This is a genomic window from Micromonospora inositola, assembly GCF_900090285.1.
GTDB classification, from domain to species: Bacteria; Actinomycetota; Actinomycetes; order Mycobacteriales; family Micromonosporaceae; genus Micromonospora; species Micromonospora inositola.
This window is the reverse complement of sequence record NZ_LT607754.1, coordinates 3,250,001-3,473,451: the sequence shown is the minus strand read 5'-3', so window position 1 is coordinate 3,473,451 and position 223,451 is coordinate 3,250,001. Positions and strand designations below refer to the sequence as shown.

Here is a 223,451-nt window from a genome sequence, read left to right as displayed (position 1 = left end):
CCGCCTGGTGGCCGCTGTTGCGGCGCAGCCGCAGCACCCGCAGCTCCGGCCAGCCCGCGCGCAGGGCGGTCAGCCCGGCGACGGTGCCGTCGGTGCTGCCGTCGTCGACCGCCACCACCTCGTACGCCTCGCCGAGGCCGTCGAGCACGCCGCGCAACCGCTCGGCCAGCAGCGGCAGGACGCTCTCCTCGTTGAACATCGGCACCACCACGGAGAGTGCCGGCTCCGGTCGCGTCACGGCGCTCGACCCCCCGTTTCCTGCGGCGGCGGACGGCCCGAACGCTACCAGTCGGGCGGGACCCGCTCGGCCCATCGCGGCCGAAGGCCGGCCCGGCGGGCGACAGCGGCGGGCCGCCGGTCAGGTGCCGCAGGTGGTGGCGGGCAGCCCGGTCACCGGGACCGGCGACCGGCCGCCCGGTCGGGCCTTGCCGGCGAGCACCCCGGCCAGCGCGGTCATCGACGCCCGGCTGGACGAGTACGTTGCCAGCAGCGTCGGCGACTTCGCGGCGGCCAGCACGTACGGGGTGTCCATGGCCACCGTCACCGCGGCGTCGGCGCGCAGGTCGTCGGCGCCGTCGCCGTACCCGACGAGGTGGACGACCGTGCCGCCGCTCGGCACCACCTTCACCCCGGCCGCGGTGAGCGCGTCGGTGAGCGTGGCACGGGTCCGGTCCCGCCCGCTGGAGGAGGTGACGGTGACCGGCCCGGCCACCGGGCCGCCGCACCGGCCGCGCAGCACGGTGACCGCCGCCGCGGCCAGGTCGGCCGCCGCCTTGCGGTGCTCCGGGCCGTTCAGCCCGGACAGCTCCGGGGTCGGCCGGTCGGCCAGCTTGAACTTCATGGTGAGCACCCGGGTGGCCGCCTCCACCAGCCGGTCCCGGGGCAGCGAGCCGTCGCGGAGCGCGGCGAGCAGCCCGTCGTACGCCTGGCTCACGTTCGGGGTCATCAGGATGAGGTCGTTGCCCGCGATGAGGGCGCGCACCGCCGCCTCGCCGGGCGACCAGCGCTTGGCCGGCGGCATGTTCATCCCGTCGGTGATCACCACGCCCTGGAAGCCGAGCTGGCCGCGCAGCACGTCGGTGAGGAGCTTGTGGGAGAAGGTGGCCGGGGTGCCCGGGTCGACCGCCTTGACGTCGAGGTGGGCCGACATGACCGCCATGGCGCCGGCGTCGATGCCGGCGCGGAACGGCGGGAACGCCGTCCGGTCCAGCACGGCGCGGGACTGGCCGATCACCGGCACGTCCTTGTGCGAGTCGGTGGCGGTCAGGCCGTGCCCGGGGAAGTGCTTGACGCTGGCCGCCACCCCCTCGGACTGCAGGCCCCGCACTGCGCCGCCCACCTGGCCGGAGGCGTTGGCCGGGTCGGCGCCGAAGGAGCGCGAGCCGATCACGGTGCTGCGGGTGACCAGCACGTCGGCGACCGGGGCGAAGTCGAGGTTGATCCCCATCGCGGCGAGTTCGGCGCCGGCGGCCCGCCAGGCCGCCTCGGTCAGCGCCGGCCTCCCGGCCGCCCCGGCGGCCATCGGGCTGGGCAGCAGGGTCACCCCGTCGGTGATCCGGGTGACCACGCCGTACTCCTGGTCGGTGCCGATCAGGAAGGGAGCCGGCCCGGCGGGGAGCTTCCCGGCGGCCTCCCGCAGCCCGCTGGTCAGCTCCCGGACCTGCTTGGGGTTGTCGACGTTGGTGGTGGCCTGGTTGCCGGAGGTGGGGTCGTCGGCGCTGAAGCCGACCAGGATCAGCCCGCCCAGCCGGTACTTCGCCACCATCTCCGCGGGGGTGTCGACCCCGGCGAGGGCCCGGTTGCCGGCGGCCGACCCGGGCGACACCTTGGTCGCTGAGCTGCCGTAGGCGTACGGCATCAGCACCTGGCCGACCAGGTCCTCGTCGGCGAGCGTGCGGACCAGGGCCGCCGCCCGGGTGGCCGGGTCAGCGGTGGGCGGGGTGGGGGCGGGGGCGGTCGAGGAGGGGCTCGGCGACGCGGCGAGACGCGGTCCGCCCGGCTCCTTCGCGCACCCGGAGACGAGCAGCGCGGTCAGTGCGGCGAGCGCGACGAAAGCACGTCGAGGGGTGGTCGACACGCGACCCATCCCACCAGTTCACCGCGTACCGGGCAACTTGACCTTCGGTCAGCCGACCCGGGTGAGCAGCGTCACCGGGGCGCCGTCGCCGGCGTACCGGTAGGGCTCCAGCTCGGCGTCCCAGGCGGTGCCGAGCGCCTTGTCCAGGGCGTGCGCGAGAGCCTCCGGGGCGCGGGCGGACGCCATGATGCTGCGCAGCCGGTCCTCGCCGAGCTGGATGTCGCCGGCCGCGCCGACGGTGGCCCGGAACAGGCCACGTCCCGGGACGTACATGAACCGCTCGCCGTCGGCGCCGGGGCTGGCTTCCTCGGTCACCTCGAAACGGATCATGGGCCACTGCCGGAGGGCAGCAGCCAGCTCGGCGCCCGTCCCCGGGCTACCGGTCCACCCGCACTCGGCCCGGCGGGCGCCGGGGTCGACGGGCTGAGCCGTCCACTGCAGGTCGACCGGCGCGGCGAGGACGCGCGCGATCGCCCACTCGACGTGTGAGCACACGGCGAGCGGGGTCGAGTGGACGTATACGACGCCACGCGTTGGCACGGTGACCTCCCGGAGAGCGAGGTGCGTCTTCCCCTACGACCTCGTCCACCCGAGTGGCCTCTGCAACACATGATGACCCTTGTGACGGATGGTGCGCCAGGGAATCGGAAAATTCGCCGGCGGGTCGGGCCGGAATAGCCGGCCGGGTGACCCCGTTGACCACCATGACGGCGCGACGACCAGCCAGGTGTCGCGGTCGTGTACAGTTTCATGGGCGGTTCTGTGCCGCCGTACATCTTCGCGGGCCGAGGCTCATCCGGGCGTCACCCGCAACAGCCCCCGGACGTTTAAGTCCTCCCGTACGTCTGCAAGGAGTACCTCCGTGGCGAGCAACACCTCTAAGACCGCGCGCGCGTCAGTCCGGGCCGGCCAGGCTGGCCAGGGTGGCGCACTCAGCGTGCTGGGCGAGTTCAAGTACCTCATCCCGCTGAACGGCGGCAAGCACGCCTACGTGCGGAACCTGACCAACGGCAAGACCGCGCACCTGCGCACCGACTCCGAGGCCTTCGTCGAGGAGATCCGGGTGCTGGCCGCCGCCGGCCACGCCGCCAAGATCCGGGCGGAGATCAACGGCCTCGCCGCCGCTCACCCGGAGCACGGCTGGGACACCACCGAGAAGCGTCTCGTCGAGGCCGGTGTCTTCGAGGGCTGAGTCCCTCACCCCGCGACACCATGAACCGCCCGTCGGGTGATCCCGGCGGGCGGTTCGTCGTTTCCGCGGCCGGTCACTCCTCCAGCAGGGCCACGGTGCCGGTGGCCAGGTCGTAGAGCGCGCCGACCACGGCGACCCGCCCGGCGGCGACCGGGCCGGCCAGCAGGTCGTCGGCGCGCAGCGTGGCCACCGTGCGCAGCACGTGCCGGCGGACGGCCATCGGGTGCGCCCGGGGGTCGTCCACGCCCGCCTCGACCACCGCCGGCGCGATCTGGTCCACCACGTACGCCAGCGAGCCGCCCGGCCGCTCCCCCGTGCGCAGCGTCTCCACCGCCGAGCCGACCGCGCCGCAGCGCTCGTGCCCGAGCACCATGACCAGCGGCACCCCGAGTTGCCCCACCACGTACTCGATCGAGCCGCAGACCGCCCGGTCGAGCACGTGCGCGCCGGTGCGGATCACGCAGATCGACCCGAACGTCTGGTCGAAGATCGCCTCCAGCGGCACCCGCGAGTCGATGCAGCCCAGCACCACGGCGTACGGCTGCTGGTCGCCCGAGGCGACCGCCGCCGCGGCGGTCACGTCGTGGCCGTGCACCGGCTGGCCGCTGACGAAGCGGCGGTTCCCGGCGAGCAGCTCGGCCAGGGCCGCACGCGGGCTCCGGCCCGCTCCGGCGGCCGGTGTCGGGCGCGGCGGCGGCATGCCCTCCAGCCTGGTCACCGATCCGACCGTACGGGGCCGGTTGCGAATCTTCTCACCACCACGGTTGGCGTGTTGTCATGACGGGTAGCCGGTGTTACCGCCGGGTCAACCGGTGCGAGGAACACCGGCCGGCCCGGGGGAGGTGGCGATGCCGGAGCACCTGGAGGTACGGCTTCCCGACGACGTACGCCTGCACGTGGCGGTGGCCGGGCCGGCCGACGCCGAGGTGACGGCGATCCTGCTGCACGGCTGGACGCTGGACGGCCGCAGCTGGCACCGCCAGCTCGCCGAGATCCGGGAGCGGTTCGGCGACCGGGTCCGGGTGGTCACCTACGACGCCCGGGGGCACGGCCGGTCCAGCTGCATGGCGCTGCGTACGGCCACCCTGGCCCAGCTCGGCGACGACCTGGCGGCGGTGGTGGACGAGGTCGCCCCGGCCGGGAAGGTGGTGCTGGTCGGGCACTCGATGGGCGGGATGAGCGTGATGGAGTACGCCCACCGCCACCCCGGCCAGTTCGCCGCCCGTACCGCCGGCCTGGTCTTCGTCTCGACCACCGCCGAGGGGCACACGCACACCGTCTACGGGCTGTCGCCCCGGATCGCCCGGTTGATCCGGCTCGCCGAGACCACCGGCGCCGGGGTGCTGGCCCGGTGCGGGTCCTGGCGGCCACCCCGGGCGCTGCTGCGCGCACTGCGCCCCAGCATTCGCTGGATGCTCTTCGGCGACCGCTGCGACCCGGCGGACATCCGGCTGGTCACCTCGGCGGTGGCACACGCCTCGTTGCGCTCGATCGGCGGGTTCCGCGCCTCGATCGGGGCCCAGCACCGGCTGGACACCCTGGCCGCGCTGGGCCACCTGCCGGCCGCCGCGCTGGTCGGCGACCGGGACCGGCTCACCCCGCCGCCCTGCGCGGAGTCGATCGCCGCCGCGCTGCCGACCACCGAGCTGACCGTCTGCCCGGGTGCCGGGCACATGCTGATGATGGAGCGGCCGGACGAGGTGAACGCGGCCCTCGCGGCGGTGCTCCGGCAGGTGCTGGAGCGGCCGGCGCCGAGCGCGAGCCGGGCCGGCGACGGCCCGGTGGCCGGGGTGGGAACGGTCGGATAACGGGCAACCCGGACGGGCGGGTCCCCGGACCGGCATGGCCCCGGCGCGGGCCGGAACGCCGGCCCGTACCCTCATTCAGCCACTGTGCCCGCCGCCCTGACCGCAGGAGTTGCCGCGTTGACCGACCAGACCACCCTGGAACAGGAGATGGCCGCCGAACAGCGGCATCTCGACCAGGTGTACGCCCGGCTGGCGGAGCTGCGCCGCTCGGCCGTCGACGCCGAGCGGGAGGGCTACCGGCTGGCCCGGGTGGGCAACTTCGGGGCGCTGGTCGAACGGGACGCGATGGTCTTCCACGCCGCGCAGCGCCGGCACGCGCTGGACGCCGAGCACGAGGGCCTGGTCTTCGGCCGGCTCGACCTGCGTACCCGGCAGGTGTTGCACGTCGGGCGGCTCGGCGTGCGCGGCGAGCACGCCGAGAGCCTGGTGGTCGACTGGCGGGCGCCGGCCGCCGCGGCCTTCTACCAGGCCACCCCGGCCGAGCCGATGGGCGTGGTGCGGCGGCGCACCATCCAGTCCTCCGCGGAGAAGGTGACCCGGATCGAGGACGACCTGCTCGACCCGGAGTCGGCGCCGCCGGACCTGGCGGTGGTCGGCGACGGCGCGCTGCTGGCCACCCTGTCCCGGGCCACCGGCCGGGGCATGCGGGACATCGTCGCCACCATCCAGCGGGAGCAGGACGAGGCGATCCGCTCCCCGGGCTCGGGCGTCACGGTCGTCTCCGGCGGCCCGGGCACCGGCAAGACGGCGGTGGCGCTGCACCGGGCGGCGTACCTGCTCTACTCCGACCGCAGCCGGTACGCCGGCGGCGGCATCCTGGTGGTCGGCCCGTCGAGCGTCTTCGTGGAGTACATCGCCTCGGTGCTGCCCTCGCTCGGCGAGGAGACGGCCACCCTGCACTCGCTCGGCTCGCTCTTCCCGGGCATGTCGGCGACCCGGACGGACCCGCCCGACGTGGCGGCGGTGAAGGGGTCGCTGCGGATGCGCCGGGTGCTGGAGCGCGCGGTCCGGGACACGGTGCCGGACTCGCCGGCCGAGCTGCGGCTGCTCTACCGGGGCGAGCTGCTCCGGCTGGAGCGCCGGGAGCTGGACGGCATCCGGGACCGGGCGCTGCCGCGGGGCGCGCGCCGCAACGAGGTGCGCCGGGCCGGTTTCGACGGGGTCCTCGCGGCGCTGTACGCCCAGGCCCGCCAGCTGCGGGTCGGCCGGCTGCCGGAGCAGCGCGCGTTCGAGGACGAGATCATCGACCGGCCGGAGTTCCGGGAGTTCCTGAAGGCCTGGTGGCCCCGGCTGCATCCCCGGCACGTGCTCGGCTGGCTGGCCCGTCCGGAGCGGCTGCGCCGGTACGCCGGCGGCATCCTCGCAGGCAGCGAGATCCGGCTGCTGACCCAGGCGTACCGGAGCCTGGACGGCGCGGGGCTGACCGTCGCGGACATCGCCCTGCTGGACGAGCTGGACGCGCTGCTCGGCAAGCCGGTGCGGCCGGCGAAGGCGAAGCGCGACCCGTTCCAGCTCGCCGGCGGGGTCCGCGAGCTGAGCACCTTCGCCGACCGGCAGCGGGCCGCCCGGGCCGCGGCCCGGGAGCGGCCGGAGGACTACCGGGAGTACGCGCACGTGGTGGTCGACGAGGCGCAGGACGTCTCGCCGATGCAGTGGCGCATGATCGGCCGGCGCGGCCGGCTGGCCTCCTGGACGGTGGTGGGCGACCCGGCGCAGACCGCGTGGACCGGCGACCCGGAGGAGCTGACCCGGGCCCGGGACCAGGCGTTGGGGCGACGCCGCCGGCACCAGTTCACGCTGACCACCAACTACCGCAACTCGGCGGAGATCTTCGCGGTGGCGGCGGCGGAGATCCGCCGGCTCTACCCGGACCTGCCGCTGCCCACCGCGGTGCGCTCCACCGGGGTCGACCCGGTGGAGCGGACCGTGCCGGCCGCCGAACTGGCGGCGGCCACCGTCGAGGCGGCCGGGGCCCTGCTGGCCGAGGTCGAGGGGACGGTCGGTGTGATCACCCCGGTGCCGCGCCGGGACGAGGTGGCCGGCTGGCTCGCCGACCTGGGCGGCTCCCGGCTCCAGGTGGTGACGAGCCTGCAGGCCAAGGGCATGGAGTACGACGGGGTCGTGCTGGTCGCGCCGAGCGAGATCCGGGCGGAGCCGGGCTCCGGCGTACGGACCCTCTACGTGGCGCTCTCCCGGGCCACGCAACGGCTCACCACCCTCGACCCGCTGGGCTGAGCAGGGCTTTGACCGCGAGCGGGCGGACGCCGGTCAGTCACTTGCATACATAGCGATGTGAGCATAGATTGGCCCCGCCGGGGCGAGGGGCGAAAGGGTGTGGGCGTGGGCGCAGGTCATGACCACAGCGGGGCGGTGACCAACGCCGCGTCCCGCCACCGGGGTCGACTCTGGGCCGCGTTCGGGCTGCTCAGCGCCCTGATGCTGGTCGAGGCGGTCGCCGCGTTCGCGACCGGCTCGCTCGCCCTGCTCTCGGACGCCGGGCACATGTTCACCGACGTGCTGGGCATCGGCATGGCCCTGGCCGCGATCACCGCCACCCGACACGCCGACACCGACCCGCAGCGCACCTTCGGGCTCTACCGGCTGGAGGTGCTGGCCGCCCTGGCCAACGCCGTGCTGCTCGGCGCGGTCGCGATCTACGTGCTGGTCGAGGCGGTACGCCGGTTCGGCGAGCCGCCGGAGGTGCTGGCCGGTCCCATGCTCGCGGTGGCGGTGCTCGGCCTGCTGGCCAACATCGCCGCCTTCGCCCTGCTGCGTGCCGGGGCGCAGGAGAGCATCAACCTGCGCGGGGCGTACCTGGAGGTGCTGGGCGACCTGCTCGGCTCGCTCGGGGTGATCGGCGCCGCGCTGGTCATCGCGCTCACCGACTGGTGGTGGGCGGACCCGCTGGTCGCCGTCGGGATCGGGCTGTTCATCCTGCCGCGCACCTGGCGGCTGGGGCGGGCCGCGGTGCGCATCCTGGTGCAGGCCGCCCCGGAGCACCTCCAGGTGACCGCGGTGCACGACCGGCTGGCCGCGGTGCCCGGCGTCGCCGAGGTGCACGACCTGCACGTCTGGACGTTGACCTCCGGCATGGAAGTGGCCTCGGCGCACCTGACCATGGCGCCCGGGGCCGACGTGGGCGAGGTGCTGGCCGCCGCCCGGGCCGCGCTGCACGAGGACTTCGGGATCGATCACGCCACGTTGCAGATCGAGCCCGGAGCGTCAGCCGGGGCCTGTGGTGCAGTCGAGTGGTAATTAGGGCAAACTTAAATCAGAGTGAGTATTGTGCACCTGTGCCGGTTTTGCTCCCGATCGCGCCCTTCGCTCACCGGGCCGGGACGGGGCACCACCGGTAGGCTCGGCCCCGGCCTCCGCCGGGCGGCGCCCTCCGGCGCCTGCGGTGGCCGCCGCCTAATCGCCGCCCGCGGCGAACCGGGGAACCATGTTCGTGGGGTGCATCCGCGCCAGCGGTAGGGATCTTCCGTCCCGAACCCGTCAGCTAACCCGGTCGGCGGCTGACGGAAGGAAACCTGAATGCCAGCAGTGGCACCAGTACGACGGACGGCCGCCCGGTTGGCGGCCCTGCTCGTGGCGACGCTCGCGCTCGGCGTCGCGACCGCCCCGGTCGGCCCCGCCGCGGCCGCGCCCCGGGCCGGCCTGCTCGCCGCCGCCCCCGGCGACGACGAGGGCGGCACCCCGGCGCTGCGCGCCCAGCTCGACGCGGCCAGCAAGGGCTGGCTGGAGGCGAAGGCGGCGCTGGCCCGCTCGGTCGGACGGCAGAAGCAGCTCACCGACCAGCTCACCACGACCAACGCCGAGCTGAGCGTCCGCGACACCAAGGTCGGCGAGATCGCCGGGGTCGCGTACCGGACCGGCCGGCTCGGCACCGCGGCGGCGCTGCTCAACAGCGACAGCCCGGAAGGCTTCATGGATCGCGCCGCCGCGCTGGGCCAGGTCGCCGCCCACGAGGACCGGGCGTTGCGCGACCTGATCGAGACCCGGGACCGGGCGACGACGACCCGGACGGCGCTGAACGCCGAGATCCAGGAACAGCGCAAGCAGGTCGCGGTGATGGCCAAGCGCAAGCAGCAGGCCGAACGCGCCCTGGAGGTGGCGAACGACCGCGCCCAGAGCAGCAGCGACAGCGGCGGCACGGTCCGGGGCACCTCCACCGCGAACGCCGACCCGGCGCCGCGCAACTCCGACGGCTCCTGGCCGCCCGAATCGTGCAGCGTCAACGACCCCACCCCGGCCGACGGCTGCATCACCCCGCGCACGCTGCACGCGCTCAACGAGGCCAAGTCGGCCGGCTTCACCCGGTACGTCTCCTGCTACCGGCCCAGCGGATCCGGTGAGCACCCGAAGGGCCGGGCATGCGACTTCGCCGCGCAGTCCGGCGGTTTCGGCGGGGTCGCCTCCGGCGGCGACCGGACGTACGGCAACAACCTGGCGGCCTACTTCGTCCGCAACTCCGACGCGCTGGCTGTGCTCTACGTGATCTGGTTCAAGCAGATCTGGCTGCCGAGCAGCGGCTGGAAGGCGTACAGCGGCGGCAACGGCGACCCGTCCAGCGATCACACCAACCACGTGCACCTGTCGGTCTACTGAGCCGAGGGGGTGACCCGTCGCCGGACGGGTCACCCCCGCTACGTCCGCCGACGTACGCCGGATGTCGCCGCCGGCCCCACGACGCGGCCGGGCCGCCGGACCAGCATCGTGGGCATGAGCCGACTCTCCCCCGCCGCCCGCAAGGCCCTGCTGACCCTGCACCTGGTCACCTCGCTGGGCTGGCTCGGCGCGGACCTGGTGCTGCTGATGCTGGGCGTCGCCGGGCTGCGCGGCGCCGACCCCGAGGTGGTCTACCCGGCCGCGGGGCTCGTCGTCACGTACCTCTTCGCGCCGCTGAGCGTCGTGGTCTGGCTGGTCGGGGTGGTCAGCGCGCTGCTCACCCCGTGGGGTCTGCTGCGCTGGCGCTGGGTGCTGGTCAAGTTCGCGCTCACCACGGTGATGCTCGGCCTGGTCCTGCTGCTGCTGACCCCGACCGTGCGCGGGCTCGGCGAGCTGGGCGCGGCGGTGACCATCCGGGACCGGCTGGACCTGGTGATCCCGCCGGCGGTCTCCAGCACGCTGCTGCTCGTCGCCACCGTGCTCTCCACCTACAAGCCGTGGGGCCGGCTGCGTGCCGCGGCCCCGGCCCGGCGCCACCCGGTGGCCGCGGCACGCCGGTCCTGACCGACGACGGTCGGCCCGGGTCGCGGGCGTCCGCGCGGAGCGACGACCGGTCAGCTCACGGCGGGCGCGTCCGGGCCGCGGTCCAGCGCCGCGCCGAGCCGGCTGGCCAGCCCGAGGTGGGCCGCCCGGGCCTGCCGGAAGGCGTACCCGAACAGGGGCGCCGGCGCGGAGAGGGTGATCTCCACGTCGATGCGCGTCACGCCGCCCGGCTCGTCCCGCAGCCGGGTGTGGTTGCGCACGGTGGTGGCCGGGCGCTGCCGGGCCACGGTCACCACCTCGTCCTCGGTGGCGATCAGCACGTCGGCCCGGTAGGTGACCGGGAAGCGCAGCGGCCCGACCGCCAGCCGGTCGGTGATCGCGTAGCTGGCCAGCGCGCCGGGGCGGGGCGTCAGCCGGCGCACGCCGGCGATCAGCGGGTGCAGCTCACCCTGGCGGGTCAGGTCGCCGAGGAGCGCGACCGCCTCGGCCCGCGTACAGCGCGCCTGCACGGTGTAGCTGAACGTCTCGCGGCTGAGCACACCGTCCCCCTCGCCGTCGGCGGTCCGCACGATCGTCCCGTACCGCGGGCGGGCTGGCAACGCCCCGGCATGACGCGGGACTGGCGGGGAATCCGGGCCCCCGGCGGGACGAGGAGGCGGCACGCATGGACGGGTACGGCGGATGAGCGGGCACGTGATGGTCTTCGCGCCGACGCCCCGGCTCACCGTGACCGTCGACCAGCCGGCCGACCACCCGGAACTGCACCTGCACCCCGGCGGGCAGGGGGTCTGGCAGGCCCGGATGATCATATCGCTCGGGGTGGAGGTGGTGCTCTGCGCCAGCCTCGGCGGCGAGATCGGTCAGGTCCTGGAGCCGCTGCTGGTCAGCGAGGGCGTCGACCTCAAGGTGGTGGTCCGCGACTCGGGTGGCAGCGGCGGGTACGTGCACGACCGGCGGGACGGCACCCGACACGAGATCGTCGACCTGCCGGGCCACCCGCTCAGCCGGCACGAGCTGGACGAGCTGTACAACCTGGCCCTCGGCGAAGGGCTGCGGGCCCCGGTCAGCGTGCTCAGCGGGCCGAACGACCCGGCCCTGGTCCCGGCCGACCTGTACCGGCGCTTCGCCGCCGACCTGGGCGCCAACGGCAGCCGGGTGGTGGTGGACCTGGCCGGCGAGCATCTCACCGCGGTGCTGGCGAGCGGCGTCTTCTTCCTCAAGGTCAGCCACGAGGAGCTGATCAACGACGGGCGGGCCGAGGGCGACGACGACGAGCAGCTCACCCGCGCGATGTACGACCTGCACGCGACCGGCGCCGAGAACGTCGTGGTGAGCCGCGCCGACCGGCCGGCGCTGGCTTTGGTGGACGGGGAGGTCTTCGAGGTGGAGATGCCCCGCCTGGAGGCGGCCGACCCGCGCGGCGCGGGCGACTCGATGACCGCCGGGGTGGCCGCCGTGACGGCCCGCGGCGGTGACGTGCGCACCGCCATCCGGACCGGGGCGGCGGCCGGCGCGCTGAACGTGACCCGGCACGGGCTCGGCACCGGGCGGCTGGACTCGATCACCGGACTGGTGGAGCGGGTCCGGCTGGTGCCGGCGGGCAGCCGGCCGCAGGAGCGGACCACCCCCGACGAGCTGGCCGAGCGGGCGGCCGAACGATGACGCTGCGGGTGCTGGTCACCAACGACGACGGCATCGCCGCGCCGGGCATCGGCTGGCTGGCCCGGGCGGCGGCGGACCGCGGACTGGACGTGGTGGTCGCCGCGCCGCTGGAGGAGGCGAGCGGCACCAGCGCCGCGATGACCGCGGTGGAGCGGGAGGGGCACGTGGTGGTCCGCGAGCACCCGCTGTCGGAGCTGCCCGACGTGCCGGCGTACGGGGTGGGCGGCTCGCCCGGTTTCATCGCGCTGATCGCGGTGCACGGAGCGTTCGGGCCACCGCCGACGGTGGTGCTCTCCGGGATCAACCGGGGCGCGAACGCCGGCCGCGCGGTGCTGCACTCGGGCACCGTCGGCGCCGCGTTCACCGCCGCCGCGAACGGCTGCCGCGCGATGGCGGTCTCCCTCGACGTGCTCTCGGCCGGGGAGGCCACCGCGGCCAGCGGCGGCGCCGCGGTGGCCGCCGCCCGGGCACGCGACGCGGAGCGGCACTGGTCCACGGCCGCCCGGGTCGCCCTCGACCTGCTGCCCCGGCTGCTGGCCGGGCCGGTGGAGAGCGTGCTCAACGTCAACGCGCCCGACCTGCCACACGGCCGGCTGCGCGGGGTGCGGAAGGGGAGCCTGGCCAGCTTCGGCCAGGTGCAGATGACGGTCGCCGAGTCGGGACACGGTTTCGTCCGCACCTCGCTCGAGGAGCCCGGGCAGGCCGTCCAGCCCGGCACCGACCTGGCCCTGCTCGCCGACGGGTACGCGTCGGTCACCGCCGTGCGGGCGGTGACCGAGGTCTCCGACGTCGACCTCTCCGGGCTTGGCGCGCCCGAGGGCTGACCCCAGCCGGCGCGGGTCGGGAGCCGTGACCGGTCGGCGCGCTCAGGCGCCGGGGAGCACCTCGGGGGTCGCGGTCCCGGCGAAGTAGGGCTCGGGGGCGCCGAAGAGACCGAGCAGGCCGGTGACCCAGAGCTGCCGGTGCACGAACCGGCTCGGCTCGGTCACGACCAGCTTCACCCCGCTGACCTCGCAGGTCTGGAAGCCGGCGACCATCGCGCTGATGCCCACGGAGTCGATGAAGGTGACCAACCGCATGTTCAGCTCGATCCGGGACGGACGGCCCTTCGCGAGCACCTCCGCGATCGCCTCGCGCACCTCGTACGCGGTGTCGACGTCGATTTCACCTCGCGGGGCGATCTGGATGACACCACCCGACAGCACCGACTTCACGATCGACAGGCTCACGCGAGCACCTCCACTCGCCCGGGACGGGCGCCTCATCAGTACGCGGGCCGCGACCGAGAGTATTCCTCCGACGGCCTCGGTCGCCACCCCTCGGGATGAGCAATTCGCGGATCGGGCACACCTGGGCAGCCCATTCCAGACCTTCTGGTTCCCATCTTCCCGACGTCCGGGTTTCTCGTTCTCCAACGATCGACCGGGGCCGGCCGATCCGCCGCACCAGGGTAGCGGTCCCGCACCCACGGGGCGCGCACCCGGACATCGGCGCGTTCCGTTGACCCCGGCGCCTAGCATCGGCCGGGAGTGCCCCGGACGGAGAGGATGATCGATGATCAGGAGACTGCTCGGGCTGGCCGGCGTCGGCGCCCTGCTCGCTCTCGTACTGGCCTGTGGCTTCGGTGGCGCGGGCGACGACGATGACGACGACGATGACGACTTCGCCCGTGGGGCCTCGACGGTCTCGGTCCGCTGAGCGGACCGGCGGATGGTTTGCGCCGGCGCCCGGACGGGCACTGGCGGGTAAGCGAACAGTCACGCGCCGGACAGCCGCCGGAGTCCGAAGTGGCCCCCGGGCTTCGGCACCCCGAGGAGGTAAGCACCATGTTCGGAACCACCCTGCTGGACCGCCGCAGCAAGCCCGAGCGGATCGCGGATCAGGCGTGGCAGCACCTGGCTTCCGCCGTCAGCTCCGCCGGTGACAGCGTCCGGGACACCGCCCGGTCCGCCCGTCGCGGCGGCTCTGGCCTGGCCGACGACGCCACTGACCTGGTCGGCGCCGCCGCCGATGAGGCCCGCCGCCGGGCCACCCTCGCCTTCGACGCGCTCGCCGGCCGCCGTCCGGCGCTGCCCTGGTCCCTGCTGATCAGCGCCGCGCTGCTCGGCGCGGCACTCGGCTGGGCCGCCGGCACCGCCGCCCGGGCCGCCGGCAGCCGCAACCGGGACGCCGACGAGATCGAGTTCGTCGACGTGGACCGGCCCAACTCCCCGGTCGGCCTGGACGGCTGACCCGACGCGCCGACGACGCGGCGGTGTCCCCAACCCCGGGGGCACCGCCGTTCGTCGTCCGGCCGGATGAGGGGCGGCCGGGCCGGGCGACGACAGCCGTCCCCACCCGGCGGGAGTGGGTCACCCGGGGTGGGTGAGGGCGGGTCACCCGGGGTGGGGACAGGATCGGTCGTGGCGGCGTCCATGCCAGTGGGTGGGCGAACCCTCCGCGAATGCCGATCCGTGAAGGAGTGACCGATGGCCACCGCAACCGTCACCCGGACCGACCAGGACATCCAGACCGACGTCCTCGACGAGCTGACCTGGGAGCCCCGGGTACGCCCCAACGAGATCGGGGTGACCGTCACCGACGGGGTGGTGACCCTGACCGGTTGGGTGGACAGCTACGCCAAGAAGTGGGCCGCCGAGCGGGCCGCGCACCGGGTGTCGCGGGTCCGGGCGGTCGCCAACGACCTGGCGGTCCGCATCGCCACCGCGGCCGAGAAGAGCGACCCGGAGATCGCCATGGCGGCCACCCGAGCCCTGGAGTGGGACGCATTCGTGCCGATCGAGGCCCTCGACGTGACCGTGGCGGACGGCTGGGTCACCCTGCACGGCGAGATCGAATGGGAGTACCAGCGCCGCGCCGCCGAGCGCGCGGTCGGCCGACTGACCGGCGTACGCGGGGTGAGCAACGGCATCACCGTCCGGCCGGCGGTCCGAGCCGACGGTCGCGACCTGGCCGAGCGGATCGTGGACGCGTTGGCCCGCAACGGCGCGACCGAGGCCGAGGGAATCAGCGTCCGGGTGCACGGCGACGCCGTCGTGCTGGAGGGCCTGGTGCACTCGGTGCCCGAGCGCGAGGAGATCGAACGGGTCGTCTGGTCGGCGCCCGGCATCCGCGAGGTGCACAACCACGTCGCGGTGGGCCGCTGACCGGGCCGGCCGGGTGGCCGGCGGAACCACCCGGCCGGGGTGATCCCGGCTCACCCCCTCCGGAGTGAGGGTGGAATGCATGACTGCGGCTGGAGACGGATCGGCGGGTGGTGGCCGGATGACCACGCCGCTCCAGGTCACCACCGCGAAGCTGCGGATCCCGGTGACCGAGGCCGACCACGCCCGCGGGCCGGTGGACGCGCCGGTCACCCTCGTCGAGTACGGCGACTTCCAGTGCCGGTTCTGCGGAGCCGCGTACGCGAACCTGACCGAGGTGCGGCGTCAGCGCGCGGACCAGGTCCGGCTGGTCTACCGGCACTTCCCGATCGCCAACGTGCACCCGTACGCGGAGAGCGCGGCGGAGGCGGCCGAGGCCGCCGGGCGGCGCGGCCGGTTCTGGGAGATGCACGACTGGCTCTACGAGCACCAGGACCAGCTCGACCCGGTGCACCTGTCGCTCGGCGTCGAACAGCTCGGGCTGCCGCCCGACGAGGTCGACGCGGAGGTGAAGGGGCACGCGGACGCGGATCGGGTCCGGCGGGACTTCGTCGGCGGCATCCGCAGCGGCGTCAACGGGACCCCGACCCTGTTCGTCAACGAGGTCCGCCACGACGGCGGCTACGACCTGGCGGACCTGCTGGCCGCGGTGGACGCCGCGGCGAACACCTGATCAGGTCCGGCCAGCGCCGACCCGCCGGCTGCGCCGTCAGATCAACCCTGGCGGACGGCTGCGCCGTCAGATCAACCCTGGCGGACGGCTCCGCCGTCAGATCAACCTCAGCTCACGGGCCCGCCGGACCGCCTCGCGCCGGCGGGTCGCGTCGAGCTTGCGGTAGATGTTGCGCACGTGCGTCTTCACCGTGTTGACCGAGAGAGACAGCTCGCTGGCGATCTCCACGTTGGACAGGATGCTCTGCAGGTACCGCAGGATGGTCAGCTCCCGCTCGGTGAGCGGCTCGTCCAACGCCCCCTCCGACCCACCCGGCCGGTCCACCGAATCGTCCGCGCGCCGCTCGTCCGCGCCGCGAACCAGGTCGCTCACCGTCGGCCAGTGCGCGGTGCCGGAGTCCAGGTGGACGGCGAGCAGGTCGCGCAACCCGGGCTCGGCCCGGGTGAAGACCCGGCGGTACCCCGCCGGCTCGGCCAGGTCGAGCACCCGCTCCACGAGCCGGCCGGCCCGCCGGTCGTCGCCACCCGCCCGGGCCAGGACCGCGTCGAGCACGCCGGCGGCGAGGCGCACCGGCAGCGGCCAGGACTCCGCCTCCGGGGCCGACCAGTCCGGCACCGCGTGCGCGGCGGCCCGCGGATCACCGGCCCGCAACTCCACCCGGGCCAGCGCCACCCCCAGCGCCGCCGCCTCCCCGCTCGACCGCCGGACGCCGTCCCCGCGGCCCGGCATCCGGTCGTCCCCCCACCGCCCTGCCCTGCCCCACCGGGAGCCATCCGGGCCCGCCGCCTCGCCGGGCCCGGATGGCGCAGGCGGCAGCCCGCCGTCGGCCAACTCCCGGGCGGCGTCGGCGTCCGCCCGGTGCAGCGCCTCGACCAGCAGGCCACGGGCGGTGTCGAGGTCGCCGACGGCGGCGCGCAGCTGGGCCTCGGTGGCGGTCAGCCAGGCGGTCAGCTCCGCGGCGGGCCGCACGGCCGAACCGTCCCGGCCGTCGACCAGCCCCGCCCGGGCCTCGACCAGCGTCCGGAGGGCGGCGGCCGGCTCGCCGCTGTCGGCGAGCAGTTCCGCCCGGCAGAGCGCGGCCAGCGCGGCGACCCCGGGCTCCCCGGCGGCCGGCCCGGCGAGGGCCAGGTTCGCCGCCGCCTCCGCCGGCTCGTCCCGGTGCAACGCCACGAGCGCCAGCGCCAGGTACGCGTGCCCGCAGTCCACCCGGCAGGACCACCCCTGGCAGGGCGGCAGGGCCAGCGCCTCCCGCGCGCACCGGTCGGCCGACGGCAGGTCGCCCCGGACCGCGTCGAGCAGGGCCGACCGGCTGAGGCAGACCAGCTCCGTCCGGGGCCGGCCGGCCTGCCGCGCCGCGGCCAGCGCCTCGGCGAACCGGTCCCCGGCCACGCGCGGCTCCCCCTCGGCCAGCTCGACCAGGCCGAGCGCCGTGCCGGCGACGGCCCGGGCGTCGGCGTCCTCGCCGGCCCCCGCCCGCGGGTCGTCGCCCGGACCGGGCGCGGTGCGGGTGGCGAGCAGCCGGGCGGCGGCCCGCCGTACCTCCTCATGGTCGTCGGCCAGGCGGGCCAGGGTGAGTTCCACCGCGGTGGCCAGCCGCCGGAACCGGTCGCGGCGCGGCGCGGGCAGCCCGCGGGCCTGCTCCACGGCCCGCCGCAGATGCCCGGCGGCGGCCGTTCCGTCCCCGGCGTACGCCCGTTCCGCCGCGCACGCCAGCGCGAGTTCCGGGTCCCGCCGGACCGCCTCGGCGGGCGGGTCGGCGGGCGGCGGAGCCGTGGGCAGGTCCCGGTCGTACGGCGCCAGCTCCGGCCAGTCCCCGATGAGCAGCTCGGTGGCCCGGTCCCAGGCGCCCCCGGCCAACGCATGCCGCAGCGCCTCCGCCGGCCGGCCGTTCCCCGCGTACCAGTCGGCCACCCGGGCGTGCAGGTCGCGCAGCTCGTCGGCGGGGAGCCGGCCCAGCTCGTCGCGGAGCAGGTCGGCCAGGAGGGGGTGACAGCGGTACCAGGGCGGGCTGCCCCCGTCCTGCCGCAGGAACCCGCCGTCCCGGGCCAGGGCGGCCAGCAGCTGCCCCGAGTCCGCCCGGCCGGTGACCGCGTCGGCCAGGTCGGCGCAGACGGCGGCGGCGACCGCGCCGCGCCGCAGCACGTCCCGGGCGTCCGGGGCGAGCGGGGCGAGCACCTCCTCGCGCAGGTACCCGGCGACGTCCGGCTGGTCGCCGCCGAACCGCTCCACCCAGCGGGCCGGGTCCGGCTGGGCGCGCAGCGCCAGCGCGGCGAAGCGCAGCCCGGCCGGCCAGCCCCCGGTGCGTTCGGCCAGCCGGGGCAGCGCGGCGGCCGGCAGCGGCACCCCGTGCGCGACCAGCAGGTCGGCCACCTCCTCGTCGGTGAAGGCCAGCTCGTCCGGGCCGACCTCGGTCAGCTCGCCGGCCAGCCGCCAGCGGTGCAGGGCCAGCGGCAGGTCGGTCCGGGCGCCGACCACCAGCCGCAGCCGCTGCTCGGCGTGGCGCAGCAGGAACTCCAGCCCGGTCAGCGCGGCCGGATCGGTGACCCGGTGCAGGTCGTCCAGGACCAGCAGCACCGGGCGCTCCCGGGCGGCGAGCGCCGCCGCGAGCAGTTCGAGCTGGTCCGGGCGGGGCGGGGCGTTCGGCACCGGGGGGCGCGGCCCGTCCTCCGGCGTGCCCTCGACGACCCCCCGCAGCGCCGCCGCCAGGTACGACCAGAGCCGCTCCCCGGTGTCGCCCGCCTCCACCGCGACCCAGGCGGGCGGCGGCTCGGCCCGGGACGCCCGCGCCCACGAGGCGAGCAGCGTCGTCTTGCCCCAGCCGGCGGGCGCGCGCACCAGAGTGACCGGCCCGGCGACCCCCTGGTCCAGCCGGTCCAGCAGCCGCGGCCGGACCACCACCGGCTCGGGCAGGACGGCGGGCGACAGCCGCGACGCCAGCAGCGGCGGAGCGTCGGCGGTCCCGACGCGGTCGCGCTCCTCCGGCATGCGGCCCCTCCCCGTCGCGTCCGCTCCCGGTCGTGCGGCGAGCGGTTACCCGGCCCGCGCCGGTTCACCCCTTCGGGGCGAGCCGGCTTCACCCGGACCGCCCCGATGCTGGACATTCGCGGGCGGTCGGCCGCGCGTGACCGGCCGCCCGCCGACCCGGGACGAGGCGAGGGGCAGGTGGTACGGATGGGACGGCTGACCCGGGGCACGATCGCCCTCGCGGTGGGCGGGGTGGGGGCGACGGCGGTCCGGGCGCTGGTCGTACCCCGGCACCGGAGCTGGCCGCGGGTGGCCGGCACCGACCCGCGACCCGCGCGGTGGCAGGTGGTGACCGTGGCCGGCCCGCCGGAGGCGGTGCTGCCCGAGGGACGGTGGCCGGAGCCGCTGCGCCGGCTCGACGGCGCAGTCGAACTGCACGCCCGCCCGGCGCCCGGGGGGCGCGGCACCGAGCTGGCCGCCCGGCCGCTCGGCGACTCGCCGCCGCTGCCCGGCCTGGCCGCCCACCTGGTCGGCGACGACCCTGGGCTGCTGATCCGGCAGGCGCTGCGGGAGGCCAAGCAGCTCGCCGAGACCGGCGAGGTGCTCCGCGCGGACCGGTCGCGGCTGGACCGCCCGGGGGCCGCCGGGTGAGGGCGCTGTGCTGGGAGGGCGTCGACGCGCTGGCGGTACGGCAGGTGCCCGACCCGGAGCTGCGCAACGCGCACGACATGATCGTCCGGGTCCGGCGCAGCGCCACCTGCGGTGCGGACCTGCCGCTGCTGGGCGGGCGGATCCCGTTCCTCGCGGCCGGGGACGTGCTCGGCCACGAGTTCCTCGGCGAGGTGGTCGAGGTCGGCCCGGAGGTACGGCGGCACCGGCTCGACGACCGGGTCGTGGTCTGCGCGGCGGTCGCCTGCGGCGCCTGCTGGTTCTGCCGGCAGGGCCTCTTCGCCTGCTGCGACAACGGCAGCACCGGCGCGGCCGCGACCGAGTCGGCCTGGGGCCAGCCCACCGGCGGCTGCTACGGCCACCCCGCCCCGCTGGGCGGCTTCGCCGGCAGCCACGCCGAGTACGTCCGGGTGCCGTACGCCGACGTGGGCGCGTTCACCGTGCCCGACCGGGTCAGCGACGACCGGGCGGTGTTCGCCTCGGACGCCGCGCCGACCGGCTGGATGGGCGCCGAGCTGGGCGAAATCGGGCCGGGTGACGTGGTCGCGGTCTGGGGTGCGGGGGCGGTCGGGCAGCTCACCGCCCGGGCCGCCCTGTTGCACGGCGCGGACCGGGTCATCGTCATCGACCGGTACGACGACCGGCTGCGCATGGTCGACCGGCACGTCGGCGCGGAGCCGCTCAACTACCGGTACGTCGACGTCCCGGCGGAGCTGCGGGAACGCAGCGGCGGTCGGGGCCCGGACGTGTGCGTGGAGGCGGTCGGCATGGAACCGGAGCCACCGGGGCTGCTCGGCGGCCGGCTCGGCGGCGGGGCGGACCGGCCGTTGGCGCTCCGCGAGGCGGTGCACGCCTGCCGCAAGAGCGGCACGGTGGTCGTCCTCGGCACCTGGACCGGGTTCGTCGACACGTTCCCGCTCGGCGCGGTGATGAACAAGGGGCTCACCGTCCGCAGCGCCCGGCAGCACGGGCAGCGCTGGATCCCGATGCTGCTGGACCGGATGGCCCGCGACGAGCTGCGCACCGAGCACCTGGCCACCCACCGTCTGCCGCTGGAGCGGGGCGCCCACGGTTACGCGCTGTTCCGCGAGCGGGCGGACGGTTGCGTCCGGGCGGTCTTCGCCCCGTGACCCGCGCGCCCTCGGGTGGCACACTCGGCGGATGCGCGACGACCGCCCGCACGACCTCGTCCTGTTCGGCGCGACCGGCTTCACCGGCGCGCTGACCGCCGAGTACCTGGCCCGGCACGCCCCCACCGGACTGCGCTGGGCCCTCGCCGGCCGCAACCCGGGCAAGCTGGCCGCGGTGCGGGACCGGCTCGCCGCGATCGACCCGGCGCTGTCCGGTCTGCCGCTGCTGACCGCCGACGTGACCGACCCGGAGTCGCTGCGCGCGGTCGCCGCGAGCGCCCGGGTGGTGGCCAGCACCGTCGGCCCGTACATCCACCACGGGGAGCCGCTGGTCGCGGCCTGCGCCGCCGCCGGCACCGACTACCTGGACATCACCGGCGAGCCGGAGTTCGTCGACCTGATGTACGTGCGGCACCACGCCGAGGCGGTCCGCACCGGCGCGCGGCTGGTGCACGCCTGCGGCTTCGACTCGATCCCGCACGACCTCGGCGCCTGGTACACCGTCAAGCAGCTCCCGTCGGACGGGCCGATCACCGTGGACGGCTTCGTCCGGGCCGGCGGCCGGTTCTCCGCCGGCACGTACCACTCGGCGCTGACCGCGTTCTCCCGGACCGGGGAGATGAGCCGGGCCGCGAAGGCGCGCAAGGCGGTCGAGCCGCGCCCGGAGGGCCGCCGGGTCCGCGCGGTGCCCGGGAAGGTGGGCCGGTCCAAGGAGCTGGGCAGGTGGGTGGTGCCGCTGCCGACCATCGACCCGCAGGTGGTCCGCCGGTCGGCGGCGGCCCGCCCGGAGTACGGCCCGGACTTCCGCTACCGGCACTTCGCCGCGGTGAAGCGGCTGCCGACGATCCTGGTCGCCGGCGTCGGGATGGCCGGCCTGGTCGGGCTGGTGAAGCTGCCGCCGACCCGGCGCTGGCTGCTCGGCCGGCTCGCCTCCGGCCAGGGGCCGACCGCCGAGCAGCGGGCGAAGTCCTGGTTCACGGTGCGCTTCCTCGGCTTCGGCGGCGGCCGGAAGGTGCTCACCGAGGTGGCCGGCGGCGACCCCGGGTACGACGAGACCGCGAAGATGCTCGCCGAGTCCGCGCTCTGCCTGGCGTGCGACGACCTGCCGCCGACCTCCGGGCAGGTGACCCCGGTCACCGCGATGGGCGACGCCCTGCTGGAGCGCCTGGTCAAGGCGGGGATGACGTTCCGCGTGGTCGACGCGGGCCCGACGGCTTGACCCTCGACCGGGTTGAGGGCCCAGGATCGGTCGTCGTGGAGAGCGAACTGCGCAGCATCGGCGAGCTGGCCCGGGCCAGCGGGCTGACCGTGAGCGCGCTGCGGTTCTACGACCGTTCCGGCGTGCTGGTGCCCGCGCAGGTCGACCCGGTGACCGGCTACCGCTGGTACACCGACGACCAGGTGGCGCCGGCTCGGCTGGTGGCCGGGCTGCGCCGGGTCGGCATGCCGCTGGCCGAGATCGGCGCCGCGCTGCGGCACCGGTCCGAGCCGGCGGTGGTCGGCCGGCTGCTGGACGCGCACCTGCGCCGGCTGGAGGACGGCCTCGCCGACGCCCGCCGTGAGCTCTCCCGGGTCCGTGCCCTGATCGACCCCGAGGAGACCCCGATGACCACCCGTCTCGTGCTGCACCGTGCCGACCTCGCCGCCGCCGTCGACGCGGTCCGCTTCGCCGTCGGCGCCGATCCGGAACTGCCGGCGCTGTCCGCGGTGCTGCTGGAGGTCGAGCCGGACGGCGTACGGCTGGTCGCCACCGACCGGCACCGGCTGGCGGTGGCCCGGACCGGGTGGAAGATGGACGGCCCGCCGGTGCGGGTGCTCGTCCCGGTCGGCTTCGTCGACGAGGCGCGCGCCCTGCTGGACACCGGCGCCGGGATCACCCCGGACGCGCACGTCACCGTCGACCGGGAGACCGTCGAGGTCTCCGTCGCCGGCCGCACGGTGCGCACCGCTCCCCTGCCGTACGACTTCCCGGACTACCGCCGGCTGCTGCACGGCCATGTCACCGGCGCGCCGGCGCACCGGGTGGTGGTGGACGTGGTGGCGTTGCGCGCCGCGATGACCGCCGAGGGCGCGCCGGTGCTGGTGAAGGAGCACGACGGGGTACGCGCCGAGGTGACCGTGCTGGGGTTGGACGAGCGGGGCGGGCTGCGGGTGGTCGGGCCGGACGAGGCGCCGGAGGCGGACGCCGTCCGGGTCGGGGTGAATCGGGAGTACCTGCTCGACGCCCTCGACGCCGGTGACCGGGGGCAGCTCCTGCTGGAGCTGGACGGGCCGATCGCCCCGCTGGCCGTGCGCCGCCCGGACGACGAGCACGCCTTCTCCGTCCTCATGCCCGTCCGGCTCTGACCGCCGGTCCCGGGTGCGGGACGGCCGGACGGGGCCGCGACGGTAGCATCTGGTGGTCCCACCTGACTGCCTGGACGGAGGCGTACGAGCAGCATGCTCGACATGGAGTTGATCCGGAAGGATCGCGAGGCGGTGGCGACCGCGCTGGCGAAGCGTCTGGATCCCGCCGAGGTCAACCGGGCGCTGGACGAGATCCAGCGGCTCGACCAGGAGCGCCGCGCCCTGATCAGCGAGATCGACGCCGAGCGGCAGCGCCGCAAGGCGGAGGCTCGGGCGTACGCGCAGGCGAAGCGGGCCGGCACCGCGCCGGAGTCCGTCGCGCCGGAGGCCGAGCGCAAGCAGCTCGCCGAGCTGGAGTCCCAGCTGGACGAGGTGCAGTCCCGGCTCCGCACCGCGATGAGCGAGCTGCCCAACCTGCCCGCCGACGACGTCGTGCCCGGCGGCAAGGAGGCCAACCGGGTGGTGAAGACCTTCGGCGAGCCGCCGGTCATCGAGAAGGTCCGCGACCACATCGAGCTGTCCCGCGCGCTCGGCCTGGTCGACCACGAGCGGGGCGTCAAGCTCGGCGGTTCGGGCTTCTGGATGTACACCGGCATGGGCGCCCGGCTGGAGTGGGCGCTGGTCAACTGGCTGATCGAGCAGAACATCCAGGCCGGGTACGAGTTCCTGCTCCCGCCGCACCTGCTGCTGGACAGCGCCGGCTTCGCCGCCGGCCAGTTCCCGAAGTTCTACGACGACGTCTACCACCTGGACCGGGAGTCCGCCCCGCGCGGGCAGTTCCTGCTGCCCACCGCGGAGACGGCGATCCTCGGGGCGTACCAGGACGAGATCCTGGAGACGGCGAAGCTGCCGCTGAAGGCGTTCGCCTATACCCCGTGCTACCGCCGCGAGGCCGCCGGCTCGCACTCCGACGAGCGGGGCACCGTACGCGGCCACCAGTTCAACAAGGTGGAGATCTTCCAGTTCACCCTGCCCGAGCAGGCGGACGCCGCCCTGGAGGCGATGGTCGCCCACGTGGAGGGCCTGGTCGAGCAGTTGGGGCTGCACTACCAGACCAGCCTGCTCGCGGCCGGCGACGCCAGCGCCGCGATGAAGAAGACCCTCGACGTCGAGGTCTGGATGCCGAGCACCGGCAAGTACAAGGAGGTGTCGTCGGTCTCCTGGGGCGGCGACTACCAGGCCCGCCGGGCGGCGATCCGCTACCGGGAGCCGGGCGGCAAGCAGACCCGGTTCGTGCACACGCTGAACGGCTCGGCGCTGGCCACCAGCCGGCTCTTCCCGGCCATCCTGGAGCACTTCCAGCAGCCCGACGGCTCGGTGCTGGTGCCGGAGGTGCTCCACGACAAGCTGGGCGCCGACCGGCTCACGCCGGTCCGCTGACCGCACCCGAACGGCGGGCGTCGGGTCCTCCCGACGCCCGCCGTTCGTCGTCCCGGCCCGGCTCGGCACCTCCCTGCGCGCGCCGCGGGACCCGATCCGGGTCCAGGCTGACGGCGGGCCCGCCGCGCCGGGCCGCGGCCGTCGCCCGCCGCGGCAGGGCCACCAGCAGCAGCGCGACCAGGGCCACCGCGAGGACCGCCGGGCCGGCCGCGTCCAGCCCGGCGGACAGGGCCTGCTGGACCCGGCCCGCGGCCACCACGACCGGGTCGCCGAAGGCGTCGTGCCGGCCCAGCGCGAGCCGGACCTCGTACCAGCCGTACCAGGCGACGTAGCCGCCGGCGACGAGCAGCACCAGGCCGCTCAGCCGGGGCACGAGCGCGCCGGCGCCGCGCAGCCGGGCCACCACCTGGCCGCGCAGCAGCGCCACGCCGAGCGCGGCCACCGCGACCACCAGCCCCATCCCGACCGCGTACGCCCCGAAGAGCGCCAGCCCGCGCAGCGTCGAGCCGGCCTGGAGGCTGGTCACCACAATGGCCAGGAACGGGGCGATCGTGCACGTCAACGAGGCCAGCGCGTACGCCATGCCGAAGAGCGCCATGGACGCCCAGGAACGGCTCAGCCGGGGCGCCCGGGCGAACGGGCGCGGGGTGGGCAGCCGCTGGCCGGCGAGCAGCCAGCAGCCGACGGCGGCCAGCAGCAGGCCGAGCGTCACGGTGGTCCAGGGCAGCCGGGGGCGCAGCCGGTCCGCCAGCGGCGCCAGGGCGAGGCCGAACGCGCCGAACACCACGACGTAGCCGAGGGTCAGCCCGGCGGTCGCGGTGAGCGCGCGGCCGACCGCGCCGCGCCTGTCCGGCGGGCCGGCGACCAGCAGCGACAGGTACGCGGGCAGCATCGCGAAGCCGCACGGGTTGACCGCGCCGAGCATGCCGGCGGTCAGCGCGAGCAGCAGCGGGGTGGTCATCATCCGGCCAGCGCGGCGACCCGCCGGCTGAGGGACTCGCCGTCGAGGAAGCCCTGGTGGACGACCCGGCCGTTCCGGTCGATGATCAGGAAGGTGCTCTGCTCGACCACCTCGAACCGGCGCCACAGCGTGCCGGCCCGATCGTCGAGCTGGGGGGTGCCGGCCAGGTCGAACTCGGTGACGAACTCGTTCATCGCCTGCTGCTCGCCCAGGCCGGCGACGCCGACGATCGGCACGGTGTCCCGGTACTTCGGCGCGATCTCGGCGACCGTCCACGCCTGACTGGCGCAGGTGGCGCACCAGGGCGCCCAGAACCAGAGCACCACCGGCTTGCCGGCCAGCTCGGCGGCGGAGAACCGCGTACCGTCGAGGGTCTTCGCGGTGAACTTCAGCGTTTCCGGCACCCGGGCCGGGACCACCGGCGCGGCGGCGGGCGAGGCGGCGGCGACCGCGCCCACCGGCGCCCCCGGCTCCGGGCCGACCGCGCAGGAGGCCGCGCCCAGCAGCGCGGCGACCAGCACGGCCGCGGTGACCAGGCGTCCGGACCGGACCGCCCGGGTCGGCGCTGACGTACGACGCGACATCCGCGTCTCCTCTCGGTCGGCTACTCGGCCCTGGCGAGCCTGAGCGCGAGTTCGGGACAGACCTTGACCGCCTTGAGCGCGCCCTCCCGCAGCCAGGTCGGCACCGGGGTGGGCGGGAAGGCCGGGTAACCGTTGGCGTCGAGCCGGATGAAGTCCGGCACCACGTGCGCGCAGAGCCCGTGCCCGTCGCACCGGGACCAGTCCAGGGTGAGCTTCTGCGGGTTCACGTCGGGCGCCCCGGGCAGTCCCATCACGCCCGTGACCCGCTTGCCGCAGCCCTCGCCGGTGGTGTGCAGCCGCAGGTCCTCGGCGAAGACCTCCAGCGCGGAGAGGGCGAACCGTGCGGTGCCGTCCGGGTGGCTGCACGCGCCGCGCCCCTTCACGTCGCCGGCCGCGGCCCGGACGATCTCGACCGGGGCGCTGCCGGAGACCGCGAGGTCGACGGCGCGGGCCAGGTCGGGCAGGCCCATCTTGCACGGCCCGCACTGCCCGGCGGACTCGCCGGCCAGGTAGCGGACCACCTGGGCGGCCTCGCCGAGCGGGCAGGTGTCCCGGCCGAGCGGGACGATGATGCCGGCGCCGAGGGTGCCGCCGACGGCGGTCAGCCCCTTGCGGGAGATTTCCGCGCGGTCCGCGGCCTCGGGAGTGATCCACTTGCCGTGGTAGCCGCCCATCAGGATCCCGGGCCCGTCGGGCACCTCGCAGAGCTCGAGGATCTCCCGCAGCGGGGTGCCCGCGGCGCACTCCACCACCGCCGGTCGGGCGGCCGCCCCGGTGACGGTGAGCAGCACGGTGCCCGGTTCGTCGTCGGTGCCGAGTGCGGCGTACTCGTACGGGCCGAGCCGGGCGGCGACCGCCAGCTGGGAGAAGGTCTCGGCGTTGGAGAGCAGGGTGGGCAGCCCGCCGACCCCGGAGTCGCTGGAGCGCTTCTTGGTCCCGGGCGGGATGTGCGGCAGGCCGTTGATGCCGTTGACCAGCGCGCCGCCCTCGCCGGAGATGAACCGGTGCGGCACGGTGACGATGCTGGTCGGCACCGGCATCCGGCGCTCCTGCAGCGCCTCGGTCAGCGACGGCCGGCCCACGTCGTCGTCGGCCACCCCGATCACGATCTCCTCGGCGTCCAGCGCGTACGCGGCCAGCGCCGCGCCGTCGAGGATCAGGTGCGGCGCCCGGGTGAGCAGCACCTTGTCCTTCCAGCTCGCCGGCTCCCCCTCGGTGGCGTTGACCACCACCACGGCGGAGAGGCTCTGCCGTTCGCAGGACCCCAGCACGGCACGCAGCTTGCGGGCGAAGGGGAAACCGGCGCCGCCCTTGCCCTTGAGGTCGATAGCCTCGGCCAGCCGGAGCAGGCTGGCCGGTTGCATCGGCCCGATCGGGCCGTGCACCTCCTCGTGGGCGAGCAGGTCGAGCCGGCCGAACTCGGCGAAGCCGGCGGTGAGCCGGGGTTCGCCGACGCACGCGACCGGTGGCACCGTCGTCCGCATCACCTGGCCTCACCCCGCAGCCCGGCCCAGTACGCCCCGTCGACCGCCTCCGCGCTGGCCCGGCGCCGCCGGGACGACCGGCTCTCGCCGGAGGCCCGCAGCGCCCGCCGGGAGGCGAGGTCGACCAGGGTGGGGGTGTCGTCGACCGGCAGGTCGTCCGGGACGTACCGGGCCGGCGGCCGCCAGTAGTCCGGCTCCTCCGGCACCTCGTCCTCGACGCTGTGCCGACCACCGCCGCTGCGCGGCGCCGCGGAGATCGGCCCGGCCGACACCGGGCCGGCCGAGATCGGCCCGGCGGAGCTGGGCTCCGCGGAGACCGGCCGTTCGCTGCTCTCCCACCGCCGCGGGCTGTCCCACGGCTCCTCCGGCGCGACCGCCCGCCGCGGCGGCGCCGAGTAGCGGGCGTCCACCTCGGCGCGGGACCGTCGGGAGGCAACCTCTTCCTCGTCCCGGTACCGGCGGTCGGACCGCTCGCCCGCCCGGCCCCGGCTGGCGGGCTCCGGCTCGGCGGCGCGTCGCCGGGCCGGCCGTTCGTCGTCCCGGCGGCGGGCCGCCGGGACCTCGCCCCGCCGTACCGCGGCCGGCGCCAGCTCCTCCTCGCGCCGGCGCCGGGTCGCCGCCCGGACGGGCTCCCGCAGCGAGCCGGGCTCGGGCACCACCGGCACGGCGAACCGGTCGGGGTCGCGGCGGCGGGCGGTGCCGGCCGGCGCGGTCCACGAGGTCGCGGTGGTCTCCGCCCAGCCGCCCTCCCGGCCCCGGCCGGCGCGGCTCTGCTCCTCCTCGGCGGAGCGCCGGCGGACCAGGCCGGCGAAGAGTCTCCGGCTCTCCTCGGCCGGCCTGCCGGCCATCGCCTGGTTCAGCGCGGCGGCCCGGTGCTGCTCCCGGCTGCGCCTGCCGAGGTGGACGGAGACGCGGACCAGCAGCGCCGCCACCACCAGCAGCACGCAGGCGAGGTAGCTCACCACCACCCAGGACTTCGCCGGTCGCCCGGCGTTGAGGCCGTGGATCAGGGCGAACGGCCAGGAGACGTACGCCATGGAGTGCAGCGCCCGCCAGAGCCACTTCGGACCGACGCCGGCGAAGCGGACCCGGATCAGGCCGGTCCAGAGCACGCTGACCATGAGGAAGGAGGCCACCGTGCCGAGTCCGACGTAGAGCCCCCGGCCGCCGATGAACGGCACCACGGCGTCGGTCGGCCCGGCCCGGCCGATCGAGATCTTGGTGATGACGTGGACGACCAGCCCGGCCACGCCGAGGATGCCGGTGGCCCGGTGCGCGGACTGGAGCAGCACCCGGTGCCGGATCAGCAGCACCAGCCGGTCGGTGGCGAGCAGCCCCATCATCACGGTGAGGCTGAGCGAGACCAGGGCGACCACCCCGGCGAAGAACTCGGTGAAGAAGAAGCCGTACGCGTACATCATGGTGCCCGCGCCGGCCAGCTCGACGCCGGCCCAGGCGAGGGCGAGCGCGGACAGGGTCAGCGCGACCATCGCGGACTTCGACCGGGTCCGGGCACCTCGACTGGTGCTGGTGGTCCGGACGGTCGCCGCCTTCTCGTTCTGCTCTGCCCGGGCCATCTGCTCCTCGATCGTGTCTCACGGCGGCGCCCCCACCGGCCGACCCTGCTCCCTCCTCAGGTACGGAGCGGCACGGCGAGCGGATCAGCCCGGTGGCGAATTTCTCGGCCGGCCGGTCGAACCGTCCCGGCCCGACGCGCGTGTAGCGCACTACGCAACGACGCATTTCCATCCGTTGACAGTTGTTGCAACACGCTTGTAACCTTGCCGAAAATTTCAGGCCGGATCTGCAAGAAGCCGGCACTGAGATCCCTCCCCCGCGCCGCGCCACCCCCGTCCCCGTACCCCCAGGAGTCCCGATGCATCGACGCCGATGCCGCTCGGCGGTCCTCGCCCTCGGCATGATCGCCAGCCTGCTCGTACCGACCGCAGTGGCGGCTCCCCCGGCTGCCGCGGCCCCGTCGGGCACCAGGAAGGTCATCGCCCAGCTCTTCGAGTGGAACTGCCCCTCGGTGGCCAGCGAGTGCACCACCGTGCTCGGCCCCCAGGGTTACGGCTACGTCCAGGTCTCGCCGCCGCAGGAGCACGTCAAGGGCAACCAGTGGTGGGTGGCCTACCAGCCGGTCAGCTACCGGATCGAGTCCCGCAAGGGCACCCGGGCGCAGTTCCAGTCCATGGTGAACACCTGCCACGCCGCCGGCGTGAAGGTGGTCGTCGACGCCGTCATCAACCACATGTCCGGCCAGGACAACGGCGGCACGGGCTGGGCCGGCTCGTCGTACGGGCACTATGACTACCCGGGCATCTACCAGACCCAGGACTTCCACCACTGCGGCCGCAACGGCGGCGACGACATCGTCAACTACAACGACCGGTACGAGGTGCAGAACTGCGAGCTGGTCAACCTGTCGGACCTCAGGACGGAGTCGGACTACGTCCGGTCAAAGATCGCGGGGTACCTCAACGACCTGCTCTCGCTCGGCGTGGACGGGTTCCGGCTGGACGCCAGCAAGCACATGCCGGCCGCCGACATCGCCGCCATCAAGGGCAAGCTCTCCCGCTCGGCGTACGTCGTGCAGGAGGTGATCTACGGCGCCGGGGAGCCGATCCAGCCGACCGAGTACACCGGCAACGGCGACGTGCACGAGTTCCGGTACGGCAAGGACCTCGCCCGGATGTTCAACAGCGAACGGCTGGCGTACCTGAAGAACTTCGGTGCGGCGTGGGGCTACCTGCCCACCGGCTCGGCCGCGGTCTTCGTGGACAACCACGACACCCAGCGCGACGGCGGGGTGCTGACCTACAAGAACGGCGGCAGCTACGCGCTCGCGAACGCGTTCATGCTGGCCTGGCCGTACGGGTCGCCGACGGTGATGTCGAGCTTCACCTTCAGCAACAAGGACCAGGGGCCGCCCTCGGACGCCAACAACAAGACGCTCAACACCACCTGCTACTCGGGCTGGCAGTGCGAGCACCGCTGGCGGGTCATCGCCAACATGGTGGCGTTCAACAACGCCACCCAGGGCGCCGCGGTGGCCAACTGGTACGACAACGGCTACCAGCACATCGCGTTCAGCCGGGCCGGCAAGGGCTACCTGACCATCAACGACGAGGACTTCGCCATCACCGGCCGCTCCTACTACACGGGGCTGCCCGCCGGCCGGTACTGCGACGTCATCCACGGCGACTTCAGCAACGGCTCGTGCAGCGGGCCGGTGATCACGGTGGACGGCAACGGCTGGTTCGCGGCGAACATCAACGCCCATGACGCGGTCGCCGTCCACATCGGCGCGAAGCTGCCCTGACCCGGCCCGCCCGGCCCGATCTGCCCGCCCCGACGGCCACCGCCTGAGGCTCACTCGCCGAGCAGCCAGCCGTTCTCCTCGGCGACGCGCACCGCGTCGGCCCGGTTCCGGGCGCCGGTCTTGCCGATCGCCGCGGAGAGGTGGTTGCGCACCGTCCCCTCGGACAGGTGCAGCACGGCGGCGAGCTGGGCCACCGTGCCGCCGCCGCGGGCCGTCCGCAGCACCTCGGTCTCTCGCTCGGTCAGCGGACTGGCCCCGGTGGCCAGGGTCTCCGCCGCCAGGGTGGGATCGACCACCCGCAGCCCGGCGTGCACCCGGCGGACCGCGTCGGCGAGCTGCCGGGCCGGGGTGTCCTTCACCACGAAGCCGTTCGCGCCGGCCTCCATCGCCCGCCGCAGGTAGCCGGGACGGTCGAAGGTGGTCACCACCAGCACCCGGCAGCCGGGCACGGCGGCGCGCAGCGCGGTGGTCGCGGCGATCCCGTCCAGGCCGGGCATCTCCACGTCGAGCAGGGCCACGTCGGGCGTGGTACGGCGGGCCTCGGGGACCACCTCGTCGCCCCGCCCCACCTCCGCGACCACAGTGAGGTCCGGCTCCAGCGAGAGCAACGCGGCCAGCGCGCCCCGGACCAGCGCCTGGTCGTCGGCGAGCAGCAGCCGGATCGGCTCGGTCACTGGTCGACCGGGAGGGTGACGCGGAGCAGAAAGCCCGGGCCGTCCGGGCGACGGCCGACGGTGACCGCGGCATCCAGCCGCCGGGCGCGCTCGCGCAGCCCGACCAGCCCGTGCCCGCCCGGCCCGGACGACGCCGCTTCGGGTCCCCGCCCGTCGTCACGGACCTCGACCAGGCCCGGTTCCACCCGGATCACGCAGCGCCGCGCCCCGCTGTGCCGGACCACGTTGGTCACCCCTTCCCGTACCGTCCAGCCGAAGAGTTCGTCCCGCTCCGCCGGCAGCTCCGGCGCCGTGTCCGGCAGCTCCGCGGCGATGCCCGCGGCGGCGAGCGCGGAGCGGGCGCCGGCCAGTTCCCCGGCCAGGCTGATCCCCCGGTACGCCCCGACGGTGCCCCGCACGTCGGCCAGCGCCTCCCGCGCCAGCCGCTCCACGTCGGCGATCTCGGTGGCCGCCCGGGCCGGGTCCAGTTCCAGCAGCCGGCCGGCCAGCTCGGCCTTCACCGCCACCACGGTCAGCGAGTGGCCGAGGATGTCGTGCAGGTCCCGGGCGGTACGCGCCCGCTCCTCGGCCACCGCCAGCCGGCGGATCTCCTGCTGGGCGGCCTGGAGCTCGCTGTTGCGCTGGGTCAGCCGGGTCACCCCGAACATGGCGAAGGAGGCGAGCAGCACCGCGAAGACCACGGTGCCCTCCGCCTCCCAGCCGGGCACCAGCGCGGCCGTCACCGGCGGGGTGAGCGCGGCGAGGGCGACCACCACCAGCGACTGCCGGCTCGGCAGCAGGAACACCGCCGCCGCGGCGACGAAGACCAGGGTGGTCAACCAGTCGCCGCCGGTCCCTGGGATGCCGGCCAGCCCGAGCCCGAGCAGCAAAGCCACGGCCGCCCACGCCCGGGCGACGGGGATCCCCCGGCGCTCCAGACGCCGGCCGCGCGCCCACTGAAAGACGAAGACGTACAAGACGCCGAAGGCGACCAGGGTCGCCGCGCCGACCACCCGTCGCCACGGCTCGGGCTGGTGCAGGGCGGCGAGCAGCGGGATATTGAGGAAGAAGAGCCAGACCGCGGCGAGCAACCAGCCGGTGACCCGCCAGTGACGGGTCTCCAGATAGTTCCGGTCCGGCGGAAGCTGCATCCTGAACACGCTAGCGTCCGCCGTCCCCGTCAGACCCGCGTGGTGTCGCGGCGGAACAGCCGGGCCGCGCCGAGGCCGAAGAGCACGGTCCAGCCGGCCAGGTTGGCCAGCGCCACCCAGTCCATCCCGGCCCCGGTCAGCGGGGCCCGGGCGAGCTGGCCGACCCCGTACACCGGGGTGAACTTGGCGATCTGCTGGAGCGCGTGCGGCAGCAGGTCGAGCGGGACGAAGAGACCGCCGAGCATGGCCAGGATCGCCAGGATCGGGCCCATGAACTGCATGACGTTCTCGGCCGGGGCGAGGTAGCCGATGAAGAGCCCGAAGGCGGCGAAGACCAGCGAGCCGAGCCAGGCGGTGAGGCCGGACAGCAGCCAGACCTGGACGGGCAGCCGGACCCCGGCGGCCGCGCCGACCGCGAACTCCACGAGCACCGCGATTAGCCCGAGCACCATGGCGGTGGCCACCTTCGTCGCCACGTACGCGGGCGGGCGCAGCGGGGTGAGCCGGAGCTGCCGGCTCCAGCCCAGCGCCCGTTCGGTGGCCACCGCGGCGCCGGCGCTGGTGGTGGCGACCATGGCGCCGTAGACGGCGAGGCTGATCATGATCCAGCCGGTGACCGGGCGGCCGTTGGGCAGCTCCTGTCCCCGCTGCGGGAGTCCGAAGAGGAGGAAGAAGACCGCCGGCATGACCAGGATGAAGATCAGCGTCCGGCGGTTGCGCAGCACCCGGCGGATCTCGATGGCCAGCACGGCGGTGGAGAACCCGCCGAGGGCGGGCGGCCGCCGGTCGGCGCGAGCGGTGGACGAGGCGGGCGGGGCGGCGACGGTCATCTCAGGCTCCGATGGTGTGGGCGGTCGGACGGGCGGCGGTCGGACGGGCGGCGATCGGGCTGTCGGCCGTCGGGCCGTCGGTGGTGAGGGCGAGGAAGGCGTCCTCGAGGTTGCGGGAGGTGATCTCGAGGTCCCGGGCGGCGGTGCGGGTGAGCAGGTGCCGGGCGACCTCGTCCGAGTCGTCGGTGCGGACCAGCACCGCGTCGCCGCGCACCTCGACCGCCCGGACGCCGGGCAGGGCGGCGAGCACGGCCTGGTCGGCGTCCGGCAGGGTGGCCCGGACGACCCGACCGGCGGCCAGGTTCTTGATCTCGGCGGTGGTGCCGTCGGCGACCACCCGGCCCTGCCGCACCAGCACGATCCGGTCCGCGTACGCGTCGGCCTCGTCCAGGTAGTGGGTGGCGAAGAGGATGGTCCGGCCGGCGCGGGCGTCGGCGCGGATGGCCTGCCAGAAGTCCCGGCGCCCCTCGACGTCCATGCCGGTGGTCGGCTCGTCGAGCACCATCAGGTCCGGGTCCGGGAGCAGCGCCAGGGCGAAGCGCAGCCGCTGCTGCTGGCCACCGGAGCACTTGCCGACCAGGCGGTCGGCGATCGGCGCGATGCCGGCCCGGTCCAGCACCTCGCCCACCGGACGGGTCCGGCCGTAGAAGCACGCGGTCATCCGTACCGTCTCGGCGACGGTGAGGTCCTTGAGCAGCCCGCCGGTCTGCATCACGGCGGCGACCCGGCCGTGCCGGACGGCGTCGGCGGGGGTGCCGCCGAGGACCCGGACGCTGCCGGCGTCCGGGCGGGCCAGCCCGAGCAGCATGTCCACGGTGGTGGTCTTGCCGGCCCCGTTGGGGCCGAGGAAGGCCACCACCTCACCGGGTTCGATCCGGAGGCTGAGCCCGTCGACGGCGGTCACCGGGCCGAAGGTCTTGGTGAGTCCGGCCAGTTCGACGGCCGGTGCGGTGTCGGTCATGACAAGAATGCTCCGGCGAGCGGCCGTCCCGTCCCCGGAGCGGGCGTCACCTTCCGACCATGACATTTGTCAGGTCCCGGCGGGTGCGCTCCGGCCCGCGCCGGGTAAGCGCCTCCGGTCCACGTCCGCGCCACCGGGGAGGGCACCATGGCCAGCGCGCCAACCGGACGGGTCGACACGATCGTGCTGATCCACGGCCTCTGGATGACTCCGCGCAGCTGGGAACACTGGGTGGACCGGTACGAGGCCCAGGGCTTCCGGGTGCTCGCGCCGGCCTGGCCGGGCATGGAGGGCGAGGTCGAGGCGCTGCGAGCGGACCCGACCCCGATCGCCCAGCAGCGGATCGCCGACATCGTCGACCACTACGAAGCGATCATCCGGGACCAGCCCCGGCCGCCCATCATCATGGGGCACTCGTTCGGCGGCCTGTTCGCCCAGCTGCTGATCTCCCGCGGCCTCGGCGCGGCGGGCGTCGGGGTGGACCCGGCACCGGTCAAGGGCGTGCTGAAGCTGCCGTTGAGCACCCTACGCTCCGGGTTCTCCATCCTGCGCAGCCCGGCCAACCGGCACCGCGCGGTGCCGTTCACCGCCGACGACTTCGCGTACGCCTTCGGCAACACGATGAGCCGGTCGGACTCCGACGCGGCCTGGAACCGGTATGCCGTCCCCGCTGCCGGACACGTCTTCTTCGAGGGCGCCTTCGCCAACCTGGACCCGAACTCCGCCGCCAAGGCGGACACCCACCGGGACGACCGGGCGCCGCTGCTGCTGACCACCGGGGGCGCCGACCATGTGGTGCCGCCGTCGCTGGCCGCCGCGAACGCCCAGCTCTACCGGAGCTCCCGGGCGGTGACCGCCTACCACGAGTTCCCGGGCCGGTCGCACTTCGTGGGCGGCGAGCCGGGCTGGGAGCAGGAGGCCGACTACGCGCTGGACTGGGCGGTGGAGGCGGCCAACACCGTGTCGCCGAACGTGGTCAGCGAGGCTCCCCGCCGGTGAGCGACGCGGGCGGTGGCATGTCGGGGCGACGCGGGGGTATGACGGACGTATGAGGGCGAGCTTCCGGCTTGGCCGGATCGCGGGCGTACCCGTCGGGGTCAACTGGAGCGTCCTGGTCATCTTCCTGCTGATCGCCTGGGCGTTGTCGGCCAGTCTGTTCCCACGCTCCTACCCCGGCCACTCGACCTGGGCGTACGTGCTGGCGGGGCTGAGCGCGGCGGTGGTCTTCTTCGTCGGCCTGCTCGCCCACGAGGTGGCCCACGCGGTGGTGGCCAAACGCAACGGGATCGGCGTCGGAGGGATCACGCTCTGGCTCTTCGGCGGCGTGTCCGAGCTGAAGGGTGAGGCGCGGGACCCCGGCGCCGAGTTGCGCATCGCCGGCGTCGGGCCGCTGGTCAGCCTGCTGATCGGGTTCTTCTTCGGCGGCATCGCGGTGGTGCTCGCCCTGGCCGGTGCGCACGGGCTGCTGCTCGGCGCACTGTCCTGGCTGGCCGGCATCAACATCCTGCTGGCGATCTTCAACGTGCTGCCGGCCGCGCCGCTGGACGGCGGCCGGCTGCTGCGGGCCGCGGTGTGGAAGGCGACCGGTGACCGGACGAAGGCGTCCGTGGTGGCGGCCCGCGCGGGCTGGGGCCTCGGTGCCCTGTTGATCGCCTTCGGGCTCTGGCGGTTCCTGACCGGCGCCGGGGTCGGCGGGCTCTGGCTGGCGCTGATCGGCTGGTTCCTGATCGGTGCGGCCGGCATGGAGGAACGGCAGGCCCGGATGGGCAGCGCGCTGCGCGGGGTGCGGGTCGGCGAGGTGATGACGCCGCAGCCGCAGACCGCTTCCGGCGACATGACCGTCGCCGACTTCGTGGACCACTACCTCTTCGCGTACCGGCACTCGGCGCTGCCGCTGACCGAGGACGGCCACCCGGTCGGGCTGGTCACCCTGGACCGGGTCCGCGGCATCCCCGCCGAGCGGCGGGCCACCACCACGCTGGGCGAGGTGTCCTGCCGAGCCGACGAGCTGGTGCTCGCCGCCCCGGACGAGGCGCTCAACGACCTGCTCCCCCGGCTCAGCGAGTGCGCCGATGGCCGGGCGCTGGTGGTGACCGACCAGCGGCTGGTCGGGATCGTCTCGCCGAGCGACATCAGCCGCGCGGTGCAGCGCGGCAGCATGCGCGAGCAGATGACGACGAGGGGCCGCTAGGCGTCCAGGCTCGCCGGGAGGGCGAAGGCAGCGAACAGGCCGGGTGCCTCGAACACCTCCATCGCGGCGAGGAGGCCCGCCTTCGGGCGCAACACGATCAGCGCGAAGGGACGGAGCACGGCCCGCTGGCGGGGCGGCAGCAGCTGGATGGCGGCGAGGAACGCCCCCGCAGGAACACCTCCTGCACGTGATCCTCGGGGATCCCCCTCCGGCCGCGACCGACGTTCGGCACCGTCGCCAACATCGTCGTGATGACCGGCGGCGTCCGCCGCCATCGGCCGTTCCATCCGGCTCGTCCGCACCCTGATCGAGATCACCGTGCTCGCCGTGGGCTGGCTGCTCGGCGGGAGCGTGGGCGTCGGCACCGTGCTGTACGCGCTGGCGGTGGGCCCGATCACCCAGTTCTTCCTGCCCTGGTTCGCCTACCAGGTCCAGCCCGGCCTTCAGCGCCGGGGAAGGTAGCGGTCCAGCAATTCGGTCCGGAACTTCCCGGCCGGGTCCAGCTCCGCCAGCAGGGCGAGGAAGTCGGCGTACCGGGGATACGCGGCGGCGACCGCCGCCGGGTCCAGGCCGAATACCTTGCCCCAGTGCGGGCGCGGCGCGAACGGCGCCAGCCGCTCCTCCACCGCGGCCACCACCGGCAGCACCGCCGCCTCGTCACCGATCCAGGTGAAGTGGATCGCCAGGCTGTCCCGCCCGTGGTTCGGGCTCAGCCAGAGCGGGTCGGCGGCGACCGTACGCAGCTCGCAGATCTGCAGCACGGCGGCGATCCGGTCGGCCACCGCGTCCAGGGCGGCCAGTGCGTCGGCGGCCACGTCGCGCGCCACGTGGTACTCCGACTGGAGCTCGTCGCCGCTGCTCGGGGTGAAGCCGAGCCGGAAGTGCGGCAGCCGTTCGTGCCACGGCCCGGCCACGCCGAGCTGCGGGGTGCAGTTCACCGCCGGCATGCCGGGCACCGGGTGACGCTGCGCCGGGGCCGCCGTCGTGCCGAGCCAGTCCGCCGCGGGCGGCAGCTGGTCGGCGCGCTGCTTGCGCCACACCTGATCGACCCGCGCCGAGCGCCAGTCGGTGAAAGCGCTGACGCTGTACGCGGAGGCGAAGGCGGCATCGAGGGCGTCGCGCGGCAGGCCGAGCCGGACGTACTGCCGGACGTCGAAGGTGGGCACCACGTCCAGGGTCACCCGGCTGACCACGCCGAGCGCGCCGAGGTTGACCACCATGCCGGCGAACCGGTCGTCGGCGCGGTCGACGGTCAGCAGGTCACCGTCGGCGGTGACCAGTTCGAGGGCGGCGACCGCGGTGGCCAGGTTGCCGTGGGCGTCGCCCGAGCCGTGGGTGCCGGTGGCCACCGCGCCGGACACCGAGATGTGGGGCAGGGAGGCCAGGTTGGCCAGGGCGTACCCCTGGGCGTGCAGCCGGGTGGCGACGTCGCCGTACCGGAGGCCGGCGGCGACGGTGACCGTGCCGCGCTCCGGGTCCAGCGCGATGGCGGGCGGCAGGCCGGACAGCGAGACCAGGTCGCCGGTGGTGTCGCCGAGCCGGTTGAAGGAGTGCCCGGTGCCGACGGCCCGGATCCGGGCGCTGCCGGCGACCAGTCGGCGCAGTTCATCCACGCTGGACGGTTCGTGTCGCCGTCGGGCGGCGTAGCGGACGTTTCCGGCCCAGTTCCTGCCGGCGTGGCGGTACGGGGTGACGGCGCTGGTCGTCCGGGCGGCGCCGGTGAGCGGGCCGTCGGTGGCGGTCGGGGCGTCGGTCACAGGGCGGTCTTCCGGTCGTTGGCGGCGGGGTCGGCCAGCGCGGCGCAGAGCGCGTCGAGCGCCACGTCGACCTGGAGGACGGAGTACCCGCGCAGCGCCACCGGCAGACCGGCCGCCCGAGCCTGCTCGATCTCGGAGCGGGCCGCCTGCCGCGCCACCGCGTCGCCGTGGGCCAGCGCCACCTGAGCACGCCGGACCAGCTCGTCGATCCGCTCGGTCCGGTAGCCCCGCAGGCTCTCGGTGAAGTCGAGGTCGGTGCCGACGAGCCGCGCGGCGACGCGGGTCCGGGTGTCGGTGAAGCGGTCGCCCGCGTGCCGGGCCAGGGCGGCCGCCACCTCGTCGGCGCTCTGGCGCACCTGGACCAGGTCGAGCAGCTCGACGGCGGCCCGCCCGTCGACGGGGTGGCGCGCGGTGGCCCGCACCTCGGGAGGCAACGCCGCGCCGGGCACGCCGAGCAACCGTGGCGTCCCGGGACGGCCCTGCACCGGCGGCCCGTCGGCGAGCGCCAGCGCGTCGAACTGCTCCCACCGGTACGTCCCGCGCAGGCCGGGCCGCCGGACGTCCAGACCGTCCGGGCCGATCGCGAAGCGGAACGGCCGCAGCGCGCCGAGCAGCACCACGCCGCCGAGCACGGCTGCGCCCACCGCGACCAGCGTCGACAGGAACCGGCTGGCGCCGCCGACGGCCAGCACGGTCACGCCGCCGACGACGCAGACGGCGGCCAGCACCAACGGCCCTCGGTTCCGGTGCAGCTCCATGTCGTACCCCCGTTCGCGGCGTCGTGGTCGGGTGCATCATCCGTCGGCTTGTCAAGGGGTGGACACCGGGCGATCGGGCACGGTTGCGGCGGCGTCGAGGGGGAAACATACGCGGATGAGCAGCTATCGCGATCCGACCCTGCGCGGCGACGTGCACCCCTCCGAGGAGGAGATCGACCCGACCGGGGTGGGCCCCGACCCGGCCGGCGCGCCGTCGGCCTACCCGACCGCTCCGGTGCCGGCGCCCACCCCGGAGCCCGAGCCCGGCCCCGCGCCCGGACCGGGACCGGCGCCCCGGACGGCCGCCGGCGGGTGACCCGGGCCGGTCCGGTCGGCGTGGGCGGCGTGGTCCCACGGAGCCGGGACCGTGCCATATTCCTTGACAGTCATATGCTTTAGGAGGCATATTGGGGTGGTGTCCGTCGACGCCTTCGCCGTGCTGGCCGAGCCGAGCCGGCGCCGCATCCTGGAACGGCTACGCCGCGCCGAGAGCAGCGTCGGCGACCTGGTGGAGGCGCTGGGGATGAGCCAACCGGCCGTCTCCAAGCACCTCAAGGTGCTCCGCGAGGCCGGCTTCGTGACCGTCCGCACGGCGGCCCAGCAGCGCATCTACCGGCTCGACGTACGCCCGCTGCGGGCCGTGGACGACTGGCTCGGGCCGTACCGCCGGCTGTGGGCGGACCACCTCGACGCCCTCGAACGCCATCTCGACAGTCAGGAGTGACCATGGACCGCGACAGCTTCCGACCCGGCCCGCTCGCCGAGGTCGCCCGGGTGCCCGCCGACGACGGCTGGGACCTGGTCTTCGTCCGGGACGTGCGGCACCCGCCGGAGAAGGTGTGGGCCGCGCTGACCGAACCGGACCGGCTCGCCCAGTGGGCGCCGTTCCTGGCCAGCCGGGACCTGGGCACCCCGGGCGAGGCCACGCTGACCACGGTCAACGGCGACGAGAGGTTCCCCGGGCCGGCGACCGTGCTCCGCGCCGAGCGGCCGGCCCTGCTGGAGTACACCTGGGGCGACGGCCTGCTGCGCTGGGAGCTCACCCCGTCGGCCACCGGCACCCGGCTGACCCTGCGGCACACCGTCGACAAGCCCGAGCTGGCACCGATCATGGCCGCCGGCTGGCACCTCTGCCTCGACGTCGCCGGCCACCTGCTCGACGGCGACCCGGTCGGCCCGATCCGCGGGGCCGAGGCGACGAACTTCGGCTGGGACGAGCTGCGGGCCGCGTACGCCGAGCACCTGCACACCGAACCGCCGGCGCACTGACCGGCGGACCTCACGCCCCGCGCGGCTCCGGGGTGTCCGGGAGGGTGATCGCGGTGGCCGCCCTGCGGATCGGCTCGGTCACCCGGCGGATCATCCGCTCCCGGCCCGGCAGGTGCGGCATCAGGCGCAGCATCAGCGTCTGGAACCGGATCTGCGCGGCCGAGCCGAGCACCATGCCCTTGAGGTTGCGCTCGGCGAGGGACTGGTTCGCCTCGACGAAGGAACGCATCCGCCGCTCGTAGTCGGCGAAGCCGGCGACCGGGTCGCCCGCCGCCGCGGCCAGGGAGGTGGCCAGCACGTACGCCCCGACCAGACTGAGGCTGGTGCCCTGCCCGGACGCCGGTGACGGCCCGTACGCCGCGTCCCCGACCAGGGCGACCCGCCCGGTCGACCAGCGGTCCATCCGGGCCTGACTCATCGAGTCGAAGTAGAAGTCGGAGGCCTTCCACATCGCGTCGAGCAGGCGCGGCACCTGCCACCCGACGCCGGCGAACGCCTCGGCCAGCAGCGCCTTGCGGCCGGCGACGTCCCGGTGCCCGGAGGCGCCCTCCGGCGACGGGAAGATGAACATCGCCCTGGCGTCCGGCGCGCCGGACGTGCGGTAGACGCCGACGGTCCGCCCCGGCGTCGGGTGCATCAGCTCGACGCGCTCCTCGCCGAACTCCGCCGGCACGGTGAAGATGGCGATGTGGTGCCCGAGCGGCCGCAGGTGGGCCGACTCAGGGCCGAAGGCCAGCCGCCGCACGTTCGAGTGCAGCCCGTCCGCGCCGATCACCAGGTCGAACGTCCGGCGCGGACCCCGCTCGAAGCTCACCTCGACCCGGTCGGCCGACGGAGTCAGCGTGGCGATCGAGTCGTCGAAGAGGTACTCCACCTCGCGGGTGACGTCGGCGAGGATGCGGGCGAGGTCGCCGCGCATGATCTCGGCGTCGTCGCCCTCCCGGCCGCCGAAGAGCGCGGCGTCCATGGTGGCGAGCTGCGCCCCGGCCGAGTCCACGAAGCGGGCCGACCGCATCCCGGTGTCGTGCCGCTCGACCTGCCCGCGCAGGCCCATCCGGTCGATCACGGCCAGGGCCGCGCCCCGGATGTCCACCTTGTAGCCGCCGTCGCGCAGCGCGGGGGCGCGCTCCACGACGGTCGGACGGAAGCCGTGGCGGCGCAGCCACCAGGCGAGCGCGGGGCCGGCGACGCTGGCGCCGGAGATCAGGACGGTCGTCATGCAGTTCACTGTACGATTGTCTAAGACGTTTGTGCAAGACGTTTGTTCCAGAATCGGCTAGGCTGTCGACCATGGGAAATCGGGAAGACCTGCTCGCCGGCGCCAGGCGCTGCCTGATGGAGAAGGGGTACGCGGGCACCACCGCCCGGGACATCACCGCCGCGTCCGGCACCAGCCTGGCCGCCATCGGCTACCACTTCCGCACCACGAAGGCGCTGCTCAACGAGGCCCTGATCGAGGCGATGGCGGAGTGGGGCGAGGAACTGCACCGGAGCCTCACGGCGGACGTCGGCCCGGACGCCACCCCGGAGCAGCGATTCGAGGCGGCCTGGACCCGGGTCATCGAGTCCTTCGCCCGGCTGCGACCGCTCTGGGCCATCCAGTTCGAGCTGATCGCGCAGATGGATCGGGCCCCGGAGCTGCGCGAGGCCTTCGCCACCGCCAACCGGCAGGCCCGGCTGGGGCTGGCCGAGATCTTCCACCACCTCGACCCGACCACGGACGAGGCGGAGGCCCTGACCCTCGGCGCCTTCCACCAGACGCTGCTCGGCGGGCTGGCGACCCAGTGGCTGGTCGACCCGGACAGCGTCCCCACCGCGCGGGACCTGATCCGGGCGATGCGCACGGTCACCGCCGAGTTCACCGGCTGACCGGGGCGGAGGGGGCAGCGCGGGACCGCACCGGTCGGCGGAGGGGGTCGGCCGGCAGAGGGGGTCGGCCGGCGCCCGGCGAGCGCCCACCTCGCATCCGCCCGTCCGCGGCGACCGCGGAAGTCAGGCAGATCGCGGCAGCCGCCACGAGCGTGGGACGGCCGCCGAGGTGGACGACGGCGGAGCCGAGTGGGATGGCCAGAGCGATGGGTCCGAACATCGCGGTGTTGGCAGTCGCGGCCACTCGACCGAGCAGCGCGGTCGGCGTGTGCGTCTGCACGGCGGTCACCGCTGCGACCAGGGTCCAGGGCAGGCCGATGCCGGCAACCACTGAGGCGGCAACCGTGCCGGGCCACCAGGGTAGGCAGCGCACCAGGCAGTTGACGGCGAACAGCGCGGTACCGGCGATGCCCACGGTGACCGGACTCCACCGGACGATGAGCCGACCCACGACGAGGCCGCCGAGGATGGACCCGGTGCCCTGCGCGCTGAGCAGTACGCCCAGAAACGTCGTCGGCAGGCCCAGCTCCGTGGTGACGATCGCGTAGTTGGCCGCGGTCGTGAAGCCGGACATCGCGATCGACACGGCCGCGAGCGCGACGGTGATCCGCATCGTCCGGTGTCCCGACAGGACGGCGAGCCCTGCGCGGAAACCGTGCTGCCGGGCTGTCGGCAGGTCGGGTGGCGGCCGCCTCAGTCGCACGGCCGCGTAGAGGACGGCGACCAGGACCGGCGTCGCCGCGCTGAGCACGACGACCGCGTGGCCGCCGTGCCAGGCGTAGAGACCTGCGCCGACCAGGGGCGCCACGAGCTTCATGCCCTCCTGAGCGCTGGACCGCCAGCCGTTGACGTCGCCGAGTTCCGTGGGCGACAGCGCGGATGGCAGCAACGCCGTCTCGCCCGCGTCGATCAACACGTAGCTGACGCCGTAGGCGCACGACACGGCGAAGATGAGCCACGTCTGGCTCGGTCCCCGCACGGTCAAGAGGCTCAGTAGGACGGTGGCCAACGTCAGGTTGACCGCCATCACCAGTGGTCGCCGCGGCGCCCGGTCGAGCAGACCTCCCAGCCACGGGCCGGCGAGTACGGGGGCGTACACGCAGAGCCCGGCGAGGGCCGCGAGGCTGGTGGAACCGGTGAGGTCGAGAATCCAGATTCCGGCCACCAGGGACATGGCGCTGCTACCGAAGCCCGACAGCAGCGAGATCGCCACGAACAGGGCAGCATTGCGGCGCATGAGTCCTCCAAAGCTTGAGCCGGGACGACTCACATCCTCGATCTTGAGTGGAAGGGCGGCAATGTTGACAGGCGCTGTCAATGTTCTGTTGACAGCAACGCGTCCATGCTCATCGCGACAGCTCGCACGGGCGCTGGCAACGGTTCCCGCCCCGCGTTCGTCAGGTCAGCCGAGATGTACGAGGCCAACGCGTACAGCGAGCCCGGGTCGGCATCAAGGGCGGCCGCTGCGGTGCTCCGCACCAGAGCCGCACGCCGGAACCGCGAATCCCAGCGCCGGTCCGCGTCGATCCACCGCTGAAGATCGGATACTGCGCCCCGTAAAGCCGCGATCCGCGAGGAGTACCTGAGATCGAGGATTCGCCGGCGCGACCATCGTGCGGCGGCCAGGCGTTGGCGGCGTTGCTCTGCGGCCTGCCGACTGCCGAGGCCCAGCGCGGCAGCCAGCTGCGCCCACGTCGCACCCCCGTGCCGTGCGCGGTCGATGAGCTCCAGCTCCTGCTCGTCCAGCCGGGCGCGGGTAGCTGCCACTTCCGCCAGCCGGGCCATCTCGGGCATCACGTGTCAACGCTACATTGACGAATTGACGACCCGCGTTGCCGCCTCGCGCGGGCGCCTGCCGAAGGCGTACGCCGTGCTGGCCCCCCACTCAGCCCGGGGGCCATCTTCGCCAGCAGCGCCGCGTTCCGGAAGCTGTTACTAGAGCCAGACGCGCGGGGATCCCGGCCACCAGGCAGATGCTCAGCGGCGGTCACGGCGCCGGGGCTTCCACCAGAGAATCTCCGTACAGCCGATTCACCTCGAACGACGACAAGCATTTCGCGGTGGAAAACCGGACATCGCGACGACCGTCGACATCCACGCCGAAAATTGTCGAGTATGACGGTTCTCGATCAGCCGGTCGGAACCTCCCCGAACGCTGCGTGGAATCGCCCACCAGCGGGGCCTGGACATCCCAGCGAAGGCCCCACCCGGGACGTCGTTTCGGCGAGCTGGCACGATCGCACACAAAACACCCCGGCCACCCCGGTCGGCCGCCCTTCGACCTGGCCCGCTCGGTCGCCCCACCTCGTACGGGATGACCGGATCCGGCGCCCCGCCACGCACACCCACGGCGTGAATTTCTGTGGGCAGATCCACAGTCCCCGCATTCCGGACTGGCTTTTCGTCAATTGCATCGGTAAGTTTCCGGGCCTGCCCCTGTGGCCGGCTCAATGTGACAGATGTTGATATCGACGGACGAGACGCGAAGATGACCACCGATGGCATGACCCGCCGGAGGTTTTCGTCGGAGAGGGGATCGTGTCCGCGCTCGCAGTTAAGTCACTCTATAAAATATTCGGCAGTAGAGGTGAAGAGGCGGTGAGGCGCCTCGCGAACGGCGCGCCACGCGCCGAGGCCCTGGTCGGTCTTCCGGCCACCGCCGCCGTGATCGACGCGGACTTCGAGGTCAAGCCCGGCGAGATCTTCGTCGTGATGGGCCTCTCCGGCTCGGGCAAGTCCACGCTCATCCGGATGCTCAACGGCCTGCTCCGCCCGACGAAGGGCAGCGTGCGGGTCGACGGGGTCGAACTGACCTCGCTCAAGCCCGCGGCGCTGCGCAAGCTGCGGCGCGAGAAAATCAGCATGGTCTTCCAGCATTTCGCGCTCATGCCTCATCGGACCGTGCTGGAGAACGCCGGCTACGCGCTGGAGGTCGCCCGTCTGCCCAAGGCGGAGCGCCGCGAGCGCGCCCTCGACGCCCTGCGAATGGTCGGCCTGGAGGACTGGGCGGACAAGCTGCCGCACGACCTCTCCGGGGGCATGCGGCAGCGGGTCGGGCTCGCCCGGGCCCTCGCGGCCGGCACCGACATCCTGCTGATGGACGAGGCGTTCTCGGCGCTGGACCCGCTGATCCGCCGCGAGATCCAGGACCAGCTCCTGGAGCTGCAGGCCGAACTGGGCAAGACGATCGTCTTCATCACCCACGACCTCAACGAGGCCATGCGGCTCGGCGACCGGATCGCCGTGATGCGGGACGGCCGGATCGTGCAGATCGGCACCGCGGAGGAGATCCTCACCGACCCGGCCAACGGCTACGTCGCGCAGTTCGTCGCCGACGTCGACCGGACCAGGATCCTGACCGCCTCGTCGGTGATGGAGAAGCCGCACCACGTCCTGGACGTCAACGCCGGCCCTCGGGTGGCCGCCCGCGCGCTGCGGGAGACCCAGACGTCCGTGGTCTACGTGACCGGCCCGGGGAAGCGGTTCCTGGGCACGGTCACCGAGGACGAGGTGCTGCGGGCGCTGCGGGAGGGCCGGCAGAGCCTCGACGGGTACGTCTCGACCGAGCGGGTCCGCACGGTGTCGGAGGACACCGCCGTGGCCGATCTCTTCGCCGACTGCGCGGAGAGCCAGCACCCGATGGCGGTGCTGGACGCGAAGGGCCGGCTGGCCGGCGTCATCCCGCGGATCACCCTGCTCAGCGCCCTGGCCAGCGCCACTCCGGACGACGTGTCCATGGTGGACGACACGGCGCCGATGGACGAGCCGACGCGGCCCGACACCGAACTGCTCGGCGCGAAGGGAGAGCCGGCATGAGCCTGACGCAGTCGCCGCTCGACGCCGGACTGCCCCGGGTGCCCCTGGGCGCCTGGACCGAGGCGGCCGTCGACTGGGCCACCCGCACGCTCGGCCCGTTCTTCGACGGGGTCGCGGCCGTGGTCGACGCCCTCGTCCGTCCGCTGGACGACCTGCTGACCGGCGTGCCCGCGGTGGCGGTCGTGCTGGTCCTCGCCGCGCTCGGCTGGTGGCTGCGCGGCTGGAAGTTCGGGCTCGGCACCGCGGTCGGCCTCGGTCTGGTGGCCGGGATGCCGTACTGGGAGGAGACGATGAGCACCCTGGCCCAGGTCCTGGTGGCCAGCGCGCTCTCCCTGATGCTGGCGATCCCGCTGGGCATCCTGGTCGCGGAGAACCGGCGCGCCTCCGCGGTGGCCCGGCCGGTGCTGGACCTGATGCAGACCATGCCGGCGTTCGTCTACCTGATCCCCGCGATCTTCTTCTTCGGCATCGGCACCGTGCCCGGTGTGCTGGCCACCCTGGTGTTCAGCATGCCGCCCGGCGTACGGCTGACCGAGCTGGGCCTGCGGCAGGTCGACAAGGAGATCGTCCAGGCCGCGGAGTCGTTCGGCGCGCCACCGTGGATGGTGCTGCTCCGGACGAAGGTGCCACTGGCCCTGCCCACGATCATGACCGGGGTCAACCAGGTCATCATGCTGGCCCTGTCGATGGTGGTCATCGCCGGGATGGTCGGCGCCGGCGGTCTGGGCGACGTGATCATGTTCGCGTTGTCCCAGGTCGAGGTCGGTAGCGGCTTCGAGGGCGGGATCGCCGTCGTGGTCCTGGCCGTGGTGCTCGACCGGATCACCGACTCGGTGGGCGACCGCTTCCCGTCCGCGCGGGCGCAGCGCCTCGCGCGGCAGGCCTGACCGCCGCCCCTCGGCCGGCACCCCTGTACCCGCGTACGCGGGTCCGCCGGCTGCTCAAAGACAGGCAAGGAAGGACATACTCGTGTTCACGACCCTGAAGCGCGTCGTCGCGCTGGCGGTGACCGCCGCCCTGGCCCTGGGTGGCGCCGCCGCCTGCGGTGAGAACTCCGGCGGCTCGTCCGGCAACGGCAAGAAGATCACCATCGGCTACATGGCCTGGGACGAGGCTATCGCCGCCTCCCACCTCTGGCAGCACATCCTGGAGGAGAAGGGCTACCGGGTCCAGCTCAAGAACCTGGAGGCCGGGCTCGTCTACGGCGGCCTCGCCAGCGGCGACATCGACCTCTTCCTGGACGGCTGGCTGCCCCAGACCCACGCCTCCTACCTCGAGAAGTACGGCGACAAGCTGGAGAAGATCGGCGTCTGGCACGACGACGCCAGCCTCAGCATCGCCGTGCCCAAGTACGTCGAGGGCGTCGACTCGCTGGAGGACCTGGCCGCCAGGGCCGGCACCTTCGGCGGCGAGATGATCGGCATCGAGCCCGGCGCCGGCCTGACCAAAGCCACCCAGGAGAAGTTGCTCCCCGGCTACGGCCTGGACGGCACGATGAAGCTCAAGACCTCGTCCACGCCGGCCATGCTCGCCGCCCTGGACGGCGCGATCGCCGACAAGAAGCCGATCGTGGTCACCCTGTGGCACCCGCACTGGGCCTACGCCAAGTACGAGCTGAAGGACCTGGCCGACCCGAAGGGCACGTTGGGTCAGGCCGAGCAGATCAACACCCTCGGCCGGAAGGGCTTCGGCAAGGACTTCCCCGAGGTCACCAAGATGCTGGAGAAGTTCAAGATGGACGGCCAGCAGCTCGGCTCGCTGGAGGATCTGATGTTCAACGCCCACAAGGGCGATGAGGCCAAGGCCGTCGACGAGTGGCTGAAGACCAACCCCGACTACCTGAAGACGCTCTCCTGAGCGTTCTTTAAGGCGGGTGGCCGACGCGGGCGGCGAGGCGACTGCCTCGCCGCCCGGCGTGTTCCTGCTCGACGTGGTCGGCCGGCGAGGTCTGCAGCCGCCAGGCCAACGGCATCCGTCAGCCGGGCGATCTGCGCGTACGGCGGCGGATCAGCCCGGCTCCGGCACTCACCATGGAGGTACCGGCGGCCGTCCCGACCAGGACCAGGACCGCTCCCACCGCCCAGAGGCCGGTGTCGTCGGTCGAGGCGGCGTGCGCCGCCCAGGCGACCGTGAACGCGACCGTCATCACCGGCACCACCACCCACGGGCTGAGCAGCCAGCCGCCGACGGCGGCGATCAGGGCCAGGGTGAGGACGCAGCCGACCACCTGCCACGGCGCGTACGGGCCGCTGGTCGCGCCGGTCTCCGGGTCCACCGTGTACCCGGTCTCCCAGCCCAGCCAGGCCCACCATGCCCCGACCGTCGCCGCCCCGATGATCAGGCCGCCGAGCAGGGTACGCGTCCACGTCGTCTGGTTCACAGCCTGATCCTTCCCGTCGGGGTCGGTATCCGGATGAGCACGCGTACCCAAGGTCGCCGTACGGTGGATCCTGCTGTGCGGCCGGCGCTCACGCCGGCGCCGTACCGCGAACCGCCCCGGCCCGGGCCGTCAGCCGAATCGACCCGTCCGGGTCGGCGGCGGCGGGCTCGGGTGGGCGAGTCTGCCCGCGAACGTTTTCGGGTGTTCGGCCGCCACGCGCAACCTCTCGATCGCCATCAAGATCGCCTGGCTCCTCAGCGCGACCGCTGCCGCTACCGGCGCCGGGTGCCCGCACGCATGGCGAGGGTGTCGAGGGCGGCAAGACCGATGTCGGCCAGGGCCGCCGCGCCGGTCGCGGCATGCTCACCGCTGGTGAGTACGAGCGTCCGCGCCCACTGGTAGCGGCAGCCGGCGGCGTCGAACGCCGCCGCGGCGGCGAGCATCCGGTCCTGGTCGCCGTCGAGTAGGGCCTCTGCCCGCTCCAGCTGGGCGCCGGCGATCGGATTGCCGGCCACGATCGTTCGTGCGGCGGTGATGCGGCGGCGTGCGTCGGGGTTCCCGGTGAGCGCGGCCGCCTCGGCACGCAGCGCGAGATACCAATGCTGCCACACCCAGATGACCCACTCGTCCATCTCGTCGGGCTCGGCCACTAGCCCCGCCATGGCCCGGTCGGCCCGACCGTGGTGGAGGAAGACGATCGCATCGAACACCGCGCTGTAGCCGGCCTTCTGCTCTGGTGCCATATCGAGCTTGTCGACGACGGCCAGCCACTCGGCTCTCGCCCCGTCGTCCTTGCGCAGGCCGTGGACCATCGCCACCGCGGCCGCCGCCATCGCGAGGTTGGGGGCATGCCGGCTTCCGGAGCGCTCCCACGCATCGAGGAACCGCCTGCTGCCGACGAGCACATCGTCGACGTTGCCCGCCAGCGCATCCGCCACCAGTAGCCGGGACGTGGCGAAGTCACCCCGTTCGGCCAGTAACGGCAGGTCGCGAAGCTGCTCGCCCCACCGGCGGGCCCCCTCCAGGTCACCCACTCCGATGCAGGTCTCGGCCGCCTCGGAGAGCGCGTTCGCCCGCTCATGCGCGCTGGCTGGCGTCACCGGCACCGAGGCGAGCAGCTCGACTCGTCGATGGGTCGTGTCCGCGGTGGCGAAGGTATCGCCTGCCCAGCACTGGGCAGCGGTGAGCGCGTCGAGGGCCGCGCTGTGGGCCAGCGGATCGCCGGTCCGGTGAGCCAGGTCGACTGCCCGCTCGGCGAGCGCGATTGCCTCCGGCACGGCCGTGTCTGGCTTCCCCCTGTCCGCATCGACGGCGTCCGTGAGAACCCCGCACTCGGCCAGGGCCACCGCGGCCTGGGCAGCGGGGTCGTCGCCGGCCAGCTCGCGTGCCGCGGAAAGCAGCACCGCAGCCTCACCCGGCGGTGGCGGCAGGGAGAACGTGCCGGAGAACCGATAGACGGTGGCCGCGGCCGTGGCCAGGTCGCGGGCGGCCCCGGCGGTGTCCCCGGCGCTACGTGCGGTGTCTGCGGCGGCGCGGTAGAGCCGGTACATGTCCTCGCCACGCATGCGACAACCAGCCACCGCCGCGGCGTACCGGAGCGCCGACCCCGCGGCGACCGGGTCACCGGTGAGCGATGCCGCCTGTTCGTACCGCTGCTGGGCCTCGCCGACCAGATTCCTGGTGAAGGTCAGCTGAGCTAGGGCCAGTGCCAGGCCGTACGCGTTGGCACGGTGATCGGGCTCGTCGGCCGCCCAACCGAGGGCGGCCCGGATGTCATCGGCCGCCGTGTCGAACCTGGCTCGCCACACCCCGGTGCCCGGCGGCGTATCCCGCGCCAGCTCGGTGGCAGTCGCCAAGCACCAGCGCAGGTGGCGAGATCGGACATCGTCGAGCTCGCCGGCACTAGACAGCTGCTCCACTCCGTACTGGCGGATGGTCTCCAGCGTGCGATAACGGGTGCCGCCAGGGGAAGGGGTCGCCGTCAGCAGGCTCTGCTCGGTGAGCCGGGCCAGCCCGTCCACCACCGCGGCCGTTTCGAGCGGCGCGAACCCGGCCACCTGCCGAGCGGCGTCCACCGTGAACGGAGCCACGAAGACCGCGATGCGGCGCAGCAGCGTACGATCGGCCAGCTCGAGGAGGGCGTGGCTCCAATCCAGCATGGCCCGTACCGACCGGTGCCGGTCGTCGGCCCGGGCGCCGCCGGTCAGCAGCCGCAGCTGGTCGGAGAGCACGTCGGCGAGGCCGTCCAGGCCGAGCGTGGGCAACCGGGCGGCCGCCAGCTCGATCGCCAGCGCCACGCCGTCCAGCCCGCGGCAGATCTCTGCGGCCTGGTCGCGCTGCTCCGGCGCCAGCGGCGAGCCCACCGCCGCGGCCCGGTCGAGGAACAGCGCGACCGCATCCGAGTCACCGTCGCCGGTCAGCGACAGCGGCGGGATGGGATAGACGCGTTCGAACGGCACCATCAACCGGGCCCGGCTGGTGGCCAGCACGGTCAGCCGCGGGCAGCCGGCGAGCAGCCGCTCCAGGAACGGTGCCACGCCGTCTCGCACGTGCTCACAGTTGTCCAGGACGAGCAGGGCGTGCCGGTCGGCCAGCGCGGCGATCACCGACTCGTCCATGCCACGGCTCTGCTGCTCGCCGATGCCGACCGCCGCGGCCACCGCCGCCCCGACCATGGCGGGGTCGGTGACCGGGACCAGGTCGACGAACCACACACCGTCGGCGAAGTCGCCGGCCGCCTGCGCCGCGATCGCCAGCGCCAGCCGGGTCTTCCCGACCCCGCCCGGGCCGACCGCGCTCACCTGCCGGTGCGCTTTGACCGCCTCGGCCAGCGCCGCCCGCTCCCGTACCCGGCCGACGAACGAGGTCACCGGCGCGGGCAGCCCGAGGGCCGCGTCACCCCCGCGCGCGGCCCGACTCCACTCGGTCGCGAGCTGCGCGAGCGCCCGCCGGTCCGGCGCACCGAGCTTGCGCAGCAGCGAGGACACGTGGGTCTCGACGGTGCGGACGGAGATGAACAGCCGCGCGCCGATCTCCGCGTTGCTGAGGTGCTCCCCGAGCAGGGACAGCACCTCGGCCTCCCGGCCTGAAATCCCTGCCTGAGCTACCACGGGTTCCATCCTGCCGTATACGTAGGCGCCACTCCGTGGTGGTTCCCGTGGTCGGCACGGATGTTGGCCTGCCGCAGCCGGGAGATGCTCTAGCCGTGGTCATGACCGACCACACCAACCAGGTCGATGTGACCCACGACTTCAGGAGCAATCATGATCAAGACCGTGCTGCATCCCGTTTCCGACCTCCCGAAGGCCAAGGAGGTGTATACCGCGCTGCTCGGCGTAGCGCCGCAGACCGACAGCTCCTACTACGTCGGCTACGAGGTCGACGGCCAGCAGATCGGGTTGGTGCCGGCCGGCGGACCGCAGGGCATGACCTCGCCGGTGGCCTATTGGCACGTGCCGGACATCGAGGCGAAACTGGCCGAGGTGACCGCGGCGGGTGCCACCGTGAAGGAGCCCGTGCGCGACGTCGGTGGCGGCCGCCTGGTGGCCACCATCACCGACCCCGACGGCAATGTCCTCGGACTGCTACAGGACCGCTGAGCGGGTCTGTATCTGTTCATGCTGCCGTATGCCGCCAAGTGGCGCAGCGTACGGCGCACCACTGACGAGATGTGAAGTACTGGCCATGGACCTGGGCGCTGGACTGCGTGCCGATCCAAACCGCGATGTCATAGCCAACTCGTAGGAGAGGAAGACCTGCAATGAGAGACAGGAAGAAGTCCGCCGAGAGCACCGCCGCGAACGACAAGACCTACGAGGGATTCACGGGCGAGGAACGAGCCGCGATGAAGGAACACGCCCAGGAACTGCGGACGGCCGCGCGCCGCGGGCCGCGTACGGCCAAGGCGGACGGTGAAGGTGACGTGCTGGCGAAGATCGCCGAGATGTCGGAACCGGATCGCGTCATGGCCGAGCGGCTGCATGCCGTCATCACAGCCAGCGCGCCAGCCCTCTCGCCGAGGCTCTGGTACGGGATGCCCGCGTATGCCAAGGACGGCAAGGTCGTCTGCTTCTTCCAGAGCGCACAGAAGTTCAAAACGAGGTACGCGACGCTCGGCTTCAGCGACGAGGCGAACCTCGACGACGGCGCCATGTGGCCAACCACCTTCGCTCTGCCGAAGTTGACCGCCGAAGACGAGGCAAGAATCGGCGCGCTCGTAAAGCAAGCGGTGAACTGAGGACTGCGAGCGCGACGATCAGACCGTCGCGCCGCAGCAGATCAATAATCATCGCTCGAATCGTGGACAGGAGGCTCGACGCCATGGCACCCCCACCCCGACCGCCCGAGCAGCGCAAAAAGGACACACTGCACCGGCTCGAACACGACGTCGACGCCTGGGTGGCCACCGCCGATCCCGTGGGCACGCCGTATCTGGTACCCCTGTCGTTCCTCTCGGACGGCGAGACGCTCTTGATCTCGACGGCGGCCACCAACCCCACGGCTCGGAACCTCCGCGCCAGCGGGCGGGTCCGCCTCACGATCGGGCCAACCCGCGACGTGGTGCTCATTGAGGGATCTGCGGTGGTCGTCGACGAGGTCACGGACGAGGTTGGCGACGCGTTTGCGGCAAAGACAGGGTTCGACCCACGGAAACAGCGGAACTACCCGTACTTCCGCATCCGACCGGAGCTGATCCAGGCCTGGCGCGAGGCCAACGAGATCGTGGGCCGGGATTTGATGGTCGCCGGTGAGTGGCAGGTGTAGTGCTCTTAGCTGGAACCGTTGCCGCCGAGGTACATGGGCCGTTCGAAGAAGGTCTCCAGTACGACGATGGTCTGGGTGCCGGTGACGCCGTCGACGGCGAAGACTCGTCGCAGCACGGCCTGCAGCTCCTCCGTGGTCGAGGTGCGGATCTTCACCAGCAACGACGCCGACCCGGCGATGACGTGCGCCTCCTGGATCTCGGGGATGTCCGCCAGCGCGTCGCGGGTCGGCGGGTCGCCCATCCAGGCGCTTCCCTGCAGCATGACGTAGGACAGCACGCCGCGGCTGGCCGCGGCTGGATCGACGTCGACGGTGGTACGCCGGATGACACCGCGCTCGCGCAGCTTGCGCACCCGCTCATGGGCCGACCCCGCCGACAGCCCGACCGCCTGACCCAGGGACACGTACGACTGCGTGGCGTCGACCTGCAGCTGCGCCAGCAAAGCTCGGTCGATGCTGTCCATATGCGCTCCAAGATGTGAATCGTATAACACTGCTGTTGACCATATCAGATTCGGCAGGACAGGCTTCTTATCGAACATCATCTCAAGCCGAGGAGGCTTCGGTGGCTGAGACCATCCCTGCTCAGTTCCAGGTGCTCGACGAGCGCTTCCGCTACTGCGACGGCGACTACGTCGTCGAACGCCTGCACACCGGTTCACGCAAATCGGAGGGCCCGGTGTACTTCCCAGCCGGGCGCTACCTCGTCTGGAGCGACATCCCCAACGACCGGCTCATGCGCTGGGACGAAACCACCGGCGCCGTCGGCGTCTTCCGGCACTGCTCCGGGTACGCCAACGGCAACACCATTGACCGCCAGGGCCGGCTCATCACCTGCGAACAGGGCAATCGGCGGGTGACCCGCACCGAACACGACGGCGCCATCACCGTGCTCGCCGACCGCTTCCACGGCAAGCGGCTCAACAGCCCCAACGACGTCGTCGTACGCGCCGACGGCACGATCTGGTTCACCGACCCGAGCTACGGCATCCACAGCGACTACGAGGGCAACAAGGGCGACAGCGAGTTCGGTGGTGCCTGCTACGTGTTCCGCCTCGACCCGGCCACCGGCGACCTGCGAGTCGTCGCCGACGACTTCTGCCGGCCAAACGGTCTTGCCTTTTCCGCCGACGAGCAGCGAATCTACATCGCCGACACACGCCAGGAACCCAGTCACATCCGCGTCTTCGACGTCACGGCCGAAGGTGCCCTGACCGGCGGGAAGATCTTCGCCGAATGCGACTTCGGACGCTTCGACGGCCTGCGCCTCGACGACGCCGGTCGGGTCTGGGCCGCAGCCTGGGACGGCGTGCACTGCTTCGACCCCGACGGCACCCTCATCGGCAAGCTGCTGCTGCCCGAGTCCGTCGCCAACCTCACCTTCGGCGGACCCAAACGCAACCACCTGTTCATCACCGCCGCCACGAGCCTGTACGCGCTGCGCGTCACCGTCAACGGCGCCCGTTATCCCGAGCCGATCCAGCAGGTGCAGCGGTGAGTCACGCACACCTCGCATCGGCCGGATGGCAGCGCCACATCGCCGAGGACCTGGCGGTGACAGCTGGCTTCGACCCTGCAGCCGAGGCCGACCGGCGAGCACAACTACTCGTCGACCAGTTGATCACGACCGGCCGCCGGACCCTGGTCCTCGGCATCAGCGGGGGCATCGATTCGGCTGTTGCCGGGCGGCTGTGCCAACTCGCCGCCGAAGAAGCCCGCCACGCCGGGCACCACGCCACATTTGTTGCGATGCGCCTGCCGTACGGCAGCCAGCGGGATGAGGACGACGCTCGCCTAGCGCTCACGTTCATCCAACCCGACACCGTGCTCACTGTCGACATCCGGCCAGCCAGCGACGCAGCCCTGTGTGCACTGGCAACCGCCGGGCTTACCTTCCGCGACGCGCACCACCAGGATTTCGTGCTCGGCAACATCAAGGCGCGGCAGCGAATGATCGTGCAATACGCCGGGGCAGGCGCACTCGACGGTCTTGTGGTCGGCACCGACCATGCTGCCGAGGCGGTCATGGGGTTCTTCACCAAACACGGCGACGGGGCCGCCGACATCGTGCCCCTGGCCGGGCTGACAAAGCGGCGAGTCCGAGCCGTGGCCCGAGCACTTGGCGCTCCTGAACGCCTGATTCACAAGACCCCAACCGCCGACCTGGAAGACCTCGCACCCAGCAAGCCAGATGAACACGCATTAGGGCTGACCTACGCTGACATCGACGACTTCCTGGAGGGACATCCCGTCGCACCGGACGTCGCCGACACAATCATTGCCCGCTATCGCCTCAGCGCCCACAAACGCAACCTGCCCATCACCCCCCGCACAACACTCCGCCCCGGCTCCCTGGAACACGACAACCAAACTGCAAGCCCACGAGCGGGGAAGGACTCGGTCGCCGCCGGCTCGGTCTCGTAGGGAGCGAATGTGGAGGCCGTTCAACGCGTGCTGGGGCATGCGTCGGCAGCGATGACGCTGGACGTCGTCTACGCGAACCTGTTCGAGGACGACCTGGACCAGGTCGCCGAGCGCCCCGACCGCGCTGCGGCTCGTGCTGCATCTGCGGGCTGGGCGAGCTGCCGTAACGGTGCGGCCGGCGGGACCGCCGTGTCGACGGCCCCACCGGCCGCTGCGGCGTCAGCCGCGGTACGACCTCTCGAAGTAGTCCAGCTCCATCCGGTACCTCTCCCGGTGGCGCTCGATCCCCTCGACGTCGATCAGCATCGGGTCCAGCTCGCCACGTCCGTCCCGCGCCGCCGCGAGGACCGCGTCGATGCCCTTGGAGGCCGCTTGCATACCGCTCAGCGCGTCGAGCAGATCCCGATCGGCCATTACCGCTCCCCCTCCAGACGCCGGGTCCGGAACTCGTTCCAAGCCAGGGTCTCCCGCTGCCGCAGCGCGGTCAACGCCGCTCGGTCCACACCGGCGTCCATCCGCCGCTCCAGCGGCTCGAAGGCGGCCTCCAGCTGGGCGCGGGCGGCCAACCAGGCCCGCAGCGCCTCCGCTGCCGGCGTGTCGCCCCGGACCGCGTACCGGTCCCCGCTGCGACCGGCCGGGACCGGCCCACCTGCGCCCAACTGCTTGCGCAGCCAGCGCCCGAGGCCTCCCGCCACTGGTTCTCCGTCCTAGCGCACGCTGTCGCCGTCCGCCTCACTTGAGCCCTCGCTTGATGATGCCGACGCCGGTCACCAGAGGATTGCTCTGCAGAGCCGGCAGTTCCGTCTTCCAGAACACCGCGTCGCGCCAGTATCCCCTCGTGAAGGCGGCAACCTGACCGGAGGCGTCCGACCATCTCGGCGTGACGTCAGCTCGGACTTCTGAAACGCGGCAATACAGGCCCTGGCGTATCACCATCGATGCCGGCAAGTAGCGTCACGCGCCCGATGCCGCCTCTTTGTGGCTCACATCCGCTCGCGGCCGGGCCGGCATCCGCGCAGCGGACTCGAACCCGCGACCGAGGGATTATGAGATCAAAACGGGCGACCAGGCAAGCAGCGAGGATGGGCTCCTAGCAGCGGAAACACCTTTCGGCATCTCTCACCACTCCCCTGCCGTCCGTGGACCTCTTGCGGATTGGATGCGGACCGCCTCCGCTAGGCGGACGGGGACGGGGCCTCCGGTGGGCGGCCGGCGGCGCGTCGAGCGTCCGCGACGGCGACCCCGAGCAGCACGACCGCAGCGACGATGGCGGCGAGCAGCGGCGGGCCGAAGAACAGCGGCGGCGCCAGCAGGACCAGAGCGGCGATGCCGACGAGCCGGCGCACGGCGAGCCGGTTGAAGACGACCCGTTCCAGCCGACTGCGGCCGAACAGGAAGACCGCCGGCCCGCCGAGGATGACCATGAGCCAGGCCGGCACGGAGGGCCCCTGGGGGTGCGCCAGCACGATTTCCGAGCCAGCCGCGGTGGCGGTGATGCCGAGCACCATGAGCACATGGGCCACGCCGACGATCCCGCCGGCAGCTGCCTTGTTCGACGACATCTCGACGGCCTCGGCCAGCACCTGGCCAGCGCGATAGAAGTAGATCCGCCACATCAGCACGGACGACAGGAATGTGATCACCAGGGCGGTCGTTGCGGCGAGCGTGGCGGGGTGGTTGGCGTACGTGAGGCCTATGGACAGCACCGTCTCGCCGAGCGCGATCAGCAACAGTTGCTGGTAGCGCTCGGGGAGGTGTCGGCTGCTGGCCATCGCCCACGCGCTGGTGGGCGCTCGGTGCATGCCGGGTACCGGCCATCCGAGCCGCGCCACGACCATGTCCACGGTGATGGCGATCAACCACAGGGCCAACCGGTAGTTTCCGCGCATCACCGCCCCGGCGAGCCAGATGACGCCGGAGACGCTGGCCCAGATGGCCAGGCGGGTGTAGAGCGCCCGTACCTCCTCGTGCTCCCGTAACAACGGCCGGAGCAGCAAGGGGCGTCCGATATGCAGCAACACGTACACAACGGCGAAGGAGGCGCCGCGTTGCTCGAACTCGTACAGGGACGTCGCCATGATCAGCAGGCCGAACGCGCTGACCAGGACCAGCAGCTGAATCCAGCCGTTGCGGTAGTCGAACCGGCTCGTGATGTACGCGGTGGTCGTCCACAGCCAGAGCAGCGGCAGGACCAGAACGACCGTGTACAGCAGCGCCAGCCAGCGCACGCCGACGTTGTCGGAGAGAAGGTCCGGCACCATCCGGCCTATGACCCCGATCAGGGCGAACACCAACACCAGGTCGAAGAACAGCTCCAGGAAGCTGGCCTGCTGGGCGTCCTCCTCGCCGCGCAGGATGCCCCCGGTCGGTGCCGGCTTCGATGGTCGCCCCATCCCACCATGATCGCCGGAGCATTGCCTGGCGCGTACCGATTTCACCCGTTTCATCGACCCAGGCGGTGACGGCGGTAAACGCTTGCGCGGGCCAGGCACGGATGACACCCGCGCCGATTCGTCCGCGTTTTTGGACGCCCAGCTGAGTAAAGAGCGGATCTCTGAGGAGGGCCGGGGCTCGGGGCGGAGCCCCGAGGTCTTCGTGATCCTGATCGCTCGTCAGCGTGGCCGGCCAGGCCCGGCCGATGCCGGCCGAAGGTAGCCAGCAGGCCGGAGCCGGGCCGGCGCGGCCCGCTTGCGGGCCGCCCTTGATCCATAAGAGAACAATTCGGCAGCATCAGCGCACTTGGGGAGTGCGTGGCCGCGCTACGGGTGCGGCGCTGGACCTGGTGAAGCGTCGGTTGCTCGTGGCGGAGTCGGTGACTGAGGTCAACGGACGGGCGGTGTTCGGCACGCCGAAGACGCACCAACGCCGGTCGGTGCCGCTCCCCCGGTTCCTGGTCGAGCCGATGGCCACGCAGCTCGCCGGCCGCGCCCGTGACGAGCTGGTGTTCACGTCCCCGGCTGGCGAGGTGCTGCGCAACAACAACTTCCGCCGCCGCGTCTCGACCGAGCTGCGGAGTCGATCGGCCTCGCCGGCCTGACACCGCACGAGCTCCGGCACACTGCGGCCAGTCTCGCGGCGGCCGAGGGCGCCAACGTGAAGGCGGTGCAGCGCATGCTCGGGCACGCCTCGGCGGCGATGACGCTGGACGTCTACGCGGACCTGTTCGAGGACGACCTGGACCAGGTGGCGGACCGCCTGGACCGGGCGGCGGGTCGTACCGCTGCGAACTCAGTGCGGACTGACGGCGTTGGTCCGGATCTTGACGCGGTTCGTTCAGGTCCTCGTCGGCATGCCTGACCAGGGGTTTCGCGTGGTGGGGCGGGCGGGACTCGAACCCGCGACCGAGGGATTATGAGTCCCCTGCTCTAACCCGCTGAGCTACCGCCCCGCTACCGCGCCGGATCGTAACCCGCCCGGTCGATCTCCGACCACCACCGAAACGGGCGGTCTCTCAGCGTCTCCGCCGCCGCAACAGCACGATGGGCAACGCGAGGATAACAGTGAGCAGACAGCCCACCCCGACCATGCCCCACAGCCAGCCGATGTCGCCGTCCGACTCGTCGGCGACGAAGAGGCCGAAGGTGAGCAGCAGGGTGATCCCGCCGACGCCGAGGGTGGCGAGGCCGCTGAGCACCATCAGCGGGACCTCCCACCAGGCGCGCTTGACCGGGGCCGGGCGCTGCTGCGGATGCGGCCGGTTGCCGCCCGCGTACGGCTGGGGGATCTTTTCCGGCGGACGGGCCGGCATGGGGACGCGCCGATCGGCGGGGACCTGCTGGTCGATGACCCCGACGGCGCCGGGGTGCAGGTCGAACAGGGTCGGCTCGATGTGCATCGAGATGGCGTCGTGGCCGATCAGCCGGCGGGCCCCGTCCGGCCAGGCGAGCAGGGCGGCGCACTCGGCGTAGCGGACGGTGAGCGGGCCGCCGGGGCCGACGTAGCTGACGCCGTCGATGCCGACCCGCAGCTCGCCGTCACCCTCCCGTTCCCGGTAGGCGGTGCCGGGCACGGTGTGGGTGGAGCGGGTGGGCGCCTCGGTGAAGCCGGCCCAGTCGGCGGTGGTGCCGTCGGGCACCATCAGCAGCGCGGTGGCGGTGACCTCCTGGGCCACCTGGTGCAGGTCGGCGAGGGTGACGGTCTTGAGTTCCGCGCGCAGCTCGTCGACGGTGCGGGTGGGTTGGCCGGTGAGCAGGTCCAGCGCCTGGCTGGGCAGCCGCGCGGCGTCCACCTCGGCGGCGCCGAGGGTGTCCTCCCGCTTGGCCACGGTGGCGTCCAGGTCGGCCTGTTCGATCCGACCGACCCGCAGCTTGGCCAGCACGTCGATGAAGCCGCCGAGCACCGCGTCCTGCTTCTCCGGCAGCGCGTCGGCGAGGGCCCGCAGCGTGGCGTGGCCGTCGCCGCGCGGCTCGTACCCGGTGTTGATGGTGTAGGAGAGCCCGTCCTCCTGGCGCAGCGAGCGGTACATCTCCCGCTCCAGCACCCCGGCGAAGACGCCCGCGGCGATCCGGCGCCGCACGACCGAGTCCAGCACCACGGCCCGCGAGCCGTTGACGAAGTACGCGGGGGTGTGCGGCAGCGCCGACGACACCGGCGGCACCGGCTGCCGTACGCCGGCGGGCAGCGCCAGCCGCAGCCCGGCCGGTACCCGGTCCCCGGCGATCCAGAGCACCGCGTTCTCCCGGGTGAACCAGCGGGCCGCCCAGGCCCGCAGGTCGTGCTCGGTGATCGCGTGCAGCCCGAACTCGGGGTAGCTGGTCAGGCCGTGGTCGCGGGCGCCGTGCCGCCACAGCGGCACCGAGTCGACGGCCGCGTTGCCGCGGCTGCTCCATTCGGTGCGCAGGATCTCCTTCTCCACCTCCAGCCGGGCCATGGGCAGCTCGTGGATGGTGCGGCAGACGGCGGTGAGGAAGCCGCCGATGTCTGCCTCGGAGCCCTGCATGTAGAAGGAGGTGAAGATCGGCGCGGTGGCGCCGTTGAAGTGGTAGTCGGTCAGCCCGAGCGGGGCGAGGGCCAGGTGCTCCAGCAGGTGGGTGATGCCGCTGCGGCCCAGCGTCTCGTCGGCGGTGCCGACCCGGAAGGTCAGCCCAGCCCGCATCGGTCCGGCGGTGGGGGCCAGCAGCGTGGGCACCCCGTCCACGTCCAACTGTCGGATCATCGGGGGCCACCCTTCGCGTACGCCTCGGTGCGGAACTTGTCGAGTGTGCTGGTCCCACCCAGGTACGACCAGGGGTACTCGCTGCCCAGGTGTCCCAGGGCGGCGAACTGGGCCGCCGCGGCGGCCCACTGGTCGAGCAGACCGAACCAGAGGGCGAAGACGGACCGGGTGGAGACCCAGCCGGGTTCGTGCCGGAAGTGCGGGTGCAGCACGGACCGCTGGGCGGCGGTCCAGATGTCCTGCACCACCTGCGGGTCGCGCACGTACGCGGCCCGCTCCCCGTCGGTGTCGAAGTCGAAGTACCGCTCGAAGTGCGCGTCGGCGAGCAGCACGCCGTTCTGGGCGCCCTCCGGCGCGGCCAGCATCCGCTCCCGGGCGAACGCGAAGACCTTGTCCCAGCTGCCGCCCCACTTCGGGCAGAGCTGCTGGAGCAGCGCGGACTGCGACCGTCTGTCGTGCGGCGCGTACCGGGCCAGTCGGTCGTAGCGGCGGCGGGCCTCGGCCTGGCCCAGTTGCAGCCCCATCGCGGTGGTCAGCCGCTCCTGCCAGGCGAGGACGTTGCCGGAGTCACGGGCGCAGACGTCGATGAGGATCTGCTCGGCCTGCCGCAGGTGGTCGTGGAGCTGGGCGAACTGCTCCCGGCTGACGTGCTCGGCACGCAGGCTGGTGCGGATCTTCCAGCCGGCGTCGACCAGGTGCGCGGCGAGCATCGTCGCGGCGACGGTGTCCCCGGGGTTCTGGGCCAGCACCGCACGGAGGAAGTCGCCGACCCCTTCGACGTCCTCGGCGGCGCTCACCAGCAACGACCGGCCCGCCCAGTCGCGGGGGTCGAGCAGCTGCCGTACCCGGGGCCAGTCCCGCGCGGCGAGCGCCGCGCGCATGTCGTTGACCTCGGGAAAGGCGGCGGCCGGGTCGAAGTCGATCGCCGGGAGGGGTGCGGGCATGGCGGCGATCATAGGTGATCACGAGATGGCTTCGGCTCCCCCGTCCGGCTCGGACGGACCGCCCTGGCTGGGGCGGAGCGCGGTGAGGACGGCTCCGGCGGTGCGCCACCCGCTGGTGAGCGCCCCCTGGATGGAGGGGCTGTCCCGGTGGTCGCCGGCGACGAACAGCCCGTCGCCGAGCGCGACGGGCTTGCGCAGCCGGCCCTGCGGTGGGGGCGCGGCCGGCAGCGCGGCCGGAATCGACACGGTGGTCAGGTGGGTCCAGTCGGCGGTGGACCGCCCGTAGAGCCGGTCCAGCTCCCGCCGGATCACCGGCTCGGGCGGGGCCTGCGGGCCGACCACCGAGGTGGCCACCAGGTGCCGCCCGGCTGGCGCGTACGTCGGCGCCGCGTTGCTGAGCACCACGGTGTTGGCGACCAGTTCCCGTCGGTCGCCGTCGACCAGCAGGATCGGCTCGTCCAGCGGCGCGGTGTCGGCGGCATGGTAGTAGGTGTGGTAACTGTGCATCCGTACCCGACCGAGGCGGGGCAGCAGGGTGGCCGCCGCCGGCGGGTCCACCGCGACCACGACGGCGCGGCAGCCGATGTCGCCGGCCTGGGTGCGGACCCGGCCGGGCGCGACCTCGGCGACCGGGGTGTCCAGCTCGATCAGGTCGGCGGGCAGCGGGTCGGCGATGGCTCGGGGCAGCGCGCCCATGCCGTGGGCGGGGAGCCCGAGCCGGCCGCGGGCGAAGGAGCGCAGCACCATGGCCAGCACGTGGCTGGAGGTCTCCAGCTCCCGGTCGATGAGGACGCCGGAGAGGAACGGTCGGAGCAGCTCCTCGATCATGGCGTCGGAGAGGCCGGCCCGGCGCAGCGCGGCCTCGCTGGTCGTCTCCGGCGCGGCGAGCAGCCTGCTCACGGGCAGGGTGGCGCAGCCGGTCGCGAGCGCGGCGAAGCGCAGCCGGTCCAGCAGGGATCCGACTGCGGCGGTGGCGGTGCGCGCCGCCGCGGTGGGCTCGCGCAGCGGGTTGACCAGCCGGTCGAGGCGGTCACCGCGGCGGACCAGCACGCCGGAGGTGAACCAGCCCAGGTCGAGGGTGTCCACGTCGAGCAGGGTGCCGAGCCGGGGGTAGGCGGTGTTGAGCACCTGGAAGCCGCGGTCGAGCAGGTAGCCGTCGACCTGGTCGGTGGCGACCCGGCCGCCGAGCCGGTCGCCGGCCTCGAGCAGCCGCCAGGGCACGCCGGCGCGGTGCAGCCGGCGGGCGGCGGCGAGGCCGGCCAGGCCGCCGCCGACCACGACCACGTCGGTCTCAGCGAGCATGCTCCACCTCCGCGCCGGCCCGGTCCCCCGCGCGGCTCGTCCGGGACAACCGGCTCGGCCACCAGATCTTCGGCCCGATGTCGTACGCCAGGGCGGGCACCAGCAGCGACCGTACGACGATGGTGTCGAGCAGCACCCCGATGGCGACCGCCACGCCCAGCTCGACCAGCACCACCAGCGGCAGCACGGCGAGCGCGGAGAAGGTCGCGGCGAGCACGATGCCGGCGGAGGTGATCACGCCACCGGTGACGGCGAGGCCGCGGAGCACTCCGGCGCGGGTGCCGCGCTTGACCGACTCCTCGCGGACCCGGCTCATCAGGAAGATGTTGTAGTCGATGCCGAGGGCGACCAGGAAGACGAACGCGAAGAGCGGGAAGGACTGGTCGACGCCGGGGAAGTCCAGGACGTACTTGAAGATCAGCGCGCAGAGTCCCAGCGTGGCCAGGAACGACAGCACCACGGTGGCGATGAGCAGCACCGGGGCGAGCAGGGCGCGCAGCAGCAGCGCCAGGACGACGGCGATGACCACGAGCACCACCGGGATGATGACGTTGCGGTCCCGGGTGGAGGCGGCGGCGGTGTCCACGTTGATGGCGGTGAAGCCGCCGACCACGGAGTCGGAGCCGGGCACCTTGTGCACCGCCGCGCGCAGGTCGCGGATGGTCCGTTCGGCGCCGTCGCTGTCCGGCGGGTCGGCCAGTGTCACCTGCAGCTCCACCCGGCCGTCGACCACCTTGGGCTGCGCGTTCTCCTCGGGCGGGCCGGCCTGGCCCTGCTGGGTGAGCGGGCGGACCGAGGCCACGCCGGGCACGCCCTGGGCCACCTGGGCCACCTGCTGCGCGGTCGCCTGGGTGGTGAAGACGGTGGCCGGGCTGCCGGTGCCCGCGGGGAAGTGCCGGGCGATCGCCTCCTGGCCGGCCACCGAGTCGGTGCGGCTGGTGAACAGGTCGGACTGGCCGAGGGTGGTGGCGCCGAGCTGGCTGAGGCCCAGGGTGAGCGCGGCCAGCGCGACGGCGGTGACCAGCCAGATGGCCCGGGACCGGCGGGCGACGAAGCCGACGATCCGGCTCCAGATGCCGTGCTCGGCCCGCGGGTCCGCCTGGTCCTCCCGGGGCGTTCGCGGCCAGAACGCCCAGCGTCCGCCGAGCACCAGCAGCGCGGGCAGGAAGGTGAGCATGACCAGCAGCGTGGCGGCGATGCCGAGGGCGGCGACCGGACCGAGCGCCCGGTTGGAGTTGAGGCTGGACAGCAGCAGGCAGAGCAGGCTGACGATGACGGTGATGCCGGAGGCGATGATCGCCGGGGCGGCGCCCCGCCAGGCGGTCTTCATCGCGTCCCACGGCCGGTGGTGGCGGTGCAGTTCCTCCCGGTAGCGGGCGATCAGCAGCAGGGCGTAGTCGGTGCCGGCGCCGAAGACCAGCACGGTGAGGATGCCCTGCGCCTGCCCGTTGAGCTTGATCACGTCGTGCTTGGCGAGGTAGTAGACGAAGACCGACGCCAGCGAGTACGACATGCCGGCGGCGAGCATCGGGAAGATCCAGAGCACCGGGCTGCGGTAGACGATCAGCAGGATGATCAGGACGACGACCAGGGTGACCAGCAGCAGCGGACCGTCGATGGCGGTGAAGACCTCGATCAGGTCGCCGAGCAGACCGGCCGGCCCGGCCACGTTGACGGTCAGCCCGTCCCGGTCCGGGCCGGCGATGTCGCGCAGTTCGTGGACGACCTGCCGGATCTGTTCGCCCTCGGCGGCGTCGATCGGGACGATCACCTGCACGGCCTGGCGGTCCTGGCTGACGATCGGCGGCGGCAGCGGGCTCACCACGCCGGGCAGCTGGGCGAACCGGGCGGCGTCGGCCCGCACCCGCTGCTCGTCGGCCGGGGTGACCCCGGAGGTGCGCTCGTAGACGACGAGCGCCGGGGTCGTCTCCTTCTCCAGGAAGCCGGCGGAGAGGTCCTGGGCCCGGGTGGCCTCAGCGTCGGTGGGCAGGAACGCGGCGTTGTCGTTGGTCGCGACCTCGCCGAGCTTCCCCGAGTACGGCCCGGCGATCCCGCCGACGACCAGCCAGCCGAGCACGACCGCCACCGCGATCAGGGTGGCCGTCCAACGACCCCGTCCTCCGGTCATCTCCACCCCTTGGAATCGACGCACCAATCGACGCAGCGGGAGCCTGGGTCGACATCGACCATCCTGCCGGTGAAGGGGTGACTCCGGGGCGTAAACGGCTCGTCGGGGACCGCCCGGTGCAGGGGCCGGTTTTGCCGCCACCGGCCCGGGTCGGCACAACGGAAAACGCCCGCCGGCGGGGCCGACGGGCGTGTCGCGAAGCTGAGCTCCCCCGTTTGGACTCGAACCAAAAACCTGCCGGTTAACAGCCGGCTGCTCTGCCAATTGAGCTACGGGGGACCGTAGATCGCCCGGTTCCGGATCTCCCCGGTGCCGTGCGACGGGACAAGAGTACAGGACATCCGGGGGTGTTGGTCCAGGGGGTTACCCCACGGGTCCGGAACCCGTGACGCCACTCAGAAAAGGACAAATCGTCATCTGGGCGCACGGAGGCATGAGCGCGGAGCAGGATGGGTAGTTAGCCGCCGACAGAGGACGTAGGCGCGAGTGGGTCGTTCCCGGTCGGGGACGACAGCGCGTCAGGTACGAGAGGAGCCGCCATGCGCGGAAAGATCATGTTTCTTGGCGGGCTGGCTGCGGGATTCGTCCTGGGCGCCCGTGCCGGTCGGGAGAAGTACGAGGAGCTGGTGGTCCGAGGCCGCAAGGTGCTCGACCATCCGACCGTCCAGGAGGCGGCGGGCGTCGCGCAGGCTCAGGCGACCCGGCTGTACAGCGAGGGCAAGGACAAGCTGGGGCAGACCAAGCTCGGCGAGAAGCTCAGCGGCAACGGCAGCACGCAGGAGCTGACCGCGGCCGACAAGCCGTTCGCCGGCACGCCGGCCACGGTGGGCGCCAAGGCCGGTTCGTCCAGCACGGGCGGGACGGGCTCGACCTCCGGGTCGTCGACCGCCACGACCCCGCGCACCAAGCCGTCCGGCACGGGCACCAACGCCAGCACCCTCTGACCCGCACCGACGACAGCGGGCCGGCCACCTTCGGGTGACCGGCCCGCTGTCGTATGTCCAGCCTCGACCCCGCGCGACTTTTGCCGATGGCGAACAAAAGTAGGAGCAGTTCCTCTGAAACTTTCGCCTCGAACCTCTTCTCTTTCTTCCCGTACGCAAATATCGTCCTGCGTAGAACCTGGCCAGGCTCTCGTCACCTCCCCAGCGAACCTCCTCAGCCTCGTCCCGGCTGAGGCGGACCCGCCTGACCAGAGCGAGGTTCGATGCGCAGACCATTCGGCCGCAGGGCCGCCATCCACTTGAGCCTGCTCGCCCTCGTCGGAGCGACCGTCGTCGCGACGGCGCAACAGCAGCCGACCCCGGCGCAGGCCGCGCCGGCACTCACGACACCCGCACCCGTCAGCAACGGCATCGAGTACAAGGTGCTCGTCTTCACCCGCTCGGCCAGCGGCAGCAACGCCGCCACCGCGGCCGGCGTGCAGGCCATCCAGCAGCTCGGGCGCGAGCGGCGCTTCACCGTCGAGGTCACCAACGACGCCCGCAAGTTCGACGAACCACACCTGAAGCAGTTCCGCGCGGTGGTGTTCCTGAACACCACCGGCGACGTGCTCAACGACGCCCAGCAGACCGCCTTCGAGCAGTACTACCGCGACGGCGGCGGCTTCGTCGGCGTCCACTCCGCGATCGAGGCGGAGCCGAGCTGGTCCTTCCTCACCAACCTGCTCGGCACCCGGGCCACCGGCGCCGCCTCCGCGGTCAGCAAGGCCACCGTCACCGTCGCCGACCGGGTCCACCCCGCCTCCGAGACGCTGCCGCAACGCTGGGCCACCACGGACCGGTGGTACAACTTCGCGGCCAACGTCCGGGGCGTCTCGCACGTGCTGGCCACCGTGGACGAGAAGACGTACCCCGGCGGCACCATGGGCTTCGACCACCCGGTGACCTGGTGCAAGGACTACCAGGGCGGCCGGTCGTTCTACACCGGACTCGGCGCCACCCCGGAGAGCTACAGCAGCACCGACCTGCGCGCCCACCTCGGCGGCGCGATCCAGTGGGCGTCCGGGGTGACCGACGGCGACTGCGGCGCGACGGTGCTGGCCAACTACCAGATGACGGTGATCGGGGCGCAGCCCAACGTCAACGAGCCGATCGGCTTCGACGTCCTCCCCGGCGGCCGGGTGATCCAGACCGACCGGCGCGGCGGCGTACGCCTGCACGACCCGGCGAGCAACCAGACCACCGTGCTGGCGCAGATCCCGGTCTACACCAACAGCGAGGACGGGATGTACGGCCCGGCGATCGACAACGACTTCGCCACCAACAAGTGGGTCTACCTCTACTACGCGCCGCCGCTGGACACCCCCACCGGCAGCGCGCCCACCACCAGCACCGACCCGACCGCCTGGGACCAGTGGAAGGGCTACTTCCAGCTCTCCCGGTTCAAGTTCGTCGACGGGGACACCCCGTCGCTGGACCTGAGCACCGAGCAGAAGATCCTCCAGGTGCCGGTGGACCGGGGGGCCTGCTGCCACGTGGCCGGCGACATCGCGTTCGACTCGAAGAACAACCTCTGGCTGGTCACCGGGGACGACACCCCGGCCGGCGGCGGCGGCTCCGGCGGCTTCTCGCCGCACAACGACTCGGTCAGCGCCACCGGGGTCTACCAGGCGCCCTTCGTGGACGCCCGGCGTAGCGCCGCCAACACCAACGACCTGCGCGGCAAGATCCTGCGAGTCACGGTCGGGGCGGACGGGTCGTACACCGTGCCGGCGGGCAACTTGTTCCCGGCGGGCACCGCGAAGACCCGGCCGGAGATCTACGCCATGGGCTTCCGGAACCCGTTCCGGATCACCCTCGACAAGAACGACGTCGCCTACATCACCGACTACTCCCCCGACTCCTCGACCCCTCAGGTGGGCCGCGGACCGGCGGGCACCGGGCGGATGATGGTGGTCGACAAGCCGGCGAACTACGGCTGGCCGATGTGCGTGCAGCCGAACCTGCCGTACATCGAGATGAACTGGACCACCAACCCCATCTCGCCGGTCGCGCCGTTCGACTGCGCGGCGCCGAAGAACACCTCCCGGCACAACACCGGTCTGACCGACCTGCCGGCGGTGGAGAAGTCCGAGCTGTGGTACTCGTTCCAGGCGCCCACCCCGTGCCCGGAGTCGTACCTGTCGACGCCCACGCAGACCTGTCCGGTGCTCTTCCCCGAGCTCGGCACGGGCGGCGTCGGCCCGCACGGTGCGGCGAAGTACGACTTCGACCCGGAGCTGAGGTCGGAGACGAAGTTCCCCGAGTACTACGACGGCGCGATCTTCTTCGGCGAGTTCACCCGGGACACCCTCAAGGAGGTCCGGCTGGACGACAAGGGTGACATCCTGAAGATCAACAATGTGCTGAACTGCGGACAGGCACCCACCACGCCGGCCAAGCCGTTCCTCTGCGACAACCCGATGGACATGCGCTGGGGCGCGGACGGCAACTTCTACCTGCTCACGTACGGGGACGGGTTCTTCAACGTCAACCCGGACGCGGCGATGCTGAAGTTCAGCTACGTCAAGGGCCTGCGGGCGCCCACCGCCGTGCTGAACGCGACCCCGACCAACGGCACCGCGCCGCTCACCGTCGCCTTCTCCAGCGAGGGCTCGAAGGACCCGGATCCGGCCGACTCCATCTCGTTCGCCTGGGACTTCGACGGCAACGGCACCACCGACTCCATCGACCCGAACCCGACGCACACCTACACCGCCAACGGCGTCTACACCGCCCGGCTGACGGTGACCGACTCCAGCGGCAAGACCGCGTCGGCGAACACCACCATCACCGTCGGCAACACCGCGCCGACCGTCACCGTCACCACCCCGCTCGAGGGCGGCTTCTTCAGCTGGGGCGACGACATCCCGTGGTCGGTGACCGTCACCGACCCCGAGGACGGGCCGGTCGACTGCGCCAAGGTCGAGGTGACCTTCGTCCTCGGCCACGACCAGCACGGTCACGGCGAGGCCAACCAGTTCGGCTGCTCCGGGGTGCTGCCCACCGACCCGGACGACGCCTCCCACGGCGGCTACATCTACGGCGTGGTCAGCGCGTCGTACACCGACGGCGGGGCGAACGGGCAGCCGGCGCTGACCACGGTGGACCAGCAGATCGTCCAGGCCAAGCGGCAGGAGGTCGAGTTCGCCACCGACGAGTCCGGCACCACGGTGGGCACCAGCGCCGACACCGGCGGCGGCCAGCAACGCGGCAGCCTCGACCCGGGCGACTGGATCGCGATCAACAACACCGTGAACCTCAAGAACATGCAGTCGGTGACGCTGCGTACCTCCGGTGGCAGCGCGGCCACCGCCGGACAGCCCCGGTTCGGCGTCGAGTTCCGGCTCGACTCCCCCACCGGCCCGCTGCTGACCACCGCGACGGTCAACGCGACCAGCGGCAACAACGCCTTCACCAGCACCACCGTGCCGCTCACCGACCCGGGCGGCACGCACCGGCTCTACCTGGTCCTCACCACCGTTCCCGGTGGCCCGGCCAGTGGTTTCGGCAACCTCAACTGGGTCGAGTTCACCGGGCAGGGCATCGGCGTCACCCCGTGACCACCGCACCGGGTGGGGTCGCCGCCGGCGGCCCCACCCGGACCACCGGAGCACCACTCCCCCATCACCAGTCAGCACGGAAAGGCAGCCAGGACATGAACGACACACAGCACGGAATGAGCCGTCGCCGGATGCTCGGCACCGTCGCCGGCGCCGCCGGCGCGGTCGCCGTCGGCGCCGCCGGCTGGGCCCCGTCGGCCGCCGCCGAGGGCAACGGCCTGCTCGTCCCCACCGGCAAGCGCGGCATCATCCTCTACAGCGTCCGCGACCGGATCGGCGCCGCACCGGACACCTCCGGCGTGCCGTACGGCTTCGAGCGGGTGCTCGGCCGAGTCGCCGAGATCGGCTACAAGGAGGTCGAGTTCGCCGGCTACACCCAGCACACCTCGATCCTCGGCCGGCAGATCACCCCGGCGGAGATCCGCAAGATCCTGGACGACAACGGCCTGCGGGCGAACGGCTCGCACGCCTCGGTCCCGAGCGCCGTCACCCCGGACACCATCGCCGCCTTCGAGCAGACGCTGGACACGGCCGAGATCCTCGGCATGACGCACATCGGCACCGGCAACGACCCGACCGGCAGCAACTACAAGGCCGACTGGGACGCCGCCGCCGACCGGTGGAACACCTTCGGTGAGATGGCCGCCGCCCGGGGGCTGAAGCTCTACACGCACAACCACGACGCGGCGTACAACTTCCTGCTGGACAGCGGCCCGCTGGACGGACTGGGCCGGCCGACCCGGTCCTCCGGGGTGCGGAAGCTGGAGTACTTCTTCGGGCTGACCAACCCGGAGTGGGTCTGGTTCGAGATGGACATCTACTGGGCGCACGTGGCGCAGTACCGGTACCGCAGCTACGTGGACCCGGACGGTGTGACGCAGACGAACGTCTTCGACCCGCTGGCCACGGTGGCGACCCGGACCACGCGCTTCCCGCTGTTCCACGCCAAGGACGGCGCGTTCAACCCGGCCAACTCTGCCGGCTACGACATGGTGCCGCTCGGCCAGGGCGACATCGACTACGGCACCTTCTTCGCCAACATGGGCGCGAAGGGCTACCACAACCCGATGTGGGAGCAGGACAACGCGCCGGGCGGCGCCGCCGACCCGGGCCGGTCGCTGCGCTACGCGGAGGTCAGCTACCAGCACATGTCGGGTCTGCGGGGCTGACCGACCCGACCGAAGCACCGCAGGGGCCGCGCCCGGGGAAACCGGGCGCGGCCCCCTCGCGTCACGTGCCCGTGACGGTGGTGTGGAAGATTCGCCGATGGAGGTGATCGCGATGACGTTGATCGGGCCGGAAAACCCGGACCAGGCGCGGCTGCTGCGCCGGCTGCGCGACGACGGCGCCCGCTCGCGGGTCGAGCTGGCCGACGCCCTGGGACTCAACCGGGCCCGGTTCATCGCGGAGGTGGACCGGCTGACCAGCCAGGGCCTGGTGGAGACGGCCGGGCCGGCCGCGTCCCGGGGCGGGCGCCGCTCATCCCTGCTCCGCGTCGCCGGGCAGGTCCGCTTCGGCGCGGTGGCCGTCAGCGCCGGGCGGCTCGACGTCGCGCTGACCGACGGCGAGCTGGCCGTGCTCGCCCGCCTCGGCGAGCCGGTCGACGTCCGGGGCGGGCCGGAGGCGCTCGTCGGCCGCGCCGTCGAACTGCTCGGCAAGCTCCGCGCCGAGGTGGGGCTGTCCCGGTTGACCGGGGTGGGCGTGGCCCTGCCCGCGCCGGTCGCGGTTCCGGAGGGAGCCGCGGTGTCCTCGCCCGCCCTGCCGGGCTGGCACCAGTTCCCGGTCCGCGACGCGATCGCCGCCGAGCTGGGCTGCCCGGTGCAGGTGGACAACGACGCCAACGTGATGGCGCTGGGTGAGCTGCACGCCGGCACCGGCCGGGCGTTCGACGACTTCCTCTACGTCAAGCTCGGCAGCGCCATCGGGTGCGGTCTGGTGCTGGGCGGCGCGCTCTATCGGGGCGCTACCAGCGGGGCCGGCGACATCGGGCACCTGCGGCTGACCGACGACGGCCCGCTCTGCGACTGCGGCAACACCGGCTGCCTGGAGGCGTACTGCGGGGACGGCGCCCTGGTCCGGGAGGCGCTCGCCGCCGCGCACGGCAGCCGGTCGGCGGCGCTCGCCGACCGGGTGGCGGAGGCCGGTACGCTCACCGCGGCCGACGTCGCGCGGGCGGCGACGGCCGGGGACCCGACCGCGCAGACCCTGGTCCGGGACGGCGCCCGCCGGCTGGGGCAGGTGCTGGTCGGCCTGGTCAGCTTCTTCAACCCGGCCATCGTGATCATCGGCGGGGCCGCCCCCGGCATCGGGCCCGTGCTGCTCGCCGAGATCCGCGGGGTGGTCTACCGGCGCTCGACGCCGCTCGCCACCGGCAGCATGCCGATCGTCCTGTCCGATCTGGACGAGCGGGCCGCCCTGGTCGGCGCGGCCCGCCTGATCAGCGACCACGTCTTCGCGGCCCGCTGACCCAGGCTGGGCGCGCGGCCCTCGGTCCGACGGCGTGAGCACGGCGCTCCGTCCGGCCACGTCGGACCCGCAGCCTCGGTCCTTGCCGCGCTCACATCGGGGCGGGCGGGCGCCGGCCGCCGCCGGGGATCAGCCACCAGCGCGGACGTTACCAACCTGATGACGTGGGTGAATCACCGCGCCGGGCAGGCCGCCGCCATCCCGCGGCCCGGGCGGCCGATGCGTCGTCGGCGGGGCCGACGGTGAATCATTCACGTCATCAGGTTCGTAGCCGCCGATCAGGCATCTGCCGGACAGCCGCGCCGGCCCCGGCCGGGACCCCACCCGTCACGACGCCCGCCCGGGGCCGGCGGCGCCGGCCCCGGCGGCGTGGGTCAGTCCCGGTTGCTGCTGAAGGCGGCGTCGAAGGCGGCCGCCGGGGCGTCGAAGGCGAGCCGGCGGACGAACTGGAGCGCCTCCGGCGCGCCGACCAGCCGGTCCATGCCGGCGTCCTCCCACTCGATCGAGATCGGGCCGGTGTACCCGATGGCGTTCAACGCCCGGAAGCAGTCCTCCCAGGGCACGTCCCCGTGGCCGGTGGAGACGAAGTCCCAGCCGCGGCGCAGGTCCGCCCAGGGCAGGTGGGAGGAGAGCCGGCCGCGCCGGCCGTCGCCGGTACGGACCTTCGCGTCCTTGCAGTCGACGTGGTAGATCCGGTCGGCGAAGTCGAAGATGAAGTTGACCGGGTCCAGCTCCTGCCAGACGAAGTGCGACGGATCCCAGTTCAACCCGAACGCCGGGCGGTGGCCGATCGCCTCCAGGGCCCGCTTGGTGGTCCAGTAGTCGTACGCGATCTCGCTGGGGTGCACCTCGTGGGCGAAGCGGACCCCCACCTCGTCGAAGACGTCGAGGATCGGGTTCCACCGGTCGGCGAAGTCCTGGTAGCCGCGTTCGATCATGGCCGGGGGCACCGGCGGGAACATCGCCAGGGTGTGCCAGATCGACGAGCCGGTGAAGCCGACCACCGTCTTGACGCCCAGCTTCGCCGCCGCGCGGGCGGTGTCCTTGATCTCCTCGGCGGCGCGCCGGCGTACCCCCTCGGGCTCGCCGTCGCCCCAGATCCGCGCCGGCAGGATGTCCTGGTGCCGCTCGTCGATCGGGTGGTCGCAGACCGCCTGCCCGACCAGATGGTTGGAGATGGCGAAGACCTGCAGGTTGTGCTTGGCGAGGGTGGTCAGCTTCCGGTCGACGTACGACTCGTCGGCGAGGGCCTTGTCGACCTCGAAGTGGTCGCCCCAGCAGGCGATCTCCAGGCCGTCGTAACCCCACTCGGCGGCGAGCCGGCAGACCTCGTCGAACGGAAGGTCGGCCCACTGGCCGGTGAAGAGCGTGATGGGTCGCGCCATTGTCCTTCTCCCCTGTCGTGGTGGGGGATTCCGTAGCGGACCGGGGCGAGGGCGACCGGGTGCGGGCGGCCTCGACGGAGGACCGGTGGGCGCGGGTCCGCGCCTGGGCCCGACGGGTTGCGCCTCCCGTCGGGTCACCGGCCACCTCGCGGTCGCCGCCCTCACTCTAGGTCGACGGAGACCGTCGGGGAAGGGCCCGGCACCAGCAGCAGCTGGACGGTCATTCGGCCTCCTCCTCGGGGGCGGGCAGTTCGGCCCGCACCAGCCAGCCGCCACCCGGACGCGGCCCGGCGGAGAAGGCGCCGCCGACGGTCTCGGCCCGCTCGCGCATGCCGACCGCCTCCGGGCGGGGCGGGCCGTCGTCGCGTACCTCGATGGTGACGCCCTCGGGGTCGTAGCGCAGGCGGACCGCGACGGCCGCGCCCGCGGCGTGCTTCTGCGCGTTGGTCAGGGACTCCTCGATGATCCGGTACGCCGCCACGTCGACGGCGCCGGGCAGCGGCCGGGGCTGCCCGGCGACGGTCCAGCGCACCGGCCGCCCGGTGCCGAGCCCCTCCACCAGGGCGTCGAGCCGGTTGAGGCTGGGCGCCGGCTCGGTGGGCGCGTCGGTCCTGCTCAGGGCGACCGCGGCGCCGAACCAGAGCAGCAGCACCACGACGGCCGCGTCCAGCCACGGCACGTCGAGGGTGAGCACCGCCGCCGCGCCGAGCAGGAACAGCACCGCGGCCAGCAGCGCGTCGGCGAGCGTCGGGTGCGCCCGGACGATCCGGCGCCACTGCGCGAGGCGTCCCATGCGGCCCAAGGTACGGCAGCCGGCCGGTCCCGGGACCGGCGCACCCGTGGATCGGGAACGGGCGGCGTGTCGGCCCTCGGAGGCACGGTCCGCACCGAGCGGTCAGTGCCGGCGGTACACCGCGCGGGCCGCCAGGTCCGCGAGCGCCGACCGCGCCGGCTCCGCCAGCGACTGCCGGTCCAGCGCGGCCCGCGCCTGCTTCGCGCGTACCCGGATCATCCGCTCCACCTGCTCCCGGGCCCCGGAGTCCTCGATGAGCTCGCGCAGCTCGGCCGCGCCCGCCGCGTCCAGCGCCGGATTACCGAAGAGGGCCCGCAGCCGTGCCGACCCGGCCCGGTCGGCGGCAACCCGCGCCAACGCCATCAGCACCGTGGGCTTGCCCTCACGCAGGTCGTCCACCGTGGACTTGCCGGTGACCGCCGGGTCGCCGAAGACCCCGAGCAGGTCGTCGCGGAGCTGGAAGGCGTCCCCCAGTGGGTCGCCGAACTCCGCGAGGGCGGCCACCGCGGCCGGATCCGCGCCGGCCAGAGCCGCGCCGATCTGCAGCGGCCGGGTCACCGTGTACCGGGCGGTCTTCATCCGGATCACGGTCAACGCGGTCGCCACCGAGCCGTCCCCGACGGCCGAGACCAGGTCCAGGTACTCCCCCGCGATCACCTCGGCGCGCATCAGCGCGAAGACCGCATACCCCCGGCGGAGCTGCTCGGCGCCCAGCCCGCAGCCGTGGAACATCTCCTGCGACCAGGCGACGCAGAGGTTCCCGCAGAGCAGGGCGGCGTGCCGCCCGTACGCCTCGGGGTCGCCCCGCCCGGACGACCGGGCGTGCAGGTCGGCGAAGTGCCGGTGCACCGTGGGCTGGCCGCGCCGGCGGTCGCTGCCGTCCAGAATGTCGTCGTGGATCAGCGCGAAGGCGTGGAACAGCTCCAGCGCCGCCGCCGCGCCCACGATGGGTGGCGCGTCCGGGCCGCCGAAGCCCCGCCAACCCCAGTAGCAGAACAGGGGCCGCAGCCGCTTGCCTCCGGCCAGGACGAACCGGTGCAGGACGGCGTGAACGGCCCCCGGAACGCCGTCCGACCGGCCCGGCCCCTGCTGGTGCAGGAACGCCGCGAGTTCCGCGTCGAAGCGCGCCCGCAGCAGGGTCGGGTCGGTCGGTACGACGGTCATGGTCATGGCGCCTCCCGGGCCAGTCCGGCGAGCTGGAGCAGCAGCGCCTTCACGTCGGTCGCGGCCAGCCGGTCCCGGGCGGAGGACGGGTCCGAGCAGAGCAGCACCGGCCCGTCCGCCGGGTCGGCGGACAGCCGGCCGTGCGAGCCGCGGACCGCCCGGGCGCCGGCGTCCAGCCCGACCACGCTCATCAGGTAGCGCATGCCGAGCTTCTTGCGGGCCAGCGCGACCCCGGCCCGGCGCTTCGCCGCGCCCGGGGCGGCCGGGTCGAAGAAGAGCTCGGCGGGGTCGTACCCGGGCTTGCGGTGGATCTCGACCAGCCGGGCGAAGTCGGGTGCGCGGGCGTCGTCGAGCCAGTAGTAGTAGGTGAACCAGGCGTCCGGCTCGGCCACCAGCACCAGCTCGCCGGAGCGGGCGTGGTCCAGCGCGTACCCGGCCTGGCCGTCGGCGTCGAGCACCTCGGCCACCCCGGGCAGCCCGGCGCAGAGCTTCGCCACCGCAGGCACGTCGGCCGGGTCCCGGACGTAGACGTGCGCCACCTGGTGGTCGGCGACCGCGAAGGCCCGGGACGTCCACGGGTCGAGGTACTCCATGCCGGCCTGGGTGTAGACCCGCAGCAGTCCCTCGGCGCGCAGCAGCCGGTTGACGTCCACCGGCCGGGAGACGTCGGTGATGCCGTACTCCGACAGCGCCACCACCGTGGCGTCCCTCGCCCGGGCGGCGTCCAGCAGCGGGGCGAGCACCGCGTCCAGCTCGGCCGCCGCCGCGGCGGCGCGCGGCGAGTTCGGGCCGAAGCGTTGCAGGTCGTAGTCCAGGTGCGGCACGTAGACCAGGGTCAGGTCGGGCGCCTGGTCGGCCAGGATCCGCTCGGCGGCCCGGCAGATCCACCGGGACGAGGGCAGCCCTGCCCCCGGCCCCCAGTAGGTGAAGAGCGGGAAGGTGCCGAGCGCGTCGGTGAGCACGTCGTGCAGCTCCGGCGGGTCGGTCCAGCAGTCCGGCTCCTTGCGGCCGTCGGCGTGGTAGACCGGGCGGGGGGTGACCGTCCAGTCCACGTCGGCGCCCATCGCATACCACCAGCAGACGTTCGCCACCGTGTACCCGGGCTCGACCCGGCGGGCCGCCTGCCAGAGCTTCTCCCCGCCGACCAGCGCGTGGTGCTGCCGCCATAGCAGCACCTCGCCGAGGTCCCGGAAGTACCAGCCGTTGCCGACGATCCCGTGCCCGGAGGGCGGCTCGCCGGTGAGGAAGGTGGACTGGACCGAGCAGGTGACGGCGGGCAGCACGGTGCCCAGCTCGGCGGCGAAGCCGGCCTCGGCCACCGCGCGCAGCCGGGGCATGTGCGCCAGCAGGCGCGGGGTCAGCCCGACCACGTCCAGCACCACCAGCCGCTTGCTCACCGCCCCACCCCCGTTCCGGCCGGGGCGGCGAGGCCGACGGCGACCAGCTCGTCGCGGGCGAAGGCCAACTCGGCAGCGATCCCGGCGGCCAGCTCCGCGTCGGTGCGCGGCCGCCGCGCCGCCGGCAGCACCCCCCAGGTGTACGTCTCGACGTCGAGGTGGTCGCAGCCGGCGGTCGGCCCGGCGAACAGCCCGGCGAGGGCGGCCCGCAGCACCGGCAGGGTGGAGGTCAGCGGCGGCTCGGGCGGCGCGTGCAGCGGCACGTGGTAGTGCACCCGCCACGGCCCGGGCAGCCGCGCGTCGAGGGCGGCGTCCAGGTCGTCGGCCGCGTACGCCGGGTCGGCCGGGTCGGCGGCGGAGGCGCAGCCGGCGGCCCGGGTCTGGTGCAGGAAGCGGGGCTCGACCCAGCGGCGCAGCGTCTCGGCCGAGTCGCCCGGGTCGGCGGCCTCGACGGCGGCGGAGACCTGCACCTTGACCACCGGCAGCCCGGCCGACTCCAGCCGGGCCAGCGCCTCGACCGGCTCCTCCCAGGCGCACGCCAGGTGCGCCAGGTCGAGGCAGACCCCGAGCCGGCCGGTATCCATGGCTGACAATACCGCGCCCGCCTGTCCCGTGGACTCCACAATGCACCCCGGTTCCGGTTCGAAGCCGACCCGGATCGGCCGGCCGGTCTCCCGCTCGACCGCGGAGAGCCCGGTGGCCAGTTCCCCGAGCCGCCGCCGGGCCGCCGCCGCGCGGTCGGCGTCCCACGGCTCCCGCCAGGCCAGCGGCAGGGTGGAGACCGAGCCCCGGGCCGCGTCGTCGGGGAGCAGGTCGGCCAGTACCCGGGCCAGGTGCAGGGTGTACGCCAGCCGGTCGCCGGTGGTCCAGTCCGGGTGGTAGACGGCGCCCTTGACCACGGGCGCCTGGAACGACGCGTACGGGAAGCCGTTGAGGGTGACCACCTCCAGCCCGCGTACGGTCAGCTCGGCCCGCAGCCGCCGGCGCAGCGCAGGGTCGGCGGCCAGCTCGGCGGCGACCGGGGCGGCCAGCCAGAGCCCGAGGCCGAGCAGGTCGGCGTCGAGGGCTCGGCGGACCGGCACGGCGTAGCGGTCGAGCTGGCCGAGGATGCCGGTCAGGTCCTCCGCCGGATGGACGTTCGTGCAGTAGCCGAGGTGGACGGTGCTGCCGTCGGCGTGCCGGAGCCGCATCACTCGCCCCCGCGCAGGATGGAGTTGCCGGCGAAGGTGGGGGCGGGCGCGTCCAGGTCACTGAGGTCGAGCCGGCCGGACTGCCCGTAGAACTCCACCGGGTTGCGCCACAGCACCCGGTCGACGTCGTCGTCGGTGAAGCCGGCGAGCAGCATCGCCTCGCCGGTGGCCCGGGTGAGCAGCGGGTCGGAGCGCCCCCAGTCGGCCGCCGAGTTGACCAGCATCCGCTCGGTCCCGTACGTCCGCAGCAGCTCGACCATCCGCGGCGGCGTCATCTTGGTGTCCGGGTAGATGGAGAAGCCCAGCCAGCAACCGGTGTCCCGGACCAGCTTCACGGTGACCTCGTTGAGGTGGTCGACCAGCACCCGCCCGGGCTCGATGCCCGACTCGGCGACCACCGCGAGGCTCCGCTCGACGCCCCGCGCCTTGTCCCGGTGCGGGGTGTGCACCAGGGCGGGCAGGTCGTGGGCGACGGCCAGGGCGAGCTGGCCGGCGAACGCGGCGTCCTCGGCCGGGGTCATCGAGTCGTAGCCGATCTCACCGACCGCCACCACGCCGTCCTTGTCCAGGTAGCGCGGGAGCAGGTCGAGCACCGCGTGACAGCGCGGGTCGTTGGCCTCCTTGGGGTTCAGCGCGACGGTGGCGTGGTGCCGGACGCCGAACTGCCCGGCCCGGAACGGCTCCCAGCCGATCAGCGAGTCGAAGTAGTCGACGAACGTGGCGGCGCTGGTGCGCGGCTGGCCCAGCCAGAACGCCGGCTCCACCACCGCGCGCACCCCGGCGGCGGCCATCCGCTCGTAGTCGTCGGTGGTCCGTGAGGTCATGTGGATGTGCGGGTCGAAGATGCGCATCACGCCTCCCTGGCGGTGGTCAGGTCCGAGCCGGCGCCGAGCCGGTCGAGCAGGTCGGTGGCGTCGGCGGGCATGGTGCGGCCGGCCGCGTGCCGCTCGGCGGCCAGCGCGGCCAGCATCGCCGCCAGCTCCCCGTCGGCCCGGCCGCCGAGGTCGTCCACGACCGCCAGCGGTACGCCGGTGAAGACGCACTTGAGCACCGCCTGCCGCCAGGCCGCCTGCTCCAGGTGCCGGGCGTACGGGCCGAGGGCGGCGGCGACCAGCCGGGTGTCGTTGGTGCGGATGGCGTCGTGCAGCAGCGGTACGCAGGCCGCGCCGATCGGCAGCAGCGGCAGCGCCCGCAGCACGGCCCGCTTCTCGGCCGCGTCGCCGTGCCGGTAGAGGGTCTCGGCCGTCGTCGCCGCGTGGTCGGCGGGGAGGGCGGTGAGCAGCAGCACCCGGGCGGCCTCGTCGACGGTCCAGCCGGGCGGGTCGGGCAGCGGCCCCCGCCCGCAGCGCCGCGCGGCGGCGGGGAAGAGCCGGGCGACCGCCGCGGGTTCGGTCGCGACGCGGCGCAGCGCCGCGTCCAGCCACCGTTGATCGGGTACGCCCCGCAGCGCGGCGCGCAGTCGGTCGGGTGTCATGCCGTCTCCCCTCTCAGGTACGTGGTGCGCCGCCGCCCTTCTCGGCCGTCCGGGCGACGGCGTGCAGGAACTCGATCGAGCCGGCGGCGACGGTCGGCGCGGCGTGCGAGTGCCGGGGCAGTTCCACCGCCACCAGGCCGCGGTAGCCGGCGTCGGCGAGGGCGCGTAGCACCGGCGGGAAGTCGATCTCGCCGGTGCCGAACTCCAGGTGCTCGTGCACGCCCCGGCGCATGTCGTCGATCTGCACGTTGACCAGGTGGTCGGCGACCGCCGCCACGCAGTCCGGCACCGGTGTCGGCTCCAGGCAGCGGCAGTGTCCGATGTCGAGGGTGATGCCGAAGCCGGGTGGCGCGCCGAGCGCGGCCCGCAGCCGCCGCCAGCCGGCGATGTCCTCGACCAGCATTCCCGGCTCGGGCTCGAAGCCGAGCGGCACACCCGCCGCCGCCGCCTCGGCGCAGACGGTGGCGCAGCCGGCCACCAGCCGGTCCCACGCGACGGCGGCCGGCACCGCCGGCGGGCGTACCCCGGCCCAGCAGGAGACCGCCTCGGCGCCCAGGTCAGCCCCGATCCGTACCGCCCGGCGCAGGAAGTCGACCCGCCGGGCCGGGTCGTCGTGCAGCAGCGTCGGCGCGTGCTTGTGCCACGGGTCGAGCAGGTAGCGGGCCCCGGTCTCGACCACCGTGGCCAGGCCGAGCGCGGCCAGCCGGCGGTGCACGGCGGCGACCCGGCGGGCCAGCCCGGGCGCGAACGGGTCCAGGTGGTCGTGGTCCAGGGTGAGCGCCACCCCCTGGTAGCCGAGGTCGGCGATGACCGCCAGCGCGTCGAGCAGCCGGTGGTTGGCGAACCCGTTGGTGCCGTAGCCGAACCGCAGCGCGGTCGGGCGAAGCGGAGCGTGGGCCGCCCCGGCCGCACCCGATGCCGCCCGCCCGGTCATGTCGGCGACACCAACCGGGCGAGGCGGCGGCCGAGCGGGGCGGCGGCCGCGACGGCCAGGCCGAGCAGTCGGGCGCCGGCCCGGGCGGTCAGCGCGCCCTGCAACGCGGGCAGGCCGGTGATGCCGGCGGTCACGGCGGTCCGGACCCGACCGGGCGACGGGTCGGCCAGCACCCGGGCCTGGGCGGCGCCGTACCGGGTGGCGTAGCCGGCGGCGAGCGCGACCGGGACCGGGTCGGCCCGGCCCAGGGCGGTGGCCGCCACCAGCGCCGTGCCGGCGAGGGTGGCCCGGGGCAGCCGCCGGTCGGCCCCGCCGACCTCGCGCCGGGAGAGCGCGGTGACCGTCCAGGTGTGCGCGGCCACGGTCAGCGCCGCCGGCAGCGCCCTGGCCAGGCGCCTACCCGCAGACGGTGACCCGCAACCACGCGACGCCGAGGCGCCGGCGCGGCCGGCGGCCGGAGCACGGCCCGGCCCGGCGGAGGCGGCGCCGAGGAGCACGTCCAGGCCGCGGCAGGCGGCCATCACGGCGGGGCCGGCCGCGGTGTTCTTGGCCAGCAGGTCGTACCCCCAGATGGTGGTGGCGAGCGGCACCGCGACGGCCGCCGCCCGCCGGCCCCCGGCGGCGGTGGCCAGGGCGAGCCCGGCGGCGGTGAGGCCGGCGGCGAGCCCGAGCGCGGCCGGCGGGCTCACTCGGCCGGAGGGAATCGGCCGCTCCGGCCGCTCCACCGCGTCCAGGCGGCGGTCGGCCCAGTCGTTGGCCGCCATGCCGGCCCAGTAGAGCAGCACCGACGCCCCGGCCAGCGCCGGCGTCCGGCGGTCCAGGACGCCGGCCGCCGCCGCGCCCGCCAGCACATCCCCGGGTACGGAGAGCGCGGCCGGTGCCCGGACCAGTTCGGCGAGGTCAGCGAGGCTGGCCATCGGCGCCTCCCCGGTGCAGGCCGGCGACGAGGTCGCGCAGCAGGGCCCACTGCTCGGCGAGCGAGTGGGTCGGGGCGTCGAGCGGGTCTTTGAAGAAGAAGGCCAGCTCGCGGAGGGGGCCACGCCGGCCGGCGGCGTGCGCGGCGGCGGTGAGCCGGGCCAGGTCGAGCACCAGCGGGGCGGCCAGCGCCGAGTCGCAGCCGTGCCAGGTGAACTCCATCCGCATCCCGGTGCCCAGGAAGCCGGCGAAGGTGACCAGGTCCCAGGCGGTCTTGAAGTCGCCCAGTTCCTCGACGTGGTCGATCCGGGTGTCGCCCTGCGGGACGTAGCCGAGCGTCTCGCCGAGCACCCGCTGCTTGCTGGCCACCTTGGCCGCGTTCGCCGCCGGGTCGGCCAGGTTCGCGCCGTCCCCGCCGCCCAGCAGGTTCACCCCCGACCAGGACCGGACGGCCAGGTGGCGCATCGCGAACATCGGCGCGAGCACCGACTTGACCAGCGTCTCCCCGGTCTTGCCGTCGTGCCCGGCGTACGGCAGGCCGCGCTCCGCGGCCAGCGCCGCCAGCGCCGGCAGCCGGGCCCCGGTGGACGGCGTGAAGTCGACGTACGGGCAGCCGGCGGTGAAGGCCGCGTACGCGTACAGCGAGCTGGGCGGCAGCACCTCGTCGGGGCCGGCCAGCGCGGCCCGCAGGGCGACGAGGTCGGCGTGCGCCGGGTGCGGGACGGCGGCCGGCTCGGTGGCGCAGACGTTGACCACCACCACCCGGTCCAGCCCGTGCCGGTCCCGGAAGTCGGTCAGGTCCCGCTCGACGGCGCCGGCCCGGTCGGCCTGGGTGCCCCCGGCCGGGGCGGGGCGCAGCGCCCGCTCGACCTCGGCCAGCTCCCCCGCGAGCGCGTCGACCAGCCGGCCGGGCAGCACGCCGGCGGTGGCCAGCGCCTCGGCCCGCTTGATCAGCGGGGTCGCTACCACGTCGTGGCCGCCGAGGACGAGATCGGCGAAGGCCGGCAGGGCCGGACCCCGCAGCTCGGGCAGCTCGGTGACGCAGCCGGTCGGGCCGGTGAGCCCGGCCCGGAGGGCGAGCGCCCCGACGATGCTGGTGGTCGCGACCGAGCCGCGCGCCCCCATCAGCCAGATACCCGTACGCATCGTGCTCCTTCCCGTGGAACCTCCGTGCCGAGATCTCGCTGGTCGTCGGTGTGCGGATGGGCCCCGTCCGCCGGTGCGGCCGGGGAATCCCGGTCCGGCCGCACCGGACGGCGGTGCTGCTCGTGCCGCACCGGAGAAGCTCCGGTGGCACGCCCTCCGGGGCCGGCCTCGTCCCCGCCGCGGGGCGCAACCGCGGCCGGTCCCTCGCCGGCCGGCTCCGGAAAGCCGTTCGGGCGGTGCCGGCGGGTCGGCCGGCGCCGCGACGGGTCAGGCGGCCAGTTCGGCCGCCACGGCCGGCTCCACCTCCGTCCAGGAGGAGCCCAGCTCCGCCGAGCGGGTCACCGCGTCCAGCACGAGCTGGACCTGCAACGCGTCGGCGAAGGAGGGGGTCGGGTCGACGCCGGTGGCGACCGCCTCGACGAAGTCCCGCATCTGGTGGGTGAAGGAGTGCTCGTAGCCGATGATGTGGCCGGGCGGCCACCAGGCCGACATGTACGGGTGCTCGCCCTCGGTCACCAGGATCCGGGTGAAGCCCTGCTCGGCGGCGGGCCGGGTGGCGTCGTAGAACTCCAGCTCGTTGAGGCGTTCCAGGTCGAACACCACGGTGCCGAGCGAGCCGTTGATCTCCACCCGGAGCGCGTTCTTGCGGCCGGTGGCGAACCGGCTCGCCTCGTACGTGGCCAGCGCGCCGCCGTCGAGCCGGGCGACGAAGACCGCCGCGTCGTCGACGGTGACCGTGCCGGTGGCCCGGCCGTTGCCGTCCGCGTGGGCGGCCAGGCCGCTCGACCCGGCCGGCAACGGCCGCTCCTTGACGAAGGTCTCGGTCAGCGCGCTGACTCCGCCGATCCGCTGCCCGGTCACGTACTGGGTGAGGTCGATGATGTGCGCGCCGATGTCGCCGAGCGCGCCGGAGCCCGCCCTGTCCCTCTGCAACCGCCAGACCAACGGGAACTGCGGGTCCACGATCCAGTCCTGCAGGTACGCCGCCCGGACGTGCCGGATCACGCCGAGCCGTCCGTCGGCGACCAGCTGCCGCATCATGGCGACCGCCGGCACCCGGCGGTAGTTGAACCCGCACATGGCGCGTACCCCGTCGGCCCGGGCCCGGGCGGCGGCGGCCGTCATCTGCCGGGCCTCCTCGACGGTGTTGGCCAGCGGCTTCTCGCAGAGCACGTGCTTGCCGGCGGCCAGCGCGGCGATCGCGATCTCGCAGTGGCTGTCACCCGGCGTGCAGATGTCGACCACGTCGATCTCGTCGGACTCGACCAGCCGCCGCCAGTCCGTGGTGTGCCCGTCCCAGCCGAGTCGGTCGGCGGCGTCGGCCACCTTCGACTCGTCGCGGCCGCAGATGAGCGACATCCGGACCCGCGCCGGCAGGTCGTACACCCGGTTCACGGTGCGCCACGCCTGGGAGTGCGCCGCGCCCATGAACGCGTAGCCGACCATGCCGACCCGCAGGTGTCTGTCGTGAGTGGACAAGGTGGGACTCCCCCCGTGTGTCAGAACCCGAGCTTCAGGTAGTTGCCCGCGTTCTCCTTGGTGATCGTCTCCGAGGCGAGCACGATCTCCTTCGGAACCTGGAGTTCCACCAGGTCGGACATCCCCTTCCCCTGCCCGATCAGGCGGGCCAGGGAGATGGCCGAGGAGGCCATCGAGGGGCTGTAGGTGACGGTGGCCTTGAGCACCGTGTTGTCGGCCTGGATGTCCTCCATCGCCTTCTTCGAGCCGGCGCCGCCAACCATGAAGAACTCCTTGCGGTTGGCCTGGTTGACCGCGGCGAGCACACCGATACCCTGGTCGTCGTCGTGGTTCCAGAGCGCGTCGATCTTCGGCAGCGCCTGGAAGAGCCCGGTGGCGGCCTGCTGCCCGGAGTCGGCGGTGAACTCGGCCGGGCGGCGGTTGGCCACCTTCAGACCGTTCGCGGCGAGGGTGTCGGCGAAGCCCTTGGAGCGTTCCTGGGTCAGCTCCAGCGAGTCGATGCCGGGGATCTCCCCGATCACCGGGTTGCTGACCCCCTTGGCCTTGAGCTGCGCGACGACGTAGGTGGCGGCGGCCACCCCCATGCCGTAGTTGTCGCCCTTGATCTGGAGCCGGTAGGCCCGCGCATCGGGGAAGGCCCGGTCCAGGTTGACCACCGGGATGCCGGCCTTCATCGCCTCCAGGCCGAACGCGTTGAGCTCCTTGCCGTCGTGCGGCAGCAGCACGATCACGTCCGGCTTCTGGGAGATCAGGGTGGAGAGCGCCGCGCGCTGGGCCGCCGCGTCGGCGCCGGCCTCCACGCTCTTGAACTCCACGTCGGAGTACGCCGCGGCCTGCGCCTTGGCGTTGTTGGTGATGGCGGCGATCCAGCCGTGGTCGGCGGCCGGGGCGGAGAAGCCGATGGTCACCTTCTTGCCCGGGTCGGCGTTCCCGCCGGCCGCGGCATCCTTCGTCTGGGCGGCGGTCGGCGCCGCCTCGTTGCTGGTGCAGCCGGCGAGCACGACGCCGGCGGAGAGCGCGGCCCCGCCGAACAGCAGCCGGCGGCGCGACAGGTCGCGACTGTGCTGGGTCATGACGACCTCCTGGATGAGGTGGTGGGGTGAAAATGGGTGTGCTGTGCCCGGCCACCGTCACTTGTCGAGGTGGCCGCCGGTGTCTCGTGGGTCAGGTGGTGGTGGCCCGGTTGCGGCCGAGGAACTGGGTGAGGCTGCGGAACTGCACCTGCTGGATCAGGACGGCGGCGACGATGATGCCGCCCTTGACCATGTTCTGGGCCTCGGTGGAGAGGCCGTTGATGGCGAAGAGGTTGGTGATGGTGGAGAAGATGACCACCCCGAGCAGGGAACCGATGATGGTGCCCCGCCCGCCGCTGAGCAGCGTCCCGCCGATGATGGCGGCGGCGATCGCGTCCAGCTCGTAGAGGTTCGCCATCGCCGCCTGCGCGGAGGTGGCCTGCGCGGTCAGCATGACCGCGGCGATGCCGCAGCAGAGGCCGGAGAGCGCGTAGAGGAGCACGGTGTGCCGCCGGACGTTGATGCCGGCCAGTCGGGCGGCCTCCGGGTTGCCGCCGACCGCCACGGTGCGGCGGCCGAAGGTGGTCCGGTTCAGCAGCACCCAGCCGGCGGCCACCACCGCGGCGAGAATGTAGACCAGCAGCGGGATGCCGAAGAGGTCGGTGCTGGCGATGCCGTTGATGAAGCTGTTGGTGGAGACCTGGGTCTGCTTGTCGGAGATCTCGGCGGCCAGCCCCCGGGCGGCGACCATCATGGCCAGCGTGGCGATGAACGGCACCAGCCGCCCGTACGAGACGAGCAGGCCGTTGACCACGCCGACGGCGAGCCCGACGGTGAGCGCGCTGAAGATCATGCCGCCGGCGCCGTAGCTCTGGGTGGCGAGCGTGGTGCACCAGACGCCGGCCAGGGCGACGATCGCGCCGACCGACAGGTCGATGCCCCCGCCGATGATCACGAAGGTCATCCCGACGGTGACCACGCCGACCACCGAGGCCAGCTTGAGGATGGTGAGGGTGTTGCCCCACACCCAGCTCGCGTTCCCGTACAGGTCGGGCCGGGTGAGGATGCCGATGACGACGAGCACCACCAGGGTCGCCAGCAGGCCCAGGTTTCGCTTGGCGCCGTCGCCGCCGTCGCCCCGCCACCAGGAGAGCCGGCCCGGCGCGTCGGACTTCGCGGTCGCCGCGGCGGTCTCGGCCGGGTCCACCGGCGGCGACTGCGCCGGCAGGTCCGCCGCCCGCGCCGGCGTCGCCGTGGGAGTCGTCTCACTCATGCCGCCGCCTCGCTTCGCTCGGCGCCGCCATGAGGCTTTCCGGCGCTGCGTTGATGATTCGCTCGCTCATGCTGGCGTACCTTCCATGAGGGACCCCGCCATGACGAGGTCGAGCACCGTGTTCTCGTCGAGTTCGCCGGCCGGGGCCTCGCGGACCATCCGGCCCTCGCGCATCACCAGGACCCGGTCGGCGAGCCCGAGCACCTCGGGCACCTCGCTGGAGACCAGCAGGACGCCGACGCCCCGGGCGGCCAACCGCCGGATGACCTGGTACAGCTCGGCTCGGGCCCCCACGTCCACGCCCCGGGTCGGCTCGTCGAGCAGCAGCAGCCGGGTGTCGCCGAGCAGCCAGCGCCCCACCACCACCTTCTGCTGGTTGCCCCCGGACAGGGTGCGCACCGGCCGCCGCACGTCGCGGGGACGCAGCTCCAGGGAGTCGGCGATGCGGTCCGCCTCGGCCCGCTCCCGCCCGGCGTCGGTGAAGCCGAGGCGGGCGTACCGGCCGAAGGTCGCCAGGGTGACGTTGCGGTAGATCGGCTCGCCGAGCAGCAGCGCCTGGCTCTTGCGCTCCTCGGGGGCCATCCCCATGCCGGCCCGCACCGCCGCGCCGACGCTGCCGGGCCGCAGGGTACGGCCGCCCATCCGGACGGTGCCGGCCTGCGCGCGGCGGGCGCCGTAGATGGTCTCCAGCAGCTCGGAGCGGCCCGAGCCGACCAGCCCGGCGACCCCGACGATCTCGCCGGCCCGCACGGTCAGCGAGACGTCGGCGAACTCGCCGGCCCGGGTCAGGCCGTCCACCCGCAGCAGCTCGGCGCCGTCGGGGTCGGCGGCCGGGCGGTCCGGGAAGACGTACTCGATGCTGCGGCCGGTCATCAGGGCGACCAGGTCGCGGGTCGGGGTGTCGCGCGCCGGCAGGTTCGCCGCGGTGGTCCGGCCGTCCTTGAGTACGGTCACCCGGTCGCCGATCTCGCGGATCTCCTCCAGCCGGTGCGAGATGTAGATGACCGCGATGCCCTGCGCGGTCAGCTCCCGGATGATGCGGAACAGGTTGTCCACCTCGTCGTGGGCCAGCACCGCGCTCGGCTCGTCCATGATGATCAGTCGGGCCTCGTGGGAGAGCGCCCGCGCCATGCTGACGATCTGCTTGCCGGCGGCGGGCAGCGCCCGGACCATCCGGCCCGGCGGGATCTCCGGGTGGCCGAGGCGGCCGAGGATCTCCCGGGTGCGGCGGGCCATCCGGCCGCGCCGGACGAACCCGAACCGGCGCGGCTCGTGGCCGAGGAAGGCGTTCTCCCCTACCGAGAGGTCCTCGACCAGGTCGAGTTCCTGGTAGATGGTGGCGATCCCGGCCCGCATCGCGGCCTGCGGGTTGGCAAAGGCCGCCGGCTCGCCGCGCCAGTGGACCTCGCCGGAGTCCGGCCGGTGCACCCCGGAGAGCACCTTGATCAGGGTGGACTTGCCGGCGCCGTTCTGCCCGAGCAGGCAGTGCACCTCGCCGGCGCGCACCTCCAGTTGCACCCCGTCCAGCGCGCGTACGCCGGGGAAGGTCTTGACCACGTCGGTGAGGCGCAGGACCACCTCGCCCGCGACGGTGTCGGCGGGGGCTTCGACCAGTGGCGCCTTCGTCACGGCGGCCTCCTCGCTCTCGCTCGCCGGTGGCCGGCCCCGGCCGGCCGACTCCCCCGTGTCGTCGGCGCCGGCCGGGCCAGCCCCCGCGACGGCCGGGTCGCTGTCGCGGGCACTCATGACGCCTCCCCGAAGGCCAGGTCGCTGGCGAGCACGGCCGCCCCCGCCACCCCGGCCCGCGGGCCGAGCTCGGAGAGGACGACCGGCAGGTTGCCGGTGGCGAGCGGCAGCGACCGGCGGTAGACCACGCTGCGGATCTCGGCGAGCAGGATGTGCCCGAGCTGGGCGAGCCCGCCGCCGATCACGATCATCGACGGGTTGGTGAAGCTAACCAGCCCGGCCAGTACGCCGCCGACCCGCCGGCCGCCGTCGCGGATGAGCTGGATGCAGGTGACGTCCCCCTCGGCCGCCCCCTGCGCGACGTCCAGCGCGGTCAACGCGCCCCGGGCGTCGAGCCGCTCGGCGAGCGCCGGGGAGATGTCGGCACGGGCCGCCGCGGTCGCCTCCTTGGCCAGCGCGGCGCCGCTGAACAGCGCCTCCAGGCAGCCGAGGTTGCCGCAGGAACACATCGGACCGTTCGCGTCGACCTGGATGTGGCCGATGTCCCCGGCGCAACCGTCGGTGCCGCGGTACACCTCGCCGCTGAGGTAGATGCCGCAGCCGATCCCGGTGCCGATCTTGATGAAGAGGAAGTCGTCCACCGAGTGGGCTACCCCGCCGTGCCGTTCGCCGATCGCCATGATGTTGACGTCGTTGTCGACCACCGCCGGGCAGCCGTGCTCCCGGGTGAGCAGCTCGCGGACCGGGAAGCGGTCCCAGCCCGGCATGATCGGCGGCGAGACCGGCACGCCGTCGCGGAAGCTCACCGGCCCGGGCACGCCGATGCCGACCGCGTCGAGCCGCTCGTACGCGCCGTCCACCTTTGCCTTGTGCAGCAGCTCGTTGACCCGCTGGAGGGTCACCTTCGGGCCGGAGCGGATGTCGGCCGGCTCGGTGTAGGCGACCACCGGTTCGAGGCGGCCGTTGACCACCTCGACGTCGATCGAGCTGGCGCCCAGGTCGACCGCGGCGAAGCGCAGGTGCGGGCTCAGCTCGACCAACGTCGAGCGCCGCCCGCCGCGGGACGCGGCCAGCCCCGCCTCGGCGACGTAGCCGAGGCCGACCAGCCGCTCCAGCTCGGTGAGGAGGCGGGGCCGCGGCATCTGCAACCGGTCGCCGAGCTCCGCCCGGGACACCGGCCCCTCGTCGCGGAGCAACCGGAGCAGCCGTACGTGCAGGGGGTCCACCGTTCGCACCGGGACTCACCTCCGCATCGGAGTCGTTCACATCGACGCAACTGCGATGTGTCGTGTCCGACACAGTAGGAGGCTTCCGGCCCGCGTGTCCATAGCTTCAGCGCGATCCGAGCCAAACTTTTGTCCATCTGAGCAAAAGCGCGTAGTGGATCACTAAAAGCCGCGCTGGTCACCGGGGTCGGACGGCGCCGACGCGACGGTCCGCGAGGGAGCCGACGCCTGGACCGGCTCCGGGAACGGAGAAGGGACCGCCCCGCCGCGCGGGGTGCGGCGGGGCGATCGGGTCGCGCGGGTCAGCGGCCGGAGGCGGAGTTGCGCTTCTTCTTGACCTTGCGGTCGTCGCGCAGTTCGACGTACGGCTCCTCCTCGGCCGGGTGCCCGGCCTCGATGGCGCGTCCGCGCTCCAGTTCGGCGTCGAACTCCGCGCCGAGCAGGATCGCGATGTTGCTCAGCCAGAGCCAGACCAGGAAGATGATCACGCCGGCCAGCGCCCCGTAGGTCTTGTTGTACGAGCCGAAGTTGCTGACGTAGAGGGCGAAGAGGCCGGAGATCACCAGCCAGATCACCACCGCCAGCACGCCGCCCGGGCTGACCCAGCGGAAACCGCCGTGCCGGGCGTTCGGCGAGGCCCAGTAGAGGATCGCGAACATCAGGCTGACCAGGATGAGCAGCACCGGCCATTTGACGATGTTCCACACCGTGACGGCCGTCGAGCCCAGCCCGATCGCGCTGCCGACCTGCTCGGCGAGGCCGCCGGTGAAGACCACGATCACCGCGGCGGCCAGCAGCAGGACGCCGACCAGGGCGGTCACCCCGAGCCGGATCGGCAGGGTCTTCCAGATCGGCCGCCCCTCCGGCACGTCGTAGATGGTGTTGGAGGCGCGCATGAAGGCAGCGATGTAGCCGGAGGCCGACCAGAAGGCGGCGAGCAGACCGATGATCGCGGCGATGCTGGCCAGGCCGCCGGAGGTGCCCGCCTGGGTGATAGCGGTCTCGATGATCCCGCGGATGTTCTTCTCGGGTACCGCCTGGTTGACGGTGTCCTTGACCCCCTCGGTGGCGCTGTTGCCGAGCAGCCCGAGCACCGAGATGAGCACCAGCATGCCCGGGAAGATCGAAAGCACTCCGTAGTAGGTGAGCGCGGCCGCCCAGTCGGTGAGGCTGTCGTCCTGGAACTCCTTGACCGTGCGCTTCAGCGCGGCCTTCCACCCGGCGCCCGGCAGTTGGGTCGGGCTGTCCGGCCCGTCGTCCGGGCCGACCGGCCCGCGGTTGCGCCCCCTGCGGGCGGAAGTCTCGTCGGAGGCCATCGCCACTCCCTCGTCGTCGGCGTCGCCCCTGGACATGCCCTGTGAGGGCCGGTGATTAACCAGCTACTTGTAGAGCAACCTCCCCATCCGTCGCGATGCCACCAACAGCCCGACCCCGGTCAGCACCAGCAGGTACGCCACGTCGAGCAGCCACGACCAGCCGGCCCCGCCGACGGAGATGCCCCGGATCAGGTGCACCGACCGGTAGAGCGGGGTCAGCTCGACCACCCAGCGCAGCACGGCAGGGTACGCCTCGGCCGGGACGAAGGTGCCGGAGAAGAGGAAGAGGGTGAACTGGGCGGAGCCCATCAGGTCGAAATCCTGCCAGCTGCGCATGAACGTGGCGACGGCCATGCCGAGCGCGCCGAACGCGAAGCCGACCAGCACCGCCGCCGGGAACGCGGTCACCGCCCGGCCCACGCTGGTCAGGTCCATCACCACCATGACGACGAGGAAGGCCGCCGAGTAGAGCGTGCCCCGGATCATCGCCCAGCCCAGCTCGCCGAGGGCGATCTCGAACGGCTGCACCGGGGTCGCGATGATCCCGTCGTACAGCTTCATGAACTTCATCTTCCCGAAGAAGTTGAAGGTGGTCTCCGCCAGCGCGCCGCTCATCGCCGACGAGGCCAGCATCGCCGGCGCGACGAACCCGGCGTACGAGACGACCCGGCCGCCGGGGAGGGTGAGGTCGCCGACCAGCGCCCCCACCCCGATGCCGATGGAGAAGAGGTAGAGCACCGGCTCCAGGAAGCCGGAGATGAGCACCAGCCAGTACGCGCTCTTCAGCGACGTGAAGTTGCGCTCGGCCACCGAGGCGGACCGGCGCGGCGCCCCCTCGAAGCTGACCAGCCGGGGCAGGACGAGACCGACCACGACACTCCTCCCCTAGACGACGAGATTGCGGCGGAACGCGCGCCGGGCCAGCAACCAGCCGGCGAGCGCCCAGGCGGCCAGGTAGAGCAGGTGACCGGGGATCGACCACTGCGGCGCCACCCCGAGCGTGGCGGCCCGGCAGAGGTCCACCCCGTGCCAGAGCGGCGTCGCGTACGCCAGCCAGCGCAGCCCCTGCGGCAGCGACTCGACCGGGAAGAACACCCCGGCGAAGAGCGTCATCGGGATCACCGCGAAGCGGAACAGCAGCGCCAGGTAGCTGTCGCTCGGCGCCCAGGCGCTGAACGCGAAGGTCGGCGCGGCGACCGCCAGGCTGAGCAGCAGCACCACCGGCAGCACGGCCACCGCCCACGGCGAGCGCAGCGCCCCGAACAGGGCGGTCACCAGCAGGAACGCGGCCGTGCTGGTGAACGCCCGGAACAGCACGAAGGCGAGGTGGCCGGCGAGGATGTCACCCACCCGCAGCGGCGCCGCGACCTGCGCGAAGTACGTCTTGATCCAGCGGAAGTTGCTCAGCACCGGCCAGGTCGACTCGCCGATCGCCACCTGCATCGCGGTGGAGGCGATCAGGCCCGGCACCAGCCAGTCGAGGTAGCGCACGCCGCCGACGCCCTGGTCGACGTAGGCGCCGACGCCGAACCCGAAGCCGACCACGGTGAGCACCGGCAGCAGGAAGGACGAGAAGACGCCCGCCCGCCAGGTGCGCCGGTAGCCCACCAGGTAGTGCGCGAGCACCGCCAGCGCCGGCACCCGCGGCAACGCCGGCCGGGCCCGCTCCGCCACGCTCACGTCGACCACCCCCGCTCTCCGCCCGTCACGGCCTTCCTACCTCCGGGGTACGACAGACCGCCGGCCACCCTACGGCCGCCGACCGGCGATGTCGCCTCTATTCCCCATCCGCCCCGCAACGGCGGCGTCGATCATGGGGTTGTTGCCGCGACACGCCGATGTGGACGGCAACAACTTCATGATCAACGAGGTGGGCGGGCGTCAGCGGGGGACGGCGTAGTGCAGGATCACCCCGCCGCGCGGGCTCCTCTGACCAGCGCCAGCAGCGCGTAGCCCCAGAGCAGCAGGCCGGCGCCGCAGCCGACGACCAGGCCCGCAGAGACGGAGGAGGCGAGCCCCACGACCAGCCCGGCCAGCGCGACCAGGGAGAGCGTCACCCCGAGCGGGACCAGCAACCGGTCGCGCAACACGGGGGCCAGGGGGAAGAAGTGCACGCCGACCACGGCGCAGACCAGCACCGGGATGAGCTCGGTCCGGCCGGCCGCAGCCAGCGCCAGCGCACCGAGCGCACCGACGGCGAGCTCGACCAGCACGATGATCCCGTACCGGCGGTCGGTGGCCGGGTTGCGGACCGCCGGCCGGCCGGCCCGGATCAGCATGGCCGCGCCGACCAGCGCGGTGAGCAGGGCCGCACCGCTGCCCGCCACGAGCAGGGTGCGTAGCGGCGGATCCGCCGCCGGCACGCTGAACCAGATCGTGGCAAAGACACCCAGGTAGAGTGCCGTCAACCCGGCCTGGCGACGCGCTTGACTTTCCATTGTGGACCTCCCCCGTCACCCGCCGATGCTACGTGGGGCCGCGGCAGGCCGGCCCGCAGGTCGTCAGTCCACCAGCGTCCGGCCGGTGAGATGCAGGAACACGTCCTCCAGGCTGCTGCGCCGGACCAGGACGCTGGCGGGGACGAGGCCGAGCGCGGTGACCTCGGCGACCGCCGCGTCGCCGTCGGCGACGTAGAGCAGGATCCGGTCGGGCAGCACCTCGACCCGCTCCCCCAGCCCGTCGAGCTTGCCGGCGAACGCCTCCTGCGAGTCGGCGGCGAAGCGCAGCTCCACCACCTCCCGGGTGGAGTGCTCCTCGATCAGGGCCCGGGGCGAGCCCTCCGCGACGATCCGACCGCCGTCCATCACCACGAGGCGGTCGCAGAGCTGCTCGGCCTCGTCCATGTAGTGGGTGGTGAGCACCAGGGTGACGCCCTGCTGCTTGAGCCGGAACAGCCGCTCCCAGACCAGGTGCCGGGCCTGCGGGTCGAGCCCGGTGGTGGGTTCGTCGAGCAGGACGATCTCCGGGTTGTTGACCAGCGCGCGGGCGATGGTCAGCCGGCGCTTCATGCCGCCGGAGAGCGGCTCGACCTTGCTGTCGGCGCGCTCGGCGAGCTGGACGAAGTCGAGCAGCTCGGCCGCGCGCCCGCGGGCCACCCGGCGGGGAATGCCGAAGTAGCGGGCGTAGGTGGTGAGGTTCTCCCGGACGGTCAGCTCCGGGTCGAGGTTGTCCAGCTGGGGGCAGACGCCCAGCCGGGCCCGGATCGCCGGGCCGTCGCGGACCGGGTCCATGCCGAGGATGCGCAGCTCGCCGCCGCTCGGCGGGGAGATGCAGCCGACCATGCGCATGGTGGAGGACTTGCCGGCGCCGTTCGGCCCGAGAAAGCCGAACGCCTCACCGGGTCGCACCTCGACGTCGATGCCGTCGACGGCGGTGAAGTCGCCGAACCGCTTCACCAGCCCCCGAGCCTGGATGAGTGGTTGAGCAGTGGTCACCGGCCGACCCTAGCGGCCGGGTCCGACATCATCGACCGGTTAATCCAATTGCTAGTGGACTACCGGAGCGGCTGGGCGTCAGACGTCGGCCGGGGCGGTCGCGGCGCGCGCGGCGGCGACCAGCCGGTCGGTCTCGGCGGCCACCTCGTCGTCCCCGGTCGGGGTGCCCGGGTCGTAGCGGACCGTCCAGGTCAGCCCGTCCACGCCGGCCACCCGGCGGGCGGCGACCCGCCCGGCGCCGCCGGGCACCTCGTGGTGCGCGGTGTACGCCACCGAGCGGGTGACCCGCGCCCGCACCTGGTGCGGCAGCTCCCCGGGGTCGAGCAGCAGGTACGTCTCGGCCGGGCAGTCGGCCACCACCAGGTAGCCGTCCCGTTCGGCGACCCGCTCCGCCGGCGTGACGGTCAGCTCCCGCCCCGACCAGATCGCCTTGAGGATGTCGTGCCAGCCCAGCCGGTGCCCCCGGCCGGGCAGCCAGAGGCCGAGGTTGCTGGCGACCAGCACGCCGTCGCCGTCGCCCTCGCCGTTGCCGGCCGCGGCCCAGGCGAGCACCCGTTCGTCGGGCGCCAGCGGCGGGCGGTCGGCGGGGGGCAGCTTCGGTTTCCGGTTGAACAGTCCCATCACAGTCCTCCGGCGGCCTGCTCGCGCAGCGCCCGCGCGTGCTGCTCCAGCGAGAGCAGTTCGCCGAAGAGCGCGAAGTACTCGTCCTTGTTGCTGACCGGGTTGATCCGTTGGACCTTGGACTTGAGGTCCTTGATCCGCGCGGTCACCGAACCCCACTGGAGGCGGGCCATGGTGATCGAGACGTAGCGCGGGTCGGGCTCGCCGTCGATGCGCAGCGGCTCGACGGCCAGCTCGCCGACGAGCGCGCTCGCGGCCAGGTCCTCGCAGGCGTCGCGGACCTGCTCGATCCAGACCGCGCCGCCCGTGGCCGCCGCCGCGCCGCCGGCCGAGGCGATGGCCGCCCGCACCGCCACGTGGACGGGGTGGCGGTATTCGGAGGCCTCGACCGCGTCGAACATCGGTCCGGCCAGCACCGGCTCCTGGACGGCGAGCTTGAGCGCCTCCCGCTCGACCATCGACTGCGGACTGTCCACGGCGGGGGCGGCCGGGGCGGGCCGGGCCGAGGCGGGCCGCTCGCCGGTCGGGTGGCCGTTGCCGGCGACCAGCACCGCCCGCTGCACCGGCTCGATCTCCATGCCGAGGTCACCGGCGAGCTTGCGGACGTACTCCGGGCGCTTCTCCCGGTCCTTGATCTTGGCGACCAGCGGGGCGGCCCGGCGCATCGCCTCCACCCGCCCGTCGACGGTGTCCAGGTCGTACCGGTTGATCATGTGGCGCAGCGCGAAGTCGACCAGCGGCTCGCGGCGGGCCACCAGGTCGCGGACCGCCAGGTCGCCCTTGGCCAGGCGCAGCTCGCACGGGTCCATGTTGTCCGGGCTGACCGCGATGAAGGTGCGCCCGACGAAGCGCTGGTCGTCCTCGAACGCGCGCAGCGCGGCCTTCTGGCCGGCGGCGTCCCCGTCGAAGGTGAAGATGATCTCGCCGGCCACCGCGTCGGTATCCAGCAGCAGGCGGCGCAGCACCCCGATGTGGTCCGAGCCGAACGCGGTGCCACAGGTCGCCACGGCGGTGGTCACCCCGGCCAGATGGCAGGCCATCACGTCGGTGTAGCCCTCGACGACGACCACCTTGCCCTGCTTGGCGATCTCCCGCTTGGCCTGGTCGATGCCGTAGAGCACGTGCGACTTCTTGTAGATCGGCGTCTCGGGGGTGTTCAGGTATTTCGGGCCGTCGTCGTCGTCGAAGAGCTTGCGGGCGCCGAACCCGATGACGTCGCCGGTGAGGTCGCGGATCGGCCAGAGCAGCCGGCGGCGGAACCGGTCGATCAGGGAGCCCGACCGGGCCGGTCGGGACAGCCCGGCGGTGACCAGCTCGTCGTGGGTGAAGCCCTGCTGGCGCAGGTGCCTGGTGAGCAGGTCCCAGCCCTCGGGGGCGAAGCCGCAGCCGTACCGGTCGGCGGCGGCCCGGTCGAAGCCCCGCTGGGCCAGGAACTCCCGGGCCGGGCGGGCGCCGGCCGTGGTGAGCTGGGCGCGGTAGAACTCCACCGCGGCCGCGTGCGCGCCGACCAGCCGCTGCCGCTGCCCCTGCTGGGGCCGGCTGCGCGGGGCGGACCGGTCCTCCTCCACGTACCGCAGTTGGATGCCGGCGCGGGCGGCGAGCCGCTCGACGGACTCGACGAAGCTGAGGTGCTCCGCGTCCATCAGGAACTTGATCGCGTCCCCGCCGGCCCCGCAGCCGAAGCAGTACCAGACGTTGCGGGCGGGCGAGACGTTGAACGACGGGCTCTTCTCGTCGTGGAACGGGCAGAGGCCCTTGAGGTTGCCGCCGCCGGCCGACTTCAGCGTGACCGTGTCGGAGATGACCTCGGCGATGGAGGTGCGCTCGCGGACCAGCGCGATGTCCTCGTCCCGGATCCGCCCCGCCATCTCCGCCACCTCCTCGGCGTACATCCTGCCCTGCCGGACCGACGATCCGGTGGTTGGGGGACGCCCCGTGTGGCGAAGGACGCCGCGGCCCGCCGGACCGGCGGGCCGCGCGGTCAGGCGGAGCGGCCCGCGCCGCTGGTCACGTCGCCGATCCGGGGGAACGGCTCGATGGAGAAGACCACCTCGACCGGCACCTCGAAGAACGCGGCGATCCGCAGCGCCAGGTGCAGGCTGGGCCGGAACTCACCCCGCTCCAGGTAGCCGACCGTCTGGTAGTGCACGCCCAGCGCGTCGGCGAGCTGCCGGCGGGAGATGCCCCGCTCGGCGCGCAGCACCGCGATCCGGTTGTGCACGGTCTCGCTCATTGACGCCCTCTCATCCGACCCGCTGCATGGCCCGCTCCCGGCGGGCGGCCACCCGCGAGCCGGATTCCCGGCGGGCCATCCGGCGCAGCACGACCGGCGCCAGCACGAGCCCGAGCACCGCCCACGCGCCGAGCACGCCGAGCGTCTCCAGGTGCCGCCAGGAGCCGTCGAGCTCGACCGCGGCCATGCCGTCGGGCAGCAGCGCCGAACGCATCCCCAACCCTAGCCAGTAGATCGGGAAGACCTGGGCGACGCCCTGCAGCCACCCCGGGTAGCCGTTGATCGGGTAGAAGATGCCGGAGAGGGCGATCAGCCCCATGTTCGGCAGCATGACCAGCCCGAGGTTGCGCGGGTTCTCGATCAGCGCGCCGAGGACCGCGCCCATCGGCAGGGTGGCGACCAGGCCGAGCACCGCCACCCAGAGCAGGGTGAACCAGGCGGACGCGCTGGTCACCCGGAGCCCGTCCAGGAAGAACAGCGCCGGGACGAGCTGGACGGACATGCTCACCAGCGCCACCGTCGACATCAGGATGATCTTGCCGACCAGGTAGCCGAGCATCCCGTTCGGGGTGGCCTTGGCGCGCAGCAGGGTGCCGTCCTCCCGCTCGATGACCAGCTGCGAGGCGAGGACCAGCATGCCGCCGAAGGCCAGCCCCATGCCGAGGGCGCTGGGCAGCGTTCGGGCCCCGAGGGAGAAGGAGGTGCCGGGCACCGTGGAACCGCGCATGAAGAACATGGCGGTCAGCAGGGCCGCGGTCGGGAAGAAGTAGTTCCACAGGTCCTGAGCGTTGGTGAAGGAGTTACGCAGCTCGATCACGCCGCGCTGGACGCCGGCCCGGACGGCCGCCACGGTCGGGTTCATCGGTCGCTGCTCCCCTGCCGCCACACCCGGGTCGCCGTGCCGGCCCGCACCCCGGATTCCTCTTCGTAGACCAGTGCCATGTACGCGTCCTCCAGGCTCGCCCGGCGGACCTCCAGCTCCTGCACGGCGTCGCCGTACTGGCGGAGCAGGTCGCGGACGAAGCCGGTGGCGTCGGCGGCGGAGTGCACGAAACGCTCCCCGTCCCGGGTCCAGCGGATCTCCGCGTCCCCCGCGACCCGACGGGACAGCTCGTCCGGCGAGCCGTCGGCGACGATCCGGCCGCCGGCCAGAATGAGGATCCGGTCGGCCAGCTTCTCCGCCTCGTCCAGGTCGTGCGTGGTGAGCAGGATGGTGGTCTCGTCCAGGTCGGCGAGACGGTGCACCAGCTCGTGGAACTCGCGCCGGGCGGCCGGGTCGAAGCCGACCGTCGGCTCGTCCAGGAAGAGCAGCTCCGGGCGGCCCACGATGCCGACCGCCACATCGAGCCGGCGGCGCTGGCCGCCGGAGAGCTGGTGCACCCGCTTGCCCGCCTGGGGGGCGAGGCCCACGGCGTCCAGCAGGTCGTCGACCGGCCAGGGCCGGCGTATCCGGTCGGTGTCGTACGGGGCGTAGAAGGCGCCCAGGTGGGTCAGCACGTCCCGGACCCGCCACTTGCCGTGATCCCGCCAGGACTGGAGCACCACGCCCATCCGGGCGCGCCAGCGCTCGTCGCCCCGGCCGGGGTCGACGCCGAGGACCCGGACCTCCCCGGCCGAGCGCATCCGGAAGCCCTCCAGGATCTCGATCGTGGTGGTCTTGCCGGCGCCGTTGGGCCCGAGCAGGGCGAGCACCTCGCCGCGCCGGGCGGTGAAGTCGACCCCGTGCAGCACGTCGACGGTGCCGTACCGCATGCGCAGGTCGCGGACGTCGAGGACCAGGCCCTCGTCAGGCGGGTGGGGAGTCGCGTCGACTCCCGGTAGTTGAACCGCGGTCATGACCGCTCCCCCGGGTGTGTCGGATCAGTACCGCGAAATGTAGCACTCCTACTACATTTCGAGGTAGACCGACTTCGTCGGGAATCGGGCTGCGGTTCAGCCCCGGGGACGATGGAACCAGCGGGTCACCGGCGGCGGTTCCTCCTCCTCGTATGACCGGGCGGCGCGCACCGCCGCGGCCAGTCCGGAGCGGCGCGGCCGGGCCCGCGGCTGCACCGCCGGGTCGGTGGCCATCTCCCGGACGAGGGCGACCGCCAGGGCGAGCATCACCACCACGAAGGGCAGCGCGACCAGGATGGTGGCCTGCTGCAGCGCGGCCAGGCCGCCGGCGAGCAGCAGCGCCGCCGCCACCGCGCCGATCAGTACGCCCCAGAGCACCACCACGCCCCGGTGCGGCCGCAGCGCGCCCCGGGAGCTCAGCGAGCCGAGCACCAGCGCGGCCGAGTCCGCGCCGGTGATGAAGAAGAGCGCCACCAGCACCGCCGCCAGCACCGTGGTGACCGTCGCCAGCGGCAGCGCGTGCAGGAGCCCGAACAGGGCGTTCTCGGCGCTCGCCCCGACGTCGGCGACCAGGTCCCGGGTGCCGGTCCGCTGCACCCGCAGGGCGGTGCCGCCCATGATCGCGAACCAGATGATGCTCGCCCCGCTCGGCACCAGCAGTACCCCGGTGACGAACTCCCGGACCGTACGCCCCCGCGAGATCCGGGCGATGAAGATGCCGACGAACGGCGCCCAGGAGATCCACCACGCCCAGTAGAAGATCGTCCACGAGCCCAGCCAGGCCGGATCGCTGAACGCGCCGGTCCGGGTCGACATGACCACCAGGTGACTGAGGTAGTCGCCGACCGAGGCCGGCAGCACCTCCAGCGTGTAGATCGTCGGGCCGGCCACGAAGACGAAGGCCATCAGCCCGGCGGCCAGCACCGCGTTGCTGGTCGACAGCCACTTGATCCCCTTGTGCAGCCCGGTGAACGCGGAGACCACGAAGGCGGCGGTGAGCGCCGCGATCACCACCAGTTCGACGGCGACGCTGTCCGGCACCCCGGTGGCGGAGTCGAGGCCGGCGGTCACCTGGAGCGCGCCGAGCCCCAGGCTGGTCGCCGAGCCGAACACGGTGGCGAAGACCGCGAGCAGGTCGATGGCCCGCCCGACCGGACCGTACGCCCGCGCGCCGAGCAGCGGCTCGAAGGCGGCCGAGATCCGGCTGCCGCGCCCCTTGCGGAACGTCGAGTACGCCAGCGCCAGCGCGGCGATCGCATAGATCCCCCAGGGGTGCAGCGTCCAGTGGAAGAGCGTGTACTGCATGGCCACCGAGGCGGCCTCGGCGCTCTGCGGCTGCACCCCGGCGGCCGGCGGCGGCGACGCGTAGTGCTGGATCGGTTCGGCGACCGCGTAGAAGACCAGGCCGATCCCCATGCCGGTGCTGAACATCATCGACACCCAGGCGAGCGTGCTGAACTCCGGCTCGTCGTCGTCCGCGCCGAGCCGGATCCGGCCGAACCGGGACGCCCCGAGCACCACGGAGAGGACCAGGAAGGCGTCCGCGGCCACCACGAAGAACCAGCCGAACGTGTTGATCACCCAGGCCAGCCCGGACTTGCCGAACCCGGCGAGGGACGTGCCGCCGAACAGGCCCCAGCCGACCACCGCCAGCACCCCGACGACGCCCAGCCACAGGACCACCTGGTCGGTACGCCCCGCACCGGCCGCACTCTCCCCCGCCTGCTCCGCCATGGCCCAATCCTGATCGGACGACGGTTCCCGCCGGGCCGATACCGTGCATCTCCACCCTTGCGGATCTTGGCTACGGTGGGGGCCGCGACCGCGAGGAGGAACGCCGGATGGCCCAGGACACGGACGTACCGCTGACCATCGCCCTCGCCGAGTACGAGCACCTGCGGGAGCTGAGCCGCGCGGTGCACGACCAGTCGGCGGCCCGGTTCACCTTCTTCCTCGCGGTGGCCTCCGCCGCCACCGCCGTCTCCGCGGGGCTGATCACCACCGGCAGCCCGGACGGCCGGGCGCGGCCCGCCGTCCTGGCCGGCGTCGGGGTGCTGGTCCTGCTCCTCGGGATCTCGGTCTTCGCCCGCCAGGTCGAGCTGAACGACCGGGGCCGCCGGTACGCCGTGGCGGCCACCGTGCTGCGCACCTACCTGGCCCGGCGGGCGCCCGACCTGACGGCGTACGTGATGATGCCGACGCTGGACGACCATGGCCCCTTCGCGCCGGAGCCGTTCCGGCGGCACTGGTTCCGCGACCTGGTCAGCCAGGCCGGCATGATCGCCCTGCTCAACAGCGTGCTGCTGGGCCTGGCCGCCGCCCTGGCGGTGCTGGCCGCCGGCCCGCCCTGGCTGGCGGTCACCGTGGCGGCCCTGGTGGTCCCCGGCGCGGTCGCGGCGCACCTGCGGGTCATCCGCCGCCGCATCGCCCGCTCCGCCGACCGGGTCGGCACCGTCCTGGCCGACCGCTGTCTCGCCTCCACCACCGGGTGACACCGGCGCGGCCGGGTGTAGACCCGGCGGCGACGGGGACAACCGGCGCATGTCGGGTGCAGGCGGACCCCGGATCGCGTACCAGCCGGCGCTGGACGGCGTCCGGGCGTTGGCGGTGGCCGCGGTGCTCGCCTTCCACGGCGGGGTGGCGGCGCTCCCCGGCGGATTCCTCGGCGTGGACGCGTTCTTCGTCCTCTCCGGGTTCCTGATCACCTCGCTGCTGCTCGCCGAGCACCGGGACACCGGGCGGATCGACCTGACGGCCTTCTGGGGCCGGCGCATCCGCCGGCTCCTCCCGGCGCTGCTCCTGGTGCTCCTCGTCGTCCTGCTGGTCTCCCGCCGGCTGCTGCCCGGCACCGAGCTGCCCGCGCTGCGCTGGGACGCGCTGGCCGCGCTCGGCTACCTGGCGAACTGGCGGATGGCGCACCGCTCCGGGGACTACTTCGCCGCCACCGGCAGCCCGTCGCCGTTGCAGCACACCTGGTCGCTCGGCATCGAGGAGCAGTTCTACCTGGTCTGGCCGCTGCTGCTGGTGACGCTGCTGGCGTGGACGGCGCCCCGCGCCCGACGACGTGGGGCAGGCGCGCCGCCGTCCCCGCCGGGACTCGGCGGGCTCCGCACGGTGACCCTGCTCGGCGCGGCCGGTTCGGCGCTCGCCGCGGCGGCACTCTTCGCGCCCGGCGCGGTGGACCGGGTCTACTACGGCACCGACACCCGGGCGGTGGCCCTGCTGGTCGGCGCCGGGCTGGCCGTGTCGCTGTCCAGGAGGACGACACCGGCCGGCACGCCGGCGCGGGTGCGGCACCCGGTGCTCGGCGGGCTCGCCCTGGCCGGGGCCGTGGGGACCGGCTGGCTCTGGGCCACCGCCGACGGCGGGGACGGCTGGGTCTACCGGGGCGGCCTCACCCTGGCGGCCCTGGCCGTGGCGGCCGTCATCGCGCACGCCACGGTGAGCCCGACCGCGCCGACCGCCCGGCTGCTCGCGCTGCCCCCGCTGGTCCGGCTCGGCCGGATCTCCTACGGCGTGTACCTCTGGCACTGGCCGCTGTTCCAGTGGCTCACCGGGGAGCGCACCGGGCTGACCGGGGTCGCGCTGCTGGCCGTCCGGTGCGCGGTCACGCTGGCCGCCGCGACCGGGTCGTACCTGCTGGTGGAGCGGCCGATCCGGCGGGCCCGACGGCTGCCCCGCCCGGCGCCGGCGGTGGCGGGCGCGGCGGTCGCCGGGGTGGCCGCGGTCGCCGTGTTCGGCACGGTGCCGCCGGCCCCGCGGTCCCGCCCACCGATCGCGCTGGACGCCCCGGCCGCGGCGGCCGGCGGCGCGCCGGAGTCCCCCGCCTCGGCCCCACCGGCCCGCCGGCCCGGCCGCAAGCCCGGGGCGCCGCGGATCGACTTCCTGGGCGACTCGGTCGCCTGGTCGCTCGGCACCTACCTGCCGCCGCAGGAGAAGCTGACCGTGAGCGTGCGCGCCGTGCAGGGCTGCGGCATCGCCCGCCTGCCGGAGCTGCGCTACCTCGGGGAACCGCATCCCAACTACCCGGGCTGCGAGCACTGGGACGAGCGCTGGCGGCGGGGCGTAGGCGCCGACGACCCGGACGTGGCGGTGATTCTGCTGGACCGCTGGGAGCTGATGGACCGCAGGCTGGACGGGCGCTGGCAGCACGTCGGCGACCCGGCGTTCGACCGGTACCTGACCGGGGAGCTGGACCGGGCCATCGGCATCGCGGCCGAACGGGGTGCCCACGTCACGCTGCTGACCGCGCCGTACACCCACCGGGCGGAGCGGCCGGACGGCGGGCTGTGGCCGGAGGACGGCGCCGACCGGCTGGACGCCTGGAACCGGCTGCTGCGGGCGGCCGCCGAGCGGCACGGCGCGACGGTGCTCGACCTGAACCGGCGGGTCTGCCCGGACGGGCGGTTCACCTGGGAGGCCGGCGGGGTGCGGGTCCGCAGCGACGGCCTGCACTTCACCCCGGAGGGGGTGCAGGAGTGGATCGCCCCGTGGCTGCTGCCCCAGCTCTACCGGATCGCCGTACGGGGCGGGTGACCGGGGCCGCCGCTCAGGCGACGGCCGCCACCTCTTCCGCCTCGACCTGGGCGTTCCAGCCGGCCTTCGTCGAGCGCCAGCCCTCGTCGTCCATGCCGAGCCGCCAGTAGCCGGAGATGGAGAGCGCCTCCCGGGGCACCCCGCGCTCGACCCGCAGCAGCCGGCGCAGCTCCTTGACGTATCCGGCCTCACCGTGGACGAAGGCGTGCACCGCGCCGGGCGGGAACTCCAGGGCGGTCACCGCCGCCACCAGCGCCGCGCCGACCGGGCGACCGGACCGGTGCAACCAGGTCAGCTCCACCGCGGCGGGGCTGGCCAGCGGCAGCTCGTCGGCCGGGCCGTCGACCTCGACGAAGACCTTGGCGGCGGCGCCGACGGGCAGCCGCTCCAGCGCGGCGGCGATCGCCGGCAGGGCGCTCTCGTCGCCGGCCAGCAGGTGCCAGTCGGCGGCCGGGCTGGGGGCGTACGCGCCGCCAGGGCCGGTGAACAGCACCTCGTCGCCGGGGCACAGGGCGGCGGCCCAAGGGCCGGCCAGCCCCTCGTCGCCGTGGTGCACCACGTCGACGGTCAGCTCGGCGGCGGCCGCGTCCCAGGCCCGGACCGTGTACGCCCGCAGCCGCGGCCACTGCTCGCGGGGCAGGTCCCGCTTGAGGGCGGCCAGGTCCACCGGGTGCGGGTAGCTCATCCCGGCCGGCGGGAAGACGAACTTGATGTAGTGGTCGGTGTACGCGCCCACCGGCAGGCCGGTCAGCTCCGCACCGCCCAGCACCAGCCGGATCAGGTGCGGGGTGGGCCGCTCGGTCCGCAGGACCTTCGCGGCGGTGACCTTCTTCGGGCGCTCGCTCATGCTGCTTAGGCTAGCCTAAGCTGTGCCGGCCACCCACTGCTGGTCGGAACCCGCTCAGCCGAGGCCGGGCCGCGCGCCCACCAGGCGGCCGTGCCAGGCCAGCGCCGCCGGGTCGGTGAGGGAGGCGACCTGGTCGATCACCACCCGCAGCCGGGCGGCGTCGTCCGGGGCGTCCCGCCACAGCAGGGCGAAGACCGGGTCCAACCCGTCCGGGGCGCGGTCGATCAGGGCGGCGACCAGCTCGGCGAGGATCTCCCGCTGGCTGGCGTACCGGGGGCCGGCGGCCGGGCGCCGCATCACGTAGCGCAGCGCGATGCCCTTGAGCAGCGCGCACTGCGCCCGGATGCGGCGGGGCACCACCAGGTCGGCGGCGTACCGGCGGTGCGGGCCGGGGCCGAAGCGCTCCTGGGTGGCGGCCACCACGGTCGAGACGAACCGGCCGGTGAGCACGCTCGTGGTCGCCTTCAACGCCGCCTGCGCCCGGTGGCTGCCGTCGTACGCGGCGAGCGGGGCGAGCGCCGGCTCGGCCACCAGCTCGACCAGCACCTCACCGAGGTCGTCCGGGGACTCCCCCGAGTACGCGGCCGCCACGTCGGCGCAGAGCGCCCGCCGCTCGTCGGCGTCCTCCAGCAGCGGGCGCAGGCTCACGTACCCGCCGTGGATGCCGTCCTCCACGTCGTGCACCGAGTACGCCACGTCGTCGGCCCAGTCCATGACCTGCGCCTCCAGGCAGCGCCGGCCGCCGGGCGGGGCGCCGGCGCGCAGCCAGTCGAAGACCGGGCGGTCGTCGGCGTACACGCCGAACTTGCGCTGCCCGGGGCGGCGCGGCCACGGGTACTTGCCGACCGCGTCGAGCGACGCCCGGGTGAGGTTGAGCCCGACGGAGCGGCCGTCCGGGGCGAGGACCTTCGCCTCCAGCCGGGTGAGCACCCGCAGCGTCTGCGCGTTGCCCTCGAAGCCGCCGCAGTCAGCGGCCAGCTCATCGAGCGCGTCCTCGCCGTTGTGCCCGAACGGTGGGTGGCCGAGGTCGTGCGCCAGCCCGGCGGTGTCCACCACGTCCGGGTCGCAGCCCAGCCGCGCCCCCATCTCGCGGGCGATCTGCGCCACCTCCAGCGAGTGGGTCAGCCGGGTACGCAGGAAGTCGTCGGTCCCGGCCGTGTGCACCTGGGTCTTCGTCGCCAGCCGGCGGAACGCCGCCGAGTGCAGCACCCGCGCCCGATCCCGCTCGTACGGCGACCGCCCGTACCCGGTGTCCTTGGGCGCCTCGTCGATCAGGCGCGCCGTGTCGTCCCACCGGCCGCTCAACCGCTATCCCCGCTGCCGCACCGCCTCTGCTCGCGACTGCGGGGCTCGCAAACCCGGCTCACTCCTCGCGCTCACGAAGCACGCAGAACTCGTTGCCCTCCGGGTCGGACAGCACCGTCCACTCGACCCCGCCCTGGCCGATGTCGACGTGCCGGGCGCCCATGTCGACCAGCCGTTCGACCTCGGCCTCCTGGTCCGCCGGGCGCAGGTCGATGTGCAGTCGGTTCTTGGTCGTCTTGGGCTCGGTGACCGGGACGAAGACGATGCCGGGGGCCTGGTCCGGCGCCTTGCGGATCTCCACCTCGTCCGGCTTCTCGGTGATCACCTGGTAGCCGAGCGCCTCGGCCCACCAGTGGGCGAGCCTGGACGGGTCCTGGGCGTCGACGGTCAGGCTCTCCCAGACGCTGGTCATGCGGCCACCCTTCCCGGTTGATCGAACAGTGCGCCCAGGTTACGCCCGAGCGGGTCGATCGGCGCGCCGGGCGACGCGCCGCGACGAGCCGGAGACGGAGACGGGGCCGCCGGCCGGCGCGCCGGCGACCCCGTGTCCGACTCCGATCAGCGGGAGTCGGAGCCGTCGGTCTCCACCACCGCGCGGCCGGCTTCCAGGCGGGCCACCGGGACCCGGAACGGCGAGCAGGAGACGTAGTCCAGCCCGACCTCGTGGAAGAAGTGCACCGAGTCGGGATCACCGCCGTGCTCGCCGCAGACGCCGAGCTTCAGCTCGGGCCGGGCCGCCCGGCCCTCCTCGGCGGCGATCCGGACCAGCCGGCCAACGCCATCCCGGTCGATGGACTCGAACGGCGAGATGCCGAAGATGCCCAGCTCCAGGTAGCGCCAGAAGAACGCGCCCTCGACGTCGTCGCGGGAGAAGCCCCAGGCCATCTGGGTCAGGTCGTTGGTGCCGAAGGAGAAGAACTGCGCCGCCTCGGCGATCTCCCCGGCGGTCAGCGCCGCCCGGGGCACCTCGATCATGGTGCCGATCAGCACCTCGACGCCGCTGTCCGCGACCACCTCGGCGATGATCTTCTCCGCCTCGGCACGTACCGTCTCCAGCTCCTGGACGGCGCCGACCAGCGGGACCATGATCTCCGGCTTGGCCACCGCGCCGTCGCGGGTGACCGCGACCGCGGCCTCCGCGATCGCCCGGACCTGCATGGCGAAGAGACCGGGGATGACCAGGCCCAGCCGTACGCCGCGCAGGCCGAGCATCGGGTTCTCCTCGTGCATCCGCCGGACGGCGGCGAGCAGCGCCTCCTCCTTGGCCACGTCCTCGCCACGCTCCTGGGCGACCGCGACGTTGACGGCGAGCTGCTCCAGCGGGGGCAGGAACTCGTGCAGCGGCGGGTCGATCAGCCGGACGGTGACCGGCAGCCCGTCCATCTCGCGGAAGATCTCCACGAAGTCCTCCCGCTGCAACGGCAGCAGGGCGGCCAGCGCGGACTGCCGCTCGTCGTCGGTGCGGGCCAGGATCAGCCGCTCGACCAGCTCCCGGCGGTCGCCGAGGAACATGTGCTCGGTGCGGCACAGCCCGATGCCCTCGGCGCCGAACCGCCGGGCCCGCGCCGCGTCGGCGCCGGTGTCGGCGTTCGTCCGGACCGCCAGCCGCCGCTTGGCGTCGGCGTGCGTCATGATCCGGTGTACGGCCCGGACCAGCGCGTTGTCGACGTGCTCGGGGTCGAGGCTGCCCTCGAAGTACTGCACCACCTCGGACGGCATGACCGGCACCTCGCCGAGGTAGACCTTGCCGGTGGTGCCGTCGATGGAGACGATGTCGCCCTCGTTGACGGTCTGCCCGGCCACGGTGAACTTCTTGGCCGGGATGTTGACGTCCAGCTCGTCGGCACCGGAGACGCAGGTCTTGCCCATGCCGCGGGCCACCACGGCGGCGTGGCTGGTCTTGCCGCCGCGCGAGGTGAGGATGCCCTTGCTGGCGATCATGCCGTTGAGGTCGTCGGGGTTGGTCTCCCGGCGGACCAGGATCACCGACTCCCCCTCGGCGGCCAGCTCGACCGCGCGGGCGGAGGTGAAGACCACCTTGCCCGACGCCGCGCCCGGCGACGCCCCGATGCCCTTGGCCACCGGCCGGAACTCGTGGTCGAGCCGGAACCGGGGGAACATCAGTTGGGCGAGCTGCGCACCGTTGACCCGGTGCAGCGCCTCGTCCGGGTCGATCAGCCCCTCGTCGACGAGCTGGCCGGCGATCACGAAGGCCGCGGCGGCGGTGCGCTTGCCGACCCGGGTCTGCAGCATCCAGAGCTTGCCGCGCTCGATGGTGAACTCGATGTCGCAGAGGTCCTTGTAGTGCTCCTCCAGCCGGGCCATGAAGCCGAGCAGCTCGTCGTAGGACTTCTTGTCGAGCTGCTCCAGCTCCTGCAACGGCACCGTGTTGCGGATGCCGGCGACCACGTCCTCACCCTGGGCGTTGGCCAGGTAGTCGCCGTAGATGCCCTGCGCGCCGCTGGCCGGGTCCCGGGTGAAGGCGACGCCGGTGCCGGAGTCGGGGCCAAGGTTGCCGAAGACCATGGACACCACGTTGACCGCGGTGCCGAGGTCGGCCGGGATCCGCTCCTGCCGGCGGTAGACCACCGCACGCTCGGCGTTCCACGACTCGAAGACCGCGCGGATGGCCAGGTCGAGCTGCTCGCGCGGCTCCTGGGGGAACTCCCGGCCGGTGTGCTCGGCGAAGATCTTCTTGTACCCGTCGACCAGCCCGCGCAGGTCGTCGGCGTCGAGGTCGAGGTCGTTCTTCGTACCCTTGGCGCGCTTGGCCTCTTCGAGCGCGTGCTCGAACTCCTCGCCCGGCACGTCGCAGACGGTCTTGCCGAACATCTGGATCAGCCGGCGGTAGGAGTCCCAGGCGAACCGGTCGTTGCCGCCGGCCTGCGCGCTGAGTCCGACGACACTCCGGTCGTTGAGGCCGACGTTGAGGACGGTCTCCATCATGCCGGGCATGGAGAACTTGGCGCCGGAGCGGACGGAGACCAGCAGCGGGTCCTGCGGGTCGCCGAGCCTGCGGCCCATCTCGCGCTCCAGGGACTCCAGGTGCGCCTCGATCTGGGCGGCCAGCCCGTCCGGCTCCCGGCCGGTCGCCAGGTACGCCTTGCAGGCCTCGGTGGTGATGGTGAAGCCGGGCGGGACCGGCAGGCCGAGGTTGGTCATCTCGGCCAGGTTGGCACCCTTGCCGCCGAGCAGGTCCTTGAGCTCCTTGTTGCCCTCGGCGAAGTCGTAGACGTACTTGTGATCGACCGAATCTTGCGCTGCCACCAGAGCCTCCCACGCCCGCCGGAATTGACACTTAACGAAGGTTCAGTTGCCTCATACCCCGGGGCCGACCGCCGGTAATCCCGGCGTCATCAGCGATCGGTGGGCGAAGGTTAAGCGAAGTTCGAGTGACCTGGGACCGTTCGGTGACAATAGGCACAGCCATCACAACTTTCCGCGTTCGTGCAGGTTTCTGGGAACGCTTCCACGCGCAGGATCACGCAATCCCGGCTCCCCTCGTACTCTTGACGGCACTGGTTCTGCTGAACCTGATTTTTGCCATATCCCTCGCGAATACACCCCCGGAGCCGTCGCCGTGCCGCCCACCCCTTCCGCCACCCCCGCCACCGGCCCGGGCCCGCTCGGCGCGGCCGCGCTCGGCCCGGACGTGGCGGCGCTCCCGACCGACCCGGCCGGCCTCCCGGCGCAGGAGCCGGCGGCGGCCGACCTCGCCCGGGCCGCCGCGCGGACGGCCGGGGATCTGCTCGCCCCGCCGGCCCCGGTCCGGCTGGGCGACGTGATTCCGGCCCCCGAACGGGTGGCGCCGGACCCGACGGCCGATTTCGTGCTTTCCGAGGACGCGGCGATCCGGGTCAGCCCCGACCCGGCCGCCCGGGACGTCGCCGCGCAGCTCGCCGAGCTGCTCCGGCCCGCGACCGGCTACCCGGTGCCGGTCACGGAGGTGGCCGACGACGCGACCGCCGGGCACCTGGTGCTCACCCTGTCCGGCCCCGCGGCTTCGGCTTCGGCTTCGGCTTCGGCTTCGGCTTCGGCTTCGGCTTCGGCTTCGGCGGGAGAATCCGCCCCGGACCGGCCGGGCGGCGAGGGCTACCGCCTGCACGTCACCCCCGCCGAGGTCCGGATCATCGCCGCCACCGCGGCCGGCCTCTTCCACGGCGTGCAGACGCTGCGCCAACTGCTGCCGTCCTCGATCGACAGCCCGGTCCCGGTGGCCGAACGCTGGGTGGTGCCCGGTGGGCTGATCGTCGACCGGCCCCGGTTCCCCTACCGCGGCGCGATGCTCGACGTGGCGCGGCACTTCTTCGGCGTGGCAGACGTGCTCCGGGTGATCGACCATCTGGCCCGGTACAAGCTCAACCACCTGCACCTGCACCTCACCGACGACCAGGGCTGGCGGATCGCCGTCGACTCCTGGCCCCGGCTCGCCACCGTCGGCGGCGCCACGGAGGTGGGTGGCGGCCCCGGCGGCTGGTACACCGCCGCCGACTACCGCCGGATCGTCCGGTACGCCGCCCGCCGACACGTCACCCTCGTGCCGGAGATCGACCTCCCCGGTCACACCAACGCGGCGCTGCTCGCGTACCCGGAGCTGGCGCCGGACAAGGTCGCGCCGGCGCCGTACACCGGCACCGAGGTCGGCTTCAGCTACGTGGACCCGGCCGACGAGCGGACGTACGACTTCGTGGCCGACGTGCTCGGCGAGGTGGCCGCGCTCACCCCCGGGCCGTGGCTGCACATCGGCGGCGACGAGGCGTTCAAGGTGAAGGGCGAGGCGTACACCGGCTTCATCGAGCGGGCGCAGCGGATCGTTGCCGCCACCGGGAAGACCGTGGTCGGCTGGCACCAGCTCGCCCCGGCCGCGCACCTGGACGGGCGGGTGCTCCAGTGGTGGGGCACCAATGGCGACGACCCGGTGGTCGCCGAGGCGGTACGCCGGGGCGCCCGGCTGATCCTCTCCCCCGGCAACCACGCCTACTTCGACATGAAGTACGCCCCGGACACCCCCATCGGGCACGACTGGGCCGGCCTGATCGACGTACGGCGGTCGTACGACTGGGACCCGGGGGCGCACCTCGCCGAGGTGCCGGCGGAGGCGGTGCTCGGCGTCGAGGCGCCGCTCTGGACCGAGTCGGTCACCTCGCTGGCGGAGATCGAGTTCATGCTGCTGCCCCGGCTGCCCGCCCTCGCCGAGCTGGCCTGGTCACCTCGGGCGGCTCACGACTGGGCCGGGTTCCGGGACCGACTGGCCGGCCACGGCCCGCGTTGGGACAGGGCCGGGATCGCGTTCCACCGGTCCCCGGAGATCCCGTGGGCCGCCGAGCCGGCGCAACCGGCGGTGCCGCGCCAACCGACCGCCGAGGTGGCGGATCGGGCCTCTGTCCCCGTCCGCCCCGACCCGGCCGCAACGCCCGGGCCGCCGCCCGCCACGAACGGAGCGTGACGGCCTACGGCCGAACCCATCGCCGTACGCCCAGTGACCGGTTTCCTGGGGAAGGCGACACGCTGTTCGCCTTCCCGACCCGTCGCAGACCCCTGACCAGGCCTCTCCTACTCGACCGCCCCGACCGACGACCACCCCTCGGCCCCGCTTTGCTCTGCTTCAGCGGACGCAACAGTTACCGATCGTGTCTGTTGCCTATGGTGAAGCAGAGCAAAGTGAGCGATGGGGATGGTTGGCCAGCAGAGCAAGGGTGACCGTCCGTAGCTCGACGGGGCGGCCGCACGTTGGGACGGGTGTTCCTGGAGTCCGGGTCGCCCGGCCGAAGTCACGCCACCCCAGGCTCGCGCCTCGCGCCCGGACGGCTGGCCGGTGTGTACCGGATATCCGGATCGGCACGGCCCCGACTGCGCGTGGTGTCCGGTTTGGGGCGGGCCGTCCGGTGGTCCGGCCACCCCGGCGGTGGAATGGGGGCCGGGGTCGGGGCGTTGTACCTGGCATGCCACCGCGGGTCTGCCCGGTGGTAGGGCCCAGAGCCCTGGCCGTGGGGAACACCCGGCCGCCCGGCCCGGTTACCTCCCCTGGAACGCCGGCCTTCCAGCCGGAACCGCAGGGAGCCCGTGAGCCTGGTGGAATGCCTGGCCGGCCCGGGTGGTTACATCCCCCTGGACGCCCGAGCAGGCCCCCGGCCGCCGGGCAGATCCCCCTCAAGACTTTCCCCCCGTTTTTGCGCGCACCACCGCACCCCCGTGCGGGACCCCCGAGCAGAGGAGCACGCCATCATGCGTACCGATCTGATCCGTAAGACCGCTCTGACCGCTGCCGGCCTCGCCGCCACCGCCGCCGGCATCGCCGGCCCGGCCATCGCCGCCCACGCCGCCCCCGCCGAGAAGGCCACGGCGCAGGTGCACACCGACCGCAAGCAGACCGACCGCAAGCACAGCGAGCGGGAACTCAACGTCCGCTACGCCGCGCAGCCGAACTTCTACTACTGCGGCCCCGCCGCCACCCGCAACGCCCTGTCCGTGCAGGGCAAGGACATCAACGTCGACGCCATGGCCAAGGAAATGGGCACCACCGAGGCCGGCACCAACAGCGTCAACGACATCACCCCGGTCCTGAACAAGGAAACCGGTAAGGACGTCTACCACAGCGTCGAAATCCGCGACGCCAAGGCCGACGACAAGCAGACCGACAAGCTGCGCACCGACATCGTCGCCACCGTCGACGACGGCCGGGCCGTGGTCGCCAACATCGCCGGCACCGCCGTCGACACCGACGGCACCGTCCACTCCTTCGAAGGCGGGCACTACATCAGCGTCGTGGGCTACCGCGACGGCGGCCACACCGTCACCATCGCCGACTCGGCCGACCCGAACATGGCCTCCTACCGCATCAGCGTCGACAACCTCGCCGACTGGATCGCCACCCGCGGCTACACCGCCTCCTGACCCACCGCACCAACCACGAAAGGGCCGACCCCACCACGGGGTCGGCCCTTTCGCCGTCTCGCTCGGGCGCGGTCAGCCGCCGGAGTCGTCCAGCTCGGCGCCGTCGGGCACGTTGTCGTCGTCCCGGCTGGCCAGCCAGCCGTCGGGCAGGAAGACCTTGCCCGGGGAGTTGGTCCGGCCGCGCGGCTGGCCCAGGGTGGCCACCGGGAACGGCTCGGCCGGGTCGAGCTTGCCGAGCAGGTCGTCGAGCTGCGCCAGGCTGTCGATCATGGCCAGCGAGCGGCGCAGCTCGCTGCCGACCGGGAAGCCCTTGAGGTACCAGGCGACGTGCTTGCGGAAGTCGGTGCAGCCGTCCCGCTCGCCCCGGGCCGGGTTGCGAGCGCCCGCGATGAACTGGTCGACCAGCAGCTCGGCGTGCCGGCGCATGGTCACCGCCACCTCGCCGAGGCTGGGCAGCCGCCGCTCCGGCCGGCCGTTGAACGCGGCCTCCAGGTCGGCGAAGAGCCACGGGCGGCCCAGGCAGCCCCGCCCGATCACCACGCCGTCCACCCCGGTGTGCGCGACCATCCGCTGCGCGTCGTCGGCCTCCCAGATGTCGCCGTTGCCGAGCACCGGGACGTCGAGGGCCTGCTTGAGGGTGGCGATCGCGTCCCAGTCGGCGGTGCCCGAGTAGCGCTGCGCGGCCGTACGCCCGTGCAGGGCCACCGCCGCGACGCCGGCGTCCTGCGCGGCGAGCCCCGCCTCGACGTACGTCAGATGGTCGTCGTCGATGCCCTTGCGCATCTTGACGGTGACCGGCACCCCGGCGGGCGACGCGGCGTCCACCGCGGCCCTGACCAGCCGGGCGAAGAGCCGGCGCCGCCACGGCAGCGCCGAGCCGCCGCCGCGCCGGGTGACCTTGGGCACCGGGCAGCCGAAGTTGAGGTCGATGTGGTCCGCCAGGTCGCGCTCCACCACGATCCGCACCGCGGCGGCGGTGATCTCCGGGTCGGTGCCGTAGAGCTGGAGGCTGCGCGGCTGCTCGTCGGCGCCGAAGGCGATCATGCGCAGCGTCTTCGGGTTCCGCTCGACCAGCGCCCGCGTGGTGATCATCTCGCAGACGTAGATGCCGCCGCCCTGCTCCCGGCAGAGCCGCCGGAAGCCGACGTTGGTGATGCCGGCCATCGGCGCCAGCACCACCGGCGGCCACACCTGGTGCCGCCCGAGGGTCAACGGGCGCAGCGCGGGCAGGGTCGGGGCGGTCACCGGACAAGTGTACGGGGCCCTGACCGGCACTCCTCCCGCGCCGGTCAGGGCCCCGTCAGCGACTCAGCAGCCGGGCAGGCGCTCGATCAGGTACCGCTCGACCTGGTCCAGCGAGATGCGCTCCTGGCCCATGGTGTCCCGGTTCCGCACGGTCACCGCGTTGTCGTCGAGGGTGTCGAAGTCGACCGTCACACAGAACGGCGTGCCGATCTCGTCCTGCCGGCGGTAGCGGCGGCCGATGGCCTGCGAGTCGTCGAACTCCACCACCCAGCGCTTGCGCAGGTCCGCCGCGAGCCCCTTCGCCTTGGGCGAGAGCGCCTCGTTGCGGGACAGCGGCAGCACCGCCACCTTCACCGGGGCCAGCCGCGGGTCGAAGCGCATCACGGTGCGCTTGTCCACGCCGCCCTTGGTGTTCGGGGCCTCGTCCTCGTCGTACGCCTCGAGCAGGAAGGCGAGCACCGCGCGGGTCAGGCCCGCGGCCGGCTCGATCACGTACGGCATCCAGCGCTCGCCCTTGGTCTGGTCGAAGTACGACAGGTCGACGCCGGAGTGCTTGCTGTGCGTGGAGAGGTCGAAGTCCGTGCGGTTGGCGATGCCCTCCAGCTCGGCGAACTCGGTACCACCGAACTGGAACCGGTACTCGATGTCGACGGTGCGCTTCGAGTAGTGGGAGAGCTTCTCCTTGGGGTGCTCGTAGAGGCGCAGGTTGTCGGCGGAGAGGCCGAGGTCGAGGTACCAGTTCCAGCGCTCCTGGAGCCAGTACTCGTGCCACTGCTCGTCGGAGCCCGGCTCGACGAAGAACTCCATCTCCATCTGCTCGAACTCTCGGGTCCGGAAGATGAAGTTGCCCGGGGTGATCTCGTTGCGGAACGACTTGCCGGTCTGCGCGATGCCGAACGGCGGCTTCTTGCGGGCGACCGTCTCCACGTTCTTGTAGTTGACGAAGATGCCCTGGGCGGTCTCCGGGCGCAGGTAGTGCAGGCCCTCTTCGCTCTCCACCGGGCCGAGGTACGTCTTCATCAGGCCGTTGAACATCTTCGGCTCGGTGAAGGTGCCCTTGTTGCCGCAGTTCGGGCAGTTGATCTCGGACAGCGAGACCGGCGGGCGGCCGTGCTTGGCCTCGAACGCCTCCTCGAGGTGGTCGGCGCGGAACCGCTTGTGGCAGGACTGGCACTCGGTCAGCGGGTCGACGAACTCGGCGATGTGGCCGGAAGCCTCCCAGACCTGGCGGGCCAGGATGACGGCCGAGTCCAGGCCCACGACATCGTCGCGCTGCTGGACCATCGTCTTCCACCACTGCCGGCGGACGTTCTCCTTGAGCTCCACGCCGAGCGGACCGTAGTCCCACGCCGACCGGGTGCCCCCGTAGATCTCGCTGGAGGGGAAGACGAAGCCTCGGCGCTTGGCGAGGCTGACGACGGCGTCGATACGGTCGGCTGGCATGTTTCCTCCTACGCCGGCTGGCGGTCGGCGGGGGCGATGTGGATGGAACGGTCAGTTCGCGACAACGGTACGGCTACCGTTGTCCCGAGCCCAGCAGAATACCGGGGGCGGTTCAGCTCACCCCGCAGACCTCCATGCCACCGGTCTGCGGATCCGCCGCCAGGGTCACCTGCTGGGCCTCCCGCTTGCCCCCGCTGAGCGTCACGTCGACCGGCACGGTGCGGGTCTGGGCGTCGACCTTGCCCACCCGGTAGCCGGAGATCGACGGCTCGGCGGCGACCCGCTGCTCGAACTCCGGCCGGGACTCGCGCCGCTGGGCGTCGTCGCAGAGCCTGTCGTACGCCCGGGACCAGTCCTTCTCCACCAGGGCCTGGTAGTAGTCGTCGGTCACCGTCCGGCCCTGCTCCTCGATCGCCTGGACGTTGCTCACCGCCAGTCCGACGATGGCCGCGCCGCCACCGCCGCAACAGAGCAGCACGGCGAGCGCCCCGACGCCGAGGCCGAGCCAGAGCCGGGCGCGGCCGCCCTCGGTGGGCGGGGCGGCGAACGGCGGGGCCACCCCGGGGCCGGCGGGGACGTCCGGCTCGGACGGCGGCCCCGGGACCGGCGGCGCGCCACCGGAGCCGGGCAGCACGGGGTGAGGGGGCGGGGCTGCCGGTCCGGGAGCGGTCATACGCCAGAGGGTAGTGCCCGCGGGGTCAGCGGTAAGGACCTGCGGCCCGATCACTGGCGACGACGACGATCTCGCCGTCGGGCGCGGCGCTGGCGAGCGTCTCGTACGCCGATGGCTCGTCGACCGACTGGGCCAGCAGCGGCACCGCGGTGATCTTGACGTCGAAGCCGCCCAGCGCCCGCCGGTACGCCCCGACCGACTCCCACTCGGTGAGCAGGCACCAGTACGTCGGGTCGTCCAGCGCCCGCAGCAGTTCCCCGCGCAGGTAGCCGGGGCGGGCGGCGAGCGCCGCGAGGGCGGCGTGGGCCCGCTCGGTGAAGTCGGGCGCGACCTCGGCGTCCACCACGAACCGGTTGGTCACCAGCACCGGCGTCCTCCTCGTAGAGTCTGTGGGATGCAGCGTACGCAGAGCTCCCTGCTGGCCCGCCTGGCCCGGGTCAACCCGACGACGGTGTTCCTGGCCACGCTGGTCCTGGTGCTGGTGGCGCTCTTCGCGCCCGGCCCGGTGGGCGGCCTGCTGTTGCTGGCGCTGGCCGCGGGGCTGGTGTGGCTGATGGTGACCACCTGGCCGGTGCAGCGGCCGGCCACCCGGGTGCTCCGTCTGGTGATGCTGACCCTGCTGATCGCGGTGGCCCTGGCCAAGCTGTTCTGACATGCAATCATGCGTTTTTGACAATCAATTTCGTTATCGCGGACAGTTGAGGGCATGACCGCCCGCTCCGTCCCGCGCCTCCTGGCCGCCGTCACCGCCCTGCTCGCCCTGGGCGGCGTCGCCGCCTGCTCCGACGAAGGCGCGAGCGCCGACCCGGACCGGGTCGACGTGGTGGCCGCCTTCTACCCGCTGCAGTTCCTCGCCGAGCGGATCGGCGGCGACGCGGTCAGGGTCACCAACCTGGCCAAGCCCGGCGCCGAGCCGCACGACCTGGAGCTGCACCCGCGCCAGGTCGGGCAGGTCGTCGACGCGGAGCTGATCGTCTACCTCTCCGGCTTCCAGCCGGCCGTCGACGAGGCGGTCGAGCAGAACGGCGGCGACCGAGCGTTCGACGTGGCCGGCGTCCAGCCGCTGCTCGACGCGGCGGCCGGCGGGCACGAGCACGAGGGCGAGGCCGGCCACGACGAGGAGACCGGCGGCAAGGACCCGCACCTGTGGCTCGACCCCACCCGGCTGGCCACCGTCGGCGACCGGCTCGCCGAGCGGCTCGGCCGGGCCGACCCGGACCGGGCCGCCGACTTCACCGCCCGGGCCCAGGCCTTCCGCGCCGACCTGGCGAAGCTCGACACCGAGTACGCCGAGGGACTGAAGACCTGCCAGCGCCGGGAGATCGTGGTCAGCCACACCGCCTTCGGCTACCTCGCCGCGCGCTACCAGCTCGAGCAGGTCGGCATCACCGGCCTCACCCCGGACAGCGAGCCCTCCCCACAGCGCCTCGCCGAGGTGGCGAAGGAGGCCCGGGAGCACCGGGCCACCACGATCTTCTTCGAGACCCTGGTCAGCCCGAAGGTCGCCGAGACCGTGGCCCGCGAGGTCGGGGCGAGGACCGCCGTGCTCGACCCGCTCGAGGGCCCACCCGCCGACGGGGACTACCTGTCCGCGATGCGCGCCAACCTCCGGACCCTGCGAACCGCCTTGGACTGTTCATGAACGCAACCGTGATCCAGGTCGACCACGCCGCCGTTGGCTACGACGGCCGCCCCGTGCTGCGGGACGTCTCGCTGACCGTCACCGCCGGCGAGGTGGTCGCCGTGCTCGGCGCCAACGGCTCCGGCAAGTCCACCCTGATCCGCGCCGTGCTCGGGCTGGTCCCGCTCAGCGCCGGGTCGGTCACCCTGTTCGGCGCCCCGCAGCGCCGCTTCCGGCAGTGGCGCCGGATCGGGTACGTCCCGCAGCGCCTCGGCGCCGGCAGCGGCGTACCGGCCACGGTGGGCGAGGTGGTGGCCTCGGGGCGGCTGGCCCGTCGGGGCGTACTGCGACCGGCGGGACGCGCCGACCGCGAGGCGGTGGCCGCCGCGCTGCGCGCCGTCGGGCTCGCCGACCGGGTCGGTGACCCGGTCGCCACCCTCTCCGGCGGCCAGCAGCAGCGCACCCTGATCGCCCGGGCCCTGGCCGGCGAACCCGAGCTGCTGATCCTGGACGAGCCGACCGCCGGGGTCGACGCGGAGAGCCAGGAGGCGTTCGCCAGGGCGCTGCGCGGCTTCCTCGCCGGCGGCGGGACCGTGCTGCTGGTCGCCCACGAGCTGGGCCCGCTGCGACCGCTGATCAGCCGGGCGGTCGTCGTGCACGAGGGTGGCGTCTGCCACGACGGCGCCGTCCCGGAGCCGGCCGGGCACCACGCGGAACCCGACCACGACCACGTGCACCCGCACTGCGACGAGGAGCCCGCCGGGCTGTGGAGCATCTGACATGGACCTCTTCCAGTACGACTTCATGCTGCGCGCCCTGGTCGGCGCGCTGGTCATCGGGCTGGCCGCGCCGGCGCTCGGCATCTACCTGGTGCAGCGGCGGCTGGCGCTGATCGGCGACGGGATCGGGCACGTGGCGCTCACCGGCGTCGGCGCCGGGCTGCTGCTGAACCGCTCCCCGGTGCTGGTGGCGGTGATCGCGGCGACCCTCGGCGCGATCGTCATCGAGCTGGTCCGCTCCCGCGGCCGCACCTCCGGCGACCTGGCCCTGGCGCTGCTCTTCTACGGCGGCATCGCCGGCGGCGTGATGCTCGTCGGGCTCTCCGACGCCAGCAGCGCCTCGCTCAACTCATACCTGTTCGGGTCGCTGACCACCACGTCGCCGGCCGACCTGACCACGATCCTGGTGCTCGGCGTGGCCATCGGGGCGCTCATGCTGGCGCTGCGCCCGGCGCTCTTCGCGGTCTGCCACGACGAGGAGTACGCCCGGGTGTCCGGGCTGCCGGTCCGGGCGCTCAACCTGCTGCTGGCGGTGACCACCGCGGTGACCGTGACGATCGCCATGCGGGCGGTCGGCGTGCTGCTGATCAGCGCGCTGATGGTGGTGCCGGTGGCCACCGCCCAGCAGGTCACCCGGGGCTTCCGCAGCACCATGACGGCCGCCATGGCGCTGGGGCTGTTCGCCGCCGGGGCGGGCATCTGGGTGGCCGCCACCGCCGACACCGCGCCGGGCGCCTCCGTGGTGCTGCTGGCCATCGCCTCGTTCCTGGTGGTCGCGCTCGGCGCGGGGGGCTGGCGGGCGCTGCGCCGACGTAACAGCCCGGCGGCCGCGCCGGCCCCCGAGCCGCACGAGGTTGTGCTCCGGTGAGCCGCCCCCGACCGCTCCTGCTGGTATTGGTTACCGTTACGGGATGACGGGCGCGAACGGGTACGACGCCTTCGAGGGCGCGGGCGACCTGCTGCGTGCGCTGTCCGCGCCGATCCGGCTGGCGATCGTGACCGAGCTGGCGCAGGGTGAACGGTGCGTGCACGAGCTGGTGGAGAAGCTGGGGGCCCCGCAGCCGCTGGTCTCCCAGCACCTGCGGGTGCTCCGCGGCGCCGGCGTGGTCCGTGGCTCCCGGCGCGGCCGGGAGATCGCGTACGCCCTCGTGGACGAGCACGTCGCACACATCGCGGCGGACGCGGTCAGCCACGCCGGGGAGGGGCCGTGACCGAGGGGACGCTCAGGAACACGCGTCAGCGGACGGCCGTGAGCACGCTGCTGGCCGAGGTGGAGGGCTTCCACAGCGCGCAGGACCTGCACGCGATGCTGCGCCAGCGGGGCGAGCGGGTCGGCCTGACCACGGTCTACCGGACGTTGCAGGGGCTCGCCGACGCCGGCGAGATCGACGTGATGCGGCCGCCCGGCGGCGAGCACCTCTACCGGCGGTGCAGCGAGGGTCACCACCACCACCTGGTCTGCCGGGCCTGCGGGCGGACCGTGGAGGTGGCCGGGCCGGCGGTGGAGAGCTGGGCGGAGCGGGTGGCCGCGCAGCACGGGTACGCCCAGGTCAGCCACACCCTGGAGATCTTCGGCACCTGCCCGGCCTGCGCCGGCTGAAAATTCTCCCCCGTGCCCCGGCGGCCCGGCCGTGGCACGCTGTCCGGCGTGAAGATCTACGCCGACCGTTTTCCCACCGCCCTCCGCCAGCTCCTCACCGACCTCCTCGTCGTCGTCTGGGTCTATGCGGCGATCCGCTTCGCGCTCTGGCTGCACGACCTGGTGCAGAAGCTGGCCGTACCCGGGCAGAAGCTGGAGGGGGCCGGCGGCGGCCTCGCCGACAACCTGGCCGACGCCGGCGGCAAGGTCGGCCGGGTGCCGCTGGTCGGCGACGAGCTCACCGCCCCCTTCAACCGGGCCGCGGACGCCGCGCGAGCGGTCGCCGAGGCGGGCCGCGACCAGCAGGAACTGGTCGGCCAGCTGGCCCTCGCGCTCAGCATCGCGGTGCTGGTCTTCCCGCTCGGCCTGGTGCTCTTCGGCTGGCTGCCGCTGCGGGTGCGCTGGATGCGCCGGGCCGGCGCGGCGAAGGCCCTCGCGACCGCGCCCGCCGGCCGCGATCTGCTGGCGCTGCGGGCCCTCGCCGGTCAGCCGCTCGGCAGGCTGACCCGGCTCGCGCCCGACGTGGCCGAGGCGTGGCGCCGCGGCGACGACGCCACCGTCGACGCGCTGGCCGCGCTGGAGCTGCGCAGCCTGGGGCTGCGGTCGGGCCGCTAGTGTGTGGCGGTGCTGTACTTCCTGATCGTCGTCGCCGTGCTGCTGCTGGTGTACGCGGGCGTCCTGGTGAGCTTCGTCCGCAAGGGTCGCAAGATCCCGCCGCAGGCGTACCTGGTGCTGGCCCTGCTCAACGGACTCATCCTGGCCGCCGTCATCGCCTGGGCCATCGCCCGCTGACGCCGGCTGGCGGGATGCGGCGGGTCGCGGTGTCGGGTCGCCCAGACACCGCGACATGCCGCAATCCGTTACGAACGGGGTGGGATGCGGCGGCGGACGTCCGGCGCGGTGGACGGGCCGGGGGTCCAGCGGGCCACCCAGGGTGCGTCGGCCGGCGGCGTCGCCACGCCCTCCTCCAGGGCGGCGTACCGGCCGGCGAGGATCCGCTTCGCCGACGCCACGTCCAGCGAGTCGGTGTTGGACCAGAGCCCGGTGAACAACTCCTCGATCCGCAGCCGCGCCTGCCGGCAGAACAGGTCGGCCAGCTCGACGTTCTCCGGACGGGTGTCCCGCTCCGCGTACGCCCGGACGCAGACCGCGGACATCGCGAACAGCTCCGCGCCGATGTCCACCACCCGGCCGAGGAACGCCTGCTTGCGCTCCATCTTCCCCTGCCAGCGGGACATCGCGTAGAACGTCGACCGGGCCAGCTTGCGCGAGGTCCGCTCGACGTGCCGCAGGTGGCCGGCGAGCGGACCGAACTCGGCGTACGCGCCGGGGGCCTGGCCCTTGCCGACGGCGAGGGTGGGCAGCCACTTCGCGTAGAAGACGCCGGCCCGCGCGCCGGCCTTCGCCTTGCGGGCGAGACCGGCGTCCGGGTCGATGATGTCGCCGGCCACCGAGAGGTGCGCGTCCACCGCCTCCCGGGCGATCAGCAGGTGCATGATCTCGGTGGAACCCTCGAAGATCCGGTTGATCCGCAGGTCACGCAGGATCTGCTCGACCGCGGCGGGGCGCTCGCCCCGGGCGGCGAGGGAGTCGGCGGTCTCGTACCCGCGGCCGCCCCGGATCTGGATCAGCTCGTCGGCGATCTTCCAGGCCATCTCGCTGGCGTAGAGCTTGACCAGCGCCGCCTCGATCCGGATGTCGTTGCGTTCGTCGTCGGCCAGCAGGCAGCAGAGGTCGAGCATGCTCTCCATGCCGTACGTGGTGGCGGCGATGAAGGCCAGCTTCTTGGCGACCGCCTCGTGCTCGCCGACCGGCCGGCCCCACTGGACCCGGTCGGCGGCCCACTCCCGGGCCACGTTGAGCGACCACTTGCCCGCCCCGACGCACATCGCCGGCAACGAGAGGCGCCCGGTGTTCAGCGTGGTCAGGGCGATCTTCAACCCCTTGCCCTCGCCGCCGATCACGTTCTCCTTCGGCACGAAGACGTCGTGGAACCGGGTCAGGCTGTTCTCCAGGCCGCGCAGGCCGATGAAGGCGTTACGGCGTTCCACCGTGATGCCCTCGCTGTCGCCCTCGACCACGAAGGCGGTGATCCCGCCGCGCCGGCCCTCGGCCGCCGGCACCCGGGCCATCACCACCAGCAGGGTGGCGACCGTGCCGTTGGTGGCCCAGAGCTTCACCCCGTTGAGCCGGTACCCCTTGCCGTCCGGGGTCGGCTCGGCGGTGGTGGCCAGCCGGGCCGGGTCGGAGCCGACGTCCGGCTCGGTGAGCAGGAACGCGGAGACCTCACCACCCGCGAGCCGCGGCAGGAACCGTTGCTTCTGCTCCGGGGTGCCGAACATCTTCAGCGGCTGCGGCACGCCGATCGACTGGTGCGCCGAGAGCAGCGCGCCGATGGCGGGGCTGATCGACCCGGCCCGCATCAGCGCCCGGCAGTAGTGCAGGTTGCTCAGCCCGAGCCCGCCGTACTTCCGGTCGATCTTCATGCCGAAGGCGCCGAGCCGGGCCATGCCGTGGAAGACCTCGTCCGGGATGGACGCATCCCGCTCGATCGCCCCGCCGTCCACCTCGGCGTCCAGGTACGCCCCGAACGCGCCGAGGAACTCCTCGGCCCGCGCGACGTCATCCGGGTCCGACCGGGGCCACGGGTTGATCAGGTCGAGCCGGAACCGGCCCAGGAAGAGCTCCTTGCCGAAACTGGGCCGGTCCCAGGCCGACTCCCGGGCCGCCTCGGCGACCTGCCGGGCCTCCTTCTCGGAGACCTGCCCCGCCTCGGCCGGCAGCGGGGCCGCGCCACCCGCCTCGTCGATCGCGGCGGCGGTTTCGGCCGCCTCGCCCGCCGACGCCGCGGGACCGGTGTCGGGGTCGTCGATCGGCGCCACCCGTCCAGTGGGGCCGCCCGTGCCCTGCGTTCCGTCCGGTCGGTTGTTCTGTGTCGTGGTCACGGCTGCCCCCTCGAACCTCGGTCCGGCTGCGTCAACGTGCTCGACGAGAACGACGCTACCCCCGGGTGTTACCCAGGGGTAGCGTTCTTGGCAAGTCCGATTTGGCGGGACGCCAGCGGGGCTCAGTCGCCAACGAGCACCTGCGGGTCGTCGTCATCGTCGTCGATCTCATCGTCCCCCCAGCCGCGCCGGGCGAACGGCAGGATCACCCAGAAGCCCAGGAACCAGAGCGCGGTGACCCCGCTGAGCACGAAGGCGACCGGCCGGCTGAGCACGAAGTCGGTGATCAGCAGCACCGCGCTGACCATCGAGATCAGCATGAAGGCCAGGCCGCCGCTGGCCATCCGGTGGGCGAACCGCACCAGCTCCGGCTTGCGGCCCTGCCGGAACAGCGCCCGGTGGAACGCGACCGGCGAGATGATCATCGCGGTGGCCGCCGCGGCGGCCAGCAACGCGACGATGTAGACGTCCCGCTGGAACTCGGTGATCCGGGTGAAACCGTTGCTGAACGGCAGGGTGAGCAGGAAGGCGAAGAGGATCTGCACCCCCGTCTGCGCCACCCGCAGCTCCTGCAGCAGGTCGGCGAAATTGCGCTGCCAGCGCTGCTTCTCGGTTTCCCTGGACACGCGCTACCTCCGCAGCAGACGGTACTGCCGGCGGGGGGAGCACCCGCCGGCAGCAGAGCCTTTGCCCCGTCGGGCGTGTCGCGAAACCGCCTCGTGATCACCGGGCTGATGCGCGTCGGCCGGGCCGGCGGGGCGAACCGGTCACGCCCCCCGGCGGATCCGGCCGGCGTACCGGGCCTCCAGTTCGGCGTTGTGCTCGTCGCCGCCGGTGATGTTGGCCGACAGGTAGACCGGGGGCCGCTCCCCCGCCGCCAGCAGCCGGGCCACCACCTCCGCCACCAGCTGCTGGGCCAGCAGCGCGGCCGTGATCGAGGAGACCGCGCCGACCGCGCCGCCGTCGGGCAGCGGCAGGGTGGCGTCGCCGTACGGGGCGCCGTTGTCGAGCACCACGTCGGCGAAGTCGGCGAGCTTGCGGCCCGACGGGTGGCGGGACGTCATCCGCCCGGAGTGCTCGGCCGAGGTGATCGCGACGAGGACGTGCCCCCGATCCTTGACCAGGGACGCGAACTCGACCATGGCCCCGTTGACGCCCGAGTTGGAGGCGAGCACGAAGACGTCCTGCGGGCGTACCGGGGCCAGCTCGTAGAGCCGGTGCGCCACCGCCGGGTCGCGTTCCAGCTTCGGGCCGAGGACGTCGGCCGGCTCACCGCCGTAGAGCACCAGGTCGCGCAGCGCGATCCGGTTGGTGGGCACCAGCCCGCCGGCCCGCCCGGCGATCTCCATGGCGAGCGCCTCGGAGTGGCCGGTGCCGAACGCGTGCACCACCCCGTCGGCGCGCAACGCCTCGGCGATCAGGTCGGCGGCCCGACCCACCCCCTCACGCTGACCGGCGGCCACCCGAGCCATCGTCTCGGTCACCACCGCCAGGTACGCCTCCGCGCTCACCGTCATGCTTCCTCCGTCCGTCGGTTCCGGGCCAGCCACTCCACCGCGAAGTCGACCGCCGCCCGCTGCCTCATCAACCGGCCCGTCCCGTCGCCGACCACGCCCACCCGGACCGCGCCGGTGGCCTCGAAGTCGTCGCCGAGCCGGGCGAAGTCGCCCTCGTCCAGCAGGATGTCGTCCCACCACACCCACTCCCGGCCGCCGTCGCCAGTGCGCACGGCGGCGCCGCAGCGCTGCCGGGGCGGCGCCGGCTGCCGGTACTCGGCCAGGTGCAGCGAGGTGTTCGAGCCGTGGTCGACGCCGAGCAGCAGCACGTCGGCGTCGAGGTCGTGGAGCCGGGCCAGCGGGGAGCCCTCGCCCAGCATGTCGGCCAGGGCGTGGTCGGCCACGATCCGCCCGGCGGCCGGGCCGAGCGCGGCGAAGGAAACCTGCGGGTGGTCGCCGCGCACCGCGCCGGGCCAGGTACGCACCTGCTCCGCGAGCGTGCCCATGAACCGGCTCGGCGTCAGCGCCGGGTCGAAGCCGGGCAGCTCCGCCCGGATCACCGGCCACCAGTCCGCCGGCACGGGCGGGTTGTTCCAGCCCGCCGGGTCGCTGTTCTCCGGCGTGTGGGTGGGCACGACGAGGGTCCCGTCCGGCCCCAGCACGTCGCGCAGGGCCGGCACCACGGCCTGCGGGCCGCCGCAGACGAAACCGAGCGGGCGCAGCGCCGCGTGCACCAGGAGGACACCGCCGGGGCGTACGCCGAGGTCGCGGAACTGCGCGGCGAGCGACGCGCGGGTGTGCGGACGGGCCGGCGCGGGCGTCGCGATCACGTGGCGGCCCGGGCGAGGATCGCCTCGGCCAGCGGGCCGGGCGCCTCGTCGGGGATCCAGTGGGTGACGCCGGAGAGTGTGACGAAGCGGAAGTCGCCGGTGACGTGGGTCGCGCAGTCCTCGGCGGCGGTCCGGCCGATCGCGATGTCCCGGTCACTCCAGACGAAGGTGGTCGGCACGCTCACCGGGCCGACGGCCTTCATGTCGGTCCCCGACATCGCCCGGTACCAGTTCAGCGCGGCGGTCAGCGCGCCCGGCTCGCGCATCGGGTCGGCGTAGCGGGCGACCCGCGCCGCGTCGCCCACCCCGCCGAGCAACTTGCGCAGCGCGGCGGCGTTGAGGGCGAGCAGCACCTTCGCGGCCATGCCCGGCTTGCGGAACAGCGCGATGTAGGACGACCGGGCCTTCTGCCGCGGGTCGGTGGCGAGCGCGTGCCCCATCGCGGCCGGGTGCGGCACCGAGACCGCGGTCAGGGTGCGCACCCGTTCCGGGTGGGCCGCGGCAAGGCCCCACGCCACGATCGACCCCCAGTCGTGCCCAACCACGTGCGCGGACTCCACCCCGAGCCCCTCGAGCACGCCGGCCGCGTCGGCCACCAGCTCCGGGATCCGGTACGCCTCGACCGCCGCCGGCCGCGCGCCCGGCGCGTAGCCTCGCTGGTCCAGCGCGTACGTCCGCAGCCCGGCGGCGTGCAGCGCGGGCACCACGTCGTCCCACTCGCCGCCGTGCTGCGGGAAGCCGTGCAGCAGCAGGACGGGCACGCCGTCCTCGGGACCGCCGGTGCGTACCTCGAACGTCAGACCTCGCGCCTCGACCCGCATGATCGTCACCCTACCCAGCGGGCGGGCCCACGACCGCCCTGCTGGGTCGGGGGCCCAAGTGGTGCTAGCGTCTGCCGAGACAACTTCACATCCGACAGGGGAGCGCACAGCGCTGAGAGTGCGGGCACCGCCCGCAGACCCTCGAACCTGATCTGGGTAATGCCAGCGCAGGGAGTTCGGTCGACCTCCAGCCGCGCCGCCGTCCGGTGACACCGGGCGCGGCGTGCGTCTTCTCCTGGTTCGTTTCACTGGACTGGGAGCAACCATGGACAACACCGCCAACCGGTGGCGCACCATCGACATCGTCATCGCCTCGGTGCTCGGGGTGGCTTTCGGCGTCATCTTCTGGGCCTGGGGCCTGCTGTGGAACGGGCCGGCGGACGCCATCCCGCTGCCCGGCCGGGCCGTCCTGTACGGCGTCTGGCTGGTGCCGGCCGTGCTGGGCGCGCTGATCATCCGCAAGCCGGGCGCCGCGTTCTACACGCTCACCTTCGCCGCCCTGGTCTCCGTGGCGCTCGGCAGCAGCTGGGGCTGGACGCTGGTCGTGCAGGGCCCACTGGAGGCGGCGGCGGCGGAACTCGCCTTCGCGGTCTTCGGGTACCGCAACTACCGGCTGCCGGTGGCGCTGCTGGCGGCCACGCTCGCCGGGCTCGCCGCCTCGATCTACGACGTCTTCATCTGGTACCCGGGCACCGCGTGGGGCAGCTTCCGCCTCCCGTACATCCTGATCACGGCGGTCAGCTCCCTGGTCGTGGCCGGCCTCGGCAGCGTCGCCCTCACCCGCGCCCTGGCCGGCACCGGCGTCCTCGACCGCTTCCCCGCCGGCCGCGAACGCGCCGCCGTCTGACCGCCACCCCGCACCCGGACCTGCGTTGATCATGAAGTTGTTGTCCTCCGGCGCGGCGTGTCGCGACAACAACTTCATGGTCAACGGACGGGAGGAGGTGGGACGGTGAGCGGGGTGGAGCTGCGCGGGTTCGGGTGGCGACATGCCGGGCGGAAGCGCTGGGCGGTGCGGGGCGTGGACCTGCGCGTCGAGGCCGGCGAGCGGGTGCTGCTGCTCGGGCCGTCCGGGGCCGGGAAGAGCACCCTGCTGGCCGCGCTGGCCGGGCTGCTGCCGGAGGACTCCGGTGAGCAGGAGGGCACCGTCGAGGTCGACGGGCTCGACCCGCGCAAGGCCCGGGAACGGGTCGGCATCGTCTTCCAGGACCCGGAGACCCAGCTGGTGATGGCCCGCTGCGGCGACGACGTCGCGTTCGGGCTGGAGAACCGGGGCGTACCCGCCGACGAGATCTGGCCCCGGGTGGACGAGGCGCTGCGCCGGGTCGGCTTCCCGTACCACCGGGACCGGCCCACCGCCGCGCTCTCCGGCGGCGAGCAGCAGCGGCTCGCCCTGGCCGGGGCGCTGGCCCTGCGGCCGACGCTGCTGCTGCTCGACGAGCCGACCGCTAACCTCGACCCGGCCGGCGCGACCCTGGTCCGGCGGGCCGTCGCGGACGCCCTCGACGCCGACACCACCCTGATCCTGGTCGAGCACCGGGTCGCCGAGGCGCTGCCGCTGGTCGACCGGGTGGTCGTCCTCGAACCCGGCGGCGGGGTCCGGGCCGACGGACCGCCGGCCGCGGTCTTCGCCGCGCACGGCGACGCGCTCGCCGCCGACGGGGTCTGGGTGCCGGGCCGGGTCGTGCCGCCCCGGCACGCGACCGCGCCGGCCGGGGAGCCGCTGATCACCGCCGACCGGCTCGGCCTGCCGCCCCGGCTGGCCCCCACCGAGCTGTCCGTACGCGCCGGCGAGGCGCTCGCCGTGCTCGGTCCCAACGGCGCCGGGAAGTCCACCCTGGCCCTGCTCCTCGGCGGCCTGCTCCGCCCCGGCACCGGTACGGCCACCGCCACCGCCGCGCTGGCCGGCCGGGACGCAGGTACTCCCCCGCACCGCTGGCGCGCGCCCGCCCTGGCCGGGCGGATCGGCTCGGTCTTTCAGGACCCGGAGCACCAGTTCGTCACCGGTACCGTCTTCGACGAGCTGGCGCTCGGTCCGCGCCGGACCGGCCGGTCGGAGGCGACGGTGAAGACCACCGTGGACGCGCTGCTGGAACGGCTCCGGCTGGCGAAGCTGGCCGGCGCGAACCCGTACACCCTCTCCGGCGGCGAGGCGCGGCGGCTGAGCGTGGCGACCGCCCTGGCCACCGCGCCCCGCCTGCTGATCTGCGACGAACCCACCTTCGGCCAGGACCGGCGGACCTGGCGGGAACTGGTCGACCTCTTCGCCGAGCTGCGCGACGCCGGGCACGGCGTCGTCACCGTCACCCACGACCCGGACTTCGTCGCGGCCCTCGCCGACCGGACCGTCACCCTGGAGCACCGGTGATCACCATCGAGCCGGTCGCCGCGCCTGGCGCGCCGCTGGCCCGGCGGAACCCGGTGGCGAAGCTGGCCGCCGCGCTGGTCTTCTCGTTCGCCCTGATCGCCACCCTCGACCCGGTGGCCCCGGCGCTGGCCATCGTCGTCGAGCTGGCCGTGCTGCCGCTCTTCGGCATCCGCTACCGGGTGCTGGCCCGCCGGGCCTGGCCGCTGCTGGCCAGTGCCGCCGGGATCCTGCTCACCCTGGTGCTCTTCGCCGCCGACCGGTCCGGCCGGGTGCTGGTCGACGCCGGCCCGATCCTGGTCACCTCCGGGGTGCTGGTCACCGCGCTCGGCCTGGTGCTCCGGCTGCTCGCCGTGGCGCTGCCCGGGGTGATCGTCTTCGCCACCACCGACCCGACCGACCTGGCCGACGCGCTGATCCAGAACGCGAAGGCGCCGGCCCGGTTCGCCATCGGCGCGCTGGCCGCGTTCCGGCTGGTGCCGCTGCTCGGCCAGGAGTGGCAGATGATCAGCATGGCCCGCCGGGCCCGGGGCGTGGACGCCGGCCGCAACCCGCTGGCCAAGCTGCGGCTCTTCGTCTCGACCGCGTTCGCGCTGCTGGTCGGGGCGATCCGGCGCGGCACCCGGCTGGCGGTGGCGATGGACGCCCGCGGCTTCGACGCCGGCATCCCGCGTACGGTCGCCCGGCGGCAGCGCTTCACCACCGCCGACGGGCTGCTGGTGGTCGGGGCGGCGGTGCTGGCCGGCGCGGCGCTGGCGGTCAGCATCGTCCTCGGCACCTTCCGCCCGCTGCTCGGCTGATCCGGTCCGGTCCAGGTCGCTCATCTGCTCGTCCCCGTCGGCTTCCGCGCGGGCTGGTCACCGCCTGCCGCGGTCGTCCGGCCTTCGGCGCCGGCGGGCGACGGTGGTAGCGGCAAGACCTCGGGCGGCGGCAGCCCATGCCGGGACCGGCCCAGTCCCAGCCCGGCTGGACAACGGCAGGGCGGGACGGTCGCCCAGCGGGTCAGCTGCGGCGGAAGGCGTACCGGCGGGTCTGGCCGGCGCGCTGGCTGCGCCCGGCGAACCGGGCGTCCCGACCGGGCGGCGGGCCGGCCTTCGGCGGTGGCGGGGTCTCCGCCTGCGTCGACGCCGGCAGGGTGACCGGCGCGTCCGGCGTCACCGCAGGGATGTCGACGTCGGGCAGGGCCACGTCCATCAGGGCTGGCCCGGCGGACGGCTTGCGGGACTTCTTCGGATTGCGTTTGGCGGGCATACGCTGCCTCCTGACTGCGGGCGCCGGTGGCGCGGCGAGCGGGAACGGGCTGCCCCGGTGGGCCCGACCACGGAAGGCGCCGCGACGACGGCGGGTGGAATGCGGACGCCCCGGAGCAGCGGCCCGCGGCGACGGCGGCGGGCCAGCTTGCGAAAGATGGCGTCAGTTACGCATACCGGCAGGCTAACCGACGGTCCGGGCGACCCGCAGCCGAATTACTGGCACGATCGGCGGCATGCTGATCGCGTTCTCGATCACCCCGCTCGGCGTGGGTGAGTCCGTCGGTGATCTGGTCGCCGACGCCGTCCGGGTGGTCCGGGAGTCCGGGCTGCCGAATCGGACCGACGCCATGTTCACCACGGTGGAGGGTGAGTGGGACGACGTGATGGCGGTGGTGAAGCGGGCGGTCGACACGGTCGCCGCCCAGGCGCCCCGGGTCAGCCTGGTGCTCAAGGCGGACATCCGGCCCGGGGTCACCGACGCGATGCACGCGAAGGTCGCCCACGTCGAGGCCCGCCTCGCCGAGGGCTGAGGACCGACCGCCACCGCCCGCTCACCGGCCGTCGATGAGCCGGCCCGGGCCGCCGCCGACCGCGATACGGTCGCAGAACGGGCAGTCCGACGAGAGGTGGCGGTACGGATGGCACAGCAGGCGACGGCGCAGATCGGCGTGACCGGTCTGGCGGTGATGGGCCGCAACCTGGCCCGGAACCTGGCCCGCAACGGCTTCACCGTGGCGTTGCACAACCGCTCGCCGGAGCGCACCCGCAGCCTGGTCGCCGAGCACGGCGACGAGGGCGCCTTCGTGCCGTCCGAGTCCCTCGCCGACTTCGTCGCCTCGCTCGAACGCCCCCGGGCGGTCATCGCGATGGTCAAGGCGGGCGCGCCCACCGACGCGGTGATCGACGAGCTGGTTCCCCTGCTCGAGGAGGGGGACATCGTCGTCGACTGCGGCAACGCGCACTTCGCCGACACCCGCCGCCGGGAGGAGGCGCTGCGCGGGCACGGGTTGCACTTCGTCGGCACCGGTGTCTCCGGCGGTGAGGAGGGGGCGCTGCGCGGTCCGAGCATCATGCCCGGCGGCTCGGCGGAGTCCTATCAGAAGCTCGGCCCGATGTTTGAGAAGATCGCCGCGCAGGTCGACGGCACCCCGTGCTGCCGGCACATCGGCCCGGACGGCGCCGGCCACTTCGTGAAGATGGTCCACAACGGCATCGAGTACGCCGACATGCAGCTCATCGCCGAGGCGTACGACCTGTTACGGGCCGGGCTGTCGGCGAGCCCGGCGGAGATCGCGGAGATCTTCCGGGAGTGGAACGGCGGCGAGTTGGAGTCGTTCCTCATCGAGATCACCGCCGACGTGCTGGCGCACACCGACGCCGCGACCGGCCAGCCGTTCGTCGACGTGGTGCTCGACCAGGCCGAGCAGAAGGGCACCGGCAGGTGGACCGTGCAGAGCGCTCTCGACCTCGGCATCCCGATCACCGGCATCGCCGAGGCGACCTTCGCCCGGTCGCTCTCCGGCCACGCCGACCAGCGCGAGGCCGCCCGCCGCGCCTTCGCCGACGCGGGCGAGAAGTGGCAGGTCGAGGACCGGGAGACGTTCGTCGAGGACGTGCGGCGCGCGCTGCTGGCCAGCAAGATCGTCGCGTACGCGCAGGGCTTCGACCACATCCGGGCCGGCAGCCGGGAGTACGACTGGGACATCGACCTGGGCGGCACCGCCACCATCTGGCGGGGCGGCTGCATCATCCGGGCCCGCTTCCTGGACCGGATCCGGGAGGCGTACGACGCCGAGCCGGAGCTGTCGACGCTGCTGGTGGCCCCGTGGTTCGCCGACCGGGTCGGCGCCGGGGTGCCGAGCTGGCGGCGGGTGGTGGCCGACGCGGCCCGGGCGGGCGTGCCGACCCCGGCGTTCTCGTCGTCGCTGGCCTACTTCGACGCGCTGCGCGCCGAGCGGCTGCCGGCGGCGCTGATCCAGGGGCTGCGGGACAACTTCGGCGCGCACACCTACCACCGGGTGGACCGCGAGGGCTCCTTCCACACCCGCTGGGCCGGCGACCGCTCCGAAGTGGAGGCCTGACCATCAGGCGAGGGTGGCGTGCATCTCCCAGACCAGGATCTCCGCCGGCTCGGTGGCGGCCACCCGTTGCCCACCGGTCATGATGATCCGGGCGGCGTCGCCCTCGCCGAGCCGGCCGGCGCCCTCCAGCGTGACGGCGCCGACCGGCACGTAGAGGTGCAGGAACGGCGCGTCCGGGAGGGTCACCTCGTCGCCGGGGGCGAGTCGGGCGGCGTGCAGGGTGGCGTACCGGTTGCGGATCCGGATCGCGGACGCGCCGTCGTACCGGTCCATGCCGGAGGCGACCGGGACGAGGCCGCCACGGAGCAGCTCGTCGCCGATCTCCAGCTGCTCGTAGCCGGGGTCGACCCCCTCGGTGTCCGGGAGGACCCACATCTGCACGAAGTGCACGGGGTCGGTGTGCGGGGTGGTGCCAGCCAGCCGCCAGGCGTCGTTCTTCTCCGAGTGCAGGATGCCGGTGCCCGCGCTCATCCGCTGGGCCAGGCCGGGGTAGATGACGCCGGAGTGGCCGGTGGAGTCCTGGTGCACCAGCGAACCCCGCAGCACCCAGGTCACGATCTCCATGTCCTGGTGGGGGTGGGTCTCGAAGCCGGTGCCCGGGTGCACCACGTCGTCGTTGTTGACCAGCAGCAGGCCGTGGTGGGTGTTCGCCGGGTCGTAGTGCCGGGAGAACGAGAACGAGTGTTTCGAGTCGAGCCAGTGCAGCCGGGTGGCGAACCGGTCTTCGGCCCGCCGGACGTCCACGGCGGGCGTGGGTACGACCGCGGTCACCAGGCACGCTGCCCGGTCTCGGTGGGCGCCCAGGTCAGCGCCGGCTCGCCGGTGGCCAGCTCGGCGATCTCACCGGAGGCCACGCTGGGCGTGTGACCGAACTCGGCGCAGTGCTGCTCGGCGATCTCCGCGCAGATCTCGGCGACCTGCTCGCAGATCGGACTGCCAAGGTCGGCCGCGTTCAACGCCATGATCATCTTGTACCGGAGATCCCGCATTCCCACCCCCGTGGCGGGCGCGTCCGGGCGGCGCGCCCCTGCGCCGATCGTATGCGCCGAACGCCCCGCCGCCGGCCCGAAAGCCGGATGCGGGGCGTTCCCGGGTCGGCGGCGCCGACCGTCGACGTCAGAAGAACCGACGACGCTTGGCCTTCTGCGGCCGCAGCATGTCGGCGCCCTTGGCGAGCACTCGGCTCACCCCGGTGGGCCCACGCCGGGCCTCCAGGGTGTGGCTGAGCCGCCGGGCGCCGGCCGCCGCCAGCGGCACGGCGACCGCCATGACCGCCCACTGGGCAATCCGCTTCTGAATCATGTGGGTTCACCTCCGCGATTGGCTGCTGTCCGGATTGGTACCCAGCCAGCCGCGTCGGTAAGCGTGACTCAGATCCGGGGCGCGACCGGGTTGGGCAGCGCGCCACCGAAGCGGCGGTCCCGCTGGGCGTACAGCTCGCAGGCGTACCACAGGTGGCGGCGGTCGAAGTCCGGCCAGAGCGTGTCGAGGAACACCAGCTCGGCGTACGCGCTCTGCCAGAGCAGGAAGTTGGAGGTGCGCTGCTCGCCGGAGGGACGCAGGAAGAGGTCGACCTCGGGGACCTCCGGGTGGTAGAGGTACTTCCCGATGGTCTTCTCGGTGACCTTGCCCGGGTCGAGCCGGCCGGCGGCCACGTCGCGGGCGATCGCCGCGGCGGCGTCGGCGATCTCCGCCTGGCCGCCGTAGTTGACGCAGAACTGGAGGGTCAGCGTCGAGTTGCCCCGGGACATCTCCTCGGCGGTCTGCAGCTCGGAGATGACGCTCTTCCAGAGCCGGCCGGCCCGGCCCGACCAGACCACCCGGACGCCCAGGTCGACGAGCTGGTCCCGGCGCCGGCGGATGACGTCCCGGTTGAAGCCCATCAGGAAGCGGACCTCGTCCGGGGAACGCCGCCAGTTCTCGGTGGAGAAGGCGTACGCCGACAGGTAGGGGATGCCCAGCTCGATCGCGCCCTCGATGGTGTCGAAGAGGCTGTGCTCGCCCTGCTCGTGACCCTTGGTGCGGGGCAGGCCGCGCTCCTTGGCCCACCGGCCGTTGCCGTCCATCACCACGGCGACGTGCCTGGGCACCGCGTCGGCGGGCAGCGCCGGGGGCCGGGCACCCGACGGGTGCGGGGTCGGTGGCACCGGCTCGCGCCGGCCGGCCCTCATCGATCGGATCACTCGGTCCTCTCCCTGTTCACACCGTCCGCCTCCGCTACCGCGCCGACCGGCGGTGGGACCGCGGTGGCCGCCGGGGCACCCCGGTCGACCAGCGGCAGCGAGCGTAGCGCGCGCTCCAGGTGCCACTGCAGGTGCGCCGCGACCAGGCCGCTGCACTCCCGGCGTACGCCGGTCCCGGTGGCGTCGGCGAGCACCCAGTCGCCGGTGGTGAGCGCGGACATCAGGTCGATGGTGGCCGGCGCGGGGTGGGCCGCGCCGGGCGGCCGGCAGTCCGGGCAGACCGCACCCCCGGCCGGCACGGAGAACGCCCGGTGCCGCCCCGGCGTGCCGCAGACCGCGCAGGCGGTCAGGGCCGGCGCCCAGCCGGCGAGGGCCATTCCCCGCAGCAGGTACGCGTCGAGCACCAGCGTGGTGGCGTGCTCGCCCCGGGCGAGGGACCTCATCGCGCCCAGGGTGAGCTGGAACAACCGCAGCGACGGCTCCCGCTCGACCGGGGTGAGCCGCTCCGCGGTCTCCGCGATCGCGCTGGCGGCGGTGTAGCGGGGGTAGTCGCCGAGGAACCGCTTGCCGTACAGGTCGATGCCCTCGACCTGGCTGATGGTGTGCAGCGAGCTGCCGTGTTCGCCCTTCGGGTCGCCGGCGAGCTGGAGGTCGACGTGGCCGAACGGCTCCAGCCGGGCGCCGAACTTGCTGGTGGTGCGCCGGATCCCCCGGGCGACCGCGCGCAGCCGGCCGTGCCGGCGGGTGAGCAGGGTGATGATCCGGTCGGACTCGCCGAGCTTCTGCACACGCAGGACCACCGCGTCGTCGCGGTAGAGCTGTCGGCGGTACCCGGCCATCCGGTCATTCTCCCTCGGGGTGCGATCTCAGGGTCGGTTCGGGGTGGACGGGCGGAGGAACCCCGATGTGCGCCCGGCCGCCCCGGTCGTAGCGTGCTGGCCATGGCTCTGCACCGGACCGCTGTCACCGCGCGGACGGGGGCCGCCGCCGCGGCGGCCGCCGCCCTGATCCTCCTCGCCGGGTGTGACACCCTCTCGTTCCGCCGGCTCGACTTCGACAACACCGAGGCGGTGAAGATCAGCCGGATCACCGTGCTGCCGGGCTCCGGCGACGTGATGGTCCGCGCCTCCGGCACCGCGCCCGAGGTACGGATCAAGCGGATGCTGCGCTACCAGGGCGGCCAGCCCGACGCGCGGTACGAGATCAAGGGCGACGAGCTGGTGCTGGACACGGACTGCGGGGACCGGTGCAGCATCTCGTACGAGGTGACCGCCCCGGAAGGGGTGACGGTCCGGGGTGAGACCGGCTCCGGCAACGTGGAGCTGACCCGGGTCGGCCCGGTGGAGATCAAGCTCGGCTCCGGCGACATCAGGGTGACCGGCAGCACCGGCCCGGTACGCGCCGAGACCGGCTCCGGCAACATCGAGGTGGTCGACGTGGCCGGCCGGGTGGACCTGCACGCCTCCTCGGGCGACATCAGCGCCCGCCGGCTCGGCGACCAGGTGGACGCGGAGACCAGCTCCGGCAACGTCACCGTGGAGCTGGACCGGCCGGCCTCCGCCCGGGCCCACGCCTCCAGCGGCGACGTCGCGCTGACCGTGCCGGCCGGCCGGTACCGGGTCCGCTCCAGCACCGGCTCGGGGGACGCCGCCGTGGGGGTGACCGACGACCCGACCGCGTCCCTGGTGATCGACGTCAGCACCGGCAGCGGGAACGTGACGATCAGCCAGCGCTGATCGTCGTACCGTCCCGCGCGCCACGCGGCGCGGGGACCCGTGCGGACCCGCCGCCGGCCGGCAGGGCCGAGGCGGCGGGAGACCAGGTCGGGTTCGCCGGCGCGCCGCCCGCCCGGCCGACGGCACCGGTCGACCGCACCCCGGCCCCGACCGGCTCGGCCGCGGCTCCGACCGGCGCGGGGCTGGCCGGCGGGGCGGCGGCCCGACCGGCCGGCGTCGAGCGGACTCCGCCGGGCAGCAGCTCCGGCGCCCGCCGGGCGGCCACGTCCTCGACCCAGCCGACCAGCACGGTGACCAGGCCCAGCAGGGCGAAGACCAGCACCACCCGGACCGCCAGGCCGACCGGGTCCCGGCGGGACCAGCCGACCAGGTCCACCAGCGGGGTGAGCGCCACCACGAACGGCATGTGCCAAAGGTAGACGGTGAGCGCCCGCCGGTTCAGCACGGTGACCACCCGGCGGAGGACAGCGGTGCGGTCCACCAACTCGGCGCGGGCCGGCGCCCGGCCGATCGCCACCAGGATGAATGCCGCCGACCAGAGGGCGTTGCCGAGGTGGATGTCGTTGAGGTCGTAGCCCCGCGGGCCGGGGTGGGTGAAGATCCAGGTCAGCCCGGCGGCGCCGAGGGCCAGCGCGGCCGGCACCAGCACCCGGTCGCCCAGCCGGCGCAGCAGGCCGTCGTGGTGGGCGAAGCCGAGCAGCCAGGCGCCGAAGTAGAGGCCGAACTCGCGCAGGATGGTGGGCGCGGCCGGCAGGACGCCGAACTCGATCACCGCGAGCAGGGCGTACGGGGCGAGCAGGGTGGGCAGCGGGGCGCGGCGGAACAGCCACAGGGCGAGCGGCGAGGCGAGCACGAACCACAGGTAGTCCCGGAGGTACCAGATCACGCTCAGCGCCACCGCTCCCCAGCCGTTGGTCGGCGGGTCGCTGACCGGGAGGAGCCAGAGCAGCACCTTCGGGGTCAGCGGCAACCCGGTGAGCAGCATGGCCGGTACGAAGACCGCCGCCAGCACCCAGAGCGACGGCAGCAGGCGGCGCAGCCGGCGCAGGACGGCCGGCGGGCCGGTGCGGTCCAGGGAGGCGGCCATCAGCGAGCCGGCGAGCGCGAACATCACCGACATCGCCGGGAAGATCAGGGTCAGTGCCGCCCAACCGGTGACGTGGTAGACGACGACTCGGACGATGGCCAGGGAGCGGAGCAGATCGAGGTATCGATTGCGCATCAGCCTGCATCTATGTCGGGGGCGGGGGGACAACGTCCCCTACCCTCCGACTCGCCCGGACGAAACGGCGAGCGGGCGGGGTGAAAAGTGAAACTTGCCATAGGCTCGACCGATCTCGGCCACCCCGGACAACGCCGAACCGCCGGCCCCGGAAGCGGGACCGGCGGTTCGACGTACGGTCAGAAGCCGAGCTTGCGCAGCTGCTTCGGGTCGCGCTGCCAGTCCTTCGCGACCCGGACGTGCAGGTCCAGGTAGACCCGGGTGCCGAGCAGCTCTTCGATCTGCCGGCGGGCCGTGGTGCCGACCGCCTTGAGCCGGCTGGCCCGGTGGCCGATCACGATCGCCTTCTGGCTGGGCCGCTCGACGTAGACGTCGGCGTAGATCTTCATGACCTGGCCCTCGGGGATCATCTCCTCCACCACCACGGCGATGGAGTGCGGCAGCTCGTCGCGGACCCCCTCCAGGGCCGCCTCCCGGATCAGCTCGGCGACCAGCACCTGCTCCGGGTCGTCGGTGAGCATGTCGTCCGGGTAGAGCTGCGGCGACTCGGGCAGGTAGCCGGTCATCACGTCGACCAGGGTGTCCACCTGGTGGCCGGAGACCGCGCTCACCGGCACCACGTCGGCGAACTCGCCCAGCTCGCTCACCGCGAGCAGCTGCTCGGCCAGCCGCTTCTTGTCGACCAGGTCGGTCTTGGTCACCACGGCGAGGACGGTCGCCTTCAGCTCGGCCAGCTCGCCGGTGATGAACCGGTCGCCCCGGCCGACCGGCTCGTCGGCCGGGATGCAGAGGCCGATCACGTCGACCTCGCTCCAGGTGGAGCGGACCAGGTCGTTCAGGCGCTCGCCGAGCAGCGTCCGGGGCCGGTGCAGACCGGGGGTGTCGACCAGCACCAGCTGCGAGTTGGGGCGGTGCAGCACCGCGCGGATGATGTGCCGGGTGGTCTGCGGCTTGTTCGAGGTGATCGCGATCTTCGTACCGACGATCGCGTTGGTCAGCGTCGACTTCCCGGCGTTCGGCCGCCCGACGAAACAGGCGAAACCGGCCCGGTAGGGACGGGGGCCATCCGGGTCCGGCACGCCGGTCACTCGACCACCGTGCCGAGGACGGTGCCGTCCGGCGCGGCCACGTGAATCGGCGCGTCGACGGAGAGGTCGCGGACCGCGGCATGCCCGGCGCCGTCCAGCGTCGACGCCTCGGTCACCACCACGGCGGCCTCCAGCCGGCCGGCGCCGGCGGCCACCGCCGAGGCGACCGCGAGCTGGAGCGCGGTCAGGGTGAGCGAGGGCAGGGCCACGCTCGCCGCCGCGTACGTCCGGCCGTCCTGGTCGCGGACCGCCGCGCCCTCCACGGCGCCGACCCGGCCGCGCGCACCCCGGGCCAGGATGACCAGCTTGCCGTCCTCGGCGCTCAGCTCGGCCGGATCGGACGGGGTGGGCCGGGCCGCCGGCACGGCGGGTGACTCAGGCATCGGCGGTTTGCCTCTCCTCGGATCGGTTCTGGTTGCCGCGGGACTCGGCGTGCTCGCCACGCCCCGCAATGTCCTGCCCGTCGGTCGGCTCGATCCGGCTCACCAGCACGGTGTCGATCCGGTTGCGCCGACCGGTGGTGCCCTCGGCGATCAGCCGCAGCCCGGCCACCGCGGCCTCGGCCCCGGGGATCGGGACCCGGCCGAGCGACTGGGCGAGCAGACCGCCCACCGTCTCCACCTCGTCGGTGGGGAGCTCGGTGTCGAAGAGCTCGCCCAGATTCTCCACCGGGAGGCGGGCGGTGACCCGGACCGCCCCGTCGTCGAGGCGCTCGACCGGCGGGCGTTCGACATCGTACTCGTCGGTGATCTCGCCGACGATCTCCTCGAGGATGTCCTCGATGGTGACCAGGCCGCCGGTGCCGCCGTACTCGTCGACGACGATGACCAGGTGGTTGCGGACCGCCTGCATCTCCGACAGCAGGTCGTCGACCGGCTTGGACTCCGGCACGAACGTCGCCGGGCGCATCAGCTCCGACACCGGCAGCTCGTCGGCCCGCGGGTCCCCGCCCTGGGTACGCCGGATCAGGTCCTTCAGGTAGAGCACGCCGAGCACGTCGTCGACGCTCTCGCCGATCACCGGGATGCGGGAGAAACCGGACCGGAGGAAGAGCGCCAGCGCCTGGGAGAGCGTCTTGCCCTCCTCTATCCACACCATCTCGGTGCGCGGCACCATCACCTCGCGGGCGATGGTGTCACCGAGGGCGAAGACCGAGTGGATCATCTGTCGCTCGCCGTGCTCCACGACGCCGCGCTGCTCGGCCAGGTCGACCAGCTCACGCAGCTCCAACTGGGTGGCGAACGGCCCCTCCCGGAAGCCGCGCCCCGGGGTGACCGCGTTGCCGATCAGGATCAGCAACGAGGCGAGCGGATTGAGCGCCCGGCCCAGCCAGCGCACCAGCGGCGCGACCGCGCGCCCCACCGGGTACGCGTGCTGCCGGCCGATGGTGCGCGGCGCGACGCCGACCACCACGAAGCTGACCACGGTCATCGCGCCGGCCGTGACCAGGGCGGCCCGCCAGCCGGCGCCGAAGGTGTCCACCGCGACCAGCGCCACCAGGGTGGTGGCGGTCAGCTCGGCCAGCAGCCGGAGCAGAAGCAGCAGGTTGAGGTGGCGGACCACGTCACCGGCGACCACCTGGAGGGCGCGGGCGCCGCGGGCGCCGTCCCGGGCCAGTTCGGCGGCCCGGGCCGGGGAGACGGCGGCCAGCGCCGCCTCGGTCATCGCAATGAGGCCGGCGAGCACCACCAGCCCCGCCGCGAGGACGATGAGCTGGAGGTCGGGCAGGCCGGCGGTGGGACCCGCAGCCAGGATGGTCATCACCGGGACCGGGTCGACCGCCAGCTGGACAGCAGGCGGGCCTGGAGCGCGAACATCTCCCGCTCCTCCTCCGGCTCAGCGTGGTCGTACCCGAGCAGGTGCAGCACGCCGTGCACGGTGAGCAGGTGCAGCTCGTCGGCGGGCGAGTGGCCGGCGGTGGCCGCCTGCTTGGCCGCCACCTCCGGGCAGAGCACGATGTCGCCGAGCAGGGCGGGCTCGCCGCCGGCCTGGGCGGTCTCGCCCGGGCCGTGGTCGACGCTGCCCTCGTCCATGGGAAAGGCGAGCACGTCGGTGGGACCGTCGCCGCCCATCCAGCGATGGTTCAGCTCGGTCATGTAGTCGACGTCGACCAGCAGCACGGAGAGCTCGGCGAGGGGGTTGACCCCCATCTCGTCGAGGGCGTGCCGGGCGACGGCGAGCACGGCGTCGGTGTCGACCTCGACACCGGACTCGTTGGCGATCTCGATGGACAACTGTCTTCCCTTGATGAGTTAGCGGCGCCGGCCGGCGCGACCGCCCTGGGCGGTCCGCCCGGGCACGGCGTGCACGCTCTGCGCCTGCTGGTTCTCCCGCTCGGCGTCCCAGCGGGCGTACGCGTCGACGATCTCCCCCACCAGCCGGTGGCGGACCACGTCGGAGCTGGAGAGCTGGGCGAAGTGCACGTCCTCGACGTTCTCCAGGATGTCCCGGACCACCCGCAGGCCGCTGGTCGTCCCGCCGGGAAGGTCCACCTGGGTGACGTCACCGGTGACCACGATCTTGGAACCGAAGCCGAGCCGGGTGAGGAACATCTTCATCTGCTCGGGCGTGGTGTTCTGCGCCTCGTCCAGGATGATGAACGCGTCGTTCAGCGTACGGCCCCGCATGTACGCCAGCGGCGCCACCTCGATGGTGCCGGCCGCCATCAGCTTCGGGATGGTCTCCGGGTCGAGCATGTCGTGCAGCGCGTCGTAGAGCGGACGCAGGTACGGGTCGATCTTCTCGTTGAGCGTGCCCGGCAGGAAGCCCAGCCGCTCCCCCGCCTCGACCGCCGGCCGGGTCAGGATGATCCGGTTGACCTGCTTGGCCTGGAGCGCCTGGACCGCCTTGGCCATGGCCAGGTACGTCTTGCCGGTGCCCGCGGGGCCGATGCCGAAGACGATGGTGTGCGAGTCGATGGCGTCGACGTAGCGCTTCTGCCCGAGGGTCTTGGGTCGGATGGTACGACCGCGCCGGGAGAGGATGTTGAGCGTCAGGACCTCGGCGGGCCGCTCCGCGCTGCCCTGCTCGAGCATGCCGACGGTACGCCGGACGGCGTCAGTGGTCAGGGTCTCGCCTTTCTCGATGAGTTCGAGGAGCTCACTGAAGAGGCGCTCGGCGAGGGCGTTGTCCGCGGGGGCGCCGGTGATGGTGATCTCGTTGCCACGCACGTGGACGTCGCTGTTGACCGAGCGTTCGACGAGTCGCAGGATCTCGTCGCCCGCGCCGAGCAGGTTCACCATGATCTTCGGGTCGGGGACCGTGATCCTGGTCTGCACCCGGGGCAGGCCGGGAGGTGGGGTGCCGGTCATAGATCGGGCCCGTCGGGCCCTGCGCCACCTGCTTCCGATCTCGGCGCCGGGCCCTGCTGGCGCGGCGTACGGACGTTCTACCCATCGTATCCGGTCAACACCGCCCGCACCTCGCCCATTTCCTGCGCGTGAAGGTCAACTCCCGGTGCGGAAGTCGTACCCGTCGAAGGTCTCCTGCGTCCGGGTGAAGCGGTAGGTGGCCCAGTGCATCCGGACCACCGTGCCCCGTTCGTCCCGGGTCAGCCGGAGCAGCTCGCCCACCTCCCGGCCGGCGACGGTCCGGAACGCGTCCGGCCGGTCCGGCAGCGGCGCGAAGACGGCCGGGGGCTTGCCCGCCGGGTCGTCCGCCCCGCGGGCCCGCAGCGCGCCGTCGTGCCACGAGAAGACGTACTCGAAGCCCTCGCCCCACCAGCGGCCGAGCACCCCGCGCAGGTGGTCGGGGGCGGGCGGGCCGGGCCGCCACGGCTCGACGTCGGCCGGGTCGTGCTCGGCCGCGGCGGCGAGCAGCTGGTGCGGCAGGTCGAAGACCGCCACCCCGGTGCCGGAGGAGCCGAGCACGGCGCAGCCCATCGCGCCCGCGGTGCCGTCGCCGCCGCGCCGGCCGTAGACGGCGGCCAGGAAACCGGGCATCGCGCCGTCGTGCCCCACGTGTACCACCCGCTGCGGCTGCGGCTGCGGCTGCGGCACCAGGATCAGGCCGAGCCCGAAGCCGGCCGCCCAGAGCGTCTCGTCGGTGGTGGTCAGCGGCCAGCGCATCTCGTCGAGGGTGGCCGGGGCGAGCACCGCGCCGGCCGGGTCGAGCGCCGTCGGGTCGGCGAGGAAGGCGGCCCAGCGGGCCATGTCCGGCGCGGTGCTCCAGAGCTGGGCGGCCGGGGCCACCGCCCCGAAGTCGGTCGGCGGCTCGGGGTGGGCCTCGTCGGAGTACGCGTCGACCAGGAACCCGGTCGCGGCCCCGTCGCCGGGCGTCGGGCCGGTGGCGGTCAGCCCCAGCGGGACGAGCACCCGCTCGGCCAGCACCTCCGCCCAGGTGCCGCCGCGCAGCCGGCCGACCAGCTCGCCGAGGAGCGCCATGCCGAGGTTGGAGTAGTGGTAGCGCCGCCCGGTCGGCAGCACCCGCTCGACCCGGGCCAGGTCGGCGAGGAGCTCGTCCACGCCGGGCGCGCGCAGCGAGTCCCAGACGTCGCCGTGCGGCTCGCGTTGCAGGCCCGCGGTGTGCGACAACAGCCGGCGTATGGTCAGCTCGCCGTGCGCCGGCAGGTCGAGGTGCCGCCCGATCGGGTCGTCCAGGTCCAGCAGGCCGTCGTCCCGGCACTGCATGACCAGCACCGAGGTGAAGGTCTTGGTGACCGAGCCGATCCGGAACACGGACTCCGGGCCGAGCGGGGTGTCGTTGCCCGTGTCACCCACCGCGCAGGTCCAGAGCGGGCGGTCGGCCCGGTGCAGGGCGGCCGATATCGCCGGAACCCGGCCCCGGGCCTGCGCCTGCCGCACCATCCGGCCGAGCCGGTCGTTCACCGCGATCATGGGTGCAGTCTAGGGACGGGGTCAGCGGCAGAGCATCGGGCCGAGCGGGGCGCCGCCGAACAGGTGCGCGTGCACGTGGAAGACCTCCTGGCCGGCGTACGGCCCGGTGTTGAACATCAGCCGGAAGCCGTCGGCGAGCAGCCCCTCCTCCTCGGCCACGACGGCGGCGGTGGCCAGCACCTCACCGGCCAGGCCCGGGTCGCCCTGGGCGAGGGTGGCCACGTCCGCGTAGTGCTCTTTCGGGATGACCAGCACGTGGACGGGCGCCTTGGGGTCGATGTCCCGGAAGGCGAGGGTGGTGGCGGTCTCCCGCACGATGGTGGCCGGGATCTCCCCGGCGACGATCCGGCAGAACAGGCAGTCGGTTCCCATTCGGGCATGCTAAGCGCCGCACCGGACCGCGCCGCGCTGGTGGGGCCGGGGCGAGGCATGATGTCCGGCGTGACTTCTCGGGCGGTACTGGTGACGGGGGCCTCGCGCGGCATCGGACGCGCGGTGGCCCGGGCTTTCGCGGCGGGCGGGGACCGGGTGGGGATCCACCACCGGGACTCGGCGGAGCTGGCCGAACGGCTCCGCGACGAGCTGCCCGGCGACGGCCACGTGGTGGTCCGCGCCGACCTTGCCGACCCGGACGCGGTCCGGGCGATGGTGGACGAGGCCGCGGAGCGCCTCGGCGGGCTGGACGTCCTGGTCAACAACGCCGGCGTGTACGGACCGCGGGACCTGCCCCACCCGGTCTTCGGCAACACCTACGAGCAGTGGCGGCAGCAGTGGCGGCTGGTGCTGGAGACCAACCTGACCGGGGCCGCCAACGTGACCTGGTGCGCCGCCCAGCACATGCGGGAGCGGGGCGGCCGGATCGTCAACGTCTCCTCGCGGGGCGCGTTCCGGGGCGAACCGCAGCAGCCCGCCTACGGGGCGAGCAAGGCGGGGCTGAACGCGCTCGGCCAGTCGCTGGCCCTGGCCCTCGCCCCGTACGGCATCGCGGTGGCCACGGTGGCGCCCGGCTTCGTCGAGACGGACATGACCACCGAATATCTGGCCGGCGAGCCCGGCGAGACGATCCGCGCCCAGAGCCCGTTCAACCGGGTCGCCCGTCCCGAGGAGATCGCCGCCGCCGTCCACTGGCTGGCCAGCCCCGAGGCCGAGTGGGCCTCCGGCACCATCGTCGACCTCAACGGCGCCTCCTACCTCCGCACCTGACCCGGGTCCAGCCCCGGGTTACCAGCGGGAGAGGCGCGTCGAGAGGACGCTCAGGGCGGCGATGCCGGCCGTGGACGTCCGGAGCACCGACGGGCCCAGCCGGACCGGGCGGGCGCCGGCCTCGCGGAAGGCCGACAGCTCGGCCGGGGCGATGCCGCCCTCGGGGCCGACCACCAGCACGATCTCGCCCGTGGCGGGCAGGTCGGCGGTGGTCAGCCCGTCCTCGGCCTCCTCGTGCAGCACGAACGCGGCGGCGGCGCCCGCGATCCGCCGGACGACCGTCTGGGTGGACTCGTCCGGGGACCCGGCCACCACCGGCAGCCAGGCCCGGCGGGCCTGCTTGGCCGCCTCCCGGGCGGTCGCCGCCCACTTCTCCCGGGCCCGTACGCCCCGGTCGCCGCGCCACTGCGCCACCGAGCGGGACGCCGCCCAGGGGACGATCTCGTCCACCCCGACCTCGGTCATCGCCTGCACGGCCAGCTCGCCCCGGTCGCCCTTGGCGATGCCCTGCACCACCACGAGCCGCGGGACGGACGCGTCGACGTACCCCCGGGAGGTGACCTGGAGGTCGAGGGTGCCCTTGCCGACGGCGGTGACCACGGCGGCGGCCGTGCCACCCCGGCCGTCGGCGAGCAGCAGTTCCTCGCCGACCCGCAGCCGCTGCACGTTCGCGGCGTGGTGCCCCTCGGGACCGTCCAGCGTCAGCGCGTCACCGGTGGGCAGCGCCTCCACCAGGAACAGCGGCGCGGACACCTCAGGCGTGCCCGTTGAACGCGTCGCGCATCCGGGAGAAGAACCCGCCCTGCTTGGTCAGCTCGGCGACCTCCTCGCCGCGGGTCTTGGCGAAGTCGCGCAGCATCTTCTCCTGGTCGGCGTCGAGCTTGGTCGGGGTCCGCACGTCCAGGTGGACGTAGAGGTCGCCGCGGCCGGTGCCGCGCAGGTGCGGCACGCCGCGGGCGCGCAGCCGCAGGGTGCTGCCCGGCTGGGTGCCCGCCTTGACGTCGACCGGCTCCTCGCTGTCCAGCGTCTTGATGGTCAGCCGGGTGCCGAGCGCGGCGGCGGTCATCGGCACGGTGACCCGGCAGTGCAGGTCGTCGCCCTTGCGGGAGTAGACGTCGTGCGGCCGCTCGTGGATCTCCACGTACAGGTCGCCGGCGGTGCCGCCGCCCGGGCCGACCTCGCCCTGCTGGGCCAGCCGGATCCGCATGCCGTCCTCGACCCCGGCCGGGATCTTGACGGTCAGCGAGCGGCGGGTCCGCACCCGGCCGTCACCGGCACAGGTCGGGCAGGGGTGCGGGATGGTGGTGCCGTACCCCTGGCAGACGGTGCACGGCCGGGCGGAGACCACCTGGCCCAGGAAGGTCCGCTGCACCGACTGCACCTCGCCCCGGCCGCCGCACGCCTCGCAGGTGGCCAGGTGGGTGCCGGCTGCGGTGCCGGCGCCGGAGCAGGTGGTGCAGAGCACGGCGGTGTCGACGGTGATCGGCGCCTCGACGCCGAACGCGGTCTCGTGCAGGTCCAGTTCCAGCCGCAGGATCGCGTCCGCGCCCGGCCGCGTCCGCGGGCGCGGCCCCCGGGCGCCACCGGCAGCGCCGCCGAAGAAGGCGTCCATGATGTCCTGGAAGCCGACGAACGGGCCGGCCCCGCCGGGACCACCCGGGCCGCCGGCACCCCCGCCGCCGGGCGCGAGCGGGTCGCCCCCGAGGTCGACGATCTGCCGTTTCCGGTCGTCCGAGAGGACCTCGTACGCGGCGTTGATGTCCTTGAACTTCTCCTGTGCCTCCGGATCCGGATTCACGTCCGGGTGGAACTGCCGCGCCAGCTTGCGGTAGGCGCGCTTGATCTCGTCGTCGGAGGCCTCCCGGCTCACGCCGAGAATGCCGTAGTAGTCCCTGGCCACTGCGTTCCGTGTCCTCATGTTCGTCTCGCGTTGCGCCGGTCGGCGGCCGGAGCCGGCCGTCGGCCCTGACTGGTCAGTTCTGGGCCAGCAACTCGCCCACGTAGCGTGCCACGGCCCGCACCGTGGCGATGTTGCCGGGGTAGTCCATCCGGGTGGGCCCGAGCACGCCCAGACCGCCGACGATGGTCGCCCCCGGGCCGTACCCGGTGCTCACCACCGAGGCGGCGCGCAGGTTGTCGATCTCGTTCTCGTCGCCGATCAGCACCCGGGTGGTGCTCGGCTCGGCCTCGCCGATCAGCTTGAGCAGCACGACCTCCTCCTCGAGCGCCTCCAGGATGGGACGCAGCGAGCCCTGGAAGTCGAGCAGTCCGCCGCGGGTGAGGTTGGCCGTGCCGGCCAGCGCGATCCGCTCCTCGTGCCGCTCCACCAGCGTCTCCAGCAGCACGCTGGAGAGCGTGGTCATGGCGCCCCGCAGGTGCGGGGCCGACTCGTCGACCAGCGCCTGGACCAGCGGCGGGGTCTCCGAGAGCCGGGTGCCGACCAGCTTCTCGTTGACCAGCCGGCGCAGGTCGGTGACGTCGTCGGCGGGGATCGGCGCGGGCAGCTCGACCAGCCGCTGCTCCACCCGCCCGGTGTCGGCGATCATGACCAGCATCAGCCGGGTGGTGGAGATCGGCACCAGCTCCAGGTGGCGCACCGAGGAGCGGGCCAGGCTCGGGTACTGCACCACGGCGACCTGGCGGGTGAGCTGGGCCAGCAGCCGGACCGTGCGGTGCACCACGTCGTCCAGGTCGACCGCGCCGACCAGGAAGCGCTCGATCGCCCGGCGCTCGGCCGGGCTGAGCGGCTTGACCCGGGAGAGCCGGTCGACGAAGAGCCGGTACCCGCGGTCGGTGGGCACCCGGCCCGCGCTGGTGTGCGGCTGCCGGATGTAGCCCTCCTCCTCGAGCACCGCCATGTCGTTGCGCACGGTCGCCGGGGAGACGCCCAGCTGGTGCCGCTCGACCAGGGCCTTGCTCCCCACCGGCTCCTGCGTGGCGACGTAGTCCTCGACGATCGCGCGCAGCACGGCGAGCTTGCGGTCGTCGAGACCCATCTCCCACCTCCTGACGCACCTGGACCCGCCGGCGCACGGCGCCGGCCGGGCGTCTGGCACTCGACTGTAGCGAGTGCCAGTCTACGTCGGCGTCACCCCTGACGCGATGATCAGCGACGGACCACCGGTGCGGCCCGCCGCACAGCCGCCGCGCCAGAGCCGTTCAGCCGGACATCCCGGGCGGTGTCGCTCTGGTGCCGCCTTGCGGGCAACCCCTACCGTGACGTTCATGACTGAACCACCTCGCCCTCCCGGAGCGGGGGACGCCGGCGCCCAGCCGCCGGACCCGACCCCGCCGTCGGCACCGTACGGCTCGTCGGCGGACGAGCCGCCCACCGCACCACTGTCCGGGGCGCCGGGCGCGGGCGGCTATCCCCCGCCCGGTGGCTACCCACCTCCGGGCGGCTACCCACCTCCGGGCGGCTACCCGCCCCCGGGCGCCGGCTATCCGACCGGCGGCGCGTACGGCGCCCCGAGCGGCGGCTGGGCCAACAACGAGGACAAGACCTGGGCGCTCATCGCGCACTTCGGCGGCGCGGCGGCGATGTTCGTCAGCGCCGGCGTGCTGGGCTGGCTTCCGCCGCTGGTCGCCATGCTGGCCCGGGGCAACCAGTCGCCGACGGTGCGCCAGCACGCGGTCGCGGCGCTCAACTTCCAGCTGCTCTGGTCGATCGTCGGCCTGGTCGGCTGGATCCTGGCCTGCATCGCGATCGGGTTCCTCGCGGTCGGCGCGGCGGTCATCCTCGGCATCGTGTTCGGCGTCCTCGCGGGCGTCAAGGCCAACGAGGGTCAGCTGTACCGCTATCCGATGAGCATCAGCCTGGTCAAGTGACGCCCCGCCCGGCCGGCCCACGGGTCGGCCGGGCGTCCGGCGGTCAGGGCAGCAGGTCGCGGACCACCGCGTCGGCCAGCAGCCGGCCGCGCAGGGTGAGCACCGCCCGGCCGGCCGCATACTCCGGCGCGGCCAGCAGCCCGCCGGCCAGGGCCCGTTCGGCCCCGGCCCGCCCCGTGTCGTCCAGCACGGCGAGCGGCAGCCCGGAGGACAGCCGCAGCCGCAGCATGACGTCCTCCATGTGCGCCTCGTCGGGCGTGAGCACCTCCCGGGCCAGGCCGGGTGACTCACCGGCGGCGAGCCGCTCGGCGTACGTCGTCGGGTGCTTGACGTTCCACCAGCGCACCCCGCCGACATGGCTGTGCGCCCCCGGCCCGAGGCCCCACCAGTCCGCGCCCGTCCAGTAGAGCAGGTTGTGCCGGCAGCGGGCCGCCTCCGAGCGGGCCCAGTTGGAGACCTCGTACCAGGAGAAACCGGCAGCGTCGAGGGCGGCCTCCGCGGCCAGGTAGCGGTCCGCCGCCACGTCGTCGCTCGGGTACGGCAGCTCGCCGCGCCGCATCCGCGCGGCCAGCCGGGTGCCGTCCTCCACGATCAGGGCGTACGCGCTGACGTGGTCCACCCCGGCCGCGACCACCTGGTCCAGGGAGGCGGCGAAGTCCTCGGCCCGCTCGCCCGGCGTGCCGTAGATCAGGTCGAGGTTGACGTGCTCGAACCCGGCGTCGCGCGCCTCCAGGGCGGCGGCCGTGGCCCGCCCGGCGCTGTGCTTGCGGTCGAGGATCGCCAGCACCCCCGGCGCGGCGGACTGCATGCCCAGCGAGATCCGGGTGTAGCCCGCGGCCCGCAGCGTCTTCAGCGACTCCGGCGTGACCGATTCGGGGTTTGCCTCGGTGGTCACCTCGGCGTCGGCGGCAAGCCCCCAGACCCGGTCGATCCCGTCCAGGATGCGGGCCAGGTCGTCGGCGGGCAGCAGGGTGGGCGTGCCGCCGCCGACGAAGACGGTGTCCACCCGCGGCGGCGGGCTGCCACCCAGCACCCGGCCGGCGAGGGCCAGCTCGGCCAGCACCGTGTCGGCGTACGACTCGCGGCTGGCCCCGCCCCCCAGCTCCGCGGCGGTGTACGTGTTGAAGTCGCAGTAGCCGCAGCGACTGGCGCAGAACGGGACGTGCAGGTACACGCCGAAACCGCGCGCGCCGACCGCGCGGGTGGCGGCAGCGGGCAGCGATCCGTCGCGCGGGACGGATTCGCCTTCTGGAAGAGCGCCGGGCATGGCAACTAGTGTGCCCGGCATGACCTCTCCGGACGCTCTCGTGCGGGTCGCCACGGCCCGTGGGGTGACCACCCTCACCCTGGACAGCCCGCACAACCGCAACGCGCTCTCCACCCCGCTGATGACCGAGCTGCTGGCCGGGCTGGCCGCGGCGGTCGCCGACGACGCGGTCCGGGCCGTCGTGCTGGACCACACCGGCCCGGTCTTCTGCTCCGGCGCCGACCTGAAGGAGACCGCCGCCGCGTACGCCAGCGGCACCGTGCCGGCCGGGATGCTGGGCGACGTGCTGGTCGCCGTGCGGGAGTGCCCGAAGCCGGTGCTGGCGAAGGTCGCCGGGCCGGCGCGGGCCGGTGGGCTGGGATTGATCGCCGCGGCCGACCTGGCGGTCTGCGCCGAGGAGGCGACGTTCGCCTTCACCGAGGTGCGGATCGGGGTGATCCCGGCGGTCATCTCGGCGACCGTGCTGCCCCGGCTGCAGCCCCGGGCCGCCGCCGAGCTGTACCTGACCGGGGACACCTTCGACGGCCGCCGGGCCGCCGAGATCGGCCTGGTCACCGCGGCCGTGCCGGCGGACGGGCTGGACGCGGCGGTGGCGCGTTACCGCGACTCGCTGGTCCGGGGTGCGCCGCGGGCCCTGGCGGGCGCGAAGGAGCTGCTGCGCCGGCCGGCCGCCACCGACCTGCGCACCGAGATCGCCGAGTTGGCCGCCCTCTCCACCGGGTACTTCCTCTCGGCCGAAGGCCGGGAGGGCGTGCTCGCCTTCCGCGAAAAGAGGGCCGCGGCCTGGGTGCCGACCGGGGACGCCGGCGACTGAGCACGAACGCTCCGGGTGGCCGGTTGGTGACGGAACGGGAGGCAACCGGTCGGACGACCCGGGCGGCGCGGCGGGGGACGTACGCTTGGCGGACTGTCGAACAGGGGGTGCGGGTGCGAACTCGGGCAATCGGGGCAGCCGGTGTGGTAGTGGCCGTCGTCGCCGTCCTCGGGATCTGGTTCGTGGTCCGGCACGTCGGGCATCAGCTCCGCCTCCCGACGGCCAGCCGCATCTGCACCGTCCAGGCCGACGGCCGGGTCGTGCTCGGCGCCGACCAGATGGCCAACGCGGCCACCATCGCCGCGATCGGCGTGCAGCGGAAGATGCCGGAGCGGGCCGTGGTGGTGGCGCTGGCGACGGCGTACCAGGAGTCGCACCTGAAGAACCTCGCCCACGGCGACCGGGACTCGCTCGGCCTGTTCCAGCAACGCCCGAGCCAGGGCTGGGGCACCGCGGAGGACATCCAGGACCCGCGGTACGCGGCGAACCGGTTCTACGCGGCCCTGAAGAAGGTTCGGGGCTGGGAGGAGATGCGGGTCACCGAGGCCGCCCAGCGGGTGCAGCGGTCGGCCTATCCCGAGGCCTACCAGAAGTGGGCGGACGAGTCGCAGGTCCTCACCCGCGCGCTGCTCGGCCACGCGACCGGCGCGGTGGCCTGCACGGTCGGGCCGACGCCGACGATGCGCGGCCAGGTCGCCGCGGCCGCGTTGATCCAGGGGCTGACCCTGGACTGGGGGTTGCCGGGCGTCGCCTCGCCGACCGACCTGACCGGGCTGGCGGTGTCGGCGCCGGACAGCCGCAACGGCTGGCGGTACGCGCACTGGCTGGTGTCGCACGCCGACGACCACGGCGTGAAACGGGTCCGTTTCGGCGGCCTGGAGTGGACCGCCGAGCAGGGCACCTGGGCCAAGGTGGCCGACGGGCGGACGGCACCGACCCAGGTGCTGGCGGAGGTCTTCGCCGACACGTAGGCCGACCCGCGACGCGCGGGTCGGGGCGACGCGGGCGGCCGGGTCAGGGGCGCCTGCCGGAGAGCCGGCGGCGGGCCTTCTCCCGGATCGGCTCGGGCAGCTCCGGGGCGTCCAGCAGCCGGGGCAGCAGTTCCGGCTCCAGGCTCATCGCCCGGAACACCTGGCCGATGGTCACCCCGTGCGCCGGGCGCGCCACCACCTCGACCGTGTCGCCGGCGCCGACCTCACCCTCCCGCAGCACCCGCAGGTACGCCCCGGGCGCGGCCCGCGCGGTGAACCGTTTGATCAGGTCGGGCATTCCCCAGAAGCCGGCGAAGGTGGTGCAAGGCGTGCGCGGCTTGGTCACCTGGAGCAGCGCGTCGCCGATCGCCCACTGCTCGCCGATGACCGCCCCGGTGACGTCCACCGCGTACGTGGTCAGGTTCTCGCCGAAGCCGCCGGGCCGGATGCCCCGGCCCAGCTCGGTCGCCCACCACTCGGCGTCCTCCTCGGCGTACGCGTAGACGGCCTGGTCGGGGCCGCCGTGGTGGGCCCGCTCGCCGATGAAGTCGCCGGCCACCCCGTCGACGTGCAGCAGCACCGGCCCGTCGACCGGGCGCTTGTCGATGCCGCTGCGACCGCTCGGGTCGCCCGCCCACTCCGCCTCGGTGACCACGCCGAGGTTCACCGCCGCCAGCCTGCCCGTCATGGCCGTGAGCCTAGTCGGGCGGAAGCGTACGGGACACCGGCGTGATCAGCCCTTGACGGCGCCGGCGACCAGCCCGGAGACCATCCGGCGCTGGACCAGCAGGAAGAAGACGATCACCGGCAGGGTGAAGAGCGTCGAGGCCGCCATCACCGACCCCCAGGCGGTGTCGTCCCGCCCGAAGAAGAAGGTCATCGCCACCGGCAGGGTGTATTTGTCCTGGTCGTTGACGAAGGTCAGCGCGAAGATCAGCTCGTTCCAGGCGGTGATGAAGGAGAAGATGCTGGTGGCCACCAACCCCGGGGCGACCAGCGGGAAGAGGATCCGCCGGAAGGTCTGGGCCCGGCTCGCGCCGTCGATGGCCGCCGCCTCCTCCAGCTCCTTGGGCACCGCCGCCACGAAGCCGCGCAGCATCCACACCGCGAACGGCAGCGAGAAGCCGAGGTAGGTCAGGATCAGGCTGGGCAGCGTGTTGTAAAGCCCGAGGCGCTGGATCATCAGGAAGAGCGGGATGACCAGCGCCTCCAGCGGGATCATCTGCACCACCAGCAGCAGGATCAGGAAGGTGGTGCGCAGCCGGAACCGGAACCGGGCCACCGCGGTCGCCGCGAGCAGTGCGACCAGCCCGCTGAGCAGCACCGTCGCCAGCGCGACCAGCGCGCTGTTGAGGAAGAAGTCGGCGAACGTCACGCCCGGGATCAGGTTGCCGGTGAGGATCTCCCGGTAGTGCTCCAGGGTGGGCTCCGCCGGCACCGGGCGCGGCGTGGCCGAGAAGATCTCCCGGTTCGGCTTGAGCGAGGTGGCGATCATCCAGTAGACCGGGAAGGCCGCGAAGAGCGCGACCAGCAGGCCGGCGCCGTTGAGGGCGAACTTCTTCACGACTCGTCCTCCTGCCGCAGCACCATGCGGACGTAGACACCGGTCACCACGAGCAGGATCAGGGTGAGGATGACCGCGATCGCCGCGCCGAGGCCGTACTTGGGCGGCGGTGAGAACGCCTCCGCGTACGAGTAGATGGAGAGCATGAACGTCGGCCGGTCCTGGGTGCCGCCGGCCAGCACGAACTGCTGGGTGAAGACCTTGAAGTCCCAGATCGTGGACAGCACCACCAGGATGCCGAAGACCGGTCGCAGGGTCGGGAAGGTGACCGACCAGAAGACCCGCCACGGCCCGGCCCCGTCCACCCGGGCGGCCTCCTGCAGCTCGCTCGGCACGCTCTTCAGGCCGGCCAGCACGCTGACCGCGATGAACGGGAACGAGTGCCAGACCACCACCAGGGTCAGGATCGAGAAGAACAGCAGCGGGTCGTTGAACCAGCCGTAGCCGGTCCAGTCGCTGCGTCCGAAGAGCGTGGTGGAGAGCCCGTCCGGGAGCTTGTTGAACAGCCAGGTGACCAGGCCGCTGGTGTCGTCGAAGATCCACTTCCAGACGATGGTGCCGGTCAGCGCCGGGGTGGCCCAGGCCAGCATCACGCAGCTGGCGACGAAGGTGGCCATCCGCTTGCCGAGCCGGTTGAGCAGCAGCCCGACCAGGGTGCCGAGGATCATCGTCAGCACCACGTTCGCCGCGGCGAAGAGCACCGTGTTGCGCAGCACCGTACGGAAGAACGGGTCACCGAGGATCTGCGCGTAGTTGGCGAACCCCACCCACGGCCACTCGCGGTCCCCGCGCAGCTGCCGGACGCTGTCCAGCTTGTAGAACGACATGCCCACCACCTGGCCCAGCGGCCAGAGCAGCAGCACCCCGATGATCACCAGGCAGGGCAGGAGCAGCAGGTACGGCAGGTGGTCGACGCGGCGAGGCCGCCGCGCGGGGGTCTCCCGCGCGGCGGCCTCGCCGGTGGCCTTGGTCAGCGTGGTCACTTGGCGTTGAGGATGCTTTCCATCTCGGTGGCCGCGTCGGCGGTGGCCTTCTCGACCGTCTTCTGGCCCTTGATGACCGAGCTGTTCATCGCCTGGGTCACCGTCTTGGTCCGGCTGACCTCGACCCACTTCGGGGTGAGCGGGGTCAGCTTGGTGTTCTGCATGGTGGTGGCGAACGCGGCCATCACCTTGTCGCTGGCGTAGTTACCGCCACCGACCAGATCCTGGTAGACCGGGAAGAAGTTGAGGCTGCTGGCGAACTCCTGGTCCTTCTGCTTGCTCAGCAGCACGGTCAGGTAGTCCCAGGCCAGGTCCTGCCGCTTGCTGTCCTTCCACAGGGCGACGTCGGAGCCGCCCGCGAAGGCCGGGGCCGGCTTGCCGTCCGGGCCGGGGATGGGGAACGTGCCCCACACCTTCTCGATCTCCGGGTTGTCCTTCTTCATCGCGCCGCCCTGCCAGCTGCCGGCGAACGCCATCGCCGCCTTGCCGGTGGCGAACTGGGTCCGCGCGTCGACCTCGTTCCAGCCGGCGGCGGCCGGCGGGGCGACCTTGTGCACGGTGACCAGATCGGTCCAGAACTTGACCGCCTTCTGCGCCTCCGGCGTGTTGTAGCCGGACTTCCAGGTGTCGCCCTGCTTGGTGGCGATGTCGCCGCCGGCGGCCCAGAGGAAGGAGTAGAACGGCAGCTCGGAGTTGCCGGGCAGGGCGATGCCGTAGGTGCCGGGCTTCTTGGCCTGGACGGCCTTCGCGGTGGCGACCAGCTCGTCCCAGCTCGTCGGCGGCTTCACGCCGGCCTCGGCGAACCAGTCGGTGCGGTAGTAGATGGCCCGCACGCCGGCGTACCACGGCACGCCGTACTGCTTGCCGTCGAGCTGGGCGTTCTTGACCAGGTCGGGAAGGATGTCCTTGCCCTCGGACCAGCCGCCGAACCTGTCGGTGACGTCGGCGAGGGCCTCCTGCGCCGCCCAGCCCTGGGTCTCGGTGTTGCCGAGCTCGGTGATATCCGGCCCCTCGCCACCGGCGAGCGCCGCCTGGAACTTCTTCGGGGCCTCGAGCCAGGGGATGTACTGGACGACCACGTCCGTCTCGGGGTGCTTCTTCTTGAACTCGGTCTCGACTCCGTCGAGGAACTTGGTCTGGGCGTCGCCGCCCTCGCCCATCATCCAGACCGTCAGCTTGCTGTTGTCCGCCGCCTGGTCGTCGTCACCCGAACCACCGCACCCGGAGAGCACCATCGCGGCCGAGGCCACGATGGCGGTGACCGGCGCCAGCCGCTTCCACCTGTTCACGCCCATATCTCCCTCGCGCCGTTTGGCACTAACCTTCTCCGCCGCACCCTAGTAGGAAAAAATCCTTTACGACAGGGGGTAGCCGGGCGAGGCGACCGTATCGCAGGGGGCGGGGGCGGGGGCAAGCGTGCCGTCCGGGCAGGTCGCGGACGTCAGGGGCAGCACGCACGACGCGGGCGCCCGACCCTCCGGTCGGGCGCCCGCGTCAGCGGTTCAGCGGGTCAGTACCGGGAGACGCTCCGGCGACGCCCCACGCCGGCCACCAGGGCCACGGCGATCGCGGCGAACAGGACCTGCAGCAGCAGCTCCCGCCAGTCGATGCCGGCGGTGTCGGCGAAGCCGGAGGCGCGGGCGACGATCGTGCCGAGCAGCGCGGCGCCGACGCCGATCAGCATGTGCAGCCACATCGGCATGTTCTGACGGCCCGGCACGACCAGGCGGCCGAGAGCGCCGACGATGAGACCAACGATGAGCGCGGTGATGATGCCCCAGACGGTGAGCTCCACGGTCGCTCCTCCTTCAGTAATCGAGTCACACGATGTCGTGTGGTTCCTGTCGTGACCGCTAAGTGCCCGACCGGCCGAAAAACCAAACCGACTCCCGTGACGAACGGCGCGACAAGGCCCTGAACAGGCCTTTCACTGCCCTCGACGCGCCGGTGGACGGCATGTGGGCGGTAAGCGTCATGCCTGAGAGGCTGGACCCGGGGCACGACGCGAAGCGGGCGCCCGACCTTCCGGTCGGGCGCCCGCTTCAGCGGTTCAGGGTGTGTCAGTAGCGGGAGACGCTGCGGCGACGGCCCACGCCGGCCACCAGGGCCACGGCGATGGCGGCCACCACGACCTGGACCAGCAGTTCCATCCAGTCGATACCGGCGGTCTCGGTCGCGATGCCCACTGCCCGCGCGATGACCGTACCGAGCAGCGCGGCACCGATACCGATCAGCATGTGCAGCCAGATCGGCATGTTCTGGCGACCCGGAACGACCAGGCGGCCCAGAGCGCCGACGATGAGACCAACAACGATGGCGGTGATGATGCCCCACACGGTGAGCTCCACGGTCGCCCTCCTTCTCAAGAAGTTTTTCACACGGTCTGTGTGGTTCCTGTCGTGACCGCTAAGTGCCCGACCGGCCGAAAATTCAAACCGACTCAATCGCCCTCAGGTTGTGGAACGTCGATGTCCGGCCCCGCGTCGATTCGGCCCAAGGGCTCGATCATGCAGGTAGGAGCGGCTACCGGCTGGTCCGGCGCCGGCGCCCCGGACCGGGAAAATTCATCGACGCTACGACCGCGAAAGGCCGGCGCCCCGCGCGGAGGACCCGGGTGCGGGTCGCTCCGGCGGGGCGCCGGCCGTGCCTGTGCGAACGGAGTCGGACTACTTCTTGCCCGGAGCCTTGCCGTCGCCGGAGTCGGAGGAGAGGGCGGCGATGAAGGCCTCCTGCGGGACCTCCACCCGGCCCACCATCTTCATCCGCTTCTTGCCTTCCTTCTGCTTCTCCAGCAGCTTCCGCTTCCGGCTGATGTCACCGCCGTAGCACTTGGCGAGAACGTCCTTGCGGATCGCCCGGATGGTCTCCCGGGCGATCACCCGGCTGCCGATGGCGGCCTGGATCGGCACCTCGAACTGCTGGCGCGGGATCAGGTTGCGCAGCTTCGCCGCGATGGTGACGCCGTAGTTGTACGCCTTGTCCTTGTGCACGATCGCGCTGAACGCGTCCACCGGCTCGCCGTGCAGCAGGATGTCGACCTTGACCAGGTCGGAGGCCTGCTCGCCGGAGGGCTCGTAGTCCAGCGAGGCGTAGCCCTTGGTCCGGCTCTTGAGCTGGTCGAAGAAGTCGAAGATGATCTCCGCGAGGGGCAGGGTGTAGCGCAGCTCCACCCGGTCCGCGGAGAGGTAGTCCATGCCGAGCAGGCTGCCCCGGCGGCCCTGGCACAGCTCCATCACCGCGCCCACGTAGTCGTTCGGGGTGAGCACGGTGGCCCGCACCGTCGGCTCGTACACCTCGGCGATCTTGCCGGTGGGGTACTCGCTCGGGTTGGTCACGACGATCTCCTGACCGTCGTCCGTGATGGCCCGGTAGACCACGTTCGGCGCGGTGGAGATCAGGTCGAGGTTGTACTCCCGCTCCAGCCGCTCCTGGATGATCTCCAGGTGCAGCAGGCCGAGGAAGCCGCAGCGGAAGCCGAAGCCGAGCGCCCCCGACGTCTCCGGCTCGTAGTCGAGCGCGGCGTCGTTGAGCTTGAGCTTGTCCAGCGCCTCGCGCAGGTTCGGGTAGTCGGACCCGTCGATCGGGTAGAGGCCGGAGTAGACCATCGGCTTCGGGTCCTTGTAGCCGCCCAGGGCCTCCGTCGCCGGCCGGGAGTTGATGGTGATCGTGTCACCGACCCGGGACTGGCGGACGTCCTTCACGCCCGTGATCAGATAACCCACCTCGCCGGCGCCGAGCGCGTCGGCCTTCACCATCTCCGGCGAGATGACGCCGATCTCCAGCAGCTCGTGCACGGCGGCGGTAGACATCATCTTGATCCGGTCGCGGGCGCTGATCCGCCCGTCGATCACCCGGACGTAGGTGACCACGCCGCGGTAGACGTCGTACACCGAGTCGAAGATCATCGCCCGGGCGGGCGCGTCCGCGTCGCCGACCGGCGGCTGGAACTGCCGGACGATCTCGTCCAGCAGGTACGGCACGCCCTCGCCGGTCTTGCCGGAGACCCTGATGCAGTCCGCCGGGTCGCCACCGATCAGGTGGGCCAGCTCCTCGGCGTACTTCTCCGGCTGGGCGGCCGGCAGGTCGATCTTGTTGAGCACCGGGATGATGTGCAGGTCGTTCTCGAGCGCCAGGTAGAGATTGGCCAGGGTCTGCGCCTCGATGCCCTGCGCGGCGTCGACCAGCAGGATCGCGCCCTCGCAGGCCGCCAGGGACCGGGACACCTCGTAGGTGAAGTCGACGTGCCCCGGGGTGTCGATCATGTTGAGCACGGCCTGCTCGCCGGCCCGGTCACCCTCCCGGATGGTCCACGGCATGCGGACCGCCTGGCTCTTGATGGTGATGCCGCGCTCGCGCTCGATGTCCATCCGGTCGAGGTACTGCGCGCGCATCTGCCGCGGGTCGACCACGCCGGTGAGCTGCAACATCCGGTCGGCCAGGGTCGACTTCCCGTGGTCGATGTGGGCGATGATGCAGAAGTTCCTGATGCGCGCCGGGTCGGTGGCACCAGGAGCGTTCGCGCCGGGATCGAGCGTCGGTGGCACAGCGGTCCGTTCTGGTCGGCTGACGTGAGCGGGCCGGCACGCCGCCGGCCCCCTCTATGCTCCCACGTCGCTCCGGACGCGGTCCGATCACTCCTGGGTGCCGCCGAAGCCCGGACCGGTCACTCCTCCGGCGGCTCGACGAAGAGAGCGGCGAGCCGGGGCAGCCGGCGACGGGCCTCCTCCTCGTCGTCGAAGTCCCAGAAGTCGTTCAGGTCGGGCACGGGCACCGGATCGCGGTCCGCGGGCAGTTCGGCCGCGGTCGCCTTCCGGTACGCCTCCCAGGGCACCGCGAGCATGTCCTCGCACTCGAACTCCTCCCCGCTGAGCGCGGCGGCCCGGACCCGGGGCAGCTCGGCGAGGGAGTCGGGGTCGGCGACCGCCCCGGCGAACACCGCCCGGCCCTGGGCCATCAGCCAGCCGCGGAAGTACTCGAAGCCGTCGTCGGAGGCGCCCCCGTTGATCAGATAGGCCGCGCCCCACAGGTCCACCCGGTAGGACGCGGCGAGCACCCGCCGCTGGTGGTGGGCGTACCCGACGATGTCCTCCGGGTCCCGCTCGGCCAGCAGGGCGACCGCCCGGGCGGCGATGGCGTCGGGCTCGCCCCCGCCGCCCTCCCGGGCCCGGTCGATCAGCTGCCAGAAGTCGTCGGTCCGCATGGCTGGCAGTCTGGCAGAGCCGACCGACACCCGACGGCCGGCACGACCGGGCGGCCGCCGGTCGGGCAGCATGGGCGGGTGCCCGCGATCTCGTTGCCCCCGGTGCCGCACGACGCGACCGCCGTCCGCCCCGACTGGGCCGCGCTGCCCGCCGGCCTGCGGGACGCGGTCGCGGCCCGGCTCGGCGGCCCGCCGGTCGCGGTACGGGTGGCCGGCGCCGGCTTCACCCGCGGCTTCGCCGCGGTGCTGGAGACCGCCGACGGCACGCGGGCCTTCCTGAAAGCGGCCTCGCTGACCGGGCAGCGGCACCTGGTCGACTGGTACGCCCACGAGGCCGCCGTCCTCGCCCGGCTCCCCGCCGGCCTGCCGGTCCCCCGGCCCCGGTGGACGCTGACCGAGGCCGGCTGGTACGCGGTCTGCCTCGACGCCGTCGACGGTGCCCCGCCCCGGCTGCCCTGGGACCCGGGCGAGCTGGCCGCCACCCTCGCCGCGTACGCCGAGGTCGCGGCAGCCCTCGCCGACCCGCCCCCGGCGCTCGTCGGGCTCGGGCTGCCCCGCCTCGCCGACCTGGCCCGCGACGACATCCTCTGCTGGGGCGAGGTGACCGCCGGCCGGGAGCCGGCACCGGAGCTGCCGCCGTGGGCCCGAGCGCGGCTGCCGGAGCTGGTCGCCCTCGAGTCCCGCCTCCCGGCGTACGCGGACGCCCCGCCCGTCGGGTCGGGCCACCCGCCGACCGGGTTGATCCACTGCGACCTGCGGGTGGACAACGTGCTGATCGACACCACCGGCCGGGCCTGGATCTGCGACTGGAACTGGCTCTGCCACGGGCCGGCCTGGTTCGACCTGGCCAGCCTGCTGATCACCGGGTACGCCAGCGGCCTGGACGCGGACCTGGCCTTCGCCACCCACCCGGCGGCGGCCGGCGCGCCGCCGGACGCGCTCGACGTGACCCTGGCCGCGCTGTCCGGGTACCTCCTCACCAGCGCGGCCGCCGGCCCGTCCTCCGCGTCGCCGCACATCCGCGCCCACCAGCGGTGGAGCGGCGACCAGGCGCTCGGCTGGCTGGCCGCCCGGCGGAGCTGGGGCTGAGCCGTTTTGGCTCGTTCCGGCCGACCTGGTAACCTGGCTCTTCGCGCAGCGATGACGCCTGCTCGTCGTGCGTGGAAGCAGACCAAACCGAGCTATCAAGACGAGGCTGTCGCGTGGCGAACATCAAGTCCCAGATCAAGCGCAACCGGCAGAACGAGAAGCGCCGGCTGCGTAACAAGTCGGTCAAGTCGTCGCTGAAGACCGCCATCCGCAAGTTCAACGAGGCTGCGGAGGCCGGTGACGCCGAGAAGGCCACCGCCCTCATGCGTGACGCCGCCCGCAAGCTGGACAAGGCCGCCAGCAAGGGCGTCATCCACGGCAACCAGGCGGCGAACCGGAAGTCGGCGATCGCCAAGCGCGTCGCCTCGTTCTCGGCCTGACGAGCGCCTGTAGATCTGCCGGAAGCCCCGGGCACTGACCCGGGGCTTCCGGCTGTCTGCGTATCCGCGGTCAGCGCGTCGGGTCGCGCCGGACCGGGTCCGTCCATGAGGCGCCCTCGTCGTACCGGGCGACCTGGTCGCCGGGGCGGGCGGCGCGCAGCGTCGGGTCGGAGCCGAGGACCACGCCGGGGAGTGCGCGCGGGGCGGACGGCACCCGGGCCCGGCCGACCACCGGCTCCATCTGCCGGCGGAACCGGTCGCGTTCCTGCTCCGGCACCAGCGCCGCGGTGCGGACCACCACCTCGGCGACCAGGTCGTTGAGCTTCACCATCGCCGCCACCGCGACCGGCAGCACCAGCACCGCCCACCAGGTGACCAGCTCGGCGAGGGCGAGCAGCACCGCGAGCGCGACGGAGCCCTCGAAGAAGAGGAAGCACAGCACCCCGCCCGGGTTGACGAAGCGCAGCGCGAGGACCCGGGCGTACAGCGGCCGGTACCGCTCCTGGTCGGTGGGGACCGTCGCCCAGCCCATACGGGGGGATCGGGTCACCGGGCGCCGCCCCGCCGGGCGGCGGCGACCGAGAAGACCGCCCGCTCCAGCGCGTACGCCCGGTCGTCGGCGCCGCCCTTGACGGCCGCGTTGCACTCGGCGGCGGCGCGCATCGCGTGCACCAGGCCCTCCGGCGTCCAGCCCCGCCCCTGTCGCTGCGCCCGCTCGATCTTCCAGGCCGGCATGCCGAGGCTGCTGGCCAGCTGGTACGGCGTGCCTCGGCCGGCGGAGGCCACCCGGGCCACCGTGCGTACGCCGTCGGCGAGCGCGTCGGCGATCGGCACCGGGTCGACGCCGACGTGCAGCGCCCAGCGCAGCGCCTCCAGCGCGGCGGGGACGTCACCGACCATGGTCGCGTCGGCGACGGTGAAGCCGGTCACCTCGACCCGGCCGCGGTAGTAGCGGGCCACCGTGTCGGCCCCGATCCGGCCGTCGGTGTCGGCGATGAGCTGCGAGCAGGCGGCGGCCAGTTCCCGCAGGTCGGTGCCGACGGCCGCGATGAGCGCCTCGGCGGCGTCGTCGGTGCACCGGCCGCCACCCCGGCGGATCTCGTCCCGGACGAAGGCCGCCCGCTCCCGGTGCCCCTTCAGCTTCGCCGCCGGCACCACGGTCGCGCCGGCCGCGCGCAGCCCGTCGGCGAAGGCCTTTCCCTTCGCGCCGCCGAGGTGCAGCACGACGAGCTGCACCTCGGGGTCGGGGTTCTTCGCGTACGCCAGCAGCGCGGTGACCAGGTCCTTCCGGGCGTCCTGCCCGGCGCGCAGCACGAGCACCCGGCGGCCGCCGAACAGCGACGGGCTGAGCATCTCGGCGATCTCCCCCACCGCCAGGGCGCCGGCCTGGTACTCCCGGACGTCCACGTCCGGGTCGACGGCACGCGCCTTGGCGACGGTGTCGCTGACCGCTCGCGTGGCGAGCAGCTCCTCGTCGCCGAGGACAAGCAGAATAGGAGGCAGGCTGGCGGGGGTCACGCCGCCCATATTCGCACGGCCCTCGACCGGATCGTGCCTGGTCATCGGCGACTGTGACGGCGCAGCCCGCACTCAGCGCCAATCCCGACATTTGAGTCGACCCACCTGCTACCGCAACAAGCTGCCTCGATTGGTCGGCCACTCCGTCCGGGCGGCCCGCCTGCCTGCTTCGCCAAAGAAGGTGACGGCTGCGACGGACCGGGGGCGTGGACGCCAGGACGATCGCGCCAGCAGCCCCGCGCACCGGAACGCGTCACGGCTGCCGTCCCGGTCGGGTGCCGCGGGCCACCACCGCCAGTCCGCGCCGGTCCCGCACCACCGCGACGTCCCCGTCGATGTCGGTCCGCAGCACCCGGGCGCCGGCGCGGGACAGTCGGGTCAGCAGCCCGGGGTTGGGGTGTCCGTAGTCGTTGCCCACACCGACCGAGACCAGCGCGACCGACGGCCGGACCGCGTCGAGGAACTCCGGGTCCTGGTACGCCGAGCCGTGGTGGGCGACCTTCAGCACGTCGGCCCGGAACGCCCCGGACGGCAGCGCCTCCCGCAACGCCCGCTGCTCCTCGGTCTCGGCGTCGCCGAGCAGCAGGATCCGCACCCCGGCCACGGTTGCGGCCAGCACCAGGGAGTTGTTGTTCGGATCCGACCGGCTGCCCCGCAGCGGGTACGGCGGCCCGAGCGCCACGAGCTCCACTTCCCCGGCCCGCCAGCTCCAGCCCACCGGCGCGGTACGCAGGCCCGCCGCACCGGCCAGTGCGGCGACGCGTACCTGGGACACCCCGAAGGCGGGCTCCGACCACTGTGGGGCGAGCACGCCCGCCACCCGGCGGCCCCGGAACACCCCGGCGACCCCGCCGACGTGGTCGGCGTGGAAGTGGCTGACGACCAGCAGCGGCACCTCGCGTACGCCCAGCCGGCGCAGGCAGCCGTCCACACCGGCCGGGTCGGGGCCGGCGTCGACGACCACCGCCCGACCGGCGGCGACCGGCAGCACCAGCGCGTCGCCCTGCCCCACCGCGCAGGCCACCACCACCCAGCCGGGCGGTGGCCAGCAGCCGGCCAGCAGCCGGACGGGCAGCGTGCCGAGCACCACCGCGACGGCGCACACCGCGACGAGCCGCCGGACCAGCGGTCGCCGGGTGGCGAGCAGCAGCGCCACGGTGAGCCCGGCCAGCAGCAGCGCCCCGGTCAGCCCGCCGGGCCACGGCAGGGTCCCGGCCGGCAGCCCCGCCCCGTACCCGGCCACGGTCACCAGCCAGCGGACCGGCCAGCTCGCCAACCAGGCGGCGAACTCGGCTCCCGCCGGCCAGACCGGCGACACCACGGCCGCGGCGACGCCGAGCACGGTGGCCGGTGCGATGGCCGGCACCGCCAGCAGGTTGGCGGGCACGGCGACCAGGCTGACCGTCCCGGAGATGCCGGCGACCACCGGGCCGCAGGTGAGCTGGGCGGCCGCCGGCACCGCCAGCGCCTCGGCCAGCCCCACCGGTACGCCCCGACGACGCAGCGCGTCCCGCCAGCCGGGGGCGAGCAGCAGCAGCCCGGCGGTGGCGAACACGGACAGGGCGAAGCCGGCGTCGCCGGCCAGCTCCGGGTCGACCAGCACCAGCACGGTGACCGCGGCGCAGAGGGCAGGCAGCGCGGCCCGGGGTCGGCCGGCGGCGAGCGCGGCCAGGCCGATCGCCCCCATGGTGGCGGCCCGGACCACGCTCGGCGACGGTCGAACCAGGATGACGAAGCCGATCAGGGCCAGCCCGCACGCCACGACGGCCGTCCGGGGACCGGCCCGGGCCCAGCGGGCGAGCAGCAGCACCGCGCCGACCACGATGGCGACGTTCGAGCCGGAGACCGCGTTCAGGTGGGTCACACCGCAACCAAGGCGGGTTAAGAACCTTCGGTGTCTGCCCTGCTCACGGGCACCCACTTACTAAGAACACACTAAGAATTGCGTAGGAATGGAGACTTACTAACAATTTAGTAATAGCGGATTGCGTTAGCGGCTTGCTACATTGGAGGCAGAGCAGGGAACGGACCCTTCCGCCACGGCGGACGCTAGGCCGGCTAGCAAACCGGAATGCGGCTCCCCTCGTATGGCGCACGTTCCGGAGCGCGCATCCGGCAGGGCTAGGAATCGGTTAGCGCCGACAGAGAGCCCACTCACAATCCCTTTGTTGAGTGGAGCAATCCAATGCCCATGTCCACCACCGAGCGCGCGTCCCGTGCCGGCCGCGCCCGCGCCGCTAGCCTCTCCCCGGACCGGCGTAAGGAAATCGCCAGTCAGGCGCACCTCGCCAGTGCCGTGGCCGCAGTGGTGAACCGGGCTCCGGACCTGTCCGCCGATCAGGTGGCCAAGCTGCGAGCCGTGTTCGCTCCGGCGGTGGCCGCGCGATGACCGACATGGAAAAGCGCCCCGCTCCCCAGCAAGGCGCTCCCACTATGACCACCGCCTCCGATTCTAACGCGGAAGTTGGTAATTCGGGTCCGTACGCCTCGCACGCAATGGCGTACTGGCGCGCCGGTTGGGCCAATCCGATCCCGGTCAAGGAAAAGAAGTGGCCGCCGCGGGGATACACCGGCAGGGAAGGTCGTAACGTCTCCGGCCCGGATCTCCACGCCTGGACGGAGGGTCCGGAGGCAGCGCACAACATCGGGCTCCGCATGGCCGGCACGGTCGGAATCGACGTGGACAGCTACGGAGACAAGCGCGGCGCGGAATCGCTGGCAAAGGCCGTAGCGGACCTCGGGGAGCTGCCGGCCACATGGTCCAGCACATCGCGCGGCCCCGGGCAGCCGTCCCGGATCCACTTCTTCCACGTCCCCGGCACCGGTACCGACCTGGCCGACGCGGAGCAGCGTTTCCGCAAGGCGTACGGGGAGGACGTGGAGATCATCCACCGCGGCCACCGGTACGCCGTGGTAGCGCCGAGCATCCACCCCGGGACCGGGCAGCCGTACCGGTGGTACGGACCGGACGGGGAGCCGAGCGGCCGGGTGCCGGAGCGGACGGAGCTGCCGGAGCTACCGGCCGCGTGGCTCGCCTTCCTGACCGAGCCGGAGCCGGCTCCGGTGAGCACGCCGGGCACGGTGGCGGACCCGTTCCCCCCGGCGTCCATGCTGATCGGTGGCGCTGGCACGAAGTCACGTGCCGGTGGGCTCGCCACCTTCGCGGAGCAGGTGGACCGCTTCCGGTCGCTGACCACCGAAGGCAACGGGCGGAGCAACCTCCTGGCCGGTGTCGCGGTGATCGCGGGTCGCTGCGTGGCTGCCGGCTTCATGACGGAGCCGGAGGCACACCGGACCCTCCTGGACGCGGCGCAGGCCAACGGATACCAGCGGACGCACCGGGACGCAGACACGCAGATCCGCAACGGCATCCGGGACGGCAAGGCGGACCCGTGGACCGTCGTGCCGGACCACCTGGAGAGCACCGGCCAGGGAGAGCAGGCCGCGCCGGGCTGGACGGCTGATGACCTCACGGACGTGCTCTCCGGGAAGCGCGTGCGGGTGGTGCCGGAGCTAGCGCAGCGTCAGGACGGCGTGGCGCTGCTCTACCGGGGCAAAGAGCACGCGGTGGCCGGTGAGCCGGAGAGCGGCAAGACGTGGTTCGCGCTCATGTGCGCCCGGGACGTGCTGCTCTCCGGTGGCCGGGTGCTGTACGTGGATTTCGAGGATGACGCGGCAACGGTGGTCGGTCGCCTGCTGGATCTCGGCGTACTGGCGGACCGGCTCCGGCCGGCATCCGGACAGTTCCGCTACGTCCGGCCGGAAGGCGCGCCGCGGGCCGGTGACGTGCTCGCGCTGCTCACCTTCCCGGACGGTCCGGCGGAACTGCTCGTGTACGACGGATGGACCGAAGGTGCCGCGCTCATGGGTCAGGACATCATGAGTCAGGACGACATCGCGAAGTGGCGTCAGGCGCTCGTGAAACCGGCTCTGACCCTCGGGACGGCCACGCTCACCACTGACCACGTGGTGAAGAACCGGGACGCGCGCGGCCGGTACAGCATCGGGGCGCAGCACAAGTTGGCCGGACTCACGGGCGTGATGTTCACGATGGAGGTCACGAAGACGTGGGGACGCGGCTCCAAGGGCGTTTCTAAGGTCCTGATCACCAAGGATCGCAACGGTGGACTCCGGCCGTACGGCAAGGCGGACGAGGCCAACCTGACCCACATCGGGGATCTCGTGGGGGATGCCACGAGCGGCGAAATGGTCAGCCTGATCCTGTGGCCTCCGTTCGTGGACGAGGACGAGGCGGACGACACCAACCCGATCCCGAGCCACCTCCGTAAGCCCGTGGCCGCCGTGGTCGCTGCCCTGGACGGTCGCCCGGAGCCGCTGTCCCTGGCCGAAATTGAGAGACGCGCCCACGTCCGCAAGGGAGACGTGGGCAAGGCGCTCGCGTGGCTGGAGGACTCCGGCCGGGTGCTCGTGGAGCGGGGACTACGCAACGCCAAGCTCCACCGCCTCGCGCCGGAGGTGGACGGCCAGAGCGGCCAGGGAGAGAGCGCCGAGCAGTGACCTCCCCCCACGTCCCCCCACCTCCCCCCGGGGGAGCGGGGGAGGTCACCTCCACCTCCCCCGCTCCCCCGCCCTCTAGGGGGAGCGGGAGGGGGGAGGTCACCGGGGCCGGTGGGGGAGCAATCGAAAAGCAAGGCGGGGGGAGGTCATCCCTCCCTGGCCGATCAACCTGACCACGAAGGAAACGGTCATGACGCAGACCGTCACCGGCTACCTGGCCGCCAGCAACCGCCACCTGTCCACCGGTACGCCCCTGTCCCTCGTGGTCCCCTGCGAGCCGTGCAACGGCCTGCACTGGCACGGAGCCGGCACCGTGGAGCAGCCGGACCACTCCCCCGGGGACGTCACCGAGCGGATCTCGCACTGTCACCGGGGCAATGAGTACGAGCGGATCCGGATCGCGGCGGAGCCGTTCCGGCCGGAGTGGGTGACGGCGCTCCGTGGCCGGCAGTCGTCCGCGTACCGGCGCCACCTGGAGTTGGCCCGGTGAGCCATGGTCCCCTCCTGATGCTGGTGCCTCTCTCCGTAGTCAGCGACCATGTCGGGATGCCACTCGACGTGAACGATCCAGAGGTGAGGGAGCTGTACGGCCGGATCGTCCTCGGCGGTGCGCGGCTGGAGGTGAACATCGCTAGCCTGCTCGCCTGGCTTCAGACACCGAGGATGACGTCGCCGGACGCGGCGCGACGGGCCAACAAAAGGATGACGTTCGTCCGGATAATCGAGCAGTGCCGGCTATGCCTGGCGATCAGGGAGGACGACGGCGTCATTGAGCAAGAGGTTGCCGACCGGTTGCGAAGCTTCCTCGACAAGGCTGATCGGGCCCGCGTCTTGCGCAACCGTTTCGTCCACGCGAGCACGGTCATCATCGACGAGGCTGAGCCTGACATCCGTGGGGCTGTCGATTTCATCGGTGATCACGCGGTAACCGCGACCAGGGAAGAGCTGGAAGACGCTGGTCGGGTGATTGATGACGCCGGATCGGATGCTCACCTCGCGCGGATGGTGGCCGAGTATCAGATGGGGCCACGGCCCTGGGGATGATGCGGGGTGCACACTTCCCGGGTCGGCCGGCAGTCGTGTCCGCGCTGCGTCCGTCGTAAGCGCGTCCTGTCCACCGTGTCCGGACAGGACACGTAGGACGGACAGCCTGGACAACGCGCCTGGACACTTCCCGTCCGGGCGCGTGTCCGTGTCCTGATCTTGTCCGCGTGTCCGTGGACATGTCCGCGGCTCGGGTGTCTGCGTGTCCACCGGCAACCTAGGTTGTCCGGAGCCGTAACCGCAGGTCAGGGGCGGTATGGGGCCGAACCTAGGTTACGTGTCCTAGGTCGTGCGGAGCCGTTTTCCCGGGTCAACGCAGGTATGGGGCCGGACCTAGGACACCCTGAACTAGTTCACCCGGAGCCATAACCGCAGGTCAGGACATGTCCGGGCCGGCTATTGGGTCACCGTGTCCGGCTGTCCTGTCCAGCCTGTCCGCGCTGTCCGGACACCGGGTGTCCGTCCGTGTCCACTGTCCACGGTGTCCGGACAGTTGTCCGTGTCCGGGGTCCTGATCTTGTCCACGGTCGGCGTGTCCGTGTCCGTCCGTGTCCGCCTGTCCATGGTGTCCGTGGCCTTGTCCATGATCTTGTCCACGTCTCCGCGTGTCCCGTGTCCATGTGCATGTTGACGAGGTTGGTGAAGCCGGCACCGATGAACTCGGCACCGGCTCCACCAACCCGGCCCGCAGCTAGGACCGACGCGACCGACCCGGCCGCTTCCGCAGCACCACCGCGATGGCGCTGATCGCGGCCAGGGAGATGGCGCTGCTGGCCGGCACCACCACCGGGGCAACGCTGCTCGGGTCGTCAGCGAGCTTCAGGGTGTAGACCATCGTGGCCTGCGCCACCACGAAGATCAGGACAAGCGCCCCGATCAGGAACTTCTCCGGCCCGTTGCCGGTGCCGCTCTGGTGCTGCTCAGACCCTCTCGGTACCGTGGTCATCGGTTGTGGTTCCTCCCCTTGCATGTTCATGGCTGGACATTCGGTGAGACGCGACCTGTCAAGGCGGCCCCGGGGATGGCAGTCCCCGGGAACCCGCCGCCTTGATGACCCCCGACTGCGGGTCATCGGCCACGTTCAAAGCACTGTAATGGCCGGGGCGTACAACTCCGTCCCGCCCGACCGTGCGGCAGGGCGTCGCACCTAAGGCGCTCCGCCTTGCCACTAACCCAACGTGCTAGCCGCGCGGATGTCTTCTCTGCGGCTGCACGCCCACGTTGCCGCCGGTAGGCGGGTCCCGCAGGGGGCAAGCTCTACGGAATCACAGCGACCCGACAGAGCCGTGGCACCCGGTGCGCATATCTTGCGGGCTCGGTCTGAAAAACGGCGCTCGTACCCCGGACTCTGTGAGCTAGTCGTCGTCGGGAGTGGACGTTTCGGGCAAGCGGAGGTACCTCCAGCGGCATCGATTGCCCAGGTCAGAGACCACGGGAGGCAGGGACCTACCTCAGCGGTGGATGCGCTAGAAGGGGAGCCTGAACGGGGCTTGCAACCGATGTACATGCCGGGGCGCTTCCGGACCGCGTACAACCGGCGGGCCGCACGAGCGACAGCGCCCGCTCCCCCCGGCCGCGCACGATCCGTCTTCTCCGCGTTCAGGTTCATGCTGCGGATCGGGTCCACCACGCCGGATCACCCCCACCATAAGCGGTATTATGATGCGCCCGATCTGATACAAACCTTGATACAATGAGACATGCCCCGAATGACAGCCGGAAAGCGCCATGAGCAGGAGATACGGGCTCTGGAGCTGAGCAACGCCGGACACTCCATCGACGTGATCGCGGAGCGCCTGGAGATCGGCCGTGCGACAGCCTCACGACGCGTACAGGCCGCGCTCCAGCGCATCCCGGCACAGGAAGCGGACACCCTCCGGCGGCAGTCGGAAGCGCGGATTAACGGGTGGATGCGCCGCTGCAACACGCTGCTGGACTCGGATCTGTCCACGCAGGACACCGTGCGGGTGCTCAACACGCTGCTCTCCCTGGAGCGCGAGCGCGTCCAGCTCTACGGGCTGCGCCTGCCGGCTGCCTTCGTAGTCAGCATCGAACAGGGAATCGCGCAGTGAGCCCGCTCGCCCGGCCGGACATGGCTACCCCGGGCGCGCTCGGGAAGTGCCGGATCCACCGCCGACCCCTGATCCCGTCCCGGGTGACGGACCTGGAGCACCTGGCCGCGGATCTCGTGGCACGGCAGGCGCGCTCATACCTGGAGCAGTGGGGCGAGCCGGCCCCGGAGCCGGCCCGTAGCAAGCGCAAGGCCGCTCCCCGTGGCTACTGCCCCGGGTGCGCGGATGACGCGGCGGAAGCCGCCTGGACCCGACTCATGGAGGCTTCCCGATGACCATCTATCCGACCGACGATCGCGTGCGGTACTCCCCGTCCCTCCACGTCTGGACCGTGGACACGAGGGAGCATCACAGCGCCAGTGCCTCCACCATCCTGGCCGCGATGCTCGCCTACGCCGCAGAGTCCGGGGACATGCCGGACGGGTGCACCTGCGCCCCCGAGTCGTTTAGCTACAACGGGGCGAGCGGCATGCAGACGTCCGGGGCGCTCGTGCACCCGATCTTCCGGCAGGGTGCCGTGGTGATCGTGGGTCACGGCACTGCCACGGAGCACGGTCCGGCGCAGGAGCAGGCCAACGCGAGCCAGTGCCCGCTCGCGGACGCGGAAGGCGAGCGGCAGGCTCGGGACATGGCGCAGGCCGGCCAGATGGACGAGCTGTGGACCCTCACGGAGCCGTTCCCGATCAAGCCGGGGATCCTGGAGCCTGCTCCGGCCGGTAGCAAGGCTCCGCGCGTGTGGACCGGTGAGCCGCTGTCCGTCCGGGGCGTCGGCACCATCCCGGACCGGCACGTCCACGCGGCCACGAGGGCGGATCTCACGCGCCTGGCCGGCATGGCGGAGCACGCGGACCGGCTCGCCAGTGAGGCGCACGCGGCTCGCACTGCGGCTATGGAGGGTCCGGCCACGGTGCGGCGGCTCGCGTCGGAAGCGGCCATGGCCGGGAAGGCGCTGGACACCGAGGAAGTCTCGAGACTCGGGCGCGACCTACAGGAAGCGGCGGACACCGCGGAGGCCGTGGCCGCGGGTACCCGGGATGCCGTGGAGAAGGTGCAGCACGAGGTGGCGGCCGGTATCGCGGAGCGCCGGGACGAGTACGTGACGTACCTCCGGGATCAGGCCGCTCACGGGCTGGCGCGCCTGGACGCCGCGATCGGGGAGCTGGACGCCACGATCGCGGACCTGATGGAGATCGACCGGGTACGGCAGACCGTGGACGACCCCGGAGCGGGACGCCTCTTCTCCGCCGGGTCCTTCCTGGCCGGCAACGCGGTGGAGGCGGCCAGGGAGACGCGCGAGCGCGCCGCTGCGACCCTCGCGCCCCTGGAGCGTGCCGCTGCGAAGGTGGCGAAAGCGAAGGCGTCTCAGAGCGCCTGAGTCACCTGGACGAACGGCCCGGACCTGAGCAGGTCCGGGCCGTTGTGTCGTCCACCCGACAGATCGACCACCGGCACCGGTCCGGACGGTCAGGATCACGGGACCGCCGGATCACTGGAGGAGACGCCGTGGCCAAGCCAACCGCGCGCACGATCGTTTTGGACCTGCTCGGGGATGCCCACTCAGATGATGTGACGGCCGCCGAAGCAGAGGAACACCGCCATGAAGCGCTGGTCTACGCGCTTCTCTCCGTGGCCGACGAGATCCGCGAGCTGCGCCACGCAGTCAGCGGCGTGGAGGTTGCCTTGAAAGATCAAAGTGGCTTCGGGGTCGGCACGCACGCGCGGTACATCTCCGATTGGCTGGAGAAGATCGCTAGCCGCTGAGCCACCTGGACGAACGGCCCGGACCTGATCAGGTCCGGGCCCTTCGCTGTCTCAGCACTCGTCCGGGTCGGCTCCGCGCGCCTGGTGCGGCCGGTGCTCCGCGATCCACGCTTCCACGTCTTCCACGAGCCACACCGCTCCCCCGGCCAACCGATCGAACGGCTCCGGGAAGTCCGGGCGGCTCGTGATCTGTACGACCCGAGCACGAGACACCTGTAGGCGCTCCTGTAGCTCTGCGCTGCCGTACAACCTACGGACCATGATCCGACGCTATGCAACGCGAGACTGTCACATCCGACACCTGTCACTCTTGACACTAACGGGTGTGACAGGTCACGGTGGGTGGCGAAGGCACCCCGGGTACGTGACTAGTCTCCGTGCCCGGGGTCCGCCGTTTCTGCGGAGGGACCGACCATGCCCATGGATGACGGACCGATCACGCCGGCTCTCGTGCTCTGGACGGCTAAGCGCGTGATCACGGCACACTCCGAGCCGGCCACCCCGCACCGTGCTACCGGCCGCTGCGCGCAGTGCCGGGACGACGGTTGCGGGATGCTCGCGTGGGCGGTCGGGGTGGTCAAGGCGCACCGGGTGGATTGCTCCGCCGCGCAGTGACACTCGACAATGCGCAGTGGAGAAACCCGGCGCGTCGGCTCCCCTGCTCATGCTCCAGTGGCTAGGGTCCGCCACATGGACACCCCTACCTTCACCAGCGCTACCCGACACCTGTACAAGCCCAAGCCGTGCCCGTCCTGTGGCCAGCGGCGGGAACTCGGGTGGGCCAACGCGGGCAGCCTGGATGACACGGACCAGTGGCAGCCCGTGGAGAAGTGCCGCAACCGGCAGTGCGCGGAGTACCGGGACCCGACCAGTCTGTGACCTTGGTCAGCGCCACACGATCTCAATCCCGTCCGTGCTGAAACCCGGTCCGCGCCGGCCCCGGCTCACCTTGATCTCCATGAGCAGGCGGACCACGGTCCGGCGCGCGTCCGGGCTCAGCGCCTCCCACGCCTTCGCCACGTCCCCGGCCGTGACGAGTTCCCCGAGCACGGAGGCGCGGTCCGGCGGAGGCGCGGCGGCAGCCTCCAGCGCGGCCAGTTCTGGCCGGAGCTGCCCGGTGATCGTGGCTAGCTGCCGCGCCGTGATCACGCCGGACGCGAAGCTAGCCGCCGCGTCGTCCAGCCGTTGCCGTACCCGCTCCGCCGCCTGAGCGGCGCGCTCGCGCTCTCCCCCGTCATCCTCCGGGGCGAGCAGGGCGGCAGCGTCCGCGCGGCTCAGGCGCGCGATCACCACGGCCTCCACGTATTCCTCCAGCCGGTCCCGGCGGCGGCTCACGCACGCGGACGCCATGCAGCGGTACGCCTCCGTGGACCTGCTGTGACCCACGCGCAGGGGCGAGCCGCACACGCCGCAGACCGCGATCCCGGAGAGCAGGTGCAACCGGCCCCCGCGTCCTGGAGTGGTCACCCGGTCCGGATCGTTCAGCACCCGGCGCACGGCGCGCCACGTCTCCGGCGGGATGATCGCCGGCCACGCGGCCACGCTCACCTCCTGGCCGTTGTGCTCGCGGAGTCCGGCGTGGCGAGCGTGGAGCAGCACGTTACGGAACGTCGGGTGGGTCCACGGCTTCCCGCTCGCGTTGTGGAGGCCGCGTGCGTTCAGGTCACGGAAGATCGAGCGCAGCGGCTCCCCGGCCAGGATGCGCGACGTGGCTTCCCGGATGACGGCAGCTTCACTCTCCCGGATGATCATGCGGCCCGGCTCCCACCCGTACGGCCGGTGTCCGCCGTGCGGCTTGCCGTCCTTCGCGTTCTGCGCCATCTTGAGCCGGATACGGGCCGACTTGTGTTCGCTCTCGTACCGGGCGACAGTGCCGAGCAACCGGGCACGCATCCGGCCGTCCGGGCTGGACAGGTCCACCCGGCCGGACTGGACGGTCTGGACCTGGAGGCGGGTGCGCTCGGCCAGGTCAATGAAGCGCTCCAGCTCCTTCGGAGAGCGGTGGAGGCGGTCCGCGTGCCAGACGATCAGGCCGCGTACGGTGCCGGCCTCCACGTCGGACAGCAGGCGCTCATACCCTGGCCGGAGCTTGCCGGAGTAGGCGCTGATGTCGTTGTCCCGGTAGACCTCTGTGACGGTCCATCCGAGCTGTTCGGCCGTGGCGCGGCACTCGGCTTCCTGCCTGGCCACGCCGAGCCCTTCCCCAGTGTCGTCCGAGCTGATGCGGACGTAGATCGCGGCGGTAGTCACCGCCTTAGGGTAGCGATGACATGCGTCATGCCGGTGGCCCGGAAGTCCGCCTCGACGGCGGGCGTCAGCCGGCTGGTGTCGCCGACGACCAGACCGGGCAGCAGACCGCCCGGCTCGTCCGGCAGGGGTGCGCAGGCGCGTTGCAGGCCGGCGCGGAGCGTGCCGGCCGCGCGCTGGAGCCACGGCGGCGGGCCGTGCGGCGTCGGCGGGCCGGTCACGGTGAGCACCGCGGCGGTCAGGTCGCCGCCGCGCGGCGCGGTCAACCGCCCCTGCGCGCCCACCCGCTGCCCGGGCAGCAACCCCCGCCAGGCCGAGCCGGTGGCCAGCACCAGGCCACGGACCGGTCCGGCCACCCGCTGGCCGTCCCGACCGGTGAGGTGTTCGAAGTCGGCCCGGACCAGGAGGGTCGCCGGCCGGCCGGCGGCGCCACGGACGGGCCGTGGGTCGTCGCGGACGACCAGTTCCACGGTGACCAGGGCCCGCTCGTCCACCAGCTCCCGGATCGGGGCCGCATCGCGGACCACCAGGCGGGCGGCGGTCGCGCTCGCACCGCAGACCACTCCGATCAGCACGGCGACGACGACCCAGCCGTGCCGGCGGACCGGAGCTGCCGGACGCCCGAGGACGCCGAGCAGGTGGACGCCGACGGGGGCGGCGAGGCCGGCGGCGACGGCGGCCAGCGCGGCCGCCCCCGCGGCGGTGAGGTGCAGCCCGGCCAGCGCGGCGAGCCAGGCCGCCACGGCCAGCCCGGCCAGGCGCAGGTCGGGGGCCACCTCCGGGGTCCCGTCGCCGGCGGGTGGGGCGTCCGGAACAGCGGGACCGTCGTCCATCGTCATCCGGCGGTCGGCCGGCCCGTCGCCGCGGCGGTTCTCGGCGGTGGCGCTCCTGCTGCTCACACCGTCACCAGGTCCTTGAGCTGCTCGTACCGGGCGTCGCCGATGCCCTCGACCTGGCGCAGGTCCGCCACCGACCGGTAGCCGCCGTGCTGCTCCCGATGGTCGAGGATCCGCTGGGCGAGCACCGGTCCGACCCCGGGCAGGGCGTCGAGCTGGGCCAGGGTGGCGGTGTTCAGGTTGACCGGCCCGCCCGGTGCCGCGCCAGCAGCCGCCGGGCCGGCCGCTCCGCCGGCCGCGGGCTGGCCGGCGGGGCCGGGCGGGGCGGCGACGCCGACCAGGACCAGTTCGCCGTCGGTGAGCTTGCGGGCCGGGTTGAGCAGTGCCACGTCCACGCCGGGCAGGGCTCCCCCGGCCGCGTCGACGGCGTCGGCGACCCGGGCGCCGGCCGGCAGTCGCACCAGTCCGGGGCGGCGTACCTTGCCGGCGACGGCGACCACCATCTGGCCGTTCGCCGCGCCGGGCGAGCCGGCGAGGGACGGCGCCGGAGCGACCGGCGCGGCGAGCGTCGACGCCGGCCGGACGGGCTCGGCGTGCGGCCGGGACCGCCAGGCCCAGAGTGCGGCACCGAGCACCACGACCAGGGCGACGGCGATCAGCGCCCGCACTCCGCGCCGTCCGGGGTCGAACGGGCCAGGGCCGGGCAGGCGGGAGGGCGGGCCCGAGGGCTTCTCGTCGTCCCGGACGGCGGCCGGGGGTGCCCTGACCGCGGCCGGGGACAGGATGAACTGATTTCCCACGGCGACCCGGGGCGAGGTGGACCGGCGCGGCCCGGACAGGCGACGCGGGCCGGAGTTCGACCCCTCGGGCGACTCCGACGTGACCGATCCGGGCGACTCCGCGGCTTCGATGCCCAGGACCGGGCCCTGGGACGGGTCCGGCATCGGCGGGTGCGACCGGGCCGTGGGAAGCAGGTCGAACGTCGGCCAGTCGGGTTGGATCGCGACCAGCGGACCCGCCGGCCGCGGGCGGGAACGGGCCGCCGGGTCGGGATCGGCGGCCCGCAGGTCGGCGGGAACCGCCGAGCCCGACGACGGGTCGAGACGGGCGGCCCGAAGATCGGCGGGCAGCGCCGAGCCCCATGACGGGTCGGCCGTGGCCGTCGGCGGCGGGTCGAACAGTCGGGACAGCCGCTGCCGCACCCGGCTCTCCTCGTCATCTGACACGAGGCGAGGCTAGGGCGGGCCAGCGGCCCCGCTCAGGCCCGAGCGAGCCCTGTGTGGACGATGGGCTCCCCTGTGGACAACGCCCTGATCATGAGGCGACGTGGTAAGGGACGGATGCGGACCTCACCGGGCCTGCGGGTCGAGGCCCAGCGCCGCGCGGCCCTCGTCCACCGGCAGGGTCACCCCGTTGATGAGGCCGGCCTGCGGCGACAGCAGGAACGCCACGGCGGTCGCGTACGGCAGGGCGCCGGGCACCGGGCGGCGGGCCTGGTGGGAGGAGATGTTGACGATCGCGCGGCGGGATGCGCCGGCAGCCAGGCCAGCGCCTCCGGGTCCCGTTCAACGACGACCACGGTGCCGCCGTCGGCGGACAGCCGCTCCACGATCGCCCGGCCGACGCCCCGACCCCCGCCGGTCACCACGTAGGACCGGTCACCACGTCGGACCCGGTCACCACGGAGGACCCGGTCAGCCCTCCGACGCCGTGTCCGTCCCCGGGCGGCGGTGGATCACCACGCAGGCCAGGCCCGGTCCGGCGTGCGCCGCCACCACCGCCCCGGCCTCCGTGACGTACGTGTCGTGCAGGCGGTCGCCGAGCCGGTCGGTGAGCGCCGCGAGCAGTTGTTCGGCGCGTTGCGGCGCGGCGAGGTGATGCACGCCGAGGTCCACGGCCGCGTCGCCGACCGCCTCGACCGCCAGGGCCACCAGGCGGGCCACGCCCCGGCTGGCGGTGCGCACCTTGTCCTTGAGCACGATCGCGCCGTCCGGCATGTGCATGATCGGCTTCACCGACAGGGCGGTGCCGAACAGCGCCTCGGCGGCGTTGATCCGGCCACCCCGGCGCAGGAACTCCAGCGTGTCGACGTAGAAGAAGACGGTGGTCCGGTCGACCGTGTCCAGCGCGGCCTGCCGTACGGCGGCGAGGTCCGCGCCACTCTCGGCGGCCGCGGCGGCGGCGAGCACCGGGAAGCCGAGGCCCATCCCGGTGGCGCGGCTGTCGACCACCGCGACCCGGTCGCCGACCTCGGCGGCGGCCAGCCGGGCCGCCTCGACCGTGCCGGAGAGCTCGGCGGAGAGGTGCACCGAGACGACCCCGTCGGCGCCCCCGGCCAGCAGCGAACGGTAGACCTGCGCGAACTGCTCCGGCGACGGGCGGGAGGTGCTCACCGAGACCCGCCGCCCGCTCAGCGCCCGGGTGGCGTCGGCCGGGAAGGTCTCCACCCCCTCCAGCCCTTCGGACCCGTTGAGCACGACGGTCAGCGGGACGACGGTGAGCCGGTGCGCCCGCACCAGCTCGGGAGGGAGGTAGGCGGTGGAGTCGGTGACGACCGCGACGGGCATGCCCGGCACGCTAGCCGATGTCGTCGCGGCGTGCCTGGGCCGTACGGTCAGACCGCCTCGGTCAGCGCCGGCTGCGTGATCAGCCCGACATTGTGGGCGCGCAGGTGCCAGCCCCGGACGTCGTCGTGGCGCAGTTCGGTCCAGTGGCAGTTGGACAGGGAGCCGACGCTGCGCAGCACCGCGTGGTCCCAACCGAGCAGGTGGCCGACGCCCTGACGGGCACCGCCACCGTGGGTGCTGACCACGACGGTCCCACCGACGGCCAGGTCGGCCGCGTCCTGGAAGGCCGCGCCAATCCGCTTGCCCAGGTCGTCAAGAGTCTCGATCTCCGCGCCCGGATCGGGGTCGCCGGCCCGCCAGCGGGCGTACTCGTCGGGGAAGCGCTCGGCGACCTCGCTCAGGGAGAGACCCTGCCACAGGCCGAAGTATCGCTCGCGCAGCCGGGCGTCGGTGCGTACCGGCAGCCCGGTCAGCGCGGCGAGCGCCGCGGCGGTGTCGACCGCCCGGCACAGATCGCTGGCCACGATGGCGTCCGGGCGCAGCCCGGCGAGCAGCGGCGCGGCGGTCCGGGCCTGCTCCCGACCGAGGTCGTTGAGCGGCACGTCGGTCTGCCCCTGCACGCGGTTGGCGGCGTTCCAGTCGGTGTTGCCGTGCCGCCAGATGATCAGGCGGGTCATTCCGCGGCGGAGGCGCCGGCGGCGGAGTCGGCGTCGACGAGGTCGCGGTCCACGAACGGGATCTGCGGGCAGTCCTTCCAGAGCCGGTCGAGGGCGTAGAACTCGCGCTCCTCGGTGTGCTGGACGTGCACCACGATGTCGACGTAGTCGAGCAGCACCCAGCGGCCGCCCCGCTCGCCCTCGCGCCGGACCGGCTTGGCCTTCTCCGGCAGCTCGAGCAGGCGCTCCTCGATGGCGTCGACGATGGCCAGCACCTGACGCTCGTTGGGGGCCGCGGCGAGGACGAACGCGTCGGTGATGGCGAGCTGGTCGCCCACGTCGATGATGACGATGTCCTGTGCCTTCTTGTCGGCCGCGGCCTGGGCGGCGGCCATCGCCAGCTCGTGAGCGCGTTCGGAAACTGTCACCGTTCTCCTTCGATCAACCGTGCGACCCTCCAAGCCTCTCACACCCGGCTGGGCGACGACTTGTCAGTTCTGGTCGATTACGGGGACATACGCTCGCATTCCGGGCGGTATCACTCCTGATAGAGGCGCCGTTTCGCGATGTACTGCACCACACCGTCCGGTACCAGGTACCAGACCGGCTCACCCCGGGCGACCCGGGCGCGGCAGTCGGTGGAGGAGATCGCCATCGCCGGCACCTGCACCAGGCTGACCGTGTCGGCGGGCAGGTGCTTGTCCGTCAGCTCGAAGCCCGGCCGGGTCACCCCGACGAAGTGGGCCAGCTCGAAGATCTCGTCCAGGTCCTTCCAGGAGAGGATCTTCTCCAGCGCGTCCGCGCCCGTGATGAAGAAGAGCTGCACCTTCGGGCCGTACTCGGCGTGCAGGTCGCGCAGGGTGTCGACGGTGTAGGTCGGGCCACCCCGGTCGATGTCCACCCGGCTGACCTGGAACCGGGGGTTGGAGGCGGTGGCGATGACCGTCATCAGGTAGCGGTCCTCGGGCGGGCTGACCGGCTCGTCGGCCTTCTGCCACGGTTGGCCGGTGGGGACGAAGACCACCTCGTCCAGCTCGAACCGGTCCGCCACCTCGCTGGCCGCGACCAGGTGCCCGTGGTGGATCGGGTCGAAGGTGCCGCCCATGATCCCGATCCGCCGGATGTCTTCCTCCACCAAACGATCGTAGGCCGGTGCCGGGTGGACGCCAGGCGGGGCCGCCGGCGGTCCCGATCATCGGTCGCCGCCGCGGCCCCGCGCCGGGCCGGGCCGGGCCCGTGGCGAGCCCGGCCTCGACCCCGGTCAGGCCGCCGCGGCGGCCACCGCCGTCCGGGCGACCAGCGCGCGGCGCAGGTCGTCGTCCATGTCGGTGACCCGCCGCCGCAACCCCGGCGTGAGGTCGTCGCGGGCCAGCAGGGCCGCGGCCAGCTCCCGGGTGGGCTGCGCCACGGCGTAGCGGGGGAAGGCCAGGGTCGCCACCCGGTCGGCCGTCCAGGGGGTACGCAGCCGCGCGGCGGCCGGCATGTCGGCGAAGTACCGCTCGACGTACGGGCCCGTCAGCTCGGCCTGCTCCGGCTGCCAGAAGCCCTCCGCGGTCGCCTCCACGAGGCGGTTGGAGAGCTCGGCGTTGACCGTGACGATCTCCCACGCGGCCCGCTTGGCGGCCGGGCCGGGCAGCGCGGCGCGGCAACTGGCGGCCCGCTCCGCCCCGGTGGCGCTGCGGTCGGCGGTCGCCTCGGCGGCGATCTCCGGCTCGCCGGCCGCGCCGAGCACCACCAGGCGCAACAGCAGCGCCCAGCGCAGGTCGGCGTCCACGGCGAGCCCCGCCGGCACGCCGTCGCCGGCCAGCCAGCCGCCGAGCAGCGCGGTGTCGGTGGTCGACGAGATCAGGCCTCGGGCCGCGGCGAGCTGGAGCGACCCGCCGGCCGGCGCCCCGGCGAGCAGCGTGGCGCAGGCCCCGGCGACCCGGAGCAGGGCGGCCTCCCGCGCCAGCGGGTCCAGGTAGCGGTCGATCAGGCCGCGGCTGAGGGTGAGCACGTCCTCCGCGATGATCACCTCGGTCTCGGCGGGCAGCGCGGTCGCGATCAGCGCCACCACCGCGGCCACCGGCCGCTCGCCGTCGGTGGCCGCGTCGAGCGCCTCACCCCAGAGCAGCGCCCGGGCCAGCGGGTCGGCCAGCCCCGGCAGCACCGTCGGCACGGCGTCGGCGGAGGCCGGGTCGAGGCGGATCTTGGCGAAGGTCAGGTCGCCGGCGTTGGGCAGCAGCAGGCCGGTGGCGGCCTCCCCGACCAGCCCGGTCAGCTCGGTACGCCCCTTGTCGGCGTCCGGGTCGAGGTCCACCTCGAACCGGCTCGCCGTCCCGTCGGCGGCGTACCGGCCGACGCCGATGCGATGCGGCCGCAGCACCGGGTAACCGTCCGGCGCGGTCTGCACCACCGCCACCTCGGTCCACCGGCCGTCCGCGTCCACCGCCGTCTCCATCCGCAGGGTGTTCACCTGGGCGCGGCGCAGCCAGCGCTCGGCCCAGTCGGTGAGGTCCCGCCCGCTGGCGGCACTGAGGCTGCCGAGCAGGTCGGCCAGGGTGGCGTTGCCGAACCGGTGGGCGGCGAAGTGCGCGTTCAGCCCGGCCAGGAAGTCGTCGTCACCGAGCCAGGCGACGAGCTGCCGCAGCACGCTGGCGCCCTTGGCGTACGAGATGCCGTCGAAGTTGAGCAGCCCCTGCGCGGCGTCCGCGACCTCCTCCGGCGCGACCGGGTGGGTGGAGGGCCGCTGGTCGGCCGCGTACCCCCAGGCCTTGCGGCGCATGGCGAAGGTCGTCCACGCCTGGTCGAAGCGGGTAGCCTCCGCGGTCACCCTGGTGCCGAGGTATTCCGCGAAGGACTCGTTCAGCCACAGGTCGTCCCACCAGCGCATGGTCACCAGGTCGCCGAACCACATGTGCGCCATCTCGTGGGCGATGGTGGTGGCGCGCAGCTCCCGCTGGCTGTCGGTGACCGCGGACCGGAAGACGTAGTCGTCCCGGAGGGTGACCAGGCCCGGGTTCTCCATCGCGCCGGCGTTGAACTCGGGCACGAACGCCTGGTCGTACTTGCCGAACGGGTAGCGCTCGGCGAAGAGCTGGTGGAACCGGTCGAGGCACTGCTTGGTGACGGTGAAGATCTCGTCCGCGTCGGCGTCCAGGTGGGTGGCCAGGGAGCGCCGGCAGTAGACGCCGAGCGGGATGCCGTCGTGCTCGTCGTGCCGGACGTGCCACGGGCCGGCGATCAGCGTGAAGAAGTACGTCGCCAGCGGCGCGGTGGGGGCGAACTCCCAGCGCCCGGGCGCGGGCCGGGCGGCGAGCTGGCCGTTGGCCGCGACCGTCCACTCCGGCGGGGCGGTGACCGAGAGCGCGACCGGCGCCTTCAGGTCCGGCTGGTCGAACGCGGCGAAGATGCGCTGCACGTCGTCGAGGAAGGACATCGCGTACAGGTACGTCTCGCCGTCGGCCGGGTCGACGAAGCGGTGGATCCCCTCGCCGGTGTTCGAGTACACCATCTCGGCGCGGACGGTCAGCGTGTTCTCCTCGGCCAGGCCGGTCAGCGGGAGCCGGTTGTCGGCCAGCGCGGCCGGGTCGAGCGCCCGGTCGTTGAGTCGCACCTCGAGCAGTCTGGCGGGTTTGACCTCGGCGAAGGTCTCGGCGCCGGGGGTGGCCCGGAACCGGATCGTGACGGCGGAGCGGAACCGCTCGCCGGCACCGGTCAGGTCGAGGTTCACCTGGTAGGACTCGACGGCAATCAGCGCGCCACGCGCGGTCGCCTCTACACGGGTCAGGCTCGGCATCCGCTTATCCTGCCCGATGGGGATCCGGACCGGCTCCCCGGTGACGCGCGGCGATGGAGGAACAAGGATGGGTCAGCACCCCAAGGGCGACTTCGACCTCACCCGGGCGGTCTGGCAGCGGGCCGAGGGCGACACCTCCGACAGCGCGGTCGAGGTGGCCTTCGTCGACGACCTGATCGGCATGCGCAACTCGGCCGAGCCGGACGGGCCGGTGCTGGTCTTCACCCAGGCCGAGTGGGACGCGTTCGTCGCGGGCGCCCAGGACGGCGAGTTCGACCTGGACTGACCGCGGCGCTCCGCCGCCGGGACGGTGCGCCACCTCCCGGCGGCGTTCACAGATCACCTTCGCCCCAGCCGAGACCGCCCGTACCCGGGGGCGTGGTGGAAGCCCGGACGCCGGCGCCGAGCGCGTCGACCACCCGCCGCTGCCGCCAGGACGGCGACCTGTTGTCCCGCATTCGTCCTCCCGTCGTCGATCCGGCCCGGCCGGCCGGCCTCGCATGCGGCGGCCAAACAGATTTCCGTCGTCCGGGGAGGGGCCAGCGCGACGAGCTTCGGCTGGCCCCTCTCCTGGGCGGTGGATTCGGTGATGATGGGCGGTTCAGCCGGCCGCCCGGGGGTAGACGCAGACGGCCGAGGGCCGAGCCCGCTGCCGGAACCAGGTCAGGAGCAGCAGATGAGCAGGATCCCCGTCGACCGCAGCCCGGAGAGCACCCTGGCGTTCCTTCGGGAGGGTTACCGGTTCATCGCCGACCGCTGCGACCGGTACGGCAGCGACATCTTCCAGACCCGGCTGCTGCTGGAACCGACCATCTGCCTGCGTGGCCGGCCCGCCGCCGAGCTCTTCTACGACGACGACCGCTTCCGGCGGCGGGGGGCCATGCCGATGCGGGGGCAGCGAACGCTCACCGGGGTCGGCGGGGTGCAGGGGCTGGACGACGCCGCGCACCGGGTGCGGAAGGCGATGCTGATGTCGATCATGACGCCCGCCGCGATCCACCAGCTCGGCCAGCTCTTCGACGACGAATGGCGGGCCCGGATCCCGGTCTGGGAGCGGTCCGGCCCGGTGGTGCTCTACGACGAGGTCGCCCGGATGCTGACCCGGGCGGTCTGCGCCTGGGCCGGGGTGCCGCTGGCCGACTCGGAGGTGGCCCTGCGCACCGCCGAGCTGCACGCGATGATCGACGCCTCGGCCGCGCTCGGCCCTCGGCACTGGCGGGGCCTGCTCGGCCGCCGCCGCGCCGAACGCTGGACCGGCGCGGTCGTCGACCGCGCCCGGACCGGCGCGCTGCCCGCCCCGGAGGGCAGCGCGCTGCGGGTGATCGCCGAGCACCGGGACGACCGGGGCCGCCCGTTGCCCCGCCGGATCGCCGCGGTGGAGCTGCTGAACGTCCTCCGCCCGACCGTCGCCGTGGACCGCTTCGTGGTCTTCGCCGCGATGGCGCTGCACGACCACCCGCACTGGCGGGAACGGGTCCGCGGCAACGAACCGGCCACCGAGACCTTCGTGCAGGAGGTGCGCCGCTACTACCCGTTCTTCTCCGTGGCGGCGGCCCGGGTCCGGCGCCCCTTCGAGTGGGCGGGCCACCACTTCCCGCTGGGGCGGCGGGTGCTGCTCGACCTTTATGGCACCAACCACCATCCGGAGCTGTGGCCGGGGCCGGAGCAGTTCCGGCCCGACCGGTTCGTCGGCTGGCGCGGCGACCCGTTCAACCTTGTCCCGCAGGGCGGCGGGGACCACCTCACCGGCCACCGCTGCGCCGGGGAGTGGCTCACCATCGAGCTGATGAAGCGCGCGGTGACCAACCTGACCGCGGCCATGAGCTACCGGGTGCCACCGCAGGACCTGGCGCTCAGCCTGCGCCGGCTACCCACCCTGCCGCCGAGCGGCTTCCTGATCGACGGCGTCCGCCGCACCGCGTGAGCCGGGCTCACTCCGCCACCACCAGCGCCTGCGGGGCGGCCTGCTTCATCCGGGTACGCAGCCACTTGAGCTGGATCGCGGTCTCCTGCTCGCAGGACCTCACCACCGCCAGCAGGTCCTCGTCCCGGGCCCCGTACGCGGCCTGACCGACCACCGCCCAGCAGATGTCGCACTCAGCCGCCATCAGGTAGAGATCCTGCAGGTCGCGGAGCAGCCCGATGCCGCCGGTCCGGGTGCCGGAGAAGAGCTGCGAGTGCAGCCGGTCCGGTTCCGCCGGGGCGTCCTCGGCGTACCGGCGGGAGAACGGCTCGAGCTGCTCCGCGTGCCGGCGGCACTGGACCGTCAGCTTCTGGCAGGTGTGGAAGACGTCCGGCTCCTCCCGGTGCGCCTCGCCGACCTCGGTGAACGCGTCGCCGAGGCGGGTCTGAGCCTTGTGCAGCAGCCCGAGATAGTGCGCCAGCTGCATGTCACTCCCCCCTCGAGGATGCCTCGGCGGCCGGCCCGCCGACGGTGGCCGGGATGCCCGATCCCTCGGGCGGCGCGGAGCCCCCGACGGTGGGCGCGGGCGAGGGGCGGCCCCCGGAGTCCGCCTCCTTCACCACCCGCACCGCGGCGACCTTGAAGATCGGCTGCTTGGAGACCGGGTCCCAGGCGGTGATGGTCAGCTCGTTCGCGGCCCGCTCGTGCCGCCCGTCGGCACCGCCGTGGGGAGCGCCGCCATCCGGGCCTTCGCCGGGAGCGCCGCCATCCGGGCCTTCGCCGGGAGCGCCGCCATCCGGGCCTTCGCCGGGAGCGCCGCCTCCCGGACCGCCGACCCCGCCGGGCCCGGGCCCGGCGGGGTCGGCGGCGTCCCAGTAGCCGTAGTGGAAGGGGAGGAAGACCACGCCGGGGCGTACCCCGCAGATCCGGGCCCGGGCGCGGACGGCGCCGCGCGGCGACTCGACCCGGACCAGGTCCCCCTCCCCCACCCCGAGCGTCCGGGAGTCGGCCGGGCTGAGCTCCACCCACACCTCGGGCGCGGCGTGCATCAGCTGGCTGGCCCGCCCGGTCTTGGTACGGGTGTGGAACTGGTAGACGGTGCGCCCGGTGGTGAGCAGCAGCGGATAGTCGCCGCTCGGCACCTCCGGCGACGGCTGGTACGGCGTCGCGTGCAGGAACGCCCGCCCGCGCGGTTCCTTGGCCCGGTACTCGTCGGGCAGCAGCTCCGCCCCGGTGGCCAGGTCGTGACCGTACGACTCACAGTAGTCCGGGTCGGTGTTGAAGACCCCGTCGGTGTAGAGCCGCTCGGTGCCGTCCGGGTGCTCCTCGGTGCACGGCCACTGGATGCCGCCGGCGCGCAGCCGCTCGTACGTGATCGCGGTGTAGTCGCAGGGCCGGCCCCGCGAGCACTCCTGCCACGCCTCGAACGCGGACTCCGGGTCCGACCACTTGATCAGCGGCGCTCCGGCGGAGTCCCGGAAGTCCATCCGGCGCGCGTAGTCGAGGAAGATGTCCAGGTCCGGACGGGCCTCACCGGGCGGGTCGACGGCCTTGTCGGAGATGTGCACGGTCCGGTCGACGCTGGTGAAGGTGCCGGTCTTCTCGCCCCAGGTCGCGGCCGGCAGCACCACGTCGGCCAGCTCGGCGGTCTCGGTCAGGAACAGGTCCTGCACCACCAGGAACAGCTCCGGCTTCGCCAGGATCCGGCGGGCCCGGGCCAGGTCCGGCAGGGAGACCGCCGGGTTGGTGGCGGAGATCCAGAGCAGCTTGATCGAACCCTGTTCGGCGTACCGGAAGATCTGCATGGCGTGGGTCGGCGGCGCCCAGTGCGGAATGGTGTCCACCTCGACGTTCCAGAGCCGGGCCAGCTCCGCGACGTGCTCCGGGTTCTCCCAGTTGCGCAGGCCGGGCAGGTCGCCGTCGGCGCCGCACTCCCGGTTGTTCTGCGCGGTCGGCTGGCCGTTCATCTGATAGATCCCGGCCCCGGGCCGGCCGATCATGCCCCGGATCAGGTGCAGGTTGTTCACCTGGCAGGCCGCCGCGGTGGCCTGGTTGGACTGGTAGAAGCCCTGGAGCACGGTGGAGAGCAGCCGGGAGGAGTGGCCGAGCAGGTCGGCGGCCCGCTCGATGTCGCGGGCCGGCAGGTCGCAGATCTCGGCCACCTTCGCCACCGGGTAGTCGTCGACCACCCGGCACAGCTCGTCGAAGCCGACGGTGTGCGCCCGGACGTACTCCTCGTCGTACCAGCCGCGGTGGATCAGCTCACGGAGCAGGCCGTTGAGCAGCGCCACGTTGGTGCCGTTGCGCAGCGCCAGGTGCACGTCGGCCTCCCGGGCCGCCGGCGTGGCGCGCGGGTCGACCGCGAGCATCGCCGGCGGGTTCGGCCCTCGCCGCCGGTCCAGCATGCGCATCCAGAGCACCGTCTGGGTCTCCGCGACGTTGTGCCCCCAGAGCGCGATCGCGTCGCAGTGGTCCACGTCGGTGTACGACCCGGGCTGCCCGTCGGTGCCGAACGACGCCTTCAGGGCGGCGGCGGCGGTGGCGGTGCAGAGCCGGGTGTTGCCGTCCATGTGCGGGGTGCCGAGCCCGGCCTTCCCGATCAGGCCGAGCGTGTAGTACTCCTCCAGGAAGAGCTGGCCGCTGGTGTAGAAGCCGAAGTGCCCCCAGCCGCCCGGGCCGTCCAGCAACTCCTTCGAGCGGGCCACGATCCGGCCCATCGCGGTGTCCCAGTCGGTCTCCACCAGGCGGTCGCCCTCGCGCACCAGCGGCCGGCGCAGCCGGTCCGGGCTGTGGTTGGCCTGCCAGCCGTACAGGTCCTTCGGGTCGACCCGGCCGTGGTTGATCCGGTCGCCGGCCCGCCCACGGACCCCGACGATCCGGTCGTCGACCACCGCGATGTCCATCGCGTCGCCGTTGGAGTGCAGGATCGACGCGGTCGGCACCCAGCGCTGCACGTCGGCCTCGGTGTGCCCGTCGGCGAGGAAGCTGTCCACCCGCACCGGCCACCGCTCCCCCGGCCCGTACGGGGTGCGCGGCCCCCACGGGTCCGCGATCCGGTCCACCATCTCTCACCCCTCCTCTGGAGCTTCCCGCCACAGCGGCATCCGCCGGCCGGTGGCCCGGTTGAACAGCAGGTCGACCACGGTCACCAGGAGCACGGCCGCGAACGCGGTCACCAGTTGGGTGGGGGTGCGCAGCAGCCCCAGGCTCACGATCAGTGTGGTCGCGCCCGCCGGCGGGTGCGCGGCGCTCAGCAGCACCAACACCGCGGCGGTGACCGCGAGGGAGCCCACGGCCGCGATGACCCGGGGCACCGAGACGCCCTCCTGGAGGGCGGACTGATGGTCGGCGAGCCCGGTCAGCACCAGCATCGCGTACCCGGCGAGCAGCGCCACCAGGTGCCCGATGAGGGTGTTGCGGGGCGAGGACTCGGGCTTGCCGGGCTGCTCGACGTGCAGCACGACCGCCGGGCCGAGACTGGGGAAGAGCCACGGCTGCCGGGTCAGCAGGGCGACCGTGCCGGCCACCACCAGGGCGACGGCGCTGCCGCCGAACGCTCTTGCGGCGGTGCCGGCAGGGGACGGTTTCTCCTCGTTCTGCGCAGGCATGACGACTGCTGTACCCGGCCGCCCGCCGAACGAATCGACCGCGTCGGGCCGGCTGCGCCGTCGGTCGGGGGGGCCAACTGGCCGGCGGTCGGGTCCAGCGGCATCCGGAACTAGCCGGTCTCGACCAGCGACTTGACCCGGCGCAGCGTGTCCCGCAGCCCGATCTCCGGGTCCCGGCCGGTGGTCAGCCCCAGCGCCCGGCGGACCGGGCTGGACCGCCAGCGCATTTCGGTCCGGATCTCGGTGCCCCGGTCCTGCGGGGCGGAGACCAGCTCGACCCGCCCCTGCTCGGCCACCGGCCCCTCGGTAACCCGCCAGCTCAGCCGGCCCGGACCGTCGACGGTGAGCTCGGCACGCCACTCGGTGCCCCTGCCGGCGGGGTCGCTCGCCACGCAGCGCCACAGGTTCTCGTCGAGCCGCTCCAGGGTGGCCCACTCGGCCAGCGCCCGGTCCAGCCGTTCCCGGTCGGTCCAGAAGCCGATCACGGCTTCCATCGGGCGGTCCACGATGATCCCCCGCCGGACGACGTACCAGCCGTCCACCCGCTCGAGCTGGTGTGGACGCCGCCGTCGGGCGACCATCCGGCCGACACCGATCGCGGCCGCCGTGGCGGCGCCCGCCACCGCCCACCTCGTTCCTCTGCTGGCCATCACATCTCCTCAGCCCGGGCGTCCGGGGATGGACCGCCCGCATCCCGCAGCGCTACCCGGCGCGGAGGCGTCGAAACGACAAAACGGTTTGATTAGCAGAGATCCGGGCAATCGGCCGACCCCGCCCCAGCGCTCATCCGGGAGGCAGCGTGGCCGTCGATCACCGCGGACCGGGCCGGCACGCCGGCAGCCGGCCGTTCGCCCCGTCGGGCCCGGGGTCGGCATGAGCGCCCCGGCCCGCGACCAGCACGCGGCGTTCGCGCCGGCCCCGGTCGTCGGTGGCGCGGCCACCGCGGCGGGCGGCGGCCTGCCACCCGATCGGCTCCCCGTCGAGTACGTCCTGCCGCTGCGCCGGTCCGACGACACCGGCCTCACCGGGCTGACCGACTACCTGCGCGATCTCACCCGGTGGGTGGACGTCACCGTGGTCGACGGCTCCGCATCGGACCTCTTCGCCCGGCACGCCGCCGCGTGGCGGAACCTGGTCCGACACGTCCGCCCCGACCCCACGCCGCGCGGCGCCAACAGCCAGGTGCTCGGGGTGCTGACCGGGATCGGCCTGGCCCGGCACGAGCACGTGGTGATCGCCGACGACGACGTCCGGTACGACGAGGCCGGGCTGCGGGCGGTGCACGAACTGCTGGACCGGGTGGACCTGGTCCGGCCGCAGAACCACTTCGACCCGCTGCCCTGGCACGCCTGGTGGGACACCGGCCGCATTCTGCTCAACCGCGCGTTCGGCGGCGACTGGCCGGGCACCCTGGCCGTGCGCCGGAGCACCTTCCGCGCCACTGGCGGGTACGACCCGGACGTGCTCTTCGAGAACCTCGAGCTGGTTCGCACCGTGTGCGCGTACGGGGGCGCCACGGCGACCCCGGCCTGGCTGCACGTACGCCGGGTCCCGCCGACCGTCGCGCACTTCCGCGGGCAGCGGATCCGGCAGGCGTACGACGACCAGGCCCAACCGGTCCGGCTGGTGGCGGCGCTGGCGGTGCTGCCGGGCGTGGCGGCCGCGCTCGCGGCCCGCCGGCCGGGCCTGCTGCTGCGCGCCGCCGTGGCGACGGTGGCCGTCGCCGAGGTGGGCCGCCGGCGGGCCGGCGGCGCCCGGGTCTTCCCGGCGCGCACCGCGCTGGCCGCCCCGCTCTGGGTGCTGGAACGCGGAGTCTGCTCCTGGCTCGCGCTGGGCCGGCGGTTGCGCGGCGGCATGCCCTACGCCGACGCGCGGGTGCGCGACCCCGCGCATTCCATCCGGACGCTGCGCCGCCGGCTGGCCGGGAACGGTCCCGGTGACCTGGTGCTGTGGGTGGAGTCGGACGTGCGCGCCGCCGGCCGACCGACGGCGGCGGTCGCGGGCTGCCGCAACGAGGTCACCGGCTCAGCCGCCGGCCGGCTGCCGAGCTGAATCGTCCACGCCATCAGCTCCACAGCGTTCGCCGACAGGTCCGCCGGGCACGCGACAGCTCGCGGCCACTCCCCGGTCGGGCCGGGTGTGACCGCGAGCTGCGGCGTACGAGGGTCCGGGTCAGTACCGGACCTGTTCGCGGGACTGCTGCGCGGTGCCCTTGACGTCCTGCGCGGCCGACTTCGTGTCGTCCTTGACCGCGTGCACTGCGTCCTGGGCGGTGGAGCGCACCGACTCGGTGGCCTGCTGCGCCGGCTCGCGCAGCTCCTCCTTGAGCTCGCCGGCCACCTCGCCCAGCTTCTCCTTCACCGCGCCGGCGTGCTCGCCGGCCTTCTCCTTGACCTGCGCCGCCACCTGCTGCTCGCGGCGGCTGGCCGGGATCAGCGAGGAGACCAGCATGCCGGCGCCGAACGCGATCAGGCCGGCGGCCAGCGGGTTGCCCTCGGACTTCTCCCGCAACACGTGCGGGGCCCGCTGGGCGGCGTCGCCGACCGTGGAGGCGGCGGCGTGCGCCTTGTCGCCGACGGTGGAGGCCGCCGAGGAGGCGTGGTCGGCCGCCGAGTGGGCGGCGTGACCGGTGCTGTGGCCGTAGTCCGAGGCGGTTCCCATGATCTTGTCCCTCACATTCTGGAGCGCGTTGCGCGCCCGCTGCTTGCGGTCGTCGACGATGCGGCTCGGGCTGACCTTGTACGCCAGCGCGTCCACGTCCGAGCTGAGGCTGTTACGGGTGGCCTCGATCTCCCGCCGGATCTGGTCGGGGTCGGTGCTCATCGGGTGACTCCCTCCGGGTGCGGCTTGAGCGCGTCGGGGATGCGCTGCACGCTGTCGTTGGTCTGCTTGAGGCCGCGAATCCGCTCGGCGTTCTTCTTGGCCATGGAGTAGAGGACCGCCGCGATCGCGGCCCAGATGACGGCCACGATCAGCGCGGCCAGGCCCGAATCCATCACGTTGTCCAGGGCCTGCCACAGCGCGATGGAGAGGAAGAGCGCCACCATGTAGCCGCCGAAGCCGGCGCCGCCGAACAGCCCGGCGGCCTTGCCCGCCTTCCTGCCCTCCTGGCGGATCTCCGCCTTGGCCAGCTCGACCTCCTGCCGCATCAGCGTCGAGAGGTCGGTGGTCACCTGGCGCATCAGCTCACCGAGGGAGCTGCCCCGGACCTCGTCCGCGGTGTGCGGGGCGCCCGTCTCCGCGTGGTAACCGGAGTCCAGTCCGGACCCCTGCGTCGGCATGTCATGCCGTCGCCTCCCTTCTGACGGATCGGCCGCTCACGGACGGGTGACGCCGCTCGACGGCACGCCCGGCAGCGGGTCGGTCTGGCTCACCGGCGGCAGCGGCTGGCCGGTGCCGGTCTGCGGCTCTGCGTAGCCGCCGCGGGTCGGGTCGGTGTAGCCGCCCGGCTCGGCGTAGCCGGTCTGCGGGTCGGCGTAGCTGCCCGGGGTCGGGTCGAGGTAGCCGCCCGGCGGCACGGCCTCCGGCACCGCGCGCGAGGTCGGGATGACCGCGGTCCGGTCCGGGTCGTAGCCCGGGCCGTACGCCCGGCGGGCCGGGTCGTCGTCGCCGGTGGCGGCGATGTTCTTGGTCAGCCGGCCGGCGAGGACGCCGAGGACGGCGGCGCCGACCAGGAAGGTGCCCGGGTTGCGGCGGGCGTAGCTCTTCACCTCGTGCAGGATGTCGCCCGGCTCGCGCTGCTCCAGCCAGCCGGCCACGCCGTGCACCCGGTCGGCGGCCTGGTGGGCCAGCTCGGTCACCGGGCCGGACTGGCCGCTGCCCTGCGCCATCGAGCGCATCTCCTCGGCCAGCGAGCGGAGGCCGCCGGCGGCGCGCTGCTGCTGCTGGCTGGTCTGGGCGGCGACCTGGTTGCGGGCCTCGCCGTAGAGGTTGCGGGCCTGGCGCTTCGCCTCGCCCACCACCTCCTTGCCCTGCTCCTTGGCGGTCTCCGCGACGGCGCCGCCCGCGTTCGCCGCCTCCGAGCCGACCTGGCGGGCCTGGTCACGGACGCCACCGCCGTTGTGCGACTCCTGCCCGTAGGTGGAGGACGTGGGGGAAAGATCGTAGGTCATGATTACCCTTCCGCTCGGATGGTCGTAGCGGTTGTGTCGTGGGGTCGTGCCGACGTGTTGTCGGCGTGACCATTGACCTACCCCCAGTCGTCGGGTCCATGCCTGATTCGTCATTTCTCTGCGGAACCGCCCCACCTCGATCACACAATGGAGGGTCGTCCGGCCCCGGGCGGCGGCTGCTCCACGGAGGTGACAGCGATGGCACGTGACGTGCGCGGACGCGCCCCGGCCGGCCCGAAGCCCCGGATCCAGCCGGTCGCCGCCGCGGTGGCCGCCGTCTTCGTCCTGATCGGCGTGCTCGGGTTCGTCCCCGGGGTCACCACGCACTACGGCGACCTGACCTTCGCCGGGCACCACTCGGAGGCGAAGCTGCTCGGCCTGTTCCAGGTGTCGGTCCTGCACAACCTGCTGCACCTGCTCTTCGGCCTGGTCGGGCTGGTGCTCGCGCGTCGGGTCGCCGGGGCCCGGCTCTTCCTGGCCGGCGGCGGCGCCGTCTACCTGGGCCTCTGGCTGTACGGCTTCGGCATCGACATGAAGACCGCGGCCAACTTCGTGCCGTTCAACGACGCGGACAACTGGCTGCACCTGTTCCTCGGCTTCGGCATGCTCGTCGTGGGGCTGCTGCTCTCCAACGACGTCGGCACCGGCGGCCGGCTGGACACCCCGATCGACCGCCCCTGATCTGCGCCTTCACCCGGTCGGGTGGTCCGTCACCCGACACACTGGGCGCGGGTTTGCCGAATCCTTGCCCGGGGCAACGGAGGGTCACCACGGGGAGTGATCCGACGGACGAGGAGGTCCTGCGATGCCACGGTGGTTGCGGGAGAACGCGCTCACGGTCGCCATGCTCGGCGCATTCCTGGTCTTCCTCGCGTTGCAGAGCGTGACCGGCTGGCAGGTCCACAACGAGGAGCTGACCCAGTACGGCGCGGCCCCGCTGAGCTGGTGGGCGTACCTCGGCACCGGGCACTTCGCCGAGGCGGTCTTCGAGAACTGGGAGTCGGAGTTCCTCCAGATGGGCGGCTACGTGCTGCTCACCGCGTACCTGGTGCAGAAGGGCTCGGCGGAGTCGAAGCCCGAGGGCCAGGACGACCGGCCCGACGACGACCCGCGCCGGGCCAAGCCGGACTCCCCCTGGCCGGTCCGGGTGGGCGGCTTCCCCCTGGCCGTCTACCGCAACAGCCTCTCGCTGGCGCTGCTGCTGATCTTCGCCGGCTCGTTCCTCGGCCACCTGTTCGGCGGCGTGGCGGAGTACAACCAGGAGCAGGCGCTGGAGAGCGGGGCCGCCCCGATCGGCGCCTGGCAGTTCCTCTTCACCAGCGACTTCTGGTTCCAGTCCATGCAGAACTGGCAGAGCGAGTTCCTCGCCGTCGGCGTGCTGATCCTGCTCAGCATCGTGCTGCGGCAGCACGCCAGCCCCGAGTCGAAGCCGGTCACCGCCGCGCACGCCGAGACCGGCGCCTGACCGGGGGCGCCCCCGCCGCCCGGGTCGGCCGCCGTCAGGCGGCGACGGGCAGCCGCTTGGCGAAGCAGACGCTGTACGGGTTGCCGACGTACTCGCCGTAGACCGGGATGGGCTCGTACCCGCTGGAGGTGTAGAGCCCGATCGCGGCCGGCAGGTACGTCCCGGTCTCGAGGCAGACCACGGCGTGTCCGCGCTGGAAGGCCAGCTCCTCGAGGGCGGCCAGCAACTGCCGGGCGATGCCCCGCCCCCGGTACGCCGGGCGGACGTACATCCGCTTCAGCTCCCCGGTGTCGCCGTCCAGCGCCTGGAGGCCGCCGCAGCCGACCGCCCGGCCGCCGACCACCGCCGCCAGGTAGTGGATGTCGTCCTGGGTCAGCGTCGCCTGCCCGTCCAGCCCGCCGTCGGCCGCCCGCAGATCACGTTGCTGGGCCGTGACCAGGGCGGCGATCTCGGGATCGGTGGCGGGACGGGATTCGATCAGCATCCCGTCACGCTAAGCCGAGCGGATTTCGCGGAGGTTTCCGGCCAACGACCCGAACACGGACGTAGCCGAGCTATTCGTCGTCGTCCAGGTCGTCGGAGAGGTCCGCGTCCAGGCCGCCGGACTCCAGCTCGTCCTCGGGACGCCGGCGGCGGGCCTTGCGGGCGGCCAGCCGCTCCGCCGCCGAGGCGCGGGCCGACTTGTCCTCCAGCCGGACGTCGGTGCCCCGGTTGCCCGGGACGAAGTCCACCCCGGCGTAGAGGGTGGGCTGCCAGTCGAACTCCCGATCGCCGATCCGCACCAGGTCGCCGGGGTTCGCGCCGGCCTTGGCCAGCTTCTCCTCGACACCGAGCCGGGCCAGCCGATCGGCCAGGTAGCCGATGGCCTCGTCGTTGTCGAAGTTCGTCTGCCGCACCCAGCGCTCGGGCCGGACGCCCCGGACGGTGAAGGAGCCGTCCTCCTCCGCCTCGATGGTGAAGCCGGTGTCGTCGACCGCCTTCGGGCGGATCACGATCCGGGTCGGCTCGGCCGGCGGCGCCGCTTTGCGGCCCTGCTCGACCAGCTCGGCCATCGCGTACATGAGCTCCTTGAGCCCCTCGCGGGTGGCCGTGGAGACCTCGAAGACCTGGAAACCGCGCGCCTCCAGGTCCGGCCGGACGATCTCGGCGAGATCCCGCCCGTCCGGTACGTCGATCTTGTTGAGGGCGACGAGCCGGGGCCGGTCGGCCAGGCCGCCGTACTCGGACAGCTCCGCCTCGATGGTGTCGATGTCGGCGAGCGGGTCCCGGCCGGGCTCCAGCGTCGCCGTGTCGACCACGTGCACCAGCACGGCGCAGCGCTCGACGTGGCGGAGGAACTCCAGCCCAAGGCCCTTGCCGGTGGCCGCGCCCGGGATCAGGCCCGGCACGTCGGCGACGGTGAAGGTGTGGTTGTCCACCCGGACCACGCCCAGGTTCGGCACCAGGGTGGTGAACGGGTAGTCGGCGATCTTCGGCTTGGCGGCGGAGATCACCGAGATCAGCGAGGACTTGCCGGCCGACGGGAAGCCGACCAGGCCGACGTCGGCGACGCTCTTCAGCTCCAGCACCACGTCCAGGAGGTCGCCGGGCTCACCCAGTTCGGCGAAGCCGGGGGCCTTGCGCCGGGCGTTGGCCAACGAGGCGTTGCCCCGCCCGCCGCGGCCACCCCGGGCCGCCTCGAAGGTGGTGCCCGCGCCGACCAGGTCGGCCAGCACCTCACCGTCGAGGCTCTGCACCACGGTGCCGTTCGGCACCTTGATGATCAGGTCGTGGCCGTTGGCCCCGTCCCGGTTCGAGCCGGCGCCGCCCTTGCCGTTCTCGGCCTTGAGGTGCGGGCGGAAGTGGAAGTCGAGCAGCGTGGTCACCTGCGGGTCGACGACCAGCGAGACGCTGCCGCCGTGCCCGCCGTTGCCGCCGTCGGGGCCGCCGAAGGGCTTGAACTTCTCCCGGTGGATGGAGACACAGCCGTGCCCGCCGTCGCCGGCCTGCATGTGCAGGACGACCCGGTCAACGAACGTCGTCACGACGCCAATCCTTCCAGCGGGGTCCACCCCCGCGTGAGAAAAGACGAAGCGGGCCGGGACACGAGGTCCGCGGCCCGCTTCGCCTTCGAACTACTGCTGCGGCACGATGCTGACGGTCTTGCGACCCCGCTTGGTGCCGAACTGGACCGAGCCGGCGGCCAGCGCGAACAGCGTGTCGTCGCCGCCACGGCCGACCAGGTCACCGGGGTGGAACTTGGTGCCACGCTGACGGAGGAGAATCTCACCCGCGCTGACGACCTGACCACCGAAGCGCTTCACGCCGAGCCGCTGGGCCGCGGAGTCGCGACCGTTACGCGAGCTGGACGCACCCTTTTTGTGAGCCATTGGAGGACGACCTACTTCCCGCTGGAGATGCCGGTCACCTTGACCTGGGTCAGCGGCTGGCGGTGACCCTGGCGCTTGTGGTAGCCGGTCTTGTTCTTGAACTTGTGAATCTTGATCTTCGGGCCCTTGGTGTGCGCGGCGATCTCGCCGGACACCGCGACCTTGGCAAGCTTCGCCGCTTCGGTCACCAGGTCGTCACCGTCGACGAGGAGCACCGCGGTGAGCTTCACCGCGTCACCGGGGGCACCGGTGAGCTTCTCGACCTCGATCACGTCGCCCTCGGCGACCTTGTACTGCTTGCCGCCGGTCTTGACGATCGCGTACATCGGAGGCGGACTCCCTGTCGTTGAGGCTGCTGGCGGTCGTTCCCACGGCGACTCGCCGGGCAGCAGTGACACCGGCGGCGCGGGCACGCGGGAACTCGGCACACCAAAGTGCGCCGCAGGCAAGCGTACGCCATACCCGGCCCGCCGCCCAAACCGGGCCGCTGGTCAGCGCGGGCAGAGCTCGTCGAGGCGCTGCTGGAGGCGGTCGAACTCCGCCTCGTCGATCTTCTCGACGTCGGTGCCCAGGCTACCGACCTCGGTGGCCAGGTCGGCCAGCAGCGTCTTGAGCTGCGGGTCGGTCGCCCGCCCCGACTGCTGCCGGAGGGCGTCCCGCCAGCCCGCCAGGGCCGCCTCGGCGTCGCGGCGGGCGGCGTCGGCCGCCGCCCGGTCGGTGCGACCGACGGTCAGCATCTCGGCCAGCTTCTGGACGTACGTCTGCACGGCGGTCGAGCCGGCCCGCTTCGCGGCCAGGCAGACCCCCGCGTCACCGGTCGGCGTCGGGGTGGGCGTGCCGGAGACGCCCGGTGCAGCCGTGGCCGACGGCGCCGGTGAGGCGAACCCCACACTGAAGGGGTTGGAGTCGTTGTCGGCGCAGGCCGCGCCGGTCAGCAGCACGGCGGTCACCATCGTGGCCGCGAGCGGGCGACGCATGTCTCCTCCTGTCCGAGGAGCCGCCGTCCGGCCGGGGGTCGTCGAGACGGCAGAGCCCCTCCCACCGGACACTGTTGCCGGGGAAGGGGCTCTGTCAAACGTCGCGCCGGTCAGCGACTCACGGCCGGGTACGCCGCCGGGCGCCGCCGCGACGGGAGCGCCGCCGGCCGGTGCCGCCCTCGGCGCCCTCCTCGTCGGTGTCACCCAGCGCGTCCGGGTCGTCCGGTGCGGCCAGCCGGGCGGACTCGCCCTCCTGGCTGTCGGCGACCGCCGGGGCGGCCGGCGTCTCGGACTCGTACCGGGACAGGTCGTAGCCCATCGTGTCGTGGTACTCCGACTCCGCCTGCGCCACGGCGTCGGTGGTCTCGGTCACCTCGGCCACGGTCTTCTCCGGCGCGGCGGCCTTGCGGGCCCGACGCCGGGACGAGGCGGTGCCGCCCTGCTCGGCGGCGGGGGTGGTGACGGCCGAGGCGACCGCCTTGACCTTCTCCCCCGCGCCACCGCCGGCACGCGGCTTCTCCGGCACCGGCTCGGTGTGGATGATCAGACCGCGGCCCTTGCAGCACTCGCAGGTCTCGCTGAACGCCTCCAGCAGGCCCGCGCCGATCCGCTTGCGGGTCATCTGCACCAGGCCAAGCGAGGTGATCTCGGTGACCTGGTGCTTGGTGCGGTCCCGGCCCAGGCACTCGGTGAGCCGGCGCAGCACCAGCTCCCGGTTCGACTCCAGCACCATGTCGATGAAGTCGATCACCACGATGCCCCCCAGGTCGCGCAGCCGGAGCTGGCGGACGATCTCCTCGGCCGCCTCCAGATTGTTCCGGGTGACCGTCTCCTCCAGGTTGCCCCCGGAGCCGGTGTACTTGCCGGTGTTGACGTCGATGACGGTCATCGCCTCGGTCCGGTCGATCACCAGCGAGCCGCCGGAGGGGAGGAAGACCTTGCGGTCGAGCCCCTTCAGGATCTGCTCGTCGATCCGGTACTCGGCGAAGACGTCGGTGGTGCCGGCGTGCCGGCGCAGCCGGGCGACCAGGTCCGGCGAGACGTGCGACAGGTACGACTCGACCTCGCCGTACGCCTGCTCGCCCTCGATCACCAGGTCGCGGAAGTCCTCGTTGAACAGGTCCCGCACGACCCGGATGACCAGGTCCGGCTCCTCGTAGAGCAGCACCGGGGCGCCACCCTCGGCCGCCTTGGCCTGGATTTCCTCCCACTGCGCCTGGAGCCGCTTGACGTCCCGGGCCAGCTCGTCCTCGCTCGCCCCCTCGGCGGCGGTCCGCACGATCACGCCCGCGCCGTCCGGAACCAGCTTCTTGAGCACGTCGCGCAGCCGCTTGCGCTCGGTGTCCGGCAGCTTCCGGCTGATGCCGGAGGCGTTGCCGTTGGGCACGTAGACCAGGTGCCGCCCGGAGAGCGCGATGTGGCTGGTCAGGCGGGCGCCCTTGTGCCCGATCGGGTCCTTGGTCACCTGCACCAGCACCGAGTCGCCGGAGCGGAGCGCCTGCTCGATCGAGCGGGCCCGGCCCTCCAGGCCGGTGGCGTCCCAGTTCACCTCGCCGGCGTAGAGCACGGCGTTGCGGCCGCGACCGATGTCGACGAAGGCCGCCTCCATGCTGGGCAGGACGTTCTGCACCTTGCCCAGGTAGACGTTGCCGGCCATGGTGCCGGAGGAGTTGCGGGTGACGTAGTGCTCGACCAGCACGCCGTCCTCGAGGACGGCGATCTGGGTGCGGTCACCGCGCTGGCGGACCGCCATCACCCGGTCGACCGCCTCCCGGCGGGCCAGGAACTCCGACTCGCTCAGGATCGGCGGCCGGGTACGCCGCTGCTCCCGACCGTCCCGGCGGCGCTGCCGCTTGGCCTCCAGCCGCGTCGAGCCGGAGACGCCCTGCACCTCGTCGACGGCCCGGCGCGGCTCGCGGATCTTGACCACGGTGGGCACGCCGTCCTCGGCGCCGCCCTCCACGTCACCGGCGCCCCGACGACGGCGGCGGCGCCGGCGGCGGGTCAGCCCGTCGCCCTCGCCCTCCTCGTCCTCGGTCTCCTCGGCCTCGGCCTCGGCGCTCTCGGCCTGGATGGCCTCCTCGGCCTCCTCGGCCTCCTCGTCCTCCGCGCCGCCCTTGCCCCGGCCGCGACCCCGCCGGCCGCGACGGCGACGGCGACGCGCCGCGGCCGTCTCCTCGTCCTCGTCCTCGTCCTCCGCCTCACCGATCTCCTCGGCTTCGACGGCGGGCTCCTCCTCGACCTCGACCTCGGCCTCGACCGGCTCCACCTCGCGGCGGCCGCGCCGCCGGCGGCGACCGGTCTCGACCGGCTCCTCGGCCGGCTCCTCGGCGGCCGGCGCGGGCGCGGTGACCCGGACGACCGGCGCCTCCTCCGGCTGCGGCGCCATGAAGAGCACCGTCGGCGCGGAGAGCGCGGCCCGCCGCCGGCGGGTACGCGGCTCCGGCTGCTCGGCCGGCTGCTCGCCCGGAACCGCCGCGCCGGGCGCGACGTCGCCGCTGCGGTCCCCGGCCCGCGGCGGGGTGGCGCCCTCGGCGGCCGGGGGGATCTCGGCGGTACCCGAGGCGGCCGGCGTCGGCTCCGCGGCCGGGGTCCGCTGCGCGGTCTCCTCGGCCTCGGTCGGCTCGGCGGCCTCCTCCTCGGCGGTGATCTCGTCGGCCGGGGTCTCCTCGGCCGGCGCCTCCTCGGCCAGGGCCGGCGCGGCGTCCTCCCGCGGCTCGGCGGCCGGGGTCTCGGCCTCCGGCGGGACGGCCTTCCGGCGCCGGGTGCGGGTCACCTTGACCGGGGGGACGACCTCCGCGGAGGCCTCCTCCGCGCCGGTCGCCACCACGGGCTCCTCGGCCGCCTTGGCGGTGGTCGCCTTGCGGCGGCGCCGGGGGGTCTTCGGGGCGGCCTCCAGCTCACCCACGACCGGGGCGAACACCTCCGCCTGGGGCGACTCGCCGGTGGTCGTGCCGGCCTCGGTGGGCGCCTCGGCCGGCGCGTCGGTCTGTTCCGGCTGGTTCAGCGGGGCGGTCCGGCGGCGGCTGGTCCGCTTGCGGGCCGGCGGCCGGGCCTCGGCGGTGCTGTCAGTGCTGTTGTCGGCGGTGTCGCCGGCCGGCTGTGAACCGGTCCGTTCGCCGCCCTCGGGCTCGTTCTCGAGCATGGACGTTCTCCAGTTCTGGCTGCCCCGGGCGCGGGTGAGCGCTGCCACGCAGGGTCGCCGCAAAAGTGTTTCCGCCGGGCGCGCGAGGTGCACGACCGCCGAAGTCTGCCTGCTTCGAGCACTGACCGTCGGTCAGTGCTCACCGATGGCTGCCCCGTCGCGGTCCGCATCCAACGGATCCACGATCTCGCCCTGCGCGGTCAGCGTGCCCTGTGCCAGCCGGATCACCCTCGGGGCGACCGGCGGCTCCAGGGCGGCCACCACGCGGAGGCCGGAAAGGACGTCATCGGGCCGTACGGACGGGGTGACCTGCCGCACGACCAGTTCGAGTATCGCACACGGTACGGCCGGTGCCCCGGAAGGCGTCTCGGACTCGGGAACGACATCGATGCCGATGACCGCCGCCCGCGCGTCGAAGATCCGCCGGCCCTGCTTGGTCATCCGCTCGACCTGGATCTCCTCGGCGGCGGTGAAGGCCGCCGCCGCCTGCCGCGCCAGGGCCGGGTCGACCTCGGGCAGCTCGATCCGCCAGCGCGACGCCTCGATCCGGTCGGCGAGGCTGCCACCCCCGGCCACGACCGCGTCGAGCACGTCGAGCCCCGGCGAGAGCGCGGCGTCCAACGCGGCCCGCAGCTGGGCCGGGTCGACCGGCTCGCGGAGGCCGATCTCCAGGTACTCGGCCTCGCTGGCCACCCCGGTGGGCGCGGCGCTGGCGTACGAGATCTTCGGGTGCGGGGTGAAGCCCTGGGAGAAGGCGATCGGTACGCCGGCCCGGCGCAGCGCGCGCTCGAAGGCCCGGGCGAAGTCCCGGTGCGAGGTGAACCGCAGCGGTCCGCGCTTGGCGTACCGGATCCGGACGCGCTGGACGACGGGCGCCTGCCCGCCCTCCGGCTGTGGTTTCTTGCTGATCGTCGTGCTCCTCGAGGTCAGGAACGGTTGATCATGAAGTTGTTGCCGGCGACACGCCGTGCCGGTGACAACAACTTAATGATCAACGGTGGCGGCGGGCGGTCGGATCGCCGACCGCCGCGGTCACTGCGGGAAAGCGGTCAGTGCGGGACAGCGGTCAGTGCTGGGCGCCGGTGGGGACCTTCAGGCCAGATCCGCCGATCGGGGTCAACGGCAGGAGCTTCTTCCCGGTCGGGCCGATCTGGATCTCGGTGTCCATGGACGGGCAGACGCCGCAGTCGAAGCACGGGGTCCACCGGCAGTCGTCCTGCTCGTACTCCGACAGCGAGTCCTGCCAGTCCTGCCAGAGCCAGTCCTTGTCGAGACCCGAGTCGAGGTGGTCCCAGGGCAGAACCTCCAGCTCGTCGCGCTCCCGGGTGGTGTACCAGTCGAGGTCCACGCCGAAGGTCGGCAGCACCTCGGCGGCGGCGTCCACCCAGCGCTGGTACGAGAAGTGCTCGCTCCAGCCGTCGAACCGGCCGCCGTTCTCCCAGACCTTGCGGATCACCGCGCCGACCCGGCGGTCACCGCGGCTGAGCAGGCCCTCGATCAGCGACGGCTCGCCGTCGTGGTAGCGGAAACCGATCGCCCGGCCGAGCGAGCGGTCCGAGTTGATCTCCTGCTTGAGCATCTTGAGCCGGCTGTCGATGACCTCCGGCCGCGCCATCGCCGCCCACTGGAACGGGGTGTGCGGCTTCGGCACGAACCCGCCGATGGAGACCGTGCAGCGGATGTCCTTCGAACCGGTGGCGGCCCGGCCGGCCTTGATGACCTCGTGGGCCATCCGGGCGATCTGCAGCACGTCCTCGTCGGTCTCGGTGGGCAGGCCGCACATGAAGTAGAGCTTCACCTGCCGCCAGCCGTTGGTGTACGCGGTGACCACGGTGCGGATGAGGTCCTCCTCGGACACCATCTTGTTGATCACCTTGCGGATCCGCTCCGACCCGCCCTCGGGGGCGAAGGTCAGGCCGGTCCGCCGGCCGTTGCGGGACAGTTCCTGGGCCAGGTCGATGTTGAACGCGTCCACCCGGGTCGACGGCAGCGAGAGCGAGACGTTCGTGCCCTCGTACTGCTGGGCGAGGCCGGAGCACATGTCGCCGATCTCGGAGTGGTCGGCCGACGACAGCGACAGCAGGCCCACCTCGTGGAAGCCGGAGAACTCCAGGCCGTCGCGGACCATCTGGCCGACGGTGGTGATCGACCGCTCCCGCACCGGGCGGGTGATCATGCCCGCCTGGCAGAACCGGCAACCCCGGGTGCAGCCCCGGAAGATCTCCACCGCGTACCGCTCGTGGACCGTCTCGGCGAGCGGCACGAGGGGCTTCTTCGGGTACGGCCAGGCGTCCAGGTCCATGGTGGTGCGCTTGTGCACGCGGAACGGCACGTCCGCCCGGTTCGGCACGACCCGCTGGATCCGGCCGTCCGGCAGGTAGTCGACGTCGTAGAAGCGCGGCACGTAGACGCTCTCGGTGCGGGCCAGCCGCAGCAGCAGCTCGTCCCGGCCACCCGGGGAACCCTCGGCCTTCCACTCCCGGACGATCGTGGTGATCTCCAGGACCGCCTCCTCGCCGTCGCCGAGCACGGCGGCGTCGATGAAGTCGGCGATCGGCTCCGGGTTGAACGCGGCGTGCCCGCCGGCCACGATCACCGGGTCGGCGTCGGTGCGGTCGGCGGCCAGCATCGGGATGCCGGCCAGGTCGATCGCGGTGAGCAGGTTGGTGTAGCCCAGCTCGGTGGAGAACGAGACGCCGAACACGTCGAAGTCGTGTACCGAGCGGTGCGCGTCGACGGTGAACTGCGGCACGCCGTGGGCGCGCATCAGGTTCTCCAGGTCCGGCCAGACCGCGTACGTCCGCTCGGCGAGCACGTCGGGCAGCTCGTTGAGCACCTCGTAGAGGATCTGCACGCCCTGGTTGGGCAGGCCCACCTCGTACGCGTCGGGATACATCAGCGCCCAGCGGACGGTCGCCGCGTCCCAGTCCTTGACCACCGCACCCAGCTCGCCACCGACGTACTGGATGGGCTTGGTCACCTGGGGCAGCAGCGGCTCAAGCTGGGGCCAGACGGAGTTCGCCGCGGCGGGGCGCGGCGTCGTGGACGGGGCACTCATGATGCCCAAGGGTACGCGCCCGTCGGCCGGGCACCGCGCCGCACCGCCCGCCGGCCCGGCCGCCCATGCCGGGAGGAACCGGACCACCAGCGGTCAGTGGCGCTCCGCGCGGCGGTGCGGCCGCCCCCCGGCGTACGCCCTCGCTGGTCAGCGCGTGATAGACGATCATGACCACGATGCCGATCACCCCGAGCACCGGACTGACGAACCAGCCCAGCACGCCGCTGAACAGGTAGAGCACCATGCCGGTGACCGGGCGGCCCGCTGGGCGGCGGGCGGGGTGGGCGACGGTGGCACGCCGGTACTAACCTCGCAACCGGCGCGAGAGGAGATTGCCGCGATGCCGGAGCCGCAGCCGGGAGCAGACCGGCCGGCCGACGGGGGCAACCCGGTCACGGGCCGGGACCGGGATCCGGCGGTCATCGACGAGCCCGTACCGCCGTCTGCCGCGCCCACGGGCCCGGACGGCCCCTCCATGCCGCCCACCGACTCCCCGGCCGCGACCGACGACGGCGAACCGCCCGTGGCCGGCGACCGGTCCGGGACGGACGACGCCGCCGCCCCGGGCGGCCGGCCCGACCCGACGCGGGTGGAGACCCGGCCGGAGCCGGCGGCCCCGCGGTGGAGCGGCTCGGCGGCCGTCCCGCCACCGCCGCCCCGCAAGCGCGGCTGGGGCGAGTCGGCCGAGCCCACCCCGGTCCCACCTCACGCGCCGGAGCACCAGGTCCCGGTCGACCCATGGGCGGGTGCCGACACGAGCGGCTGGGAGCTGCACTCCGCCGACTTCCCGGCCCTGCCGCCGACGCTCCCCTACCCGGCGCCGCCGCACACGCTGCCCTACCCGGCGCCGCCGGTCGCCCCACCGCCCGGCCCGCCGGGCACGCCCACGCCGGTCGCCGCCCGTCCGGTGTCGCCACCGCCGGTGCCGGTGTCCCCGCAGCCGCCCGCCCCGACCCGGCCGCCGAAGCAGCGCCGCCGGGCGACCCCGCCGCCGGTCGCCCCGCCGCCGGACTGGCGGGCGCCGAAGGGGTACGTCCCGGTCCCGGTCCGCCGCCGGCGACGCTGGCCGTGGCTGCTGCTGCTCAGCCTCGTCTGCTGCTGCGGCGTTCCGCTCTGGTGGGCCCAGCCGCTCTCCACCCAGTACCCGGCCAGCGCGGCGCTGCCCGACCAGGTCGCCGGCCTGCGGCTGCGGGAGGACGAGCGCAGCCAGGCCACCGCCGAGCGGTTGAAGACCGAGGTACGCCAGGCCCACCTGCTCGCCGAGGACACCTTCGCGGGCGTCTACGCCACGGACGACGGCAAGCGGGTGACGATCTTCGGCGGCACGGGCTTCCGGCTCAGCCCGGAGTCCGACGCGAAGGCGGAGATCGCCCGTCTCCAGGAGCAGTACGCGCTCGATCCCGCGGTGCCGGTGGAGACCGGCGTCCGGGGCCGGTACGAGCGCTGCGCGGTGGGCCGCGTTGACGGCGACGCGGTGGTGGTCTGCACCTCGGTCGACCACGGCAGCCTCACCACCGGCGTCTTCACCCGGCTGTCGGTGGACGACAGCGGTAACCTCCTGGACAAGCTGCGGCGGCAGATCGTCATCCCGGACCAGCCCTGATCGTCACGCTCCGCGTTGTTGCAAATACATAAAGTCCACGATTCCCGTGGTTGCATAACCGGCGGAGAGTCCACAATCGGGACATGTCGCGGCGTTGGCTCTTCGCCGATCAGCTGGGGCCGCACTTCCTCGACGACCGGCGGCAGCCGGTCCTGCTGATCGAGTCGAAGGCGGTCTTCCGGCGTCGCGTCCACCACCGGCAGAAGGCCCACCTGATCCTCTCCGCGCTGCGGCACCGCGCCGCCGAGCTCGGCGACCAGGCCGTCTTCCTGCGCGCCGAGACGTACGGGCAGGCGTTGAAGAAGGTCCGCGAGCCGCTGGAGGTCTGCCACCCCACCTCGCGACGGGCCCTGGACTTCGTCCGCGGCCTGGACCGGGTCACCGTGCTGCCGGAGCGGGGCTACGTGACCAGCCTGGCGGACTTCGCCGAGTGGGCGGACCAGCGCCGGGGCGCGCTGCGGATGGAGGCGTTCTACCGGTTCGCCCGGGAGCACCACGGGGTGCTGCTGGACAGCGGCGACCCGGCCGGTGGCCGGTGGAGCCTGGACGCCGAGAACCGCGAGCCGCCGCCCAAGGACGGAAAGCTCGACGTGCCGGCGCCGCCGATGCCGAAGGAGGACGACATCGACGCCGAGGTCCGGGCCGACCTGGACCGCTGGGAGCGGGACGGGATCCGGTTCGTCGGCCGGGACGGGCCGCGCCGGTTTCCCGCCACCGCGAAGGAGGCCAAGGCCCGGCTGCGGCACTTCCTCCGGCACCGGCTCGCCGCGTTCGGCCCGTACGAGGACGCGATGCTGTCGACCGATCCGTGGCTGGCGCACAGCGTGCTGTCGTCGTCGTTCAACCTGGGCCTGCTCGACCCGATGGAGGCGGTCCGAGGCGCGGAGCGGGCGTACCGCAGGGAGGGCGCGCCGCTGCCGAGCGTGGAGGGCTTCGTCCGGCAGATCCTCGGCTGGCGGGACTACATCTGGCACACCTACTGGTACTTCGAGGCCGGCTGGCGCAACAGCAACGAGCTGGGCGCGCGGCGGTCGTTGCCGGGCTGGTGGAACGACCTGGACGCCGACGCGGTCGACGCGCGCTGCCTCTCCGACGTGCTCGCCGGGGTCCGCGACCGGGCCTGGGTGCACCACATTCCCCGGCTGATGGTGCTGGGCAACTACGCACTGCAGCGCGGCTGGCGCCCCGCCGAGCTGGTCGAGTGGTTCCACACCCGTTTCGTGGACGGCTACGAGTGGGTGATGACCGGCAACGTGGTCGGCATGAGCCAGTACGCCGACCTGGGCCGGATGACCACCAAGCCGTACGTCGGCGGCGGCGCGTACATCAACCGGATGAGCGACTACTGCGGCGGCTGCCGGTACGACCCGCGCAAGCGGCTCGGCGAGGACGCCTGCCCGTTCACCGCCGGTTACTGGGCGTTCCTGTCCCGCAACCGGGACCGCATCCCGGGCAACGCCCGGATGGCCCGCACCATGAAGCAGATGGAACGCCTCGCCGACCTCGACGCGGTGGTGGCCCAGGAGAAGCGCCGCGGCAACGACCCGCCGTGACGGCGCGGGAGGCAGCGCGGCGCGCCGCCCCGGCTCAGGACGCGGTCGGCGGCTCGCCGCTGACCGGCGGGTGGGCGCGCGGCGGGGCGTAGCGCGGCACGTACTCCTGGCCGGTCAGCTTCTGGATCTCGGCCATCAGCTCGTCGGTCATCGCCCGCAGCGACGTCCGGTCGTCCGAGCGGCCGGTGAAGTCCAGCGGCTTGCCGAACCGGATGCTGATCTCGGCCCGGCCAGGCCGGGGCACCCGGGCCCCGATGGGCTGCGCCTTGTCGGTGCCGGTCACGCCGACCGGGATGATCGGCACGCCGGCCGCCACGGCCAGCCGGGCCGCGCCGGTCCGCCCCCGGTAGAGCCGGCCGTCGGGCGAACGGGTCCCCTCCGGGTAGACGGCGACGAGGTCACCGGCCTTGAGCACCGGGATGGCGGCGTCGAACGCCGACAGCGCCGCCCGGCCGCCGGCCCGCTCGACCGGGATGGCGCCCAGCCCGGTGAGCACGAACTTGGAGAAGGCGCCCTTCACGCCGGTGCCCGTGAAGTACTCCGACTTGGCCCAGAAGGCCAGGTGCCGAGGGACGACGGTGCCGAGCAGCAGCTCGTCGGCGACGGAGAGGTGGTTGCCCGCGAAGATCGCACCACCGGTCGCCGGGATGTGCTCCAACCCCTCCACGTGCGGACGGAAGGCCAACCGGAGCGCGGGCGCCACGGTGAGCTTGCCGATGGTGTAGAGCAGGGGCACTGGTCCTCCGGCGGTCGTACCTGAACGGGCGGTGTCACGGTAGCGGACGGTCCCACGCCGACCCGATCGGGTGGCCGGCCGCCCGGGTGGTGGCCCGGCGGCGCGCACGCCGCCGGACCACGCGTCACCACCTCATACCCGCCGGACGACCACCGTCACCCGCTCGCCCTCGCCGGCCTCACCGGCGAAGCCGTCGGCGCCGTCGATCCCGTCGGCGAAGTCGATGGTGTCGGCCAGCACCTCCCGGGCCACGAAATCGGCGTACGCGGACACCGCCGCCCGGACCTCCTCGGAGGCCGACAGCGACACCACGATCCGGTCGGAGACGTCCAGGTCGGCGTCCCGGCGGGCCTGCTGCACCACCCGGACCACGTCCCGGGCCAACCCCTCGGCGGCCAGCTCCGGGGTGACCTCGGTGTCCAGCACGACCACGCCCTCACCGCCGGGCAGCGGCGCGGAGTGCTCCGCGTCGGCGGCGACCAGGCGCAGCTCGTACTCGCCCTCGGCGAGGGTGACCCCGGCGGCGACCGGGGCGCCGTCGGCCAGCTCCCATTCCCCTGCCTTGACCGCCTTGATCACCTGCTGGACCGCCTTGCCGACCCGGGGGCCGAGCGCCCGGGGCACCACGGTCAGCACCTGCTGGCAGTACGCGGACACCTCGTCGGTGAACTCCACCGCCTTCACGTTGACCTCGTCGGCGACCAGCTCGGCGAAGGGGCGCAGCTGGTCCGCCACCGGCGAGGCAACGGTCAGCTTCGGCAGCGGCAGCCGGACCCGCAGGCCCTTGGCCTTGCGCAGCGAGAGCGCCGCCGAGGCGACCGCGCGGACGGCGTCCATCGCGGCGACGAGATCGTGGTCGGCCGGGAACTCCTCGGCCGACGGCCAGTCGGTCAGGTGCACCGACCGTTCGCCGGTGAGGCCGCGCCAGATCTCCTCCGCGGTCAGCGGCGCCAGCGGCGCCACCACCCGGCAGAGCGTCTCCAGCACCGTCCACAGGGTGTCGAACGCCTCGGCATCACCCGACCAGAACCGGTCCCGGGAGCGCCGCACGTACCAGTTGGTCAGCGCGTCGAGGAAGGAGCGGACGGTGGCGCAGGCGCCGGAGATGTCGTACGCCTCCATCTGCCCCTGGACCGTCGACACCAGCTCGTTCGTCTTCGCCAGCACGTACCGGTCGAGCAGGTGCGTGCTGTCCACCCGACGGCTCGCCTGGTACCCGTCGGCGTTGGCGTAGAGCGAGAAGAAGTACCAGACGTTCCACAGCGGCAGCAGCACCTGCCGGACGGCGTCCCGGATGCCCGCCTCGGTGACCGCCATGTCCCCGCCGCGCAGCACCGGCGAGGACATCAGCATCCAGCGCATCGCGTCGGAGCCGTACGCGTCGAAGACGTGGTACACGTCCGGGTAGTTGCGCAGGCTCTTGGACATCTTGCGCCCGTCGGAGCCGAGCAGGATGCCGTGGCTGAGGCAGTTGCGGAACGCCGGCCGGTCGAACAGCGCGGTGGCCAGCACGTGCATGGTGTAGAACCAGCCGCGGGTCTGTCCGATGTACTCGACGATGAAGTCGCCCGGGTAGTGGTGCTCGAACCAGTCGCGGTTCTCGAACGGGTAGTGCACCTGGGCGAACGGCATCGAGCCGGACTCGAACCAGCAGTCCAGCACCTCCGGCACCCGGCGCATCATCGACTTCCCGGTCGGGTCGTCCGGGTTGGGGCGGACCAGGTCGTCCACCGCCGGCCGGTGCAGGTCGGTCAGGCGTACGCCGAAGTCCCGCTCGATGTCGGCCAGCGAGCCGTACACGTCGAGGCGCGGGTAGTTCGGGTCGTCGGACTTCCACGCCGGGATCGGCGAGCCCCAGAACCGGTTCCGGCTGATCGACCAGTCGCGGGCGTTGGCCAGCCACTTGCCGAACGAGCCGTCCTTGATGTGTCCCGGTGTCCAGTTGATCTGCTGGTTGAGCTCGACCATCCGGTCCTTGAACTGCGTCACCGCGACGAACCACGACGAGACCGCCTTGTAGACCAGCGGGGTGTCGCAGCGCCAGCAGTGCGGGTACGAGTGGGTGTAGGTGTCCTGCCTGAGCACCACCCCCCGCTCCTTGAGCTCCCGGATCACCGGCTTGTTGACGTCGAAGACCTGCTCGCCCTGGTACGGCGGGACCAGCGCGGTGAACCGGGTGTGGTCGTCCACGGTGACGATGGTGGGGATGCCGGCGGCGTTGCAGACGTTCTGGTCGTCCTCGCCGAAGGCCGGGGCCAGGTGGACGATCCCGGTGCCGTCCTCGGTGGTGACGAAGTCCGCGCCGAGCACCTGGTACGCGTTCTCCCCGGCCTGCTCGACGAGAAAGTCGTAGAGCGGCGTGTAGCGGCGCCCGACCAGGTCCGCACCGCGCACGGTGCCGACCTGCTCGTACCCCTCCAGCTCCTTGGCGTACGCGCCGAGCCGCGCCGCGCCGACCACGTAGCGCTCCCCGTCGCGCTCCAGCACCGCGTACTCGATGTCCGGGCCGACGGCGAGCGCCAGGTTCGACGGCAGGGTCCACGGCGTGGTGGTCCAGACGCCCAGCTTGACCGGCCCGCGCACCAGCTCCGGCGCGTTGTCGTCCCGGGTCAACCCGAACCACACCGACAGCGTCGGGTCGTGCCGGTCCTTGTAGACGTCGTCCATCCGGGTCTCGGTGTTCGACAGCGGCGTCTCGCACCGCCAGCAGTACGCCAGCACCCGGAAGCCCTCGTAGACCAGACCCTTGTCGTGCAGGGTCTTGAAGGCCCACATCACGCTTTCCATGTAGTCCAGGTCGAGGGTCTTGTAGTCGTTGGCGAAGTCGACCCAGCGGGCCTGCCGGGTGACGTACCGCTCCCAGTCCTGGGTGAACTCCAGCACCGAGGTGCGGCAGGCCTCGTTGAACCGGGCCACGCCCAGGTCGAGGATCTCCGCCTTGCTGGTGATGCCGAGCTGCTTCTCGGCGACCACCTCGGCGGGCAGGCCGTGGCAGTCCCAGCCGAACCGCCGCTCGACGTGCCGGCCGCGCATGGTCTGGTAGCGCGGCACCACGTCCTTGACGTACCCGGTGAAGAGGTGGCCGTAGTGCGGCAGGCCGTTGGCGAACGGCGGGCCGTCGTAGAAGACGTACTCGTTCTTGCCGTCGTCGCCGGCCGGCCGGGCTTCGACCGAAGCCTCGAAGGTCTTGTCGGCCGTCCAGTGCTCCAGGACCCGGCGCTCGACCGCGGGCAGGTCCGGGCTCGCCGGGACGCCGGCGGCGGTCGGGTCGTGCAACGGATAGGCCATCGGGGGTCGCTCTCCTCGCGCAGCTCACTGTCGTGTGGTCTGCGAGGACGAGCTTCCCGGGTACGCCTCGACGGCGTGCCCGAGCGGCCCGCGGTACCACCCCGCTTGGCGGTCAAGGTGCGACCGCCCGCTCGTTGGCCGGCTGTGACGGGCCGTCCCGTCCGGTTCTACTGGGCCGGTCACCCGGCTGTTCTTCCGGAGGCTCGCCGGTGATGGCCGGGTCGTCGCCTGTGTGCGACAAGCGTACTCGATCGGGAACGGAGATCGCTCGCGAGTAATCTCGGCGGGTGATCCGAATCGAGTTGGACGAGCCGACGCTGGCCCGTACCCGGATCGCGACCAGCCCGCTCTGGGAGGCCAAGTGCAGCCTCTACCTGCTCGACCGGTACCCGGACGAGGCGCCCTGGCCGTACACCGGCTGGGCCCGGCACGCCCACAGGGTGCTCGCCGAGCTGCCCGCGGCGGCCCCGGCGAGGCTCTACGCGCAGACCGGCCCCTGGTACCCGGACTTCCTCGGCCCGGTGCCGCCCACCGCCAGCCCCACGATCGAGGAGGAGTTGGCGGCGCTGCGCGCCACGCCGGCCGAGGTGATCGCCGAGCAGATCCCGCGCTACCACCGCGCCGACGACCTGCCCGGCTGGCTGCGCCCGTTCGTCACCGACCGGCAGGCGGCCCTGGACCGGCTCGCCGACGGCCTCCAGGCGTACTGGGACGCGGCGATCGCGCCCTGGTGGCCGGCGATGCGCGCCGCCCTGGACGAGGAGGTGCTGCACCGGGCCCGGGCGCTCGCCGCCGACGGCCCCGACGCGCTCCTGGCCGACCTGCACGAGCGGGTGCGCTGGGACAAGCCGGTGCTGACCCTGGTCAAGCCGAGCGAATGGCGCTTCGCCGCGGTCGACCAGCGGCTGCTGCTGATCCCGCTGATCTTCTCCCGGGGCGCGCTGACCCACTCCACCGACCATCCCGAGGTCATCGCGGTCTCGTACCAGGCCCGGGGGGCGGTCCTGCTCGCCGACCGGCCGGCGCCCGGCACCCCGCCCGCGACAACCGACCGGTTGGCCGTCCTGGTGGGGCGCGGCCGGGCCCAGGTGCTGCGCGCGCTCAGCCGCCCGGCCACCACCGCCGGGCTCGCCGCCACCCTGGGGCTCGCCCCGAGCACCGTCTCCGAGCACCTCGCCGCGCTGCTCACCGCCGGGGTGGTGCACCGCCGCCGGGTCGGCCGGCGGGTGCTGTACGGCCTGGAACCGGCCGGCGTGGCCCTGGTCAGCCTGATCGGCGCGGACCCGGCGACCGCCTCGGCCTGAGGATTCGGCCAGCGCCGAATTCGTTTCCCCGTCCCGGCCCGACTCTCTACATTCCCCGGCATGAGCGAGTACGCGATCGAGGCGGCCGGGCTGCGCCGCACCTACCGCAGCCGAACGGGATGGATACGACCGCAGCGTCGGGAGGTGGAGGCGGTCCGCGGCGTCGACCTGACGGTCGGCAACGGGGAGCTGTTCGGGCTGCTCGGACCGAACGGCGCGGGCAAGACGACCACCATCAAGCTGCTGAACACGCTGCTCATCCCGACCGCCGGCACGGCCCGGATCTGCGGCCACGACGTGGTGGCCGAGACCCGGGAGGTACGCCGCCGGATCGGGTACGTCTTCGGCGGCGACCGGGGCCTCTACGACCGGCTCTCCGCCCGGGACAACCTGCGCTACTTCGCCGAGCTGTACGGCGTGCCGGGACGGGAGCAGCAGCGGCGGATCGTCGAGCTGCTGGAGCTGGTCCGGCTCGCCGGCCGGGAGGACGAGCGGGTGGAGGGCTACTCCCGGGGCATGCGGCAGCGGCTGCACATCGCCCGCGGCCTGCTGCACCGCCCGCAGGTGCTCTTCCTCGACGAGCCGTCGATCGGGGTGGACCCGGTGGCCGCCCGGGAGCTGCGGCAGACCGTCGCCGACCTGGCCGCCACCGGCACCACCGTGCTGCTGACCACGCACTACATGGCCGAGGCGGACGAGCTCTGCGGCCGGATCGCGGTGATCGCGAACGGCGCCATCCAGGCGCTGGGCACCCCGGCGGAGCTGCGGCACCACGCCGACGGCCGGCAGGTGCTGGAGGTCGAGGCGTACGGGGTGACCGACGCCCAGCTCGCCACGATCCACGCCCTGCCCGGGGTCCGCGAGGCGAGCGTGACCGTCACCGGCGCGGCGCAGACGCTGACCGTGCAGTCCGACGCGGGGGTGGACGTGCAGGCCGACGTGCTGCGCGAGCTGGACGGCGTCCGGCTGGGCCGGGTCACCGCCCGCCAGCCCACCCTGGAGGACGCGTACGTGGCGATCGTGAACCGGGTCGCCGCGCAGGCCCGCCCGGTCGAGGCGGTGGCCGCGTGAGGACGCTGCGGATGATCGCGGTGGGCGCGCTGCTGCACGCCAAGCAGCTCAGCCGCTCCCCGTTCGAGATCGCCACCGCGCTGATCGTGCCGGTGGTGCAGGCGACGCTGGCGGTCTACCTGTTCCGGGCCGGCGGCGAGCCGGGCCGGCTGCTGGAGGCCGCCGTCGGGGCGGGACTGATGGGGGTCTGGTCGTCGGTGCTCTTCGGCTCCGGCGGTGCGATCCAGGGGCAGCGCTGGCAGGGCACCCTGGAGATGATCATGCTGGCGCCCCGCCCGCCGGCACTGGTGATCCTGCCGATCACCCTGGCCACCGCGCTCACCGGCACGTACGCGATGCTCGCCACCCTGCTCTGGGGCCGGGTGCTCTACGGCATCCCGCTGGACTTCGCGCACCCCCTGCTCTTCCTGGTCGCGGTGCCCGGCTGCGTGCTCGGCCTGGGCATGTTCGGCCTGCTGCTGGCCTCCACGTTCGTGCTGATGCGCAACGCCAACGCGCTGACCAACACGCTGGAGTACCCGATCTGGCTGGTCTCCGGGATGCTGGTGCCGCTCACCGTGCTGCCCGGCTGGACCGGACCGATCGCCGCCGCGCTGCCCACCACCTGGGGCGCCCGGGCGGTCCGCGAGGCGGCCACCGGCGGGCCGGTCTGGCCCTCGCTCGGCATCTGCCTGGCGATCAGCCTCGGCTGCCTGGCCGCGGGCGCGCTGATGATGACCCACGTCGAGCGACGGGCCCGCGCCGCGGCGACCCTCGCGCTGGCCTGAGGAGACGACGATGACGGCACTCTTCCGGCTGATCGGCGTGGGCGGCGTGATCGCCTACCGGGCCCTGTTCAACTGGACCACCCCGGCGATGTTCATCGGCTCGCTGCTGGTCGGCCCGATCTTCCAACTGCTCTTCTTCGCCTACCTGGGCCGCCAACTGGGCGTCGCCGACGACCGGTTCTACATCGTCGGCAACGCGGTGCTCGCCGCCTCGCTCTCCTGCGTCTTCGGCGGGACGATGGCGGTGGCCAACGAGCGGCGCTTCGGCACCCTCGGCCATGTGCTGCTGTCGCCGCGCAGCCGCACCGCCGTGTTCCTCGGCCGGGCCCTGCCGTACGCCGGCAACGGCCTGCTGATCGCGGTGAGCACGCTCACCGTCGGCTCGCTCCTGCTCGGCCTGCGGATGCCCGTCGACGCCCTGCCCGGCCTGCTGCTGACCCTGGCCACGGGCTCGCTGGCCTGCGGCTTCTTCGGCCTCACCCTGGGCGCGGTCGGGCTGCGGTTCCGGGACGTCTGGGTGGTCTCCAACGTCTCGGTGGCGCTGCTGCTCCTGCTCACCGGGGTGAACGTCCCGGCCGCCGGGCTGCCGGCGTGGATGCGCGCGGTCGGCGAGGTGCTGCCCATCACCCACGCGGCCCGGGCGGCCCGCCGCCTCGTCGCCGGCGAGGGCTTCGCGGCGGCCGCCCCGGCGCTCGCCGCCGAACTCGCCGTAGGTCTCGGGTACGCCCTGCTGGCCGCCGTGCTCCTCAAGGTCTTCGAGGCCGAAAGCCGCCGCCGCGCCTCCCTCGACACCCTCTGACCCAACCCCCACCCCACCCCACCGGCCCGGCCCGGCCCGGCCCCGGCCCCGGCCCCGGCCGTCACCAGTGGTCTACCGGGCAGAGATGAGGTGTTCCGGCGGTGCGGGTAGCCGGCGGGGGAACCCCGGCTGACCACTGGTGGACCGCCGGGGCATGACCACCGTCACAGCCGTCCGCTGTCACGTCGGCGGCGCGGTCTCCCGTCGTACGCGTGTAGCCGTTATCGAGGGAGGCCGGAAATGAGTCGGATCAACATGGCCGCCGTGGTGCCGCAGGCGTACCAGGCGGTGCTCGGGCTGGAGAAGTACATCCAGACCAACGTCGACCACACGGTGCTGGAGCTGGTGAAGCTGCGGGCGTCGATGCTCAACGGCTGTGCGTTCTGCGTGGACATGCACAGCCGGGACGCGCTCGCCGCGGGCGAGTCCAGCCGGCGGCTGTTCGCGGTCGCGGCCTGGCGGGAGGCGCCCTTCTTCGACGAGCGGGAGCGGACCGCGCTGGCGCTGACCGACGCGGTCACCCGGCTCGGCGAGCACGGCGTGCCGGACGAGGTCTGGGACGCCGCCGCCAAGGTGTGGTCGGAGAAGGAGCTGGCGGATCTGGTCGTCGCGATCGCCACAATCAACGTGTGGAACCGGATCGCGGTGACCAGCCAGGCGCAGCCGCCGACCGAGGGGTGACCGGCACCCCGGCGGCGCAGGCGGCCGGTGCGCTCACCGCGCACCGGCCGATGCTGCTCGGGCTGGCGTACCGGCTGCTGGGCAGCCTGCACGACGCGGAGGACGTGCTCCAGGAGGCGTACCTGCGCTGGCTCGACGTCGACCGGGAGTCGGTCGCCGAGCCGCGCCGGTACCTGTCCCGGGTGGTGACCCGGCTGGCGGTCGACCGGCTGCGCGCCCGGCAGGCCGCCCGGGAGACGTACGTCGGGCCGTGGCTGCCCGAACCGGTGCCGACCGGCGCGGCGGAGCCGTTCGGGCCGCTGGACAGCGCCGAGCTGCGGGACTCCGTGTCGGTCGCGCTGCTGCACCTGCTGGAACGGCTCACCCCGCCGGAGCGCGCGGTCTACGTGCTGCACACCGCGTTCGCCCTGCCGTACGCGGAGATCGGCGAGATCCTGGACCGCTCGGCGGCCGACTGCCGGCAGCTGTACCACCGGGCGGTGGCCCGGATCGCCGACGGCCGGCCACGCTTCACCGCCGGCCCGGCCGAGCAGCGGCGGCTGCTGGACGCCTTCCTGGCCGCCGCCCGCGACGGCGACCTGGCCCGGCTGACCGAGCTGGTGGCGTCCGACGCGGTCTCCTGGAACGACGGGGGCGGCGCCGTCCGTGCGGCGCGCAACCCGGTGCGCGGCGCGGACCGGATCGCTCGCTTCTTCGCCGGCGTCTACGGCCGGCCCCGCAGTATCGAGGCGGCGCCCACCGAGCTGAACGGCGGGCCGGCGCTGGTGCTCCGCTGGCCCGACGGGACCCGCTACACGCTGGCCATCGCGGCCGCGGACGGCCGGATCACCGACCTCTACCTGGTCGGCAACCCGGCGAAGCTGTCCCGGCTGCCCGGCTGAGCACACGGAACGGCCCCAACCCCGGTCCGGGGTCGGGGCCGTCGGCGGCTCAGCCCAGCTCGGGGAACCAGAGGGCGAGCTCGCGCTTCGCGCTGTCGGTGGAGTCGGAGGCGTGCACCAGGTTCTCCCGGTTGGACAGGGAGAGGTCGCCCCGGATGGTGCCGGCGGCGGCCTTGCGGCCGTCGGTGCTGCCGAGCATGCTGCGCACGACCTCGATCACCTGATCGCCGGAGAGCACCAGGGCGACCAGCGGACCGCTGGTCATGAAGGCCTTCAGCGGCGGGTAGAACGGCTTGTCGACGTGCTCGGCGTAGTGCTGGTCGGCGAAGTCGCCGTCCATCGTCCGCGTCACCATCGCGTCGATCCGCAGGCCCTTGCGCTCGAAGCGGGACACGATCTCGCCGACCAGACCGCGGCGGACCGCGTCGGGCTTGATCAGTACGAGCGAGCGCTCATCCGGGCTGCTGCTGGACACGCTGGGTTCCTCCTGTGCGCGGAAGCCGGTCTGGCTGGGTAGGTTCAGCCTAGCGACCCGGTCCCGGCGTCGGCGCGGCGGCCGCTCTTCCCCTCGGTCGCCGGTCCGGCCTAGCCTGGCCGTAGACCCCTGGGAGGTCCACTGTGGCGAACGGCGGGAACCGGCCCATCGCGCCGGTGCGCAAGCTGATCGGCGCGGTGCTCGGCACCGTGGCGACCTTCATCGTGCTGTTCGGGCTGGGGATGACCAGCTGGGCCATCGTGGCCCTCGGCGTCGCGCTGCTGGTGCTGGCGATCGCCCTGGCCACGGTGCGCGGGGGCGGGCGCACCTGGGTGGTCGGCGTCGGTCACGTGCACAGCGCCTCCGAGCCTCCCACGCAGTACGCCTTCGGCCGCTGCGAGCTCCAGCTGGTGATCGACGCCCCCGGGCTGCCGCCCCGGTCCAAGAAGATCATCGAGCCCCGGGTGCCGGTCGCCAAGTGGCCGTCGCTGGGTCAGCCGCTGCCCATCCGGGTCGCCCTGGACGATCAGCGGCACGTCCGCGTCCTCTGGGACGAGGTGCCCACCCATGCCGAGACGGCCGCCGCGACGGCGGACCTCCCGCCGGAGTACGCCGGCCCCGACCCGGTCGACGAGGTGCTGATCGCCCAGGAGGCGCCGCCGTGGGCCGACCGCGCCCCGGAGGACGACTTCCGCGACGACTTCCCACCCGCGCCGGACCCGCTCCTCGACGACGTCACCGTGCTGGCCGAGGAACGCGAACCGGTGGTGGTGCACCAGCGTCCGGGCGGCCCGGTGGTGCTGGAAGGCACGGTGGTCGAGCAGGCGGCCGGGCCGCTGCCCCGCCGGGCGACCCCGGCGCCGCGCCCACCCGCCGAGGAATGGTTCGACGCGACGGTGCTCGTGGACCCGATCGACGTGCCGCTGGACCCGATCGACGTGCCGCTGGACGACCCGGCGCCGGAGGCGCCGCCGACCGCGGAGGAGCTGGACGAGGCCATCTTCGGGTACGCGGGCGACGACGCCGCCGAGGTGGCCGGCCCGATCAGCGGCATCGGCATCACCCTGCTCGTGACCGACCTGACCCGGTCGCTGGAGTTCTACCGGGACCTCGGCTTCGACGAGGTGGACCGGGGCTCCGGCAACGCCGTCCTCGCTTCCGGCGCCACCCGCCTGGTGCTGCGCGAGATCACCGGAGCGGCCCCGATCAGCCGGCGGCTGGTCCACGTCAACCTCGAGGTCGACGACATCCAGTCCGCGTACGAGCGGCTGCGCGGCTCCGGGGTCCGCTTCACGTACGCCCCGCGGGTGGTCAACCGGGGCGCGAAGCTGGAGGTGTGGGCGGCGGCGTTCCGCGACCCGGACGGTCACGGCATCGCCCTCACCCAGTGGCGCACCCTCGCCGACGTCTGACGGCCGGGCCGGGCGCCGCCGGGCGCCCGGCCCGCGGCTCAGCCGAGGATGACCCGGCGGACGTGCAGGGCGTAGGCCCACACCAGGGCGAAGATGACGCCGAGCACCAGCAGCGACCAGTGCAGCAGGCCCGAGAGCATCAGCAGGCCCTGCAGCAGGCTGCCCGCGTGCCAGGCCCACGGCCGCCCCATCCGGCCGGCGAGCACGACGCAGGCCACGGCCAAGGCCACGATCGCCGCCATGGCGGCGCCGCCGAGGTCCCCGCCGACCAACCGGATCGGCTGGATGGCGAGCAGCAGCACCAGGGCCTCCAGGGCCAGCGTGCCGGCGCCGAGCCCGCGCACCGCCTTCTCCGGGTTCCGCAGCCCGGACCGCCGCTGCGCGGGCTCGGGCGCGCCCGCATCCGGCCCCTCGGCCGCCCGTTCCGCCCCGCCGGCACCGGCCGCCGGCACGGCTCCGACGTCCGGTCCGTCAGCGGGCCGGCCGGTGCCGCCCGGACCCTCCTCCACCTGGCCGGTCATCGCTTCAGCAGCCGGCGGGCGTCGGCCACGGTCACCACCGACCCGGTGATCAGCACGCCGACCCCGGACAGCTCGCCGGGCACGTCGGACTCGGCCTCGGCGATCGCCGCCTCGATGGCGTCCGGCATGTCCTCGGCGACCTCCACCCGCTCCGGTCCGAAGACCTCCCGGGCCAGCTCGGCCAGCTCGTCGACCGGCATTGCGCGGGGCGAGCTGTTGCCGGTGACCACCAGCGAGTCGAGCACCGGCTCCAGGAGCTCCAGCAGGCTGGCGGCGTCCTTGTCGCCGAGCACGGCCAGCACGCCGACCAGCTTGCTGAACGCGAACTCCTCCTGCAGCGCGGTGACCGTGGCGGCCATCCCGTGCGGGTTGTGCGCGCCGTCGAGCAAAACCGTCGGGGCGGTGCGGACCTTCTCCAGCCGGCCGGGCGAGCTGGCCGCGGCGAAGCCCTCCCGGACGGCCTCGATGTCGAGCTGCCGCCGGGCCCCGGCGCCGAGGAACGCCTCGACGGCGGCGAGCGCCAGGGCCGCGTTCTGCGCCTGGTGGGCGCCGTGCAGGGGGATGAACACTTCGTCGTACACCCCGCCGAGGCCCTGGATGCTGAGCACCTGGCCGCCGACCGCGACCGCCCGGCGGAGCACGCCGAACTCCGCGCCCTCGCGCGCGACGGTGGCGCCCACCTCGGCGCAGCGCTCCAGGATCGGCCGGGCGGCCTCCTCCTCCTGTGCGGCGCAGATGACGGTGGCGCCGGAGTGGATGATGCCGGCCTTGTGCAGCGCGATGTCCTCGATGGTGTCGCCGAGCCACTCGGTGTGGTCCAGCGCGATCGGGGTGAGCACGGCCACCCCGGCCTGGATCACGTTGGTGGCGTCCTCGGCGCCGCCGAGACCGACCTCGACCACGGCGACGTCGACCGGCGCGTCGGCGAACGTCGCGAACGCCAGCGCGGTGGTCAGGTCGAAGTAGGTCAGCGGCTCCGCGGACCGCTGGTCGACCAGCTCGGCCAGCGGCTCCACCTCCCGGTACGTGGCGACGAAGCGCTCCTCGCCGACCGGCTCGCCGTCCAGGCTGATCCGCTCCCGGACGGTTTCCAGGTGCGGGCTGGTGTAGCGCCCGGTGTGCAGCCCGAAGGCCCGCAGCAGCGAGTCGATCATCCGGGCCGTCGAGGTCTTGCCGTTGGTCCCGGTGAGGTGAATCGACGGGTACGCCCGCTGCGGGCTGCCGAGCAGGTCGAGCAGCATCTCGATCCGGTCCAGCTCGAAGTGCATGCGAGTGAAGCCGCGCGCGGCCAGGGCGGCGTCGACGGCGGCGAATTCGGTGCGGTCGGTCACGAGGGCAGCGCCTCCAGGGCAGCGTCGATCCGGATCAGGTCGGCCTCGGCCACGGCGAGCCGTTCGCGGATCTTCGCCACCACCGGCTCCGGGGCCTTCCCGACGAAGGCCGGGTTGTCCAGCTTCGCCCGCGCCTGCGCGGCCTCCTTCTCGGCGGCCGACCGGTCCTTGGTGAGCCGGGCCCGCTCGGCGGCCACGTCGATCGAGCCACGGGTGTCCAGCGCGACGCTGACCTCCCCCGGCATGGCGAGCGTGGCGCTGGCCTGGAAGTCCCCGGTGGGCGCGTCCAGCCGGACCAGCGACCGGATCAGCGGCTCGTGCGCGGCGATGCCCGCCGGCGCGAGGCCGTCCAGCCGGGCCGCGACCCGCTGCGTCGGCCGCAGCCCCTGGTCCGACCGGAACCGGCGGATCTCGGTCACCACCCGCTGGAGGGTGCCGACCTCGCCTTCCGCGGCGTCGTCGACCAGCGTACGGTCGGCCACCGGCCAGGCGGCGGTCAGCACCGTCTCGGCGCCGGTCAGGGCGCTCCACAGCTCATCGGTGACGAACGGGATCACCGGGTGCAGCAGCCGCAGCAGCTGGTCCAGCACGTGCCCGAGCACCCGGCGGGTGGCGTCGGCGGCCGGGCCGCCCTCGGCGAGCACCGGCTTGCTCAGCTCCACGTACCAGTCGCAGACGTCGTCCCAGGCGAAGTGGTACAGCAGGTCGCAGACCTTCGCGAACTCGTACGCCTCGAACTGCTCGTCCACCTCGGCGGTGACGTGCGCCAGCCGGGACAGGATCCACCGGTCGACGGTCGACAGCGTCCCGGCCTCCGGCAGCGGGCCGTCGGTGTGCGCGCCGTTCAGCAGCGCGAACCGGGTGGCGTTCCAGAGCTTGTTGCAGAAGTTGCGGGAGCCCTGGCACCACTCCTCGCTGACCGGCACGTCCTGCCCGGGGTTGGCGCCCCGGGCGAGGGTGAACCGGGTGGCGTCGGCGCCGAACCGGTCGATCCAGTCCAGCGGGTCGACCACGTTGCCGAACGACTTCGACATCTTCTTGCCGTGCTCGTCGCGGACCATGCCGTGCAGGGCGACCACGTCGAACGGCTGGACGCCGTCCATCGCGTACAGGCCGAACATCATCATCCGGGCGACCCAGAAGAAGAGGATGTCGTACCCGGTGACCAGCACGCTAGTCGGGTAGAACTTCGCCAGGTCCGGGGTCCGCTCGGGCCAGCCGAGGGTGGAGAACGGCCACAGTCCGCTGGAGAACCAGGTGTCGAGGACGTCCTCGTCCTGGCGCCAGCCCTCGCCGGTGGGCGGCGCCTCATCGGGGCCGACGCAGACGATCTCGCCGTCCGGGCCGTACCAGACCGGGATGCGGTGGCCCCACCAGAGCTGCCGGGAGATGCACCAGTCGTGCATGTTGTCGACCCAGGCGAAGTACCGCTTGGCCAGCTCTGCCGGCTCGATCTTCACCCGGCCGTCGCGGACCGCGTCACCGGCCGCCTTGGCCAGCGGGGCGGTGTTGACGAACCACTGCAGCGACAGCCGCGGTTCGACGGTCGTACGGCAGCGGGAGCAGTGCCCCACCGCGTGCACGTACGGCCGCTTCTCGGCCACGATCCGGCCCTGCTCGCGCAGCGCGGCGACGATCGCCGGGCGGGCCTCGTACCGGTCCAGGCCCTGGAACGGGCCGTGCGCGGTGATGACGCCCCGCTCGTCCATGATCGTCAGTGCGGGCAGGTCGTGCCGCTGGCCGATCTCGAAGTCGTTCGGGTCGTGCGCCGGGGTCACCTTCACCATGCCGGTGCCGAAGGCCGGGTCGACGTGCTCGTCGGCGACGATCGGGATCCGCCGGTCGGTGAGGGGGACCGCCACCTCGGTGCCGATCAGGTGCTGGTACCGCGGGTCGTCGGGGTGGACGGCCACCGCGGTGTCGCCGAGCATCGTCTCCGCCCGGGTGGTGGCCACCACCACGTCGTCGCTGTAGCGGATGGAGATGAGCTCACCCTCGTCGTCGGTGTGCTCCACCTCGATGTCGGACAGGGCGGTCAGGCAGCGCGGGCACCAGTTGATGATCCGGTTGGCCCGGTAGATGAGCCCGTCCTCGAAGAGCTTCTTGAACATGGTCTGGACGGCCCGGGTCAGGCCCTCGTCCATGGTGAAGCGCTCACGGTCCCAGTCCACGGCGTCGCCGAGCCGGCGCATCTGGCCGAGGATGGCGCCACCGGACTCGGCCTTCCACTGCCAGACCCGCTCGACGAACTTCTCCCGGCCCAGGTCGTGCCGGGACAGGCCCTCGCCGGCCAGCTGCCGTTCGACCAGGTTCTGGGTGGCGATGCCGGCGTGGTCCATGCCGGGCAGCCAGAGCGCCTCGAAGCCCTGCATCTTCTTCCGCCGGGTGAGGGCGTCCATCAGCGTGTGCTCGAACGCGTGGCCCATGTGCAGCGAGCCGGTGACGTTCGGCGGCGGGATGACGATGGTGAAGGGGGGCTTGTCGCTCTCCGCCGACGCCCGGAAGTGGCCGGCGGCTACCCACTGCTCGTACCGTCGCTGCTCCACCTCGCCGGGCTGGTACTGGCCGGCAAGGGTCGGGGCGTCGGGGCGTCGGGCATCCAGTCTCTCGGTCACCCTGAAAGTCTACGGAGCGCTTCGGCGGACCCGACGTGCGCCACCTGTTGTTCGCGTACGGTGGCGGACATGTCCGACGCACATCTCACCGAGCGTCCGCTCGGCGACGGGCCCGAGCCGGTCGACCTGACCCACGAGCCGATCCAGCTGAGCCGCCGCGACCCGGAAAGCGACCCGGAGCGGGGCGCCGCGCCCTCCCGCCGCCGGCGAGTGGTGCTCGCGGGCGCGCTGGTCGTCGGCCTGGCGGGGCTCGGGGCGCTCGGCGCCGGCGGCTGGCGGGTGCTGGAGCAGAAGGACACCGACCTGGCCACCCCCGCGAAGGTGGCCGGACTCACCCGGGACGACAGCGATCGGGCGCGCAGCACGGCCGACTACCTGCGGGACGGCTTCGCCGCCGACATCGACCTGGACAAGAGCTTCGGCACGGTCTACAAGGACCCGGCAGACGCGAAGCGCGCGGTGCTCGTCTTCGGCGGTACCACCCTGCTCTGGCAGCCGGAGCGCGATCTGGACAGCCTCTTCGGCCTGATGACGGACGCGACCGGCAAGGTCACCGGGCTGCGCGAGGTCGACGCCGGCCGGTTGGGCGGCGTCATGAAGTGCGGTACGACCAGCGGCGACGGCGGCGACTTCGCCGTGTGTGGCTGGGCCGACCACGGCAGCGTGGTGATGGCGATGTTCCCGGGGCGTCCCGTCGACCAGGCCGCCGGCCTGTTCCGCCAGCTCCGCGAGGGCATCCAGACCCGCTGACCAGTTTTCGGGGCACGTCGCCGGCTCGCCCGCGGCGTGCCCTCGGTCCTCCGCACGGTCGAATTCCGGGGCCGGAAACGCAGATGAGGCCACCCCGAAGGGTGACCTCATCTGGAAAGATTGTCCGGCGGTGTCCTACTCTCCCACACCCTCCCGAGTGCAGTACCATCGGCGCTGGAGGGCTTAGCTTCCGGGTTCGGAATGTTACCGGGCGTTTCCCCTCCGCCATGACCGCCGTAACTCTATCGACATGTCAAACAACCAACCAACCAGCGATGCTGGGGTGTTGTTCGTTTGTCGGGAGTTGCACAGTGGACGCGTAGCAGCTTGGTAGTCAAGTCCTCGGCCTATTAGTACCGGTCAACTGAACCCGTTACCGGGCTTACATTTCCGGCCTATCAACCCAGTCGTCTAGCTGGGGGCCTTACCCCACAAAGTGGGTGGGATACCTCATCTTGAAGCGAGCTTCCCGCTTAGATGCTTTCAGCGGTTATCCCTTCCGAACGTAGCTAACCAGCCGTGCCCCTGGCGGGACAACTGGCACACCAGAGGTTCGTCCGTCCCGGTCCTCTCGTACTAGGGACAGCCCTTCTCAAGTATCCTACGCGCACGGCGGATAGGGACCGAACTGTCTCACGACGTTCTAAACCCAGCTCGCGTACCGCTTTAATGGGCGAACAGCCCAACCCTTGGGACCTGCTACAGCCCCAGGATGCGACGAGCCGACATCGAGGTGCCAAACCATCCCGTCGATATGGACTCTTGGGGAAGATCAGCCTGTTATCCCCGGGGTACCTTTTATCCGTTGAGCGACACCGCTTCCACATGCCAGTGCCGGATCACTAGTCCCGACTTTCGTCCCTGCTCGACCTGTCAGTCTCACAGTCAAGCTCCCTTGTGCACTTGCACTCAACACCTGATTGCCAACCAGGCTGAGGGAACCTTTGGGCGCCTCCGTTACCCTTTAGGAGGCAACCGCCCCAGTTAAACTACCCACCAGACACTGTCCCTGAACCGGATAACGGTCCGAAGTTAGATACCCAAATCAACCAGAGTGGTATTTCAAGATTGCCTCCACCCATACTGGCGTATGAGCTTCACCGGCTCCCACCTATCCTACACAAGCTAATTCAGATACCAATGTCAAGCTATAGTAAAGGTCCCGGGGTCTTTCCGTCCTGCCGCGCGTAACGAGCATCTTTACTCGTAATGCAATTTCGCCGGGCCTGTGGTTGAGACAGTGGGGAAGTCGTTACGCCATTCGTGCAGGTCGGAACTTACCCGACAAGGAATTTCGCTACCTTAGGATGGTTATAGTTACCACCGCCGTTTACTGGCGCTTAAGTTCTCCGCTTCGCCCCGAAGAGCTAACAGGTCCCCTTAACGTTCCAGCACCGGGCAGGCGTCAGTCCATATACATCGAATTACTTCTTCGCATGGACCTGTGTTTTTAGTAAACAGTCGCTTCCCCCTGCTCTCTGCGGCCATACCACGCTCCAGGAGCAAGTCCCTTCACGCGTCCGGCCCCCCTTCTCCCTAAGTTACGGGGGCAATTTGCCGAGTTCCTTAACCACAGTTCGCCCGATCGCCTCGGTATTCTCTACCTGACCACCTGTGTCGGTTTGGGGTACGGGCCGCTAAGAACTCGCTAGAGGCTTTTCTCGGCAGCATAGGATCACTGACTTCACCTGAATCGGCTCGGCATCACGTCTCAGCCTATGTGCACCACGGATTTGCCTATGGTGCGGCCTACACGCTTACCCCGGCACAACCACCGGCCGGGCTCAGCTACCTTCCTGCGTCACCCCATCGCTTGACTACTACCCGTCAGGTTCCCACGCTCACCGCGTTTGGTCCGAAGACCGCCCACAGCTCGGGTGGTTAGCACAACGAGGTTCGTCAGGGTCGCTCTTTCGCGGGTACGGGAATATCAACCCGTTGTCCATCGACTACGCCTCTCGGCCTCGCCTTAGGTCCCGACTCACCCAGGGCGGATTAGCCTGGCCCTGGAACCCTTGGTCATCCGGCGGAAGGGTTTCTCACCCTTCTTTCGCTACTCATGCCTGCATTCTCACTCGTGCCGCGTCCACAACTGGGTCACCCCGTTGCTTCACCCCCGGCACGACGCTCCCCTACCCATCCACACACCTGCACAAGGAATCAAGTCCAAGCGAGGTTGAAATGTGAATGCCACAGCTTCGGCGGTGTGCTTGAGCCCCGCTACATTGTCGGCGCGGAACCACTTGACCAGTGAGCTATTACGCACTCTTTAAAGGGTGGCTGCTTCTAAGCCAACCTCCTGGTTGTCTATGCGACTCCACATCCTTTTCCACTTAGCACACGCTTAGGGGCCTTAGCTGGTGATCTGGGCTGTTTCCCTCTCGACTACGAAGCTTATCCCCCGCAGTCTCA

At 73.1% G+C, this 223,451-nt stretch carries 217 protein-coding genes, 2 tRNA genes, 2 rRNA genes, 2 pseudogenes and 2 riboswitches (2 of these 225 running past the window's edge); of the genes and pseudogenes, 87 read left to right on the top strand and 136 right to left on the bottom strand.

Annotated features, from left to right (window positions below; genetic code table 11):
- The 3 genes from GA0070613_RS16685 to GA0070613_RS16675 form a co-directional block, all read right to left on the bottom strand.
- Positions 1–238 carry the start of a glycosyltransferase family 2 protein gene (locus GA0070613_RS16685; RefSeq protein ID WP_269458995.1) on the bottom strand. Its footprint begins 755 nt before the window's first position, so only the first 238 of its 993 coding nucleotides appear in the window; it begins with the start codon at positions 236–238; its stop codon lies beyond the left edge, outside the window.
- A gap of 120 nt (positions 239–358) precedes the next feature.
- Positions 359–2,086: a glycoside hydrolase family 3 protein gene (locus GA0070613_RS16680; RefSeq protein ID WP_089013145.1), complete on the bottom strand. Its 1,728-nt coding sequence runs from the start codon at positions 2,084–2,086 to the stop codon at positions 359–361.
- A 39-nt stretch (positions 2,087–2,125) separates the two neighbouring features.
- Positions 2,126–2,617 (bottom strand): DUF3145 domain-containing protein, encoded by a 492-nt coding sequence (locus GA0070613_RS16675; protein ID WP_089013144.1) that lies wholly within the window; start codon positions 2,615–2,617, stop codon positions 2,126–2,128.
- 322 nt (positions 2,618–2,939) lie between these two features.
- Here GA0070613_RS16675 and GA0070613_RS16670 point away from each other — a divergent pair, with 322 nt between their 5' ends.
- Positions 2,940–3,269 (top strand): hypothetical protein, encoded by a 330-nt coding sequence (locus GA0070613_RS16670; protein WP_089013143.1) that lies wholly within the window; start codon positions 2,940–2,942, stop codon positions 3,267–3,269.
- 73 nt (positions 3,270–3,342) lie between these two features.
- Here GA0070613_RS16670 and GA0070613_RS16665 read toward each other — a convergent pair whose 3' ends face one another.
- Positions 3,343–3,969, bottom strand: coding sequence for a carbonic anhydrase (locus GA0070613_RS16665; RefSeq protein ID WP_089015996.1), 627 nt, complete (start codon positions 3,967–3,969; stop codon positions 3,343–3,345).
- 148 nt (positions 3,970–4,117) lie between these two features.
- Here GA0070613_RS16665 and GA0070613_RS16660 point away from each other — a divergent pair, with 148 nt between their 5' ends.
- The 5 genes from GA0070613_RS16660 to GA0070613_RS16640 all read left to right on the top strand — a co-directional run bounded on the left by GA0070613_RS16660 (position 4,118) and on the right by GA0070613_RS16640 (position 10,309).
- Complete coding sequence (locus tag GA0070613_RS16660) at positions 4,118–5,077, top strand: alpha/beta fold hydrolase (RefSeq protein WP_089015995.1); 960 nt, start codon at positions 4,118–4,120, stop codon at positions 5,075–5,077.
- A gap of 117 nt (positions 5,078–5,194) precedes the next feature.
- The gene (locus GA0070613_RS16655) at positions 5,195–7,312 is read left to right on the top strand and encodes a HelD family protein (protein ID WP_089013142.1); all 2,118 of its coding nucleotides are present in this window, start codon (positions 5,195–5,197) and stop codon (positions 7,310–7,312) included.
- Positions 7,313–7,417: 105 nt separating this feature from the next.
- Positions 7,418–8,332, top strand: coding sequence for a cation diffusion facilitator family transporter (locus GA0070613_RS16650; RefSeq protein ID WP_089015994.1), 915 nt, complete (start codon positions 7,418–7,420; stop codon positions 8,330–8,332).
- A gap of 143 nt (positions 8,333–8,475) precedes the next feature.
- Positions 8,476–8,607: riboswitch (cyclic di-AMP (ydaO/yuaA leader) on the top strand.
- Positions 8,608–8,611: 4 nt separating this feature from the next.
- Positions 8,612–9,685, top strand: coding sequence for a coiled-coil domain-containing protein (locus GA0070613_RS16645; RefSeq protein ID WP_089013141.1), 1,074 nt, complete (start codon positions 8,612–8,614; stop codon positions 9,683–9,685).
- Between the two features lie 114 nt (positions 9,686–9,799).
- Positions 9,800–10,309, top strand: a complete 510-nt coding sequence (locus tag GA0070613_RS16640; protein WP_089013140.1) for a hypothetical protein — start codon at positions 9,800–9,802, stop codon at positions 10,307–10,309.
- Positions 10,310–10,359: 50 nt separating this feature from the next.
- On the opposite strand, the gene GA0070613_RS16635 is transcribed toward GA0070613_RS16640, so the two are convergent.
- The gene (locus GA0070613_RS16635) at positions 10,360–10,857 is read right to left on the bottom strand and encodes an SRPBCC family protein (protein ID WP_231929244.1); all 498 of its coding nucleotides are present in this window, start codon (positions 10,855–10,857) and stop codon (positions 10,360–10,362) included.
- 112 nt (positions 10,858–10,969) lie between these two features.
- Between GA0070613_RS16635 and GA0070613_RS16630 the strand changes: the two genes are divergently transcribed.
- Both GA0070613_RS16630 and surE read left to right on the top strand, forming a co-directional pair.
- Entirely contained in the window at positions 10,970–11,950 is a 981-nt protein-coding gene (locus tag GA0070613_RS16630; protein WP_172875833.1) for a 1-phosphofructokinase family hexose kinase, read from the top strand.
- Positions 11,947–12,774, top strand: coding sequence for a 5'/3'-nucleotidase SurE (gene surE, locus GA0070613_RS16625; protein ID WP_089013139.1), 828 nt, complete (start codon positions 11,947–11,949; stop codon positions 12,772–12,774). The genes GA0070613_RS16630 and surE overlap by 4 nt, the downstream gene beginning before the upstream one ends.
- Before the next feature lie 42 nt (positions 12,775–12,816).
- Here the strand turns inward: surE and GA0070613_RS16620 are convergent, their stop codons facing one another.
- Positions 12,817–13,179 carry an STAS domain-containing protein gene (locus tag GA0070613_RS16620; protein ID WP_089013138.1) on the bottom strand — a complete coding sequence of 121 codons (363 nt, stop codon included), beginning with the start codon at positions 13,177–13,179 and terminating at the stop codon, positions 12,817–12,819.
- Positions 13,180–13,504: 325 nt separating this feature from the next.
- On the opposite strand from GA0070613_RS16620, the gene GA0070613_RS32080 reads away from it, so the two are divergent.
- From GA0070613_RS32080 to GA0070613_RS16605, 4 genes are all read left to right on the top strand, one after another.
- The gene (locus GA0070613_RS32080; protein WP_157746365.1) at positions 13,505–13,648 is read left to right on the top strand and encodes a hypothetical protein; all 144 of its coding nucleotides are present in this window, start codon (positions 13,505–13,507) and stop codon (positions 13,646–13,648) included.
- A gap of 128 nt (positions 13,649–13,776) precedes the next feature.
- Positions 13,777–14,181, top strand: coding sequence for a hypothetical protein (locus tag GA0070613_RS16615; protein WP_089013137.1), 405 nt, complete (start codon positions 13,777–13,779; stop codon positions 14,179–14,181).
- A gap of 237 nt (positions 14,182–14,418) precedes the next feature.
- Positions 14,419–15,096: a BON domain-containing protein gene (locus GA0070613_RS16610; protein WP_089013136.1), complete on the top strand. Its 678-nt coding sequence runs from the start codon at positions 14,419–14,421 to the stop codon at positions 15,094–15,096.
- Between the two features lie 118 nt (positions 15,097–15,214).
- Positions 15,215–15,766 (top strand): DsbA family protein, encoded by a 552-nt coding sequence (locus GA0070613_RS16605; RefSeq protein ID WP_089013135.1) that lies wholly within the window; start codon positions 15,215–15,217, stop codon positions 15,764–15,766.
- A 96-nt stretch (positions 15,767–15,862) separates the two neighbouring features.
- On the opposite strand, the gene GA0070613_RS16600 is transcribed toward GA0070613_RS16605, so the two are convergent.
- Entirely contained in the window at positions 15,863–18,751 is a 2,889-nt protein-coding gene (locus GA0070613_RS16600) for a LuxR C-terminal-related transcriptional regulator (protein ID WP_089013134.1), read from the bottom strand.
- Between the two features lie 186 nt (positions 18,752–18,937).
- Here GA0070613_RS16600 and GA0070613_RS16595 point away from each other — a divergent pair, with 186 nt between their 5' ends.
- The 5 genes from GA0070613_RS16595 to serS all read left to right on the top strand — a co-directional run bounded on the left by GA0070613_RS16595 (position 18,938) and on the right by serS (position 24,255).
- Positions 18,938–19,381 (top strand): hypothetical protein, encoded by a 444-nt coding sequence (locus GA0070613_RS16595; protein ID WP_408630947.1) that lies wholly within the window; start codon positions 18,938–18,940, stop codon positions 19,379–19,381.
- Positions 19,378–20,529: a zinc-dependent alcohol dehydrogenase gene (locus tag GA0070613_RS16590; RefSeq protein WP_089013133.1), complete on the top strand. Its 1,152-nt coding sequence runs from the start codon at positions 19,378–19,380 to the stop codon at positions 20,527–20,529. The genes GA0070613_RS16595 and GA0070613_RS16590 overlap by 4 nt, the downstream gene beginning before the upstream one ends.
- 31 nt (positions 20,530–20,560) lie before the next feature.
- A complete protein-coding gene (locus GA0070613_RS16585) occupies positions 20,561–21,748 on the top strand; it encodes a saccharopine dehydrogenase family protein (protein WP_089013132.1) in 1,188 nt (395 codons plus the stop codon).
- Positions 21,749–21,795: 47 nt separating this feature from the next.
- Positions 21,796–22,875 (top strand): DNA polymerase III subunit beta family protein, encoded by a 1,080-nt coding sequence (locus GA0070613_RS16580; RefSeq protein ID WP_089015990.1) that lies wholly within the window; start codon positions 21,796–21,798, stop codon positions 22,873–22,875.
- 93 nt (positions 22,876–22,968) lie between these two features.
- On the top strand, positions 22,969–24,255 hold the full coding sequence (gene serS / locus GA0070613_RS16575; RefSeq protein ID WP_089013131.1) for a serine--tRNA ligase: 1,287 nt from the start codon (positions 22,969–22,971) through the stop codon (positions 24,253–24,255).
- Here serS and GA0070613_RS16570 read toward each other — a convergent pair.
- From GA0070613_RS16570 to GA0070613_RS16555, 4 genes are read right to left on the bottom strand one after another with little or no spacing between them, the layout of a single operon-like run.
- The gene (locus tag GA0070613_RS16570) at positions 24,239–25,219 is read right to left on the bottom strand and encodes a cytochrome c biogenesis CcdA family protein (RefSeq protein WP_089013130.1); all 981 of its coding nucleotides are present in this window, start codon (positions 25,217–25,219) and stop codon (positions 24,239–24,241) included. The two genes, serS and GA0070613_RS16570, sit on opposite strands and share 17 nt — an antisense overlap.
- Positions 25,216–25,800, bottom strand: a complete 585-nt coding sequence (locus GA0070613_RS16565; RefSeq protein WP_089013129.1) for a TlpA family protein disulfide reductase — start codon at positions 25,798–25,800, stop codon at positions 25,216–25,218. The genes GA0070613_RS16570 and GA0070613_RS16565 overlap by 4 nt, the downstream gene beginning before the upstream one ends.
- Before the next feature lie 20 nt (positions 25,801–25,820).
- Complete coding sequence (locus GA0070613_RS16560; RefSeq protein ID WP_089013128.1) at positions 25,821–27,287, bottom strand: NADH-quinone oxidoreductase subunit NuoF family protein; 1,467 nt, start codon at positions 27,285–27,287, stop codon at positions 25,821–25,823.
- Positions 27,284–28,861 (bottom strand): ferric reductase-like transmembrane domain-containing protein, encoded by a 1,578-nt coding sequence (locus GA0070613_RS16555; protein WP_089013127.1) that lies wholly within the window; start codon positions 28,859–28,861, stop codon positions 27,284–27,286. The genes GA0070613_RS16560 and GA0070613_RS16555 overlap by 4 nt, the downstream gene beginning before the upstream one ends.
- A gap of 299 nt (positions 28,862–29,160) precedes the next feature.
- Here GA0070613_RS16555 and GA0070613_RS16550 point away from each other — a divergent pair, with 299 nt between their 5' ends.
- Positions 29,161–30,606, top strand: coding sequence for an alpha-amylase (locus tag GA0070613_RS16550; protein ID WP_089013126.1), 1,446 nt, complete (start codon positions 29,161–29,163; stop codon positions 30,604–30,606).
- Between the two features lie 50 nt (positions 30,607–30,656).
- Here GA0070613_RS16550 and GA0070613_RS16545 read toward each other — a convergent pair whose 3' ends face one another.
- From GA0070613_RS16545 to GA0070613_RS16530, 4 genes are read right to left on the bottom strand one after another with little or no spacing between them, the layout of a single operon-like run.
- Positions 30,657–31,280, bottom strand: coding sequence for a response regulator transcription factor (locus tag GA0070613_RS16545; RefSeq protein WP_089013125.1), 624 nt, complete (start codon positions 31,278–31,280; stop codon positions 30,657–30,659).
- Positions 31,277–32,410, bottom strand: a complete 1,134-nt coding sequence (locus GA0070613_RS16540; protein WP_089013124.1) for a sensor histidine kinase — start codon at positions 32,408–32,410, stop codon at positions 31,277–31,279. Before GA0070613_RS16540 ends, GA0070613_RS16545 begins: the two co-directional genes overlap by 4 nt.
- A gap of 29 nt (positions 32,411–32,439) precedes the next feature.
- Positions 32,440–33,240 carry an ABC transporter permease gene (locus GA0070613_RS16535; RefSeq protein ID WP_089013123.1) on the bottom strand — a complete coding sequence of 267 codons (801 nt, stop codon included), beginning with the start codon at positions 33,238–33,240 and terminating at the stop codon, positions 32,440–32,442.
- A gap of 1 nt (position 33,241) precedes the next feature.
- Positions 33,242–34,201 carry an ABC transporter ATP-binding protein gene (locus GA0070613_RS16530; protein ID WP_089013122.1) on the bottom strand — a complete coding sequence of 320 codons (960 nt, stop codon included), beginning with the start codon at positions 34,199–34,201 and terminating at the stop codon, positions 33,242–33,244.
- Positions 34,202–34,348: 147 nt separating this feature from the next.
- Here GA0070613_RS16530 and GA0070613_RS16525 point away from each other — a divergent pair, with 147 nt between their 5' ends.
- Both GA0070613_RS16525 and GA0070613_RS16520 read left to right on the top strand, forming a co-directional pair.
- Positions 34,349–35,200 carry an alpha/beta hydrolase gene (locus tag GA0070613_RS16525; RefSeq protein ID WP_089013121.1) on the top strand — a complete coding sequence of 284 codons (852 nt, stop codon included), beginning with the start codon at positions 34,349–34,351 and terminating at the stop codon, positions 35,198–35,200.
- Positions 35,201–35,249: 49 nt separating this feature from the next.
- Positions 35,250–36,392, top strand: coding sequence for a site-2 protease family protein (locus GA0070613_RS16520; RefSeq protein WP_089013120.1), 1,143 nt, complete (start codon positions 35,250–35,252; stop codon positions 36,390–36,392).
- On the opposite strand, the gene GA0070613_RS34400 is transcribed toward GA0070613_RS16520, so the two are convergent.
- Positions 36,389–36,709, bottom strand: coding sequence for a sigma-70 family RNA polymerase sigma factor family protein (locus tag GA0070613_RS34400; protein ID WP_089013119.1), 321 nt, complete (start codon positions 36,707–36,709; stop codon positions 36,389–36,391). The genes GA0070613_RS16520 and GA0070613_RS34400 overlap by 4 nt on opposite strands.
- Position 36,710: 1 nt before the next feature.
- Between GA0070613_RS34400 and GA0070613_RS16510 the strand changes: the two genes are divergently transcribed.
- The gene (locus GA0070613_RS16510) at positions 36,711–36,854 is read left to right on the top strand and encodes a hypothetical protein (protein WP_231929243.1); all 144 of its coding nucleotides are present in this window, start codon (positions 36,711–36,713) and stop codon (positions 36,852–36,854) included.
- Here the strand turns inward: GA0070613_RS16510 and GA0070613_RS33460 are convergent.
- A complete protein-coding gene (locus tag GA0070613_RS33460) occupies positions 36,836–38,005 on the bottom strand; it encodes an FAD-binding protein (protein ID WP_231929837.1) in 1,170 nt (389 codons plus the stop codon). The genes GA0070613_RS16510 and GA0070613_RS33460 overlap by 19 nt on opposite strands.
- 140 nt (positions 38,006–38,145) lie before the next feature.
- Positions 38,146–38,907, bottom strand: coding sequence for a hypothetical protein (locus tag GA0070613_RS33455; protein ID WP_089013117.1), 762 nt, complete (start codon positions 38,905–38,907; stop codon positions 38,146–38,148).
- Positions 38,908–39,022: 115 nt separating this feature from the next.
- On the opposite strand from GA0070613_RS33455, the gene GA0070613_RS16495 reads away from it, so the two are divergent.
- From GA0070613_RS16495 to GA0070613_RS16485, 3 genes are all read left to right on the top strand, one after another.
- A complete protein-coding gene (locus tag GA0070613_RS16495) occupies positions 39,023–39,223 on the top strand; it encodes a hypothetical protein (RefSeq protein WP_231929920.1) in 201 nt (66 codons plus the stop codon).
- Positions 39,224–39,322: 99 nt separating this feature from the next.
- Positions 39,323–39,631 carry an ArsR/SmtB family transcription factor gene (locus GA0070613_RS16490; RefSeq protein WP_089015989.1) on the top strand — a complete coding sequence of 103 codons (309 nt, stop codon included), beginning with the start codon at positions 39,323–39,325 and terminating at the stop codon, positions 39,629–39,631.
- A gap of 2 nt (positions 39,632–39,633) precedes the next feature.
- Positions 39,634–40,176 (top strand): SRPBCC family protein, encoded by a 543-nt coding sequence (locus GA0070613_RS16485; protein WP_089013116.1) that lies wholly within the window; start codon positions 39,634–39,636, stop codon positions 40,174–40,176.
- A 10-nt stretch (positions 40,177–40,186) separates the two neighbouring features.
- On the opposite strand, the gene GA0070613_RS16480 is transcribed toward GA0070613_RS16485, so the two are convergent.
- The gene (locus GA0070613_RS16480) at positions 40,187–41,395 is read right to left on the bottom strand and encodes an FAD-dependent monooxygenase (protein ID WP_089013115.1); all 1,209 of its coding nucleotides are present in this window, start codon (positions 41,393–41,395) and stop codon (positions 40,187–40,189) included.
- 71 nt (positions 41,396–41,466) lie between these two features.
- On the opposite strand from GA0070613_RS16480, the gene GA0070613_RS16475 reads away from it, so the two are divergent.
- Complete coding sequence (locus GA0070613_RS16475) at positions 41,467–42,045, top strand: TetR/AcrR family transcriptional regulator (protein WP_089013114.1); 579 nt, start codon at positions 41,467–41,469, stop codon at positions 42,043–42,045.
- On the opposite strand, the gene GA0070613_RS16470 is transcribed toward GA0070613_RS16475, so the two are convergent.
- Together GA0070613_RS16470 and GA0070613_RS16465 are read right to left on the bottom strand one after the other, a co-directional pair.
- The gene (locus tag GA0070613_RS16470) at positions 42,035–43,282 is read right to left on the bottom strand and encodes an MFS transporter (protein ID WP_089013113.1); all 1,248 of its coding nucleotides are present in this window, start codon (positions 43,280–43,282) and stop codon (positions 42,035–42,037) included. The two genes, GA0070613_RS16475 and GA0070613_RS16470, sit on opposite strands and share 11 nt — an antisense overlap.
- A 77-nt stretch (positions 43,283–43,359) precedes the next feature.
- The gene (locus GA0070613_RS16465) at positions 43,360–43,839 is read right to left on the bottom strand and encodes a hypothetical protein (protein WP_408631004.1); all 480 of its coding nucleotides are present in this window, start codon (positions 43,837–43,839) and stop codon (positions 43,360–43,362) included.
- A 741-nt stretch (positions 43,840–44,580) separates the two neighbouring features.
- Here GA0070613_RS16465 and GA0070613_RS16460 point away from each other — a divergent pair.
- From GA0070613_RS16460 to GA0070613_RS16450, 3 genes are all read left to right on the top strand, one after another.
- The gene (locus tag GA0070613_RS16460; RefSeq protein ID WP_331716735.1) at positions 44,581–45,861 is read left to right on the top strand and encodes a quaternary amine ABC transporter ATP-binding protein; all 1,281 of its coding nucleotides are present in this window, start codon (positions 44,581–44,583) and stop codon (positions 45,859–45,861) included.
- Positions 45,858–46,748 (top strand): ABC transporter permease, encoded by an 891-nt coding sequence (locus tag GA0070613_RS16455; RefSeq protein ID WP_089013110.1) that lies wholly within the window; start codon positions 45,858–45,860, stop codon positions 46,746–46,748. Before GA0070613_RS16460 ends, GA0070613_RS16455 begins: the two co-directional genes overlap by 4 nt.
- Positions 46,749–46,830: 82 nt before the next feature.
- A complete protein-coding gene (locus GA0070613_RS16450; RefSeq protein ID WP_089013109.1) occupies positions 46,831–47,718 on the top strand; it encodes a glycine betaine ABC transporter substrate-binding protein in 888 nt (295 codons plus the stop codon).
- A 118-nt stretch (positions 47,719–47,836) separates the two neighbouring features.
- On the opposite strand, the gene GA0070613_RS16445 is transcribed toward GA0070613_RS16450, so the two are convergent.
- Together GA0070613_RS16445 and GA0070613_RS16440 are read right to left on the bottom strand one after the other, a co-directional pair.
- A complete protein-coding gene (locus GA0070613_RS16445) occupies positions 47,837–48,241 on the bottom strand; it encodes a hypothetical protein (protein ID WP_089013108.1) in 405 nt (134 codons plus the stop codon).
- A gap of 272 nt (positions 48,242–48,513) precedes the next feature.
- Positions 48,514–51,360: an ATP-binding protein gene (locus GA0070613_RS16440; protein WP_089013107.1), complete on the bottom strand. Its 2,847-nt coding sequence runs from the start codon at positions 51,358–51,360 to the stop codon at positions 48,514–48,516.
- Positions 51,361–51,504: 144 nt separating this feature from the next.
- On the opposite strand from GA0070613_RS16440, the gene GA0070613_RS16435 reads away from it, so the two are divergent.
- The 3 genes from GA0070613_RS16435 (at position 51,505) to GA0070613_RS16425 (ending at position 53,005) form a co-directional block, all read left to right on the top strand.
- Entirely contained in the window at positions 51,505–51,840 is a 336-nt protein-coding gene (locus tag GA0070613_RS16435) for a VOC family protein (protein ID WP_089013106.1), read from the top strand.
- A 161-nt stretch (positions 51,841–52,001) separates the two neighbouring features.
- Positions 52,002–52,478 (top strand): iron chaperone, encoded by a 477-nt coding sequence (locus GA0070613_RS16430; protein WP_089013105.1) that lies wholly within the window; start codon positions 52,002–52,004, stop codon positions 52,476–52,478.
- A 62-nt stretch (positions 52,479–52,540) separates the two neighbouring features.
- Positions 52,541–53,005, top strand: a complete 465-nt coding sequence (locus GA0070613_RS16425) for a pyridoxamine 5'-phosphate oxidase family protein (RefSeq protein WP_231929240.1) — start codon at positions 52,541–52,543, stop codon at positions 53,003–53,005.
- A gap of 5 nt (positions 53,006–53,010) precedes the next feature.
- On the opposite strand, the gene GA0070613_RS16420 is transcribed toward GA0070613_RS16425, so the two are convergent.
- Positions 53,011–53,469, bottom strand: coding sequence for an Lrp/AsnC family transcriptional regulator (locus GA0070613_RS16420; RefSeq protein ID WP_089013103.1), 459 nt, complete (start codon positions 53,467–53,469; stop codon positions 53,011–53,013).
- Between the two features lie 101 nt (positions 53,470–53,570).
- Between GA0070613_RS16420 and GA0070613_RS16415 the strand changes: the two genes are divergently transcribed.
- Together GA0070613_RS16415 and nadE are read left to right on the top strand one after the other, a co-directional pair.
- The gene (locus GA0070613_RS16415; protein ID WP_089013102.1) at positions 53,571–54,503 is read left to right on the top strand and encodes an SMP-30/gluconolactonase/LRE family protein; all 933 of its coding nucleotides are present in this window, start codon (positions 53,571–53,573) and stop codon (positions 54,501–54,503) included.
- Entirely contained in the window at positions 54,500–55,429 is a 930-nt protein-coding gene (gene nadE, locus GA0070613_RS16410) for an ammonia-dependent NAD(+) synthetase (RefSeq protein WP_197698908.1), read from the top strand. Before GA0070613_RS16415 ends, nadE begins: the two co-directional genes overlap by 4 nt.
- A 219-nt stretch (positions 55,430–55,648) precedes the next feature.
- Here nadE and GA0070613_RS32780 read toward each other — a convergent pair whose 3' ends face one another.
- From GA0070613_RS32780 to GA0070613_RS16400, 3 genes are all read right to left on the bottom strand, one after another.
- Positions 55,649–55,843, bottom strand: coding sequence for a hypothetical protein (locus GA0070613_RS32780; RefSeq protein WP_172875723.1), 195 nt, complete (start codon positions 55,841–55,843; stop codon positions 55,649–55,651).
- Complete coding sequence (locus tag GA0070613_RS32775) at positions 55,843–56,124, bottom strand: hypothetical protein (protein ID WP_172875722.1); 282 nt, start codon at positions 56,122–56,124, stop codon at positions 55,843–55,845. The genes GA0070613_RS32780 and GA0070613_RS32775 overlap by 1 nt, the downstream gene beginning before the upstream one ends.
- A gap of 480 nt (positions 56,125–56,604) precedes the next feature.
- Entirely contained in the window at positions 56,605–57,822 is a 1,218-nt protein-coding gene (locus GA0070613_RS16400) for a low temperature requirement protein A (protein WP_157746363.1), read from the bottom strand.
- A 419-nt stretch (positions 57,823–58,241) separates the two neighbouring features.
- Between GA0070613_RS16400 and GA0070613_RS33450 the strand changes: the two genes are divergently transcribed.
- Both GA0070613_RS33450 and GA0070613_RS33445 read left to right on the top strand, forming a co-directional pair.
- Positions 58,242–58,466 (top strand): hypothetical protein, encoded by a 225-nt coding sequence (locus GA0070613_RS33450; protein WP_231929239.1) that lies wholly within the window; start codon positions 58,242–58,244, stop codon positions 58,464–58,466.
- The gene (locus tag GA0070613_RS33445) at positions 58,448–58,726 is read left to right on the top strand and encodes a tyrosine-type recombinase/integrase (RefSeq protein WP_331716734.1); all 279 of its coding nucleotides are present in this window, start codon (positions 58,448–58,450) and stop codon (positions 58,724–58,726) included. The genes GA0070613_RS33450 and GA0070613_RS33445 overlap by 19 nt, the downstream gene beginning before the upstream one ends.
- A 14-nt stretch (positions 58,727–58,740) precedes the next feature.
- Here the strand turns inward: GA0070613_RS33445 and GA0070613_RS16390 are convergent.
- The 6 genes from GA0070613_RS16390 to GA0070613_RS16365 all read right to left on the bottom strand — a co-directional run bounded on the left by GA0070613_RS16390 (position 58,741) and on the right by GA0070613_RS16365 (position 65,237).
- Positions 58,741–58,817: transfer RNA gene (locus GA0070613_RS16390), tRNA-Ile, on the bottom strand.
- 63 nt (positions 58,818–58,880) lie between these two features.
- Positions 58,881–60,584, bottom strand: a complete 1,704-nt coding sequence (locus tag GA0070613_RS16385; protein WP_089013100.1) for a M16 family metallopeptidase — start codon at positions 60,582–60,584, stop codon at positions 58,881–58,883.
- A complete protein-coding gene (locus GA0070613_RS33440; protein ID WP_231929238.1) occupies positions 60,581–61,528 on the bottom strand; it encodes a hypothetical protein in 948 nt (315 codons plus the stop codon). The genes GA0070613_RS16385 and GA0070613_RS33440 overlap by 4 nt, the downstream gene beginning before the upstream one ends.
- A gap of 18 nt (positions 61,529–61,546) precedes the next feature.
- A complete protein-coding gene (locus GA0070613_RS16375; protein ID WP_089013099.1) occupies positions 61,547–62,830 on the bottom strand; it encodes an NAD(P)/FAD-dependent oxidoreductase in 1,284 nt (427 codons plus the stop codon).
- Entirely contained in the window at positions 62,820–64,958 is a 2,139-nt protein-coding gene (locus GA0070613_RS16370) for an MMPL family transporter (RefSeq protein WP_089015987.1), read from the bottom strand. The genes GA0070613_RS16375 and GA0070613_RS16370 overlap by 11 nt, the downstream gene beginning before the upstream one ends.
- A 206-nt stretch (positions 64,959–65,164) precedes the next feature.
- Positions 65,165–65,237, bottom strand: a tRNA-Asn gene (locus GA0070613_RS16365).
- A gap of 260 nt (positions 65,238–65,497) precedes the next feature.
- On the opposite strand from GA0070613_RS16365, the gene GA0070613_RS16360 reads away from it, so the two are divergent.
- The 4 genes from GA0070613_RS16360 (at position 65,498) to GA0070613_RS16345 (ending at position 71,967) form a co-directional block, all read left to right on the top strand.
- A complete protein-coding gene (locus GA0070613_RS16360) occupies positions 65,498–65,902 on the top strand; it encodes a hypothetical protein (protein ID WP_089013098.1) in 405 nt (134 codons plus the stop codon).
- 263 nt (positions 65,903–66,165) lie between these two features.
- Positions 66,166–69,501, top strand: a complete 3,336-nt coding sequence (locus GA0070613_RS16355; RefSeq protein ID WP_089013097.1) for a ThuA domain-containing protein — start codon at positions 66,166–66,168, stop codon at positions 69,499–69,501.
- Positions 69,502–69,596: 95 nt separating this feature from the next.
- On the top strand, positions 69,597–70,670 hold the full coding sequence (locus GA0070613_RS16350; protein ID WP_231929237.1) for a sugar phosphate isomerase/epimerase family protein: 1,074 nt from the start codon (positions 69,597–69,599) through the stop codon (positions 70,668–70,670).
- 112 nt (positions 70,671–70,782) lie between these two features.
- On the top strand, positions 70,783–71,967 hold the full coding sequence (locus tag GA0070613_RS16345) for an ROK family transcriptional regulator (RefSeq protein WP_089015986.1): 1,185 nt from the start codon (positions 70,783–70,785) through the stop codon (positions 71,965–71,967).
- Between the two features lie 374 nt (positions 71,968–72,341).
- On the opposite strand, the gene GA0070613_RS16340 is transcribed toward GA0070613_RS16345, so the two are convergent.
- From GA0070613_RS16340 to GA0070613_RS16215, 26 genes are all read right to left on the bottom strand, one after another.
- The gene (locus GA0070613_RS16340; protein ID WP_089013095.1) at positions 72,342–73,352 is read right to left on the bottom strand and encodes a sugar phosphate isomerase/epimerase family protein; all 1,011 of its coding nucleotides are present in this window, start codon (positions 73,350–73,352) and stop codon (positions 72,342–72,344) included.
- Positions 73,353–73,572: 220 nt separating this feature from the next.
- On the bottom strand, positions 73,573–74,145 hold the full coding sequence (locus GA0070613_RS16335; protein ID WP_089013094.1) for a sensor histidine kinase: 573 nt from the start codon (positions 74,143–74,145) through the stop codon (positions 73,573–73,575).
- Positions 74,146–74,247: 102 nt separating this feature from the next.
- Entirely contained in the window at positions 74,248–75,315 is a 1,068-nt protein-coding gene (locus GA0070613_RS16330) for a polyprenyl synthetase family protein (protein ID WP_089013093.1), read from the bottom strand.
- The gene (locus tag GA0070613_RS16325; RefSeq protein WP_089013092.1) at positions 75,312–76,706 is read right to left on the bottom strand and encodes an alkaline phosphatase family protein; all 1,395 of its coding nucleotides are present in this window, start codon (positions 76,704–76,706) and stop codon (positions 75,312–75,314) included. Before GA0070613_RS16325 ends, GA0070613_RS16330 begins: the two co-directional genes overlap by 4 nt.
- Complete coding sequence (gene eboE, locus GA0070613_RS16320; protein WP_089013091.1) at positions 76,703–77,896, bottom strand: metabolite traffic protein EboE; 1,194 nt, start codon at positions 77,894–77,896, stop codon at positions 76,703–76,705. Before eboE ends, GA0070613_RS16325 begins: the two co-directional genes overlap by 4 nt.
- Entirely contained in the window at positions 77,896–78,747 is an 852-nt protein-coding gene (locus tag GA0070613_RS16315; RefSeq protein WP_089013090.1) for a TatD family hydrolase, read from the bottom strand. The genes eboE and GA0070613_RS16315 overlap by 1 nt, the downstream gene beginning before the upstream one ends.
- Positions 78,747–79,370 (bottom strand): EboA domain-containing protein, encoded by a 624-nt coding sequence (locus tag GA0070613_RS16310; protein ID WP_089013089.1) that lies wholly within the window; start codon positions 79,368–79,370, stop codon positions 78,747–78,749. Before GA0070613_RS16310 ends, GA0070613_RS16315 begins: the two co-directional genes overlap by 1 nt.
- A gap of 13 nt (positions 79,371–79,383) precedes the next feature.
- Positions 79,384–80,304, bottom strand: coding sequence for a sugar phosphate isomerase/epimerase family protein (locus GA0070613_RS16305; RefSeq protein ID WP_089013088.1), 921 nt, complete (start codon positions 80,302–80,304; stop codon positions 79,384–79,386).
- On the bottom strand, positions 80,301–81,221 hold the full coding sequence (locus GA0070613_RS16300; protein ID WP_089013087.1) for an SCO3242 family prenyltransferase: 921 nt from the start codon (positions 81,219–81,221) through the stop codon (positions 80,301–80,303). The genes GA0070613_RS16305 and GA0070613_RS16300 overlap by 4 nt, the downstream gene beginning before the upstream one ends.
- Complete coding sequence (locus GA0070613_RS16295; RefSeq protein ID WP_089013086.1) at positions 81,205–82,365, bottom strand: inositol-3-phosphate synthase; 1,161 nt, start codon at positions 82,363–82,365, stop codon at positions 81,205–81,207. Before GA0070613_RS16295 ends, GA0070613_RS16300 begins: the two co-directional genes overlap by 17 nt.
- Positions 82,366–82,632: 267 nt before the next feature.
- A complete protein-coding gene (locus GA0070613_RS16290) occupies positions 82,633–83,844 on the bottom strand; it encodes a Gfo/Idh/MocA family protein (RefSeq protein WP_089013085.1) in 1,212 nt (403 codons plus the stop codon).
- A 20-nt stretch (positions 83,845–83,864) separates the two neighbouring features.
- Positions 83,865–84,917 carry a substrate-binding domain-containing protein gene (locus tag GA0070613_RS16285; RefSeq protein ID WP_089013084.1) on the bottom strand — a complete coding sequence of 351 codons (1,053 nt, stop codon included), beginning with the start codon at positions 84,915–84,917 and terminating at the stop codon, positions 83,865–83,867.
- A 91-nt stretch (positions 84,918–85,008) separates the two neighbouring features.
- Complete coding sequence (locus tag GA0070613_RS16280) at positions 85,009–86,130, bottom strand: ABC transporter permease (protein ID WP_089013083.1); 1,122 nt, start codon at positions 86,128–86,130, stop codon at positions 85,009–85,011.
- Positions 86,131–86,196: 66 nt separating this feature from the next.
- Entirely contained in the window at positions 86,197–87,708 is a 1,512-nt protein-coding gene (locus GA0070613_RS16275; protein ID WP_172875994.1) for a sugar ABC transporter ATP-binding protein, read from the bottom strand.
- Positions 87,709–87,872: 164 nt separating this feature from the next.
- Positions 87,873–89,051, bottom strand: a complete 1,179-nt coding sequence (locus tag GA0070613_RS16270) for an ROK family protein (RefSeq protein ID WP_089013082.1) — start codon at positions 89,049–89,051, stop codon at positions 87,873–87,875.
- A gap of 293 nt (positions 89,052–89,344) precedes the next feature.
- Positions 89,345–90,358: a YihY/virulence factor BrkB family protein gene (locus GA0070613_RS16265; RefSeq protein ID WP_089015984.1), complete on the bottom strand. Its 1,014-nt coding sequence runs from the start codon at positions 90,356–90,358 to the stop codon at positions 89,345–89,347.
- A gap of 63 nt (positions 90,359–90,421) precedes the next feature.
- Entirely contained in the window at positions 90,422–91,231 is an 810-nt protein-coding gene (locus tag GA0070613_RS16260) for an ABC transporter permease (RefSeq protein ID WP_089013081.1), read from the bottom strand.
- A gap of 12 nt (positions 91,232–91,243) precedes the next feature.
- A complete protein-coding gene (locus tag GA0070613_RS16255; RefSeq protein WP_231929236.1) occupies positions 91,244–92,038 on the bottom strand; it encodes an ABC transporter permease in 795 nt (264 codons plus the stop codon).
- Positions 92,039–92,265: 227 nt separating this feature from the next.
- Positions 92,266–92,796, bottom strand: a complete 531-nt coding sequence (locus tag GA0070613_RS16250; protein WP_157746362.1) for a hypothetical protein — start codon at positions 92,794–92,796, stop codon at positions 92,266–92,268.
- Between the two features lie 63 nt (positions 92,797–92,859).
- A complete protein-coding gene (locus GA0070613_RS16245; RefSeq protein ID WP_089013078.1) occupies positions 92,860–93,792 on the bottom strand; it encodes an ABC transporter ATP-binding protein in 933 nt (310 codons plus the stop codon).
- Positions 93,793–93,870: 78 nt separating this feature from the next.
- Positions 93,871–94,413, bottom strand: a complete 543-nt coding sequence (locus GA0070613_RS16240) for a hypothetical protein (RefSeq protein WP_089013077.1) — start codon at positions 94,411–94,413, stop codon at positions 93,871–93,873.
- Positions 94,413–96,305 (bottom strand): DNA primase, encoded by a 1,893-nt coding sequence (dnaG, locus tag GA0070613_RS16235; RefSeq protein WP_089013076.1) that lies wholly within the window; start codon positions 96,303–96,305, stop codon positions 94,413–94,415. The genes GA0070613_RS16240 and dnaG overlap by 1 nt, the downstream gene beginning before the upstream one ends.
- 89 nt (positions 96,306–96,394) lie before the next feature.
- A complete protein-coding gene (locus GA0070613_RS16230) occupies positions 96,395–96,646 on the bottom strand; it encodes a helix-turn-helix transcriptional regulator (RefSeq protein WP_089013075.1) in 252 nt (83 codons plus the stop codon).
- 10 nt (positions 96,647–96,656) lie between these two features.
- Positions 96,657–97,508 (bottom strand): ABC transporter permease, encoded by an 852-nt coding sequence (locus tag GA0070613_RS16225; protein ID WP_089015983.1) that lies wholly within the window; start codon positions 97,506–97,508, stop codon positions 96,657–96,659.
- The gene (locus tag GA0070613_RS16220) at positions 97,505–98,482 is read right to left on the bottom strand and encodes an ABC transporter ATP-binding protein (RefSeq protein ID WP_089013074.1); all 978 of its coding nucleotides are present in this window, start codon (positions 98,480–98,482) and stop codon (positions 97,505–97,507) included. Before GA0070613_RS16220 ends, GA0070613_RS16225 begins: the two co-directional genes overlap by 4 nt.
- A 96-nt stretch (positions 98,483–98,578) precedes the next feature.
- Complete coding sequence (locus tag GA0070613_RS16215) at positions 98,579–100,216, bottom strand: BCCT family transporter (RefSeq protein ID WP_089013073.1); 1,638 nt, start codon at positions 100,214–100,216, stop codon at positions 98,579–98,581.
- Between the two features lie 107 nt (positions 100,217–100,323).
- On the opposite strand from GA0070613_RS16215, the gene GA0070613_RS16210 reads away from it, so the two are divergent.
- Entirely contained in the window at positions 100,324–100,974 is a 651-nt protein-coding gene (locus GA0070613_RS16210) for a hypothetical protein (protein WP_089013072.1), read from the top strand.
- Positions 100,975–101,023: 49 nt separating this feature from the next.
- Positions 101,024–103,018: an acyltransferase family protein gene (locus tag GA0070613_RS16205; protein WP_089013071.1), complete on the top strand. Its 1,995-nt coding sequence runs from the start codon at positions 101,024–101,026 to the stop codon at positions 103,016–103,018.
- 13 nt (positions 103,019–103,031) lie between these two features.
- On the opposite strand, the gene GA0070613_RS16200 is transcribed toward GA0070613_RS16205, so the two are convergent.
- From GA0070613_RS16200 to ppdK, 4 genes are all read right to left on the bottom strand, one after another.
- Positions 103,032–103,865 carry a siderophore-interacting protein gene (locus GA0070613_RS16200; protein WP_089013070.1) on the bottom strand — a complete coding sequence of 278 codons (834 nt, stop codon included), beginning with the start codon at positions 103,863–103,865 and terminating at the stop codon, positions 103,032–103,034.
- A gap of 54 nt (positions 103,866–103,919) precedes the next feature.
- Positions 103,920–105,170 carry a deoxyguanosinetriphosphate triphosphohydrolase gene (locus GA0070613_RS16195; RefSeq protein WP_089013069.1) on the bottom strand — a complete coding sequence of 417 codons (1,251 nt, stop codon included), beginning with the start codon at positions 105,168–105,170 and terminating at the stop codon, positions 103,920–103,922.
- Between the two features lie 58 nt (positions 105,171–105,228).
- Positions 105,229–105,582: a VOC family protein gene (locus GA0070613_RS16190; protein WP_089013068.1), complete on the bottom strand. Its 354-nt coding sequence runs from the start codon at positions 105,580–105,582 to the stop codon at positions 105,229–105,231.
- Between the two features lie 146 nt (positions 105,583–105,728).
- A complete protein-coding gene (gene ppdK / locus GA0070613_RS16185) occupies positions 105,729–108,437 on the bottom strand; it encodes a pyruvate, phosphate dikinase (protein ID WP_089013067.1) in 2,709 nt (902 codons plus the stop codon).
- A gap of 385 nt (positions 108,438–108,822) precedes the next feature.
- Between ppdK and GA0070613_RS16180 the strand changes: the two genes are divergently transcribed.
- Positions 108,823–110,616, top strand: coding sequence for a beta-N-acetylhexosaminidase (locus GA0070613_RS16180; RefSeq protein ID WP_231929835.1), 1,794 nt, complete (start codon positions 108,823–108,825; stop codon positions 110,614–110,616).
- 779 nt (positions 110,617–111,395) lie between these two features.
- On the top strand, positions 111,396–112,064 hold the full coding sequence (locus GA0070613_RS16175) for a C39 family peptidase (RefSeq protein ID WP_089013065.1): 669 nt from the start codon (positions 111,396–111,398) through the stop codon (positions 112,062–112,064).
- Between the two features lie 72 nt (positions 112,065–112,136).
- On the opposite strand, the gene dusB is transcribed toward GA0070613_RS16175, so the two are convergent.
- The 4 genes from dusB to GA0070613_RS16155 form a co-directional block, all read right to left on the bottom strand.
- Positions 112,137–113,309 carry a tRNA dihydrouridine synthase DusB gene (dusB, locus tag GA0070613_RS16170; protein WP_089013064.1) on the bottom strand — a complete coding sequence of 391 codons (1,173 nt, stop codon included), beginning with the start codon at positions 113,307–113,309 and terminating at the stop codon, positions 112,137–112,139.
- 63 nt (positions 113,310–113,372) lie between these two features.
- Entirely contained in the window at positions 113,373–114,752 is a 1,380-nt protein-coding gene (locus GA0070613_RS16165; protein ID WP_089013063.1) for a glycine--tRNA ligase, read from the bottom strand.
- 112 nt (positions 114,753–114,864) lie between these two features.
- Positions 114,865–115,425: an Rv0361 family membrane protein gene (locus GA0070613_RS16160; RefSeq protein ID WP_231929235.1), complete on the bottom strand. Its 561-nt coding sequence runs from the start codon at positions 115,423–115,425 to the stop codon at positions 114,865–114,867.
- A 25-nt stretch (positions 115,426–115,450) separates the two neighbouring features.
- On the bottom strand, positions 115,451–115,792 hold the full coding sequence (locus GA0070613_RS16155; protein WP_089013062.1) for an antibiotic biosynthesis monooxygenase family protein: 342 nt from the start codon (positions 115,790–115,792) through the stop codon (positions 115,451–115,453).
- 27 nt (positions 115,793–115,819) lie between these two features.
- Between GA0070613_RS16155 and GA0070613_RS16150 the strand changes: the two genes are divergently transcribed.
- The 8 genes from GA0070613_RS16150 to GA0070613_RS32770 are packed head-to-tail and all read left to right on the top strand — an operon-like array spanning position 115,820 to position 120,256.
- Complete coding sequence (locus GA0070613_RS16150) at positions 115,820–116,077, top strand: DUF6703 family protein (RefSeq protein ID WP_089013061.1); 258 nt, start codon at positions 115,820–115,822, stop codon at positions 116,075–116,077.
- 54 nt (positions 116,078–116,131) lie between these two features.
- Positions 116,132–117,067, top strand: a complete 936-nt coding sequence (locus tag GA0070613_RS16145; protein WP_089013060.1) for a metal ABC transporter substrate-binding protein — start codon at positions 116,132–116,134, stop codon at positions 117,065–117,067.
- Complete coding sequence (locus GA0070613_RS16140; protein ID WP_089013059.1) at positions 117,064–117,825, top strand: metal ABC transporter ATP-binding protein; 762 nt, start codon at positions 117,064–117,066, stop codon at positions 117,823–117,825. The genes GA0070613_RS16145 and GA0070613_RS16140 overlap by 4 nt, the downstream gene beginning before the upstream one ends.
- 1 nt (position 117,826) lies before the next feature.
- Positions 117,827–118,693: a metal ABC transporter permease gene (locus tag GA0070613_RS16135; protein WP_089013058.1), complete on the top strand. Its 867-nt coding sequence runs from the start codon at positions 117,827–117,829 to the stop codon at positions 118,691–118,693.
- A 43-nt stretch (positions 118,694–118,736) separates the two neighbouring features.
- A complete protein-coding gene (locus GA0070613_RS16130) occupies positions 118,737–119,036 on the top strand; it encodes an ArsR/SmtB family transcription factor (protein WP_089013057.1) in 300 nt (99 codons plus the stop codon).
- Positions 119,033–119,425: a Fur family transcriptional regulator gene (locus tag GA0070613_RS16125; RefSeq protein WP_089013056.1), complete on the top strand. Its 393-nt coding sequence runs from the start codon at positions 119,033–119,035 to the stop codon at positions 119,423–119,425. Before GA0070613_RS16130 ends, GA0070613_RS16125 begins: the two co-directional genes overlap by 4 nt.
- Before the next feature lie 48 nt (positions 119,426–119,473).
- Positions 119,474–120,079, top strand: coding sequence for a hypothetical protein (locus GA0070613_RS16120; protein WP_089015981.1), 606 nt, complete (start codon positions 119,474–119,476; stop codon positions 120,077–120,079).
- Positions 120,080–120,088: 9 nt separating this feature from the next.
- A complete protein-coding gene (locus GA0070613_RS32770; protein ID WP_172875831.1) occupies positions 120,089–120,256 on the top strand; it encodes a hypothetical protein in 168 nt (55 codons plus the stop codon).
- Between the two features lie 68 nt (positions 120,257–120,324).
- On the opposite strand, the gene GA0070613_RS16115 is transcribed toward GA0070613_RS32770, so the two are convergent.
- The 5 genes from GA0070613_RS16115 to GA0070613_RS16095 all read right to left on the bottom strand — a co-directional run bounded on the left by GA0070613_RS16115 (position 120,325) and on the right by GA0070613_RS16095 (position 125,556).
- Entirely contained in the window at positions 120,325–122,274 is a 1,950-nt protein-coding gene (locus tag GA0070613_RS16115; RefSeq protein WP_089015980.1) for an acyl-CoA dehydrogenase family protein, read from the bottom strand.
- Positions 122,275–122,531: 257 nt separating this feature from the next.
- On the bottom strand, positions 122,532–123,035 hold the full coding sequence (locus GA0070613_RS16110; RefSeq protein WP_089013055.1) for a DUF6328 family protein: 504 nt from the start codon (positions 123,033–123,035) through the stop codon (positions 122,532–122,534).
- Between the two features lie 141 nt (positions 123,036–123,176).
- On the bottom strand, positions 123,177–123,926 hold the full coding sequence (locus GA0070613_RS16105; RefSeq protein WP_089013054.1) for a sugar isomerase domain-containing protein: 750 nt from the start codon (positions 123,924–123,926) through the stop codon (positions 123,177–123,179).
- Entirely contained in the window at positions 123,923–124,735 is an 813-nt protein-coding gene (locus GA0070613_RS16100; protein WP_089013053.1) for an aminoglycoside N(3)-acetyltransferase, read from the bottom strand. The genes GA0070613_RS16105 and GA0070613_RS16100 overlap by 4 nt, the downstream gene beginning before the upstream one ends.
- Complete coding sequence (locus tag GA0070613_RS16095) at positions 124,732–125,556, bottom strand: alpha/beta fold hydrolase (RefSeq protein WP_089013052.1); 825 nt, start codon at positions 125,554–125,556, stop codon at positions 124,732–124,734. The genes GA0070613_RS16100 and GA0070613_RS16095 overlap by 4 nt, the downstream gene beginning before the upstream one ends.
- Before the next feature lie 86 nt (positions 125,557–125,642).
- Positions 125,643–125,748: riboswitch (TPP riboswitch) on the top strand.
- Positions 125,749–125,821: 73 nt separating this feature from the next.
- On the opposite strand from GA0070613_RS16095, the gene GA0070613_RS16090 reads away from it, so the two are divergent.
- The 3 genes from GA0070613_RS16090 (at position 125,822) to GA0070613_RS16080 (ending at position 128,721) form a co-directional block, all read left to right on the top strand.
- Entirely contained in the window at positions 125,822–126,403 is a 582-nt protein-coding gene (locus GA0070613_RS16090) for an ECF transporter S component (RefSeq protein ID WP_089013051.1), read from the top strand.
- Between the two features lie 105 nt (positions 126,404–126,508).
- The gene (locus tag GA0070613_RS16085; RefSeq protein WP_089013050.1) at positions 126,509–127,924 is read left to right on the top strand and encodes an ABC transporter ATP-binding protein; all 1,416 of its coding nucleotides are present in this window, start codon (positions 126,509–126,511) and stop codon (positions 127,922–127,924) included.
- The gene (locus GA0070613_RS16080) at positions 127,921–128,721 is read left to right on the top strand and encodes an energy-coupling factor transporter transmembrane component T family protein (protein ID WP_089013049.1); all 801 of its coding nucleotides are present in this window, start codon (positions 127,921–127,923) and stop codon (positions 128,719–128,721) included. The genes GA0070613_RS16085 and GA0070613_RS16080 overlap by 4 nt, the downstream gene beginning before the upstream one ends.
- 202 nt (positions 128,722–128,923) lie before the next feature.
- Here GA0070613_RS16080 and GA0070613_RS16075 read toward each other — a convergent pair whose 3' ends face one another.
- Positions 128,924–129,172, bottom strand: a complete 249-nt coding sequence (locus GA0070613_RS16075) for a hypothetical protein (protein ID WP_089013048.1) — start codon at positions 129,170–129,172, stop codon at positions 128,924–128,926.
- 235 nt (positions 129,173–129,407) lie between these two features.
- Here GA0070613_RS16075 and GA0070613_RS16070 point away from each other — a divergent pair, with 235 nt between their 5' ends.
- Positions 129,408–129,704 (top strand): MTH1187 family thiamine-binding protein, encoded by a 297-nt coding sequence (locus GA0070613_RS16070; protein WP_089013047.1) that lies wholly within the window; start codon positions 129,408–129,410, stop codon positions 129,702–129,704.
- Positions 129,705–129,812: 108 nt separating this feature from the next.
- Positions 129,813–131,255, top strand: a complete 1,443-nt coding sequence (gene gndA / locus GA0070613_RS16065; protein WP_089013046.1) for an NADP-dependent phosphogluconate dehydrogenase — start codon at positions 129,813–129,815, stop codon at positions 131,253–131,255.
- 3 nt (positions 131,256–131,258) lie between these two features.
- On the opposite strand, the gene GA0070613_RS16060 is transcribed toward gndA, so the two are convergent.
- The 5 genes from GA0070613_RS16060 to recO form a co-directional block, all read right to left on the bottom strand.
- Positions 131,259–132,026 (bottom strand): pirin family protein, encoded by a 768-nt coding sequence (locus tag GA0070613_RS16060; protein ID WP_089013045.1) that lies wholly within the window; start codon positions 132,024–132,026, stop codon positions 131,259–131,261.
- Positions 132,023–132,244, bottom strand: a complete 222-nt coding sequence (locus GA0070613_RS16055) for a thioredoxin reductase (protein WP_089013044.1) — start codon at positions 132,242–132,244, stop codon at positions 132,023–132,025. The genes GA0070613_RS16060 and GA0070613_RS16055 overlap by 4 nt, the downstream gene beginning before the upstream one ends.
- Before the next feature lie 127 nt (positions 132,245–132,371).
- Positions 132,372–132,557 carry a hypothetical protein gene (locus GA0070613_RS16050; protein WP_089013043.1) on the bottom strand — a complete coding sequence of 62 codons (186 nt, stop codon included), beginning with the start codon at positions 132,555–132,557 and terminating at the stop codon, positions 132,372–132,374.
- A 68-nt stretch (positions 132,558–132,625) separates the two neighbouring features.
- On the bottom strand, positions 132,626–133,426 hold the full coding sequence (locus GA0070613_RS16045) for an isoprenyl transferase (RefSeq protein ID WP_089015979.1): 801 nt from the start codon (positions 133,424–133,426) through the stop codon (positions 132,626–132,628).
- 8 nt (positions 133,427–133,434) lie between these two features.
- Positions 133,435–134,277 (bottom strand): DNA repair protein RecO, encoded by an 843-nt coding sequence (recO, locus tag GA0070613_RS16040; protein ID WP_089013042.1) that lies wholly within the window; start codon positions 134,275–134,277, stop codon positions 133,435–133,437.
- 102 nt (positions 134,278–134,379) lie between these two features.
- Here recO and GA0070613_RS16035 point away from each other — a divergent pair, with 102 nt between their 5' ends.
- Entirely contained in the window at positions 134,380–135,174 is a 795-nt protein-coding gene (locus tag GA0070613_RS16035) for a DUF4097 family beta strand repeat-containing protein (RefSeq protein WP_089015978.1), read from the top strand.
- Here the strand turns inward: GA0070613_RS16035 and GA0070613_RS16030 are convergent.
- From GA0070613_RS16030 to GA0070613_RS15995, 8 genes are all read right to left on the bottom strand, one after another.
- Positions 135,161–136,396, bottom strand: coding sequence for an acyltransferase family protein (locus tag GA0070613_RS16030; RefSeq protein ID WP_089013041.1), 1,236 nt, complete (start codon positions 136,394–136,396; stop codon positions 135,161–135,163). The genes GA0070613_RS16035 and GA0070613_RS16030 overlap by 14 nt on opposite strands.
- A 179-nt stretch (positions 136,397–136,575) precedes the next feature.
- Positions 136,576–137,475: a GTPase Era gene (gene era, locus GA0070613_RS16025; protein WP_089015977.1), complete on the bottom strand. Its 900-nt coding sequence runs from the start codon at positions 137,473–137,475 to the stop codon at positions 136,576–136,578.
- Positions 137,476–137,480: 5 nt separating this feature from the next.
- Positions 137,481–137,867: a cytidine deaminase gene (locus GA0070613_RS16020; protein ID WP_089013040.1), complete on the bottom strand. Its 387-nt coding sequence runs from the start codon at positions 137,865–137,867 to the stop codon at positions 137,481–137,483.
- Positions 137,860–139,269, bottom strand: a complete 1,410-nt coding sequence (locus GA0070613_RS16015; protein WP_089013039.1) for a hemolysin family protein — start codon at positions 139,267–139,269, stop codon at positions 137,860–137,862. Before GA0070613_RS16015 ends, GA0070613_RS16020 begins: the two co-directional genes overlap by 8 nt.
- Positions 139,245–139,718, bottom strand: a complete 474-nt coding sequence (gene ybeY / locus GA0070613_RS16010; protein WP_089013038.1) for an rRNA maturation RNase YbeY — start codon at positions 139,716–139,718, stop codon at positions 139,245–139,247. The genes GA0070613_RS16015 and ybeY overlap by 25 nt, the downstream gene beginning before the upstream one ends.
- Before the next feature lie 18 nt (positions 139,719–139,736).
- Positions 139,737–140,795, bottom strand: coding sequence for a PhoH family protein (locus GA0070613_RS16005; protein ID WP_089013037.1), 1,059 nt, complete (start codon positions 140,793–140,795; stop codon positions 139,737–139,739).
- Positions 140,796–140,930: 135 nt separating this feature from the next.
- Positions 140,931–142,319, bottom strand: coding sequence for a serine hydrolase domain-containing protein (locus tag GA0070613_RS16000; protein ID WP_089013036.1), 1,389 nt, complete (start codon positions 142,317–142,319; stop codon positions 140,931–140,933).
- 21 nt (positions 142,320–142,340) lie between these two features.
- A complete protein-coding gene (locus tag GA0070613_RS15995; protein WP_089013035.1) occupies positions 142,341–142,691 on the bottom strand; it encodes a histidine triad nucleotide-binding protein in 351 nt (116 codons plus the stop codon).
- Positions 142,692–142,760: 69 nt separating this feature from the next.
- On the opposite strand from GA0070613_RS15995, the gene GA0070613_RS15990 reads away from it, so the two are divergent.
- The gene (locus GA0070613_RS15990) at positions 142,761–143,522 is read left to right on the top strand and encodes an SDR family NAD(P)-dependent oxidoreductase (RefSeq protein WP_089015976.1); all 762 of its coding nucleotides are present in this window, start codon (positions 142,761–142,763) and stop codon (positions 143,520–143,522) included.
- An 18-nt stretch (positions 143,523–143,540) separates the two neighbouring features.
- On the opposite strand, the gene GA0070613_RS15985 is transcribed toward GA0070613_RS15990, so the two are convergent.
- The 3 genes from GA0070613_RS15985 to hrcA form a co-directional block, all read right to left on the bottom strand.
- On the bottom strand, positions 143,541–144,275 hold the full coding sequence (locus tag GA0070613_RS15985; RefSeq protein WP_089013034.1) for a 16S rRNA (uracil(1498)-N(3))-methyltransferase: 735 nt from the start codon (positions 144,273–144,275) through the stop codon (positions 143,541–143,543).
- A 1-nt stretch (position 144,276) separates the two neighbouring features.
- Positions 144,277–145,422: a molecular chaperone DnaJ gene (dnaJ, locus tag GA0070613_RS15980; protein WP_172875990.1), complete on the bottom strand. Its 1,146-nt coding sequence runs from the start codon at positions 145,420–145,422 to the stop codon at positions 144,277–144,279.
- A 73-nt stretch (positions 145,423–145,495) separates the two neighbouring features.
- Positions 145,496–146,518 (bottom strand): heat-inducible transcriptional repressor HrcA, encoded by a 1,023-nt coding sequence (gene hrcA, locus GA0070613_RS15975; protein ID WP_089013032.1) that lies wholly within the window; start codon positions 146,516–146,518, stop codon positions 145,496–145,498.
- 229 nt (positions 146,519–146,747) lie between these two features.
- Between hrcA and GA0070613_RS15970 the strand changes: the two genes are divergently transcribed.
- On the top strand, positions 146,748–147,350 hold the full coding sequence (locus tag GA0070613_RS15970; RefSeq protein ID WP_089013031.1) for a DUF4870 domain-containing protein: 603 nt from the start codon (positions 146,748–146,750) through the stop codon (positions 147,348–147,350).
- Between the two features lie 43 nt (positions 147,351–147,393).
- On the opposite strand, the gene hemW is transcribed toward GA0070613_RS15970, so the two are convergent.
- Positions 147,394–148,617 carry a radical SAM family heme chaperone HemW gene (gene hemW / locus GA0070613_RS15965; protein WP_172875830.1) on the bottom strand — a complete coding sequence of 408 codons (1,224 nt, stop codon included), beginning with the start codon at positions 148,615–148,617 and terminating at the stop codon, positions 147,394–147,396.
- Positions 148,618–148,636: 19 nt separating this feature from the next.
- Here hemW and GA0070613_RS15960 point away from each other — a divergent pair, with 19 nt between their 5' ends.
- Both GA0070613_RS15960 and GA0070613_RS15955 read left to right on the top strand, forming a co-directional pair.
- Entirely contained in the window at positions 148,637–149,431 is a 795-nt protein-coding gene (locus tag GA0070613_RS15960) for an enoyl-CoA hydratase-related protein (RefSeq protein ID WP_089015975.1), read from the top strand.
- 107 nt (positions 149,432–149,538) lie between these two features.
- Positions 149,539–150,402 (top strand): hypothetical protein, encoded by an 864-nt coding sequence (locus GA0070613_RS15955; RefSeq protein ID WP_172875829.1) that lies wholly within the window; start codon positions 149,539–149,541, stop codon positions 150,400–150,402.
- Between the two features lie 43 nt (positions 150,403–150,445).
- Here GA0070613_RS15955 and GA0070613_RS15950 read toward each other — a convergent pair whose 3' ends face one another.
- The 8 genes from GA0070613_RS15950 to GA0070613_RS15910 form a co-directional block, all read right to left on the bottom strand.
- Positions 150,446–151,090: an MOSC domain-containing protein gene (locus GA0070613_RS15950; protein WP_089013029.1), complete on the bottom strand. Its 645-nt coding sequence runs from the start codon at positions 151,088–151,090 to the stop codon at positions 150,446–150,448.
- Between the two features lie 45 nt (positions 151,091–151,135).
- A complete protein-coding gene (locus tag GA0070613_RS15945; protein ID WP_089013028.1) occupies positions 151,136–151,966 on the bottom strand; it encodes a carbohydrate ABC transporter permease in 831 nt (276 codons plus the stop codon).
- Entirely contained in the window at positions 151,963–152,949 is a 987-nt protein-coding gene (locus GA0070613_RS15940; RefSeq protein WP_089013027.1) for a carbohydrate ABC transporter permease, read from the bottom strand. The genes GA0070613_RS15945 and GA0070613_RS15940 overlap by 4 nt, the downstream gene beginning before the upstream one ends.
- Positions 152,946–154,238, bottom strand: coding sequence for a sugar ABC transporter substrate-binding protein (locus GA0070613_RS15935; protein ID WP_089015973.1), 1,293 nt, complete (start codon positions 154,236–154,238; stop codon positions 152,946–152,948). Before GA0070613_RS15935 ends, GA0070613_RS15940 begins: the two co-directional genes overlap by 4 nt.
- Positions 154,239–154,459: 221 nt before the next feature.
- Positions 154,460–154,744, bottom strand: a complete 285-nt coding sequence (locus tag GA0070613_RS15930) for a GlsB/YeaQ/YmgE family stress response membrane protein (protein ID WP_089013026.1) — start codon at positions 154,742–154,744, stop codon at positions 154,460–154,462.
- 265 nt (positions 154,745–155,009) lie between these two features.
- Complete coding sequence (locus tag GA0070613_RS15920) at positions 155,010–155,297, bottom strand: GlsB/YeaQ/YmgE family stress response membrane protein (protein WP_089013024.1); 288 nt, start codon at positions 155,295–155,297, stop codon at positions 155,010–155,012.
- A 318-nt stretch (positions 155,298–155,615) separates the two neighbouring features.
- The gene (gene lepA, locus GA0070613_RS15915) at positions 155,616–157,493 is read right to left on the bottom strand and encodes a translation elongation factor 4 (protein WP_089013023.1); all 1,878 of its coding nucleotides are present in this window, start codon (positions 157,491–157,493) and stop codon (positions 155,616–155,618) included.
- A 119-nt stretch (positions 157,494–157,612) separates the two neighbouring features.
- On the bottom strand, positions 157,613–158,149 hold the full coding sequence (locus GA0070613_RS15910) for a DUF4240 domain-containing protein (RefSeq protein WP_089013022.1): 537 nt from the start codon (positions 158,147–158,149) through the stop codon (positions 157,613–157,615).
- Positions 158,150–158,227: 78 nt separating this feature from the next.
- On the opposite strand from GA0070613_RS15910, the gene GA0070613_RS15905 reads away from it, so the two are divergent.
- Both GA0070613_RS15905 and rpsT read left to right on the top strand, forming a co-directional pair.
- Positions 158,228–159,238 carry a phosphotransferase gene (locus GA0070613_RS15905; protein ID WP_089013021.1) on the top strand — a complete coding sequence of 337 codons (1,011 nt, stop codon included), beginning with the start codon at positions 158,228–158,230 and terminating at the stop codon, positions 159,236–159,238.
- A 113-nt stretch (positions 159,239–159,351) separates the two neighbouring features.
- A complete protein-coding gene (rpsT, locus tag GA0070613_RS15900; protein ID WP_089013020.1) occupies positions 159,352–159,618 on the top strand; it encodes a 30S ribosomal protein S20 in 267 nt (88 codons plus the stop codon).
- A 70-nt stretch (positions 159,619–159,688) separates the two neighbouring features.
- Here rpsT and GA0070613_RS15895 read toward each other — a convergent pair whose 3' ends face one another.
- The 3 genes and pseudogenes from GA0070613_RS15895 to GA0070613_RS15885 all read right to left on the bottom strand — a co-directional run.
- The gene (locus tag GA0070613_RS15895) at positions 159,689–160,150 is read right to left on the bottom strand and encodes a hypothetical protein (protein ID WP_231929833.1); all 462 of its coding nucleotides are present in this window, start codon (positions 160,148–160,150) and stop codon (positions 159,689–159,691) included.
- A 14-nt stretch (positions 160,151–160,164) separates the two neighbouring features.
- A complete protein-coding gene (holA, locus tag GA0070613_RS15890) occupies positions 160,165–161,145 on the bottom strand; it encodes a DNA polymerase III subunit delta (protein ID WP_089013019.1) in 981 nt (326 codons plus the stop codon).
- Between the two features lie 244 nt (positions 161,146–161,389).
- Positions 161,390–163,003, bottom strand: a pseudogene (locus tag GA0070613_RS15885) (ComEC/Rec2 family competence protein); the annotation flags it as partial.
- Between the two features lie 324 nt (positions 163,004–163,327).
- Here GA0070613_RS15885 and GA0070613_RS15880 point away from each other — a divergent pair.
- The 4 genes from GA0070613_RS15880 to GA0070613_RS15865 all read left to right on the top strand — a co-directional run bounded on the left by GA0070613_RS15880 (position 163,328) and on the right by GA0070613_RS15865 (position 166,698).
- Positions 163,328–163,525 carry a hypothetical protein gene (locus tag GA0070613_RS15880; protein ID WP_089013018.1) on the top strand — a complete coding sequence of 66 codons (198 nt, stop codon included), beginning with the start codon at positions 163,328–163,330 and terminating at the stop codon, positions 163,523–163,525.
- A gap of 44 nt (positions 163,526–163,569) precedes the next feature.
- Positions 163,570–165,654, top strand: a complete 2,085-nt coding sequence (locus tag GA0070613_RS15875) for a bifunctional DNA primase/polymerase (protein ID WP_172875828.1) — start codon at positions 163,570–163,572, stop codon at positions 165,652–165,654.
- Between the two features lie 190 nt (positions 165,655–165,844).
- Positions 165,845–166,144 (top strand): hypothetical protein, encoded by a 300-nt coding sequence (locus GA0070613_RS15870; protein ID WP_089013016.1) that lies wholly within the window; start codon positions 165,845–165,847, stop codon positions 166,142–166,144.
- Positions 166,145–166,200: 56 nt separating this feature from the next.
- The gene (locus GA0070613_RS15865) at positions 166,201–166,698 is read left to right on the top strand and encodes a hypothetical protein (RefSeq protein WP_157746361.1); all 498 of its coding nucleotides are present in this window, start codon (positions 166,201–166,203) and stop codon (positions 166,696–166,698) included.
- A gap of 691 nt (positions 166,699–167,389) precedes the next feature.
- Here the strand turns inward: GA0070613_RS15865 and GA0070613_RS15860 are convergent.
- Positions 167,390–167,644 (bottom strand): hypothetical protein, encoded by a 255-nt coding sequence (locus tag GA0070613_RS15860; protein WP_089013014.1) that lies wholly within the window; start codon positions 167,642–167,644, stop codon positions 167,390–167,392.
- Positions 167,645–168,407: 763 nt separating this feature from the next.
- On the opposite strand from GA0070613_RS15860, the gene GA0070613_RS15855 reads away from it, so the two are divergent.
- The 5 genes from GA0070613_RS15855 to GA0070613_RS32070 all read left to right on the top strand — a co-directional run bounded on the left by GA0070613_RS15855 (position 168,408) and on the right by GA0070613_RS32070 (position 171,410).
- A complete protein-coding gene (locus tag GA0070613_RS15855; RefSeq protein ID WP_089013013.1) occupies positions 168,408–168,770 on the top strand; it encodes a hypothetical protein in 363 nt (120 codons plus the stop codon).
- Positions 168,767–169,045, top strand: a complete 279-nt coding sequence (locus GA0070613_RS15850) for a hypothetical protein (RefSeq protein WP_089013012.1) — start codon at positions 168,767–168,769, stop codon at positions 169,043–169,045. The genes GA0070613_RS15855 and GA0070613_RS15850 overlap by 4 nt, the downstream gene beginning before the upstream one ends.
- Positions 169,042–170,145, top strand: a complete 1,104-nt coding sequence (locus GA0070613_RS15845) for a hypothetical protein (RefSeq protein WP_089013011.1) — start codon at positions 169,042–169,044, stop codon at positions 170,143–170,145. The genes GA0070613_RS15850 and GA0070613_RS15845 overlap by 4 nt, the downstream gene beginning before the upstream one ends.
- A gap of 128 nt (positions 170,146–170,273) precedes the next feature.
- On the top strand, positions 170,274–170,531 hold the full coding sequence (locus GA0070613_RS15840; RefSeq protein WP_089013010.1) for a hypothetical protein: 258 nt from the start codon (positions 170,274–170,276) through the stop codon (positions 170,529–170,531).
- Positions 170,532–171,221: 690 nt separating this feature from the next.
- Positions 171,222–171,410: a hypothetical protein gene (locus tag GA0070613_RS32070; protein ID WP_157746360.1), complete on the top strand. Its 189-nt coding sequence runs from the start codon at positions 171,222–171,224 to the stop codon at positions 171,408–171,410.
- Between the two features lie 6 nt (positions 171,411–171,416).
- Here GA0070613_RS32070 and GA0070613_RS15825 read toward each other — a convergent pair whose 3' ends face one another.
- From GA0070613_RS15825 to pepN, 9 genes and pseudogenes are all read right to left on the bottom strand, one after another.
- Positions 171,417–172,781: a recombinase family protein gene (locus GA0070613_RS15825; protein ID WP_089013007.1), complete on the bottom strand. Its 1,365-nt coding sequence runs from the start codon at positions 172,779–172,781 to the stop codon at positions 171,417–171,419.
- 11 nt (positions 172,782–172,792) lie between these two features.
- Positions 172,793–173,611, bottom strand: a pseudogene (locus GA0070613_RS15820) (ComEC/Rec2 family competence protein); the annotation flags it as partial.
- Positions 173,612–173,673: 62 nt separating this feature from the next.
- The gene (locus GA0070613_RS15815; protein WP_089015972.1) at positions 173,674–174,558 is read right to left on the bottom strand and encodes a ComEA family DNA-binding protein; all 885 of its coding nucleotides are present in this window, start codon (positions 174,556–174,558) and stop codon (positions 173,674–173,676) included.
- 405 nt (positions 174,559–174,963) lie between these two features.
- Positions 174,964–175,095: a hypothetical protein gene (locus GA0070613_RS33965; RefSeq protein WP_269459075.1), complete on the bottom strand. Its 132-nt coding sequence runs from the start codon at positions 175,093–175,095 to the stop codon at positions 174,964–174,966.
- A gap of 213 nt (positions 175,096–175,308) precedes the next feature.
- A complete protein-coding gene (locus GA0070613_RS15805) occupies positions 175,309–176,181 on the bottom strand; it encodes a DegV family protein (protein WP_089013006.1) in 873 nt (290 codons plus the stop codon).
- Between the two features lie 47 nt (positions 176,182–176,228).
- On the bottom strand, positions 176,229–176,858 hold the full coding sequence (locus tag GA0070613_RS15800) for a histidine phosphatase family protein (RefSeq protein WP_089013005.1): 630 nt from the start codon (positions 176,856–176,858) through the stop codon (positions 176,229–176,231).
- Positions 176,855–177,265, bottom strand: a complete 411-nt coding sequence (rsfS, locus tag GA0070613_RS15795; protein ID WP_089013004.1) for a ribosome silencing factor — start codon at positions 177,263–177,265, stop codon at positions 176,855–176,857. Before rsfS ends, GA0070613_RS15800 begins: the two co-directional genes overlap by 4 nt.
- Before the next feature lie 110 nt (positions 177,266–177,375).
- Complete coding sequence (gene nadD, locus GA0070613_RS15790) at positions 177,376–177,972, bottom strand: nicotinate-nucleotide adenylyltransferase (protein WP_089013003.1); 597 nt, start codon at positions 177,970–177,972, stop codon at positions 177,376–177,378.
- A 126-nt stretch (positions 177,973–178,098) separates the two neighbouring features.
- Positions 178,099–180,615 carry an aminopeptidase N gene (pepN, locus tag GA0070613_RS15785; protein ID WP_089013002.1) on the bottom strand — a complete coding sequence of 839 codons (2,517 nt, stop codon included), beginning with the start codon at positions 180,613–180,615 and terminating at the stop codon, positions 178,099–178,101.
- 67 nt (positions 180,616–180,682) lie between these two features.
- Between pepN and GA0070613_RS15780 the strand changes: the two genes are divergently transcribed.
- On the top strand, positions 180,683–180,901 hold the full coding sequence (locus GA0070613_RS15780; RefSeq protein ID WP_089013001.1) for a DUF397 domain-containing protein: 219 nt from the start codon (positions 180,683–180,685) through the stop codon (positions 180,899–180,901).
- Positions 180,902–180,947: 46 nt separating this feature from the next.
- On the opposite strand, the gene GA0070613_RS33960 is transcribed toward GA0070613_RS15780, so the two are convergent.
- On the bottom strand, positions 180,948–181,073 hold the full coding sequence (locus GA0070613_RS33960; RefSeq protein ID WP_269459041.1) for a hypothetical protein: 126 nt from the start codon (positions 181,071–181,073) through the stop codon (positions 180,948–180,950).
- A 218-nt stretch (positions 181,074–181,291) separates the two neighbouring features.
- On the opposite strand from GA0070613_RS33960, the gene GA0070613_RS15775 reads away from it, so the two are divergent.
- Complete coding sequence (locus GA0070613_RS15775) at positions 181,292–182,539, top strand: cytochrome P450 (protein WP_089013000.1); 1,248 nt, start codon at positions 181,292–181,294, stop codon at positions 182,537–182,539.
- Positions 182,540–182,546: 7 nt separating this feature from the next.
- On the opposite strand, the gene GA0070613_RS15770 is transcribed toward GA0070613_RS15775, so the two are convergent.
- The 4 genes from GA0070613_RS15770 to GA0070613_RS15755 form a co-directional block, all read right to left on the bottom strand.
- Positions 182,547–183,005, bottom strand: a complete 459-nt coding sequence (locus GA0070613_RS15770; protein WP_089012999.1) for a hypothetical protein — start codon at positions 183,003–183,005, stop codon at positions 182,547–182,549.
- 1 nt (position 183,006) lies between these two features.
- On the bottom strand, positions 183,007–185,583 hold the full coding sequence (locus GA0070613_RS15765; protein WP_089012998.1) for a molybdopterin oxidoreductase family protein: 2,577 nt from the start codon (positions 185,581–185,583) through the stop codon (positions 183,007–183,009).
- Positions 185,584–185,586: 3 nt separating this feature from the next.
- Positions 185,587–186,126 (bottom strand): HPP family protein, encoded by a 540-nt coding sequence (locus tag GA0070613_RS15760; protein ID WP_089012997.1) that lies wholly within the window; start codon positions 186,124–186,126, stop codon positions 185,587–185,589.
- A gap of 110 nt (positions 186,127–186,236) precedes the next feature.
- Positions 186,237–186,776, bottom strand: coding sequence for an SRPBCC family protein (locus GA0070613_RS15755; protein ID WP_197699083.1), 540 nt, complete (start codon positions 186,774–186,776; stop codon positions 186,237–186,239).
- A 223-nt stretch (positions 186,777–186,999) separates the two neighbouring features.
- On the opposite strand from GA0070613_RS15755, the gene GA0070613_RS15750 reads away from it, so the two are divergent.
- A complete protein-coding gene (locus GA0070613_RS15750; protein WP_231929786.1) occupies positions 187,000–188,178 on the top strand; it encodes a glycosyltransferase in 1,179 nt (392 codons plus the stop codon).
- A gap of 120 nt (positions 188,179–188,298) precedes the next feature.
- Here GA0070613_RS15750 and GA0070613_RS15745 read toward each other — a convergent pair whose 3' ends face one another.
- The 3 genes from GA0070613_RS15745 to GA0070613_RS15735 are packed head-to-tail and all read right to left on the bottom strand — an operon-like array spanning position 188,299 to position 190,238.
- Positions 188,299–188,949 carry a DUF3618 domain-containing protein gene (locus GA0070613_RS15745; RefSeq protein ID WP_089012996.1) on the bottom strand — a complete coding sequence of 217 codons (651 nt, stop codon included), beginning with the start codon at positions 188,947–188,949 and terminating at the stop codon, positions 188,299–188,301.
- Entirely contained in the window at positions 188,946–189,407 is a 462-nt protein-coding gene (locus GA0070613_RS15740; protein WP_089012995.1) for a phage holin family protein, read from the bottom strand. The genes GA0070613_RS15745 and GA0070613_RS15740 overlap by 4 nt, the downstream gene beginning before the upstream one ends.
- Before the next feature lie 36 nt (positions 189,408–189,443).
- The gene (locus GA0070613_RS15735) at positions 189,444–190,238 is read right to left on the bottom strand and encodes an ATP synthase subunit B family protein (protein ID WP_089012994.1); all 795 of its coding nucleotides are present in this window, start codon (positions 190,236–190,238) and stop codon (positions 189,444–189,446) included.
- A 198-nt stretch (positions 190,239–190,436) separates the two neighbouring features.
- On the opposite strand from GA0070613_RS15735, the gene GA0070613_RS15730 reads away from it, so the two are divergent.
- Positions 190,437–190,919 (top strand): DUF4383 domain-containing protein, encoded by a 483-nt coding sequence (locus tag GA0070613_RS15730; RefSeq protein WP_089012993.1) that lies wholly within the window; start codon positions 190,437–190,439, stop codon positions 190,917–190,919.
- Between the two features lie 124 nt (positions 190,920–191,043).
- Positions 191,044–191,703, top strand: coding sequence for a DUF6766 family protein (locus GA0070613_RS15725; protein WP_089012992.1), 660 nt, complete (start codon positions 191,044–191,046; stop codon positions 191,701–191,703).
- A 34-nt stretch (positions 191,704–191,737) separates the two neighbouring features.
- On the opposite strand, the gene GA0070613_RS15720 is transcribed toward GA0070613_RS15725, so the two are convergent.
- From GA0070613_RS15720 to GA0070613_RS15680, 9 genes are all read right to left on the bottom strand, one after another.
- Complete coding sequence (locus tag GA0070613_RS15720; RefSeq protein ID WP_089012991.1) at positions 191,738–192,187, bottom strand: GNAT family N-acetyltransferase; 450 nt, start codon at positions 192,185–192,187, stop codon at positions 191,738–191,740.
- 70 nt (positions 192,188–192,257) lie between these two features.
- Positions 192,258–193,727: a GTPase ObgE gene (gene obgE, locus GA0070613_RS15715; RefSeq protein ID WP_089012990.1), complete on the bottom strand. Its 1,470-nt coding sequence runs from the start codon at positions 193,725–193,727 to the stop codon at positions 192,258–192,260.
- 90 nt (positions 193,728–193,817) lie between these two features.
- Positions 193,818–194,072, bottom strand: coding sequence for a 50S ribosomal protein L27 (rpmA, locus tag GA0070613_RS15710; RefSeq protein ID WP_089012989.1), 255 nt, complete (start codon positions 194,070–194,072; stop codon positions 193,818–193,820).
- A gap of 11 nt (positions 194,073–194,083) precedes the next feature.
- Positions 194,084–194,398 carry a 50S ribosomal protein L21 gene (rplU, locus tag GA0070613_RS15705; RefSeq protein ID WP_089012988.1) on the bottom strand — a complete coding sequence of 105 codons (315 nt, stop codon included), beginning with the start codon at positions 194,396–194,398 and terminating at the stop codon, positions 194,084–194,086.
- A 165-nt stretch (positions 194,399–194,563) separates the two neighbouring features.
- Complete coding sequence (locus GA0070613_RS15700; protein WP_089012987.1) at positions 194,564–195,049, bottom strand: hypothetical protein; 486 nt, start codon at positions 195,047–195,049, stop codon at positions 194,564–194,566.
- 118 nt (positions 195,050–195,167) lie between these two features.
- Entirely contained in the window at positions 195,168–198,194 is a 3,027-nt protein-coding gene (locus GA0070613_RS15695; protein ID WP_089012986.1) for an Rne/Rng family ribonuclease, read from the bottom strand.
- A 132-nt stretch (positions 198,195–198,326) separates the two neighbouring features.
- Positions 198,327–199,022: a TIGR03936 family radical SAM-associated protein gene (locus GA0070613_RS15690; protein WP_231929832.1), complete on the bottom strand. Its 696-nt coding sequence runs from the start codon at positions 199,020–199,022 to the stop codon at positions 198,327–198,329.
- 238 nt (positions 199,023–199,260) lie between these two features.
- Positions 199,261–201,252, bottom strand: coding sequence for a TIGR03960 family B12-binding radical SAM protein (locus GA0070613_RS15685; RefSeq protein WP_089012984.1), 1,992 nt, complete (start codon positions 201,250–201,252; stop codon positions 199,261–199,263).
- The gene (locus GA0070613_RS15680) at positions 201,191–201,496 is read right to left on the bottom strand and encodes a hypothetical protein (protein WP_089012983.1); all 306 of its coding nucleotides are present in this window, start codon (positions 201,494–201,496) and stop codon (positions 201,191–201,193) included. Before GA0070613_RS15680 ends, GA0070613_RS15685 begins: the two co-directional genes overlap by 62 nt.
- Positions 201,497–201,727: 231 nt before the next feature.
- Here GA0070613_RS15680 and GA0070613_RS33425 point away from each other — a divergent pair, with 231 nt between their 5' ends.
- A complete protein-coding gene (locus GA0070613_RS33425; RefSeq protein ID WP_408631003.1) occupies positions 201,728–202,855 on the top strand; it encodes a hypothetical protein in 1,128 nt (375 codons plus the stop codon).
- Positions 202,856–202,938: 83 nt separating this feature from the next.
- A complete protein-coding gene (locus tag GA0070613_RS15670) occupies positions 202,939–204,408 on the top strand; it encodes a cryptochrome/photolyase family protein (protein WP_089012982.1) in 1,470 nt (489 codons plus the stop codon).
- Between the two features lie 34 nt (positions 204,409–204,442).
- On the opposite strand, the gene GA0070613_RS15665 is transcribed toward GA0070613_RS15670, so the two are convergent.
- Positions 204,443–205,144, bottom strand: a complete 702-nt coding sequence (locus GA0070613_RS15665; RefSeq protein ID WP_089012981.1) for a lysophospholipid acyltransferase family protein — start codon at positions 205,142–205,144, stop codon at positions 204,443–204,445.
- 132 nt (positions 205,145–205,276) lie between these two features.
- Positions 205,277–208,432, bottom strand: coding sequence for an isoleucine--tRNA ligase (gene ileS, locus GA0070613_RS15660; protein WP_089012980.1), 3,156 nt, complete (start codon positions 208,430–208,432; stop codon positions 205,277–205,279).
- 287 nt (positions 208,433–208,719) lie between these two features.
- Here ileS and GA0070613_RS15655 point away from each other — a divergent pair, with 287 nt between their 5' ends.
- The 6 genes from GA0070613_RS15655 (at position 208,720) to sigJ (ending at position 213,935) form a co-directional block, all read left to right on the top strand.
- Positions 208,720–209,736, top strand: coding sequence for an ArsR family transcriptional regulator (locus tag GA0070613_RS15655; RefSeq protein ID WP_089012979.1), 1,017 nt, complete (start codon positions 208,720–208,722; stop codon positions 209,734–209,736).
- Between the two features lie 60 nt (positions 209,737–209,796).
- On the top strand, positions 209,797–210,807 hold the full coding sequence (locus GA0070613_RS15650; RefSeq protein ID WP_089012978.1) for an ABC transporter ATP-binding protein: 1,011 nt from the start codon (positions 209,797–209,799) through the stop codon (positions 210,805–210,807).
- Entirely contained in the window at positions 210,804–211,574 is a 771-nt protein-coding gene (locus tag GA0070613_RS15645; RefSeq protein ID WP_231929784.1) for an ABC transporter permease, read from the top strand. The genes GA0070613_RS15650 and GA0070613_RS15645 overlap by 4 nt, the downstream gene beginning before the upstream one ends.
- A gap of 10 nt (positions 211,575–211,584) precedes the next feature.
- Complete coding sequence (locus tag GA0070613_RS15640) at positions 211,585–212,373, top strand: ABC transporter permease (protein WP_089012976.1); 789 nt, start codon at positions 211,585–211,587, stop codon at positions 212,371–212,373.
- A gap of 240 nt (positions 212,374–212,613) precedes the next feature.
- Complete coding sequence (locus tag GA0070613_RS15635) at positions 212,614–213,054, top strand: carboxymuconolactone decarboxylase family protein (RefSeq protein WP_089012975.1); 441 nt, start codon at positions 212,614–212,616, stop codon at positions 213,052–213,054.
- Positions 213,003–213,935, top strand: a complete 933-nt coding sequence (gene sigJ, locus GA0070613_RS15630) for an RNA polymerase sigma factor SigJ (RefSeq protein WP_231929783.1) — start codon at positions 213,003–213,005, stop codon at positions 213,933–213,935. The genes GA0070613_RS15635 and sigJ overlap by 52 nt, the downstream gene beginning before the upstream one ends.
- 49 nt (positions 213,936–213,984) lie before the next feature.
- On the opposite strand, the gene ndk is transcribed toward sigJ, so the two are convergent.
- A complete protein-coding gene (gene ndk / locus GA0070613_RS15625) occupies positions 213,985–214,410 on the bottom strand; it encodes a nucleoside-diphosphate kinase (protein ID WP_089012974.1) in 426 nt (141 codons plus the stop codon).
- Between the two features lie 143 nt (positions 214,411–214,553).
- On the opposite strand from ndk, the gene GA0070613_RS15620 reads away from it, so the two are divergent.
- Positions 214,554–215,822: a VOC family protein gene (locus tag GA0070613_RS15620; RefSeq protein ID WP_089012973.1), complete on the top strand. Its 1,269-nt coding sequence runs from the start codon at positions 214,554–214,556 to the stop codon at positions 215,820–215,822.
- A 38-nt stretch (positions 215,823–215,860) separates the two neighbouring features.
- Here GA0070613_RS15620 and GA0070613_RS15615 read toward each other — a convergent pair whose 3' ends face one another.
- From GA0070613_RS15615 to GA0070613_RS15605, 3 genes are read right to left on the bottom strand one after another with little or no spacing between them, the layout of a single operon-like run.
- Positions 215,861–216,343, bottom strand: a complete 483-nt coding sequence (locus GA0070613_RS15615; protein ID WP_089012972.1) for a DUF4233 domain-containing protein — start codon at positions 216,341–216,343, stop codon at positions 215,861–215,863.
- A complete protein-coding gene (locus GA0070613_RS15610) occupies positions 216,340–217,674 on the bottom strand; it encodes a bifunctional folylpolyglutamate synthase/dihydrofolate synthase (protein WP_089012971.1) in 1,335 nt (444 codons plus the stop codon). Before GA0070613_RS15610 ends, GA0070613_RS15615 begins: the two co-directional genes overlap by 4 nt.
- Positions 217,671–220,289, bottom strand: a complete 2,619-nt coding sequence (locus GA0070613_RS15605) for a valine--tRNA ligase (protein WP_089012970.1) — start codon at positions 220,287–220,289, stop codon at positions 217,671–217,673. The genes GA0070613_RS15610 and GA0070613_RS15605 overlap by 4 nt, the downstream gene beginning before the upstream one ends.
- Before the next feature lie 69 nt (positions 220,290–220,358).
- Between GA0070613_RS15605 and GA0070613_RS15600 the strand changes: the two genes are divergently transcribed.
- The gene (locus tag GA0070613_RS15600) at positions 220,359–221,039 is read left to right on the top strand and encodes a hypothetical protein (protein WP_089015969.1); all 681 of its coding nucleotides are present in this window, start codon (positions 220,359–220,361) and stop codon (positions 221,037–221,039) included.
- A gap of 122 nt (positions 221,040–221,161) precedes the next feature.
- Here the strand turns inward: GA0070613_RS15600 and rrf are convergent.
- Positions 221,162–221,278: ribosomal RNA gene (gene rrf / locus GA0070613_RS15595) — 5S ribosomal RNA — on the bottom strand.
- A 91-nt stretch (positions 221,279–221,369) separates the two neighbouring features.
- Positions 221,370–223,451, bottom strand: a 23S ribosomal RNA gene (locus tag GA0070613_RS15590); it runs 1,026 nt beyond the window's last position.

What these genes read in the sequence shown, in the direction of transcription:
- GA0070613_RS16520 (WP_089013120.1), top strand. Translation starts at nt 35,250, where the DNA reads ATGAGGGCGAGCTTCCGGCTTGGCCGGATCGCGGGCGTACCCGTCGGG.
- GA0070613_RS16665 (WP_089015996.1), bottom strand. Translation starts at nt 3,969, where the DNA reads ATGCCGCCGCCGCGCCCGACACCGGCCGCCGGAGCGGGCCGGAGCCCG.
- dnaG (WP_089013076.1), bottom strand. Translation starts at nt 96,305, where the DNA reads ATGTACGCCGAGGAGGTGGCGGAGATGGCGGGGCGGATCCGGGACGAG.
- GA0070613_RS16220 (WP_089013074.1), bottom strand. Translation starts at nt 98,482, where the DNA reads ATGACCGCGGTTCAACTACCGGGAGTCGACGCGACTCCCCACCCGCCT.
- GA0070613_RS16250 (WP_157746362.1), bottom strand. Translation starts at nt 92,796, where the DNA reads ATGGAAAGTCAAGCGCGTCGCCAGGCCGGGTTGACGGCACTCTACCTG.
- GA0070613_RS16640 (WP_089013140.1), top strand. Translation starts at nt 9,800, where the DNA reads ATGAGCCGACTCTCCCCCGCCGCCCGCAAGGCCCTGCTGACCCTGCAC.
- gndA (WP_089013046.1), top strand. Translation starts at nt 129,813, where the DNA reads ATGGCACAGCAGGCGACGGCGCAGATCGGCGTGACCGGTCTGGCGGTG.
- surE (WP_089013139.1), top strand. Translation starts at nt 11,947, where the DNA reads ATGACGCTGCGGGTGCTGGTCACCAACGACGACGGCATCGCCGCGCCG.
- GA0070613_RS16555 (WP_089013127.1), bottom strand. Translation starts at nt 28,861, where the DNA reads ATGGCCCGGGCAGAGCAGAACGAGAAGGCGGCGACCGTCCGGACCACC.
- eboE (WP_089013091.1), bottom strand. Translation starts at nt 77,896, where the DNA reads ATGCGGCTCCGGCACGCCGACGGCAGCACCGTCCACCTCGGCTACTGC.
- GA0070613_RS16610 (WP_089013136.1), top strand. Translation starts at nt 14,419, where the DNA reads ATGGCCACCGCAACCGTCACCCGGACCGACCAGGACATCCAGACCGAC.
- GA0070613_RS16480 (WP_089013115.1), bottom strand. Translation starts at nt 41,395, where the DNA reads ATGACGACCGTCCTGATCTCCGGCGCCAGCGTCGCCGGCCCCGCGCTC.
- GA0070613_RS15815 (WP_089015972.1), bottom strand. Translation starts at nt 174,558, where the DNA reads ATGCCGGACCCGTCCCAGGGCCCGGTCCTGGGCATCGAAGCCGCGGAG.
- GA0070613_RS15855 (WP_089013013.1), top strand. Translation starts at nt 168,408, where the DNA reads ATGACAGCCGGAAAGCGCCATGAGCAGGAGATACGGGCTCTGGAGCTG.
- GA0070613_RS16175 (WP_089013065.1), top strand. Translation starts at nt 111,396, where the DNA reads ATGCGTACCGATCTGATCCGTAAGACCGCTCTGACCGCTGCCGGCCTC.
- GA0070613_RS16000 (WP_089013036.1), bottom strand. Translation starts at nt 142,319, where the DNA reads ATGATCGCGGTGAACGACCGGCTCGGCCGGATGGTGCGGCAGGCGCAG.
- GA0070613_RS16430 (WP_089013105.1), top strand. Translation starts at nt 52,002, where the DNA reads ATGAGAGACAGGAAGAAGTCCGCCGAGAGCACCGCCGCGAACGACAAG.
- GA0070613_RS15650 (WP_089012978.1), top strand. Translation starts at nt 209,797, where the DNA reads ATGAGCGAGTACGCGATCGAGGCGGCCGGGCTGCGCCGCACCTACCGC.
- GA0070613_RS15735 (WP_089012994.1), bottom strand. Translation starts at nt 190,238, where the DNA reads ATGACCTACGATCTTTCCCCCACGTCCTCCACCTACGGGCAGGAGTCG.
- GA0070613_RS16475 (WP_089013114.1), top strand. Translation starts at nt 41,467, where the DNA reads ATGGGAAATCGGGAAGACCTGCTCGCCGGCGCCAGGCGCTGCCTGATG.
- GA0070613_RS16310 (WP_089013089.1), bottom strand. Translation starts at nt 79,370, where the DNA reads ATGACACCCGACCGACTGCGCGCCGCGCTGCGGGGCGTACCCGATCAA.
- rpmA (WP_089012989.1), bottom strand. Translation starts at nt 194,072, where the DNA reads ATGGCTCACAAAAAGGGTGCGTCCAGCTCGCGTAACGGTCGCGACTCC.
- GA0070613_RS15775 (WP_089013000.1), top strand. Translation starts at nt 181,292, where the DNA reads ATGAGCAGGATCCCCGTCGACCGCAGCCCGGAGAGCACCCTGGCGTTC.
- GA0070613_RS15635 (WP_089012975.1), top strand. Translation starts at nt 212,614, where the DNA reads ATGAGTCGGATCAACATGGCCGCCGTGGTGCCGCAGGCGTACCAGGCG.
- GA0070613_RS15960 (WP_089015975.1), top strand. Translation starts at nt 148,637, where the DNA reads ATGACCTCTCCGGACGCTCTCGTGCGGGTCGCCACGGCCCGTGGGGTG.
- GA0070613_RS15880 (WP_089013018.1), top strand. Translation starts at nt 163,328, where the DNA reads ATGTCCACCACCGAGCGCGCGTCCCGTGCCGGCCGCGCCCGCGCCGCT.
- GA0070613_RS16440 (WP_089013107.1), bottom strand. Translation starts at nt 51,360, where the DNA reads ATGGAACCCGTGGTAGCTCAGGCAGGGATTTCAGGCCGGGAGGCCGAG.
- GA0070613_RS16300 (WP_089013087.1), bottom strand. Translation starts at nt 81,221, where the DNA reads ATGGCCAGCCTCGCTGACCTCGCCGAACTGGTCCGGGCACCGGCCGCG.
- GA0070613_RS16020 (WP_089013040.1), bottom strand. Translation starts at nt 137,867, where the DNA reads ATGCCTGAGTCACCCGCCGTGCCGGCGGCCCGGCCCACCCCGTCCGAT.
- GA0070613_RS16435 (WP_089013106.1), top strand. Translation starts at nt 51,505, where the DNA reads ATGATCAAGACCGTGCTGCATCCCGTTTCCGACCTCCCGAAGGCCAAG.
- GA0070613_RS16045 (WP_089015979.1), bottom strand. Translation starts at nt 133,426, where the DNA reads ATGAGGGCCGGCCGGCGCGAGCCGGTGCCACCGACCCCGCACCCGTCG.
- GA0070613_RS15910 (WP_089013022.1), bottom strand. Translation starts at nt 158,149, where the DNA reads ATGCGGACCGACGACTTCTGGCAGCTGATCGACCGGGCCCGGGAGGGC.
- GA0070613_RS16465 (WP_408631004.1), bottom strand. Translation starts at nt 43,839, where the DNA reads ATGCCCGAGATGGCCCGGCTGGCGGAAGTGGCAGCTACCCGCGCCCGG.
- GA0070613_RS15615 (WP_089012972.1), bottom strand. Translation starts at nt 216,343, where the DNA reads ATGACCGGCCAGGTGGAGGAGGGTCCGGGCGGCACCGGCCGGCCCGCT.
- GA0070613_RS16550 (WP_089013126.1), top strand. Translation starts at nt 29,161, where the DNA reads ATGCATCGACGCCGATGCCGCTCGGCGGTCCTCGCCCTCGGCATGATC.
- GA0070613_RS15805 (WP_089013006.1), bottom strand. Translation starts at nt 176,181, where the DNA reads ATGCCCGTCGCGGTCGTCACCGACTCCACCGCCTACCTCCCTCCCGAG.
- GA0070613_RS16680 (WP_089013145.1), bottom strand. Translation starts at nt 2,086, where the DNA reads ATGGGTCGCGTGTCGACCACCCCTCGACGTGCTTTCGTCGCGCTCGCC.
- GA0070613_RS16355 (WP_089013097.1), top strand. Translation starts at nt 66,166, where the DNA reads ATGCGCAGACCATTCGGCCGCAGGGCCGCCATCCACTTGAGCCTGCTC.
- GA0070613_RS16075 (WP_089013048.1), bottom strand. Translation starts at nt 129,172, where the DNA reads ATGCCCGCCAAACGCAATCCGAAGAAGTCCCGCAAGCCGTCCGCCGGG.
- GA0070613_RS16350 (WP_231929237.1), top strand. Translation starts at nt 69,597, where the DNA reads ATGAACGACACACAGCACGGAATGAGCCGTCGCCGGATGCTCGGCACC.
- GA0070613_RS15640 (WP_089012976.1), top strand. Translation starts at nt 211,585, where the DNA reads ATGACGGCACTCTTCCGGCTGATCGGCGTGGGCGGCGTGATCGCCTAC.
- GA0070613_RS33960 (WP_269459041.1), bottom strand. Translation starts at nt 181,073, where the DNA reads ATGCGGGACAACAGGTCGCCGTCCTGGCGGCAGCGGCGGGTGGTCGAC.
- GA0070613_RS15680 (WP_089012983.1), bottom strand. Translation starts at nt 201,496, where the DNA reads ATGGTGCTCTACCTGTTCAGCGGCGTGCTGGGCTGGTTCGTCAGTCCG.
- GA0070613_RS16165 (WP_089013063.1), bottom strand. Translation starts at nt 114,752, where the DNA reads ATGCCAGCCGACCGTATCGACGCCGTCGTCAGCCTCGCCAAGCGCCGA.
- GA0070613_RS16215 (WP_089013073.1), bottom strand. Translation starts at nt 100,216, where the DNA reads ATGGCGGAGCAGGCGGGGGAGAGTGCGGCCGGTGCGGGGCGTACCGAC.
- GA0070613_RS15845 (WP_089013011.1), top strand. Translation starts at nt 169,042, where the DNA reads ATGACCATCTATCCGACCGACGATCGCGTGCGGTACTCCCCGTCCCTC.
- GA0070613_RS15700 (WP_089012987.1), bottom strand. Translation starts at nt 195,049, where the DNA reads ATGCGTCGCCCGCTCGCGGCCACGATGGTGACCGCCGTGCTGCTGACC.
- GA0070613_RS16295 (WP_089013086.1), bottom strand. Translation starts at nt 82,365, where the DNA reads ATGCGTACGGGTATCTGGCTGATGGGGGCGCGCGGCTCGGTCGCGACC.
- GA0070613_RS15800 (WP_089013005.1), bottom strand. Translation starts at nt 176,858, where the DNA reads ATGACCCGCCTGATCATCTGGCGGCACGGCAACACCGACTGGAACGCC.
- GA0070613_RS16330 (WP_089013093.1), bottom strand. Translation starts at nt 75,315, where the DNA reads ATGACCATGACCGTCGTACCGACCGACCCGACCCTGCTGCGGGCGCGC.
- GA0070613_RS15865 (WP_157746361.1), top strand. Translation starts at nt 166,201, where the DNA reads ATGCCACTCGACGTGAACGATCCAGAGGTGAGGGAGCTGTACGGCCGG.
- GA0070613_RS16305 (WP_089013088.1), bottom strand. Translation starts at nt 80,304, where the DNA reads ATGACCGGGCGGGCGGCATCGGGTGCGGCCGGGGCGGCCCACGCTCCG.
- GA0070613_RS16090 (WP_089013051.1), top strand. Translation starts at nt 125,822, where the DNA reads ATGGACAACACCGCCAACCGGTGGCGCACCATCGACATCGTCATCGCC.
- GA0070613_RS16585 (WP_089013132.1), top strand. Translation starts at nt 20,561, where the DNA reads ATGCGCGACGACCGCCCGCACGACCTCGTCCTGTTCGGCGCGACCGGC.
- GA0070613_RS16005 (WP_089013037.1), bottom strand. Translation starts at nt 140,795, where the DNA reads ATGACCGGCACCCCACCTCCCGGCCTGCCCCGGGTGCAGACCAGGATC.
- GA0070613_RS15995 (WP_089013035.1), bottom strand. Translation starts at nt 142,691, where the DNA reads ATGGGAACCGACTGCCTGTTCTGCCGGATCGTCGCCGGGGAGATCCCG.
- GA0070613_RS15730 (WP_089012993.1), top strand. Translation starts at nt 190,437, where the DNA reads ATGGCACGTGACGTGCGCGGACGCGCCCCGGCCGGCCCGAAGCCCCGG.
- GA0070613_RS16105 (WP_089013054.1), bottom strand. Translation starts at nt 123,926, where the DNA reads ATGACGGTGAGCGCGGAGGCGTACCTGGCGGTGGTGACCGAGACGATG.
- GA0070613_RS16615 (WP_089013137.1), top strand. Translation starts at nt 13,777, where the DNA reads ATGTTCGGAACCACCCTGCTGGACCGCCGCAGCAAGCCCGAGCGGATC.
- GA0070613_RS32080 (WP_157746365.1), top strand. Translation starts at nt 13,505, where the DNA reads ATGATCAGGAGACTGCTCGGGCTGGCCGGCGTCGGCGCCCTGCTCGCT.
- GA0070613_RS16205 (WP_089013071.1), top strand. Translation starts at nt 101,024, where the DNA reads ATGTCGGGTGCAGGCGGACCCCGGATCGCGTACCAGCCGGCGCTGGAC.
- GA0070613_RS16530 (WP_089013122.1), bottom strand. Translation starts at nt 34,201, where the DNA reads ATGACCGACACCGCACCGGCCGTCGAACTGGCCGGACTCACCAAGACC.
- GA0070613_RS16360 (WP_089013098.1), top strand. Translation starts at nt 65,498, where the DNA reads ATGCGCGGAAAGATCATGTTTCTTGGCGGGCTGGCTGCGGGATTCGTC.
- GA0070613_RS33455 (WP_089013117.1), bottom strand. Translation starts at nt 38,907, where the DNA reads ATGGAGCTGCACCGGAACCGAGGGCCGTTGGTGCTGGCCGCCGTCTGC.
- GA0070613_RS16240 (WP_089013077.1), bottom strand. Translation starts at nt 94,413, where the DNA reads ATGGGACTGTTCAACCGGAAACCGAAGCTGCCCCCCGCCGACCGCCCG.
- GA0070613_RS16200 (WP_089013070.1), bottom strand. Translation starts at nt 103,865, where the DNA reads ATGAGCGAGCGCCCGAAGAAGGTCACCGCCGCGAAGGTCCTGCGGACC.
- GA0070613_RS16150 (WP_089013061.1), top strand. Translation starts at nt 115,820, where the DNA reads ATGCAGCGTACGCAGAGCTCCCTGCTGGCCCGCCTGGCCCGGGTCAAC.
- GA0070613_RS16605 (WP_089013135.1), top strand. Translation starts at nt 15,215, where the DNA reads ATGACCACGCCGCTCCAGGTCACCACCGCGAAGCTGCGGATCCCGGTG.
- GA0070613_RS16470 (WP_089013113.1), bottom strand. Translation starts at nt 43,282, where the DNA reads ATGCGCCGCAATGCTGCCCTGTTCGTGGCGATCTCGCTGCTGTCGGGC.
- GA0070613_RS16400 (WP_157746363.1), bottom strand. Translation starts at nt 57,822, where the DNA reads ATGGGGCGACCATCGAAGCCGGCACCGACCGGGGGCATCCTGCGCGGC.
- GA0070613_RS16525 (WP_089013121.1), top strand. Translation starts at nt 34,349, where the DNA reads ATGGCCAGCGCGCCAACCGGACGGGTCGACACGATCGTGCTGATCCAC.
- GA0070613_RS16345 (WP_089015986.1), top strand. Translation starts at nt 70,783, where the DNA reads ATGACGTTGATCGGGCCGGAAAACCCGGACCAGGCGCGGCTGCTGCGC.
- GA0070613_RS15745 (WP_089012996.1), bottom strand. Translation starts at nt 188,949, where the DNA reads ATGAGCACCGACCCCGACCAGATCCGGCGGGAGATCGAGGCCACCCGT.
- GA0070613_RS16210 (WP_089013072.1), top strand. Translation starts at nt 100,324, where the DNA reads ATGGCCCAGGACACGGACGTACCGCTGACCATCGCCCTCGCCGAGTAC.
- GA0070613_RS16055 (WP_089013044.1), bottom strand. Translation starts at nt 132,244, where the DNA reads ATGCGGGATCTCCGGTACAAGATGATCATGGCGTTGAACGCGGCCGAC.
- GA0070613_RS15970 (WP_089013031.1), top strand. Translation starts at nt 146,748, where the DNA reads ATGACTGAACCACCTCGCCCTCCCGGAGCGGGGGACGCCGGCGCCCAG.
- GA0070613_RS16375 (WP_089013099.1), bottom strand. Translation starts at nt 62,830, where the DNA reads ATGCTCGCTGAGACCGACGTGGTCGTGGTCGGCGGCGGCCTGGCCGGC.
- GA0070613_RS15780 (WP_089013001.1), top strand. Translation starts at nt 180,683, where the DNA reads ATGGGTCAGCACCCCAAGGGCGACTTCGACCTCACCCGGGCGGTCTGG.
- GA0070613_RS15740 (WP_089012995.1), bottom strand. Translation starts at nt 189,407, where the DNA reads ATGCCGACGCAGGGGTCCGGACTGGACTCCGGTTACCACGCGGAGACG.
- GA0070613_RS16565 (WP_089013129.1), bottom strand. Translation starts at nt 25,800, where the DNA reads ATGTCGCGTCGTACGTCAGCGCCGACCCGGGCGGTCCGGTCCGGACGC.
- GA0070613_RS16145 (WP_089013060.1), top strand. Translation starts at nt 116,132, where the DNA reads ATGACCGCCCGCTCCGTCCCGCGCCTCCTGGCCGCCGTCACCGCCCTG.
- GA0070613_RS32780 (WP_172875723.1), bottom strand. Translation starts at nt 55,843, where the DNA reads ATGGCCGATCGGGATCTGCTCGACGCGCTGAGCGGTATGCAAGCGGCC.
- GA0070613_RS16315 (WP_089013090.1), bottom strand. Translation starts at nt 78,747, where the DNA reads ATGCGCATCTTCGACCCGCACATCCACATGACCTCACGGACCACCGAC.
- GA0070613_RS15875 (WP_172875828.1), top strand. Translation starts at nt 163,570, where the DNA reads ATGACCACCGCCTCCGATTCTAACGCGGAAGTTGGTAATTCGGGTCCG.
- holA (WP_089013019.1), bottom strand. Translation starts at nt 161,145, where the DNA reads ATGGGCGGCGTGACCCCCGCCAGCCTGCCTCCTATTCTGCTTGTCCTC.
- GA0070613_RS16600 (WP_089013134.1), bottom strand. Translation starts at nt 18,751, where the DNA reads ATGCCGGAGGAGCGCGACCGCGTCGGGACCGCCGACGCTCCGCCGCTG.
- hemW (WP_172875830.1), bottom strand. Translation starts at nt 148,617, where the DNA reads ATGCCCGGCGCTCTTCCAGAAGGCGAATCCGTCCCGCGCGACGGATCG.
- GA0070613_RS16385 (WP_089013100.1), bottom strand. Translation starts at nt 60,584, where the DNA reads ATGATCCGACAGTTGGACGTGGACGGGGTGCCCACGCTGCTGGCCCCC.
- GA0070613_RS16285 (WP_089013084.1), bottom strand. Translation starts at nt 84,917, where the DNA reads ATGACCCAGCACAGTCGCGACCTGTCGCGCCGCCGGCTGCTGTTCGGC.
- GA0070613_RS16280 (WP_089013083.1), bottom strand. Translation starts at nt 86,130, where the DNA reads ATGAGTGAGACGACTCCCACGGCGACGCCGGCGCGGGCGGCGGACCTG.
- GA0070613_RS16135 (WP_089013058.1), top strand. Translation starts at nt 117,827, where the DNA reads ATGGACCTCTTCCAGTACGACTTCATGCTGCGCGCCCTGGTCGGCGCG.
- serS (WP_089013131.1), top strand. Translation starts at nt 22,969, where the DNA reads ATGCTCGACATGGAGTTGATCCGGAAGGATCGCGAGGCGGTGGCGACC.
- GA0070613_RS16540 (WP_089013124.1), bottom strand. Translation starts at nt 32,410, where the DNA reads ATGCAGCTTCCGCCGGACCGGAACTATCTGGAGACCCGTCACTGGCGG.
- GA0070613_RS15725 (WP_089012992.1), top strand. Translation starts at nt 191,044, where the DNA reads ATGCCACGGTGGTTGCGGGAGAACGCGCTCACGGTCGCCATGCTCGGC.
- GA0070613_RS16030 (WP_089013041.1), bottom strand. Translation starts at nt 136,396, where the DNA reads ATGCGCAATCGATACCTCGATCTGCTCCGCTCCCTGGCCATCGTCCGA.
- GA0070613_RS16535 (WP_089013123.1), bottom strand. Translation starts at nt 33,240, where the DNA reads ATGACCGTCGCCGCCCCGCCCGCCTCGTCCACCGCTCGCGCCGACCGG.
- GA0070613_RS16335 (WP_089013094.1), bottom strand. Translation starts at nt 74,145, where the DNA reads ATGGGACGCCTCGCGCAGTGGCGCCGGATCGTCCGGGCGCACCCGACG.
- GA0070613_RS15870 (WP_089013016.1), top strand. Translation starts at nt 165,845, where the DNA reads ATGACGCAGACCGTCACCGGCTACCTGGCCGCCAGCAACCGCCACCTG.
- GA0070613_RS16455 (WP_089013110.1), top strand. Translation starts at nt 45,858, where the DNA reads ATGAGCCTGACGCAGTCGCCGCTCGACGCCGGACTGCCCCGGGTGCCC.
- GA0070613_RS15695 (WP_089012986.1), bottom strand. Translation starts at nt 198,194, where the DNA reads ATGCTCGAGAACGAGCCCGAGGGCGGCGAACGGACCGGTTCACAGCCG.
- GA0070613_RS33425 (WP_408631003.1), top strand. Translation starts at nt 201,728, where the DNA reads ATGCCGCCCACCGACTCCCCGGCCGCGACCGACGACGGCGAACCGCCC.
- GA0070613_RS16190 (WP_089013068.1), bottom strand. Translation starts at nt 105,582, where the DNA reads ATGACCAGCGTCTGGGAGAGCCTGACCGTCGACGCCCAGGACCCGTCC.
- GA0070613_RS16630 (WP_172875833.1), top strand. Translation starts at nt 10,970, where the DNA reads ATGAGCGGGCACGTGATGGTCTTCGCGCCGACGCCCCGGCTCACCGTG.
- GA0070613_RS16095 (WP_089013052.1), bottom strand. Translation starts at nt 125,556, where the DNA reads ATGCGGGTCGAGGCGCGAGGTCTGACGTTCGAGGTACGCACCGGCGGT.
- GA0070613_RS16050 (WP_089013043.1), bottom strand. Translation starts at nt 132,557, where the DNA reads ATGATTCAGAAGCGGATTGCCCAGTGGGCGGTCATGGCGGTCGCCGTG.
- GA0070613_RS15600 (WP_089015969.1), top strand. Translation starts at nt 220,359, where the DNA reads ATGTCCGACGCACATCTCACCGAGCGTCCGCTCGGCGACGGGCCCGAG.
- GA0070613_RS16230 (WP_089013075.1), bottom strand. Translation starts at nt 96,646, where the DNA reads ATGAGCGAGACCGTGCACAACCGGATCGCGGTGCTGCGCGCCGAGCGG.
- GA0070613_RS15720 (WP_089012991.1), bottom strand. Translation starts at nt 192,187, where the DNA reads ATGCTGATCGAATCCCGTCCCGCCACCGATCCCGAGATCGCCGCCCTG.
- ileS (WP_089012980.1), bottom strand. Translation starts at nt 208,432, where the DNA reads ATGGCCTATCCGTTGCACGACCCGACCGCCGCCGGCGTCCCGGCGAGC.
- GA0070613_RS16070 (WP_089013047.1), top strand. Translation starts at nt 129,408, where the DNA reads ATGCTGATCGCGTTCTCGATCACCCCGCTCGGCGTGGGTGAGTCCGTC.
- GA0070613_RS15760 (WP_089012997.1), bottom strand. Translation starts at nt 186,126, where the DNA reads ATGCCTGCGCAGAACGAGGAGAAACCGTCCCCTGCCGGCACCGCCGCA.
- GA0070613_RS16340 (WP_089013095.1), bottom strand. Translation starts at nt 73,352, where the DNA reads ATGGCGCGACCCATCACGCTCTTCACCGGCCAGTGGGCCGACCTTCCG.
- GA0070613_RS16570 (WP_089013130.1), bottom strand. Translation starts at nt 25,219, where the DNA reads ATGATGACCACCCCGCTGCTGCTCGCGCTGACCGCCGGCATGCTCGGC.
- GA0070613_RS15750 (WP_231929786.1), top strand. Translation starts at nt 187,000, where the DNA reads ATGAGCGCCCCGGCCCGCGACCAGCACGCGGCGTTCGCGCCGGCCCCG.
- GA0070613_RS16420 (WP_089013103.1), bottom strand. Translation starts at nt 53,469, where the DNA reads ATGGACAGCATCGACCGAGCTTTGCTGGCGCAGCTGCAGGTCGACGCC.
- GA0070613_RS15755 (WP_197699083.1), bottom strand. Translation starts at nt 186,776, where the DNA reads ATGGCCAGCAGAGGAACGAGGTGGGCGGTGGCGGGCGCCGCCACGGCG.
- GA0070613_RS15670 (WP_089012982.1), top strand. Translation starts at nt 202,939, where the DNA reads ATGTCGCGGCGTTGGCTCTTCGCCGATCAGCTGGGGCCGCACTTCCTC.
- GA0070613_RS16660 (WP_089015995.1), top strand. Translation starts at nt 4,118, where the DNA reads ATGCCGGAGCACCTGGAGGTACGGCTTCCCGACGACGTACGCCTGCAC.
- GA0070613_RS16035 (WP_089015978.1), top strand. Translation starts at nt 134,380, where the DNA reads ATGGCTCTGCACCGGACCGCTGTCACCGCGCGGACGGGGGCCGCCGCC.
- GA0070613_RS32070 (WP_157746360.1), top strand. Translation starts at nt 171,222, where the DNA reads ATGGACACCCCTACCTTCACCAGCGCTACCCGACACCTGTACAAGCCC.
- GA0070613_RS16160 (WP_231929235.1), bottom strand. Translation starts at nt 115,425, where the DNA reads ATGACCGCTCCCGGACCGGCAGCCCCGCCCCCTCACCCCGTGCTGCCC.
- rplU (WP_089012988.1), bottom strand. Translation starts at nt 194,398, where the DNA reads ATGTACGCGATCGTCAAGACCGGCGGCAAGCAGTACAAGGTCGCCGAG.
- recO (WP_089013042.1), bottom strand. Translation starts at nt 134,277, where the DNA reads ATGGCCGGGTACCGCCGACAGCTCTACCGCGACGACGCGGTGGTCCTG.
- GA0070613_RS16595 (WP_408630947.1), top strand. Translation starts at nt 18,938, where the DNA reads ATGGGACGGCTGACCCGGGGCACGATCGCCCTCGCGGTGGGCGGGGTG.
- GA0070613_RS15895 (WP_231929833.1), bottom strand. Translation starts at nt 160,150, where the DNA reads ATGGGCTGGGCGACGGTCCCCACCGACCAGGAGCGGTACCGGCCGCTG.
- GA0070613_RS15950 (WP_089013029.1), bottom strand. Translation starts at nt 151,090, where the DNA reads ATGACGGGCAGGCTGGCGGCGGTGAACCTCGGCGTGGTCACCGAGGCG.
- GA0070613_RS15860 (WP_089013014.1), bottom strand. Translation starts at nt 167,644, where the DNA reads ATGACCACGGTACCGAGAGGGTCTGAGCAGCACCAGAGCGGCACCGGC.
- GA0070613_RS16225 (WP_089015983.1), bottom strand. Translation starts at nt 97,508, where the DNA reads ATGAACCCGACCGTGGCGGCCGTCCGGGCCGGCGTCCAGCGCGGCGTG.
- GA0070613_RS33440 (WP_231929238.1), bottom strand. Translation starts at nt 61,528, where the DNA reads ATGCCCGCACCCCTCCCGGCGATCGACTTCGACCCGGCCGCCGCCTTT.
- hrcA (WP_089013032.1), bottom strand. Translation starts at nt 146,518, where the DNA reads ATGGGTCTCGACGACCGCAAGCTCGCCGTGCTGCGCGCGATCGTCGAG.
- GA0070613_RS16485 (WP_089013116.1), top strand. Translation starts at nt 39,634, where the DNA reads ATGGACCGCGACAGCTTCCGACCCGGCCCGCTCGCCGAGGTCGCCCGG.
- pepN (WP_089013002.1), bottom strand. Translation starts at nt 180,615, where the DNA reads ATGCCGAGCCTGACCCGTGTAGAGGCGACCGCGCGTGGCGCGCTGATT.
- GA0070613_RS16265 (WP_089015984.1), bottom strand. Translation starts at nt 90,358, where the DNA reads ATGGCCTCCGACGAGACTTCCGCCCGCAGGGGGCGCAACCGCGGGCCG.
- GA0070613_RS15685 (WP_089012984.1), bottom strand. Translation starts at nt 201,252, where the DNA reads ATGAGTGCCCCGTCCACGACGCCGCGCCCCGCCGCGGCGAACTCCGTC.
- GA0070613_RS16140 (WP_089013059.1), top strand. Translation starts at nt 117,064, where the DNA reads ATGAACGCAACCGTGATCCAGGTCGACCACGCCGCCGTTGGCTACGAC.
- GA0070613_RS16130 (WP_089013057.1), top strand. Translation starts at nt 118,737, where the DNA reads ATGACGGGCGCGAACGGGTACGACGCCTTCGAGGGCGCGGGCGACCTG.
- GA0070613_RS16495 (WP_231929920.1), top strand. Translation starts at nt 39,023, where the DNA reads ATGAGCAGCTATCGCGATCCGACCCTGCGCGGCGACGTGCACCCCTCC.
- GA0070613_RS15770 (WP_089012999.1), bottom strand. Translation starts at nt 183,005, where the DNA reads ATGCAGCTGGCGCACTATCTCGGGCTGCTGCACAAGGCTCAGACCCGC.
- GA0070613_RS16370 (WP_089015987.1), bottom strand. Translation starts at nt 64,958, where the DNA reads ATGACCGGAGGACGGGGTCGTTGGACGGCCACCCTGATCGCGGTGGCG.
- GA0070613_RS16645 (WP_089013141.1), top strand. Translation starts at nt 8,612, where the DNA reads ATGCCAGCAGTGGCACCAGTACGACGGACGGCCGCCCGGTTGGCGGCC.
- GA0070613_RS15765 (WP_089012998.1), bottom strand. Translation starts at nt 185,583, where the DNA reads ATGGTGGACCGGATCGCGGACCCGTGGGGGCCGCGCACCCCGTACGGG.